The sequence below is a fragment of the Mesorhizobium sp. SEMIA396 genome (assembly GCF_024518615.1).
Lineage (GTDB): Bacteria > Pseudomonadota > Alphaproteobacteria > Rhizobiales > Rhizobiaceae > Mesorhizobium.
In genome coordinates, this window is record NZ_JANIFC010000002.1 from 344,483 (window position 1) to 567,036 (window position 222,554).

Genomic DNA, 222,554 nt, shown 5'->3' on the forward strand with positions numbered 1-222,554 from the left:
GCACGAAGGATTCGTTGATGTTCTCGATCGCCGTTCTGAGGCGAAGGTCGGCAGCCTCGGAACGCAGCGCCAGATGACGCTGTTCGGTGACGTCGACGGCAATGCCGATCAGCTGGATCTCCGGCGCTTCCGGATCGATGACCTGTGCCCGTGCGCGCATCCAGACCCATTGGCCGTCCGCATGGCGCATGCGGAACACCTGGTCGATATGATCGATCTCGCGTGCGACGATTCTGTTGGCGAGCTCGAACAGATCGCCGTCCTCGGGATGGATGATCTGGTCGACCTCGCCGAAGGACAGCATCGTGTCGCAGGGCTTGTAGCCGAGCATGTCATACATCGAGCGTGACCAGTACATCTTGCCGCGCACCATGTCCCAGTCCCACAGGCCGCAGCGGCCGCGCACCAGCGCCATGTCGATGCGCTGATGCGCTTCGAGGTAGATACGGTCAGCCGCCTGCGCACGCGCCGCCTGGCCGAAATAGGCATAGAGGATGACGATCAGCACACCGGCCGTCAGCACGAACAGGGTGACGTTCAGCGAAACAGTCTTGCGCCATGCATCGAAAACCGCGTCCTGTGGCACCAGGGCCGCCGATGCACCCTTTCCGCCATTCGCCAGGCTGACCGCCGCGTACCAATCCCGTCCGTCGATGTTGACGTCCATGACGCCGGCACGATCGCCGAACATGAACAAGGGCTGGCCGCCCTCGACGAGGCCGTCGAGCGAATGGCCCTGCCATGGCATCGAGCGCGGCGTCACCGCGACGATCTTGAAAGCGCTGTCGGTGATGACAAGCACATGGCTGCGGCCCATCGCGCCCTGACGGCTGGTGGTCTCCAGCAGATCCTGTATGGCGCCGGGCACCGTTTCCGAGGTTGTGGCGAGCGAACTGGCCAGCTGGCCCGCCGCCAGCGTCAGGATCGCCTTGGCATTGCGCTCGACATCGTCGCGCTCGTTCATCAGCGACAGCACACGCAGCGCCGCGATGACGATCAGGAAGGTGATGATGAGGACAGGTATTGATCGGCGCAGCAGCGGCTCGGCGGCCAGAAGCCGCCGGTAGGCCGGTTCGGCGATGAGCCGCGTATTCCCGGCAAGACCGTCGCCGCGCGTCTCGCGATGCGCAAAAACCGTCCCTCCGGGCGCGCCCCACGCGTCCGCCTTCGCCATAAATGGCACTCCCCGAATTTGCCTATGCTGCTTGGTGATCCGGCAAACGCCGCACATCCGAATCGTCAGTAAAGAATCAAAGGTGATTCGCCTTGTCCAGTAGTCCGGCGAAAAAAGATTAAAAATCGACTAAAATAATGCCGAAACGGTCCAATGCCGCTTGTGCGCCTGACCGTCTCTGAGGATTGACAAATTGTAGTTTATAAACTACATGATCCTCATGATCGACCTGAAGCAGACGGAAACGTTCCGAAAGTGGTGGACGCGGCTAAGGGATGAGCGCGCTCGGGGTGCGATCTTTGCTCGGCTCGACCGCCTTGCCTATGGGCATCCGGGAGATGTCGAGCCCGTGGGGGAAGGGATAAGCGAGTTGCGTATCCACTACGGCCCGGGCTACCGCGTCTATTTTCAGAAGCGGGGGACCACGATCATCGTCCTTCTGTGCGGCGGCGACAAAGGCACCCAAAAGAAGGACATCACGACGGCGAAACGTCTGGCAAAGGAATGGAGCGAATGAAATGGCTGAGAAACTGACAACCTTTGATCCGGCTGAAGGCCTGACCTCTGATGAGGCCATTGCGGCATTCATGGCGGAAGCATTTGCTTCCGAAGATTCCGGCTATATCGCGCACGCGCTGGGTGTCGTAGCCCGCGCCAAGGGCATGGCCCAAATAGCGAGCCAGACGGGACTTTCGCGTGAACAGCTTTATCGCTCCTTCAGTGAGAACGGCAATCCGACCCTGAAAACGACGATTGCCGTGATGAAGGCGCTTGGGATCGAGTTGACCGCAAAGCCCCAGTCCCATCAGCCGGGACTGATTTAACGGGCGCTTGAAGAAATTGCATATTTACGTCAGCGTGCGCTCGACGATATCCCGCAGATCCGCCGACAGGTTTTCGGCGCCGGCGATCGACAGCAGCGCTTCCCTGGCCTTGGCCTGCCGCAAAGGTTCGAGCGAACGCCACGATCTGAGCGCCGTCGCCAGCCTGGCCGCCACTTGCGGGTTGCGCTTTTCAACCTCGAGCACAGTCTGGGCAAAGAACCAGTAGCCTTCGCCGTCAGCACGATGGAAGCCGGTCTGGTTGGCGCTGGAGAAGGTGCCGATCAGCGAGCGCACCCGGTTCGGATTGCCCATCGAGAAGGCCGGGTGGCTGGTCAGGGCCTTCACGGTGTCGACGGTTTGCGGTCCCGGAACGCTGGCCTGGATCTGGAACCATTTATCCATGACCAGCGGGTCGGACCTATAGGTCGTCTCGAAAGCCGCCAGCGCCTCGACCGCCTCGGGCGAACCGTGGTGACGATGCGCGAGCACGGCAAGTGCTGCCGCGCGGTCGGTCATGTTGGTCGCCGACTGGAAATGCCTGGCGGCGAGTGCTGCTCCACTCGGCTGCAGCGACAGATAATCCAGCAAGGTGTTGCGCAAGGCGCGTCGTCCGGCGCTCGCCGCGTCGGGGCTGAACGCTGCTTTGTCTGCAAGGCCGCGGTAAAGGCCCGAAAAAACGTCCCGGTTCGCAGTGCCGATCGCCAACGCCAGTGCCTCGCGAGCCGCATAGATAGCATCGGGGTCGATGTTCCGGCCGATGTCGCGGGCGATGTCGGCTTCGCCGGGCAATGCCAGCGCCAGTGCTCGATAGGCCGGCTCCAGGGTCTCGTCGCCGGCGATGCTGCCGGCGAGTTCGATCAGCCGCGGTGCAAAGGCCGGCTGCTTGCCGCCGAGGATCTCGCGGAAGGCGGTGATCAGTGCATCGGTCAGCAATGTATTGAAGGCCTGCCAGCGCGAGAAGGCGTCGCTGTCATGGCGGGCGAGAAAGAACTGGTCGTCGGCTTTCTGCTCGACGGACAATGTCACCGGCGCCGAAAAGCCGCGGTTGAGCGACACGGCCGGGCGCTCGGTGACGCCTGAAAACCGCACCATGTGGCGACGCTTGCGGATATGGATGACGCCGTCCTCGACGCTGGCGCCTTCGACGCCGCTATATGGCACAGGCTTGCCGCCGGCGCCGATCAGGCCGAAAGCCAGCGGGATGTGCATCAGCCGCTTGCGGCTTTCGGAGGGTGTCGGCGGTACCGACTGCTCGATTTCGAGCGTGAATTCCTGCGCCGCCGGATTGTGCGTCGAACTGATCGTCAGGTTCGGCGTGCCTGCCTGATGATACCAGAGCGCGAACTGCGACAGGTCGCGGCCGGACGCATCCTCGAACACCTTGATGAAATCCTCGATCGTCGCCGCGTCACCGTCGTGCCGCTCGAAATAGAGGTCCATGCCGGCGCGAAAGACGTCGGCACCGAGAATTGTGCGGATCATGCGCACCACTTCAGAGCCCTTCTCGTAGACCGTGGCGGTGTAGAAATTGTTGATCTCGCGGTAGCGGCGCGGCCGCACTGGATGCGCCAGTGGGCCCTGGTCCTCGGGAAACTGGTGGGCGCGCAAGGTGCGCACTTCGGCGATGCGCTTGACCGCGCGCGAGCGCTGGTCGGCGGAGAATTCGTGGTCGCGGAAAACCGTCAGGCCTTCCTTCAGGCAGAGCTGGAACCAGTCGCGGCAAGTGATTCTGTTGCCTGTCCAATTGTGGAAATACTCATGCGCGATGATCGCCTCGATATTGGCGAAATCGGCGTCCGTCGCGGTCTCCCGGTCGGCCAGCACATATTTGTCGTTGAAGATGTTGAGGCCCTTGTTCTCCATCGCTCCCATGTTGAAGTCGGACACGGCGACGATGTTGAAGACGTCGAGATCGTATTCGCGGCCGAATGCCTCTTCGTCCCATTTCATCGACCGCTTCAGGGCATCCATCGCGTAGCCGGCCAGCTTCTCCTTGCCGGGCTCGACATAGATGCCGAGTTCGACCGTGCGGCCCGACAGCGTGACGAAACTGTCTGCAAGCTGGCCGAGATTGCCGGCCACCAGCGCGAACAAATAGGATGGCTTGGGAAAAGGGTCGTGCCACACTGCATAGTGCCAGCCGTCGCCGAGGTCGCCCCTGTCGACCAGGTTGCCGTTGGACAGGAGCAGCGGCGCTTCGTCACGCATTGCTTCTATGCGCACCGTGTAGACGGACAGGATGTCGGGACGATCGAGGAAATAGGTGATGCGGCGAAAGCCCTCCGCTTCGCATTGCGTGCAGTAGACATTGCTCGAGCGGTAGAGGCCCATCAGGGCTTCGTTGCCCGCCGGCGCCACCTCGGTCTCTATGAGCAACTGGAAGCGACGTGCCGCCGGAGGCTTGAGGATTGTCAACCGGTCAGGCGTCGCCAGCAGATCCGCCGGTTTTACCTTCTTGCCGTCGATCTCGATGCGCTTGAGCGTCAGCCCGTCGCCGTCGAGCACCAACGGTGCCGACAGGGAGACGTCGTCACGACGCTCTATCGTGAGGACGGCGGTGACACGCGTTGCGTCTGGCGAAAGGCGGAAGGTAAGGTCGGTTTTCGGAATGAGGTAGTCGTTGGGGCGATAGTCTTCGAGTTTGAAGACCTGGCCGGTGTCCGTGCGCATTCCGTGGGTTTTCCTGTCGATTGCGTTGGCGGCGGATTGTGTCCGCTGGTCCAAGAAATTTGAAGTCCGCGCTCTTTACACGAAACGGCCCCTCGACAAAACTGAGGCAATGCCTATTTCAGGCGTTCCTTCTCCTGTCATCATCACGAGGCACCCATGACCGTCGTCACACCGAAATTCGGCATGGGCGCATCCGTGCTGCGGCGCGAGGATGCCGCCTTCATCCAGGGCCAGGGCCGCTATACCGACGACATCCAGCCGGCTGGCGTCCTGCATGGCTATGTCCTGCGCTCGCCGGTCGCCAAGGCCAGCTTCACCATCGGTTCGACCGAGGCGGCGAAGACGGCACCTGGCGTCCATCTGGTGCTGACCGGCAAGGATCTTGCCCATCTCGGCGATCTGAAATCCGGCGTCATGCAGGAACAGCCGGACGGCACCAAGGCTCCGACGCGCGACATCCCGATCCTGTGCGGCGACCGCGTCAACTATGTCGGCGATGCCATTGCCTTCGTCGTCGCCGACAGCCGAGCCTTGGCGCAGGATGCCGCCGAACTGATCGATGTCGACTATGACGGCGAAGATGCGGCCTCCGGGACGGCAACGGCATTGGCCGAAGGCACGCCGCTGGTCTGGCCGGAGCTTGGTTCCAACCGCGCCTTCAGCTACCACATGGGCGACAAGAAAAAGAGCGAAGCGGCTTTCGCCAAGGCCGCCCATGTCACCCGCATCGAGTTCGTCAACAACCGGCTGGTGTGCAACTACATGGAGCCGCGCTCCGCGATCGGCGAATGGAACGTCGAGGAGAAGCGCTTCGTGCTGACCACCGGGTCGCAAGGCGTGCACTCCATGCAGTATATCCTGGCCAGCGTGTTCAAGATCAAGAAGGACCAGCTGCGCGTCATCACGCCTGATGTCGGCGGTGGTTTCGGGCCGAAGAGCTTCGTCTACCGCGAATATCCGCTGGTGCTGGAAGCGGCAAAGCGGCTTGGCCGCCCGGTGAAATGGGCCGGTGACCGCACGGAGCACTTCCTGACCGACGCGCAAGGCCGCGACAATTTCGTCACGGCCGAGATGGCGCTCGACAAGGACGGCCGCTTTCTCGGCATGAAGGTGGACCTGCTCGCCAACATCGGCGCCTATATCTCGCAATACGGCCCGTTCATCCCCTATATCGGCGTCACCATGTCGACCGGTGTCTACGATATCCAGGCGCTCGATGTCTCGGTCACCGGCCTTTACACCAACACCTGCCCGGTCGATGCCTATCGCGGTGCCGGCCGGCCGGAAGCGGCGTTCCTGTTGGAAAAGCTGGTCGATGCCTGCGCCCACGATCTCCGCCTGCCTGTCGAGGAGATCCGCCGCCGCAACTTCATCCGGCCGGAGCAATTTCCCTACCGGACGCAAACCGGCCGCCTCTACGACACCGGTGAATTCGAAGGCCATATGGAGCGCGCTATTGAGCAATCCGAATGGAAAGCGTTTCCCGAGCGGCTGGCGCAATCGAAGGCCGGCGGAAAAATCCGCGGCCTCGGCATGGCGACCTATATCGAGGCCTGTGCCTTTCCGGGCTCCGAACCGGCCTTCGTCGAACTCAACGGCGATGGCACGGTGACGCTGAAGATCGGCACCCAGACCAACGGGCAGGGGCATGCCACCGCCTATGCGCAGTTCCTGTCGGAAAAGCTCAATCTCGACATCGACAAGATCCATGTCCGCCAGGGCGATACCGATGAATTGAAAGCCGGCGGCGGCACCGGCGGCTCGCGCTCCATACCGCTGGGGGGTGTATCGGCTTCCCGCGCGGGCGAGGATCTGGCCAACAAGATCAAGCGCATCGCCGCCGACGAGCTTGAAGCCTCGGCCGGCGACATTGAGCTGTCTGATGGTGTTGCCCGCATCGTCGGCACCGATCGCTCGATCGATTTTTCCGCCATCGCCAAGGCCGCCAAGACGCCGGATGATCTCAAGGGCTTTGGCGAGTTCGTGCAGGACGAATGCACCTATCCCAACGGCACTCATATCTGCGAGGTCGAGATCGATCCCGACACCGGCGCGACCGAGATCGTCCGCTACACCATCGTCGACGATTTCGGCGTCACCGTGAACCCGATCCTGCTCGCCGGCCAGGTGCATGGCGGCGTCGTGCAAGGCATCGGCCAGGCACTGACCGAGGACACCATCTATGGCGAGGACGGACAGCTTTTGACGGCGAGCTTCATGGATTACGCCATGCCGCGCGCCGACAATTTCCCGTTCTTCCATTTCGAGACCCGCAACGTGCCTTCGACCACCAATGCACTCGGCATCAAGGGCGCGGGCGAGGCCGGCACCATCGGCTCGACCCCGGCGGCGCTCAATGCGGTGACCGACGCGCTCTGGCGCGCTTATGGCGTCAAGCACATCGACATGCCGGCAACGCCGGCGCGTATCTGGGCGACCATCCGAGAAGCGTCGGGAGCGTGACAGCAGGCCCCGGCAGCCCCCCGGCCACAGCCAGCGGTGATGCCGGCGGGCACGACACGCTAACCGGCATCATGTTCAAGATCGTGTCGGTGGCGGTCTTCGTCGGCATGCAGACCTGCATCAAAGCCGCAGGCACGGTTCCGGCCGGCCAGATTGTCTTCTTCCGCTCTTTCTTCGCTATTTTCCCGATCATCGCCTTCCTGGCCTTCAGGAAAGAACTCGGCACTGCCTTCACCACCAAGCGTCCGTTCAACCACATCGCCCGCGGCCTGGTCGGCGTCTGCGCCATGGGGCTCGGCTTTTTTGCGTTGACCCGGCTGCCGCTGCCAGAAGCGATCACGCTGAACTACGCGCAGCCGCTGCTGGTGGTGGTGTTCAGCTCCATCTTCCTCGGCGAGGCCATCCGTGTCTATCGCTGGAGTGCGGTCGCGGTCGGCCTGGTCGGCGTGCTGATCATCTCCTGGCCGGAACTGACGCTGCTGAGTTCCGACGAGGCGCTCGACGATCAGGAAGTGCTTGGCGTCATCGCCGCTCTTGTCGCCGCGGCGATCTCGGCCGTCGCCATGCTCTTGGTGCGCAATCTCGTTCAAAGCGAGCGCACAGCGACCATCGTGCTGTGGTTTTCGGTGACGGCGAGCGTCATGTCGCTGCTGTCGCTGCCATTCGGCTGGCAGGCGCTGACGCCGCTCCAGGCGGCTCTTCTTGTTGCCGCCGGCTTCTGCGGCGGTCTCGGCCAGATCCTGATGACGGCGGCCTATCGCCATGCCGAGGCCTCGGTGGTGGCGCCGTTCGAATATACGTCGATGATCCTCGGCGTCGTCGTCGGTTATCTCGTCTTCGGCGACGTCGCCACGCTCCATATGCTCGTCGGCGGCCTGATCGTCGTCGCCGCCGGCATCTTCATCATCTGGCGCGAACGCCAGCTTGGCCTGGAGCGGACCCGCACGCGCAAGGCATCTTTGCCTGAAGGGTGATTACGACAGCTCGGCTCGCTCCTTCGCCAACCGAACCAGCACCGTCCTCGTCTGCTCATCGGCTGGAAAAAACGATTCGATCGCCAGTTCCGACAGGGTCACGTCGAGCGGCGTGCCGAAGACGGTGATGGTGCTGATGAACGACAGCACCTGGTCGCCGTGCGCAAGCCTGAGCGGGTGCACGATGGGGTTCGGCTCTACCGACACCGGCCGACTGCCTTTCAAGCCGGACGGATAAGTCCTCAGCTCACGCTCGAGTTCGATCAGCACCGCGTCGCCGCTCGCGTCATTCTGGTGTTTCAGGCGCTCGAGCAGATGCGTCCGCCATTCCTGGAGATTGACGATGCGTGGCGCGATGCCGCCGGGATGAAGGCTGAGGCGAAGGACGTTGACCGGCGGCGTCAGCAGCGAAGCCTCGCTGACATCGGCAAGGAAGGGGGCAATGGCGGCATTGGCCGAAACCAGGTTCCAGTGGCGGTCGACAGCGAGTGCCGGGAAAGGCTCGTGGCCTTTGAGGACGATCTCGACCGCCGCCATCGCCGGCGCCATCGTGGTGTCGGTCAATGAGCGCTCGCCGAAGCTCGGCGCAAAGCCGGCGGCGAGGAGCAACTGGTTGCGCTGCCTCAGCGGTATCGACAATTGCTCGGCCAGATGCAGCACCATGTCGCGTGAGGGCGCGGCGCGGCCGCTTTCGACGAAGCTCAGATGCCGCTGCGAGATTTCGGCCTCCATGGCGAGGTCGAGTTGAGACATGCGGCGGCGGGTGCGCCACTCGCGAATGAGGCTGCCGGCGGAGGTTTGGGCTGTTGTCATGAGGGCATGGTTAGACTGGGAGAGGGGGGCATTTCAATTACGTCTGAGGTCATAGTTCTTGCCGGCGTTCGCCTATCCACATTGGAGATTGGCGAAAGCGGAGATGACAGCCAATCTCCCCCCTCGTGGAGGAGATTGGCCAATCACCCAAGTGCACGCAGCTTCGCCTTGACTTCGAGAAAATCCCGCCACGCCAGCTTCTTGTGCGACGGGGTTCGCAGGAGATAGGCCGGATGCAGCGTCGGCATGGCCGGGATGGCGATGCCGGACGCCGTCGTGTGGGCGCGCCAGTTGCCGCGCAGCCGCAATATGCCTTCCGAGGTGTTGAGCAAGGTCTTGGCTGACGGGCCGCCAAGGTTGATCAGCACCTTCGGATTGACCAGTTCGATCTGCCGCTCGATGAACGGCCGGCAGATCTCGGTTTCGTGCGGCGTCGGCGTGCGATTGCCCGGCGGCCGCCAGGGAATGACATTGGCGATATAGACTGAAGTACGGTCGAGCCCGATCGCCGCCAGCATGCGGTCGAGCAGCCGACCCGATCGGCCGACGAAGGGCAGGCCCTCGATGTCCTCGTCGCGGCCGGGTGCCTCGCCGACCAGCATCACGGCGGCGTCCGGGTTGCCGTCGGCGAACACCAGGCTCTTGGCGGTGGCCTTGAGATTGCAGCCCTCGAATGCCGCCATGTGCTGGCGAAGCTCGTCCAGCGTCGTTGCTGTCGTCGCCAATTGGCGAGCCAGTGCCGCCTGCGCTTCGTCGGGAACGGTGGCCGACGTTGGGCGCGCAACCGGCGGCGCACTTGATCTGTCACTTGGTTCGGGGCGAGACATATTCGTCGAACGCTGCGGTGCGGCGATATCGCCCGAAGACGCCGCCGCGCGCTCCATGGGCTTTGGCGCAACCTCGGCGAATCGGTTCACGGGCTGGTCTTCAAGCGCCTCGTCGACGCCCACGCTGGCGTAAAAGGCCAGCAAGTCGGCGATGTCAGGTATGTTGTTTGGGGAAGCGGCAGTCATGCCGGCACATTCATCCGCGCGAGCACGATTTGCAAGTTTGTGATTGGCGAAAGCGGTGATGACAGCCAATCTCCCTCCTTGAGGGGGAGATGGCCGGCAGGCCAGAGGGGGTCGTCGCGCGTAGAGCGTCAACCTCCTCTGTCGGCGAAGGGGAGTCGCGTCCGGTCGTGCCGCCCCTCGAGGGGGGAGAGCGCGCCCCGCATCCGCGCCTCATCCCGTCGGTATGCGTGGATCCTGCACGAGGTAAAACGTCCATCGCGGTGTGTAATCAGTCATCAGGAATTCGAACCTGGCGGTTTTCAGCGGGTCGACCTTGCCATTCCTGAACAGCAGCCGGTCATAGGGTTCGAAATCGCGATCGAAATCGGCGAAATTGCTCGACAAGATATTGTCCGGCGTCTTGTTGCGCTGGTCGAAGGAAAGCCCGTCGCCGAACACGCTCGGCCGATTCAGGATCTCCTGCAATTCGAACTGGAATTCGACCCAGGCCTGGCCGCTGTTGTTGAGCACCTCGATGCGCATATACATCATGCCGTTGGCGAATTCGTCGGCCTTGCCGAATGCCTGGATCGGTTTTGTCGTGCGGATCGTCAGCGTCACCGGCGTTGACGAATTCAGCTCTTCGGTGATGACGAACGGATCGTCCTTCGTTCCGATGCCCGAGGCGCCGGTGATGTGGAAGCCGCCAAGCTCGTCGGAGAAGGAGTAGGCGCCAGCCGCCCAGACCTTCACTTCGTCGGCGGCAGCGTGATGCGGCGCCAGCATCAGAAGGGCCAAAAGGAGCGCCCGGCGGATCCGGCCGGGCGGGAAAAGAAAGCGCGTCGATGAAAAGCCGGCTGGCCCAGGAATGCGCATGGCGTGAAGTATGGCCGATAAGCAAGCCGTCGAACAATTAAAAACGCGCGCCTCGCAGGCAATGCCGGGCGAAAAGCAGTCTTCCAGCCTCGCAATGCGCGACTTTTTGGCCAAAACGGCATTGTCACGTATGCGCCGGTTTCCTGTCGTCAATTGATGCGCTATGCAGCGCGGGAGCCAGCAAGATACCCGAATGGGATAAGCCAGTGCGGAGGGGTTGATGAGCGACATCGAACGCGAAAGCATGGAATTCGACGTGGTTATCGTCGGCGCCGGCCCTGCCGGCCTCGCCGCAGCCATCCGCCTCAAGCAGGTCAATCCCGAGCTTTCGGTCGTCGTCCTGGAGAAGGGCGGTGAGGTCGGCGCCCATATCCTCTCCGGCGCCGTTGTCGATCCGATCGGCATCGACCGGCTCTTGCCGGGCTGGCGCGATGAGGACGGCCATCCCTTCAAGACGCCGGTCACATCAGACCATTTCCTCGTCCTTGGTCCTGCCGGCTCGTTTCGCCTGCCCAACATGCTGATGCCGCCGCTGATGAACAATCACGGCAACTACATCGTCTCGCTCGGCAATGTCTGCCGCTGGCTGGCGACCAAGGCCGAAGCGCTCGGCGTCGAGATCTATCCGGGCTTTGCCGCCGCCGGCCTGCTCTACAATGAGCAAGGCGCCGTCACCGGTGTCGTCACCGGCGACATGGGCGTCGAGAAGGACGGAACGCACGGTCCGGGTTTCGCACCCGGCATGGCGCTGATGGGCAAATATGTGCTGATCGGGGAGGGCGCTCGCGGCTCGCTCGCCAAGCAGTTGATCGCCAGATACAAGCTTTCCGATGGCCGCGAACCGGGCAAATACGGCATCGGCCTGAAGGAACTCTGGCAGGTCAAGCCGGAGAACCACCGTCCGGGCCTGGTCCAGCATTCCTTCGGCTGGCCGCTTGACTTGAAGACCGGCGGCGGCTCGTTCCTCTACCATCTCGAGGACAATCAGGTGGCGGTCGGCTTCGTCCTCCACCTCAATTACAAGAACCCCTGGCTGTCGCCCTTCGAGGAATTCCAGCGCTTCAAGACCCATCCGGCGATCAGCGGGACTTTCGACGGCGCCAAGCGCCTCGGCTATGGCGCGCGCGCCATCACCGAGGGCGGCTGGCAGTCAGTGCCGAAACTCTCCTTCCCCGGTGGTGCGCTAATGGGATGTGCGGCGGGCTTCGTCAACGTGCCGCGCATCAAGGGCTCGCACAATGCCGTGCTGTCCGGCATGCTGGCGGCCGAGCATGTCGCAGAGGCGATCGGTGCCGGGCGCGCCAACGACGAACTCGCTTCCTACGAGGAAGCCTGGCGCGCGACCGACATCGGCAAGGATTTGAAGAAGGTGCGCAACGTCAAGCCGCTGTGGTCGCGCTTCGGCACGATCGTCGGTGTCGGCCTCGGCGGCCTCGACATGTGGCTGAACACGCTGTTCGGTGTCTCGCCCTTCGGCACGCTGAAGCATGGCAAGGCCGACTATGCGACGCTCGAGCCTGCCGCCCGGCACAAGAAGATCGCCTATCCGAAGCCCGATGGCGTGCTGACCTTCGACAGGCTGTCCTCGGTGTTCCTGTCCAACACCAATCACGAGGAAAACGAGCCGGTCCACCTGCTTGTCGGCGACATGGAACTGCAGAAGCGGTCCGAGCACGATGTCTTTGCGGGCCCCTCGACGCGTTACTGTCCGGCCGGGGTTTACGAGTGGGTCGACAAGGACGGCAATGCCGCCGCCGATCCCACGGCCAAGGATGTGCGCTTCGTCATCAACGCGCAGAACTGCGTCCACTGCAAGACATGCGACATCAAGGACCCGAACCAGAACATCAACTGGGTGCCGCCGCAAGGCGGAGAAGGCCCGGTCTACCAGGGCATGTAGGCTCGCGCCGGCCACAGCGTGCAAAGCCCCGACGACGGCTCGGGTCTCCCGTGGCAAGTGAAACATTAGGACTGTTGAAACTGCCGCGCGCTTATGGTTCCATTCCTTGACGATAAGGAGATGGCCAATGCGCCTGGCGGTTCTGGCATGCCTTGTGGCGATCGCTGCGCTGTTCGGTTTGGCTTCGGCGGCCTCGGCCGGCACCAGGGTGGTGGTCAAGACGCGGACCTACGACATCACCGGGAACACGGGGCTGGCGCTGATGCAGGCTATGGACCGCAAGGGGCCGAAGCACGGCTTCATGACGCACGCCATCGCGTTGACCGGCTACGCAGTGGATTGGGACCTTGACACCAGCCAGGACAATGGCGTTTGCCGCTTGCGGCGCGCCAACGGCACGCTCAATCTCTTTTATACGTTTCCGCGTGTCGCCTCGGCCACCACGCCGACGCTCCGGAAGCGATGGACGCGGTTCTTCGCCGGCGTCCGCGCCCATGAGGAAACCCATGGCCGCATCGCCAGGGAGATGATGCGGGCCACGGAAAGATCGATCTCCGGCCTCAGGATTGCCGACGACCGGTTCTGCTACAAAACACGTCGCGAGGCACAGCGACGTATCAAGGCCACCAATGCCGCATATGAGGCCAAGCAGCTCGCTTTCGATGCGCGCGAGCATCGCGATGGCGGCCATGTCCAGCATCTCGTCATCGCTTTGGTCAGGCCCTGATCCTTCAGCCTGGCGTCTTGCCGGTCTGGCTTATGGCCGCGGTCGCGGTTTCATGTTCGTCGAGCGGCTTTTGCTGGTTCAGCCTGAGTGAGAACTCCACCATGACCGGAAGGTGATCCGAGCCGGTGTCTTCCAGCCGTGTCGCGGAATGGATGGTCACGCCGCCCTTGCTGAAAACCTGGTCGATCGGCAGGCCGGCGAAGCGCCGCAGGAAGTCCGGCAGCTTGATGTGGATCCAGGTCGGGCCGGCGGACGGCATCACGGTCAGCCCGCCAAGCGCCGCGACCCGCCGCACGGCGGCACTCCATGGCGCGGCATTGCAGTCGCCCGCCATGATGGCCGTCTCGCCGAGCGCGGAAAGCGGCTCCGTCAACTCGCCGATCTGCCAGTACTGCTCGCGTGGCCACGGCCAACTGAGGTGGATCGCCGCGACATCGACGTCGATCCCGCCGAAGTCGACGGTCGCTGTCGCCATGGCGCCGCGCCTTTCGCAACGCGCCTCGGTGCCCGCGGCAAAGGGCCTCCGCGAGAGCAACGCGACGCCGAATATGCCGTTGGGATAGGGACAGAGGATCCGGTATGGATAGGCGCTGCTGATATAGCCAAGCTCGGTCGCCCACATCGCCGATACCTCGTCGAGGGTGATCACGTCGGGATTGGTCCGGCCGATCAGCGACAGCACCTTCTTCGGCGTCGGATTGTCGTAGCGCAGGTTCATCTGCAGCAGCTTGTAGATTGCGCGGTCTTCGTTCTTGGCTTCATAGGCGGCCTCAACCGGCCACAGGCGGGAGAAGGACAGCGACCCGGAAGTGGTGGCGAAGGCCGCCACGGCAAAAAGCAGTGCCACGGCCGCCTGCAGGCGAAATGTCGTGGCCAGCAGCGGCAGCGCGCAAAGCGCCATCAGCACGGCAAGGTGGACGCGGAAATGCGAGAAGGAATCGAAGGCGGGATGCAGCGTTCCGAAAAACCCGGCCACCAGAGCGATCGAACAGGCCAGCATTGCCAGGAATGCAACCGAAATCAGCAATGTCCCGAGGCTCGCTCTCTCCATGCCGCCTGCTTATCGGCAGAAATGCGGCCCAATCAAGATGAGAAATGCCGCCGCGGTGCGTGGCATCGGCCTACTGGAACGCCGTTTCCGAAAAACTTCTGAGCTTGCGCGAATGCAACCGCTCCATCGGCATTTCCGCGAGCTTCTCCATCGCCCTGATGCCGATGGTCAGGTGCTGCGCCACCTGGCGCTTGTAGAATTCGGTCGCCATGCCGGGCAGCTTCAACTCGCCATGCAGCGGTTTGTCCGAAACGCACAGCAGCGTGCCGTAGGGAACGCGAAAGCGGAAGCCATTGGCGGCGATGGTCGCCGATTCCATGTCGAGTGCGATGGCGCGAGATTGCGACAGACGCTGTACCGGGCCACGCTGGTCGCGCAGTTCCCAGTTGCGATTGTCGATGGTGGCGACGGTGCCGGTGCGCATGATGCGCTTTAGGTCGTAGCCGGAAAGGCCGGTGACTTCGGCGACGGCTTCCTGCAACGCCACCTGGATTTCGGCCAGCGGCGGGATCGGCACCCAGACCGGAAGATCGTCGTCCAGCACATGGTCCTCGCGCACATAGGCATGCGCCAGCACATAGTCGCCCAGCGCCTGGGTGTTGCGCAGGCCGGCGCAGTGGCCGAGCATCACCCAGGCATGCGGCCTCAGCACCGCGATATGGTCGGTGATGGTCTTGGCGTTGGAGGGCCCGACGCCGATATTGACCATGGTGATGCCGCCATGTCCCGATTTCTTCAGGTGATAGGCCGGCATCTGCGGCAGGCGCGGCGGTGCAACGCCTTCGCTGGGCGCGCTTTGCCCGCTCTTGGTGATGACATTGCCCGGCTCGACGAACTCCGTGTATCCGCCGCCGCCATTGGCCATCAGGTTGCGGGCGCGGGCGACGAACTCGTCGATGTAGAACTGATAATTGGTGAACAGCACGAAGTTCTGGAACTGCTGCGGCGTGGTTGCCGTATAGTGCGACAGCCGGTGCAGCGAATAATCGATGCGCTGCGCCGTGAAGGGCGCCAGAGGCCTCGGCTCGCCAAAGGCGACTTCGAAGGTGCCGTTGGCGATCTGGTCGTCGGTGCCGTCGAGATCCGGCACGTCGAACAGATCGCGGATCGGCCGCTTGATGCGCTCTGCCGTCGCGCCGTCGACATGGGTGCCTTCAAGGAAGGCGAAATGCAGCGGGATGGGTGTGGTCGATTCCGACACCGTGACCGCAACCCCATGATTGCGCATGATCAGGCGCAACTGCTCGACGAGGTAGCTTTCGAACAGGCCCGGCTGGGTGATGGTGGTGGAAAAATGCCCAGGCGTCGGCATATGGCCATAGGCCTGGCGCGAGTCGATCTGGGTGAACGAGTTGGTGGTGACACCGATCTCCGGATAAAAGGCCCGGTAGCGCTTGCCATTGTCGCCGCCTGCTGCCGCCAGCTCTGCAAAGGAGTCGCGCAGGAATTTGGTATTGCGGTCGTAAAGCGCCTGCAGTGCCTTGACTGCTTTTTCGGCGCTATCAAAGCTTTGCCGGCCAAAAGGCTCCGGCATGACGACAGATTCGATGGCTTGTGGGTAGATTCGCTTTTCCATGGCTCAATATAGAGACTTGGATCGGCACTTGGGAGGGGTGTCGCGACCGAAGGCGGCCAAAGCGCCGTTTTTCTTCAACCGCGCTGCAGGCTGACCAGGAGCACAAAGCCGACGCCGGACTTCTTCAGGGCTGGTGCGTCGATCGTCGAGCCGGCGTCAGTGCGCATCATCGGCACGGCCAGAACCGGAGCGGCCAGCACCGTCAGGATAAGCGCCGCCCGCGGCAGAAGCCGAAGGGTCTTGAGAGTGTTGGCGGCGATGCGGTTCATGGCGTTCAGCTTTTCTTTCGAGGTCTTGGTTTCTTTGGTCAGTTGCGAAGATGGGTGGGGCAGGCGAGGCGGCAGGTTCTGGAACTGGCTTCGTCCCAGGCGCGGGCCGGACGGCCCGCTTCGGCGACGAGGATGGCGAAGAACATTCCAAACAGGCTCACCAGCAGGCAGACGATGGTGAAGCGGCGAGCAAGCATTGGGTCGGTCTCCTTCAACACGCCGGAGAATGCCCTGATGCAACTGAACCGGCTCTGATGCCGGCGTTCATCTGCCGTTCAAGATGACTGACGGGTTTCGACGGCGCCGGCGTCGGTTTGGATAGCCGCCGGTGGGTATCGAGCATCATCGGCGCAGGATGTGTCGACAAACGAAAACGGGGCCCGTCGAGGCCCCGTCATCATGTCGCAAGGATGCGCTCGATCAGAGCTTGTGCCAGGTCTGGCTCTTGCAGATCAGTCCGCCGAGCACGCAGCCGCTCATCTTGAGAGAGCTGCCCGACAATGTCGCCTTGCCCGAATAGGTCTTGTCGTTTGCCGGATCGGTGATGTTGCCGGCATATTTGTTGTCGCCTGTCGCCTTGAGCGAGCCGATGGTCTTGCCGGCATATTTCCCGGACTTGAGCGTGATGGAAAACGAGCCGCCGCCGGCGATGGCCGCGGTTTCGCCGGCCTGCGTCTTCCAATTGCCTTCGATCGGATCGGCCCATGCTGCACTCGCCACGATCAATGTGGCCGCAAGGGCCAGGCTCAGTTTTCGAAACATGTCTTCCTCCCTGTGGATGTCCGGCCGGATGCTCCGCCTCGCCGGTCTGCCGCTTACGCAAACGTAAGCTAATCCAGCTCCCGGCAAAACAAAAGCGGTGCCGTAGCGGAAGACTTTGGGATTTTGCAGCCGCCTGAAAGCGCCTCCTCGACGATGAAATGAAACGATCGGCGCATCGCCTTTGTCTGCCGTGGTTAGCGAAGTCTTGCCCCCGCGCGAGAAAACTTTCGTCAAATTTGAGGCAAGCAGGCTGAATTGCTGGGTTTGTATCCTTAACGAATTTCGGCGTTTACCTCTTGTTTTAGCTTTGTTTTCCTCAAATTAAGCACGCCATTTAACGACGGATTCAAGCCTGCACGGCATTCTCGAAAGCATCGGAAGAGCAGCCGGCAAGACGAAAGAAGGCAGCTCTCGGGAGCCTGACAGGGGCCGGAAAACAGGGGATTGAAATGGCACGTTTTGAAATGCTTGAAGCAGGTTTCGGCGCTATGGGAGCAACTGCCCAGGCCGACATCCTTTTCGAATTGGGCATGATGTATGCGACCGGCCGCGATTGCGAGACCGATGTCGTTGCCGCCCACAAATGGTTCAACATCGCCGCAATCAAGGGCTCGGCCCGCGCCGCCGAGCTGCGCTCGGAACTGTCGGCCGCCATGTCGAAGGTCGAGATCGCCACGGCGCTGCGCGAAGCCCGCGAATGGATGACCATGCACTGAAATCTGCCAATCGCAGACAGATCCATCGAAGACAGGGAAGCTCCGGGATCAAGGCCGCACAGACGGCCAGACCCGGCGAAATTGAAGGCCGCGCAAGACGGTCACGAAGGCAAGGGAAAGAACGCGGCAGGCCGCAAGGCCCAGTCGTGCGCGACACAGGGAAGCTGAGCGGATTTTTAGGCGCGGGGGCGCCTGGAGATTGCTCGACGGGCAAAAAAGCCGCGACCAGCCGGAACAAGGCTGGCGTGGCTTTTTGCGTGGATGACGTCTTGCAGGCCCAATCGAGCGGCGCCAATGCGCCTAGACAGGCCGAATGAAGGATGAAATTGTCCGGCCTCTCTGGAAGAAGCGCGGCCGGGGCGGCCGCGCGTGAGTGGAGGAGTTCTACCATCATGAAAAAATTGAGTATTTTGAACGCGGCCATATTCGGCCTGATGTTGAGCACGCCGGTCGCATTCGCAGACGACATCACCTTTGCGGTGGTGGGCCCGATGACAGGACAGCTCGCCACCATCGGCGATCAGTTCAAGCAGGGCGCACAGGCTGCCGCCGATGCGATCAACGCCGCGGGCGGTGTCGACGGTCGTCAGATCAAGCTGAGCATCGAAGACGACCAATGCGATCCCAAGCAGGCCGTGTCGGTTGCCAACCGCGTCGTCGCCGATGGCGTCAAGTTCATCGACGGCCATGCCTGCTCGGGTTCCAGCATTCCGGCATCAGCTGTCTATGCCGAAGCCGGCGCCTTGATGATGAGCCCGGCCTCGTCAAACCCGGTGCTGACCGATGCGGCAGCCAAGGCCGGCTGGCCGACGATCATGCGCCTTTATACGCGAGACGACGCGCAGGGCGCCTTCATCGGCCCATGGATCGCCAAGAAGTTTGCCGGCAAGAATGTCGTCGTCCTGCATGACAAGAGCGCCTACGGACAGGGCGTGGCTGACGCCGTCAGGGCAACGATGAATGCCGGCGGCCTCAAGGAGGTCTATTATGACGGCATCAACGCTGGCGAGAAGGACTATTCGGCTCTCGTCACCAAGCTCAAGGATTTGAAAGCCGACGTTGTTTATTTCGGCGGCTACCATCCTGAAGCCGGCCTGATCCTGCGTCAGTCGGCGGAACAGAATCTGAAGTTCCAGCTGATCATGCCGGACTCCATCGCCTCGCCGGAATTCTGGCAGGTTGCCGGCCCGGCCGGCGAGGGCACCATGTTCGTCTTCCCGTCGGATCCGCAGGCAAAGCCGGAAGCCAAGGCAGCCGTCGAGAAGATCAAGGCCGGCGGTTTCGTGCCGGAGGGTTTCACGCTGTTCTCTTACGCCACCATCCAGGCTTTCGCCGAAGGCATCAAGCGTGCCGGCAGCGACGACCCGGCCAAGGTTGCCGAAGCGTTGAAGAACGGTACGCCGATCAGCACCGTTGTCGGTGATGTCACCTTCGACGAGAAGGGCGACCTCAAGAATGCCAGCTACGACATCAACCAGTGGCATGACGGCAAATACGCGCCGATCGCGCAGTAATCGCCACCCTGCGACTGGATGGCATAGAGAAATGGCCGGGTTCATCCCGGCCATTTTTTTGCTTCCCCTGTCGTGGCCTTCCGAACCGTCAGCTCACTGCTGTGGTCGCGGCGTTGTGCTCCTCGACGAACCGCACCAGCACCGTTCCGTCGGTGACCTGTGCGCCCTCTGTGGCGATCTCGGCGATCACGCCGTCATGCGGCGCGGCGATGGTGTGCTCCATCTTCATCGCCTCGAGGATCAGCAGCGGCTGGCCCTTGATCACCGTATCGCCTTTTCCCACGCGCACCAGCTTGACCAATCCCGGCATCGGCGCACGCAGGCTGCCGGTGCTTGCCGCCGCCTCATCGGCCCGTGCCAACGGGTCCGGCACGGCGAAGGTGTAGCCAACGGCGCCTTCGAACACGGTAATATGGCCTGGCCAGCGGGCGAGGCGTGGCGTGGCGCGAAAATCATGCGAATTGGTGTCGCCATAGGGCTTGTCCAGCGCGACCTGGAATCGTCCGTCCGCCCGCACCGAAACCTTCGCCGCGATATCGTCTTCGCCGAACTTCAGCCATGTGCGTCGCGCCACGCTGTGGAAATGGGCATAGCCGACAAGCGACGACCACGGATCGTCGGATGACGGGGTTGCGCCGGCACCGGAGGCCGCAAGAGCGGCGGCAGCAATGGTTTCGTCGCTCGGCGGCGGGACGGTCGCCAAGGTTTCTTGGTGTCTGCCAATCAGGCTGGTGTCGACATCGCCTGCAGCAAAATCCGGATCGGCGGCGAGAGCGGCAAGAAAGGCGGTGTTGACGGTCGAGCCGGCGATCTCGGTCCGGGATAGCGCCGCGCCAAGCGCTTCCAGAGCCCCCTGACGGTCCGTGGCGTGGACGATCAGCTTGGCAATCATCGGGTCGTAATAGGGCGAGATGGCGTCACCCGCCCGCACGCCGGTCTCTATGCGCATTGTGGCGCCTTCGGAGGCTGCGTCTGGAAATTTCAGATGATGCAGCGTGCCGGTCGCCGGCAGGAACCCTTTTGCCGCGTCCTCGGCATAAATGCGCGCCTCGAAGGCATGGCCGACGAGCGCGATCTCGCTTTGCGTCTTCGGCAGCTTTTCGCCGCTGGCGACCCGCAACTGCCACTCGACCAGATCGGTGCCGGTTACCATTTCGGTGACCGGATGTTCGACCTGCAGGCGGGTGTTCATCTCCATGAACCAGAAGCGGTCGGCTTTCAGGCCCTGCGAGGCATCGACGATGAACTCGATGGTGCCGGCGCCTGAATAATTGATCGCCTTGGCGGCCTTCACCGCCGCATCCGTCATCGCCTTGCGCAAAGCCTCGGTCATGCCGGGCGCGGGCGATTCCTCGATCACTTTCTGGTGGCGGCGCTGCGCCGAGCAGTCGCGTTCATAAAGGTGCACTGCATTGCCGAAATTGTCGCCGAACACCTGCACCTCGATATGGCGCGGCTTGTCGACATATTTTTCGACCAGCACGCGGTCGTCGCCGAAAGCGGCTTTCGCCTCGCGCCGCGCGCTGGACAGCGCCTCGGAAAATTCATCGGGATGCTCGACCCGGCGCATACCCTTGCCGCCGCCGCCGGCGCGCGCCTTGATCAGCACCGGGTAGCCGATCTCGCGTGCCTTGGACGCAAGCAGCACGATCTCCTGCGCCTCGCCATGATAGCCCGGCACGACCGGCACGCCGGCCTTTTCCATGAGCCGCTTGGCGGCGTCCTTCAGCCCCATGGCCCGGATCGAGGCCGCCGACGGGCCGATGAAAATCAGCCCCGCCGCCACCACCTGGTCGACGAAATCGGGATTTTCCGACAGGAAGCCGTAGCCGGGGTGAATGGCTTGTGCGCCCGTTGCCAGGGCCGCGGCGATGATCTTGTCACCGCGCAGATAGCTTTCGCCGACGGGCGAGAGGCCGATATGCACCGCCTCGTCGGCCATCTCGACATGCAGGGATCTCGCATCGGCATCCGAATAGACGGCGATAGTGCGCACACCCATCTTGCGCGCCGTCCGGATGACACGACAAGCGATCTCACCGCGATTGGCGATCAGGATCTTGGCGAACATGGAGCCTCCCGGTTTTGCCTCGGGCAGCGCCATTCTGGCAGGCGCCAGCCTATTTGGAGGCAGCGATCTCGCAGGCGCCGCCGGTCGTGACCTTGTAGTGGCCGCGGGTTGACTGACAGGATTTCATCGCCAACTCTTCGGCCCTCTTTTGAGATGGTGCGTTGAGGTGGCCGCCGCAAACTATGTACGACGACATTATCCGCGCGTAGGGAGTGGTTGCGTACGCTGAATGGCCACCGGCCGCGACATAGGCCTTGTAGGTCTTGGTGCAGGGATCCTTGGGATTTCGCGGCAGGTACGGCGGGAAACGCTTGTCTCCCTCGCTTCCAGTGAGTGAGCCGGCCATGCCCGCGCCGCACGCGGCGACCGTCAGCAATCCGGCCAATATCGCCATGGCTGTTCGCCTGGAATTCGTGGATTTCATCTTGTCTTACCCAACGAGAAAAACCGGGCGTTTTCCGGCCTATTTGGACGCGGCGATGCTGCAGGCGCCGGCAACGGTAACCTTGTATTTGCTTTTGCTGGCCTGACAGGATTTCAGTGCCAGTTCCGCAGCCGCCTTCTGCGACGATGCATTCAGCTTCACGCCGCAAACGAAGTACTCGGTCGCCGGAACGATTGGCGTCGCCGCGAAAGCCGAATGGCCTGCGGCTGCGAGATACGCTGCGTAAGCCTTCCCGCAGCCCCCGGTGGTTCCTATAGGAATGGTCACTGGGTAGCGCACGTCGCCCTTGCTGCCTGCCAGCGATCCGGCCATGGCGGCGGTGGGGGCCGCCACGATCAGCAAGCCTGCCACTATAGAGGTGGCTGCTCCTTTGCGGGTCCAGGATTTCATACTGCTTCCCCCATTCGCAAAAAAGTCTCGGCTGGTTGCTTATTTCGATGACGAGATTGCGCAGCCGCCACTCGCGGTCTTGAGCTTCCACCGTGTCAAGCCGGCTTGGCAATTGCGCAGCGCCGTCTCTTCCGCCGCCTTCTGGGACGGCGCGTTGAGCTTCGTCCCGCAGACAATGTAGAGGTCGACGACACGCGAATAAAAGGTTGTAGCGTAGGCCGAATGACCGCTCGCCGCGACATAACCCTTGTAGGCAACGTTGCATTCGCCCGAACCCAAGGTCGGCGGAAAACGCACGTCTCCCTTGCGTCCTGCGAGCGATTCCGCCGAGCCGGCGTCGGTCGCTGTTAATATTAGAAATACAGAAAGTATCGAAGCAGCCGTTCCCTGGCAATATTTCAGTTTCATTTTCAGCCCGTCCCCATTGCCCCATGCTGGATAAGCAGTAGCGAATATTTTGCCTCGCCGCCAGTTCACTGTTTGAGAATCGAAGCCGCTTATGCTGATGAATCGATTGGCCCATACAGTTCAGCCTTTTCGCACGGCAGCAACGGCCTGCCGCTATAGTTCCGCCGTTTGGCCGTCGAAGTTGACCGTCCATTCTCACATCCGAAACACGCCAAAGCGCGTGTCCTCGATTTCGGCGTTGAGCGCAGCGGACAGGCTGAGCGCCAGCACGTCGCGCGTCTTCGCAGGGTCGATAATGCCGTCGTCCCAGAGGCGTGCGGACGAATAGAGCGGATGGCCCTCATGCTCGTATTTCATCAGGATCGGCTTCTTGGATTTCGCCTCCTCCTCGGCGCTCCATTCCCCGCCCTTGCGCTCGATGCCTTCGCGCTTGACCATGGCAAGCACCGTTGCCGCCTGCTCGCCGCCCATCACCGAGATGCGGGCGTTCGGCCATATCCACAGGAAGCGCGGCGAATAGGCGCGGCCGCACATGCCGTAATTGCCGGCGCCGAACGAACCGCCGATGATGACAGTCATCTTCGGCACCCTGGCGGTGGCGACCGCCATCACCAGCTTGGCGCCGTCCTTGGCGATGCCGCCTGCTTCATATTTTCGACCGACCATGAAGCCGGTGATGTTCTGCAGGAAGACAAGCGGGATCTTACGCTGGCAGCACAGCTCGATGAAGTGCGCGCCCTTCACAGCGCTTTCGGAAAACAGCACGCCGTTGTTGGCGATCATGCCGACCGGCATGCCATGCAGATGGGCAAAGCCGGTGATCAGCGTGGTGCCGTAATTCTGCTTGAACTCGTCGAATTCGGAACCGTCGACGATGCGCGCGATCACCTCGCGGACGTCATAGGGCTGGCGCAGGTCGGTAGGCACGATGCCGTACAGTTCATCCGCGGGATGAAGCGGCGGAATCGATTTCTGTAAGTTCAGACTTACAGTCTTGTTCCGATTCAGGTTTTTGACGATGCGTCGGCAAATGGCGAGCGCATGGTCGTCGTCGAGTGCATAGTGGTCGGCAACACCGGAAAGCCGCGTGTGCACATCGGCGCCGCCGAGATCCTCGGCGCTGACGTCTTCACCAGTGGCCGCCTTCACCAGCGGCGGACCGCCGAGGAAGATGGTCGCCTGGTTGCGCACCATGATCGTCTCGTCGGACATCGCCGGCACATACGCTCCGCCCGCCGTGCAGGAACCCATGACGCAGGCGATCTGCGGAATGCCTGCGGCGGACATGTTGGCCTGGTTGTAGAAGATGCGGCCGAAATGCTCACGGTCGGGAAACACCTCGTCCTGGTTGGGCAGGTTGGCGCCGCCGCTGTCGACGAGGTAGATGCAAGGCAGATTGTTCTGCAGCGCGATCTCCTGCGCCCGCAAATGCTTCTTCACGGTCAGCGGATAGTAGGTGCCGCCCTTCACCGTGGCGTCGTTGACGACGACCATGACTTCGGTGCCTTCGACGCGGCCGATGCCGGCGATCATGCCGGCCGAAGAGATCTCCTCGCCATACATCGACCATGCCGCGAACTGGCCGATCTCGAGGAAGGGCGAGCCGGTGTCGAGCAATTGCGCCAAGCGCTCCCGCGGCAACAGCTTGCCGCGCGAAACATGCCGTTCGCGCGCTTCCTCCGAGCCGCCGCGCTCGACGGCCGCCGCCTTCTCCGCAATGTCGGCGACCAGCGCCCGCATGCGCTCGGCATTGGCACGGAAGGTTTCGGAGGAGGGGGAGATCTGGGTTTGCAATGGAGCCATGTCCAACCCCTACATCTGCGCCAGGAGTTTGCCGTTGCGGCGTTCGAAAATCTTGTCGGACAGCAGATTGAAACCGTCCTTGAACGTAACGTCTATCATCTGCCTGGCCGCGCTTTGGGCTTGCGGATTGCCTGCATCGAAGACGAACAACTGGTCTCGGCGTGGCAGAGCGAACAAAACATCGCCAGGAAACTGTGGTTTGATTGACAACCAGAAATCGTCAAAAAGTATAAGGCTTGTGGACAACATAGTATTGCCGTCGACATAATACAGGCACGCTAACGCGGCTTCTCCGTCGGAAACAATTCTAGGAAGCCATTTCTTTACGTTGTCCAGCGCAACGACCCGCAAATCCGAAAGCGCCCGACCTGGGAAGTCTTTTGGTGCCACGGGTGACACCGAATCCGGAAGGTCGACCATATAGACAACCGAGATCTCACCAACCAGCGGTTCATACAACAAATCCAAACCCATCGATTTGAGGTGCTCGACATATTGCTGGGTCCGGATCACCGCGATGAGATTTTCTTCGCTCGCCTTGGTCGGTCGCGTTTCGGTGAGGCTTCGGACAAGTCTGTCTATAGCCGCATCAGCGTCCTCGTCGGGGTATGAGTTTAAGTAGCCGAACACGTTTGTGACGTCGGGCGTCACTTCCACGCCGCCGATTTTTGCACTGATCTTTGCGGGATCCGATGGGTCTACGATAGCGCTATCGACACCCGGCTGCCGTTTGAGTGCGGCGATTACGAGCCCTCTGAATTCCGCAATGTCAGAGAAGCGCCGCTTCTGCGCCTTGGCTTGTCCGAGAAAGCCCGCAATTGAGGAAAACAAAGCCATCGCAAATATTCCCCGCCTTGTGATTGGATGCGCCAATGAGAGGATCATCTATGGCCCTGCTTATCTCTCAATACTCGCAAAACTACAGCCTCCCACGAGATGGGTGTTTGACGTGTCAAGCAATCCGCAGTCCGGCACACTTGCATTCCCTTGCTAGGCATCACATCCCCTCGGCCATGATCTCGCGGCCGATCAGCCAGCGGCGGATTTCGCTTGTGCCGGCGCCGATCTCGTAGAGCTTGGCGTCGCGCAGCAGGCGGCCGGTCGGATAGTCGTTGATATAGCCATTGCCGCCAAGCAGCTGGATGGCGTCGAGGGCCATCAGCGTCGCCTTCTCGGCGGCAAACAGCACGCAGCCGGCGGCGTCCTTGCGTGTCGTCTGGCCGCGGTCGCAGGCGGCGGCAACGGCATAGACATAGGCGCGCGCGGCATTCATCACCGTGTACATGTCGGCCAGCTTGCCTTGCACCAGCTGGAACTCGCCGATCGCCTGGCCGAACTGCTTGCGCTCATGCACGTAGGGGATCGCCACGTCGAGGCATGCCGCCATCAGGCCGATCGGGCCGCCGGCAAGCACGGTGCGCTCATAGTCGAGGCCCGACATCAGCACCTCGACGCCACGGCCCTCCTCGTGCAGCACGTTTTCGAACGGCACTTCGACATCCGAAAAAACCAGTTCGCCGGTATTGGAGCCGCGCATGCCGAGCTTGTCGAGCTTTTGCGCCACGGAAAACCCGGCCATCGCTTTCTCGACGATGAAGGCGGTGATGCCGCGCGATTTCAGGTCCGGGTCGGTCTTGGCGTAGACGACCAGGGTCTCGGCGTCAGGCCCGTTGGTGATCCACATCTTGGTGCCGTTGAGCACGTAGCGGTCGTTGCGCTTTTCGGCACGCAGCTTGAGCGAGACGACGTCCGAGCCGGCGCCGGGTTCCGACATCGCCAGCGCGCCGACCCGCTCGCCCGAGCACAGTGGCGGCAGGAATTTTCCCTTCTGCGCTGGCGTTCCCCAGCGGTTGATCTGGTTGACGCAGAGATTGGAATGAGCACCATAGGAGAGGCCGACCGAGGCCGAAGCGCGCGAGATTTCCTCGACGGCGATCACATGCGCGAGATAGCCCATGCCGCTGCCGCCGAAATCGGGATCGGCCGTGATGCCGAGCAGGCCGAGCGCACCGAGTTCACCCCACAGATGCGCCGGAAATTCGTTCGAGCGATCGATGTCGGCGGCGATCGGAGCGATCCGGTCCTGGGCGAAGCGCCGCACCAAGTCGCGCAGCGCCTCGATCTCCTCGTCATGCCCGAAGCTGAGCGTGTTCGTGTACATTTTTCTCCTCCCTGCGCATGACCCCGAAAATCGACTTTGATTTTCGGAAAGGGATCATGCGCGAAATCAAAATGCTGCAGCGTCCTTTGCGCGCCCGAAGGGGCGCGCGGCGCTGTAGGCGTCGATCTTCGCGCCGACGAGCCGCATTGTCATTGAAAGATATGTCGCGGTCACTTCGGCGATCGACAGGCGTTCGCCCGGCCGAAACCAGACGATGACGCCAGTCATCATCTGGATCAGTGCCATGGCGGTCAGCCCGGTGTCGTCGATGCTGAAGGTGCCCGTCTCGGCGCCATCGCGTAAAATAGTGCGCAGTTCCTTTTCGTAGGCAGTGCGCATGCGCAGGATCTGCGTCAGCCGTTCGGGCGACAGGCTGCGCAATTCCATGTTCGACACATGCGTGGCGTGCCGTCGCTCGATATGAAAGGCGATGTGATTGCGCACATAGGCCGAGAGCAGTTGCGCCGAATCTGCGTCCGCCGGGCGGGCTGCTTCCCATGCTGTGGCCAGACCCTCCATGTGCTCGCGCATCAGCGTGAACAGAAGCTCTTCCTTGGTTGGAAAATAGCGGTAGAGCGCGGCCGCCTGGACGCCGACCTCGGCGGCAAGCTGGCGCATCGACATTGCTTCGTAGCCAAACCGCGCGATGAGGTTGACCGCCGCCCCACGGATGGTCGCTTCGGTCTTTTCGCCATCGGATCCGGTCGTGCGCGCCATGTCAGCTCCTCTGTGGAGTGATAATAAAACGAACGTTCGATTAATTCAAGGCGGCGCGCTCAGGCAATGATCCTGAACCCGACAAGAAGGTGTTGTGTTGCCAAGTCCTCGACGTCGACCCTGGAGACCGAAGCCCCGGCCGGCCCTTTCCAGAGGCGCTCGATCATTTTCGAGACCGCCTCATCGAGCCCAGCGATCTGGGCCGTTACAGACCCATCCGCCTCATTGCGGACCCAGCCCGCAAGGCCAAGGCTCGTGGCCTGATCCCGAGCCCAGGCCCTGAAGCCGACGCCTTGCACATTGCCGTAGACCCGCGTCAGCACTTCCCTGCGACGATCAGCCATGAATCTCTCCAAGCCTGTCTCGTTTTGAATCTGGCGCGTGGCGTGAGGAATGCAACCTGGGAACTGCGCGCGAGCGCAATGGCTGGCCTCTCTGGCTCAAAATTTAATTGACTCCGTCCACTAATTTTGGAAAATACGGCTGCCTTAGGAATGGCTGCGGATGTTGGACGAACGCAACGCATTGGTGGCCGATGTCAGGCGCTTCAATCGCTTCTACACGCGCACCGTCGGCCTTCTCGACGAGACGCTGACACAAAGTGCATTCACTTTGACCGAGGCGCGCGTGCTGTTCGAACTGGGTCACCGCAGCAACCCGGCTTCCGCCGAAATCGCCGGGGAGCGAGGTTTCCTGGCTGGTGCTTTTCGGCTGGAGAATGGCCCGGCGGCCTCCGAAATATCAAGACAGTTGCGTGTCGATGCCGCCTATCTGACGCGGATCCTGCGCAAGTTTGCGGGCCAGGGGCTGACCGAGGCCAGAACGGACCCGGCTGACCGGCGCCGAAGGGTGCTCTCGCTGACCTCACGAGGCGAGGCAGCGCTTGCCAGACTGCAGGCGGCGGCCGATCGGGACACGGCGCGGCTGATCGAAAGCGTCCCCGACGACAGGTTGCATGAACTGCGCAGCGCCTTGCGCAAGGCGGGGGAATTGCTGGGCGATCGCACCCGTGACAGCAGCGAGGTGACGTTGCGGCCGCATCGCGTCGGCGATGTCGGCTGGGTCGTGCAGCGCCAGGCCCAACTTTATGCCGAGGAATATGGCTGGACGATCGAGTTCGAGGCCATGCTCGCCGAGATCGGCGCCGATTTCATTCGCAATTTCGTGCCCGGCCGCGATTTCTGCTGGATCGCAGAGCGCGGTGGTGAGCCGGTCGGCGCGGTGTTCCTGGTTCATCAGGACGACGAAGTGGCCAAGCTGAGAATGCTGCATGTCGAGTCGTCGGCGCGCGGCCTCGGCATCGGCAAACGACTGGTCGCGGAATGCGTGAACCAGGCCCGGGCTTGCGGCTACGCCAAGCTGGTGCTGTGGACCAACGACATCCTCGTCGCGGCGCGCGCAATTTACGAACGCGCCGGCTTCAGGTTGGTCTCGCAGGAGCACCACCACAGCTTCGGCAAGGATCTGACCGGCCAGACCTGGGAAATGGATTTGTAGGCTGCTTTGCAGCTGGTTTGCTTGCAGACGGAACCTAATTTCCCCGCGCTGTTGCCAGCGCGCCAGGCAACTCCTCGGCAAGAATGTCGAGCTCGTGATCGAGACCGACGCTGATGCGGATGCAGCGGTCGAGCCGTGGCACCATCGGCTTGCGGATGAAGACGTCGCGTGACAGCAGACCTTGCAGAACTTTCAGCGCGAAAGCGCTATCGCCGCCGCAATCGATGGTGACGAAGTTGGTCGCCGACGCCAGCGGCTTCAGGCCATTTGCCTCGGCAATGCCTGCGATGCGTCGGCGGCCGGCCGCGACCCGCGCCACCACGCTTTGCAGATAGTCCTGATCGGCGAGCGCCTCGACGCCGGCGATCTGCGCCATGCGGCTGACGCCATAATGGTTGCGGATCTTCTCGAAGTCGCGGATCACCTGGGCCTCGGCGATCGCATAGCCGCAGCGTATGCCCGCCAGCCCGTACGCCTTCGAGAAGGTGCGCATGCGGATGACGTTTGGCCTGGAGATATCGATCGGCGGCATCGCCGAGGCCGGCCCGAGTTCGCCATAGGCCTCGTCGAGCACCAGCATGGTGGTTTGCGGCAGCGCCTCGATGAAGCGGATGATCTCGCTCGCCTCCCACCAGCTACCCATTGGATTGTCGGGGTTGGAGAGATAGACCAGCGGGGCCTTGTCCCTACGCACCGCCGCCAGCAGGCCATCCAGGCTTTCCCGGTCGTTCTCGTAAGGGACTGTCACCAGCCGCCCGCCGACACCGGCAATGTGGAAGTTGAAGGTCGGGTAAGCGCCGAGCGAGGTAACCACCGCGTCACCAGGCGCGACATACATGCGTGCCACCAGGCTGAGCAGGCCATCTATGCCTTCGCCGACAACGACGTTCTCGGCCTCTACGCCGTGATGCGCGGCGACCGCCACCTTCAGATCGTGATTGTCGGGATCGCAATACATCCACATGTCGCCGGCGATCTCGGCCATCCGGGCGGTGACGCGCGGCGAGGGACCAAAGCTGCTCTCATTGGCGCCGATGCGGGCGCGGAAAGCGCGGCCACGCTCGCGCTCCTGCGCTTCGGGGCCGACAAACGGCACCGTCGAAGGAAGCGCTGCGATGAGCGGCATGAGGGGAGGGCGCTGGTGCATGGCGGAAGCTCGCTTGAAAAAGGGCCTTCTTGCTAGCGTGGCCGACTTGGCCGTGCAAGCACCCGGCGGTCCGCAATCGTAACGCTGGATTCCTGCGTATCTTTTTGCTAGCGAGACGCAATGAACAATCGTCTGCCGCCTGCCTGGTCCAAGCACCTGAAGGTCCAAACCGGACCGAAACCCAAATTCCCGCAACCGAATCTTCCGAAAGCGAATTCGCTTTCGCGTGCGCAGGCCGACGAGGCGTTGCTGCAGCAGGCATATCAGTTTCAGCAAGTCAAACGGCTCGGCGAAGCTCAGGACTTATGCCTGCAAGTTCTGGCGCGTACGCCCAACCATCCACTTGCCCTGTATATCTTGGGGACCGTGTGCCTGGGCTACGACGATGAGGCGGCCTTGCGATATTTCGCACGCGCGGTCGGCGAGGAGCCAAAAAACCCTTACTACCACCTTGGGCTGGCTTCGGCCTATGTGAAGGTCAGCGAATATTCGCCAGCAATCAGACATATGCAATACGCCTTGGAGTTGCAGCCAGATCTTATCGAAGCACTTTGTGCATTGGGGGACGCTTATATCGACTTTGACAAACCTGAGATGGCTTTGCCGCTTTATGAGAAGGCACTAAAAATAAACCGGGATCATCCAAAGGTGCGGATCGGACTGGCTCGCGCGCTCACCAGCGTGGGACGGATGGTTGAAGCTGCCGCCTATCTTCAGGAGGCAATCGAACGTCGTATCAAGGTGCCGGCGGCGTACAATGACCTCGTGCAGACACAAAAATTCACCGAAGAGCCTAAGGAGCTCAAAGCCATTCTTGGCGAACTTGGAAATCCGAAGCTTGAACCGGATGGTGCCGAGAACCTTCATCTGGCGGCCGGCAAGGTGCTGAATGATCTCAAACGCTATAAGGATGCATTCGACCATTTCAACAAGTCGAAACAGGCATCAGGCCGCAACTTCGATATCGACCAATACCGTCGCTGGATAGACTCACTGATTGCGACCTTCACGCCTGAGATGCTGGCTGCCAAGGCCGATTACGGAAATCCTTCGGAAATTCCCGTGTTCGTGGTCGGCATGCCTCGCTCAGGCACAACTCTTACGGAACAGATCTGCGCCAGTCATCCTGATGTACACGGCGCGGGCGAACTAATGAAGCTTAGGCGGGTGGCGAATGCGATTGAACTCAGAAGGTCGTCAGCCGGAGATTTGGACTCGGCGGTCGCGTCGATCACAAAAGGCTTGTCCCGAACATTGGCCGAGGAGCATTTGTCCTATCTGAAGGAGCGGGCGCCCGCGGCACTTAGGATCGTCGATAAGATGCCGCATAATTTTGAACTGATCGGTTTGATTGGCCTTCTCTTCCCCAACGCAAAGATCATCCATTGCCGCCGTGACGCGATCGACAATTGCGTCTCTTGCTATGTCTTGAAATTCGGCGAGGGGCACAGTTACAACACCGACCTGAAGACACTCGGTCTGTACTATCGCGAATATGACCGTCTGATGCAGCATTGGAACGAGGTTTTCCCGGGCCTGATCTTCGAAAACCGCTACGAAACGCTCGTCGAGGATCAGGAGGCGCAGTCACGCCGCCTCATAGATTACCTTGGGCTGCCCTGGGATGACGCCTGCCTGCGTTTTTTCGACAGGGATGGTTCGGTCAACACGCCCAGCCGCTGGCAGGTTCGCCAACCCATCTACAAATCGTCTGTCAAGCGCTGGAAGAATTATGAAGGCGAGATCCAGCCGCTAATCGATGCTTTGGGCGACTTGGCGGAGACGTAATTCAAACGGGGCTGACGTGCCTCTCATGCACGTCACCTCGATTTGGTTGGCACTGCTGAGCTGAAGAAGCGCAGGGATGCGCGTGATTCCGCACCCGACGATCCCAAATGCAATCGCCGGTTGGCCGATTATTTTCTGCTGGTCGGCGCTCGAAGCGCTTGGCGCGAAATCTCAGGCGTTGCCGGACTGGCAAATAGCCTGGTTGCCGAAGCTGTCAGGGCTCCGCCTCGGCGGCTGGCTACTGTTGGCCGCAAACCCTTCAAGAAGTGCAAGGCTCGGCCGCGGGGCAGCACAGTTGCATTTGCCGAGGCCCCTGAAAATCCGGCGCGAAAAACCCGGCGGTTACCCGCCGGGTTTCGATTTCGACAAGTCGAAATATATTAGAACGAGCGCTGGAAGCGGAGGAGGCCGCCGATGCTGTTCTTCTTATCGGCCGGGGTGAACGATGGGTTAACATAGTTGACATCGCCAAATCGGCCTGCATGGAGGTAGTCGACTTCGGCCGTGACGGTGAAGCCCGGAACAACGTCATAAGCGATGTTCGCGGCAACACCGACGTTCTTCCAGTCGTCAGCGGACACCTGGGCGTTGAACGAGGTTTTTTCGTTGAACTTGTAGGTGCCACCGCCCCACACTGCCCAATTGCCACCCCACATCTTGTAGAAGCCGCGACCGTTGGCGTCGACATGATTGCCGAGGTTGTCGTTGAGGTTATCGTCCGAGCCGTAGCCGCCCATGATGAACAGCGAGAGTTCGTTGGAGACGTTCACATCCAGGCGAACCTTGCCGGCCACTTCTTCGTAGTTGCTGTCATAAGCGACGACACCGGTGATGGCGCCCCAGCCCTGCGTGTACTTCACGCCGCCGACGACATGCGGAACATAGCTGTCAATCGTGTCATTGGCGTTACCTTCTTCCAGCGAGACCACTGCCGAGAAGCCGTTGCCGGCATCGAAGTAGTACTGGACGACGTTGGTGTCGAAATCGCCGTAGGGAACCAGCGTATCCTGGATGACGTTGCCGGCGTAGCCGACGAACGTGTCGAAGGCCGATTCGTCCTTACCGACGCGCAGGCCACCGAGCTGGATCCAGGCGAAGTTCAGCGAGACGTCCCGGTTATGGGCGGCGTTGACGTCCTCGAAAGCGTTGTCGTCGCCAAAGTTGAAGCGGGTCTCGGTGTAGGTCTTCAACGTGCCGAGTTCGGTTTCCTGGCCTGTCCAGGTCTTCAGCGTGAAGCGGGTATTCTTCAGCCAGGTGTTGTGGTCATCACCATCCTGGTGATCCGCGGCTTTTGCACCATCGAACGAACCGAGGTCGCCACCGCCGATGTCGTAACGGATATAGCCGCCGATGCGCAGGCAGGTTTCGGTGCCGGGGATGTAGAAGTAGCCAGCGCCGTAGACGTCGCAGATCTTGACGTATTCAGCGGGTTCCGGCTCGGCGACGACGACGGCGTCGGCGGCGCGCGCACCGGAAACTGCGATCAGGGCCGCAGCGGAGCCGAGGAGAAGGCTCTTGATGTTCATTTTCTGACCTCCAGTCAAAAGTTAAAAAACGGGTCTGGGTATTCTTTGCTGAAGGACAGCGTTCCCTGCCCCATCCCCACTACCGAAAAAGATGCGCACCGCGCCGCTCCTTCGAAATCGACATTACCCATGAGGCGGCGGCGTTCAACCACGATCGTACCGGCGAAAGGGCTGCCTGGCTGCTATCCCCCGGCGTTGTTGCACAAATGACACGATTTGGCCTCACTCAGAAAGCTCTCGTTAACCATCAGGCCCGCCGCAACCCCTTGTTTGCCGCCGAATCCGGCGAAGGGCCGTCGGAATCATGGCAAGCTCCCGAGTCGCTGGCCAGGAAACAACCGCAGAACCGCCTCATCCATGGAAGGCCACGGTTCAGTGCATCTTATTTTCCATATAATGATGCGGGCTTGTTGATTGTGCCGGCGCTTTTCTTTATCCACCGGCGCAACGGAGAGGTGGCCGAGTGGTCGAAGGCGCTCCCCTGCTAAGGGAGTAGAGGTCAAAAGCTTCTCGTGGGTTCGAATCCCATCCTCTCCGCCATCCTGCTTCGCGCTGCGAGCTTCGCAGGACAAGTCCCGACCTCCGCGCGAAGCAAGATGCCTCCGAAGCCGTAGCGAAGGAGGGCTCAAGCGCCTGAATTTCTTGCAAAAAAGGGTTGGCAGCTGCCCTTCGGCCAAGCAGGATACCCTCTCGCATCGGCAAGGAGGAGCTGGCTCATGTGGTGTGTGTATCTTCTCAAGAGCGAGGTTGCGGAAGGCGGGCGTTATGTTGGCATGATGTCGGACCTGAAACGACGGCTTGCCGAGCACAATTCGGGAAAATCCAGCCATGCGTCCAAATTCCTGCCATGGCGGATCGTCACCCATATGGCCTTCTCGAATCGGGCCAAGGCAGCTTCATTCGAGCGTTATCTCAAATCCGGTTCAGGGCACGCTTTCGCCAACAAACGCTTTTGGTGACGGCCGCAGGCCTACCGAAAAATCCCACGGTCGTCCAAAAAAAGGTAGCGATAACAGCTCGTTACTCCGATGAAGCGGGGGGCGGCTCCCGTAATTTTATTCGATTCTGACTGGAGGTCAGAAAATGAACATCAAGAGCCTTCTCCTCGGCTCCGCTGCGGCCCTGATCGCAGTTTCCGGTGCGCGCGCCGCCGACGCCGTCGTCGTCGCCGAGCCGGAACCCGCTGAATACGTCAAGATCTGCGACGTCTACGGCGCTGGCTACTTCTACATCCCCGGCACCGAAACCTGCCTGCGCATCGGCGGCTATGTCAGTTATGATATCGGCGCTGGCGACGTCGGCTCGTTCGATGGTGCCTGGGCCCGGGACAAAGAAGACGGTGAAGTCAACGATACCTGGCAGAAGAACGCCCGCTTCACGCTGAAGACCTGGACCGGCCAGGAAACCGAGCTCGGCACGTTGAAGACCTACTTCAACTTCGGCAACACGAGATTTAGCGACGACACCTACTCTGGCAACGCCTACAACAAGGGCGTCTCGCTGAACTTCGCCTGGATCCAGCTCGGTGGTCTCCGTGTCGGTAAAGACGAATCGGCCTTCGATACGTTCATCGGCTATGCCGGCAACGTCATCCAGGATACGCTGGTCCCCTACGGCGGCTTCGACACCAATGTCATCCAGTACTACTTCGATGCAGGCAACGGCTTCTCGGCCGTCGTCTCGCTCGAAGAAGGCTATGGCGACTTCACGATCGACAGCTACGTTCCGCATGTCGTCGGCGGTGTGAAGTGGACGCAGGGTTGGGGCGCGATCACCGGCGTTGTGTCGTATGACAGCAACTATGAAGAAGTCGCTGGCAAGGTTCGCTTGGACGTCAACGTTTCGAACGAACTCTCGCTGTTCATCATGGGTGGCTACGGCACCGACGACAACTACAATGACGGCACTTATGCTCTCCCGGCCGGTGGCCGCGGCATGTACAAGCTCTGGGGCGGCAACTGGGCAGTCTGGGGCGGTGGCACCTACAAGTTCAACGAGAAGACCTCGTTCAACGCCCAGGTGTCGTATGATGAAGACGAAAACCTCGGCATCGCGGCGAACATCGCTTACGACGTGGTTCCAGGCTTCACGATCACGGCCGAAGTCGACTACCTCAATGCCGGCAGCTACCCTGCGTCCAACTGGACCAGCGCCGACAAGGAAAGCAACATCGGCGGTATCCTCCGCTTCCAGCGCTCGTTCTAAGGGCTGGTTCCTTACAGGTGAAATCCAGCCCGGGCGCACAACGCCCGGGCTGTTTTTGTTTTCGCGACTGGATCAAGGCAAACAGAAGGATGGGGGTAACGGTAGCTGAATAAATCCGTGGAGTGGTTTCGTGGGATCCGCTGATGGGCGGATGAAATCACAACTGCGTGATTAAAATCTCTTGAAAGGACGCTTCCAAGCGGGTAGGGCTGACCTATCCCACTCGGGGGTGTGGCAAATGATGACGAACGAAGCGATTCAAGAGGGCGAGTCCTCTGATCATTTTTCGATGTTTTCTTCTCAAAGTCCGAAGATTCGATACACCTACAATAAGATTAGAGAAGTAAAGTCGCATCGGGTCGGAGATCTTTTTTCAGCATATCGGGACATATTATGGGATGATGGGCGGCATAAGTATAATGTCAGCTCGTTCATCGGCGAAATAGACGAGATCCTCCTTGGGGAGCGTTTCAGCGCCTTTGACCAAAGTACCCTGGACAACCTTATCGGCACCTTGCGCCAGCGCGGCAACAGCAACGCAACCATCAATCGAAAGATGGCTGCCCTCAGCAAACTGCTGCGCAAGGCTCACAAGATGGGAGATATCCACAGCCTGCCCGAGTTCCGCCGCCAGAAGGAGCGGGCGGGTCGGATTCGCTTCCTCGAAAGGGACGAAGAGGCGCGCCTGTTCGCCGCCATCAAGAGCCGCAGCGAGGATGTCTACAGGCTTTCCGTCTTCCTGGTCGACACCGGATGCCGTCTCGGCGAGGCGCTTGGGCTGATCTGGAACGATATCCAGGAGCATCGCGTCTCCTTTTGGATCACCAAATCCGGCCGCAGCCGCACCATTCCGATGACCGAGCGGGTCAAGGAGGTCATCAAACTGCCGCCCACCGAAGGCCGTCGGCCCAAGGGACCGTTCACAAAGCTTAGCCAGGCACAGTTTCGTGCCATCTGGAACGACGCGAAGGCCGAAGTCGGACTTGGCGCAGACGACCAGGTGGTGCCGCACATACTGCGCCATACCTGCGCCTCGCGCCTTGTCCAGGGCGGCATCGACATCAGGCGCGTGCAGATGTGGCTCGGCCACCAGACGTTGTCGATGACCATGCGCTACGCGCATCTGGCCACCAACGATCTCGATGGCTGTGTCATCGTGCTGGAAACACCTCGATCGACTCAGCCGGGCGGCAATCGCGCTGAAGGCTCCGTGTTTTCTTCGCCCGTGACGACGCCTTCGTCGCCGACGGCAGAGCGGAAAAAGAAGGATGAGGCAGCCGCCGCCGCAAAGGAGTCGCCGAAAGCGGCTCGGAAAAGTTCAAAGGCCAAGTAGGCTAAAGAATCTCCACCTATACTATCATAGCTATCCCGTGACCTTGTTTGGTCATGGGATTTACTTCGGGATATTCTTCCGCTCGGCTTGGTCGAGAAAAGCGGCTATGTCGCCCGGTAGGCTGCCGGTCTCGAGGAATGGCGCATGGCCCTGGCCCTCGACAGTGATCGTCTCCATCATGGAATGGCGCTCTCTCATCTGGTTGAGCGTGTCTATGGACAGCAATCTCGAATTGGCACCACGTATGGCGAGCAACGGGATGGCGGCCAACGCCTCGAATTGAGGCCATAGATCAGGCAGCTTCTGCGTCAGATCGAGGCTCGCCACGGTATCCACCAGCTTCGGATCGAAATCCGGCATCAGCCCATCATCCGTTTCGCGGTAGAGAGCCCATATCATCCGGTCCCAGTCGGCGCCGGCAAGGGCGGAGAAGTCTTCGCCATGCACGCTGCGCTGGGCGGCAATTGCCTTTGGGCGGGTTTTCGGTGCCGGGTCGCGCTCGAGATAGGACTGGATATGGGCAAGTCCGGCCGTCTCGATCAGCGGTCCGATGTCGTTGAAAACAATGGCTTTCAGGACCGATGGCCGCATCATCCCGAGCACATGGATGATCAGCCCGCCGCGCGAGGTGCCGATGAAGGCCGCTTCTCCGATGTTCAACGCCGTCAGCCCGGCTAGGATGTCGCCAGCCTCCACGCCGACATTGTAGTTTTTGGCGTCGGGATCATAGGCTGACTGCCCGCGCCCACGGTAGTCGAAGGCGATTACCTTGCGCGGAGTTGCCGCATGCGTCGACAGATAGAGCGCCAGCTCGTGAAAATCCCTGGCGTTGCGGGTCAGGCCAGGCAGGCAGACAACCGGCCAGGATCCGCTATTGGCCTCACCGTAGATGCGAGCATGGAGCTTCAGCCCATCCGGTGCGCTGTAGAAGAAGTCGGAGAAGCCTGGGTCGTTTGACATTTGAAAGGGGTTCCCCTGACCGGATCATCCCGACTGCTACAGGCGAGGGTAGGGATGGTCAAATAGAAGGATGCCATCTTGGAGACGTTGGAGTGACAGCGCCCCCCTCTGTCCTGCCGGACATCTCCCCCTCAAGGAGGGAGATCAGTGGCTTCATTGGCGGCGCGATTTCTTTGACGCTGACAATTGGCGAAAGCCGAGGTGACATCCAATCTCCCCCCTTGAGGGGGAGATGTCCGGCAGGACAGAGGGGGGCGCCGTAGAGCGCCAGCCTTTGGCTTGCCTGTCCTTATCCCCTCAACTCCGCCCGTTCACCAGATCCCCGACAATGTCGTATTTGCCCGAAATACGCATCTTGTAGACCTCGTAATTCTCCATCACGCGCTGAACGTAACTCCTTGTTTCCGTGTAGGGAATCCGCTCGATCCAGTCGACGACCGCGTCGATGTCCTTGCCGCGCGGGTCGCCATATCTGGCCACCCACTGGCTGGCTCGGTTGGGGCCGGCATTGTAGCCGGCGAAGGTCAGCACGTAGGAGCCGTTGAAGCGATCGAGCTGTTCGCCGAGGAAGGCTGAGCCAAGCGTCGCATTGTAGCCGGCATCGGTGGTCAGCCGTGTTTGCGAAAACTGCAGCCCGGCCTTCTTCGCCAGTTGCCTTGCGGTTCCCGGCATCAGCTGCAGCAGCCCGCGCGCGCCGGCGCTGGACACGGCGCCGATGTTGAATTCGCTTTCCTGACGGGCGATCGCATAGGCCAGGGCCTTGCCCGAGCCGGAAATGTCGGCCGAATCGGGAATGACGCCGAGCGGATGCGACAATGCGCCGACATCGATGCCACGCGCCCCGGCGATCTTGCCGATTTTCAGCGCCATGAAATGGTTCCCTTGCTTTTCCGCAAGGACAGCCAGCAGCGCCAGTTCGCCCGGACTGGTCAACTGCCCGGCAAGGTCGCGATAGAGCGTCTCGGCATAGCGGTCGTAGCCCGCCTCCTGCAGCCGCTTGATGGCGCTGACGGCCTCGCGGCCGGCAAAATTCTGCCGGTCGGCTGCACTTGGCGAGGGGTAGGCGATGTTCAGCGCCTGCCGGCCCACGCGTTCGGCGGCAAGCTGACCGTAGAATGTCGTGCCATAGGCAGCGGCGCGCGCAAAATAGTCCTTTGCATTGCCCGGACCACCGACTTCCGCGGCACGGCCGAGCCAGTAATAGGCGCGCGACAGCGTCATCGGCCCCTGGGCGAGGTCCGCGATGCGAGCGAAATGACTGGCCGCGGTTTTTGGGTCGTTCAGGCCGCGCAGCGCATACCAGCCAGCATGGAATTCGGCGTCTCCCGCATTGGCGGCACTTTCGGCGGCGTGTGTGGCGACGATCTTGTACGCGGTCTTCATGTCGCCCTGGTCTACCAGTTCGCGCGACAACACCCGGCGCTCGACCCACCAGGCATCCGGATCGACGAGAGCGTCGCGATCGGTCGGCGCCTGCATCACAATGGCGGCGGCCCCGGCAAAATCCTCCTGCTTGCGCAGATATTCGGCCTGCGCGAAGAAGTAGCCGGCCGAACGTTGCATTGCCGGCACGGCCTTCAGCAGCTTGGGCGCGTTCTTGTCGCCTTTGTCGGCCGCCGCCCAGGCCTCGGCGAGTTGCTGGGCGCCGGCCAGGCCGGCGACGCGCAAGGCGGAATTCGCGCGGTCGGCATAGAACATGCGCTCCATGCGAAAACGGTGGTCGGTGGCCGGGATCAAGCTGCCGAATTCCTTGATCAGCGCCGCCTCGTCCCTGGCCTCCAGGATCGCGGTGCGCCAGAAGGGCGACAGCACCGAACGTGCCGCCTTGATATTGCCTGACGCCACATAGGCGCGGGCAAGAACCATCACACCTTCGAATGTCTGCGGCTGGCTGCCGTCGAACGCCCTGATAACGATGTCGGGGGCAGGGTTCTCGCGATAGAGTGCGCGCTCGCTGTTCCTGCGCAGGGCGACGGTGCCCGGCCAATTGGGCAGCATCTTGGCCGCAGCAGTGATATCGCCGCTCGGAACCTTGTCGCCGCCATAAAGCGCGATCGCCCAGGCAAGGATATGCTGGTCGAGCGACTGAGCCGGAAGGGCATTGCGCACTCCACGAGCGCGGGGACTATCGCCCGCCGCCAACGCATCCAGCCCGCTTTTCAGGGGGGCGACGTCAGGCAAGGGCGCCTGTCGCGTCCTATCCTGCAGGTCTGGCAGCGCAATTGCCGCGCCTGGCATCGGAATGGCTGAGGTGACCCGTACGTCCACGCTACCGCTGATCGCCATGCCCGGCATCAGCGCGAGCGTGGCGCCAAGCAGCGCGAGAATATGAGACCGACCGCCCGGCATGATCCTTAAGTCTTTCCTTGTCCTGGCATTCCCCAAGCAGGCGAAGATGCCTCGAAGCCTAAACTTAGGTCGTGAAGAGCTCGTAAACAAAGGGTTAGCGAGGCCGTTCGAATTGCGCTTGCTGGCACCATGGCAATGCTTGCCGCGCAACCATGTCGAGACTATGGTGCGCCGCTTCGCTTTCGGCTAGAAGGCGCGCACGATAAAGCACCGATGCATGTCGCCCCAAAGTGAATACCGGTTTTGGGGCAACGGCATGCATGAACAAACAAGTCCCAAGGAGTTGGACGATATGCTGAGAGGCTCGCTTACTGCGCTCGTGACACCGTTCGAAAAGAGCGGGCGTTTCGACGAGAAAGCCTTTCGCGCGTTCGTCGAATGGCAACTCTCAGAGGGCACGACGGGCCTGGTGCCGGTCGGCACCACCGGCGAGTCGCCGACGCTGTCGCATGACGAGCACCGCCAGGTCGTCAAGGTGTGTATCGAGGTGGCCAAGGGCCGCGTTCCGGTCGTCGCCGGCGCCGGCTCCAACAACACCGAGGAAGCAGTCGGCCTCGTGCAGTATGCCGAGAAGGCCGGCGCCGATGCCGCCCTCGTCGTCACACCCTACTACAACAGGCCGACACAGCGCGGTCTTTACGAGCATTTCGCGGCGGTCGCCAAGGCGACCAAGCTGCCGATCATCATCTACAATATCCCGCCGCGCTCGGTCATCGACATGATGCCGGAGACGATGGGCCGGCTCGCGCACGACTTCAAGAATATTGTCGGCGTCAAGGATGCCACCGGCAAGGTCGAACGGGTCTCCGAGCAGCGCGCCACGTGCGGCAAGGATTTCATCCAGCTTTCGGGCGAGGACGCTTCGGCGCTCGGCTTCAACGCCCATGGCGGCGTCGGCTGTATTTCGGTGACGTCGAACGTCGCGCCGCGGCTCTGCGCCGAATTCCAGGAGGCAACGCTTGCCGGCGACAGCGTCAGGGCGCTGGATCTGCAGGATCGCCTGCTGCCGCTGCACAAGGCGATCTTCATCGAGCCTGGCGTTTCCGGCGCCAAATATGCGCTGTCGAAGCTAGGCAAGGTCGAAAACGTGCTGCGCTCGCCGCTGGTGACGATCGAACAGTCGACTGCCGACAAGATCGATGCGGCTATGAAGCACGCCGGCTTGATTAATTAGCGAGCCCGTTTGGAAACTCTACTCCTGCGGCCATCTGAAGGCGTCACCTGCGCTTCCGGTGCTCACGTACTATATGTACGCTCCGCTCCGGTTCTCGATGACACCATCATCTGACTCGCAGGAGCGAGTTTCGAAACGGACTCTAAGCATCATGAACCAGGTCAGAAAAGCCGATCCCAACAACAAGACCGTTTCGGAAAACCGTAAGGCGCGGTTTTCCTATGAGGTGCTTGACACGGTCGAGGCCGGTCTGGTGCTGACCGGCACCGAGGTCAAGTCGCTGCGCCAGGGCCAGGCCAACATCCAGGACAGCTATGCCTCGGTCGAAGGCGGCGAGATCTGGCTGATCAATTCCTATCTGCCGGAATATCTGCAGGCCAACCGCTTCAACCATGAGCCGCGCCGGCGCCGCAAGCTGCTGCTCAACAAGCGCGAGATGGCGAAACTGTCACAGAGTGTCGACCGCGAAGGCATGACACTGGTGCCGCTGAAAATCTATTTCAACGACCAGGGCCGCGCCAAGCTGCTGCTCGCTGTCGGCCGCGGCAAGAAACTGCACGACAAGCGCGAATCCGAGAAGCAGCGCGATTGGTCGCGCGAGAAGGGCCGGCTGTTAAAAGAGCGTGGGTAGGCGGGGCCATTCGCTTGAAGAACCGGATTGTCCTCTTTGGTTTGGCCAGCCTGGTCTTGTTGTGTTTCCTTGCAGCAGGCGGCTATCTCTATTTCAGGTCATTCTCGCCGGATCGCGATAAATATCCGGTCAGGGGCATCGACGTCTCCCATCATCAGGGCCAGATCGATTGGCGGCGCGTAGCCGCCGATGATGTCGCCTTTGCCGTCATCAAGGCGACCGAAGGCGGCGATCATGTCGATGATGCTTTCGCACGGAATCTGGAAGAGGCCCGGGCCGCCGGTCTCGCCGTCGGCGCCTATCACTTTTTCACCTTTTGCCGGCCGGGTGCGGACCAGGCGAAGAATTTCATCTCGGTGGTGCCGCACGATCAGTCCCTGCTGCCACCCGTGGTCGATATCGAATTCGGCGGCAACTGCCCGCAGCGGCCGACGCCCGAACAATTGAACGCCGAACTGGCCGCGTTCCTCGCTCCAGTCGAGGCGGCGTTCGGCAAGCCTGCGATTGTCTATCTGACCGACGATGCAGCAGAAGCCTATGCCGGGCGCATTGCTGCCCGTCCGCTCTGGCTCCGCTCATTGCTCCTGGAGCCGGATCGCAACGACTGGGTCTACTGGCAGTACCACAACAGGGGTCGCGTTGACGGCATCAATGGCGATGTCGACCTGAATGTGCTGCAGGGTGGGCCAGCCATGTTGGATGCGCTGAATGCACTGCCGCACTGAGTTGATGTCTGCGGACACCAACTCTAATTACTGCAAAAACATTTATGTCCGCAAGAATTCCGCTATCTGGCTGAAAACGCTAACGAACATCGCTTCGGTCAGCACGCCGGTGTTGGTGTTGTAGCGTGAGCAGTGATAGCTCGAAAACAGCGTGACGCCACCGGCCGGCAGCTGCCCGCCATGCTTGAACGGGTAGGCGGCGACGCGCCCACCCAGCGCCCGCACCGTCGACTGATGCGCGATCGATCCCAGTGCCAGCACGGCGCGCAAATTAGGGAACCGGGCGATCGTCGGCACCAGGAATGTCCGGCAGGTGGCAATCTCCGCGCCCACCGGCTTGTTCTCAGGCGGCACGCAGCGCACGGCATTGGTGATCGCCGTGCCGACAAGCTCCAATCCGTCGTCGGGTCTGGCCTTGAATTCGCCGCGTGCAAAACCGTGCGAAATCAGGGTCGAGTAGAGCAGGTCGCCGGCATAGTCGCCGGTGAACGGGCGGCCCGTTCGGTTGGCACCGCGAAGGCCGGGCGCCAGCCCGACGATCAGCAGTTGGACCGTCGCGTCACCTTCCGAGGGCAGGAAAGTCGGCACCGGCGCATTGAACCAGGATGGTTCGCGCTGCCGCCACTCGGCGATGAAGTCGTGCAGCCGCGGGCAGAGCGGGCAGTCGCGACTAGGCTCTGAGGCGCAAAGGGCGGTCAAGGCGACCGGCCTCAGTAATCATCCTCGTCGACTTCGGCCGGCTCGGGCCTGCGCACCGGCCGCTCGGACGGATCGCGGCCAACGTCGTTCTTCAAGGTCGTCAGGTCGATGAAATGGTCGGCCTGGCGGCGCAGATCGTCGGAGATCATCGGTGGCTGCGAGGCCATGGTCGAGACGATGGACACCTTGCGGCCGCGCCGCTGCAGCGCCTCGACCAGCGTGCGGAAATCGCCGTCGCCGGAAAAGATGACATAGTGGTCGACGACATCGGCGAGCTCCAGCGCATCGACCGTGAGCTCGATGTCCATATTGCCCTTGATCTTGCGGCGGCCGGTCGAGTCGGTGAATTCCTTGGCCGGCTTGGTGACCACCTTGAATCCGTTATAGTCGAGCCAGTCGATCAGCGGACGGATCGAGGAGTATTCCTGATCCTCGACCAGCGCCGTGTAATAATAGGCGCGCAGAAGATAGCCACGTTTCTGGAAGCTCGACAGGAGCTTGCGATAGTCGATGTCGAAGCCGAGCGCGCGCGACGTCGCATAGAGATTGGCGCCGTCGATGAATAGGGCGATTTTTTCACGAGGGTCGAACATGGAAAATATTCCTTCTCGAAATAAACGGCCGTCTAAACGAAATGCGATAGCGACGTTCGGTCAGGCTCATAATAAACCGGCTGACCTCTACGCATCCGAGATAGCGCCAGATTCACGGCAATCCAAGGGCGCGTGCGGCACTGCAAGCAATTGTGATCGGGACACCGAACACATAGGCACAGCCAGTTTTGCCGAATCGGGTGTTTGAACGAAGGATTGGGCGCCCTGCAGCCCGGCCATTGCCATGATGCTTGTATTTTGGCGGCGTTCGGGTTATGGACCGCGCCTGTTTTCCATCAAATCCATCGCATGAAAGGGGCAATCCATGGCCCGCGTAACCGTTGAAGATTGCATCGACAAGGTCGACAACCGCTTCGAACTGGTGCTGCTTGCCGGCCACCGTGCCCGGCAGATCAGCCAGGGCGCGCCGATCACCGTGCCGCGTGACAACGACAAGAACCCGGTCGTGGCGCTGCGCGAGATCGCCGATGAGACGCTGTCGCCCGACGACCTCAAGGAAGATCTGATCCATTCGCTGCAGAAGCATGTCGAGGTCGACGAGCCCGAGGCCGACGGCGAGGCGATTGCCGATCAGACCGGCACCGCCGTTGCTGCCACCGACGCCGATGACGCCGAGGAGAACATCACCTTCGACCGCATGACCGAGGAAGATCTCCTGGCCGGCATCGAGGGTCTGGTGCCACCGGAAAAAAGCGACGACTACTAAGAGCCTGGATCAAGCATCCGGCACTTCCGTCCTGGCAGTTTCGTGGCTATCTATGACATGCGCCGTACAGCAGTGCGGCGCATGATTCATTTCACCGCTGCGAGATCCCGCCCATGATGCGTCAGTATGAGCTTGTCGAGCGCGTCCAGCGCTACAAGCCTGACGTCAACGAGGCGTTGCTCAACAAGGCCTATGTCTATGCCATGCAGAAGCATGGCCACCAGAAGCGCGCTTCCGGCGACCCGTATTTCTCGCACCCGCTCGAAGTCGCCGCCATCCTCACCGAGATGCATATGGACGAGGCGACGATCGCGGTCGCCCTGCTGCACGACACGATCGAGGACACGACCGCCACACGGGCTGAGATCGACGATCTGTTCGGCCCCGAAATGGGCAAGCTGGTCGAGGGCCTGACCAAGCTGAAGAAGCTCGATCTCGTCTCGAAGAAGGCCGAGCAGGCGGAAAACCTGAGAAAGCTTCTGCTGGCGATTTCAGAAGATGTCCGCGTGCTGCTGGTCAAGCTCGCCGACCGCCTGCACAATATGCGCACCCTCGACCACATGCCGGAGGCCAAGCGCCTGCGCATCGCCGAGGAGACGATGGATATCTACGCGCCGCTGGCCGGCCGCATGGGCATGCAAGGCATGCGCGAGGAGCTGGAAGAGATCGCCTTCCGCTTCATCAATCCGGAAGCCTATCGCGCCGTCACCGCACGGCTTGCCGAAATCTTCGAGCGCAACAAGGGCGTGCTGACGGACATCGAAAAGGCGCTGTCCACGCTGTTCGAGAAGCATGCGATCAACGCCGGCGTGAAGAGCCGGCAGAAGAAGCCGTGGTCGGTGTTCCGCAAGATGGAGGCCAAGGCGCTGTCCTTCGAGCAGCTCTCGGATATTTTCGGCTTCCGCGTCGTCGTCGACACGGTCGAGGATTGTTACAGGGCGCTTGGCGCCATCCACACCGCGTGGTCGATGGTGCCCGGCCGCTTCAAGGACTACATCTCGACGCCGAAGCAGAACGATTATCGGTCGATCCACACCACCATCGTCGGCCCGTCGCGCCAGCGTGTCGAGCTGCAAATCCGCACCCGAGAGATGAACAAGATCGCCGAATACGGCGTCGCTGCCCATTCGATCTACAAGGACACCGGCGGCAAGACGAATGGCGCCGCCCACGCGATTTCGAAGGAAACCAACGCCTACGCCTGGCTGCGGCGCACCATCGAGCAGCTTGCCGAGGGCGACAATCCCGAGGATTTCCTCGAAAATACCAAGCTGGAGCTGTTCCAGGACCAGGTGTTCTGCTTCACCCCGAAAGGCATGTTGATTGCGCTGCCGCGCGGCGCGACGCCGATCGATTTCGCCTACGCGGTGCACACCGATGTCGGCGACACCTGCGTCGGTGCCAAGGTCAACGGCCGCATCATGCCGCTGATGACGGAGCTGAAGAACGGCGATGAGGTCGAGATCATCCGCTCCAAGGCGCAGGTGCCGCCGGCGGCATGGGAATCGGTCGTCGTCACCGGCAAGGCGCGCTCGGCCATCCGCCGTGCCACCAAGAACGCCATCCGCAAGCAATATTCGGGTCTCGGCATCCGCATCCTGGAACGCGCCTTCGAGCGTGCCGGCAAGACCTTCACCAAGGAGAGCCTGAAGCAGGTGCTGCACAGGCTGGCGCGCAAGGACATCGAGGATGTGCTGGCCTCCGTCGGGCGCGGCGAGCTCGCCTCCACCGACGTCATGAAGGCGGTATTCCCCGACTACAAGGATGAGCGCGTCACTACGGCCGTCCCCAAGCCGCGCGAGGAGGGCTGGTCGAAGATCCGCAATGCCGCCGGCATGTTGTTCCAGATTCCGGGTCGTGCCGCGCGCAAGGACAAGGACCAGCCACGCGATGGCGCCGTGCCGATTCGCGGCGTGCGCGGCGATCTGCCGGTGCGTTTCGCGCCGGAAGGGGCAGTGCCTGGCGATCGCATCGTCGGCATCGTCCAGCCGGGCACCGGCATCACCATCTATCCGATCCAGTCGCCGGCGCTGCAGGCGTTCGATGACCAGCCCGAGCGCTGGATCGACGTGCGCTGGGACATCGATGAGCGCACCAAGGAACGCTTTCCGGCGCGTGTCTCGGTCACCGCCATCAACGCGCCGGGGTCACTCGCCGATATAGCGCAGGTGGTTGCCTCGAACGACGCCAATATCCATACGCTGTCGATGGTGCGCACTGCGCCCGACTTCACCGAAATGCTGATCGATCTCGAAGTCTGGGATCTCAAGCACCTCAACCGGCTGCTGTCGCAGCTCAAGGACAATTCGAGCGTCAGCGACGCAAGACGCGTAAATGGCTAGATCATGCTCCGGTTTCGGACAAAGTCATGGTCAATCAAAAAGAGGCAGAAATGAACACCGATGAAGTGCTGGGCATTTTCCGCGAGGCGGGTGCTGTTCTGGAAGGGCATTTCATTTTGACCTCGGGCCTGCGCAGTCCGGTCTTCCTGCAGAAGGCGCGCGTGTTCATGCATGCCGACAAGACCGAGCTACTGTGCAAGGCGCTGGCGGAGAAAATCCGCGCAGGCGTGCCCGGCAAGATCGACTATGTCGTCGGCCCGGCGATCGGCGGGCTGATCCCAGCCTACGAGACCTCGCGCCATCTCCGCGTGCCGGCGATCTGGGTCGAGCGGGAAGGCGGCGAGTTCCGCTTGCGCCGCTTCGAGATCGCCAGGGGTTCGCGTGTCGTCATCGTCGAGGACATCGTCACCACTGGCCTGTCGATCCGAGAGACCATCGAGTGCCTGCGCGATCTTGGCGCCGAGGTAGTGGCCGCGGCCTGCATCATCGACCGTTCGGCTGGCAAGACCGATGTCGGTGTGCCGCTCATCGCGCTGGCCGAGTATGAGGTCCCGGCCTATCCGGCCGACCGGCTGCCGCCGGAGCTTGCCGCCATCCCGGCGATCAAGCCCGGCAGCCGCAACATCTGACGGGGCATTTTTTTCGCCCAACAGTGTGCGGCGGTTTTGGGGAAAGCGACATGCGTGAAGACAAATTGGAAATGATCACCGGCATCGATCATTTCGTGCTGACGGTCGCTTCGCTGGAAGTGACCTGTGAGTTTTACCAGCGCGTGCTGGGTTTTGAGCGCATCGACGCGGCGGATCGGCCGACGGCGCTGGCTTTCGGTATCCATAAGATCAATGTGCATGAGGTCGGCCGCACTTTCGAGCCGAAGGCGAAGTCGCCGGCTCCGGGCTCGAGCGATTTCTGCCTGGTCACGGACGGGCCACTGGATGAGGTCCGTGCCCGGCTCGCGGCCAATGGTGTGGCGGTGGAACTCGGTCCGGTTGAACGTGTCGGGGCCCGCGGTCCGATGATGTCGGTCTATTTCCGCGACCCGGACGGCAATCTGGTCGAGGTCAGCGAATACCTGCCGTAGCGCTGGTGCTCTTCGAAAAAGCGACTGCCAGTTTTCCTTAAATTCGCCGCGATTGTCCAATGTTCGAAGCATGAACCACCCCGAGGGGCGGCGACGAGTGCGCATCGGACAGACGGTGCTTGGTTGTTCTTCTGTCAGCGCGTCGTTATATCATGCTTGCGATTGCCATTGGGTGATCGTCAAGCGCAAGATGTGGCTACCACGCCCGGCTAAGGTGCCGTTGCGGGAGCCGTGGAACGGGAACAGAGTGCTTTTTCGACGCCGCAAGCCTGATGGCCTTTATGAGCGGGTGCGTACCTACCTTTGGCCGCGCCGCTCATTTTCGCGCTCGCTTCAGTATTTTTCCAAGCGCATCCTGCGGCTGAAGGCCACACCGCATGCGGTGGCGGCCGGCGTTGCAGCGGGGGTCTTCGCTTCATTCTTTCCCGTCGGTTTCCATTTCATCATCGCTGCCCTCCTGTGCTGGGTGATCGCCGGCAATCTGGTGGCGGCCGCTCTCGGCGCGGTTTTTTTCGGCAACCCCCTGACCTTCCCGTTGCTATGGGGGGCGTCGTGGGAAACGGGCAAGCTCATCCTGCATGACCGCTTGCCGACGCATGGGCCGCCGGCACATCTGGGCGAGATGTTGCACAACCTCTCCTTCGCGCAATTGTGGAAACCGGTCCTTGAACCGATGCTGATAGGCGCGGTTCCGCTCGGGCTCGCCTTCGGGCTGCTGTTTTACGCCATCACGCGCTGGGGCATGAACGCTTTCCGCGAACAGCGGTGCAAACGTCTGGCCCAGCGCGCAAGCCGGCATGCGCAATCGCCCCATCCCGGCGCAAGCATCGGTTCCACCGCGCGATGATCATCGGCATCGGCAGCGACCTGATCGACATCAGACGCATCGAGAAATCGCTGGAGCGTCACGGCCAGCGCTTCATCCAGAGAATCTACACCGAGGTCGAACAGGCGCGTTCGGACAATCGAGGCGCCCGCGCGGCCTCTTATGCCAAACGCTTCGCCGCCAAGGAGGCCTGCGCCAAGGCGCTGGGCACCGGTATGGCGCAGGGGGTGTTCTGGCGCGACATGGGTGTCGTCAACCTGCCCAGTGGCGCGCCGACCATGGCTCTGACGGGAGGAGCGCAGGCCAGGCTGGACAAGATCCTGCCAAACGGCCATCGGGCGGCAATCCACCTCACCATCACGGATGATTTCCCGCTCGCTCAAGCCTTTGTGATCATCGAGGCGCTGCCCGTCGAAGAAGCGCCACATTGATTGCCTCTGACGACCGGCATTGACGTTGCCCAGCGCGCGCCGAGACTCTATACCATCCAACGCACAATCGAGGACGACATGAGCGTGGCTGAAAAATCCGAGAAGAAATCCGGCGGGCTTGGCGAGACCGTCAGCGTCATCGTCCAGGCGCTTTTGCTCGCCCTGGTCATCCGCACGCTGCTGTTCCAGCCTTTTTCGATCCCGTCGGGATCAATGCGGCCGACGCTTCTTGAAGGCGACTATCTGTTCGTCACCAAATGGTCCTATGGCTATTCGCGGTACTCGCTGCCTTTCGGCCCCGACATCTTTTCGGGCCGTATCTGGGGCGCCGAGCCGAAGCGCGGCGACGTGGCGGTGTTCAAGTTCCCGCCTGATCCGTCCGTCGACTACATCAAGCGCGTTGTCGGCCTGCCGGGTGACAAGATCCAGGTCAAGGACGGCCAGCTGTTCATCAACGGCGTCGGCGTGCCGCGCGTGAAAACAGGCCAGATCGACAATCCCGACATCACCGAGGAATCGCGCCCGATCGATGTCTATCGTGAGACCTTGCCCAACGGCGTCAGCTACGACACGCTCGACCTGAATTCGAACTCGATCGGCGACAACACCCGCGAATTCGATGTGCCGCCCGGCCACTATTTCATGATGGGCGACAACCGGGACAATTCCGCCGACAGCCGTTTCACCGTCGGCTACGTTCCCGCGGAAAATCTGGTTGGCCGTGCCAATCTTGTTTTCTTCTCGATCGCCGGCAAGGCGAGCCCTCTCGAAATCTGGAAATGGCCGTCGCTGATGCGCGCTTCGCGCCTGTTCCACTTCGTCAATTGATGGCTTTGAAGCGTCCGACAGGCGAAACTCTGGCCGGTTTGGTAAAAGCCAAGACCGGCCACGTCTTCAAGGATATCCGCTTGCTCGAGACCGCCTTGACGCATTCCAGTGCGGTCAAGGCCGCCACCAACAACCAGCGTCTTGAATTTCTTGGCGACCGCGTGCTCGGGCTTGTCGTCGCCGATATGCTTTTCGAAAAATTTCCCGATGCGCCGGAAGGTGAAATCGCGCCGCGTTTCAATGCGCTGGTCGATGCGCGGACATGCTCCGAGATCGGCATCGAAATGCAGCTGGAAGATCTGGTCCGCGCCGATTCTGCCTTGAAGATGCGGTCGCGTGGCTCGGGCGGAAACTATCTGGCGGATGCGGTCGAAGCCCTGATCGCGGCGGTTTACGTTGACGGTGGCATCGAGGCCGCGCGGCGGTTTGTCCTGCGCTACTGGGAACCGCGCTCGCATACGGTGATCACAAAGCCGCTCAATCCGAAATCCGATCTGCAGGAATGGATTGCCAAGACCAGCGATATCAGACCCGAATACGTGATCGAAAAGCGCGAAGGCCCGGACCACCAGCCCGTCTTCACCGTGTCCTTGCAGGTCCGCGGTTTTGCGCCGATAAGCGGCACTGGCGGCTCCCGCAGGGTTGCCGAAGAAGCGGCGGCTTCGGCATTTCTTGTGCGCGAAGGCGTCTGGGCCACCACATCGGCCCAAAAATCGGAGGGCGCGCGACCCTCCAGTGAAGGGAGTGCGGCATGACCGCTACCGAAGAGCCGGCGACCGCAGCCGCCGCCACGCATTCCGGTTTTGTCGCGCTGATCGGCGCGCCCAATGCGGGCAAGTCGACGCTGGTCAACCAATTGGTGGGCGCCAAGGTGTCGATCGTCACCCACAAGGTGCAGACGACCCGCGCCATCGTGCGCGGCGTCGCCACGCATGACAATGCGCAGATCGTTTTTGTCGACACGCCCGGCATCTTCAAGCCGAAGCGGAGGCTCGACACGGCGATGGTGACCACCGCCTGGGGCGGGGCCAAGGACGCCGACATCGTGCTGCTTTTGATCGATGCCGAACGCGGCATCAGGGGCGACGCCGACGCCATCCTCGAACGGCTGAAGGATGTGCGCCAGCCGATGGTGCTGATCCTCAATAAGGTCGACCGCGTCAAGCACGAAGCGCTGCTCGCTCTGTCGGCGGCAGCGAACGAAAGGGTGCCGTTCAAGCGCACCTTCATGGTGTCGGCGCTGACCGGTTCCGGCTGCAAGGACGTGCTCGATTATCTGGCCGAGGCTCTGCCGGTCGGCCCCTGGTACTATCCGGAAGACCAGATCTCGGACCTGCCGATGCGCCAGCTCGCGGCCGAGATCACGCGCGAGAAGCTGTATCTAAGGCTGCATCAGGAACTGCCCTATTCCTCGCATATCGAGACCGAGAAATGGGAAGAGAAGCCGGATGGCTCGGTGCGCATCGACCAGACCATCTATGTTGAGCGCGACAGCCAGAAGAAGATCGTTCTTGGCCACAAGGGCGAGACAATCCGCGCCATCGGCCAGGCGGCACGCATGGAGATAGCGGGCATCCTCGAACAGAAGGTGCACCTGTTCCTGTTCGTCAAGGTGCGCGAGAACTGGGGCGACGACCCTGAGCGCTATCGCGAGATGGGGCTCGAGTTTCCGCGCTAGGCTCGATGGTCAGCAAGCCGAACATCGACATAGCGCTTGTCAGCCGATTGATCGCCACGCAGTTTCCCCGTTGGAAGGAGCTTGCGGTCAGGCCCGTCGAGTTTGGCGGCTGGGACAACAGGACCTTTCATCTCGGCGACGAGATGACCGTGCGGCTGCCAAGCGCCGCGGCCTATTCCCTGCAGGTGGAAAAGGAGCATCGCTGGCTGCCGAGGCTCGCACCTCTGTTGCCGCTGCCGATCCCGGTGCCGCTGGCGATGGGAGTTCCGGCCGAAAGCTATCCCTGGCACTGGTCCGTTTACCGCTGGATCGAAGGCGAGACGGCAGAGCGCGAGCGTATCGCCAGCTTGCCGCGATTCGCGACCGACCTGGCCGCGTTCCTGGTCGCCTTGCAAAGGATCGATGCCACTGGCGGACCGGCGCCGGGACAACACAACTTCTTTCGCGGCGGAGCACTCAGCGTCTACGATGGCGAAACCCGGCAAGCGATTGCAGCCCTCGACGGCAAGATCGATACGGTCGCAGCCCGCGCGGTGTGGGAGGCAGCACTTGCCGCGCCATGGCACGGTGCGCCGGTCTGGTTCCACGGCGACGTCAGTTGCGGAAACCTGCTGGTCAGGCAAGGCCGGTTGGGCGCGGTGATCGACTTCGGAACCTCCGGCGTTGGCGATCCCGCCTGCGATCTGGCGATTGCCTGGACATTGTTTGAAGGCAAAAGCCGGGAGGCGTTTCGCGCCGGCCTTCCAGCCGATGAGGCGATGTGGGCGCGTGGTCGTGGCTGGACGCTTTGGAAGGCGCTGATCACGGTAGCTGGACAGATCGACGTCTACCCTGTCGAGGTTGAAAAATCCCGTCATGTGATCGATGAGGTGCTTGCCGATCACGCGCGGCGGGGGTGAGGCGCCAAACGTTCAAGGCGCTCTCGCCCACCAGATCCTGATCCTGTCGCCGATCCATCCGCCCCGTATGGCGCGACCAGGGACATTCTGGCCGAGGCGATGCTTTCCCGGACCTATGCGTGCCCACCCGCCTGATCGAGGCGGGGGGAGCGCATCGCCTGCGTCGTTCAGGTCGACTGAGAGGGCGTCACGGAGGAATCGTTTTTCAACGGCTGGCTGCTGTCACAATCGGCGACACGACGGCACTCCAGGAAGTTTCGACCGCCTTGGAGGGGGCAGACACCCTTGGAAGCGTCATCCCGCTTTTCGCCTCGGTATCAGAGCGGGATTTGCAGATGGGCGTTATCTGGCAACAGAAGGGGAGGCGGCAAGAATCAAATAAATTTCGACAGAATTGAGGTATATTTTGCGTATTATGCTGCCATTTTGGAAATATAACACGTTATCAGTATAGTTAGACGCGAAAGTATCCGTATATGTATTTAATAAATGACATTGTGCCATTTGTGCCGCTCGTCGGATTATCAAGTGTTATTTGTGCAACACGGCATTAATCTGTTTGTGGAATTGTAATTATTCCGGAAATCGTCATTGAAGGCAGATGAACGATGGGTATGTTCGCCGCTGAAAAGGGCGAGCGGTGTGAGCCTTTTTCGTTGTGGGGGTGAGGCGGGAAAACATTGCCGCCAGCCACAAATCCGAAGCCATTTATAACTATGACTGGAGAGGTCAGAAAATGAACATCAAGAGCCTCCTTCTCGGCTCAGCCGCGGCCCTGATCGCGGTCAGCGGCGCGCGCGCCGCCGACGCTGTCGTCGTCGCCGAACCGGAACCGGCCGAATACGTCAAGATCTGCGACGTCTACGGCGCCGGTTACTTCTACATTCCGGGCACCGAGACCTGCCTGCGCATCGGCGGCTATCTGCGCTATGACATGGGCGCTGGCGATTCCGGCGCGCTGGATGGCGCCAATAACGTTCCGGATACCGAGGACGGCGACAGCAACGATACCTGGTATAAGAACATGCGTTTCACGCTGAGGACTTATACCGGCCAGGAAACCGAGCTCGGCACGTTGAAGACCTTTACCGAGACTCGCTTTCAATTCGGCAACAGCAGCGGCAACTATGAGACTAGTGGCTCTGGCTGGCAGGCCGGCAACAAGGCCACCAGCCTCAATTTCGCCTGGATCCAGCTCGGTGGCCTGCGCGTCGGTAAGGATGAAACGGTATACGATCAGTTCATCGGTTATGCCGGCAACGTCATCCAGGACACGCTCATCCCGTATGGTGTCAAGGATACCAATCTCATCAGCTACTACTTCGACGCAGGCAGCGGCTTCACGGGCGTGGTCTCGCTCGAAGAAGGCACCGGCGTCAACACGATCGACAGCTATGTTCCGCATGTCGTCGGCGGTTTGAAGTACAAGGGCGACTGGGGTGCGATCACCGGCGTCGTGGCCTATGACAGCAATTATGAGGAAGTGTCCGGCAAGGTCCGTTTGGACGTCAACGTCAGCAAGGAACTGACGCTGTTCGTCATGGGCGGCTACGGCACCAACGACAACATCAACGACTTCGGCACAGGCCGTACCCAATACAAGCCATGGGGCGGAAACTGGGCGATCTGGGGCGGCGGCACCTACAAGTTCAACGACAAGACCTCGTTCAACGCCCAGGTCTCCTATGACGACTGGAAGAACCTCGGCGTCGCGGCCAACGTGGCCTATACCATTGTGCCCGGCTTTACGATCACGACTGAAGTCGATTACCTCAATGCAGGAAAATTCGACGACTTGGACTTCAACAACTGGACGAAGGCCGACAAGAAGAGCAGCGTCGGCGGCATCGTTCGCTTCCAGCGCAATTTCTAACGGATCGACTGACCCCACCAGCCCGCCCGCAGCACATCGCTGCGGGCGGTTTTTTATGCATTGGCATGAGAGTTACCCGGGGGCCAAGCCCATACCTTGATTTCGCCACCCGATCGGTGAAAAGCTCCTGAAATGGAATGGCGCGACGAGGGAATCATTCTCGGCACCCGCAAGCATGGCGAAACCAGCGCCATTCTCGAGGTGTTGACGCGAGCGCATGGCCGTCATCTCGGCCTTGTTCGTGGCGGCCGTTCGCGCAAGCAGCAGCCTGTGCTCCAGCCCGGCAACCGTGTCGACCTGTTGTGGCGAGCGCGCCTTGACGAGCACCTCGGCACGTTCCAGGCCGAGGCGATCGAGATGAACGCGGCCCGGTTGATGGACAGCGCCTTTGCCGTCTACGGATTGCAGACCATGGCCGCGCATCTGCGCCTGCTGCCCGAGCGCGACGCGCATGAAGGTCTCTACGAAACGCTTGCCGTGATGATCGTCCATCTCGACGACGCCGACGTTGCCGGCGAACTGGTGGCGCGCTTCGAGCTTCTGGTGCTGGACGAACTCGGCTTCGGCCTCGATCTCAGCCAATGCGCCGCCACCGGCACGCGACAGGACCTGGCCTATGTCTCACCGAAGTCGGGACGTGCGGTATCGCGCGAAGCCGGTTTGCCGTGGCGCGACAAGATGCTGGCTCTGCCGGCCTTCCTGCAGCGCGGCTCCGGCCTGCGCGCCGATGCGGCTGATGTCGACGACGCCTTCCGGCTCACCGGCTTCTTCTTCAACCGCCACGTCTATGAGCCGCGCGGCATCGAGCCGCCGGACGCTCGTACCGGCTTCCTCGCCGCCTTGCGCAAACATCACGCGCGCGGCAAGGCCATAGCTGGCGAAGACGCAGCCAGAGAAATCATCACATGAGCGAGGTCGAACTTTATCCTGGCCGGGTCTCACCGCTCGGCCTCGGCACCATTCCGCACGCCGACATCCTGAAATACACCGGTTTGGAATTGCTGCAGCGCATCGTCGACGGCAAGTATCCGGCGCCGCCGATTTCCTTCCAGCTGAATTTCACTCTCACCGAAGTCTCGGAAGGGCGCGCTGTCTTTCGTGGCATGCCGAGCGAGCGCCATCTCAATCCGCTGGGCAGCGTGCATGGCGGCTGGGCGGCGACGCTGCTCGATTCGGCGCTGGCCTGTGCCGTGCAGACGCTGCTCGAAAAGGGCGAGGCCTATACCACGGCGGAGTTCAAGGTGAATTTGACGCGTCCCATCACGCCGAAGACCGGCGAGGTGGTGTGCGAGGGCAGGGTTGTTCACAAGGGCCGCACGTTGGCGGTGTCGGAAGCGACGCTGAAGGATGCCGGCGGCAAGCTGCTGGCTTTCGGCACCGAAACATGCTCGATCTTTCCGGCCGCCAATCTGGCGGCGCGTTGACTGGCGGCGCATTGAGTTTTCCGAGCTTGGATTTTCTGGCCGTTTGGCCGCCGCATTTGAATGTCAGTAAGACGAATGTCAGTGAAAACTGGCCTGGTTTGGGGGAACCGCCATGTTTGAAAGCCTGATCGGCCTTGTCGCCATCATCGCCTTGTTCGTCATCATTTCGCGCCAGCAGAGCCGCATCGGCCTTGTCGAGCGTGAACTAGGCGCGCTGCGCAGCCTGGTCCTTTCCGGTGCCGTGCCGCCTGCGGCCAAGTCCTCCGAACAGGTGGACGACAACGCGCCCGCCGACATGGCTCCGGACGCAGCGGCTGCGACCGATATCGTTCCGCCGGAGGTAAGCGCAGCGGTCACCGTCCCGGCGCCAGCCACGGACACGGAAGACTCGACCGGCGAGATCGTCTCCGGCCCGTGGACCGCTCCAGAACCGGCACCGAAGGCAGTGGAACCTGCGGAGCTTCCCGGAGCGGCGAAAGCCGCCCGCCAATCCGATGTCGAAACCGCGCTCGGCACCCGCTGGGCGGTCTGGGTCGGTGGCATCGCGCTGGCGCTGGGCGGCCTGTTCCTGATCCGCTACACCATCGAGGCAGGTATTTTCGGTCCCGGCGTGCGGCTGACCATGGCCGGCGTGCTCGGCCTGGTGCTGGTGGCCGGCGGCGAGTTCATCCGCCGCACCGGCTTCAAGGTGCCGGTGCAAGGGGCCGCTGGCGCTTATATTCCAGCGATCCTGACTGCTGCCGGTGCCTTCATCCTGTTCGGCACCGTCTATGCCGCGCATGGCATTTACGGCTTCATCGGCCCGGCACTCGCCTTCACGCTGCTCGGCGTCATCGGCGTGGCAACGATCGCGGCCGCCCTGGTCCATGGTCAGGCGCTGGCCGGCATCGGCCTGGTAGGCGCCATGGTGACGCCGGTGCTGGTCGCCTCGCAGGCACCCAATCCCTGGGCGCTTTTCGGCTATCTCGCGATCGTGCTTGCCGTCACCGGCGTCATCGCCCGCATGCGCGATTGGAAATTACTGATGGCGGCCGCCTTTTTCGGCGCCGGTGTCTGGACCATCCTCTATATGACCGATGCGCCAGGGGCGAACCTCTCTGCCATCCTGTTCATCGACGCCGTCACGCTGGCCGTGCTCGCCCTTGTCTGGCTCGCTCGCCGTGACGACGAACCTGGACCAGCCAGGGCTTTCGACTGGCCGTCCATCGTGCCTGGCCTGTTCGTCGCATTCTCGGCGCTGGGCCTGTCGGTCGACCCGGCCTTCGCTGCCGCCGGCTACGCCTTGCCGGGCGCGGTGGTGATCGCCGCGATGGTGGGGGTCGCGCTTTATCGTCCGCTGGCGCTGCCGCTCCTCTATGCCGCGGGACTGGTCACGGTGCTGATCTATCTCGGCATCATCCCGCCAACCTCGATCGCTTCCGATTTTTCCAGCGGCGCCTTGGGCGTCGACGGACTGCCGGTGGCCACGTCCAACGCGCTGACCTTGCGCATCGGCATCGTACTCGGCCTGGTCTTCATCGGCGCCGGCTTCTGGGCCGCGCGCCGGTTCGCCGCCGGCACGCAGATCCGCGCGGCCTCATGGGCAGCGTGGGGCGTCATTGTCCCGCTGGTCATCCTGCTGGCACTCTGGTTCACCTTCGGCAATCTCGACCGTGACCTTGTCTACGCTGCCGCAGCGGCACTGCTGGTCGTCATTTTCGCCGCCGGCGGCGAGTGGATCGCGCGGGCCGAGGAGCCGCCGCTCAAGGGCGGTGTCGCGGTGTCGTTTGCCCTGGGCGGCGCGGCCATCGCCGGGCTCCTGCTCATGCATATGGCTTTCGATTCCGGCTGGACCACCATCCTGCTCGGTGCGGCGGCCATCGTGCCGGCGCTGACTACGCGCTGGCGCGCCTATCCGGTGCTCGGCTGGATTTCGGTCGGCGCGGTGATCGCGGTGCTTGGCCGCGTCGCTTTCGACCCGACCATCGTCGGTGCCGGGTTCCTGTCGACGACGCCGGTGTTCAACTGGCTGCTGCCAGGCTACGGCGTGCCGGCACTGGCCTTCGGCTTTGCCGCCTGGCAGCTTGCGCGCACCACGAATGGCCGGCCGCGCCTTGCCATGGAGGCGGCTGCGGCGCTGTTTGCGCTGCTCACGCTCGCTATGCTGGTGCGCCACGCCATGCACGGCGGCGTCATCGACACGGGTGCCATGACGCTCGCCGAACAGTCGATCTACACCCTGATCGCCATCGGCGCCGGCGCCATCCTGGTCGCCATCGACATGCGCTCGCCAAGCTCGGTGCTGCGCTATGGTTCGATGGCCGCCGGTGTGGCCTCGGTCGCCTTCATCGTTGTCAGGCACTTCGTCGTGCTGAATCCGCTGTTGTCAGACGAATCGACAGGCCGGATCCCGGTGTTCAACCTGTTGTTCCTCGCCTATCTCCTGCCTGCGGTCGCCGCCGGGGGACTGGCGCTCTACGCCAGGGACAAGCGGCCGAAATGGTATGCGCAGATGCTGGCCGTGGTGGCTGCCGTGCTTGCCTTCGCCTATGCCACGCTGTCGGTGAGGCGCCTGTTCAAGGGCGAGTTCATCGGCTTGTGGAGCGGCCTCGGCCAGTTGGAAACCTATACCTACTCGGCGCTTTGGCTGGTGATTGGCGTTGCGCTCCTCACAGCCGGTGTCTGGTTGAAATCGCAGGTGCTGCGCGTCGCCTCGGCCGCGCTGATCGCGATCGCCGTGCTGAAGGTCTTCATCTTCGACATGTCGGAGCTGGAAGGTGTGCTGAGGGCGTTGTCGTTCATCGGCCTTGGCGCCGTGCTGATCGGCATCGGCCTGTTTTATCAGCGGCTTTTGACGCGGGCGGCGCGGGAAAACGGATAAAGGCAAGCAAGAACAATAAGATTTCACCCCGACCGGGAATAAATCGGCACTAGCCAGCGTTATTGCATTGCTTGGGTGACCGGGGCGGGAGACCGCTTCGCGCTGGCCGCTTGCGCCGTGCCCGGAAGGCGCGTTCAATTGGGATCAATAAGGGCGACCTCGAAACCAGCGGTCATGGACGAAAAGAAGGCAGCAATCCTTGGCGAAATACCGCGCCTGCGCCGCTACGCACGCTCGCTTTTGCGCGACCGCGACGCTGCCGACGACCTTGTCCAGGATTGCCTCGAGCGGGCGCTTGTGCGGCTCGACAACTGGCAGACGGGAGAAAGCCCCCGGAGGTGGCTGTTTACGATCATGCATCATTTGTTCATCGACCAGATGCGCAAGGTGAACCGCCGCGGCGAGGCGGCGATGCTGCCGCTGGAGGCGGGCGAGGCCGTTGCCCAGCCGGCCGAGCAGGTGGAGAGCATTGCCTCGCGCGAGATCGTCGACGCATTGCAGGCGATCAGCCCCGACCGTCGCGCAGCCCTTGTCATGGTTGCCATCGAAGGTTTTTCCTATGCCGAAGCCGCCAACATTCTGGGCGTGCCTGCGGGCACGCTGATGTCGCGCATTGCGCGCGGGCGTGAGGAATTGCGCGGGTTGCTGGACGACACGGCGCGCCGCCGCGCGATAAGGATCGTCGAGAAATGATCCGCCGCGACTTTTCCGAACGTGACATCCATATGGCGCTCGATGGCGAGCTGCCCGGCGATGAGCGCGCGGCCTACGATGCCTGGCTCGACGCCAATCCCGAGATGAAGGCCAGGAGCGCCCGTTTCACCGCCGACCGGGCGGCGCTGCGTGCCGCCTTCGCCGACGTGCTGGACGAAGCCGTGCCTGGGCACTTGCGCAAGGTCGTGCTTGGCGAGGTGCCGGTCAAGGCAGCTGTGTCACGCTCACGCTGGTGGCTTGCCGCTGCTGCCGCCGTGCTTCTGGCCGTAGGCGGACTTGGTGGCTATTTTGCCGGCATCGATGGCATCGGCCAGGAGGACCCGGCCGAAGATCGGCTGGCCGAGCAGGCAATCGCGGCTCATGTCATCTATGCCGCCGAAAAGCGGCATGCCGTCGAGGTGCCGGCCAGCGACAAGGACCATCTGCAGACATGGCTGTCCAACCGGATAGGGCTGAATCTGGTGGCGCCGGACCTGACCGCCGACGGATTCCAGCTGGTCGGCGGCCGGCTGTTGCCGGCAGGCGAGAGCAAGGCCGCCATGCTGCTTTACGAGGACGGCAATGGGCAGCGTATATCGCTGTTTGTCACCACGGAATCGACGGAGAATGCCAAGGGCACCTACGCCGCCGCGCAAGATGGACCCGAGGCCGTCTACTGGCTGGACAAGGGCTATGGCTGCGCCGTGGTCGGCTCCTTGCCGCGCGAGCGGCTGGCCGAGGTTGCCAGGAGCGCCTACACGCAACTTGTGAACGGGCTGGCAAGCTGAACGGCATTGCTTTTGCCGGTGCCGTCGATCCGCGAATGCCGATCCGGCCGAAGGGCCCTTTCACACCCGTCGAGTCGGCGTCGGATTTGTCACAATTCGGCCCTAATCGAGGTGCGATAGCGCTTGATGAATGCCGTCGCATCGCCCCGAAAATCGGAAGCGGTTTTTGGAAACACGAGGCGAAGATTCAAGGTGGTGGAGCGGACTTTGTGCGCCCAGGTGGACGCCGGTTTTCCCAACGCCCTGGTCGGCGTCAAGGACGTGTTCGAGTAGGGCCATTTCCACCACCAATCGAGGTTTTCTGAAGCCGCATGCCTGCCGAGATCCGCACGGCCCGCGCGTCTGACGTCGATGATCTCGCCGCCATTGAGAAAGCTGTTTTCTCAAGCGACCGTATTTCCCGCCGCTCCTTTCGCCTGTTCATCGAGCGTGAAACCGCCGAGACGCTGGTCGCTGAAGTCGATGGCCGCCTGGCCGGCTACGCGATCGTGCTGTTTCGCAAGGGCAGCGGCGTGGCGCGCCTCTACTCGATTGCGACCAGTCCGTTTTTCGGCGGGCTGGGTGTCGGCCGCATGCTGCTCGGATCCGCCGAAGATGCCGCCTTCGAGCACGACCGCATGATGCTGCGTCTCGAAGTTCGCGAGGACAACAGCCGCGCGATCCGTATCTACGAACAGGCCGGGTATCGCAAGATCGGCCGCGAGCCCGGCTACTATGAGGATGGCGAAACGGCACTTCGCTACGAAAAGACCTTGCGTGGCGACATTCCGATCGCCACCAAGGTGCCGTTCTACCCGCAGACCTGCGAATTCACCTGCGGCCCGTGCTGCCTGATGATGGCGATGGCCAATTTCGATCGCGGCTTCGTGCCGGATCCGGTCATGGAAATCCGCCTGTGGCGTGAAGCGACGACCGTCTTCATGATGTCGGGTCCCGGTGGTTGCGAGCCATTCGGCCTCGCTGTCTCGGGCTACGAAAGCGGGCTCGCGGTGGAGATCTACGTTTCCTTCTATGGCGCGTTGTTCCTGCAATCGGTACGCAGTGAGGACAAGCGCAGAGTGATGGAACTGGCCCAGGTCGACTTTCGCCGACGCGCGGAACTTTACGGCATCCCGGTGAATTACCGTGCATTCACAATCGACGATATCCGCGCTGCGATCGCTGAGGGAAAGCTGGTGCTGGTGCTGATCAGCGGCTTCCTGATGTTTGGCAAGAAGGTGCCGCACTGGGTGCTGGCGATCGGCGATGACGGCGACCATATCCTGATCCACGACCCTTGGGTCGAAGACGAAAGGCAGGAGACCATCCTTGATGCAGCCAACATTCCCGTGCCTTACGGCATCTTCATGAACATGGCGCAGTTCGGTCGCGATGGATTGCGTGCCGCCATCACTCTGGGAAAGCGTGACAGATAATGACCTGGGTCATCCTTACCGGCAGGCAGAGCGATCTCGACCAGGTGGCGACACCGCACAAGATCATCACCAATCGCGACTATCTCGCGCACCCGTCACTGTTTCGCGGCCAGTGGCCGAAGGTCATCAACCTGTCGAACAATTACGGCTACCAGAGCCGCGGCTACTATGCGTCGCTGCTGGCAAGCTCGCGCGGCCACAAGGTGATCCCGACGGTCGAAACGATGATCGACCTGTCGGAGCGCAAGCTCTATGAACACGCGCTGCCGGAACTGGAGCTGGCGCTCAACAAATGCCGCAAGGATCTCGCCGGCGTTTTTCCGCAAAAGGTCTGCATCTTCTTCGGCATCGGCCCGTCGAAAATCTGGGACCGCTTCGCCAAACTTCTGTTCGACTGGTTCCGCGCGCCGGCGCTCGAAGTCCACATCAAGGACAGCGCCGAATGGGCCTCGATCCGCAAGATCGGTTTCCATCCGCTGGCGCGGATGACCGAGGATGAGGAAAAAAGCTTCATCCAGTGCCTGGAGACCTACACCAACCGCGAATGGCGCGACACCAAGGGCCGCACGCCGGCGCGCTACACCTTCGCCACGCTGGTCGACCCGCATGAGGAATTGCCGCCATCGGAGATATCGTCGCTGCGCTATTGGGCCAAGATCGCCGAGAAGATGGGTGTCGAAATCGAGCCGATCACCAAGCGGGACCTCGCCAAGCTCGCCAATTACGACGCGCTGTTCATTCGCGAGACCACCTCGATCTCCAACCACACCTATCGTTTCGCCCGCCGCGCCCAGCAGGAAGGCATGCCGGTTATCGACGATCCACTGTCGATGATCCGCTGCACCAACAAGGTCTATCTCAACGAGCTGATGGCCTACAACAAGGTGCCGGTGCCGCCGACGGTGATGATCGCCGGCACCTCGGATCTCGAACTGGCAGCGCAGACGCTGGGCTTTCCGCTGGTGCTGAAAATCCCGGATTCGTCGTTCTCGCGCGGCGTCAAGAAATGCGCCAATTTCGAGGAACTGAAGACGCTTGCTACCGAATGGCTGGAGGATTCCGACCTTCTGATCGCGCAAAAATTCATTCCGACCGAGTATGACTGGCGCGTTGGTGTGCTCGGCGGCCAGCCGCTGTTTGCCGTGCATTATCTGATGGCCAAGAAGCACTGGCAGATCGTCAACCACAAGGCCAACGGCAAGCCCGACCAGGGCGGCATCAAGACCTTCACGCTGAAGGAGACGCCGGCGCATGTCGTCGAGACGGCTGTAAAGGCGGCGCGCTGCATCGGCGACGGGCTCTACGGCGTCGACCTCAAGGAGACCAAGGACGGCGTCTTCGTCATCGAGGTCAACGACAATCCCAACCTCGACCATGGCTGGGAGGATTCCGGCGAGAAGGACGAGGTCTGGGTGCGGCTGACGCAGTGGTTCCTGGAGCGGCTGGACCGGCCGGGGCGGTAATTTGATCGGGGGTAGAACATGCAGTTTATCGTGATCGAGGATTTCACCGGCTGCGATCGCAAGGAGATCTATCGCCGCTTTCGCGACCGCGGCCGCCTGAAACCGGACGAGCTTCTCGTGCACCACAGCTGGATCGCGGCGGACATGAGCCGCTGCTTCCTGCTGGTGGAGACCGATGACGTCACGCTGCTGCAGCGTTGGGTCATCGAATGGGCGGATCTGGTGGAGTTCGAGATCATCCCTGTGGCGACAAACAAGGACATGGCTGAGGCCTTGAGCGGGCACCTCTGATCATCGCCGCACGCTACGTCAACGCAGTGCCGGCGAGTCCACTGCGCGTCGGCATTCGTCGATCAGCCACTGGCGAAACGCCGCCACGACGTCGCGCCTGGCGCTGCGCTCGGGGATCGTCAGGCAATAGGGCTGGCGCAGCTCCAGTGCCTGGGCGAGGGGCCTGACAAGCCGGCCGTCTTCCAGCGCCTCGGCACAGTAGATTCCTTGCGCCAGCGCCACGCCCAATCCCGAAATCGCAAGGTCGAGCGCTGCACGCGATGAGTTGGCCGAGAGGCCGCGCTGCGCTGCCCGGCCGGGCTCGATGCCGGCCGCCTCGAACCAGTTGTGCCAGGACGGAAAGGACGCACCAGTCGGTCCCCAGCCCGTGTGGATAAGCGGCAGACTGGCCAGGCCTTCGGGTTTGATCGTGTCCGCCAGCCCGGGCGCACACACGGGATAGACTGCGTCCTGGACGATGTCCTCGGTCGGGTGCTCGCGATAATGCGGCCCATAGGAGAGCCTGATGTCGATCAGTTCACGGTCGAACGGCACCGGGTCGTCGTCGCCTCTGAGCGATATGTCGACGGCGCCATGGCTTGAGGCAAAACCAGCGAGACGCTGCGAAAGCCAACCCATGGCCATGGATGGCGGCACCGACACCACAAGGCGCGGGCGGAACGCATCGCCGCCCAGCTGGCGCGCGACGCTGCCGATCTCCTGGAAGGCCATGGTCAGCCTGGGCAGCATCTCGACGCCGGCCTCGGTGAGGACGACGCGCCGGTTGACGCGGTGGAACAGCTTGCGGCCCATCTGCTCCTCGACCGTGCGGATGAGCTGGCTGACGGCAGCGGCCGACACCGAAAGCTCTTCCGCTGCCGCGGCAAAGCTGCCTGTACGGGCCGCAGCCTCGAAAGTTTGAAGTCCTTTGAGAGAGGGAGGTACGGCCATACTCACCGAATAGATAAGTTCTGCTTATCTAGATTGCAGAAATCGTCGTTTTTGGAAAGGTTGTTCATTGGCTACAATGGGTTCATCAAACTCCAGTCTGGATCGAAGCACGTGGATCATCGTGACGTAATTTCATCGTTGACGCAGGAGGAGCGCAACCGGCTGACCGCCAAGTCTGATGTTGCGGGCCTCGTTCAGCTTGCTGCTCATTGGGGCGCGATCGTGGTCGTCGGATCGCTGATCGCCGCCAAGGTGCCGTTCTGGCCACTGCTGATGCTTCCGCAAGGTATCCTCATCGTCTTCCTGTTCACGCTGCTGCACGAGACGGTTCATCGCACGGCTTTTGAGGCACAGCGGCTGAACGATGTCGTGGCGCGGGTGTGCAGTCTGGCGATCGCACTGCCGGCGGACTGGTTCCGCTACTTCCACTTTGCCCACCATCGATACACGCAAGACCCGGAGAACGACCCTGAACTGGCCTTCCCGAAACCGGAGACATGGCGGCAATACCTCGTCCACATATCCGGCATCCCGTTATGGTGGGGCCACCTCAAGACGCTCTATGCTAACGCGGCGGGCGGTTGTCGCGAAAGCTACGTTCCGCCAAAGGGCTATGACAAGGTACGCAGCGAGGCACGCGCCATGATTGCCTTTTATGCCGTGGTCCTTCTGCTGGCCCTTTATTTCCGGCTCTCGGTGCTTGTCTATGTCTGGATCTTGCCCGCTCTGTTGGGGCAGCCGTTTCTGCGCCTCTATCTCTTAGCCGAGCACGGCCGTTGTCCGTTCGTCGCCAACATGCTGGAGAACACCAGGACCACGCTGACCAATTGGCTGGTCCGCAGGCTGGCGTGGAACATGCCGTTCCATGCCGAGCATCATGCCTATCCAGGCGTGCCGTTTCATCAACTGCCGCGGTTTCATGCGCTGATCGAGCGGCATCTCAAGGTGGTCGAGCCCGGCTATGTCAGCTTCCACGGCAAATACATCGACACGCTGCGTTGACGATGGCCGGCCTCAGCCGGTCTGGCTGTGCAGTGCTCGGGATTTCAGCAGACGCTGGATCTCGGCCGCCGTTGACGGCACGCCGATCAGATAGCCCTGCGCCTCTGTGCAGCCATTGCCGCGCAGGATGTCGAGTTGCACCTCGGTCTCGACCCCCTCGGCGGTGACAGTGATGCCAAGCTCGGCGCCCAGCCCGATGACGGTGCGAACGATCGCCGCGGCGTCACGATTGCCCAGGTCGTGGATGAACGAACGATCGATCTTGATCTTGTCGACGGGAAAACGCCTGAGATAGCCGAGCGAGGAATAGCCGATGCCGAAATCGTCCAGCGCGATGCGGATGCCGAGTTCGCGCAACTGCCGCAGCGTCCTCAGCACCGCCTCGCTTTCGTCCATTAGCACGGTTTCGGTGATTTCCAGCTCCAACCGATCGGCTGGCACGCCGGAGAAAGCCAGCGCCGAGATGACGCTGCGGGCGAAGCTGCCGCTTTTAAGTTGCACGGCCGAGACATTGACCGCGACGCGCAGGCCGGCGGGCCAGTCGGCCGCCGCCGTGCAGGCTTTCCTCAGCGCCCATTCGCCAAGCGGCACGATCAATCCAGTGTCTTCGGCGACCGGAATGAAGCTGTCCGGCGCCACCGTGCCGCGTGTCGGCGAATGCCAGCGCATCAAGGCTTCGGCGCCGACGATCTCCCCGGATGCGATGTTCATGATGGGCTGGAAGTCGAGGTCGAATTCCTGGCGCGGCAGCGCGGTCTCGAGGTCGATCTCCAGCGCACGCCGTGCCTGTACCATAGCGTCCATTCCGGGTTCGAAGAACCGATACTGATTGCGCCCTTCACTCTTCGCCCGGTAAAGCGCCGTATCGGCGTTTCTCAGCAGCGCGTCGGCATCTCCACCGTCGTCGGGGAAAACCGCGATGCCCAGGCTGATGCCGACATGCATCTCGCGGCTCTTGTCGCGGAACGGTTTTCCGATTGTCTCGACGATGCGCTTCGCGAGTTTTTCTGCATTGGCAATGCCCTTGAAGTTGAACTGGATGATGACGAATTCGTCGCCGCCGAAACGGGCGACGACGTCGGTTTCGTTGTGCAGGCAGCGCTGCAGCCTCTCGGCCACGCTCTTCAACAGCCAGTCCCCGGCCGGATGTCCCCAGGTGTCGTTGACCGCCTTGAAGCGATCGAGATCGAGCGAAAAGATTGCCAGCGGCGTGACCGCCGTGGCTTCCAGCGCAAGGTCGAGCCGTTCGCGAAACATCGAGCGGTTGGGCAATCCCGTCAGCGTATCGTGATGCGCAAGATGGGTCATGCGCTCTTCGGTGCGGCGACGTTCTGTGACGTCGTCGAAGGTCACTACCCAGCCGCCGCCGTTCATCGGCCGGCGTGTGACCAGAACCGTCCTGCCGTCGGCAAGATGCCGGTAGGCCGAATGCATTTTTGCCGCCGTCAGGCAGGCTTCGGTCTTGGCGACTTCGCTGTCGACGTCGATCTCCGTATAGATGCCGAGTTCCAGCAATCTTTCGAGCGCCTCGCGGTGCGTCGTTCCAAGCGGGAAGTCTGCCGCGGTGACATTGTAGAGTTCAAGAAAACGCCGGTTGCGCACGATCATCTTGCCGTCGGCGCCGTACATCAGCAGGCCTTGCGACATGTTGGCAAGCGCTGCGTCGAAGCGGCGGTGCTGCTCCTTGAGATCCTCTTGCGCGCGGCGCTGCTCGGTGATGTCCTCGTAGATCGAGACCCAGCCGCCCAGAGCCAGAGGGCGGTGCGAGATGCTGACGATGCGGCCGTCCGACAGTGTTTCTTCATAGGTCGAGGGCTTTGCCTGATCGATATAGGGCTTGCGGATGGCGTAGAGTTCGTCGGCGGTTTGCGAGGCGATGCCGATATCGACGCTGTGGCGCAGAATGTCGAGGAACCGGATGCCGGGCCTTATGACGCTGGCTTCGAGGCAAAAGATGTTCAGGTAGTTGCCGTTGCAGATGATCATCCGCTCGTCGGCGTCGAACATGCACAGGCCGTGCGACATGTTCTCGACCGCAGCCGAAAAGCGTTGGTTCTGCTCGCGCAGTTCGTCTTCCATGTGGCGGGAGCGGTCCATGCCTTCGGCCTCCCGTTTCGGGATGGTCGAACCATCCTTGGCATCAGCGACGGGCATGAGCGCGCCTGCGGACCGTGATCGAACGCGCTATTGTGGCCGCCGCCGGTTAATTTAGCGTTTTAATGCATGTCGCCCAAAAGTGACCTCGGTTTTGGGGAAAACGACATGCATAAAACAAGACCTAAAGCGCGGCGCATGAATCCGTTTCAGCGCGACGCGCTTTAGCCGATTGCGGTTGCCGAAACCTGGTGCCGCGACGTCTCGATCGCGGAAAACCGCTTCAGGAACGCATTTTGCGCCCAGGTCACCGAGCGTGGCGTGAAATCGAAGCGGTCGGCATTGAAGCCGCGCGGACGGCCGAAGAACTCGGTCGCCTCGGCGGTCGAAAAGCCGGCGAGCAGCGTTGCCTCGAAATAGGCGGCGATCTGGTCGGCGCGCTTGATCTCCTTGCGCAGCGCAGCACTTGGCTCCTGCGGCAGCGAGAAGCGCAGATGGATGGCGCGCTGCAGCCGCAACTCACAATCCTTGTAGCTGCCGCCCATCACCGATTTGAACGGTGAGATCATGTCGCCGATGACATATTCGGGGGCGTCGTGCAGAAGAGCCGCCAGCCGGGCGTCGGCCGAAGCCTCGGGTACCAGGTCGCGGAACAGCGCTTCGACCAGCAGCGAGTGCTGGGCAACCGAAAAAGCATGCTCGCCGCTGGTCTGGCCGTTCCAGCGGGCAACGCGGGCGAGCCCATGCGCAATGTCTGAAATCTCGATGTCGAGCGGAGAGGGATCGAGCAGGTCGAGCCGGCGGCCCGACAACATGCGCTGCCAGGCGCGTGCCGGCGCGCCGACGCGGTCGGCCGCCATCAGGCCTCCTCCGCGCTGACGGCTTCCTGCGGGAAGGCGAATTTTGCCCAGCCGGGAATGGCTAGTGTAACCGGAACGTCCGCCGCCATGATCGGCAGGTCGGCGTCGAGCGCCGCCTTGATCCGATCGATGCGCGCAATCGCCAGACCGATCGTGCCGGCGGTCGAGCCAAGCATGCCAACCGGCCTGCCTTCGACGGTCAGTTCGATGCCGGGCGCGGGCAGGGACCCGTCAGCCGACACAATCAGCACGCGCCGCCTGGCGGTGCCGCGATGCTGCATGCGCGAGACGACCTCCTGGCCGACATAGCAGCCCTTCTTGAAGCCGACGCCACCGGTTTCGTCCAGCAGCACGTCGTGGGGGAAGGCGTCTCCGAGTTGGTAGTCGCTGCCGCTTTCGGCAATGCCGCCGGCAATGCGGAAGGCTTGCCACGCGGCGACATCGCTGCGCTTATCTGTTTCGCCATAGGAACGCGTGACGGCACCCTTCGGAAAGCGTGTGTCGGCGGCCGCCGTTGAATCGGATTGCGAGGGTGTTGATTCATGTCCCCATGCGACGATGACAAATGCCTGATCGGATTTGGCAATCTCGACCTTGGCGCGCAGTTTGTAGAGCGTCAGCCGGCGTATGAAATCGTCCGATATGTCGGCGCGGCATTCGAGCCAAAATGCATTCTCGCCGGTGCGGGAGATCAGGAAATCGAACAGGATCTTGCCTTGCGGCGTCAGCAGCGCACCGGGCTTGGCTTCGCCGGGAGCCAGGATGTCGAGATCGGTGGTCAGGATGTTCTGCAAAAAATGCTCGGCATCCGGACCTGATACGGAAACGAGGGCGCGGTCTTTGAGCTGGGCAAAGGGCATGGGTGGAAAAGCAACCTGATCTTGCAAAACGGTCGGCCTTTACGTAAGCCGCTGGCACTCCCCCCGCAAGAGAGCATGGCCATGATCTACGACCTCATCCTGACAGGCGGCACCGTGGTCAACCACGACGGCGAAGGGGCTCGCGACATCGGCGTGAAGGGCGGGCGCATCGCCGCCATCGGCGATCTCCGCCAGGCCTCGGCGGGCGAGACGATCGACTGCCGCGGCCTGCATATCCTGCCGGGCGTCATCGACAGTCAGGTGCACTTTCGTGAGCCGGGATTGGAGCACAAGGAAGATTTGGAAACGGGTTCGCGCGCAGCCGTGCTTGGCGGCGTCACCGCCGTGTTCGAGATGCCCAACACCAATCCGCTGACCACCAGCGAGGCAGCGCTTGCCGACAAGGTTCGGCGCGGCACGGATCGCATGCATTGCGATTTTGCCTTCTGGGTCGGCGGCACCCGCGAAAACGCCGGGGATGTCGGCGAGCTTGAGCGGTTGCCGGGCGCGGCCGGGATCAAGGTATTCATGGGTTCGTCCACCGGCGACCTGCTGGTCGAGGACGACGAAGGTGTCGCCTCGATCCTGAGAAACACGCGCCGCCGTGCCGCCTTTCATTCGGAAGACGAATTCCGGCTGCGCGAGCGTCTTGGCGAGCGCATCGAGGGCGATCCGGCATCGCACCCTGTCTGGCGCGATGAAATCGCCGCCTTGCGCTGCACCGAACGGCTTGTGCGCATCGCTAGGCAAGCGCGTGCCCGCATCCATGTCCTGCACATCTCGACGGCCGAGGAGATCTTGTTCCTCGAACAGCACAAGGATGTCGCGACCTGCGAGGCAACGCCGCATCATTTGACGCTGAGCGCCGACGACTATGGACGGCTTGGCACGCTGATCCAGATGAACCCGCCGGTGCGCCCCGCCCGCCATCGCGACGGCGTCTGGCACGGCATTGCGCAAGGCATTGTCGACGTGCTCGGCTCCGACCATGCGCCGCACACGCTGGCCGAGAAGGCCAAGCCGTATCCGGCCTCTCCGTCGGGAATGACCGGCGTGCAGACGCTGGTGCCGATCATGCTCGACCACGTCAATGCCGGCCGGCTAACCTTGCAGCGCTTCGTCGACCTGTCCAGTCATGGCCCGCAGCGGATCTTCGGCATGGCCAGGAAAGGCCGCATCGCCGCCGGCTATGACGCCGACTTCACCATCGTCGACATGATGCGGCGCGAGATGATCACCAATGCGCAGGCCGGCTCGAAAGCCGGCTGGACGCCTTATGATGGCAGGGAAGTGACGGGTTGGCCGGTCGGCACCGTCATTCGAGGCCGACGTGTCATGTGGGAGGGGGAAATCGTCACGCCAGGCCAGGGCAAAGCGGTGGAGTTTTCCGAGGCATTGCCCGTCTAGGCTCCCGGATCTCTGCAAGGGCAGAGGCAGAAAGCTCAATCCCCGGCGACGAAGAACGACCACTGTCCGGCAGGCGTGATGCCGACACGGTAGAAAATATAAGCGCCGAACTGCTTCATGTCGTTGAAATCGCCAGCGGTGACGATCTTGAACAGCTCGACCCGCTGCTTGGCGTCCAGCTTGTCCAGCGGCAGGGCGAAGAAATACGGCCACACATAGAGTTCTTGTGGCGTGCCGGCATCGAGGTGGACGTAGCCGGCATTAAGCACCTCCTCCAGGATGGCCAGAATCTCCTGACCGTCTGGGTCGCCGGAGAGGCCCTTGAGGAAGGCGATGGCGTCACCGTCTATGTCGGTCAGCGATATCTGTGTCATGCTCTCGCCCGTGCCGATCAACGGCCGCAGCTTTTCGATATCGCCGCCCTTGCAGGCTTCGACGATCAGATCGTGCATGCGCCGCACCGGTTCCGGCAGCTTGCCGAGATCGTAGACGACCTCGGGCACCGGCGTTTCCGGATCGACGCGCGGTCTGGTCACGCCGCCATCCGCCGGACTGTTCGGCTCGGCTTCGGCAGGAGCAGTCGGCTGGCTGGCCGGCGGCGGTGTTCCAACCGGGTTGGGCATCGGCACGGCGCTTCCGGGGGGCGACATGTCGTCGTCGGCCGGCGGCGTGACTGTCGGGGGGAGCTCTTCGCGCTTGATTTCGCTCAGTGCATACACGGGGCTGCTCGCGAGACACACAAGCAGGGGAATCGCGGCACAGCAAGCGGCGAAGGAGATGCGAAGGACCAAGCCACACGGCTTGCCTGACATCGAAAAACTCACTGCCCGTTTCTCCCTGCTTCCGGGCATGACGCCCGAGCGGCATGTTGCCGTCAAAGAACCGGACGTCGGTTCAGTGCCGCAGCCGTTCAGGTTCGAAGGCGCCAGCAATCACCTTTTCACGCATACGGTCGAGCAGGGCAAGGGCCGAGGTCTCGCCATTGGCACGCAACATCTCGCCGAAGGCTGTTTCGAGCGCTGCTTCGGCAATGATCTCGGGCTCTATCCCGGCGGAGAGACCTTCCGCCCAGGCCTCGCTGTGGCTTTCCACGGCGGTCAGGCGTTTTTCTTCCCTGACCAGCGCGTCGATGTCGTTGACACCATGTTCCATAAGCGAATGTCCACCCTTTCAAGCTGCGATCCGTCGATGTAGATCAGGCCTGATCTGTTCATTTCACACGCAGGGACAATTAAGTATTTGTAAATACGACATTTTTTTGATCGTCTTTTACAAAGCCCAATTGCCTTGTGCGAAGCTGCGTTCAGTCCGAGTCAAACTTAGCCGATTGGGGCGGCCTGCGGGGCGAAAACCTTCAGTTTGAGTTAATTCCGCTTTCGCGCTGTAAGGTTTCGTTAATACTGTTGCAGAAGTGCAACATGAGGATTGCACCAAGAAATCGCCTGGCACAAGCCGATATATCGGCTTGTGCCCGGCAATGATCCGGATAGTTGTTGATGAGCGAGTGCCTAGTTGCCGTAACGAGAGGCGATATCGCGAGACAGCGTCTCGCCTTCCTTCATGTAGCGGCTGATGGCTTCGGTCGCCGAGGACGTACACCTCGTATAGGTGCCGCCGAAGGAGCGGTAGCCGCGATTGAAGCTGGCAATGAAGCGGGCGCGCCGCTCGGCGTCCGGATTTTCCGAATCGAGCAGTTTTGTCATTTCGACACGCCACTGGTCGCCTTTCTCGCCGCACAGATTGCGCAGGAAATGCAGCGAGCCCAGAACCTCCGCCAGCCGCATCAACCCAGGCTCGAACGGCGATTCGGCGCTGAGCGCGGGCCGTATCGAAACGGTCGCGACGACCGCAAGACACGCGGCGAGGAGCATGGACGGACGGTTCATAAGCCTTCTCTACCCAACGGCGTGGCTCTGCCAAACAGGATAAGTCTTTGTGGCGAAACAATTTGTCGCCTGCAAGGCTGTTTTCAGGGCTTCGGCCCGTCGTCTCCGCGGGGGTCCAACAACTCCTCGGCCACGGCGAACACCGAGCCGGCGAGCGGCAATGCCGCCATCTCGCTGAGTGTATAGAAGGCCGCCGTCTCTGCGTCGTCGCTGGCTACCGCCTCGCCGCCGGCATAGGCCGCGCCGAAGACCGTGAGGAGGTAATCGACCGGGTGGCTGTCATCCCTGCCGTCAATGTGGATTTCCCGTAGCGGGCGATAATTTGTGGCGCGCAAACCGGTTTCTTCCAGAAGTTCGCGCTCTGCCGCTGCCTCCAGCGTCTCGCCGGGTTCGACCTTGCCGCCCGGAAAGGCATAGAGCCCTTGCGAGGGTTGCCGGGCTCGCTTGACCAGAAGCAGGGTGTCTGCACGCACGACGGCGACCGAGACTGCCGGAAGTGTCTTGCGCGCTTCGTTCATGGGTTCCCGATCAGGCGTGTAGGCAGGTCTGTTGTGGACCGCCCAGCATGGGCAAGCTTTAGCGGTTGCGCAATGCCGGTTGCACCGGCACTTTCAGGAACCGAACCTTTCAAAGGGCGCCAATCGACCATGTGCGGACGTTTTGCCTTGACCGCGACGCCGGACCAGACTGCCGCCTTGCTGGGCTTGGCGGAACTGGAGGATTTCCCGGCGCGCTACAACATCGCACCAACCCAGCCGATCCTGATGGCGGTCGCCGGCCCCCCGCGGGCGCCGGGCTCCAATTTGCCCGACCGGCAGCCAATGCTGGTGCGCTGGGGGCTGATCCCGACCTGGGTCAAGGATACCAGGGAGTTTCCGCTGCTGTTCAACGCGCGCTCCGAAGGGGCTACCGAAAAGGCGTCGTTCAAGGCCGCCATGCGCCATCGCCGCGCCTTGGTGCCGGCTTCCGGCTTTTATGAATGGCGGCAAACCGGCGGCAAGAAAGGCCAGCCTTACTGGATCCGGCCCAGGCATGGCGGGTTGGTCGCCTTTGCCGGCCTGGTCGAGACCTATGCCGAGCCGGGCGGTTCGGAAATGGATACCGGCGCCATTCTGACCATCAACGCCAATGCCGATATCGCGCATATCCACGACCGCATGCCTGTGGTGATCGACCCCAGGGATTTCGCCCGTTGGCTGGATTGCCGCACGCTCGAACCGCGTGATGTCGCCGATCTGTTGCGGCCGGCTCAACTCGATTTCTTCGAGGCCATTCCCGTCTCCGACCTGGTCAACAAGGTCGCCAACACCGGACCGGAGATTCAGGAGCGGGGCGAGATCGGGCCGGAGCCCGAAAAGGTCAAGCGCCAGAAGCCCGGCGCGGACGACAATCAGATGACGTTGTTCTAGCTGAACCTGTTCTTCAGCGACGTATGTCTGCGCCATTTGCCAGGCGCCCTTGGCGCCGGGCCGCACACCACTTCAGGCGGCGCGGGGCGACACGATCTTCTGTACCGGCTTTTTCTTCTTCGCGGTGTGAAGGAGGGCGGCGACGATCGCGGCCGGGCCGATCGCGCGGTAGTGGTTGGCCAGTGCCGGCTGCTTGGCTCGGTTGGCTTCCTGCTTGGTTCGGGGCATGTCTCTCTTCCCAGGTAACATTTTCGTGTCTGCGTTTGATGGCCGATTCTGACCAAATCGTGACGCCTGCTGATCTAGCCGGCGAATGTTTCATGACTGTGCCGACATGTTTAATAAAATGTTTCAGTGCATCATTACCTGTGATCCAGCGACGTTTTTGCCGAAACTTGCGACTTGACGGCAACACATGCCAAGGCGATAAAGCCGCCCATGAAAACGTCTTTCGCCATTTGTGGCATTTGCATTATTGGCTAGCCTCGCGCTGGTCCGGACGTTTTCGCCTCATCTTTCCCCAGATTGGACAAACGCCCCGGCCAGCAGGCTGGAGCCTGATTTGCGTTTCGCGCAGGGCTGGCTTCGTCAAATTGAGTTCTGAACCGGGAAGGCACGAATGTCCGACGCATCGCAGGGCCTGCGCCTCTACAACACGCTGACGCGGACGAAAGAGGATTTCGTCCCGATCGATCCAGACAATGTGCGCATGTATGTCTGCGGCCCGACCGTCTACGACTTTGCCCATATCGGCAATGCCAGGCCGGTGATCGTCTTTGACGTGCTTTTCCGCTTGCTGCGTCACGTCTATGGGCAGGCGCACGTCACCTATGTGCGCAACATCACCGACGTCGACGACAAGATCAACGCGCGCGCTCTGCGCGACTTCGGCGGCGAGATCGCTTCCGGAACACTTTCGCTCAACGAGGCGATCAGGCGGGTCACCGAAAAGACCGCCGGCCAGTTCCATAGGGACGTGGCGGTTCTCGGCTGCCTGGAGCCGACGGTCGAGCCGCGCGCCACCGAATTCGTCGAGCCCCGCGCCGACGGCAAGGTCGACATGATCACCTTGATTCAAAGCCTGATCGAACGCGGCCATGCCTATGTTGCCGCGGGCGAAGTCCTGTTCGATACGGCGTCGATGCCGGACTACGGCCAGCTGTCGAAGCGCAATCTCGACGAGCAGCAGGCCGGTGCTCGCATCGCCGTCGACGCGCACAAGAAAAATCCCGGCGATTTTGTCCTGTGGAAGTTGTCGTCGCCGGAGGAGCCTGGCTGGAACTCGCCATGGGGCAGGGGTCGGCCGGGCTGGCACATCGAATGCTCGGCAATGTCGGCCGCCTATCTCGGCGAGGTGTTCGACATCCATGGCGGCGGCCTCGACCTGATCTTCCCGCACCATGAGAACGAGATCGCCCAGTCGCGCTGCGCCCATGGCACGGACGTGATGGCCAACATCTGGATGCACAACGGCTTCCTGCAGGTCGAAGGTCAGAAAATGTCGAAAAGCGTCGGCAATTTCTATTCGATCAACGAACTGCTCGAGACCGAGACGTTCGGCGGCCGCAAATGGCCGGGCGAGGTGCTGCGGCTGGCAATGCTGATGACGCACTATCGCGAACCGATCGACTTTTCCGTGCGCAAGCTGGAAGAGGCCGAGAACACGCTGCGCAAATGGAAGCGGGCGGCCGACCTTGCGCCGGCCGCCGCAGGACTGCTGCCCGTGCAGGTCATCGATGCCTTGTCGGACGATCTCGCAACCTATGCCGCCTTCCAGGTCTTGACGCAGTTGGCTGGCGAGGCAGCGGACGGCAACGATGCGGCGGCTGCGCTGAAGGCGTCGCTGCTGTTCCTCGGCTTCGATGTCGCGTCGGCGACGGTTGATGAAGACCACGTCGCCAAGGCAATCGCCAAGCGTCTCGCATTCATCGCCGCCAAGAACTGGGCCGAGGCCGACCGCATCCGCGACGAACTGCTGGCTCAAGGTGTACAGTTGAAGGACGGCAAGGATCCGGTCACTGGCGAGCGCATCACCACCTGGGAGGTAAAAAGATGATCGACCATCTCGGCATCACCGTTGCCGATTTCGACGCTTCGAAGGCTTTCTATGACAAGGCGATGGCCCCGCTTGGTGCGGCGCTGCTTTACATGGTGCCGCTGGAATATACCGGGGGTGCCAAGGTCGGCGGCTATGGCCGTGACCGGCCGGTGTTCTGGCTGAGTACCGGCAAGGACAAGCCCAGGGATCACCAGCACGTCGCCTTCACGGCGCGCAGCCGCGCCGAGGTCGATGCCTTCCATGCCGCAGCCCTTGCCGCCGGTGGCAAGGACAATGGCGGGCCAGGCCTGCGGCCGCATTATCACCCGAGCTACTATGGCGCCTTCGTCTTCGATCCCGACGGCAACAATGTCGAGGCCGTCTGCCATGTCCCGGAGTGAGCGGTGATGAGCCTCGACAACCGGCCGGTCTACACCGGCGGCTGCCAGTGCGGCGCGGTGCGCTTTCGCGTTGAAGGCGCGCTCGGCGACGCTTCGGTCTGCCATTGCCGCATGTGCCAGAAGGCGTTCGGCTCGTTCTATGCGCCGCTGGTTTCGGTGCGTGGCGCCCGGCTCGACTGGACGCGCGGCGAGCCGAAATACTTCCGCTCCTCCAACCATGTCGATCGCGGTTTTTGCGCCGATTGCGGCACGCCGCTGACCTTCACCGCGCCGGACGGCGTTGGCCTCGCCATCGGCGCGTTCGACAATCCGGCGGAGATCGTGCCGCTGATCCAATGGGGCACCGAGGCAAAGCTGCCTTATGTCGATACGATCCCGCAATTGCCGGGCGAGGAGACGATGGCCGACGTGTCGTCGGCCTCTTATCTGGCGGATCTCGTCTCCTATCAGCATCCGGACCACGACACCGAACAATGGCCGCCAAAGGAAAGATCATGACCGATCAGGTAAGAACCGGCGGCTGCCAGTGTGGCGCCGTGCGTTTCCGCATTCATGGAGCGCTCGGCCGTCCATCGATCTGCCATTGCCGCATGTGCCAGAAGCAGTTCGGCTCGTTCTTCGGTGCACTGGTCACGGTGCCCAGGGACGGCGTCGAATGGACCCATGAAGAGCCGAGCTATTTCCAGTCGTCGGTCAACATCGATCGTGGTTTCTGCGCCCGCTGCGGGACGCCGCTGACCTACCGGCAGCCCGGTGGACTTGAGATCGCTATCGGTGCCTTCGACGACCGCTCCGATCTTGCCCCGCAGATCCAGGTCAACTACGCCGCGCGGCTGCCCTGGGTGGAGACGATCTTCGATCAGCCCGTCCACCAGGATCCTGATTATTACAACAGGCAGGAATCCATCATCTCCTTCCAGCACCCAGACCATGAAACAGCGGACTGGCCGACCAAAGGTTTGCAGCTATGAGCAGTCAATTGCGTACGCTTTATCCCGAGATCGAGGCGTTCGATTCCGGCATGCTGGATGTCGGCGACGGCCATCAGGTCTACTGGGAGCGTTCGGGCACGAGGGGCGCCAAGCCGGCGGTGTTCCTGCATGGCGGGCCGGGCGGCACCATTTCCCCAAAACACCGGCGGCTGTTCGACCCGAAGCTCTACGATGTCATCCTGTTCGACCAGCGCGGCTGCGGAAAATCGACGCCCAACGCCTCGCTCGAAACCAATACGACCTGGCACCTGGTCGCCGACATCGAACGCCTGCGCGAAATGGCCGGCTTCGACAAATGGCTGGTGTTCGGAGGCTCCTGGGGGTCGACGCTGGCGCTCGCCTATGCCGAAACGCACCCCGAACGCGTCAGTGAGTTGGTGGTACGCGGCATCTACACGCTGACGCGAGCCGAACTCGAATGGTACTATCAATTCGGCGTCTCGGAAATGTTCCCGGACAAATGGGAGCGCTTCCTGGCGCCGATCCCGGAGGCCGAGCGCGGCGACATGATGGCTGCCTACCGCAAGCGGCTGGTCGGCACGGATCGCAAGGCGCAGATCGAGGCGGCCCGCGCCTGGAGCTTGTGGGAAGGCGAAACGATCACGCTTTTGCCCGAGCCGGAGACCAGCGGACCATTTGGGCAGGACGACTATGCCATCGCCTTTGCCCGCATCGAGAACCACTATTTCGTCCATGCCGGCTGGCTGGAGGAAGGGCAGTTGCTGCGCGACGCGCACAAGCTGGCTGACATTCCCGGCACCATCGTCCATGGCCGCTACGACATGCCGTGCCCGGCGCATTATGCCTGGGCGCTGCACAAGGCCTGGCCAAAGGCGGATTTCCACCTGATCGAGGGCGCCGGTCATGCTTATTCGGAGCCGGGGATTTTGGATCGGCTGATCCGCGCGACGGACAAGTTTGCAGGCAAATGACCATGACCCGCGAGCGCCTCTATCTCTTCGACACCACATTGCGCGATGGCCAGCAGACCCCTGGCATCGACTTTTCCGTCGAGGACAAGATCGCCATCGCGAAACTGCTCGATGCTTTTGGCCTCGACTATGTCGAAGGTGGCTATCCCGGCGCCAATCCGACCGACACCGCCTTCTTCCAGGAGAAACGTACGTCGCGCGCCAAATTCGTCGCCTTCGGCATGACCAAACGGGCTGGGGCGTCGGCTTCCAACGATCCCGGCCTTGCGTCACTCGTGCAATCCAAGTCGGATGCCATCTGCTTCGTCGCCAAGAGTTGGGACTACCATGTCCGTGTCGCGCTCGGCTGCACCAATGAGGAGAACCTCGACGCCATCAAGGCCTCCGTCGAGGCGGCGATCGCCGCCGGCAAGGAGGCGTTGGTCGACTGCGAGCATTTTTTCGACGGCTTCAAGGCCAATCCCGATTATGCGCTGGCCTGCGCCAGGACCGCCTATGATGCCGGCGCGCGCTGGGTGGTGCTGTGTGACACCAATGGCGGCACGCAGCCATCGGAAGTCCGCGCCATCGTCGAGAAGGTTATTTTATCAGGTATTTCGGGCGATCATCTCGGCATCCATGCCCATGACGACACCGGCCAGGCGGTCGCCAATTCGCTTGCCGCGGTCGAGGCCGGCGTGCGCCAGATCCAAGGCACACTCAATGGCATCGGCGAGCGCTGCGGCAACGCCAATTTGATCTCGATCGTGCCTACGCTGGCGTTGAAACCGGCCTTCGCCGATCGTTTCGACACCGGTATTTCGGCTGAGGCGCTGACAGGCATTTCCAGGTTGTCCCGCGCCTTCGACGAACTCTTGAACCGCGCCCCGGAAGCGCAAGCGCCCTATGTCGGGGCCTCTGCTTTCGCCACCAAGGCGGGCATCCATGCCTCCGCGCTGGCCAAGGAGCCGGCGACCTATGAGCATGTACCCCCGGAAACGGTCGGTAACCGCCGCCGCGTCATGGTTTCGGACCAGGGCGGGAAGGCCAATTTCCTCGCCGAGTTGAGGCGGCGCGGCATCGAGGTGCCGAAGGACGATCACCGGCTCGACGCGCTGATATCAGTGGTCAAGGAGCGCGAGGCCGAGGGCTACGCCTATGAGGGCGCCGATGCCAGCTTCGAGCTCCTGGCACGCAAGATGCTGCACGGCCTGCCGGAGTTCTTCAACGTCACCTCGTTCCGCTGCATGGTCGAGCGCCGCTTCGACGCCAACGGCCAGCTGAAGACGGTCTCCGAAGCGATCGTCAAGGTGGTGGTCGACGGCGAGGAGAAGATGTCGGTGGCCGAGGGGCATGGCCCGGTCAACGCACTCGACATCGCGCTGCGCAAGGACCTCGGCAAATTTCAGGGCGAGATCGCCGACATGGAGTTGGCCGACTTCAAGGTGCGTATCCTCAATGGCGGCACCGAGGCGATCACCCGCGTTCTGATCGAATCGCATGACGGCACCGGCGCGCGCTGGTGGACGGTCGGCGTTTCCGAAAACATTATCGACGCCTCGTTCCAGGCGCTGATGGATTCCATCGTCTACAAGCTGATGAAGAACCGCGAGATGGCCGGACTGGTGGCCGCCGAATAGGGTTGAACCATCAGCGAAAGTCCATTGATCCATCAGAACTTTGCGATGGTCTTGCCAAGGTGACTGGGCCATAGCGTTGGCCCATGGCCACTGAAGCAATTACCCTGGACGCGGATTCCAAGGCCCGGCGCGGCTTTCTGCTGGCGCTCGGCGCCTATCTGCTGTGGGGATTGCTGCCCTTCTACATGAAGGCGGTCGCTCATCTGCCGCTCGCCGAAGTCATTGCCCATCGCATCGTCTGGTCGGTGCCGATCGCCGCCGCCGTTCTGATCTGGGCCGGCCGCATGGCGGATTTCAAGGCGGCACTGCGCTCGCCGCGCACCATCGCCATGGCCGCGCTGACGGCGGCGCTGATCTCGGTCAACTGGGGCATCTATGTCTGGGCGATCGCTGTCGACCGCACCGTCGAAACCGCGCTCGGCTACTACATCAATCCACTGGTCAACGTCGTCGTCGGCGCGCTGCTGCTTGGCGAGCGGCTCGACCGGCTGCAGATCGCGGCGGTGGTGCTGGCGGCCGTCGCAGTCGCCGTGCTGACCGTCGAGGGCGGCAAGCTGCCCTGGGTGTCGCTGGCGCTGGCGTTTTCCTTCGCCGCCTACGCCTTCTTCCGCAAGACGCTGCCGATCGGACCGAGCCAGGGATTTTTGCTCGAAGTCCTTCTGCTGTCGGTGCCGGCGCTTGGCTACATCGTCTATCTCATCGCGACCGAACAGGACCACATCTTATCCAGCAGTGGCACCGATACGGCATTGCTGATCGGCTGCGGTCCGGTCACATCGATCCCGCTGCTGCTGTTTGCGTTCGGCGCGAGGCTGCTGCGGCTGTCCACCATCGGCATCATGCAGTACATCGCGCCGACCATTGTGTTTCTGATCGCCGTGCTGATCTTCGACGAGCCTTTCGGCACCACCCAGGCGATTGCCTTTGGCCTGATCTGGACAGCGCTCGCGATGTATTCCTGGTCGATGTTCCGTGGCCGCGAGATCCGGCCGGCGGTGCCGGCTGCAAGGTAAGGATCCCCTATGTACCTGCTGCATATCGCCAACAAAAATTATTCCTCATGGTCGCTGCGGCCTTGGGTGTTGATGCGAGAGCTGAACATCCCGTTCGAGGAACGGCTGACGCCATTCCCGACCGCATCGAGTTGGGATCTGTACCGGCCCTTCTCGCCGAGCGGCCGCGTGCCGTGCCTGATCGACGATGGCTGGGCGGTCTGGGATTCGCTGGCCATCGTCGAATATCTGGCCGAACGCCACCATGGCGTGTGGCCTGTCGAGGCCAAGGCGCGCGCCTGGGCACGCTCGGCCGCCGCCGAGATGCATTCGAGCTTCACCGCATTGCGCGGGGCATGCCCGATGAGTTGCGGCGTGCGCGTAAAGCCATTCCCGATGTCCGATGCGCTGAAGCAGGACATCTTTCGCCTCGGCGATCTCTGGAACGATGGCCTTGCCCGTTTCGGCGGGCCGTTTCTGGCCGGCGCTCATTTTACCGCCGTCGACGCTTTCTTTGCCCCGGTGGCGTTCCGCGCCCAGTCCTATGGGCTCTCCTTCGAGGGTGCGGCTGCAGCCTATCCAGCGCAATTGCTTGCCCTGCCGGCGATGCGCGAATGGTATGCGGCTGGCTTGGCCGAGACCTGGCGCGAGCCCGACCACGAAGCGGAAGCCGCCGCCGCCGGCACCGTCATCGAGGATCTTCGCGCCTCGGCGTGAAAGTCGCCGGGCGGGCGTTACATCTGTCCGAGCCGCCTGACAAAGAGATAGGTCGCGCCCGCGATCACCATCGCTACCGCCGTCACCACCCAGAAGCCCATTGGCGTGTCGACCAGCGGCAAGCCGCCGACATTCATGCCGAACAGGCCCGAGATGATGGTCATTGGCAACAGCACCGCCGTCATCACCGACAGTACGTACAGCAGCCGGTTCGACTGCGTCGTCAGCTTGGCCATAAGCTCGTCCTGCAACAGCCGGGCGCGTGCCTGCAATTGTTCGCCATCATAGTGCAGCGTCTGCGCCCTGTGCGAAAGACGCGCGGCCATGTCGTTGATGCTGTCGGGCAGGTCGTTACGGTGCGAGTGGTCGAGATGGCGAAACAGATTGGTCAACGTCGCCATCTGCCTGTGGATCACAACCAGATGCCGGCGCGCGTCGACGAGGGATTGCCGTTCATTGTGCCATGCGTCGCAGACGATGCGATCCTCGATCCCGTCGAGGCTGTCGCCGAGTGCCGCAAGTTCAGCCACCATGCCGTCAAAAGACTGGCCGACAACCGCCTCGATCAACTCGGCCGGCGAGCGGAACTTGCGCGATCCATTCTCGATCGCCTTGCGGATGTTGTCGACCGACTGCAGCGGTTGCTTGCGGGCGCCGACCAGCATCGTGTCGTTGAGCGCGAAGCGGAAATGGCCAAGCCCGCCCGCTTCCGCCGAATAGTCATGGCGCAGGTCCGGCAGATCGCCATAGAGCCAGTCGTCCTCGAGGTCGATGTGGCAGCCATGGCTGGCGGACAGGAAAGCTTCGCGCACCGGTGCCGGCAAAGCCTGATCGGCGCCGATCTCATGGCGGGCCCGCATGTCGGAAAGCTGGTAGCTGCGCCATGTCCAGTGCGCGGCGGTGGCGTCCCTGGTTCGCACGCCCTCAGCGGTGAAATGATAGATGAAGAACAATCCGTGCTCGTCGGGCAGGTAGGGCGACAGGTCGGTGCCTTCCGGGGCGAGAGTGATATCCATGGGCGGTGCCAGATGCATGTTCCGAAATGGCACCGCACGGCGGCTGCCTGGCCTTGATTTCTAGCACGAGCGAACCCGGTTCGGTGTGACGGTTTCTTGACAGCCGATCACGGTCTGTCGATCACCCACGTCAATCCGGTGGTGACGCCTTCGCCACCCCGGATTGTGCCCCGGTCAGTGCTTCGGGCCGAAGCCGGGGTAGGGCTTGAGGGGCACGATTGCGGCAATGTCCATCATGCCGGCCTTGACCAGCGGCAAGGTGGCGAGATGGCCGCGAACCTCTGCATCATCGGCGGCTTCGAGCATCATGCCGCTGCCCGGGATGTCGCCTCGGTTCCACACCTGGCGTACCGCGCCTTCGGCATAGAGCGTGCGCCGCTGTTCGGCTTCGCCGGGCAGAAGCGGAGCGAAATCGGCATCGGCAAATTTTTCGGTGTTGCGGGTGAGAAGGGCAAAGAACTGCATGGCGGTCTGCTTTGGTTGGATGGCCGAACTATCGCTCCCGCTGGTCAGACTGTCTAAGACTGGTTAGGCTAAAGTTGAGACCTCGGGGGACTGGAGCCTGGAGAAAAAATGTTCGACCTGCGCCAGATCAGGTATTTCGTCACCGTCGCCGAAACCGGCAATGTCGGGCGCGCCGCCGAGATGCTGCATATTTCCCAGTCGCCACTCAGCCGGCAGATCATCCAGCTCGAGGAGCAGTTGGGTGTTTCCCTCTTTGAAAGATCGAAGCAGCGGGTCCATCTCAACGCCGAGGGGCGCGCCTTCCTCACCGAGGCCCGCGCCCTGCTGTCCAGTGCGCGACGTTTGGAGGAGTTCGGCCGAAACCTGGCCAGCGGCGCCGTCGGTCGGCTCGCCATCGGCTATGTCGAAGGCGCCGTTCATGCCGGGCTTGTCGCCGGGATGCTGCGCCAGTTCCGTCGCGACCGGCCGGATTTCCACTTGCAACTGAGAAGCCTGCGTTCGGCGGCGCAGTTGGAAGGGCTACGGCAGCGGTCGCTGGATCTGGGCTTTGTCTACTCGCCGCCACCTGATGACGACCCGGATGTCGCCGCCATGGCGCTGCGGCATGAGCCGCTGGTGCTGGCGATCCCCGAAGATGATCCGCTTGTTCAAATACCAGAGGTTGGGCCGCATCACCTTGACGGTCGCACCTGGATCACCGTCGTGCGCCAGCCGGACGACACCAATCGCGGCCAGTTCCTTGCCGCCTGCGCCAAAGCCGGCTTTTTGCCCGACATCGCCTATGAAACGGCGGATCCGCTAACCTCGCTTGGCCTTGTCAGCGCAGGTCTCGGCCTGGCGACGGTGCAAGCCAGCCTGCGTTCCGCTGCGCCGCCGCGGATCGTGTTTCGCGACCTGCCGTGGTTCGACCGCACGGTTTCACTCCATCTCGCCTGGCGGCGTCAAGACCGGCGGGCGGTGATTGCCGATTTGCGGCAGGCTGCGGAGGAAGAGGGCAGTAGGGCAGTAGGGCAGTAGGGCAGTAGGGCAGGACACTCCAGGCAATTCACATACTGCCTTACTGCCGTATTTTCTTACTCCCCTACATTTTGTCGATCACCGACTGCACGCCCTCGGTCGGAGCATCGACGGACGATCCTGCCACCATGATGGCGGCGACGATCGCTTCAGGGTCGTCGACGACCAGCGGCTTGACCCGCTGTGCGGTGTGGATGAAGCCTTCGGCGGCCATGTGATCGAGCAACGCCAGCATCGGATCCCAAAATCCTTTGACATTGGCGAAGACGATCGGCTTGCGATGATGGCCAAGCTGCCCCCAGGTCATGATCTCGACGATCTCCTCGACCGTGCCGATCCCGCCCGGCAGCGCCACAAAGGCGTCGGATTTCTCGAACATCCTGTGCTTGCGCTCGTGCATGTTGTCGGTGATGAAGAGTTCATCGAGCCGGTCAAGCGCGGTTTCGCTCGCTTCCTTGTTGATCAGGAAGCGCGGAATGATGCCCGTTACCTTGCCGCCGGCCTTGAGCGCGCCTTCGGCGACAGCACCCATAATGCCCTTGGTGCCGCCGCCATAGACCAGCCGCAGTCCCGCTTTGGCAATCGAGCGTCCGAGCAGGTGTCCGGCCTTGATATAGGTTTCATCGCGGCCCGGAGACGAGCCGCAATAGACGCAGACGGATCGAATCGTGTTCATGCCGATGATTGGTGATTGGGTCTGAAAGCCGGGTCAAGCCCCAAGAGTTAACAAGTCCGGGCTTTTTCTTGTCGGTATTGGTAAAACAGGCTAGACCGGCGTTAGGTGGCTAAGGGGTAGGGAAGTATGGCGATTAATCCACTGAAGGCGTTTCTGTTCGCGGCGGGTGGGACCGTCGCGGCCGCGGGAACCGCCTATGTATCGGGCGCACTCGACCCGTATCTCAATCCCACGCCGCCGGCGCAAGTGGCGGCGCAGACGCCGCCCGCAGCGCCAAAATCGGCCGATCCCGGCACCGAAGCGCGGCTGCCCGCCGCGGAGGTCCCTGCGGCTCCCGCCGCGGTGCCCCAGGCAACGGCACCGTCCGCACCGGCCGCGGACGCGGCGGCGCCGGCTGCGGCCGGTCCGGTCGCACCGTCCTTCGATGTCGTGCGCGTCGAAAGCAATGGCTCGATTGTCGTCGCCGGCAATGCGGCGCCCAACGCCAAGGTCGAGATCCTCAACGGCTCGACGGTGCTTGGCTCGACGGTCGCTGGTCCCGATGGCGCCTTCGTTATCATTCTCGACGATCCGCTGAAGCCCGGTGATTATACGATCGCGCTGCGCGCGACCACGGGCGATGTCGTAACGCCCTCGGTGCAGACCGCCGTGGTTTCGGTTCCCAAGGATGCGGCCGGCCAGGTGCTGGCCATGGTCGAGGAGCCGGGCAAGCCGGCCGAATTGCTGACCGTTCCCGCGCCCGCGGCAAAGCCGGCTGCTCAGGCCACCGCGCCGGCTGCTCCCGCAGCCGAAGCGCCCGCAACTGCTCCGGCACCAGCCGCCCCAGCACCTGCCGTGGTGGAAGCAGCACCGGCTCCTGCGCCGGCGACGCCGCCCGTTGCAGGCGTGACCGAGCCCAAGATCGTCGTCGAGGCGGTCGAGATCGACGGCAGCAAGATCTTTGTCGCCGGTCTCGCCGATGCCGGCCGCAAGGTGCGCGCCTATGCCAACGACATCCTGCTCGGTGATGCGCAAACGTCGACGGATGGTCATTTCCTGGTCGAGGCGGCGCGCGACATTCCGGTCGGCAGCTACACAATACGTGTCGACGGCCTCGATACCGACGGTGTGACAGTTGTGGCCCGCGCAGCCGTGCCGTTCGAGCGCGAGCCGGGCGAAGCGGTCGCCGCCGTGGCACCCTCGGCGCCGAAGCCCGTTCAGCCCAAGCCGGCCGCACCTGCCGCCGCCGAGGCGCCGGCCGCGGCCGGGACGGCTCCGGCCACCACGCCTGCTCCCGCCACCGAGGCTCCGGCCGTTGTGGCGGAGGCGACGCCGCCGAGCGACGTGCCCGAGACCGTGGCGCCCAAGCTTGAACATGCCGACGGCGCCGTCATCATCCGCCGCAACGACACGCTGTGGCGGATCTCGCGGCGCGTCTATGGCCATGGCGTGCGCTTCTCGACCATCTACCTCGCCAACCAAGACCAGATCAGCGATCCCGACCGCATCTGGCCGGGGCAGGTGTTCAAGGTCCCGGAAAAGTCGAAGGAAGGCGAAGCCGCCGACCTCAAGGCGATGGGCGAGCAGGCAACGACAGCGCCGGCCAAGACGCAGTAGGGTTGGCGATTGGCCAATCTCCCTCCTTGAGGGGGAGGTGGCAGGCCAGAGGGGTCGTCGCGCGTGAAGCGCCGACCTTCTCTTTTCTCCAAACGACGTCGCGTCAGGACGCACCGACCCCCTCTGTCACCTTTGGTGACATCTCCCCCTCAAGGGGGGAGATTAGGTCGCTCTACCCATCGGGGTAGCTTGCCGCAGACCTGCTCATCGTCTATCGCCGATGGACGATGACTGATTCCCTTATGGAAACAAACGCACCTGGCTGCACCCCGGACAGCCGAGCCGTTGCCACCCGGCTGGCAGCACTTTCGCACCCGGCTCGGATCGAAATCCTGAAATACTTGTCCGCAAGCAACTCCTGCTACTGCCGCGAAGTCGTCGATCGGTTCGATCTGGCGCAGTCCACCGTGTCACAACATCTGAAAATACTGGTCGAAGCCGGGCTGGTTCGCTTCGAGCCCGATCGCCAGCGTTCGCGCTATGCGATCGACCGTGCCGCGCTCGCCGATGTTTCTGCATCGGTGGCCGCCCTCGTCAATTCCTGCTGCTCCGGCCGCTGAAAATAAGAAGAAGGCGCCAAAAATGGCCGAAAAAACCGTCTCCGACTCCTCGACCTTCAAGACGCTGCTCAATTTGTGGCCCTATATGTGGCCGGCGGATCGCGCCGATCTGAGAGCCCGGGTCACCTGGGCGACGCTGTTGCTCGTCGTCGCCAAGCTGACGCTGGTCGCCGGTCCCTATTTCTTCAAATGGGCAACGGACGCGCTGGCCGGCGACTCCAAATCGGTGCCACCGCTGCCGACATTTCTGCTGGCGCCGGTCATGCTGGTCGTCGCCTACAATGTCGTGCGCCTGGTGCAGCTTGGCTTCAATCAGCTGCGCGACGCGCTGTTTGCACGCGTCGGCCAATACGCGGTGCGCCAGCTCGCCTTCCGCACCTTCGTTCACATGCACCAACTATCGCTGCGCTTCCACTTGGAGCGTCGCACCGGCGGCCTGTCGCGCATCATCGAGCGCGGCACCAAGGGCATCGAGACGATCGTGCGCTTCATCATGCTCAACACGGCGCCGACCATCCTCGAATTCGCGCTGACCACCGGCATCTTCGCCTACACCTATGGCTGGAAATATGTGGTCGTCGTCGCGGTCACCGTCTGGGTCTATGTCTGGTTCACGGTGCGCGCCAGCGACTGGCGCATCTCGATCCGCCGCGACATGAACGACAGCGACACCGACGCCAACACCAAGGCGATCGACTCGCTGCTCAATTACGAAACGGTCAAATATTTCAACAACGAAAGCATGGAAGCCGAGCGCTTCGACCGCTCCATGGCACGCTACGAGGTCGCCGCGACGCGCATCTGGACCTCGCTCGGCTGGCTGAATTTCGGCCAGGGCATCATCTTCGGCCTCGGCACCGTCATCGTCATGTGCATGTCGGCGCTTGAAGTGCAGGCCGGCACGCAGACGGTCGGTGACTTCGTCTTCATCAACGCCATGCTGATGCAGCTGTCGGTGCCGCTCAATTTCATCGGCTTCATCTACCGCGAAATCCGCCAGGGGCTGACCGACATCGAGCAGATGTTCGACCTTCTGGATGTGCCGCAGGAGATCGTCGACAAGCCGGATGCCAGGCCGCTCGCCGTGAGCGCCGGCAAGGTCGAGTTCCGCGACGTGCATTTTTCCTATGACCCGAACCGCAAGATCCTGAAGGGCATCAGCTTCGAGGTGCCGGCCGGCAAGACCGTCGCCATTGTCGGGCCTTCGGGTGCCGGCAAATCGACCATCTCGCGGCTTCTGTTCCGCTTTTACGACGTTCAGTCCGGCCAGGTGTTGATCGACGGCCAGGATATCAGGGACGTGACGCAGGAGAGCCTGCGTGGCGCGATCGGCATGGTGCCGCAGGACACCGTGCTGTTCAACGACACCATCGCCTACAACATCCGCTACGGCCGCATCGGAGCCAGCGAGGAGGACATGCAGAAAGCCGCTGAACTAGCCCAGATCGGTCCGTTCATCGAGCGATTGCCTGACGGCTACAAGTCGATGGTCGGCGAACGCGGGCTGAAGCTTTCGGGCGGCGAAAAGCAGCGCGTGGCGATCGCCCGCACCATCCTGAAGGCGCCGCCGATCCTGATGCTCGACGAAGCGACCTCGGCGCTCGACAGTCACACCGAGCAGGAGATCCAGGCCGCGCTCGATCTGGTCAGCCGTGGCCGCACCACCATCGTCATCGCCCACCGCCTGTCGACGGTAATCACGGCCGATGAGATCATCGTGCTGCAGGACGGCCAGATCGCCGAGCGCGGCACCCATGCCGAGCTGATGCGCAAGCATGGCCTCTACGCCTCGATGTGGGACCGCCAGCGCGAGGCGACCGAGGCCGAGGAGCGCCTACGCATCGCCCGCGAGGGCGACGAGCTTGGCGTTGTCGTTCGTCGGCGAACGTCGGAGGTGAATTGAAAGTTCGGCGCATGACCTGATTTTTGCGCTTGACCTCAACATAAGTTGAGATTGTAGGCCGTTCCTGGAGCCCAAAAAACACCATGATCCAGGAACGGAGAAATCGAAATGAGCAAGACAAATCAGAGCGTTGACGGCCGCAGCGTGTTCAGGGTGGACAAGTTCGTCGTGCCTGCCGCCGCCCGCGAGGAGATACTCGCCAAGGTCAGGACAACGCATGAATTGCTGCGCCTGCAGCAGGGGTTCGTGCAGGATTTCCTGCTCGAGCAATTCTCAGGGCCGGGCGAGTTCAACCTTGTGACCATCGTCGAATGGGAAAGCCAGGCAGCCATCGACAACGTCGTGCCGATCGTCAAGGCCGCGCACGAGCGCATCGCTTTCAACCCGCACGAGACGATCGCCCGGCTCGGCGTGCGCGCCGACATCGCCAACTATCAGCGGGTTCCGGGGCTTTAGAAAAGCCGTTACGGCAAACCGATGCCAGGTGCCGGCGCTTCGACGCTGAATATGGCATTCCCCATTGTTGCGTTGCGGCGAGGGGGGCTTTCGGCTATTGAGGCCCCACCTGAAACGGAGCCCGTTTACACCCGATGAGCCTTGTCGATACGGTCAAGAACGCATTCGTACCGATCCATCGCGAAGGCTATCCCTTCATCGCGGCCTTTGGCGCGGCGACGCTTTTCCTCGGCTATTTCTCCTCGATCCTGTTCTGGATCGGTCTGATCCTGACGGCCTGGTGCGTTTATTTCTTCCGCGATCCCGAGCGCGTCACGCCGGTCGATGACCGCCTGGTGGTCAGCCCCGCCGACGGCATCATCTCGGCGGTCGGACCCGCCGTGCCGCCGCGCGAACTCGGCCTCGGCAATGCAGAGATGACCCGGATCTCGGTGTTCATGAACGTCTTCTCCTGCCACGTGAACCGCGCCCCGGTGCGCGGCCGTATTGCGAAAATCGAGCACCGGCCGGGCAAATTCCTCAATGCCGAACTCGACAAGGCAAGCACCGAGAACGAGCGCAACGGCCTGGTCATCGAGAGCCCCAACGGCACGGTCGCGGCCGTCCAGATCGCCGGCCTGGTGGCGCGCCGCATCGTCTGTTGGGCCGAGGCCGGCGGCTCAATCGGCACTGGCGAGCGTTTCGGCCTGATCCGCTTCGGCTCGCGTGTCGATGTGTTCCTGCCCCTGACCGCCACGCCGCGCGTTGCCGTCGGCCAGACGGCGGTTGGCGGCGAAACCGTGCTGGCCGAATTCGGCGGTGTTGCCGGCACGCCTCTTGTTCGGGTTTCCTGACCGGTGGGCACGCAATACAAAAAGTTCGAGGCCCATGCCAGCGGCGGTCCGCGCATCCGCGAAATCCCGATGCGCATGGTGCTGCCCAATCTGGTCACCGTGCTCGCCATCTGCGCCGGCCTGTCCGGCATCCGCTTCGGCTTCGAAGGCCGCTTCGAGCCGGCGGTGGTGATGGTGCTGCTTGCCGCCTTCCTCGACGGCATCGACGGCCGTCTGGCGCGGATGTTGAAGGCGACCTCCAAATTCGGCGCTCAGATGGATTCGCTGGCCGACATCGTCAATTTCGGCGTGGCGCCGGCTCTGGTGCTCTATGCCTTCCTGCTCGACCGCGCCGGCTCGCCGGGCTGGATCGCGGCACTGCTGTTCGCCATCGCCTGCGGGTTGCGCCTCGCCCGTTTCAACGTGCTCGACGACGAGAAGGGCGATCGCCCCATATGGCAGTCCGAATATTTCGTCGGCGTGCCGGCGCCGGCGGGCGCCGTGCTGGTGATGCTGCCGCTCTATCTCTATTTCCTGCGCACAGGGCTGGAGCCCAGTCGCCCCGCCGCCTTCGTCGCCACCGGCTTCACCATCCTGGTCGCCTTCCTGCTGGTCAGCCGGCTGCCGGTCTATTCCGGCAAGAGCCTAAGGATCCCGGGCGACAGGGTGTTGCCGATCATCCTCGGTGTCGTACTCTACGTGCTCCTGCTGATGACCTATCCCTGGTACACGCTGACCGCCTCGGTCGCCGGCTACCTGATCTTCCTGCCATTCAGCGTGCGCGCCTATTCGAAGCGCGCCAAGCGCGAGGGCGAGAAAGTGCCGCCCTCCGATATAGGTTAGAAAATTCGCAGAAGTGCTTGATCTGACTCAGGCCGCGACGCCGAGCCCCAGCCTGTCGATCGCCAATTTCCTCGTCGACACATAGTCGGTCTTGCCGGAACCCAGCACCGGGATTTCCTCCACCTTGACGATGTCGTTCGGCACCATCAGTTCGGCGGCGCCCGCCTGTTTGCCGAATTTGCGCAGCTCGTCGGGATTGGCATCGTCGGCGGTGGTGACCAGCACGATGCGCTCGCCGCGTCTCTTGTCCGGCACCGCCACAGCCGCGTGGCGCTCCTCCGGCCACAGCGACTGCACCAGCATCTCGACCGCCCCCAGCGACACCATCTCGCCGGCGATCTTGGCGAAGCGCTTGGCGCGGCCGCGAATGGTGATGAAGCCCTCGCGGTCGACGGCGACGATGTCGCCGGTATCGTGCCAGCCGGTCAGCGGCTGCAACTCACCGGGGCGGTCCGACGTCATGTAGCCCATCATCAGGTTCGGCCCGTCGAGCCACAATTGGCCGGCGTCGGAGATGCCCTCGACCGGCTCCAGCTTCATGCGCATGGCAGGCAGCAGCCGGCCGACCGTGCCGTCGCGGCCATGGATTGCCGTGTTGACGGCAACCACCGGTGCCGCCTCGGTCAGCCCGAAACCTTCGATGATCTCGGCCTGGAAGCGCTCGCGATAGACGCGGCGGGTTTCCGGCTTCACCGCCTCGGCGCCGGCGACGACGAAGCGCAGGCTGGAAAAATCGCCGTCCTTGGCGGTGCGCGCATAGTTGGCGAGGAACGTGTCGGTGCCGAACATAATGGTCGGCTTCACCTTGCGCGCCACCTCGGGGATGATCTTGTAGTGCAGCGGCGAGGGGTAGAGGAACAGCTTTACCCCGGTGACCAGCGGCAGGATGGTGCCGCCCGTCAGGCCGAAGGAGTGGAACACCGGCAGCACGTTGAGCAGGATGTCGGCCGGCGAGATGGTGATCCGCGCCTCGGCCTGCATGGCGTTGGCGTACAGGTTCTTGTGCGACAGCACGACCGCCTTCGGCGTGCCTTCCGAGCCCGAAGTAAACAGAATCACGGCCGGCTTGGCCGCATCCTGCCGCTGCAGCGGCCAGCGCCACAGCAGAGCGGCGGCAAGCTTGTCCAGCGCGGTAACGCTCTCCCGCACATCCTCCAGCCACAGCAGCTTGGCGCCGCCTTTTTCGACCGCCGCGACGATATCGGCCAGATCGGCCTTCTCGACGAATGCGCGGGAGGAAATCACGGTCCTTATCACCGCCGTGCGCACGGCCGCGGTGACGCTCGCCGGTCCGGCCGTATAGTTGATCATCGCCGCCACCCGGCCGGCCGACAGAAGGCCGGTGAGCGACAGCACGACGCCGTTGGCATTGGGCAGCATCACGCCGACCGCCTCGCCCGGAGCCGTCACCGCCTCAAAGCGCCTGCCCAGGACGCGGGCGCCGATGAACAGCTTGCGGTAGGTCAGCGCCCCGGAGATCACGTCCTCGATGATGGTATGCGAAGCGCCGACGCGGTCGGCGGCATCGCGCATGGCCAGGAACAGGCCACGATCGAGGTTGGTGCCGAAGAGCCGCGCCTCGGCGACACGGTCGAACAGCGCGTTGGTGTTCGAGGCCTGATCGGGGTTCCGCGCCACCAGTTCGGCGATGGTCATAGGTTCCAGCACGCTGATCGACAGCTGCGGAAACCAGTGTCGTGGCGCCTTGTCCGCGGGTGTCAGCGACACCGGCAGGCCGCGCGCGCCGCCGACGAAGATCGGCACGATCTTGGCATCGGCCTGCATGGCGATGCGGGTGACGGCACGAAACAACCGAAACATCTTGACGTCAGGCTCGACCGCATCCGGCAGATAGACGGCGAGCCGGCCCTTGCCCCTCAGCACGCGCACCAGCCGGCGGCTGACGAAGAGATGTTCGGCGTTGAAAGCGATGGTACGGCCAAGCTCGCGCCAAAGTTCAAGCCACGGCGAGCGCGCCGAGGCCTCGTCGAGTATGTGCAGTGTGTCTTCCGGCAGCAGCGACAGCATCAGCGCCGGTTCGAAGCGCGATTGATGCGAGATGACGTAGATGACTGGAGCCTGCGCCTGGCGGGCGATCCTGATACGGCTGTCGGCGATCCGGTAGGCGAGCTTGAACGGCACATAGAGCAGCGCCTGGGTAAAGCGCAGGCCGAGGCGGAATATTTCCACCACGCCGATCAGCAGCCAGGCCAGAACAAGACCCGCAAGCAGCGCCAGTGTCAGGACCATGCCGCGTCTCTCCCAACATTCTTAGCATCTCGGCTCTTTTGCGGCCGCTTCGGCCAGAACCTAGACGATGTGGGAGGAAGGTCAATGCGGAGCTTTTGCTTCCCTGGTGCGGGAAGCTGCTTGTCATGCCGCCTGCAGCCGTCCACTGATGAAACGAAATTCCTGCGTCTTGCCGCCATAGCCGTAAGCGGCTGCCGGCACTTCATGTACGAAGGCGTAGCTCTCCTCGTGCACGCCGCCCAGCAGACGGCCGAAGGCCGCGAAGATCGCCTTCAGATAGGCCTCCAGCTCAAGCTTGGTGTTGGTGCCGTCGACCACCTTGATATCAAGCCAGAACGTGTTGGTGCCGTGCTCGGCCAGCGACTTGCCGCCGGCGAACCAGTGCTGCGGATCGACATAGGACACGGCAACTGCCGTGATCGTCGGATCCTTGCGCAGCTGCGTGGCGGTGATTTCGGTAGCCTCCTCTGCGATGCGAGCGGAAAGCGCCGCGTCAGGCTTGCCGGTGACGCTGATGTTGATAATGGGCATTTTCTTCTCCTTGGCTTGAGCGGCGTCCGATCGCCGTTGAAACAACCATGCCACCACCTTTAGATCAAAAAAATCGAATTGTTTTTAACTGAAGCTTCGATAATATCGAAGTATGGAAACGCTGGATCCCGATCTGCTCCGAACCTTCCTTGCTTTCGTCGACAGCGGCTCGCTGGCCCAGGCGGCTGCAAGCGTCGGCCGTTCGCCCTCGGCGGTGACCACCCAGATGCAGCGGCTGGAAGAAATCGTCGGCGAGCCGCTGCTGGCGCCGCAAGGGCGAGGGCGCGGCTTGACCCCTGCAGGCGAAGACCTCGTCGGCCATGCCAGGCGGATCCTTGCCGCCCATCGCGAGGCCTGGCTGGCGCTCAAGGGCGCGCGCGCTGCCGGACGCGTCGCCATCGGCACTACGCAGGATTTCGCCGACAGCGGCCTGCCGGATCTGCTGCGTGCCTTCGCCGTCAGTCATCCGCGCGTCAGGATCGAACTGCGGGTCGGCCGCTCCGCCGAACTGGCGCAGGCGCTGCAGTCTGGCGGCCTCGATCTGGCGATCGTCATGCGCCAGGCGGCGGCGCCGGACGAAGTCGGCGTGCTGCGCGAGCCGATGATATGGCTATGCTCACAAAAGGGGCTGGCTTCGCGGCAGGAGGAACTGCCGCTGGCGCTGCTCGATCCGTATTGCGGTTTTCGCGAGGCAGCACTTGCCGCACTCGATGCGGCCGGCCGCCGCTACCGCATCGCTGCCGGCAGCGCCAGTCTGGCCGGCCTGCGCACGGCGGTGAACGCCGGTGTCGCGCTGACGCTGCGAACGGCTCGCTTTGCCCATTCCGGCATTGTCGAGGCGCCGCGCGAGCTTGGCCTGCCGCAGGTTCCAATGGCTGAGTTCGCCATCCGGCTGCGCACCGGTGCCGACGGGTCGGCAGCCGATCTGGCGGCCCTTCTCAGCGGCAACCTTGCCTTGTCGGGCTGAATGCCCAAAGAAAAAGCCGACCTTACGGTCGGCTTGGTGGCAAAGAAAAAGCCGACCTTACGGTCGGCTTGGAGTAGGACGGGCCGAGGGGTTTGGGGGGACTTGGGGATGGCCCGTCGCATCCATAATGCCTGACCCGGATGATGGTTCCGTGACTGTGTCACTTTTTTAAGAAATATTTGACGCCACGCGTTGCGGGCCGGCCATGCGTTGCGAGCGGGCCCTCAGCCAATCCCGCCCCGCATGGGCGAACACCGCGCACAACACGATGACGCCGCCGATCATGCTGGCGGCTGGTGCAATCTCGCCCAGGAACAGGAAGGCAAACAGGATCGCGAACGGCACTTCGGCCGAGCCGAGCAGTCCGGATTCGGCCGGCGGGATGAGCCGCGCGCCCTCCGTCCACAGGATCGAGGACAACGCAAAGGACGCGCCGAACGTGGCGAGCAGAACGGCATCCCTTTGCGAAACCGCCAGCGGATCGGTGACGAACCAGCCGAGCAGGAACAGCAGGAACGCCGAAACCGCGCCGGCCCACACCACCGGCGTGTCGCGGAACGCGCGCACCATGATCATGTAGAGGCCGCTGCCGATGGTCATCAGCAGTGCCAGTCCGTCGCCGAACAGATTGCCGGTGCCGAAGCCGGACCAGACCATGATCGCCACGCCGCACAGCGACACGGCGGCGGCGACCATCGTCTGCAACCGGAAGGGTTCGCGCGTCAGAACCCAAGCCAGCAGCGCGGTGACGAAAGGTGCTGTGGCATAGATGACCGCGACATTGGCGACGAAGGTGAACTTGAACGCCGAGATGAAGGCGATGCTGGCCAGAGCTCCCTCTACCGCCAGCAGCCAGCCGCGCCAGCCAAGCCGCAGCGTTTCGCGGTTACCGGAACGGTGACGCCGCCACAGCACATAGAAGCTGATCAGGATGGCGCCGACAAAGCCGCGCCAGCAGATGATGGTCAACGGGTCGGCATGGATCGACTTTGTCAGAACACCGGTCAGGCCGAAAACGGCAGCTGAGGACGACACCAGGATGATGCCGAGTGTGCGCTCTGCGGCGGTGTCGGTGGCGGCTGCAATGTCAGTCATGCAACCAGCCTACGCCGCTTGGTCCTGACATCGTAGTGTCAGCAATGATGGTGATCCACATCATAGGCGTTTGCGGAAATGCTCGGTGCCGACGATCAACAGGCCGGCGGCGACGATCAGCGCAGCGCCCAGGAACACCTCGCGGCGCGGCACGTCGCCCCAGATCGCAAAGCCGAGTGCGAATGCCCACAACAGCGAGGTGTATTCCAGCGGCGCGAGGACCGAAGCCGGTGTGCGCTTCATGCCTTCGAACAGAAGATATTGTGCCAGGCCGCCGAGTGCGCCGACGCTGGCAAGGAGCAGCAACTGAGCCCCGTCCGGTGTCCGCCACAACAACAATGCCGGCACCGCCGAAAACAGCAGGAAATAGAAATTGTTGAGCAGGAGCTGGATCATCGAGCACTCGGCAAGGGCGGTCTTGCGCAAGAGCACGATGGCGATGCCCCACAAGAAGGCCGCCGCCAGCACCAGCAGCACCGGCACGGACAGGCCGAGATGGGTCGGATCGCAAGCGACGAACACGCCGGCAAAGCCGATCAGCACCGCCAGCCAGCGCAGCATCGGCACCTTTTCGCCGAGCAGGAACACTGAAAGCACTGTGACGATGATCGGGGCCGCATAATAGACGGTGGTCAGCTCGGCGAGCTGCAGGCTGCGCGCGGCGTTGTAGTAACACAGCCACGCAGCAAGCGTGAAGGCACTGCGCACCAGCATCGGCCGCACGATCGGCGAGCGCATCGTGTCGGCAAACAACTGTCGTCCGCCGATCGCCGCGCACGCGCCCAGAATGGCAATGCTGCGGAAGAACATGATCTGCCAGACGCTCATGCCGACGACCAACAGCTTGATCGAGGCATCCTGTGTCGAAAACAGCAAATAGGCAGCACCGGTCAGCAGGATGCCTGCAAGCACCCGCTCGCGTGTTTCGAGAATGGCGATATCGGCCATAAGGCGCGTGGGACCAAATTGCCGGAGCGGCAGAATGCTGTGAGGAGCGACACGAGGAGCTGTGAATTCAGTTCCCTCGGCACCAAGCTATAAGGGCGAAAATCGCTGCGGCGCTACGCCAGCCCGCTGGTTATGTTGGGGCAGGGGGCCATGCCGAGCTGCACTGTCGCCAAGCCTACTGCGTCGCCTGGTAAAGCTCCGAAGCGGCTTCTTTCAGCGCGCGTCGGCCGTCGGACCTGAAATACATCATGTGCCCGCCCTCGACGACATCGAGACGGATAGGCTTGGCATCGGCGAGCGATGGGATCTGGTTCACCAGGTAGCGCGAGGCGAGGTAAGGCGTGACCAGGTCGGTGTAGCCGTTGACGATCACGACACCAAGCGAAGGGTTCAGTGAGCGTGCGCGCTGCAGATCGTCCATCACTCCGGCATAGCCTTGCCGCGAGGCGCTGGTCCCGTAATCCCATTTGTGGCTGATTTCGCCATTGAGCAGCCGATAGCTGACATCGGTGCGGAAACTCAATTCGTCACGGATGTAGCCGACGAAAGCCGACGTCAGCGCCGGCACGCTGCGGTCGAGCACCGGATCCGGGCCGGCGATGCGGGCGCTCTCAGGCGCGATATCGGCTGTGCCGATCGTGGCGTCATAGGGGCTGAGCACCTTGCCGCTGGCACGGGCGAACTCCCTTGCGAACAGGCTGGTGGGGATGCGAGCGGAGTTCCGTTGCACCAAATCGAGTGGCAGGCCGGTGATCTCAGCGACGCGCTGGCTCGCCAGCCGCCTGCCTTGCTCCAGTCCGCTGGTGATTGCCGTAAGGTAATCGCCCATCGCATAATGTTCGACTTCGGCCAGCTTCTCCCGCAATGCATCGCCGCTGACGCCTTCGGTGCGTAGCCGCACCGCCGCCAGTGACGGCAGTTCGAGCGCCCAATGCAGCGGCTCGAATTCGTCGGGCTGCACCAGCGTGAACTCCAGCGCTGGCGAGATCAGCACGATGCCGCTCGGACTGACGCCGATATCTTCCTGCAATGTCCTGGCGAGCAGCGCCGCGCGGAACCCGCCATAGCTTTCGCCGGCGAGGAACAGCGGCGACCCGGTGCGGCCGTTCTGCGCGAGATAGAGCCGGATGAAGGCGCCAATCGAGCTGGCATCCTGGTTGACGCCCCAGAAATCGCGCGTGTCCTGCCCCGGTGCCTCGCGGCTGTAGCCGGTCCCCACCGGATCGACGAAGACGAGATCCGTCATGTCGAGCCAGCTGTCCGGATTGTCGATCAGTCTTTGCGGTGAGGGCAGGAGTTCGCCATCGGCTCCCGTCGCGATTATCCGTGGACCGAGTGCGCCGAGATGCAGATAGGCGGACGCTGCTCCAGGGCCGCCATTGAACACGAAGGTGATCGGCCGATGCGGGTCTTTGGCCACGCTCGCCAGCGGCTCCAGCGTGTAGGCGACGTAGAAGATCTCCGCCGTGACGTCGCCGTTGCCCGACAGCAGCGACAGGGTCGCTGCCTTTGCCTGGTAATCCAGCTTGCGCCCGGCCAGTGTGATCGAATAGTTGGTGGTCTGCGGCGGCGGCAGCAGGGACAGCACACCGCCCGCAGGTGCCGGCCGCTCCGCCGTTTCAGCCAGGACGGGCTGCGCCAGGACGGCAAGCATCGGCAGGATGAGGAAGATCAGTTTCAGCTTGACCGGCATGATGGCTCCGCGAGAACGACTCCCGCATAGGTATGGCCGAGAGGATCGAAGTCAAAGGAAATGGCTGTCTTGAACCTGCAACGGCTTGCGCTAATGTGAGCCGGAATGCAGTCGAACATCTCTCTCGATCGGTTTGGACACTGGAGCGGTGGTGTCGCCGCCGCGGCCATGGCTGCAACGCCCGAAGAATTGTCCGCTCGCTTCACAGCGGCGGCGAGCGGACTGCTTGGCTCCGACCGCGCCTATGTCGGCTTCTACCGTCGAGACATCACATCCCTGACCATCGACGATGCCGGCCCCGATCGCTGGAACCGCGACTACGATGCACGACTGTATCGCCAGGATCCCTTCTTCCAGAGGTTCGCCAGCACAAGACAGGATTTCCTGTTGCCGCTGTCGGCACTCCGCAATGGCGACTTCCAGCGTACCCCCTACTATCGCGAATTCTTCGGCCCTTCCGACAGTTTCGACGAGATCACCGGCGTGTTCAATCTCGACGGGCTGACCGCTGGCTATGTCACCTTCCTGCGGCGAAACGGGGCACCGGCCTTTGGCGATCAGGATCTGGAGATGGCTTACGCGGCAAGCAGCGCGACAAGGCTCATTCTGCAAAGATTGCTTCATCTGTGCCGCTCCCGGGACAAGGGCGCCGCAATCGGTGACGGACGCTCGCGGCTGAGCAGGCGCGAGGCCGAGGTTGCGCGGCATCTGGTCGAGGGTGGCAACGCCAAGACGATTTCGCGAAGCCTCGCCGTCTCACCCGGCACCGTCCGCAACCACATCAAGCAGATCTACCGCAAGCTCGGCGTGCACTCCCAGGTCGAGCTGCTGGCGGCCTTCCGCGAAGCCGCTTGAGCCTGACGGCTTACGCCGGCGCTATTGCCCCGTCACGATGCGCGTCCACATGCGGTTTTGTGATCGCAGCAGCTTTGGGTCGTTGTTGTCGACCACGAACAGCTTGGCCTTCACGGCATCAGGCGGAAAGACGCCGGGATCGCTGGCTATCGCCTTGTCCATCAGCGGCAGGGATTCCGGTATCGCATTGGCATAGGAGACATAGCTGGAATTGGCCGCGGCGATATCGGGCCGCAGATTGAAGTTGATCCAGGCCTGGGCGTTGTCGGGATGCGGCGCATCTTTCGGCACCACCATCGTATCGAAGTTGATGAGCGTGCCTTCTCTGGGGATGGAATAGGCGATCTCCAGCTTCTTCACGGATTCCGCCGCACGGGTCCTTGCCTGAAGTATGTCGCCCGACCAGCCCAACACCACGCAGATGTCGCCGTTGGCGAGGTCGTTGATGTATTTCGACGAATGGAAATAGCGGATGTAGGGCCGCACCTTGCCCATCAGGTCCTCGACCTTGGCGAGGTCGTCGGGACTGGTCGATCTGGGGTCGATGTGAAGATAGTTCATCGCCATCGGGATGACTTCAGCCGGCGCATCGATCATGGCCACGCCGCAATCGGAGAGCTTCTTGACCACGTCCACGTCGAAGACCATGGCGAAGGAATCCGTCGGCGCGTCCGGCAGCCGCTGCTTCACCGCGGCGACGTTGTAGCCAATGCCGTCGGTGACGGCCATATAGGGCACGGCATGCAGGTTCTGCGGATCGGCGCCCGCGATCAGCGCCAAGGCCTGCGGATCGATCTTCGAATGGTTGGCAAGCTTCGATTTGTCGAGTTCCAGGAACGCCCCCGCCTTCACCTGGTTCTTCAGGAACGGATAGGCTGAGGGGTAGACTACGTCATATCCCGAGCCGCCGGTGAGCAGCTTGGTTTCAAGTACCTCGTTGCCGTCATAGACATCGTAGCGAACCTTGATGCCCGTTTCCTTCTCGAATTTCTCGGCGGTGTCCGGCGCGATGTAGTCGGACCAGTTGTAGACGTTGACGATCTTTTCCTCGTCAGCCGAAGCCGCATTTGCGCAGACGCCGCAGGCAAGCAGGGTTGAGAAGATCAGAGCGCGCATAAATGTCCTCCGTTTTCGCTATCTGTTTTCGGCATGCGTCGTCCCTCAGCGTCGCTGCGGGGCATAGACCGGCAAGGTGATGCAGGCGACATTGCCGCCGCCCAGCAAGATCTCGCGCGAGTTCTCGATGCCGACTATCTTGTGGTCGGGAAACAGCTCGGCCAGCGTCTGCTTGGCCTTCACATCGAGATCGCAGCCGAACTGCGGTACCACCACGACGCTGTTGCCCGGATAGTAGTTGATGTAGCTCGCCGCGATCCGGTTTCCGGCCGGTCGCGCCCAGGTCGAATCCAGCCGGTCCACGCTCTCGCTTTCTTCCGGCGTCATCTCGATCGGCAGGGGATGCGGCAGCCGGTGGATCTCCAGTGCGCGGCCACGCGCATCACGGGCCGAACGCAGCACCTCTTCGGCTTCTCGCACAATCTCATATTGCGGGTCCTCCCGATTGTCGGTCCAGCTCAGCACGACCACGCCGGGACGCACGAAGCAGCAGACGTCATCGACATGGCCGTCGGTTTCGTCGAAGGCAAGGCCACGCGGCAGCCAGATGACGGTGTCGACGCCGAGATAGTCACCAAGCTGGCGTTCCACCTCGGCCTTGCCGAGATGAGCGTTGCGATTTCGGTTGAGCAGGCATTGCTTCGTCGTGATGAGGGTGCCCTGGCCATCGCATTGCAACCCGCCGCCCTCGGCGATCAGCGGTGCGCGGTAGCGATCCATGTTCTCGATTTCGAGCACTTTTTGCGCTGCCAGATCATCGAGGTCCCATGGCGCGTAGAGGCCGCCGTCAAAACCGCCATAGGCGTTGAAGATCCAATCGACGCCACGCACGCCGCCTTGATCGTTGACGACGAAATTGGGACCGCTGTCGCGCAACCAGGAATCGTTGGTGGACATCTCCACGACACGCACATGGCCGGGCAATCGCGCTCGGGCATTCTGCCACTGGCGAGCGGAGGCCGCCACCGTCACTGGCTCGCTTTGCGCGATCGCCGCGGCGACATCCACGAACAGCTTTTGCGCGGGCTTGGCGCCGAGGCGCCAGGTGTCCGGCCGCTCCGGCCAGATCAGCCAGCAGCCTGACTTTGGTTCGAATTCGCCGGGCGCGCGAAACCCATCCTGTTTCGGCCTTGTCGAGAGGGTACGGGGCATCTTGGGACCGCCGGGAAATGGAGTGATGACTTGCCCGGATCAGACGTTTTTGGGACCTTGTCCGTCAATGTCCCATTTGGGATATCGGTGTTGACCGCTGTCTCCTGTTGCGGAACGGCATTGCCTTGCCACGGTGATCGGCGCAAATCTCGACCGGACGGCGTATGCCGGTGACGCAAGCAGTCGACGAAAGGGGAAAAGCGGATGGATGCGACCGAACTGAAGGCCATGCAGGCGCCGCTGAAGCAGGCCTACCGTGACGATGCTTCGCAGGCTCTGATCACGCTTCGCGCCAAGGGCTCGATCGATGACCAGTCGGTTGCCTGCAAGGTGGAGACGGGCAGGGCGCTCGCCATCGCCGGCTTGCATCCGGCAACAGGCGGCTCAGGGCTTGAACTCTGCTCGGGCGACATGCTGCTGGAGGCCTTGGTCGCCTGCGCCGGGGTGACGCTCAAGGCGGTGGCGACGGCGCTCGAGTTCAAGCTCGGCGCCGCCACGGTGGAGGCCGAAGGCGATCTCGATTTTCGCGGCACGCTCGGTGTCGCCAAGGATGCACCGGTCGGCTTTCGCGCCATCCGGCTCAATTTCAACCTCGACACCGCTGAGCCGCAGGAGCGGGTAGACTCGCTGCTGAAGCTGACCGAGCGTTATTGCGTGGTGTTCCAGACCATCAGCCAGAAGCCGGAGCTGACGGTGAGCGCACGCCGCTGATGCTTACTGCGCCGACGGTTCTTCGGCGTCGCCCTCGTCAGTGAAGGGCGAGGCGCTCGGCACGCATTGCACCGACCAGCCGGCCGGTGTCGGCTGCTTCTGATATTCGGTGATGGCGGCGGTGCACTGTTCGCGTTTGTCGAAGGTGCTGGGCAGCACGACCATGCCGCCTTGCGGGCCGGCGATTACCAGATACCAGACCAACGCTGCTGCGGTCGTAGCCATGGGGATTTCCTTGTTCTGCCAGTTGGGCGCTGTTGTGGGAGTCGCTGTGACCCTACCAACTCCATGGAAATGACGAAAGCCTGACCGCCGCACAGCTTCCCGCCGTCACATCACAGCCGCGTGATGTGACGGGGGTTTCCAGCCCGATTTCGAAGCGCAATCGGCTCAGTTGGTGGCAAAACAATAGAACAAGCCATCGCCCCCGGTGCCCTTGAGCGCCTCCTGGCTGCAGCCGCCGCGCGAGGCGTGCGAGGAATTCCAGGATTTGGCCGCTGCCGAATCGTCGAGACCGGCGCGGTCATGATGGCCCATCATCGCGGCGCCTTCCGCCCCGCTCATCGTCCAGTTGCCGCAGGTCTGGTCGGCGATCTTGGTGCCGTCGGGCTTGGAGCCGGTCAGCACGTCGTGGCGGTTGGGCGTGTCGCCGCGGCCGTTGACCGCTTCGCCTTTCTCGTTGAGCGCTGTCTGTTTGGTGATGCCGTTGGCATCGCTGTGCAACGAGGCGACATCGTCGGCGATCTTGACGCCCTTGGCGTTCACCCATGGCCCCTTGCCGATGCGGTCGCGGGCGTCGGTGTCGCTGGTCGACAGATAGGCGGCCCAACTCTTGCCGGTGACGCCGGCGGCTTCCGCCAACGACGCGCAATGCGCGTCGGCGCCCTTGAGGCCGCCGAGGTCGGCACCCTTGCCGGAACCGACACTGGTGACGAAGAAGCTCATCTTGGCATCTTGCGAGTAAGCGGCGCCCGCGGCTGCGATCAGGGTGGCGGCGGTGGCGAGAAGCAGTTTACGCATGTCGGTCCTCCGGTTGGTCTTCGACGGGTTACATCAGAAGAAACGTTGCCGGAGGCCTGTTTAATCCCTACGCATGTCGCCTAAAAGTATGCAGTGGTTTTTGGGAAACCGACATGCGGCAAAAAAGGCTCTAGTTTTATTCCGGCTGGCGATAGGCGACGAACCGATTGTGCTTGGCCTGAAAGATCAATCCGGTCTCTTTCAGGTCCGGGCTGGCCAGCGGCACGATGCGTTTGGCGATCTCGGAGGGATGCGGCAACGTCTCGGGATCTTCGCCCGGCACTGCTTGGGCACGCATGGCGGTGCGGGTGGCGCCGGGGTCGGCGGCATTGACCCGGAGCGGCAGGCTCTGCGTCTCATGCGCCCAGGAGCGCATCATCGTCTCCACCGCGGCCTTGGACGCCGCGTAGGGTGCCCAGAAGGCACGCGCCGAGTGCGCTGCGTTGGAAGACAGGATGATCGCTCGTCCAGCGTCGGAGAGCCGCAGCAGGGGGTCGACGGAGCGGATCAGCCGCCAGGTCGAGGTGACGTTGATGGTCATCACCTTCTCGAAGGTTTTTGCTTCGACATGACCGATCGGCGAGATGACGCCGAGCACGCCGGCATTGGCGACGAGAATGTCGAGCTTGCCCCAGCGTTCGTGGATGGCGCCGCCCAGGCGGTCGATACCGGCCATGTCGGCGAGGTCGAGCGGCACCAGTGTCGCCTGGCCGCCGGCCGCCTTGATCTGATCGTCGAGCTCTTCCAGTCCTCCGACAGTGCGCGCCACCGCAATGACATGCGCGCCGGCTGCAGCCAATTCCTTGGCAATGAAATAGCCGATCCCGCGCGAGGCGCCGGTGACGACCGCAACGCGGCCGGAAAGGTCAAGGGTCATGCGATGGATTCCGGGAATTTGACTAACGCTGATGACGGTCCCGCCTACGTCCCGCTCGTCGCCAGCAGCGACAGCGTGCGCACATTGTCGTGGCCTTCGAAGTCGAGCAGGCGGGTCGGATACTGGCCGGTGAAGCAGGCATCGCAGAATTGCGGCTGGTCGTTGTCGCGGCTGGCCTCGCCGACCGCGCGGTAGAGCCCGTCAATGGTGAGGAAGCCGAGCGAATCGACGCGAATGAACTCGGCCATCTCCTCGATCGACATGCGCGATGCCAGGAGCTTCGATTTCTCCGGCGTGTCGACACCGTAGAAACAGGAGGCGCGTGTCGGCGGTGAGGCGATGCGCATATGCACCTCCTTGGCGCCGGCGTCGCGCACCATCTGCACGATCTTCTGGCTGGTGGTGCCGCGCACGATACTGTCGTCGACCAGCACCACGCGCTTGCCCTCGATCATGCGGCGGTTGGCATTGTGCTTCAGTTTGACGCCCATGTGGCGGATCGAATCGCCCGGCTGAATGAAGGTGCGGCCGACATAATGATTGCGGATGATGCCGAGTTCGAAGGGAATGCCTGCGGCCTGGCTGAAGCCGATCGCCGCCGGCGTGCCCGAATCCGGCACCGGCACGACGATGTCCGCCTCGACCGGGCTTTCAACCGCCAGCTCGGCGCCGATGCGCTTGCGCACCTCATAGACGTTGCGGCCTTCCACCGAGGAATCCGGCCGCGCGAAATAGACATATTCGAAGATGCAGAAGCGGGTCTTCTGCGGCTCGAAGGGGAACAGGCTCTCGATGCCCTTGGACGTGACGACGACCATCTCGCCGGGCTTCAGGTCGCGAACGAAACGCGCGCCGATGATGTCGAGCGCGCACGTTTCGGAGGCCAGGATCCAGGCGCCGTCGAGATCGCCGAGCACCAGCGGCCGGATGCCGAGCGGATCGCGGCAGCCGATCATCTTCTTGGCCGTCATCGCCACCAGCGAAAACGCACCCTCGACCTGTCGCACCGCATCGATGAAGCGCGAGTTCAAATCGCGCTCCTTGCTGGTGGCGACGAGATGCAAAAGCGTCTCGGTGTCGGAGGTGGAGGAGAAGATCGCGCCTTGCTTCTGCAGCGCGCGCTGCACGGTCATGGCGTTGGTCAGATTGCCGTTGTGGGCGACGGCGAAGCCGCCATCGGCCAATTCGGCGAAAAAGGGCTGGATGTTGCGCATGCCGGCGCCGCCAGTCGTGGCGTAGCGCGTATGGCCGATGGCGCGGTTGCCTTGCAGGCTGTCGATGACGCGCTGCTTGGTGAAGGTGTCGCCGATCAGGCCGACATGGCGTTCGACATGGAACTGGCTGCCGTCATAGGAAACGATGCCTGCCGCTTCCTGGCCGCGATGCTGCAGCGCATGCAGGCCCAGTGTGACGATGGCCGCGGCGTCCTGCCGGCCGAAAATGCCGAACACACCGCATTCGTCGTGGAAATGGTCGTCGGCCTCGGCGGAAAGCACGTCGTCTGCGTCTGCCATCTTAAGCTCCGCTAAAATCGCCATATAATGCGGGTTCGCGCCGAAAGCAACGCGGGCCGTGCGGTCGTTCACACCATCGTCGGATCCTGACGCCGTTTTCGGCGTCAGTTTGCCGGCGCCGCCGGTGCCGGAGCGTTGTTGGCCGGAGGTGTTGCGTCATTGTCGTCAGGCGCTGGCGTGTTGGCATCGTCGCCGCCCGCCGGAGCATCCGCGGCCGGTGCGTCCGGAGCAGCTGGCGTCTCGGCGGCCGGCTGATTCGGATTGAGCTTCTTGAGAATCGCGTTTTCCGGATCCTCGGGCAGCAGGCTTTCGAGCTTGGCGCCGATCTGCTCCAGCAGCGGCCGCGACTTGGCCTCCGTGACCCAGGCCGGTGCCTTGGCGCCAGCCAGCCAGTTGAAGAACAGCAGTGCGACGGCGACGACCAGGATGCCGCGCGCGGCGCCGTAGAGGAAACCGAGCGTACGGTCGAGCGCGCCGATCCGCGAATCGATGATCCAGTCGGCGAGCTTCATGGTGATGACCGATACGACGATCAGCGCGACGATGAAGACGACGCCGGCGGCGGCCGCCATGGCGATCTTTTCATTCTCGATGTAGGGCGCGAGGTAAGGCACAACCGGCTTGTAGAAGAAGAACGCCGCCGCTGCCGCCGCTGCCCAGGAGACGACGGACAGGACTTCGCGCGAAAAGCCGCGAACCATGGCGAGCATCGCCGAGACCAGAGTGAAGCCGACGAGAATTCCGTCAAGCAGCGTAATCGGCATGTCTTTCGCCCCACTCCATGAGCCGCATTATAGCGCGGAACATCGGGCTCTGAGTCCGATGCTCTAATCTTCTTCGTCCACGCGGCTTCGGCGTGAGCCGGCTATGCGTGCCACGAGGTCGGCAAGCTCGGTCGGCTGGAAAGAACCGGACCCGATCCCCCCGGCCAGTTCCCCGCTGCCCGAAGGCAGAACCGCGCTTCCAAAACCCAGCTTTTCGGCTTCCTTGAGGCGCTGTTGCGCATGCGCAACCGGCCTCACGGCGCCCGAAAGGCTGATTTCGCCGAAATAGACGCAATCGGCGGGAAGGGCAAGACCGGTGAGCGAGGAAACCAGGGCGGCCGCCACTGCCAGATCGGCCGCGGGCTCCGAAATCCGGTAGCCTCCGGCGACGTTGAGATAGACATCGTGGCTGCCGAAGCGCACCCCGCAATGGGCTTCGAGAACTGCCAGGATCATAGACAGCCGGGCGCCGTCCCAGCCGACGACGGCGCGGCGCGGCGTGCCGAGCGAGGAGGGTGCGACCAGTGCCTGGATCTCGACCAGCACCGGCCTTGTCCCCTCCATGCCGGCGAAAACCGCGGCCCCGGGCGATTTTGCATGGCGCTCGCCAAGGAAAAGCTCGGACGGATTGGCAACCTCGCGCAGGCCCTTGTCCGACATTTCGAAGACGCCGATCTCGTCGGTCGGTCCAAAACGGTTCTTCACCGTACGCAGGATGCGATAGTGATGGCCGCCTTCGCCCTCGAAGTAGAGCACGGCGTCGACCATATGCTCGACGACACGCGGCCCCGCGATCTGGCCTTCCTTCGTGACATGGCCGACCAGCACGATCGCAGCACCCGTGGATTTCGCATAGCGGATCATCGCCTGGGCGGCGGCGCGCACCTGTGTGACGGTGCCCGGTGCCGAATCGGCAAGGTCGGTCCACAGCGTCTGGATCGAATCCAGGATGACGAGATCAGGCCGCTTGCCGTCGGCGATCGTCGCCAGGATGTCCTCGACATTGGTCTCGGCGGCAAGTTCCACCGGAGAAGAGGCGACGCCAAGCCGCTGCGCCCGCAGCCTGATCTGCGCGACCGCCTCTTCGCCCGAGACATAGACGATGCGGTGGCCTTTTGATGCTAGCGCCGCGGCCGCCTGGGTGAGCAGCGTCGACTTGCCGATACCAGGATCGCCGCCGACCAGCAGCGCCGAGCCGCGCACGAAACCACCGCCGGTGGCGCGATCGAGTTCGCCGATGCCCGAAATGATGCGTGGCGCATCCTCGATGTCGCCGGACAGCGTGGTCAGCACCACCGCGCGGCCCTTGCGGGCATTGCGCGTGTTGGCCGGTCCTGAGCCGATGCCGCCGGACGTGCCTTCCTCGACCAGCGTGTTCCACTCGCCGCAGGCATCGCATTTGCCGGCCCAGCGCTGATGCACCGATCCGCAGCTCTGGCAGATGAATTGGACCCGGGATTTGGCCATCAGCGGGATGCTGCTTGAAAATGGTCTGGGCGAGGTTGGCTGGGGTAGGTCAAAAAGCTACTCGAACCTTTCCGGCAGATGATGCTCCTCGGCGAGGTCGGAGAAGCGGGTGAACTCGCCCTGGAAGGCAAGGCTGACGGTGCCGGTCGGTCCGTGGCGCTGCTTGGCGATGATCACTTCGGCCTTGCCCTGGACTTCGATCATCTTCGCCTCCCAGGCGAGATGCTCGGGCGTGCCTTTCTCCGGCTCCTTGTTCTTGATGTAGTATTCCTCGCGGTACACGAACAGCACCACGTCGGCGTCCTGCTCGATCGAACCCGATTCGCGCAGATCGGACAGCTGGGGATGCTTGTCGTCGCGGCTTTCAACCTGACGCGAAAGCTGTGAGAGGGCGATGATCGGCACGCCCAACTCCTTGCCGAGTGCCTTCAGTCCGGTGGTGATCTCGGTGATTTCCTGGACGCGGTTCTGCGACGCCTTGGCGGACGAACCCTGCATCAGCTGGATATAGTCGATGACCATCAGGTCAAGCCCGCGCTGACGCTTGAGGCGGCGGGCGCGCGCCGCAAGCTGGGCAATGGAAATACCGCCCGTCTGGTCGATATAGAGCGGCCGTTTATGGTTCTCCTGCGTGTAGGCAACGAGCTTGCCGAAATCGGCCTCCGTCAGATCGCCGCGCCGGATTTTCGACGATGGGATCTCGGTCTGCTCGGAGATGATGCGGGTGGCCAGCTGCTCCGACGACATTTCGAGCGAGAAGAAACCGACGACGCCGCCATTGGCCGCCTTGACCGAACCGTCGGCCTGCTGGGCAGGCTCATAGGCGGCAGCGATGTTGTAGGCGATGTTGGTGGCCAGCGACGTCTTGCCCATGCCTGGGCGGCCGGCGATGATGATCAAATCCGAAGGCTGCAGGCCGCCCATGCGGTGGTCGAGATCGCGCAGGCCGGTGGCAATGCCGGACAGGTGGCCATCGCGCATATAGGCCGCGCTGGCCATGTCGACGGCATTCTTCAACGCATCGGAAAAGCTTTCGAAACCGCCATCGTAGCGGCCGTTTTCGGCCAGCTCGAACAGCCGCCGCTCAGCATCCTCGATCTGTTCGCCGGGCGCCATGTCGACCGGCGCGTCATAGGCGATGTTGACCATGTCCTCGCCGACCGTGATCAGCGCGCGGCGCGTCGCAAGATCGTAGATGGCGCGGCCATAGTCGGTGGCGTTGACGACGGTCACAGCCTCGACCGCCAGCCGCACGACATATTGCGCCATCGTCATGTCGCCGACCTTCTCGTCGGCGGGCAGGAAGGTTTTCAGCGTGATCGGCGTCGCGACCTTGCCCATACGGATAAACTCGGACGCCACCTCGAAGATCTTGCGGTGCAGCGGCTCGTAGAAATGGCTGGCCTTGAGGAAGTCCGAGACGCGATAGAAGGCGTCGTTGTTGACGAGGATGGCGCCGAGCAGCGCTTGCTCGGCCTCGATGTTGTTGGGCGCTTCACGATAAAGCGGTGTTTCCGCCACGCCGAATTTTCGCGCTGCTTCTGCCATGATATCCCCGATTTCGATCCCGGCCTTTCGATATCAGAACGTGACAAGTCCATGCTGACTTATCTGCACCAGTGCCTGTCCAATCAGCTTTGATACCCGCGATTCACAGCCGAGTTTTTTCGGTGGAAAGAATCACAATTGACTCGAATCGAAAGAACGATTGTAGCGCATCTATAGGGAGAACAAAACGAGAAAACAAGCGCTGGGTTCCTGTGCCGCCACTCCGTTCAAAGCTGACCGAGTCGCCCCTCGATGAACCGGCGTTCCGCCGGTTGCCGGGTCAACTCGATCGCCCGCCGGTAGGAGGTCCTTGCCGCTTCGGTTAAGCCAAGCCTGCGCTGCATGTCTGCTCGCGCCGCGTGCGCCAGATGGTAGCCGTCCAGCCCGCCTTGTGCCATGACCGCCTCGATTTCCGCCAGTCCGGCCTGCGGGCCGTCGCGCATGCCTATGGCCGCGGCGCGGTTGAGTGCCACGACCGGTGAGGGGTCGACGCGGCCGAGCACATCGTAAAGCGCGACGATCTGTACCCAGTCGGTCTCCGCCGTGCCTGCCGCCTCGGCGTGGACGGAAGCAATGGCCGCCTGCAGGATATACGGTCCGATGCGGCGCGAGGCGATCGCCCGACCGATCAGGCCGTCGGCCTCGGCGATCGGCGAACGGTCCCACAGCGTGCGGTCCTGATCCTCCAGCAGGACAAGGTCGCCGCTGGCATTGACCCGCGTCGCGCGCCGCGCCTCGTGCAGCAGCATCAGGGCAAGCAGCCCTTGCGCCTCCGGCTGGTCGAGCAGTTCGACCATCAGCCGGCCGAGCCGGATCGCCTCGGCGCACAGGTCGGCCCGCGTCAGGTTCGGCCCCTCGGTGGCCGCGTAACCCTCGTTGAAGATCAGGTAGATCACCTGCAGCGCGCTCTCGAGACGCACCGGCAGGTCGGCGCGGTCGGGCACCTCGTAGGGGATCGCCTCGTCCCGGATCTTCGCCTTGGCCCGCACGATGCGTTGCGCAATGGTCGGTGTCGGCGTCAGATAGGCGCGGGCGATCTCTTCGGTGGTCAAACCACCCACTTCGCGCAGGGTCAGGGCGATGCGTGCATCCGGCGCCAGCGCCGGATGGCAGCAGACGAAGATGAGCCGCAATTCATCGTCCTGGATGTCTTCCGGCATGGCCGGCTCCCGTGTCGGCTCGGCCAGCGCCGTGAGTTCGGGCAGAGCCCCGGCCAGCCGTGCTTCCCGGCGCCAGCGGTCGATGGTCCTGAAGCGGCCGGCCGAGACCAGCCAGGAATAGGGGTTGGCCGGCACACCCTGGCGCGGCCATTGCTCGGCGGCAGCAGTGAAGGCCTCATGCAAGGCCTCCTCCGCCGCGTCGAAACCGCCGAGCAGGCGGATCAAGGTCGCCAGCACGCGCCGCGCCTCGGTGCGGTAGGCCGCCTCCAGGGCATCGCGGGGGCTGGTGGTGCTCACAGGACCGGCGGCGGCTGGCTGAAGTCGACGACCGGGCGAACTTCGACAAAGCCGATCGTTGCCAGTGGATGGCCGCTCGCCACTCGCACCGCCTCGTTGAGATCGCGGGCCTCGATGACGATGATGCCGCCCAGGATCTCCTTGGTCTCCATGAACGGGCCGTCGACGGTCGACATCTTGCCGTCGCGGACCTGCACGGTCATTGCCTCCTCGGGCAGCACCAGGGCCTCGGCGGTTACGAAGTGGCCGCTGGCTTTGAGCACCTCGTCATATCCGGAGCACTCGGCCAGCACGGCATTGGCCTCCGGGCTGCCGCCGAACAATGTTTTGGGGTGGTAATAGATGAGACAGGCGTAACGCATGGTGGGTTTCCTTTTCCAGGATTGTCGAAAACTAGGGTTCTTGGGATCAGGCGTCGAGGATCGGCGCAAAGCCGCCATGGACCCGGCGCTGGTTGTCGTAGGGCATGGTGTCGGCATACATGCGCGGATCGGCAATCACCTTTTTCCAGGCGTCATCGCGCACCTGCTTCGACGGCCATTCGACCCAGGCATAGACGACGACCTCGTCGCCCGTTGCTTTCACGGCGCCACGGTAGTCGGTGACCTCGCCGTCGGGAACATCGTCGCCCCACGCTTCGACAACGCGGGTTGCGCCGTGTTCCTTGATCACCGCGGCCTGCTTCGTCGCTACGGCAAGGTAGGCCTGCTTGTTGGCGGCCGGCACCGGCACCAGCGAGCCATCGATATAGCCCGTCTTGCCGGTCGTGTTCAGGTCGATGAAGGGCGTGAAGCCACCGATGATCATGCGCTTGCCGTCAAAGGGCATGGAAGCGCCGATCTCCGCCATGCGCGGGTCGCTCATCATCGTCTGATAGGCCGCGTCCGCCGCCGCCTTGTCCGCGTATTCGTGCCATGAAAAGGTGATGACTTCATCCGGCTTTGCCTTCACGGCTCCCTTGAAGTCGGTGATCTTGCCGCCGGGCACGTCGTCGCCCCATCCTTCGACCATGCGGGTGGTGCCGAACTCCTTCAGCACCGATGCCACCTCGGCGACATGCCTGCGGTAAGCTTCCTTGTTGGCGGCGGGCACCGCGGCGACAAATCCTGCGATATAGCTCATTGCGTTTCTCCTATTGGCTGATGCCGTTTGACACTCTTGGCGTCTCGAAAGGTCCGAGAACGCCAATGGTCGAACGGCACGGCCTGGATTCGACATCGCTTCGAAATTTTTCTTCGAGGCGGTCGCAAACGCTGCTGCTGTCTATTCGGAAGCCAGCCTGTCGCCCCAGTCCAGCCGCCGGGCCAGCTTGAAGTCGGCGCCGTCGCGCTTGGTGAACAAGCGCTCGGCGGCGGTGCCGTCGTCCCGGCAAAGTTTGAGCAGAACCTTGCCGGAACCGGATTTCGGCGGCGCAAGAACCCGCGCCTGGTGCGATGTGAGTCCGTCGCGAGAAGCCGCGACATAGATGAATTTCTCATCTTCCCACGGCACGTCGGCGTCCTTGGCCAGCCGGTGCAGGCGCGAGCGGGCGACGCGGCGGGAAAAGTGGCACCAGTCGGGCGCGGTGAGCGGGCAGGGCGCCTGATGCGGGCAAGGCGCAAGCACATGCGCGCCCGCCTCGATCAACTGCCGGCGCACGGCAAGGATGCGCTGCCAGCCGGCGGGGGTGCCCGGCTCGACCACAAGCAGCGTGTCGGCGGTGAGTTGCCAGAGGCGGTCGATGAGCTTCGGCAGTGATGCGGGAGCGATTTCGTCGAGCACATAGGCGCACGTGACCAGATCGGCCGGCTCGATGTCGGCAAGGTCGATGGTGGCATCACCGGCCAGCCATCTGGTCTGGGCGGCAATTGTGTCGCCGGCAAGCGTCTCGCCGACCTTGCGCACCGCGGCACTGGCTTCGAACAACACTGCCTGTTCGAGATCGGGCCACTGGTCGGTCGTGGCCCAAAGCACCGTGCCAGGGCCGGCGCCGACATCGAGCAGGCTCCTGGGTTGAAAGCCGGGCTTTGCGTCGCTCAGCGCGTCGAGGCTGGCGCGGATCGCGGCATAGGTCGCCGGCAGCCGCGTCGCCAGATAGGCTTTCACTGCCAGGTCCTCGGCCATGTGCAAACGGCCGTCACGCAACTCGGCACGATAACGGTCGGACAGCGTTTTTGCCGCTTGCTTGAGTACCGCAAGAGGAACGTTTTCGAGCAGGCGCTCGACACCTTGGCGAAGGGAGGCCGGCAACTCCATCTCACGCGCCCCGCGGGACGAGAAGGATCACCGAAGCGCCGGCAATGCAGAGCGCGGCACCGGCAAGATCCCAGCGGTCGGGGCGAACGCCCTCCACCAGCCACAGCCAGCCAAGCGACGCCGCGATGTAGATGCCGCCATAGGCGGCGTAGGCGCGGCCGGCGGCTGACATGTCCACCAGCGCCAGCAGGAAGCCGAACAGGGCAAGCGAGGCGAGGCCGGGAAGAAGCCAAAGCGGCGACTTTTCGAGCCGCCACCAGGCCCAGAACGAAAAGCAGCCGGCGATCTCGGCCAGAGCGGCGGCGGCATAGAGGACGTAGGTCATGAAAAAAAGGTCCCGCGACAGTCACGGGACCTTTTTCAGTGCAGGCGCCGGCAATGGCAAGCGGCAATGCTATTCCTGGTCGGCAACCTTGCGGCGGCGAGCCGGCTTGGCGGCCGGGCTCTTTTTGACGGGAGCCGTTTCACGATGCCCCATGTCGCGCATCTCAAGCGCTTTTTCGCATTTGGCCATGTAGTCGCGTGTCATCGGCAGCGTGTCGTTCTTCTTGGCGATCTGGATCTGGAAGATCACCAGGTCCTGCCAGCGGAAGGCGGCTTCCGAGGCCGCCAGGTAGAATTCCCACATGCGGCAGAAACGCTCGTCATAGATCGCCTTGGCCTTGTCGCGATTGGCGGCGAAGCGCACGCCCCAGTGCTTCAGCGTATCGGCATAGTGGAGCCGCAGGATCTCGACGTCGGTGACGACCAGGCCCGACTTTTCGATCGCCGGCATGACTTCCGAGAGCGACGGGATGTAGCCGCCCGGGAAGATGTATTTGCGGATGAAGGCGCTGGTCGCCCACGGCACGCCGGAACGGCCGATCGTGTGCAACAGCATCACGCCATCGGGCTTGAGCAGCGTCGCGCTCTTGTCGAAGAAGGTGCGGTAGTGGTTGACGCCGACATGCTCGAACATGCCGACCGAGACGATGCGGTCGAAACGCTCGTTGAGTTCGCGGTAGTCCTTCAGCTCGAAATGCACACGGCTTTCCAGCCCTTGCGCGTGCGCCCGGTCGGTGGCTACGCCATGCTGCTCGGTCGACAGAGTCACGCCCTGCACGTCGACGTCGAACGCCTTGGCGAGGTAGAGGCCAAGCCCGCCCCAGCCGGAGCCGATGTCGAGCACGGTCTGGCCGGCCTTCAGCCGGAGCTTGGCGGCGATGTGGCGTTTCTTGGCGGCCTGCGCTTCGTCGAGCGTCATGTCCGGCTGCTCGAAATAGGCGCAGGAATATTGCATGTCCTCGTCGAGGAAGAGCCGGTAGAGGTCGCCCGACAAATCGTAGTGTCGCTGCACGTTGCGCCGCGAGCGCGAGGCGGTGTTGATCTGCTGCAGCCGGCGGAAGGCGTGGCGCAAGCCTTCGATGGCCTTCGACCAGGTGGCGTCGATGCCGCCGCTGCCCATGTTCTGGAAGGCGATGCGCATCACGCCCAGCACGCCGCCTTCGAGAATGTCGAGTTCGCCGTCCATGTAGGCTTCAGGCACCGCCAACATCGGATCGAAGGTGATGGCGCGCTCGGCATGCGCGGTCTTGATGTGCATGTGCACCGGTTCGCCGCTGCCGTCGCCGAAAACCACAGCCGAGCCCTTGGGACCAGTCACCTTGAGATTGCCGGTACGCACCAGGCGGTCGAGAACGCGCTTCAACAGAATATTCATGACCAAATGTCCCCTCTCGGCCAGACAGGCTGCCTTGGCGCGTGACCGCGAAAATCAGTGTCGATTTCCCCGAAGATCTTGCGCCGAACCAAAGTTGCACAGCGTGCTTTGCGCGGCCAAAGGACGCGCGACGCCATAGTCTGCAACAATATATAGGGGTTCGAAAAGTTCCATTTGGCACAAAAATGCCCGGGCGAGAGGCCCGGGCATTGGTCCAGCATGGCTGGATGACGGCAAAGTGATCGAAGCACGCTTCAATCGAGATCGGAGCGCAGCTTCAACCTCTTTGCTATGGATGATCAGGCGTTGTCTTCGCCGCCTTCAAACTCGGTGTTCGGATCGAAGAAGTTCTCCGGCCGGGCGTTGTCGTTGATGTCGTCGCCATAGATGGCTTCGGCGGTGGTCAGAGTCTCGCCCTTGGCCTGGCGCTCGGCTTCGTCGGCCGTGCGGGCGATGTTGAGCGTGACGGTGACCTCGACTTCCGGATGCAGCGCGATCGCCACATTGGTGACACCGATGGTCTTGATCGGCTGGTTGAGCAGGATCTGGTTGCGGTTGATCGAGAAACCTTCCGCCGTCAGCAGATCGGCGATGTCGCGGGTCGAAACGGAACCGTAAAGCTGTCCGGTTTCGCCGGCGGAGCGAACGGCGATGAAGCTCTTGCCGTCGAGCTTTTCGGCGACCTGGGCTGCTTCCGACTTGCGCTCGAGGTTACGGGCTTCGAGCTGGGCGCGCTGGCCTTCGAACTTCTTCTTGTTGGCTTCGTTGGCGCGCAGCGCCTTACCCTGCGGCAGCAGGAAGTTACGGGCGAAGCCGTCCTTGACCTTGACGGTATCGCCCATCTGGCCGAGACGGGAAACGCGTTCGAGAAGAATGACGTCCATGGTTTTGTTCCTTCGGTTGGGCGCCAATCGATCGATGAGATCGACGCCGAATGTCTTGGGAACAGGTCAGGAAGCTTGAGCGCCTTTGGCGCTGGTGTCGCTGTCCTGCCTGTTGCGGCAGTTAGAGGTTTTGACCTCAACCCGGGATTTGATGTTCGGCCCTGCGGCGCCCGTCGCCGTGGGAAAGAGCGGGCGGCGAACCGCCCGCATTTGAGATATTAGCGAACCACGTAGGGCAGCAGGCCGAGGAAGCGGGCGCGCTTGATCGCCTTGGCGAGTTCGCGCTGCTTCTTCTGGCTGACGGCGGTGATGCGCGACGGCACGATCTTGCCGCGCTCAGAAATGTAGCGCTGCAGCAGACGCACGTCCTTGTAGTCGATCTTGGGCGCGTTGGCGCCGGAGAACGGGCAGGTCTTGCGGCGGCGATGGAACGGGCGCCGGGTCGGGATCTGATTGATGTCGACCATTATTCTGCACCCCCTTCAAAGCCTTCGCGCGGACGGCGCGGACCACGATCGGCACCGGCGTCGCCGAACGAGCGCGGCGGACGATCGCCACGGTCGCCGCGATCACGATCGCCGAACGAACGCGGACCACGATCGCCACGGTCACGGTCGCCGAAGCCGCCGCGTTCCGAGCGCTCTTCGCGCTTCTGCATCATGGCCGACGGGCCTTCCTCATGCGCCTCGACCTTGATGGTCAGGAAACGCAGCACGTCCTCGGACAGGCCCATCTGGCGCTCCATCTCGTTGAGCGCGGCCGCCGGGCAATTCAGGTCCATCAGCGTGTAGTAAGCCTTCCGGTTCTTGTTGACCCGGTAGGTGAGGGACTTCAGTCCCCAGTTCTCGACCCGGCCGACGGACCCGCCATTAGCGGAGATGACACCCTTGTACTGTTCGACAAGCGCATCGACCTGCTGCTGCGAGAGGTCCTGCCGGGCAAGAAACACATGTTCGTAAAGAGCCATTATGTCCTATGCCTTTCTTCGTTTCTCTCCCGGTTCCCGGCGGCAAAAGCCTCTGCAACTTCTCTGACCCGCAAACCCTCGAAGGGGCAGGGGGAAGAAAGGAGCATGACGAGACGGTCGAGAGCGGAGACACGGGAGGCGGAAGCACTTCCGGCTTCACACGAAGGTTCTGAAAAACCTCCGGCCCTCCGTTCAGCCCCCAGCAAGGACCGGCAGATTGCGGGCGTCTATACAGCAATCCGGCCGCAAAGCAAGCGCAAGCGGCATTCCCGTGTGTCATAGCCGATGATCGGGGAGCAGCAACGGTCGGAGTTGTGGTTTCCGGCAACCACGTCTTAACCACACCAGCAGGTTGTGTGGAGTTGAAGCCTGGCCATCAACGGTCGATTCATCATCGAAGGCGCAAAAGCCCGGACAACCGCGCAAAAGCGGCAAGCATTTCCGGGGGTAAGGATGCTTTTCAACAAATTCTGGCGCTCGAAGAGCGGCAATTTCACGCTTGTGCTGGGACTGGGTTTGCCGGTCATCCTGACGGCAGTCGCTTTCGCAACCGATATCTCGACCCTTATGCGAGCCAAGAGCAATCTGCAGAACGCTCTTGATTCGGCAAATCTTGCTTCTTCGCACCTTGGCGATCTCGACATCACCCGCAATGACGCTTTCAACCGCTATTTCCAGGCCAACATCGTCGGTCATGGCGAACTCGGCAATGCGCAGGCGACGCTGACTGTCGATAAGGGCGTCAACTTCGTCAAGACAAAGGCGATTGCCTCGGCGGACGTCAATCTCAACTTCGCCTTCCTGTTCGGCGACAGCAAGCACATCGTGGTCGATGCCTCGGCGGTCGAATCGAACAACCAGCTCGAAGTCGTGCTGGTACTGGACAACACCGGCTCGATGGCCGGCGCGCGCATGACGGCACTGAGGACGGCGACAAAATCGTTGCTCGACACGCTCGAAGCGGCGAAATCGCCGACGCGCAAGATCCGCGCCTCGCTGGTTCCTTTCGTAACCGCCGTCAACGTCAATGGCGACGGCTTCGACCCGTCCTGGATCGACATGGACGGCAAGTCCTCAACCAACGGCGTCAATTTTCCCGTCATCGACGGCAAGCGGCCGAACCACATGGCGCTTTTCAAACAGCTCAAGAAGACCGGATGGACCGATGCCGGATGGAATGGCACCGGATGGAAGGGTTGTGTCGAGGCGCGGCCAGGCGCTTACAATATCTCCGACACGCCACCCGACACGGCCAAGCCCGACACGCTGTTCGTGCCGTACTTTGCGCCGGATGATCCCGAAGACGCCCAAAAGCCGTCTGGCTCCTATGGCAATTCGGATAAATACTACAACAACTCCTATCTCAACGATGTCAGCGACAAAACCAGGCTTGCCCAGTCGGGCATCAACATCCTGGGCATCGATCTCAGCAACCTGCTCGGCAATCTCATCGAACTTCTGTCGCCCGATGACAGGGCTGCCAGGGAAAAGATTGCCAAATATGTTGCGCCCGCCAAGGAACTCATAACCGAGATCGGCTCTCCCATCACTATCGGTCCGAACCGTGCGTGTCCGACCCCGGTGGTCCCCCTGACCGACGATTTCGACAAGCTGCGCAAGGCTGCCAGTCAGATGACCGAGTGGAACGGTTCGGGCACCAACGTCTCCGAGGGCCTGTCATGGGGTATGCGGGTGCTGTCGCCCGCCGCGCCCTACACCGATGGGGCGCCGTGGAAGACGCCCGGCATCAGCAAGATCGTGCTGTTGCTCACCGACGGCGAGAACGTCGTCTATGGCGCCAGCCAACAGCCGACGAAATCTGACTACACATCATATGGTTATCTGGCCGGCGGCCGTTTCGGATCAGATAACCAGACGACCGCTGCGCGCAATGTCGACGGCTGGACCAAAAACGTCTGCACGCAATTGAAGAACGAGGGCGTGCAAATCTACACCATGGTGCTGCAATCCGACACCGCAGCCAACCGCGCGCTTTACAGCGCCTGCGCTTCTGATCCGAGCGGCTATTATGCAGTCAACGATCCGACCAAATTGCCGGACGTTTTCCAGCAGATCGCCAACAAGTTCTCGAAGCTGCAATTGACGAACTGAACGCGCGATCCGACACAGACGAGCCTGAGGGATCGTTGGGCTCAACTCGTATGGGCGACAACCTTGTCCTTGTCGACCGTTTCGGGGAAGAAGTCAGGCGCTGCCTGACGCTTGCCGAACATCATATCGTACTGCAGCAGGCGGAAATCGCGGATCGCCGGATCGATCTCCTTCTGCCGCGCCCAATCGGGCGTGGCTTCGCCAGCCGGCGTCAGCAGAAGATTGCGGTCGACGACACGGTAGCGTTCGCTCATCTCGCCCAGGAAGCCGGTGTAGTAGGGATGGCTGATTCCGGCCGTTTTCAGGATATGATAGGGCAGGAAGGCTGGGCTGACGGCACCCATCTGCTCAGCCGGCCCGGTGCGGTTCGACCAGATGACCAGCGGCGTCTCGTGATGCTCGAGAGCAGCCTCGGGCGACGCTTCCTTGCGCGGCGCGACATTGTCCTTGAGGAAGCCGGTTTCGACATAGACCGGCCCCAGCGGCGGCAGATGGTCGCCGAAGAAGGCGATTACGGTGGGGCGGGAGCGTTTCTTGGCCCATTCGACGAGGCGTTCGAGGCCGCGATCGGCATCGGCTGAGCCCTCGGCGTAGCTGAGTAGCGATTCGCGCGCCCACTGGCTGATCGGCGCCTGCACCCTATGCGTGGGATTGTAATAGCGGTTCGGCTCGTAGGGACCGTGGTTTTGCAGGCTGACCGCAAAGAAGAACACCGGCTCGTCGCTGGCGTCGGCCTCGCTGATGATCTCGTCGGTCATCGCCGCATCCGATGCCAGTGGCCCGCGCTTTTGCATTGGCGGCAGCGTCTCTTCCGACATGAAATCGTTGAAGCCGAAATCGGCATAGACCGCGCCACGGTTCCAGAACCAGTTGGTGCCGGGATGGATGGCGCGCGCCCGGTAACCCTGGCTCTTCAGGAAGGTCGCGAGCGAAGGCGTCGGCGTGCGCACATATTGCTGATAGGGGATGCTGCCTGCCGGCAGGAACGCGTTGGAGAAGCCGGTCAGCGCCTCGAACTCGATATTGGCGGTCATGCCGCCGAACTCCGGCGAGAACATCGAGCCCGAGCGCAGCGCCCGCACATTGGGGATTGGATCTGGCGTGATGGTGACGCCAGGCAACTTGGTCGGATCCCAGAAGGATTCGCTCATGACGATGATGATGTCCGGCTTCTCGGCCGGCACCGAGGCGGTCACATCAGGCCTGGCTATCGCTGCGATCGCCTTGTCGGAATAGCCCGGCGGCGCCGAGACATGCGCCATCGGCACGTTGAGGGCAAAGGCCAGCGCAAAGCCGTTGGAGGCATAGTTTTCCTTCTGGTCCCACATGATCGGGATGATCTGCAGCCGATCCCTGGTCCAGGAGAAGGTGGCGTAGTCCATGATCGAAACGAAGAAGGCGAGCAGCGGCACTGCCAGCGTCAGCCGCGCAAGGCGCCCCTTGCGGCTGAGTGCGGGAACCTTGCGGCGCCATAGCCGCCAGCCGTAGACGAGCAGCGACAGGCCGGCGACGATGCCGACGACCATGGCAAGCGCGGTCATCGGCCGTTCGCGTACCAAAAGCGGCAGCAGCGCGAAGATCTGGCGGGCATAGAGGAAATCGGTCGGATAGAGCGGATCGCCGAGATAGTGCGACTTCTGGTGACCGACGAAAGCAAGCGACAAGGTCAGCGGCGCGACGATCATCAGGCTCTGGTGGCTGCGGCCGAGCACCGCATCGAAGCCGATCAGGAGCAGCGCAAACACGACGATGGTGGTCCAGCCCGGCTTGAACGGCTGCAGGAAGAAGGAGATGGTTCCGGCAAAGTCGCCGCGCACGATCAGTTCGATGGCAAACACCAGGATAGCGGCAATCGCCAGGCTGATCAGCCCATAGCGCACGACCGGCCATCTCCTGCCCGGCAGATAGCCGGTGGAGGGGTCGTCTTCCAGGAACTGTGGCGCGGCCTTGCCGGTGCGTTTGTAACTCTTTGCCACTTTAACTTCCCCACCCAGCGACAAGCGCGTCACTCGATTGTCATGGAATTGTCACGCAAAGCTAGCGCCTGTAACGGAAATAAGAAGAGCCAGCAAACGAATCGTGAGCGGTTTTCATCAGGAGTGATCGCCAAAAACCCTTTCGCAACAGGCACTCGGCGGACGAGGCTGCCCTCGGGCAGGGTCGAACCGGGCTTGACTTGGCGCCCCGCCATGCGTCACAGGCAAGAAAAACCGTCTTCAGGCAAGCAAAACCAGCCCTTGGGAGCCCTCGCATGGCCGTTGCATTCACCTTTCCCGGACAAGGCAGCCAGGCGGTCGGCATGGGCAAGGATCTCGCCGACGCCTTCCCCGAAGCGCGCAGGGTCTTCCAGGAAGTCGACGATGCGCTCGGCGAAAATCTGTCGGAGCTGATCTGGGAAGGGCCGGAAGAGACGTTGACGCTGACCGCCAACGCGCAGCCGGCGCTGATGGCGGTGTCGCTGGCCGCGATCCGGGCGCTGGAATCGCGCGGCTTCTCGCTGAAAGGCAAGATCGCCTATGTCGCCGGTCATTCGCTGGGCGAATATTCGGCGTTGGCCGCTGCCGGCTTCGTTTCGGTTGCCGATGCCGCCCGGTTGCTGCGCATACGCGGCAATGCCATGCAGGCGGCGGTGCCGGCCGGCGAGGGCGCCATGGCGGCGATCATCGGATTGGAACATGCCGATGTCGAAGCCGCTTGCGCGGAAGCCGCCAAAGGCTCTGTCTGCCAGATCGCCAACGACAATGGCGGTGGCCAACTGGTCATCTCCGGCGCCAAGGCCGCGGTCGAACTGGCCGCGAAACTGTGCACCGAGAAAGGCGCCAAACGCGCGCTGATGCTGCAGGTGTCCGCGCCCTTCCATTCCGCGCTGATGGCGCCGGCCGCGAACGTCATGCGCGAAGCCCTGGCCGGCGTGGCAAAGAACGCGCCGGTGGTTCCCGTCCTCTCCAATGTTACGGTCAGCCCGACCAGCGATCCAGACGAGATCGCCCGCCGCCTGGTCGAACAGATAACCGGCCGCGTGCGTTGGCGCGAGACGGTGGAATGGTTCGGCGCAAACGGCGTCACCACGCTTTACGAGATCGGCGCCGGCAAGGTGCTTTCAGGATTGGCGCGGCGCATCAACCGCGATGTCGCCACCGCGTCGGTCGGCACCGCGGCTGACGTCGAGGCGGCCATGGCGGCGCTTGCATAAAGCGTCATTTGATCCCATCCCTGTAAAGGGTGTTCTCTTCTCAATCAGGAGACAAAAATGTTCGAATTGACTGGCCGCAAGGCGCTCGTCACCGGCGCATCCGGCGGCATCGGCGAGGCGATCGCCAGGATGTTGCATGCGCAGGGCGCGATCGTCGGCCTGCATGGCACCCGCGTCGAGAAACTGGAAGCGCTGGCTAGCGAGCTTGGCGACCGGGTCAAGCTGTTCCCGGCCAATTTGTCCAACCGTGAGGAGGTCAAGGCGCTCGGCCAGAAAGCCGAAGCCGATCTCGAAGGCGTCGACATCCTGGTCAACAACGCCGGCATCACCAAGGACGGCCTGTTCGTGCGCATGTCGGATGCCGACTGGGACAGCGTGCTCGAGGTCAACCTGACCGCCGTGTTCAGGCTGACCCGCGAACTCACCCACCCGATGATGCGCCGCCGCCATGGCCGCATCATCAACATCACCTCGGTGGTCGGCATCACCGGCAATCCCGGCCAGACCAATTACTGCGCCTCAAAGGCCGGCATGATCGGCTTCTCCAAATCGCTGGCACAGGAGATCGCCACCCGCAACATCACCGTCAACTGCGTCGCCCCGGGCTTCATCGAATCGGCGATGACCGACAAGCTCAACGACAAGCAGAAAGAGGCGATCATGGCGGCGATCCCGACGCGGCGCATGGGCACCAGCGTTGAAGTCGCGTCCGCCGTCGCTTATCTCGCCTCCAACGAAGCCGCCTACGTCACTGGCCAGACCATCCACGTAAATGGCGGCATGGCTATGATTTGACGAGGTTCGGCAGCAACGCCGGCGGGTTGTGAAAAGAGACCATTTCGGCTTGGACCTCAGCTATTTTTCGTGTAATGCGGCCCGCAACCCGGCGGTTCGGGCAAAAACCGGTCCGTAGTCGTTGCGTTTCCGGCAGGACCATCTTTCAGCTTGATTAGCGGCATTCTGCCCGCTAACGAAGACAGACAAACAAAAGACGAGGATGCCCAAATGAGTGACACCGCAGAGCGCGTCAAGAAGATCGTCATCGAGCACCTTGGCGTCGATGCCGACAAAGTGACGGAGCAGGCGAGCTTCATCGATGATCTGGGCGCCGACAGCCTCGACACGGTCGAACTCGTCATGGCGTTCGAAGAAGAATTCGGCGTCGAGATTCCCGACGATGCGGCTGAGACCATCCTGACCGTTGGCGATGCCGTGAAGTACATCGACAAGGCTTCGGCCTGACGCTTTCCGCAGTCATCACCGGGGAGGACCTGCGATGAGGCGTGTCGTCGTCACGGGCCTTGGGTTGCTGTCGCCGTTCGGCATGGGCTTCGAGCACAGCTGGAAGGAACTTCTGACCGGCCGCAGCGCTGCCAAGCGCATCACTGAGTTCGAGGTGGAGGATCTTGCCTGCAAGATCGCCCACGTCATTCCGCGTGGTGACGGCAGCAATGCCACCTTCAATCCCGAGGCCGTGCTCGAGCCCAAGGAACTGCGCAAGATCGGCGACTTCATCCTTTACGGGATTGCCGCCGCCGACGAGGCGCTGAAGGATTCCGGCTGGGAACCCAAGACGCATGAAGAGCGGTGTGCCACCGGCGTCCTGATCGGCTCCGGCATCGGCGGCATCGAGGGCATCGCCGAGAACGCGATGATCCTCAAGGAGCGCGGCCCGCGCCGCATCAGCCCTTTCTTCATCCCGGGCCAGATCATCAATCTCGTCTCCGGGCAGGTTTCGATCCGGCACGGACTGAAAGGCCCGAACCATGCCGTCGTCACGGCCTGTTCGACCGGCGCGCACGCCATTGGCGATGCTGCCCGGTTGATCATGTGGGGCGATGCCGACGTGATGGTCGCCGGTGGCGCCGAAGCGCCGGTGACGCGGCTGTCGATCGCCGGCTTTGCCGCATGCCGGGCACTGTCGACGGAACGCAATGATTCGCCGCAAACGGCGTCGCGACCCTATGATCGCGACCGCGACGGCTTCGTCATGGGCGAGGGCGCCGGCGTTGTCGTGCTCGAGGAGCTCGAACATGCCAGGGCGCGCGGCGCCAAGATCTATGCCGAGGTGACGGGTTATGGTCTCACCGGCGACGCGCATCACATCACCGCGCCCGCCGAGGATGGCGATGGCGCCTTCCGTTGCATGACGGCGGCACTGAACCGGGCCAAGTTGACGCCGGCCGATGTCGACTACATCAACGCGCACGGCACCTCGACCATGGCCGACACGATCGAGCTCGGCGCGGTCGAGCGGCTTGTCGGCAATGCCGCATCGAAGATTTCGATGTCGTCGACCAAGTCGTCGATCGGCCATCTGCTTGGGGCGGCGGGTGCCGCCGAAGCGATCTTCTCGATCCTTGCCATCAGGGACAATGTCGCGCCGCCGACCATCAACCTCGACAACCCGGAACGCGAAACCGCGATCGACCTGGTGCCGAACAAGCCGCGTGCCCGCCAGATCGACGTGGCGCTGTCCAATTCCTTCGGCTTTGGCGGGACCAACGCGTCGCTGGTCTTCCAGCGCTACAATGGCTGATCGTCCGGCTGCCGGGCGGCGCTTCGGCGTGCCGTCAATTTTGCCATATTCGCCCCTACTCTGCCGCTGGGGATTCGTTGGGCGATCAAACGGTAGGGCGAAATGAACACAAATCCGGCAGGCAACGGAGAATTCGGGCAACGGCCGCCGACATCCGGCCCGATCGTGCCGAAAACGGCCAGCGAAGCGTTGCGGCCGGAGGCTGGCACGCCGCCGCCGAAGCGCTCGCGTGCGTCACGCAGCCAGGTCGTCGTTTTCATGAACTTCGTCATCTCCTCGGTGATGCTGGTGGTTCTGGCGGCCGGCGTCGCGGTCTATTTCGGCAAGCAGGAATTCACCGAACCCGGACCTTCGGCCAATGGCGACACCTTCCTGGTCAAGCCGAGCACCGGCGTCCAGGATATCGCCGACCAGCTCGAACGCCGCGGGTTGATCAGCGACGCCCGGGTATTCCGCCTTGGCGTGCGGGCCTTCGGCAATGATTCCGCGCTGAAAGCCGGCGAGTACGAGATCAAGCCCAGGGCATCCATGCGCGATATCATGGAGCTTCTGAAGAGCGGCAAGTCGGTGATGTATTCGCTGACCATTCCTGAAGGACTGACGGTCGACCAGGCATTGCAGCGCATCGCCGAGGAGAATGCCTTGAGCGGCGACATGCCGGCAACCACGCCGCCGGAGGGCAGCCTCGCCACCGACACGCTGCGCTTCACGCGCGGAGCGACACGCCAGCAGATGGTCGATAAGCTGCTGGCGGATCAGAAGAAGCTGGTCGACGATGTCTGGCAGCGGCGCGCGCCTGACCTGCCGCTGGCCAACGTCGAGGAGTTCGTCACGCTGGCCTCGATCGTCGAGAAGGAGACGGGCAAGGGTGACGAGCGTTCGCGAGTTGCCGCCGTCTTCCTGAACCGGCTTGCCAAGGGCATGCGCCTGCAATCCGATCCGACCATCATCTACGGGCTGTTCGGCGGCAAGGGAAAGCCGGCGGACCGGCCGATCTACCAGTCGGACATCCAGAAACAGACGCCCTACAACACCTATGTGATCAATGGCTTGCCGCCGACGCCGATCGCCAATCCGGGTCGTGCAGCGCTGGAGGCGGTGGCCAATCCGTCGAAGACCGCCGACCTCTATTTCGTTGCCGACGGCACCGGCGGGCACGTTTTTGCCGCGACGCTGGACGAGCACAACGAGAACGTCGCCCGCTATCGCGCGTTGCTGAAGAAGCAGGCCGATGATGCCGCCAAAGCCGCCAAGACGACTGGCACCGGCGACAGCAATGCCGTCAAACCCGCTGGCAGTGGGCCGGCTGACGGTGCCGACGACAGCGGCGGTGACGCGGGCGCTGCCCAGTAAATGAAGGAAGGCGTTGCCCGGCAGGCAACGCCCTGACATTTGGAAGAGCGCCGCGCGTCCGGTTTCGACGCGCCTGCGGCGCAATCTTTTTCAAGCCGCACTCGCTCTGTCCGGAAAGCCGGTTCAGGGCGATGTGCCAGGGACGTGTGGGCGATATGAATTTGCAGAGCATGACCGGTTTTGCACGTGCCGTCGCCGAGCACGAAGGCACCTCGATCGCCTGGGAGGTCAAGTCCGTCAACGGCAAGAGCGTCGAGGTACGGCTGCGGCTGCCGCAAGGCTTCGAGCGGTTGGAACCTGCTGTCCGGCAAATACTTCAGAAACGTTTTGCACGCGGCAATTTCCAGGCGACGCTGACCATCGGCCGTGCCGTTGGCGCGCAGGCGCAGCCGGTCGTCAACGAAGCCTTCCTGAAGGACCTTGCTGGGCTCGCCAAACGGCTGCAGGAGCAATTCGGCGTTGCTGCGGCGACGTCGGATGGATTGCTTTCGCTGCGCGGCGTGCTCGACATTCCTGAAACCGTCGAAACCGAGGAGGCGAGGGCCGCGCTCGATGCCGCGGTCATGGCCGCGCTCGAAGTGGCCTTGAACGGGCTCGAACAGGCACGGCAGGGCGAAGGAGCCGCGCTGGCTTTGCTGTTGTCGGGTCATATCGACACGATCGAGGCGCTGACGCTGCGGGCAGAAGTGGATCCATCCCGCGAGACCGCGGTGATCCGCGAACGCATCGCCGAGCAGGTCAGGCTGCTGATGGACGCTTCCGCCAATCTGGATGCCACCCGACTGCATATGGAGGCGGCGTTCCTGGCCACCAAGGCCGATATTCGCGAAGAGATCGACCGGCTGAAAACGCATGTCGCATCCGGCCGGGCACTGCTGGTGGGCGGCGGCGCGGTCGGTCGCAAGCTCGATTTTCTGGCACAGGAATTTAACCGCGAATCGAATACGCTGTGTTCCAAATCGAATGCCGCAGCCATCACCGCGATCGGCCTGGACCTGAAGGCGGTGGTCGACCAGTTTCGTGAACAGATCCAGAATCTGGAGTAGCCGATGGTTGCCAAGGATTTGGGGTCCCGCATACGCCGCCGGGGCCTGATGCTCGTCCTGTCGTCGCCGTCCGGCGCCGGCAAGTCGACGATCGCGCGCAATCTTCTGGAAAGCGATTCCAGCCTCGAACTGTCGGTCTCGGTCACCACCAGGCCGCGCCGTGGAAGCGAGATCGAAGGCGTCCACTATCATTTTCGGACGATGCGCGAATTCGAGCGGCTTCGTGATTCCGACGCGCTGCTGGAGTGGGCCGAGGTGCATGGCAATTGCTATGCGACGCCGCGCGAACCGGCCGAACTGGCGCTGTCCGAGGGGCGCGACATGCTGTTCGACATCGACTGGCAAGGCGCCCAGCAGCTCAAGGAGAAGATGCGCGCCGACATTGTCTCGATCTTCATCCTGCCGCCATCGATGAAGGAGTTGAAGGCGCGGCTGAAACGTCGCGCTGAAGACCAGGAGGCGGTGATCGAGACGCGGCTGAAAAACGCCCGCAACGAGATCGAGCACTGGAAGGAATATGATTTCGTCATCGTCAATGATGACCTTGACCGCGCCTTCGCCGAAGTGCGCGGCATCGTCGTCGCCGAGCGGCTAAGACGCGACCGCCGGCCAGGCCTGTTCGATTTCGTCTCTGGACTGTTGGACGAGAAGACGGGCTGAGACCTCTTCCTTCGCACCGTTCACGGGGAGAAGGTGGCCCGAAGGGCCGGATGAGGGGCGGTGCTGGCATTTCAAGGTTCGTGCTGCCCCCTCATCTGCCTGCCGGCATCTTCTCCCCGTAAACGGGGAGAAGAGAGCTACACGGCATTGGTCAGCCGCACGAATTCCTCGACGCTGAGCGTCTCGGCGCGGCGTGTCGGATCGATGCCGGCGCGTTCGAGCAGGGCCTCGCCGCCGAGGCTTTTCACGCTCTGCCGCAGCATCTTGCGACGTTGGCCGAAAGCGGCTTCTGTGACGCGGCCGAGTTTCTTCACCTCGGCGGGCAGGGGCGTCGGGCGCGGCACCAGATGCACCACCGAGGAGGTGACCTTTGGCGGCGGCGTGAATGCCTGTGGCGGTACGTCGAAGGCGATCCTCGCCTCCGTCCGCCAGCCGGCAAGAACCCCCAGCCGGCCATAGCTGTCGCTGCCGGCAGGCGCGACGATGCGCTCGGCCACCTCGCGCTGGAACATCAAAGTCATCGAGGTGTAGAAAGGCGGCCAGTCGCTGACCGTCAACCAGCGCACCAGCAGCTCCGTGCCGATATTGTAGGGCAGGTTGGCCACGATCTTGACCGGACCGCCATTGCCGGTCGCTCGGCTGGCAAGGCCTGCGAAATCCGTCTTCAGCGCATCGCCGGAAACAACCTCCAGCCGGCCGGGATAATGATCGGACACTTCGGCAAGGGCCGCTAGGCAGCGTTCGTCACGCTCGATGGCGATGACGTGACGCGCGCCGTTGGAAAGCAGGGCGCGGGTCAGCCCGCCGGGACCGGGACCGACCTCGATCACGGTTGCATCGGACAAGTCGCCGGCGGTGCGCGCGATCTTGCCGGTGAGGTTGAGGTCGAGCAGGAAATTCTGGCCGAGCGCCTTCTTTGCCCGCAGCCCATGACGCTCGATCACCTCGCGCAGCGGCGGCAGCCCGTCGATGCTCATGCCCGAGATCTCATACCGCAACCGCCTTCGTGTTCGTGTCGGCCAGCCGCCGGGCAAGCTTCAGCGCCGCTATCAGGCTGTCGGGCCGCGCCACACCCTTGCCGGCGATGTCGAAGGCCGTGCCGTGGTCGGGCGAGGTGCGGATGAAGGGCAGGCCGAGCGTGACATTGACCGCCTCGTCGAAAGCCAGCGCCTTGGCCGGGATCAGCGCCTGGTCGTGATACATGCAAAGGGCCGCGTCGTAGCCCGCCCGCGCCCGGACATGGAACAACGTGTCGGCCGGCAAAGGGCCGAAAGCGTCGATGCCATCGGCACGCAGGATGTCGACCGCCGGGCGCACGATCCGCTCGTCCTCGAGGCCCATGGCGCCGCCTTCGCCGGCATGCGGGTTGAGCCCGGCAATCGCCAGCCGTGGCTTGGCGATGCCGAAGCGGCCGGTAAGGTCGGCGGCGGTGATGCGCGCGGTGGCGACGATCAGCTCGGTGGTCAGTGCCTTCGGCACCTCGGCCAGCGCGATGTGGATGGTGACGGGAACGGTGCGCAGGTCGGGTCCTGCCAGCATCATCACCGGCATCGCCTCGACGCCGCTGTGCCGGGCCGCCAGATGCGCCAGATACTCGGTGTGGCCGGGGAAGCGAAAGCCGGCGTCGTAGAGCGGCTTCTTGGCGATGGGGCAGGTGACCACGGCCGAGGCTTCGCCGGCAAGGCAATCGGCGACGGCGCGGTCGATGGCCTCGATGGTGGCGGCCGCATTGGCCGGATCCGGCCGGCCGGGACTGTCGATGCAGCGGGCAGTCAGTGGAACGATCGGCAAGGCGCGGGCAAAGACCTGCGCCGCTTGCGCTGATGTCGTTTCGACGACCGGCAGCGAAATGCCGAGCAGGCGCGCCCGGGAGGCGATCAGCGCCGGATCGGCGAGCAGGTAGAAGGGGGGCAGGGCGGCAGCTTCGCGCGCCATAAAGGCGGCGATGGCGATCTCCGGCCCAATGCCGGACGGATCGCCGGCGCTCAACGCGAGCGCAGTCACTGCGTTGCTCACGTCAGCGCTTGACGATGCGGGCTTTTGCCTTCAGCTCGTCGACATATTTCTTGCTGAGCGCGTCGGCATCCTTGTCGCCGCCGGAGCCTTCGGCCTGAAACGCCATCTGGGCGACCTTGTCGTCGGACACTTCGCGCGACGAGCAGATGCCGATGAATTCGACGCCGCGTTCGGTTTCGCGCGTGGCAGTGGCACCGCCGACTTTGGTCGCCTTGATCTGCTCGGCCCAGTCCGGCGGCAGCTGCGGCGCCAGCACCCGGCCCAGATCCCGAACGGTGACGTCGATCAGGCCCTTGGCGAATTCGCGCGTCGTGTTGCAGCCGTTGAAGCGGGTGCGCATGGCGTCGGCCTCGCGCTTGCGTTTGCCCAGCGTCGCGCTGCGTTCAGCCGCCGGAACCACGAAGATGACCTGCTGCAGCATGTATTCGGTGGCGCTCGGTTTGGCGCCGCCTTTTTCGAGCATCTTCCTCACGAGATCCTGCTCGCTGACGGCACCGGTGCCGTCGCCGGAACGGTAGCGCGCGCTCAAAGCCTGGTTCCAGGCCATCTGGGCGCGGATGAATTCCTTGAAGTGGCTCTTGGTGACGCCTGACTTCTCCATGACGCCGTCAAGCTGGCTGAGCTGCATCTTGTTGCTCGAGGCAAAGCGCTGATACGCCGCCTCGACCTGTGCGTCGCTGATGCGGATGCCAAGCCGCTTGGCCTCGGCCATACGCAGCGTCTGGTCGATCATTTCCTGGCCGGCATCGCCCTTCTTGCGCTGCAGCTTCAGGAAGGCGGCGCGATGGGCTATGTCGCCGGTGGTGACCGGAATGTTGTTGACGACGTATTTGATCTCGCTGGCGAAAGCCGGCGGCGTCATTGCAGTGATCGACACGGACGTCGCCGCCACGAGCAACGCGAAACCTGCTGAAAAGAGGTATTTCCTCATCGTTGGTATCCCAATTCTATCCCGGTCCCGCCCAATTTCATCTTTCCAGGTGCGCGAAATCCGTGCCAGCCCTATGCGGCGAAACGATGTCGCCGATTGTTACTGGATCGTGTCGATGGCACTGGTCGACGAGCCGAATTCGCCGAGGGTGCGGAACGACAGATTGAAGCCGATGGTCTGCGACACCTCCCTGGTGTTCAGATCGCGCGACTGCGAGTAGGTCATCAGATAAGTGAAGCAGGAATCGTTGTAGGCGAAGCCGACACCGTCCTTGACCAGCAGGCTTTGCTGCAGGTCGTAGGTTCCTGTGCCGAAGACGCGCCAGTTTTCGGCCAGATGCGTGGATGCACCAAGTGTGACTTCGTGACGGTCTTCCGTGAAACCGTACAGCGGCTGGGCCTGGATGAAGGCGTATTTGGCGCTCAGCGACACAGGCAGGCCGGAATAGGCGGCCTTCACCTCGGCACGGCGGACCTCGAAACTCTGTTCGTCGAAACGGCCGCTGACCGAGGCCGCGAAGCCGTTGGGGCTGTTGATGCCGAACAGGCCGACATAGTCGGATTTGGTCGTGTCGAGGCCGGAATTGGCGCCGACATTGACCAGATCCGGCGCGGCAAAGGAGTTCTCGCCGCCGATCTGATAGGATTGGCCGAAAATGGCATTGGTACCCCAGCCATTGTTGTACGAGCCGGAATAGCGGAGGCCGACATTGGCGCGCGAACCGCCTTCGACGCGGTCGTAACCGGAGAACTTGTCGCGCTCGAACAAGGTGGTCGCGTCGAAGACCATGCTTTGGGCGTCTTCGTTGGGCACTGAGAGGCCGCCGACATATTGCTCGTTCGGACGCATGAAGACCTGCGCCATTGGCTCGATGACATGGCTGGACCCGCTGGCCATGGAAAACAGCACCGGCCAACGCATCTCGAGGCCCGCGGTTGCCATGTAACGGGCAAATGACGAGCGCATATCGTCCTGCTCGCCCAAATGCGTTGCCATTCGGTCGATGGCGTCTAGCGAAGCCGACGATGCGTTGAGGTAGTCCACGTCGCCCTGCAGCGCGAGCAACGGCGTTAGCACCAGTCCGCCATCTGTGACGAAACTCCGCTTCCACTCGGCCTCGGCGGTGAGGCGGCCCGATTCGCCTTCGATGCCGCGGACGCGCTGCGTCGGAGTGAGGGCATTGTAGGGCTGGACGAAGGTCTCGTCGACATCGTCGCGGCGGATGACACGCGCGTTGACATTGAGGGACAGCTGGCCGCCGGCCACCGAGGCATCAGGAATATAGGCGTAATCGAGCGACGGCAGCACCCAGGGCTGTTGTCCGCTTCGCGCAGAGATATTGTCGTCAGGCGTATCTTCCTGCACATCGAAATGCATGGCGCGCACGTCGAAATAGTTGCGGCCGTTGAGACCCGTCAAGTAGACCGACGACTGGTGGACGCTGCTATTGTACTTGTCGATGCCGTAGGTGTTCGAGAAGTTCTTGTCGGTCTGCAGCAGCACGTCCCAGCCGAAGTTCCAGCGTGAGTTGATGGCGAACTGCCCCTGGGTACCCATCATGCCGCGGAATTTGTTGGGATCGCCGGCGCTGCCCGAATTGACGTTGTGGCCAGAGCTGGATGGGAAGGCAGTAGTGTCGAGGAAGGCGTCGGGATTCTGCTGGTGTATCCCGGCGATCTTCAAGCTGTACTCGCCATTGTCGAAGCGCTGACGCCACTCGGCCTCACCGAGGAAGCCCTGCTTGGTATAGCCGGTGCCGGTGACGGTCAGGTCGTAGGTCGGCGCCAATGCGAGATAATAGGGGACTTTCACGCCGACGCCGAGATCGCTCTTGTAGATGATGCTCGGGATCAGGAAGCCGCTCTTGCGCTTCACCGTCGGGTCGGCAATTTCGAATGCAGGCAGATAGGCAAGCGGAAAACCGAAGAACTCGAAATTCGCATTCTCGAAGCGAACCGTCTTCTTCTCGCCGTTCCAGATGATCTTCTTGGCCTTGACGCGCCAGGTCGGCGCTTTGTCCGGCTTATCCTCGCACGGCTCGCAGGCGGTGTAGACGCCATTGTGGAAGGTGGTCAGCACGCCGCCCATGCGTTCTGCGCTTTCGGCGGCGAAATAGGCCTTGTCGATGGTTTCGACCCGCAACGCATTGACGAAGCCGTCGGCGAAGTCATCGGTGATGTCGATATGTTGCGAATTGATCTTGGTGCCGTCGCTGTTGATAACTTCGACGTTGCCGCTCGCGACCATCCGCTTGGTGTTGCGGTTGTATTCGACGCGCTGGGCGACAAGGCGATTGCCACCATAGTCGATCTGCACACCGCCGACGGCGGTCACGGTCTGGTTGTCGTTGTTGTAGACCAGCGTATCGGCCGCCAGCAGCATTTGCGAGCCGGCCGGAACCGATGTCGCCATGTCGCCGACGTCCTGCGCAAGCGCCGGTGCCGGAACGGCGTAGGCAAGCACGCACGCCAAGGCGGTCGCCGCATAGAGGCGCGCCAAACCGGCCTGCCTGTTGCTGGGCAAAAACGCCTCCCTCACTAGCCGTCTTCCTTGTATAGCAGGAAAGTCACCCCGAAGAACATAGCCACCATGACCGGTACCCAGGCGGCTACGACAGTCGGCACGAATCCCGCCACGCCGAATGCCTTCACCAGCACCGAAACGACATAAAGCAGAAAGCCAGCGATGATGCCACCCAGAATCATCGTCGCCGACTGTCCCATCCTAGCAAATCGCATTGAAACCGTTGCCGCGATCAGCGTCATGGCGACGAGAAGGAACGGCAACGCCACGAGCGAATCAAACTGCATGGCAAAAGCATTTGCCTTGAGGCCGAAGGAGCGGGCAACCTCGACCTTTCCGGGCAGGTCATAGAAGGGGATGGTTTCGGGGCGCGCCAGCCGCTCTTGCACGAATTCGGGCTTTAGATTGGTCGGTACGCGATCGGTTGCCGATGCCTGGATCGTGCCGTTCTGGAATGTCTTGACGTCCTGCAATTCCCAATAGCCGTCGCGCAGGAAGGCACGGGCGGCGTCCTTGCGCTCGACGATGTTGCCTTGCGGGTCGAGAATGAAAAATACGACATCGGCCATTTCCAGGCCCTGGTTCAGGATGGCCCGCGCACCGATGATGGTGTCGCCCGAACTGGTTTTCTGCCGGATCCAGGGCGCGGCATCGGCCGAGACCGTATTCGATTTGCCGGAACGCAGCTGGGTTTCGATCTGCTCCGACCAGGAGAATGCGTGCGCGGCGAGCGGATTGATGACACCAACCGACAGGACGCCGAACAGCAAGGCTCCGATGCAGCAGGGCAAGAGGAACTGCCAGGCGGAAACACCGGCGGAACGCGCGATGACCAACTCGTAGCGCCGGTTCAGCGACACCAGCGTCGCCATCGCCGAGAAGAGACCGACGAACGGCACCGTCTGCAGCATGATCATCGGCATACGGAGGCCTGAAATGGCTACCGCCGTGCCGTAGGTGAAGCCGGGCAGGCCGGTGGTGCGGCCGGACAGCTCGGTGAAGTCGATCAGGAACACCAATGCCAGGAGGCCGATGAAGAACCAGATGGTGATCGTCACATAGCGGAAGAAGAAGTAGCGGCCCAGTGTCCAGCCCATCAGCCGACCCCTTGCCCTGATGCGCCGCGCCTGGACAAACGCAATTTGAAAGCATTCCAGCTGTCAGCGATGCGCGTGGCGAAGTTTGTCATCCAGTCCGCCCAGGTCACCGGCAGTTCCAGTGTTCGGTTGGAGACGATGAACCAGATCGCCACCGCGGAAGCCACGATCGGCACGCCATAGACCATATACGCATATTGCGGGACCTCATCCGCCTTGCTGGCGGCAAAAAAGCCCAGCCAACGCACGAACAGCGATATCGTGATCGCCGTGATCAGCGGATTGACGCGCGCCTCGCGGTGCGAGCGCGCATCCCCGGCGACCGCAAGCGCGATCAGCGCGAAAACCATGGAATAGGTCCATTCCGAGAACCGTTGGTTGACCTCGGCCCGGTATTCGTAGGGGTTCTGCTGATAGTACTTGTCGTTGGCGCCCGGGTTGAGCAGGTACTGCGTCGTCTGGTCCTTGGGCAGGAGCGTCACCGCCGAAGCCGCCGCCATGAAGGCCGACATGTCGAAGGCATAGGAGGTAAAGCGGATGACGGAGAGATCGCCGGTCAGCGTTTTGCGATGGATGACGCCGTCATTCATCATCAGCACCTTTTCACCGCCGCGTTCGACGATGCTGCCGGTCTTGGCGTAGTAGACGAGGTTGACGCCTTCCTCGCGCGAATCGGCGACGAAAATGCCACCCAGCCGATTGTCGGGAAGGCGCTCACCGATCTGCAGGAACAGCCCGTCGTCAATCTTGCGGAAGGTGCCTTCCTGGATGATCAGCGACAACAGATCCGCGCGCGACGAGGCCACCAGTGCCCGGTTCTTCTGCCGTGCGTAAGGGTCGATGCCGTTGTCGACGGCAAAGGAAAAAACGGCGGCGGCGAGCGCCAGCAACATGATCGGCCGTACGATCGTCCAGCGCGAGGCCCCCGCGGCGTTGACGACGGCGAGTTCGGAATCCGAATTCATCACACTGAGTGTCTGTGCGACTGCCACCACCAGCGCAAAAGGCACCACGATCGGGATGATGGACGGAAGGATGAGGGCGGCGACTTCGAAGAAGGTCAACGCCGACTGGCCGCTGTCTGTCACCAGATCGATCTTTGCCAGCACCTGTGTCGTCCACACGATCGCCAGCGTCCACACAAGAGCGGCCATGAAGACCACGAAAGCGCGGCGCATGATGTAGCGTTCAACGACCTTCATGAAGGCTTTTCTCGATTTTTTCGAACGGCATCATGCCACCGAACAAGGTAGCTGTCCGGCAGCGCCTGCACAACTGGCTCCATCAGATGGTCGATCCGGGTTCTGTCCCACATTACGCCCCCCGGCTGGGCGGAGTGTCGGCGGGAATAGATAAGAAAGGGCGAACATCGATGGTTAACAACAGGTTGCGGCAAAAAGCGGGGCCGTGCCGCGACGAATCGTCATCGATTCCATAGGTCATATGGGATGCCAATTCGGCAAAGTCTTGCCAAATGCCGGAAAACGACCAAATGTCGCGCATCGTTTCGAACCGCTTCCCCAAAAGTCGCGCATTCCCTGAAAGCAGGACATGATGAATCAAAGACCGTCGATCGCCTTCGCCAAATTTTCCGGGTCCCAGAGCGCGGTAAACAAGAAGGGCACTGTCTTCGTGTTCGCGGCGGATGAGGGCGGCCTGAGCGACGTCGCCAAGGCCGGCGATCCCGGCAAGACATTGGAGCGGGCCTTTCCCGTGGCTGAGTTCATGGGCAAGTTCGCCAGTACGGTGGAAGTTCTGGCGCCGCAGGGAGCGTCGCTCGACAGACTGGTGGCGATAGGCACCGGCAAGGTGTCGGGACTGGACGAATATGCGTGGCTGAAGCTTGGCGGCACCGTTGCCGCGTCGCTGCGCAAGGCGACCGAAGTGGCGGTGGTCCTCAATGTGGCCGGCGCTTCGCCGAGTGCGAAGGACGCGGCAAACCTTGCCGCGGGCATTCTCCTGCGCAGCTATTCCTTCGATAAGTACAAGACCAGGAAGGACAAGGACGACAGCAAGGCAGAGCCGAAGAAGTCGGTCAAGGTGACCATCCACACCGCCGATCCGGCCGCTGCGAAGAAGGCCTTCGCCGATGCCGAGGCGGTGATAGACGGCGTCCTGCTGGCGCGCGACCTCGTCAACGAACCGGCAAACGTGCTTGGGCCGGTCGAGTTCGCTGCCCGCGCCAAGGAACTCGAGGCGCTAGGCGTCAAGGTCGAGATATTGGCTGAGAAGGAAATGAAGAAGCTCGGCATGGGCTCGCTGCTCGGTGTCGCGCAAGGCTCGCCGCGCGGCGCCCGCATGGCGATCATGCAGTGGAACGGCGGCAAGCCGAAGGACAGCCCGATCGCCTTCGTCGGCAAGGGCGTCACTTTCGACACCGGCGGCAATTCCATAAAGCCGGCCTCGGGCATGGAGGATATGAAGGGCGACATGGGCGGTGCCGCCGCCGTCACCGGCCTGATGCATGCGCTGGCGGCCCGCAAGGCGAAAGCCAATGTCGTCGGTATCATCGGACTGGTCGAAAATGCCGTCGACGGTCATGCCCAGCGTCCCGGTGATATCGTCACTTCGATGTCGGGCCAGACCATCGAGGTGCTCAATACCGATGCCGAGGGCCGCCTCGTGCTGGCCGATGCGTTGTGGTACTGCAACGACCGCTTCCAGCCGAAATTCATGGTCAATCTGGCGACGCTGACCGGCGCCATTATGGTGGCGCTCGGCCAACATTATGCCGGCCTGTTTTCCAACAATGACGAGCTGGCCGAAAAGTTGTCGGCGGCGGGGCAGGCGACGCAGGAACGGCTGTGGCGCATGCCGCTCGGTGCCGAATACGACAAGCTCATCGATTCCAAGAACGCCGACATGAAGAACATCGGCGGCCGTTTTGGCGGCGCCACCATTGCGGCGCAGTTTCTGCAGCGCTTCGTCAAGGATACGCCATGGGCTCATCTCGACATTGCCGGCACGGCGATGGGGGCGCCGTCGAACGAGATCAACCAGTCCTGGGGTTCCGGTTTCGGCGTCAGGCTGCTCGACCGGCTGGTGCGCGATAATTATGAGCAGTGAACGGGTTCAATCACTATAGGCTGAAGCGATGGCCGACGTCCTGTTCTACCACCTGACCGAATCGACGCTGGAGGATGCGCTGCCAGGCCTCCTGGAACGCAGCGTCGACCGTGGCTGGCGCGCCGTGGTGCAGACAGGCACGGAGGAACGCCGCGATGCGCTCGACCAGCATCTGTGGACCTTCCGCGACGATTCGTTCCTGGCGCACGCAACCGATCGTGAGGCTCATCCCGGTGAACAGCCGATTCTGTTGACCACCGGCGACGGCAATCCCAACGACGCCAAGATTAGGTTCCTGGTCGACGGTGCGGTGCCGCCTGACCTTGGCGGCTACGAGCGCGCGGTGTTCCTGTTCGATGGCCACGATGCCGCCCAACTCGAGGCGGCGCGAGGGCACTGGAAGGTGATGAAGAGCGCTGGCCACGCCGTCACCTACTGGCAACAGACGCCAGATCGCCGCTGGGAGCGCAAGGCTTAAGGCAGGTCGCCTGAACGTCAGGCGACATGCTTGACCTGTGGCGTGTCACGACAATATCTACTGCTTGGCCTTGATCCGGTTCATTTTCGTTGTGACGTAGTCGCCGTATTTCAATTTCATCGACTCGTCCGACCGGTTTCGACGCGAGCTCTTGAAAACGTACCATTCGCCATCAGGCGATTTACGCTTGTAGATAACCTTGCCCACTTGGCGATGCTCGAAGCAGGTCATCGAGCCCTTCACCCCCCAGGAGCCATGCCATTGCGCGCGGTAGCAGAGCTTGCCGCCGCCGGGAATGAACCACATGCCGTCGCCATAGCCCGACTTGCCCTTGTCGTGAGTCCAGGCATCGAACTGCCTCTGCTTGACGGCAAAGAACCCGGCGCCCTTCTTGCCCCACAGCCACGAATGGTTCTGATAAATCTGGTAGACGCCTTCGTCAGGAACGACTGTGGCTTTTTGCGCCTGCTCGGCGATCCTTGTCGCCGTCTTGGCCGTCGCAGGAACCTGAAAGGCAAGAACAAGAACGGAGCAGGCGAATGCCGCTCCGAGATAATTTCCCACTACCCGTTTCACGAAACTTCTCCACAGACTGATTTACGCCACGCCTCAACCCTCATCCCGAACCGCTGGTTCGAGATGGATCATGATCAAACAAGGAGATTGGAAATCGATCCCGATCGCGTCGAGATCGATCAGCACGATGCGTCTACGGCAGGACGTGCTGGGTCACCCTCCAGTCGGGCAGACCATAGCCACCCAGCCACGGCCACACTTCCTTCTGGTTGAAGTAGACGACCGAAGTCAGCGCCGGGAACTCCGCGTAGGATTTGCGGGAATCTTCCTGCCATTTCGAGACATAGTCCTGCTTTCCGACATAGCCGAGTTCCGCAACGACGATCGGCTTGTTGAACACTGCAACGCGGTCATAGCCGGGCTTCAGCAGCTCAGCGAAGGTACGGTCATGACCGGCCTCGTCATTGTCCTTTTTCTGCAGACCGAACACCGACAGGCCGATGACGTCGACATAGTCGTCGCCGGGGTAGTATTTTTCCAGACCCTCTTCGCCCTTGGGCGACCACATATACTTGGCGGCGGGGGCAGCCTTGCGGCAGATATCCACCTCGCGCTTGTAAGCGGAGATCCAGTCCTTGGGAGCCCAGTTGGCCCAAGTGAAGCGGCCGTTCTTGTCTTCCATTTCCTGAGCCCAGCGAATGGTCACCGGGCTCTTCATCTGTCCCACCAGGCCGCAGATTGCCTGCATGTTGGCGTCATATTTGCCGCTCAAAATGCCGTCGCGCAATTCGGGCGGGGTGATGCGCCAGTCCTTCGACCAGGTCCACGGCTCAACCGTAATCAGCAGCGAACGTCCGCGTTGCAGCGCATAGGCGTCGGCAAGCGGCAGCGTCGACAGGTCGACGTCTTCCCAAGGCAGGAACAGCTCTTCGATGCTGGCACTCTTGTCGGCGCTGAAGTCGCCGTAGGGATCATAGGATCCGAACGCCGAGGCGGCGCTGCTCGTTTGGAAGGGGTCCGTCGCGGCTACCGAGCCAGCGCCTCCTGCCGTGGGGAACGCGGCGCTTCCGCCCAATGCCAGCGCGATTGCGAGTGCTTTTACTGTGGAGTATTTCATGTCGATCTCCCATGGCCCCAACCACTTTCGGAAGTTAAGGCTTCGCCCGTGCGCATCGATGCCTGATCGACACGACTACCCAAAAACCGATCGGCTCTATTTGGCAGAATCTGCGGGATTTCGGAGCGACCCCATTGGCGGATGTGCGAACCTGGCACAGAGCCACCCAAAATTACCTCTCAAGCCCCTATACAGGGGGGCGTTCGAGAGAAAGTTCGCCGCGATACTCACAAATTCGCGTCAAAATCCCGATATATCATCCCTGGCTAATTTAAGAGCCGGTCAGGGCCAAGAGTCAAGCACAATTAACGGTTGCTTAACCTTGACGACCGCAACATGGTTAACGGCTTTGGCCGGATCCCCTCCGACTGCCTCGACCCGTCGGTGAATTTCCAGCACCGAAGAGTTTGCCGGCTCGCCGCCAGACTGACTGCTCGGTAGCGGCTATTCCTCCCCCGATACGCATTAGGTTAACCAAATCTCAAGAATCATATTCAACAAACAATTAATTTAGTTGACGCTAAGAAAGCATTAGCTAATTCTATCCTGGGATTTTGGGAGCTTCCAGCCACCTTGTCGGCGGAAGCCCAAAGTGGCGGGCGAGTAAGTGTATGAGTGCTTCCGTGCATGATGGCGTCGTCGGCCATAAGAGCCGACGGGCGCATCGATCTGAGGCGGCTCTGGCAGTCACTGCGCAGAAGGGACCCTTTCTGGTGCCCGTGCTGTCGGCCTTTCAGCAATGGATCCTGAGACTGGCGCTGGCTTTCTGGTTCTGCACACTTGGGTTTTTCTGGATCTGGTGGCTGAAGCCGGAGCATGTCGAACATCTCGGGCCATACACGTTCGCAACACTCATCCTGGTATGGCTCACGCTCATGCCGTTGTACTTTCTATTGAACGTGCATGCGTCGAAAAAACCGTCCAAGCTTCACACGATCCCGAAGCGTTCGCGGGTCGCGATGGTGGTCACCAAGGCCCCCTCCGAACCGTTTGCCGTCGTTGCGCGCACGCTCGAAGCGATGCTGGCACAGGATTACCCGCACGATACCTGGCTGGCCGACGAGGATCCCTCCGAAGAGACAGTTCGCTGGTGCGACGCTCACGGCGTGATGATTTCGACGCGGCGCGGCAGGCAAGACTATCACCGCACGACATGGCCACGCCGGACGCGCTGCAAGGAAGGCAATTTGGCGTTCTTCTACGACCACTATGGCTACGAGCGTTACGATTTCGTCGCCCAGATGGATGCGGACCATGTACCGACGCCAACCTATCTGAGGGAGATCCTGTTTCCCTTCGCCGATCCCTCGGTTGGCTATGTCTCGGCGCCGAGCATCTGCGACAACAACGCCGCCGAGAGTTGGGCGGCGCGCGGCAGGCTGTTTCCGGAAGGGATGTTTCACGGACCGCTGCAGTCCGGCCATACGGGCGGTGGAGCTCCGCTCTGCATCGGCTCGCATTATGCCGTGCGGACCAAGGCGCTGAAGCAGGCGGGCGGTCTCGGTCCTGAACTGGCGGAAGATCACTCCACCTCCATGTTGATCAACGCGGCCGGATGGCACGGCGTGCATGCGCTCGACGCCATCGCCCATGGCGATGGCCCGCAGACCTTCGCCGACCTCATCACCCAGGAATTCCAGTGGTCGCGCAGTCTGATGACGATCCTGCTCGAATATTCGCCGAGCTATCTCCCAAAGCTGTCGCCGCGGCTGAGATTCCAATTCCTCTTTTGCCAGCTCTGGTATCCGCTGTTCGCCGTCTTTGCGTTGCTGATGTACGTCATGCCGGTCTATGCGCTGTCTACCGGGCGCAACTTCGCCAATGTCATGTATCTCGACTTTTTGTTCTACTATCTGCCGAACGCGGTCGCGCTGGTTGGCCTGGTGATGCTGCTGAAGGCGTTCGGCCTCTCGCGCCCGATGACGGCCAAGACGATCAGCTGGGAAGGCACGCTGTTCCTCTTCTTCGCGCGTTGGCCTTGGGTGCTGGCCGGCACGTTGTCGTCGATCCGCGACTATCTGACCAAATCATTCGTCGATTTCCGCGTCACGCCCAAGGGCAGCGGCCCCAAGCACCTTCTGCCGGCTCGCGCCCTCACTCCCTATGTGGCGCTGGCCATCGGCGCGGCACTGCCTGTCCTGCTCGTTGAGCACCCCTTCGATGCCACCGGCTTCTACTGGTTCGCCGCCTTCAACGCCTTCCTCTACGGGCTGCTGGTTGTTGTGATTGTCGTAAGGCACGTCATCGAAAACAGGATTCCGTTGCGCGCCAATGCGGCGAAAGTCGCCTTTCAGGGGTCGCTTGCCGTGCTGGCGCTGATCGTGCCCGCCGCGGGCTTCTACGATCGCGGCATGGAAGGCGTCTACGGACTGCAGCAGGGCGCCGGTGGCCTGCGCATCGTGCGCATCGCCTATGTGGTTTCCGGCGCCGGCCAGGGCAACATCGGTGGCCGCAATTTCTACTTCGATCCAGGTTGGGAAACGCGGCGCTGAATGCTGGAGGCGTCCGCGTAGCGGGCCGGCACTCTGGACGGCTGCAGGCACGAGCCCAAAGATCAAACTTTAATTATATCCGATCGATTGCCGAAAGGCCGCGTTCATCGTGTCGTTTGCATGATCTTTAATAAGTTTCCCCTAATATACAATCCATGATGTGAGCGGCGATAGGCTGCTCGCGTGGCGCGGAAGCCAAAAAAGCAAATAGATCTCCGCGCTGCAACGAATTATATTCGTGGTAGGGGACAATGATGAACAAAGGTATGGAAAGAAGGGCAAGGATCGGCGCGAAATATGCTTGTGCATTTGCCGCCGTTGCATTGATCTCGATACTCTCAGGTTGCCAGAGCAAGGACGCGACCAAGACCAGCTCGATCGGCACAAAGTCCGTGGTGCATACGCTCGGCAAGAAGGTGCACGACGTCAAGAAGAAGCGGCTGCATCTGTTCAACCGCAAGCCGCTCACACAGACGACCATGGTGACGCGTACGAGGGAGGAGGCCTATGCGGCCTTCGTGCGGCCGCAGCGGGTCGGAAGGCCGGCGCCGGTGAAGGTCTCCTACCGTCTGGGCAATGGCGGCCCGTTCCTTGGCCGTTCGCCTTGGATTTGTGGCCCGAGCGGTTTCGGCCAGCGCGCCAGCTGCCGTTCGCGCTACTAGACCATCAGACCTAAAAGTGGCGGCGCGATTTGAATGAAGGATCCGCCGCTCTTGTATTCGCCAGGGGGCGCGAGTCGAGGGCGAGAGGTTGGCGCAGACGTTGCGCCTTGCCTCTTGCCCTCAGGCCGCCATTCCTGGGATCAATGAACCCTGCCAGTCCGCCGTCGGCCTGAAACCAAAATCCCTCCCAGCAAGCTATCGATGAAGCCACTGCCCCGGTCAACGCTGGGGACGGAGAGCCTCGATGGCGTCCCGATCACCTCATGATGGCCGGCTCGGGCGGAGCCAGCCGTCATTGTCACTGCGCGCCGGCTGTGGCCGCGCGACATAGGCCGATGCTCCATTCGCTTCGTGATAGACCCGTGCCAGCATTTCAGCCAGTACGCCCGACGTCACCATCTGCACCCCGGCGATGAGCAGGAAGAAGCCGGTGAACAGCATCGGTCGCGTTCCAATGTCTTCGGCGAAAAGCAGCTTCAGGCAAAGCAGGTAGGCAAGGATCAGCGAACCCAGAGCGCCAAGCACGATGCCGATGCCGCCGAAGAAGTGCCCGGGCCGCGTGCGATAACGCATGAAGAAGTACATGAAGACCAGATCGAGCACGACCCTGAAGGTGCGCGAAATGCCGTATTTGGATTGGCCATGGATGCGGGCGTGATGCGTCACCACTTCCTGCGCGATGCGTCTGGGGGTCGTCACCGTGGCCAGCCATGCCGGGATGAAGCGGTGCATCTCGCCATAGAGCTTGACGCTGCGGATGACGTTGCCGCGATAGACCTTGAGGCTGCAGCCATAGTCCTTGAGGCGCACCCCGGTGACGCGCGCGATCAGCGCGTTGGCGATGCGCGAGGGCAGCCTGCGCATGAAAAAACCTTCCTGGCGATCCTTGCGCCAGCCCACCACCAGGTCGAGATCCTCGCTCAACAGGCGGTAGACCATACGCGGAATGTCGTAGGGATCATTTTGCAGGTCGCCGTCGATCGTGGCGATGACGTCGCCGCGCGCTGCGTCGATACCGGCCTGCATCGCGGCGGTTTGCTTGTAGTTGCGCACCAGCTCGACCGCATGCACATGCGGGCCGTAATGCGCCGCCAGGCGCCTGATCTCGCTCACCGTCGCGTCGGTGCTGCCGTCATCGACCAGCACGACCTCCCACGGCTGGCCGTAGCGTTCCATCGCCTGGTGAATCCGCACCAGCAGCGGTTCGACGTTCTCGGCCTCGTTGTACATGGGCACGACGATGGACAGTGTATGGTCCGGCATCACCGCGCCGTCAGGCAGTCCCGAAGCAGGGATGGGCAATACGCTCATAGGGATGGCTTCCTTGCAGGGCCGACGGCCGGGTTCCCCGGCAGTGTCGATTTCGAGGGAAACAGCCAGGCGATCGCACCCGTGGCGATTGCCGAGCAGAAGATGAACAGATGCAATGCCAGCGCTGCCTGAAGGCCGCTCTTCATGGCAATGCCGGAGGTGAGCAGCGCCGCCGCTGCACCCGCTTCGTAGGTGCCGAAGCCGGCGACGCCTTGCACCGGTAGTATGGCGGCGCCTTCGGCCCCGACGACGCCTGGAAAGGCGGTCGAAAAGGATGTCCCCAGTAGCATTGCCAGCAACCATCCCTGCACAGTGAGCTTCAGCGACCAATTGGCGATCGTCCACCACCAGCCATAACGCGATCGGCCGGTCGCCTCGGTGAAGACATCGCGCAGCCTGCCGAGTTTCGCCACGATCTTGCCGCGGCCTGCCCAGTCATGCGGCGCACGCGCCCAGCGCGGCAGGTACCAGGCGGCAGCGATTACCGCGGCCACGCCCGCGATTCTTATCGCCGGATGCAGGCCCGGCCACACAGCCAGGGCCAGCACGCCGACGACGAAGGCGTCCTGCAGCCTGAACCACAGCAGCGAGGCGCTGGCACGCATGATCGGTATGCCGAAGACCTGGCGCAGGAGCAGGGGAAATGCCGTCTCGCCGCCGCGGAAGGGCACGACGTTGATCATCGCATTGTGGATCAGAATGACGCGCAGGCAGGCGCCGAAACGGCCATGCACCTCCTCGCGGAACTCGTCGCAGACGCGCAGCGCGCGCAGCACGTAGGTGACGAACAGCGCAAGCGCCACGGCCGCGAAAGCGCCGGGCGTGATGCTCGCGAAAGCATCGCCCACCATCTTCCAGCGCGAGTCGCTGGCGACCCACGCTAGTAGGGCCAGGGTCACGATTATTGAGATTGCTCTTTTCAACCAATTCTCCGCCGGTTTCCACCGCCGAGTTCAAATGGCAGCACCGCGTGGTGCCCGAGTATCCCTACCGCCATCGGGGATCGGTTCGCCTGGCCCACCGGCTTGCCGAGTTTCGGCAGGAGAACGCGACCGCCGAACCGTCGGGACAATATCCTGTCCAAGGCCCACAGCCCCAGACTGTCGCGGTTCTATGGACGGCTGATCCTATAGACCAGCAAATCGTCCGAATCCACAAGCTTGGTTGCGGTCTTGCCGAGATAGTCGATGACCCCGTCATGATGCTCGAGGAACAGCCGGTCCTGCTTGTCCGCGGCGTTCTTGGCCGTGCCGAACAGGTCCGCGCCTTGCGCGCGCAATTCCTCGAGCTGCGCGATCGCGGTGGCATCGTCCGCTACGAATTTCGACCATTCGACATCGCCGCCGCCAGGCGGGAACACCCAGCCGCGCGCTCTGCTGTAGTAGACGGCGACGGGATCGCCGACCTCGGGCGCAATGGCGACGACGAGGTCGCCCGGCTGCGCTAACCGCGCCAGTTCGTCGCCAAGCAGCTTGCCATTCATGGCGATCGGCGTCTTCATTGTTCTGACAAGGGGAAAAGTCGACCAGACCAGCGTGACGGCCGCGATGCAGATCGCGCGCAGCACGACCGCCGGGGACAAAACGGGTCCCGATGCAAGCGTTGCCAGGAGAAACGCGCCGCGGCCGCAGAACATCGCGAATGGCACATGGAAGATGTGGTAATTCCAGGGATTGCTGGTGATCTCGCGCGCTGCCGCCAGATAGATGACGATGGCCGCAGCCAGCCAAACATAAGGGATGGCCGAAAGAGTGCGTTGCTTGGGGTCTTCGACGGGTCTGGGCGGCAGCCAGAAGCCGATCGCGATCAGCACCATGAACGGATAGCCGTAGAACCACCAGACTGAGGTGTTCCATACGGATTTGAAGTAGAAGCTGTTCCTGAAGAATGTCCAGAAACCGGAATCCCAGATATAGCCGCTGCCCGCGACATGAAACGGCGGATAGCTGCGGCCGAGATAAATGGCCCAGCTGAAATAGGCGCCGATGATGGCCAAGCTCAAAAGCCCCAACAGGAAGACCTTGGCCGCCTGCTTTCGCTTGTTCTCAAGAACCCAGGAAACCATGAGGTAGAAGATGACGGCGCCGGCGGCGAGGCCCGGCGGCTTTGCCAGCACGCCGAGCGAGAAGCTCGCCGTGGCAAGCGGCAGGAGCCAGCCGCTGCCGCCGGCCCAGTATTTCGCGAACAGCCAGACGCCGAGCGTCACCAGGGCCAGCATCGCGGGATCGGGAAGAAACGAGCTGTCGATCATGATCGCCGCCGGCATCAGCGCGTAGGCAAGCGCCGCGGCGTGAGCGTGGGTCTCGTCCCAGCATAACGCCGTTAGCCTGTGCAGCGAAAACACCGTCACCAGACCGAAGAAGGCCGCTACCATGCGGCCGAACCAGTCGTGCCAGCCGAAGAGTTGATAGAGCAGGGCGGTCAGATAGCTGACGATCTGGAACTCGCGGCCCTGATAACTTGGCCCGGGTCCGGTCCAGCTGACCTCCGGAAAGAAGATGTTCCAGCTGCGCTGCTGGAAATTGTCGGCCATCATTGCCGTGCTTACCTCGCGCCAGCTGAAGGCATCGACGAGTGGCAAGGTGATGTTGTGGAACCTGAACACGACCGCAATGAACAGGATGCCCAGCAATATCGCCATGTTGGGGCTCAGGGTGCTGCTAGCAGCCATCTCCCGGTCGCTTGACTGCAGGTATTGCTGACCTTCGGCCTGATTCAACTCCGGGTCGTCCGTCATTTGAAACCGCGTCCTCCCTAACGTCTGCGGATGTTGCTTTTGAGCGCGATTGTCGGAGGTGGAGGAATATACGACGCAATTCTTAATTTTGACGATTGCGGCTGCGTGTGTCTCGAATAGTTGTTGTTTATCCGCTTGGCGAAGGTTGACATCACCGTTCTCGCGACTGTTAAATAGTTTCCTAGGCTGTCAGAGCGCTGATAGTGCTACCTTGGGCCAAACAGGCATGCGCACGCCAATTGTACCGACAGATCTGACCAGATTGCCGCCGCTTTGCGTCGACCGTCGGCAACACAGACCCCGTCGGTTCGCAAGTTGCACGCAGCTTATGTTTCTCCTGGCTCTCTGCGGCCAGACGGCGCTTTCGGGAACAGCGCACGCGGCTGCCGCCAAAGACAGCGGACCGGCGCAAGCGGTTGTCGCCACCGTTCCGACTGCCTACGAGCTGTCGCTTCTTTACGCCGATCGCACATGGGTGTGGAAAAACGGAGCAGCCTATTTCGCACAGGGCAATCGACGCCTCGAGGCCTGGACGTCCGGGCCGGACACGGCATCTTTCGCGGCGGGCAGATGGCTGGTCACCAGCAACGGTAAGATGTGCATGGAACTCGCCTGGCGGTCGAAGGGCTACACCGGCAAGCAAAAACGCACCTGCTACAGCCACCGGATTCAGGGCGGGAACATCGAGAAACGCGAGGATCCGGATGGGGAATGGTACAGTTTCAAGCGATCTCCCGAGGATGCTTCCGACGAATACCGGAAATTCGAAGTCGGTAACCCGAAGGGCGCGCAGTTCGAAGAGACCCGCAAGCTGGTCGATTCCAAAAATTAGGTACGCAGCCGACCCATCCTGACGAGTTGAACAAAATCACTCAATCCCGCTTTCGAGAGCGGACTGCAATTGCAAGGCACCTGTCAGGGATCTGGCGAATCGCTTATGGTAAGACATCAAGCAGTTCGGCTGGAGCCGTAGGCGCGCGGATCGCTGGTTGATGGCATCCAACTTTATCTGACAGAACGACGAGACGATGGGCCCTACCATACGGTTTTGATGAAATTTAATAATTAGTGATGTCTAATATTTACGAGTGATGTGCGAGTGGTCACTCATGCGGCGTGAGAGCGGCGAAGCATAGTATGTCGCGATGCGCCCTTGGCTTATACTTGATAGCAAGGGACACATGATGAACAATTCAGCGATGGGTGCAGTCAACCCAAGCAAAAATATCGTATCTATTAGAAATATCGTGGTTATCGTTGCGGCCGCGGCGATGATCTCTGTGGTTGCAGGGTGTCAGAGTATGGATGCGACCGAAACCAATTCGGTCCTCGTCAAGCCTGTGGTCCACGCCATCCGCAGCCAGCCCGTGCAGGCCGGATTTCTCGTGCGCTCGCTCCGGGCCGACCTTCCGATCCAGATGACAAGCACAACAGGAACCGAAAGTGCCTACGCCTTTGCACCACCGCAACGGATCAGAGCCAGCACGCCGGCGCCGGTGAAAATCTCGTTCAATCCTGGCGATGGCGGCACGTTCTCGGGCGGCTCGCCTTATATCTGCAGCCCTAGCGGGTTTGGCCAGCGCGCGAGCTGTCGCCCCCGCTATCTCTGACCCGTCGAGCGGCGACCGACGTTGCCGCCCTGGCTGGCGGCAGTTTCATTGGCCTGGTCTTCAGTCCGAAAAAAGGAGCGGCCGTCCTGACAATCGTGTCGATGTCTGAAAGTTCCGGCACAAAGCCAAGATGTTCGCGTGCGCTTCCCGGATCGGCGTAGAGCTCCGCCGGATCTCCGGCGCGCCGGCTTCTGAACACTGCCGGTACCGGTCTTGACGTCATTCGGCCGACCGCCTTAACGATTTCCTTGATGGAGACGCCTCGCCCGGTGCCGAGATTGACCGCCAGGCTTTGCCCGCCACCCTCGAGATGCATGAGCGCTTTCAGGTGGGCGCGGGCCAGATCGGTGACGTGGATATAATCCCTTACGCAGGTGCCGTCCGACGTGTCGTAGTCGGTGCCGAAAACCTCGATCGCGTCGATGATGCCCGATGCGGCCATGAGCACTCTGGGAACCAGGTGGGTTTCCGGCGAATGCCACTCACCAAGCTCGCCGTCGGGATCGGCGCCACAAGCGTTGAAATAGCGCAGGATAGCAAATTTCATTCCATACGCGGAAGCATAGTCGCCGATGATCTGTTCGCCCATCAGCTTGGAGCGCCCGTAAGGGCTGATCGGATTTTGCGAGGAGGTCTCGCGAACGGGCAATACTTCCGGCACGCCGTACGTCGCACAGCTGCTGGAGAAGATGATGTTTTCGACCGAACAAGCGCGTGCGGCATCGAGCACCGCGATGGTGCCTGTCACATTGGTTGAATAATATTCGGCCGGCTCGCGAACGGACTCTCCGACATAGGCCAGCGCCGCAAAATGGATCACAGCCGTCGGCCGGTGCGTTTCCATCGCCCGCTTCAATGCATCCCGATCCCGGATATCGCCGACGACAAGCGGGCCCCAGGCGACGGATCTCTCGTTGCCGCGGCTCAGATTGTCGAAAACCACCGGCATGTAGCCGGCGGAGGCCAGCTGCTTGCAGGTGTGGCTGCCGATGAAGCCGGCTCCACCCGTCACCAGGACTGCCGGCCGGCTCATGAGGCGGCAGCTCCTCTGGCAATGCGGTTTCCGTAGAGCAGGGTGTCAAAATACTCGACGGTGCGCGCGAGCCCTTGGCTCAAGCTGATTTTCGGCTCCCAGCCGAGATTGGCCTTGGCAAAAGAGATGTCCGGCTTGCGCTGCCTGGGATCGTCGACGGGCAGCGGCCGATGCACGATCTTCGATCGGGCGTTGGTGTAATCGACGACCAGCGTCGCCAGTTCCATGATGGTGAATTCGGCAGGGTTGCCGAGATTGACCGGGTGGGTGGGCGCGCTCGGCGCGTTCATCAGCCGGACAAAGCCCTCGATCAGATCGTCGGCATAGCAGAAGGAGCGCGTCTGCTGGCCGCTGCCATAGACGGTCAGGTCCTCGCCGCGCAGCGCCTGGACGATGAAGTTCGAAACCACACGCCCATCGTCGGGCTGCATGCGGCGCCCGTAGGTGTTGAAAATGCGGGCGACACGGATATCGAGGCCATAGGTTCTCGAATAATCGAAGAACAGGGTTTCGGCCGAGCGCTTGCCTTCATCGTAGCAGGAACGCGGTCCGTGCGTGTTGACGTTGCCGAAGTAGCTCTCGGGCTGTGGATGCACGAAGGGATCGCCATAGACTTCGGACGTAGAGGCCTGGAATATCTTGGCCTTGTTCTGTCGCGCGAGTTCCAGAAGGTTCAGCGATCCAAGCACGCTTGTCTTGAAGGTGTGGATCGGGTCTGCCTGGTAGTGCGGCGGAGAGGCGGGGCAGGCGAGATTGTAGATCTCGTCGCACTGAAGATCCGAAGGCAGTGCATCGACGATGTCGTGCTCGATACAGGTGAAGCTCGGATTACGCAGAAGGGTATTGAGATTGTATCTTTTGCCGGTGTGGAAATTGTCCAGCGCGACAACGTCGTATCCGTCCCGCAAAAGACGTTCGCACAGATGCGATCCTAAAAACCCCGCGCCTCCGGCGACAAGGGCGCGTCGTCGGCTTTGGTTGGCGCCCCTTTGGCTGCCGGATTCCAGTTTCAGAACCTTGACAAGCTTACCCATGCTTTCCTCGCACGCACCGCACACGCTACCGCCGGGGCCGGGACAAAGCATCGCCCGGCCACGTTCCTGAGAACGTGGCAAACCTCCGCGTCTGCGGAATCGCCATCACTGATGTGCGTTAATTGTTCTTTGGCTTTCGCGAAGCTGGTACGACTACACGACCTCCGTGCTGCCGCTCAGCATTCTCTGCGCCCCGAAAACGCGGTCACCCGCTCGGTGTCACCATCGCCGATTGCTCGCCCAAATTGCACATCCCAACATATCGAAAATATACCTGTGGAAATTATAGTCAACTAAATTAGTGATTTCTTAACCAAGTGCGCTCGCGGATGGTTAACATGAGGGGGCGACGGTCTCTCGGGCTGAAACACGGCGCATACGGAAAATCCTCTTTACTAATCAGCATATTGGCTCGATCGACGACAATGTATGACCGGACGCGGAAGCTGTCCCTTGAGGTAGAATCGAAACTTGACAGCAAGGACGACCGAGAATGAGCCGACAGCGATGTCAGCGCAGCGCGCGAAATACTCGGCTTAATTTTTGAGCGCATAGGTAGAACCTTGAATTGTTGCGCGGCCACGCCGCCAATCTGGTTGCGCTCGCACCCGCACGGCCCACCTCCAGGTGGCTGCCCGCAACTGGCCATCGCCTTTTGGCCGTCGGGGCGCTATTGGCAAGGTCACGATACGCCATGGTGATCTGAATGCGCTTTCTGTTTGTCCTGATCCTGCTCGTCGGCGCCGGCATCGGTGTCGTCTATCCCTGGGCGATGAGCAACTTCTCCGGCCATGAGATCGGCACCTGGCGGGTCTATGAGCAGGGCCGCTTCAAGCCGCTGACGGTGCCGCTCTCCGGCCGCGACGCGCCGGTGCGGGTGCTGGTCGACCTGACCGCAAGAGCAGAGCGCATCGTTTCGCAGCAGCGCACCGTCCTGACGCTGACCGCTGCAAGCAATGGCCGCACGGTGCTCGCCTCGACGCTGCAGTTCAACCATTCCGACAATCCTCGCCAGGCTAGCCCGCAACTGACCGACAAGATCTTTCGCGACGAGGCCGGCGTGATCGCGACCGTCAGCCCTGGCCCCTATATCTTCACCGTCGGACCGGGTGATGCCGACGACATACCAATGCGGGCGGTCGATCTCATCCTGCGCTCCGGCGCCGGCGAGATCGACAGCCGTGCACGGCCGGTCGGCTTCGCGCTGATGGCGATCGGCCTGATCGGATTCTTGCTGACTTTGCGCACTCGTGGCGGCCGGCCGGAAAATCCGAACTCGCAGCCGCCACCGCCGCGTTGGGGCAGGGGCTGATGCATGTCGCCCAAAAGTGTGCAGCGGTTTTGGGACAACGACATGCATAACGGCACAAAACCATGAACTACCGCCACGCCTATCATGCCGGGAATTTCGCTGACGTCGTCAAGCATGTCGTGCTGACGCGCTTGCTCGAGTATCTGAAGCAGAAGGATAAGGCGTTTCGGGTCGTCGACACCCATGCCGGCATCGGCCGCTACGACCTGTCGTCCGCCGAGGCGCAGAAGACGGGTGAGTGGCAAGGCGGCATCGGCAGGCTGATCGATGCCCCGTTCGCCGCTCCGGTGGCGGCGCTGCTCGCGCCTTATCTGGAGACAATACGGTCGCTCAACCCCGAGGGTGGCATCCAGAAGTACCCGGGCTCGCCGTTGATTGCGCGCCATCTCATGCGCAAGCAGGATCGGCTGACGGCGATCGAGCTGCACCCCAAGGATGCCGCAAGGCTGAGGACGTTCTTTGCCGGCGATTTCCAGGCCCGGATCATCGAGCTCGATGGCTGGCTGGCGCTCGGCGCGCATCTGCCGCCGAAGGAAAAGCGCGGCCTTGTCCTCATCGATCCGCCATTCGAGGAAGCGGGTGAGTTCGAACGCCTCGTCGACGGGCTCGCCAGGGCGCACAAGCGGTGGCCAGGCGGCATCTATGCGCTCTGGTATCCGATCAAGGACCGCAAGGCGATCATCGCTTTCCGCAAGGCGCTGAAGCAATCCGGCATCCCGAAGCTGCTCGACATCGAATTCGAGATCAGGCCGGCCTCTTCGGAACCCAGCCTCGACGGCAGTGGTCTGCTGGTCGTGAACCCGCCGTTCACGCTGGAGGGCGAGCTGCGGACGCTGCTGCCGGCCCTGCACAGGCTGCTTGCGGTGGGGCGGCCGGCGCACTGGTCGCTGGAATGGCTGGCCGGCGAGCAGGCTTGAGGCGGTCTCATCGACGACCCAGGGACCGCGTGCTCTTGGGTCTGGATATGAACGTGCCAGAGCCATTCCGGTGCGTGCAAATTCGGCTTTGGTCAAAAAGCGGTTTCAAACTGGGAAACCATTGTCAACGCAACCGCTTGACCGCCGCCGAGCGAATCCGCACAGTGCGCGCAATCGACCTTGAGAGGCTGCCATGACTCGCTTCGCCAAATCCGCCCTTGCCGCCCTGATTTCGCTCTTCACCCCGCTTGCTGCGCCTCTCGGTATCACCCAGACCGTGCAGGCCGCCGATCTTACGGTCTATTCCGATGAAGACAGCGGGGTCTGCGGTCAGCCCTGGGTACTGAACAAGATCACCAGCCGCTTTTCCTATCAGGTGCATCACGTGCCGCATCTGCCTGACGTGCAGATCACCGATTTCCGGCGCATCCACCAGCATCGCTATCTGGCGGCCAACGATACCTGGCCGATCGGTCGCCGTTATTGCGGCGCCACCGTCAGTCTGTCCGACGGCCGCGATCGCACCATCTGGTACCTGATCGAGGAAGGCCAGGGCTTTGCCTCGATCGGCGACAATGTCGAATTCTGTGTCTCGGGCTTCGACCGCTGGATGGTCTACAACGGCCGCTGCCGCATTCTGCGCTAGACCCGGTTTCCCCTTCCAATCTCTTTCGCGCCTGTGGCTTGATCGGCTGCAGGCGTTTTTTCGCGCCGCGTTGACAGCAGGTTCGATCCGTCGCATACAGGCGAGACAGACCTGTCTCAATACTAGGTAATCTCCATGACGCCATCGTCCGCTTCCGGCAAGCGCCAACACGTCGTTGACACGGCCTACGTGCTGTTCAAGCGCGCCGGCTTCCATGCCACCGGTATCGACCGGATCATCGCCGAAGCCGATGTGGCCAAGATGACGATGTATCGCCACTTTCCCAGCAAGGACGAACTGATCGTCGAGGTGCTCGACTATCGCGCTATGCGTTTCGACCGCCAACTCGACCGGCTCGCCCAGGAGGACGTTCCGCCGGAGCAGAAAATCGGAAAAATCTTCGACTGGCATGCACGCTGGTTCCGCAGCCCGGATTTCCATGGCTGTCTGTTCGCACATGCGCTGGCCGAGTTCGGCGATCCCGGGCACCCGATTTTCGAGGCCGTTGTCAGGCAGAAGAACGGCCTCAAGCGGCGCATGCAGTCTATCCTCGAAGAGATGATGCCGCACGGCCGCGCCGAGAGCGTGGCGGCGACGCTGCTTATGCTGATCGAAGGTGCGACCTTGCTGGCGCAGATGGGGCAGGCAGAAGCCGCCATTCGCGACTCCCGCAAGGCGGCCATGGGCATCGTCGCCGCCTCGCGCCGGCCGCAATGAGCCCGCTGGTCATCGGGCTCGCATTGTTTGCGGCGATCCTGCACGCAAGCTGGAACGCGTTCCTGCGCACGGGGGCCGACCGGTTGTGGACCGTTACCGTCATGAGCTTTTCAAGCACGGCGCTCGCCATCCCCTTCGCCTTCTTCCACGCCCTTCCGGCCGCGCCGGCCTGGTCCTATATCGTGCTCTCGGCCTGCCTGCAGGTTGGCTACACCTTGTTTCTCGTGGCCGCCTACAGATACGGCGAACTGGGGCAGGTCTATCCGATCGTTCGCGGCAGCGTGCCGCTGCTTGTCACGCTCGGCGGGTTCTTCCTGGCCAACCAGCAGCTCACTCTGCCGCAGACCGTCGGCGTCGCGCTGGTCGCTGGCGGCATCATGGGCCTTTCACTCGGACGGGGCAGGGCCGCCACGACATCGATATTCTATGCATTGGCAACGGGAGCGATCATCGCCGCCTATGCGACGGTCGATGCGCTCGGCGTTCGGGCGGCGGGAAATGCCGGCGCCTACACCGCATGGGTCCTGCTGATCTACGGCGCGTTGCTGCCGGCGGCCTTCGTCGCCTGCCGTGGCCGGCTCATTGTCGACCCGCGCGCGCCTGAAACCTGGAAGGCGCTCGGCGGAGGCCTGTTTGCACTTCTGGCCTACGGTGTCGTGGTCGCGGCCTTCGCGCTCGGACCAGCAGGTCCGATCACCGCGATCCGCGAAACCAGCGTCGTCTTCGCGGCCTTCATCGGACGCCTGTTCCTCGGCGAGATGCTGACGCCGCGGCGGGTCGGCGCCTGCGCTATCGTCGCGCTCGGCGCCATCTGCCTCGGCTATCAGTCGTGACGGAAATGCGGATCGCGAAGATTCTGGACGGCAGCCCGTCTCAGGACGGCGAGGGCTGCTGACGATTTTTGCCACCGGCATCGCGCTCAATCTTGGCAATCCGAAAATGCCGTTGTTCTACGTCGCGCTGTTGCCTAGCGGCGTAGGCGCATCGCTCAATGCTGCTCATCTTGGTGTGCTGATGATGGTGATCCTGGCTGTTGAAGCGGTGGTGATCGGCGTTCATATCATCCTCGCCGGCCGCGCCCGCAACCTGTTGCGCACGCCAAGGATCGTACGCCGGGTGACCGCGCGGCGGGCGGTGTGATGATAGGCGCCGGCGTTGCCGTTGTTGCCGCGCGCTGAGCGGATTGCCCAGTCGCCACGCTATTTCCTGCGCGGCATCGCCTGATCGATGATCTTGCGCAGGAATGCGGCGTGGCCGCGGAACGCGCGCCGTCCACTCGTGGTCGCCTTGACGCGCGTCTGCGGCCGGCGGCCGACGAACAGCTTTTCGATGTCGACATAACCGGCCCTGGCCAGCGTATCGAGATGCGCGCCGAGATTGCCGTCCGTGACGTCCACGATGGCCTTCAGCCCGGTGAAGTCCAGCGTTTGGCGCCTTTCCAGCATGTTCAGCGCGGCCATGATCCTGAGCCGAGTGCTCTGGTGGATGATTTCGTCGGCACTCATCGATTGGCTCCGGTGCAGCCAAGCCGGAGGCCACCGACAACCATGCCGCCGCCGTGGCGGACCGTCTTGGCAATCTCGAACGGCGACAGCGCCGTTTGTCCCTGTGCGATGGACATCGAAGTACTCCGGCCTTCTGTGCAGAATACTCTGCCATATAGAGTTGTCTGTCAATTCACGAGCAGTCGGGTCTGCGATCGCGCTTGACAAGGTGATGCATTGGCCGGCTGCCGCATTGCAGTATAGATCGTCCGCCTGCATGAGATGATCGCACCGCTGAGGCTGTGGTCATGATATTGGCGAACGAAGATCGACACGCAAAGCTGTTCGCTGATCTTCGGAGCTTCACGAGAAGAGCGCTCCCGCGGAGTGTGGAGAATGTCGGCGACACATTCTAGCCGATGGTCGAAGATCAGCAGTGAATTTCTGCGACGATCAGCACGATCATGTGCCGATCGTAACCGAAAGTTAAGTTGCGAAAATCAGTCTATTGCTTCGCTGGCTAGCAAGCCGCGAGTCAGATATGCATGAGCGCGCCGGGTCATTACGGCCGTCGGCACAACGGAAGGGGCATCGCATGGCTAAGCAGTCATCCAAAGCGCCGGCGTCGAAGGCACCGGCAAAGAAAGCACCCGCAAAAGCAGCGACGGCGAAGGTCGCAGCTGCAGTGAAGAAAGCAGCACCCGCTGCCAAGCCGAAGGCCGCGGCGGCCAAGGCAAAAGCAGCACCGGCCAAGAAGCCGGCAGCGAAAGCTGCTGCGAAACCGGCAGTGAAGAAAGCAGCACCCGCCAAGGCAGCGGCAAAGCCGGCGGCGAAGGCGGCACCAGCCAAGAAGCCTGCAGCGAAGGCTGCGGCGAAACCCGCAGCGAAGAAGGCAGCACCTGCAAAAAAACCGGCTGCCAAGGCTGCACCTGCCAAGGCTGCACCGGCCAAGAAGCCGGCTGCGAAAGCTGCTCCGGCAAAGAAGGCTGCGGCAGCGAAATCTTCAGCACCGGTGAAGAAAGCGGCACCTGCGGCCAAGCCGAAGGCAGCACCCGCGAAGGCCGGCAAGAAGTAGTCGCGTCTTCCCTCGCCGGGGGCGGTGCCGAAACAGTCAAGGGCGGGTGCCCGACAGGCGCCCCGTTCGTTGTTTGGCAGTCGGAAGGCGAGAACAGAGGCGGACGGAGGATATCTTTTCGCAGCTCCCAGGACTTCGCCATAGGGCGGAGTCCGGTGGGGCTTTTTGTGCCATTCATGCGCTTGATGAAATATCGGCGCGAGGCCCTTCGGTCTTGGCTGTCGGCTGAGTGATCCCTGCGATTCTGGCAACTCGGCGACTATGTGATCAAGCACCGTCTTCATGGAGCGCTCGCCAAACGGCCCCGGCCGATGAGTCCGCTCGCTGGCGGCCGGGTTTTCCGCTTCTGGCCATTGCTCGATCGCGCTTGATCGGTCAACACTGCCGGCCTGCAAAACAGGAAACCGATCATGCCCAGACTGCTCTATGCGTCCTCCTCTCCCTACAGTTCCAAAGTGCGCATGGCAGCCGCCTATGCCGGCATCGACATCGAAACGGTGGCGGTCAAAACGGACGACAAACCGACCGAACTGATCGGCGCCAACCCGCTCGGCAAGATCCCGGTTCTGGTGCTCGACGACGGCCGCTCCATCCACGACAGTCGCGCCATCACCCAGCATCTCAACCGTTTGTCGAAGAGCGCGCTTTTTCCACGCAATCCCGACAAGCGGCTCGAGGCTGAAGTGCTGGAGGCATTGGCCGACGGCATTTGCGACTGCGCGCTGTCGATGGTCTATGAACGGCGCACGCGGCCCGAGGAGATGGTCTATCAGCCTTGGCTCGATCGCCAGTGGGCGAAGATCACGGCGGCACTCGACCTGCTGAATGCCAACCCGCCGAAGCTGCCGAAGAAGATCACCGCCGGCCAGATGGCGCTGCGCGCCTGCCTTGGCTATCTCTCGCTGCGTTTTGCCGGAAAATGGGAGAAGGGTCGCGCCCGGTTGACGCGATGGGCGGCACGCTTCGACGAGAAGTTTCCAGAACTGAAGCCCTGCATTCCTGGTTGATAGCCGATTGCCCGGAATTGATTTCCCGGGTTATCGATTCGATCACCGGGAAAATCACTCAGACACAAAAAAAGCCGGGCGCGAGGCCCGGCTTTTTCGTGTCGTGGCTTGAACGACTTAGAACTTCATACCGACGCCGAAGGTGACGCGGTTGTCGGTGGCCTTGACCTTGCCGATGCCGTCGAAGCTCTTGCTGCCGAAGTCGGTGTAACGATACTCGACGCGGCCGAAGACATTGTCGGTCAGCTTGATGTCGGTGCCAACACCGGCGGTCCAGCCGAGCATCGTTGCGCGATCGCTGGCCCCAAGGACGGTGTCTTCCACCTTCAGGCTTCTGCCGGCGAGACCGCCGGTGCCATAGAGCAGGATTTCTGGGCTGACCGCGTAGCCGAGACGGGCACGCAGCGAACCTTCAAAGCCGGCCTTGGAGTCGATGCCGTTGTCGTCGCCCTTGACGCCGTTGTAGCCGAGTTCGGCTTCAGCGCCGTAGACGAAGTTCTCCTGCTGCCACTGGTAGCCGCCGAAGACACTGCCGACGAAACCCTTGGTATCGGTTTCAACGTCGAAATCCTTTTCTTTGGTCCGGCCGCTGAAGCCATAGCCGACGTTGAGACCGGCGTAGGGGCCGGCCCACGAAGCGACCGGAAGTTCAGCGATCGGCGCAGGTGCCGGCGGCTCTTCCGAAACCACGTCAGCAGCATAGGCAGTTCCGCTGAGGGCGAAGAGCCCAAGCGCAACGGCCAGCGGCCGTGCGAATTTGAGATTGGCTTGCATTGTTCTTTACTCCTTAAGCCACAGGACACAGGCTTGTTTCTCACGATCGCCATCTACCCGTCCGGGGGGTGAAACGGATCTGGCGTTCGTCGGTTCCAAATGTCGTGTCAAAATGCGGCTGAAGCGAACCTGAACTTGGGTCATTCCCCGGCACGAATGAGGCAGAACCTTGACGTTGCATCTTCGCAACAGCGAAATGGCAGGAACCATCCCATGCTGCGCTGCACACCGCTTGGTGCAAGGACTCCAGCACCCTATATTGCGGTCGTGCGCGCCCGAGTCCAGGGCGGGCCGGGATGTCCAAACGGCCGTTTCGCCACAATGCTGCCCAAGGTGCGAACACCATTTAACGCATGCCGGGCCATATTTCGCCGGCACCGCTTTTTCGGGCCGAAATTGAGGATTGACACCATATGAGCAAAGCCACTGTCACGGCGCTGGTGACGGGCGGGGCCAGGCGGATCGGCAGGGCGATCGTCGAGGATCTCGCCGCGCACGGTTTTGCCGTCGCCATCCATTGCAACCGCTCGCGCATCGAGGCCGATACGTTGGCTGCCAAAATCATCGCCGGAGGTGGCCGCGCCGCCGTGGTCGCCGCCGACCTGACCGATATGGACGCCGTCGACGATCTTGTCGGCCAGGCGCAAGCAGCGCTCGGACCCATCCCGCTGCTGGTCAACAATGCGTCGCTGTTCGAGGACGATTCGGTTCGGGATTTCGACTGGCGGGCCTGGGACCGGCACTTTGCCGTCCATGTGAAAGCGCCCGCGCTGCTGGCGCAGAATTTCGCCCGGGCGTTGCCGGCAGGGCAGGAGGGCCTGATCGTCAACATGATCGACCAGCGCGTCTGGCGTCCGACGCCGCGCTACTTCTCCTATGCGCTGTCCAAGTCGACGCTGTGGACGGCCACCCAGATGATGGCGCAAGCGCTCGGCCCCAGCATCCGCGTCAATGCCATCGGCCCGGGGCCGACACTGAAGAACGCGCGTCAGGACGACAGCGATTTTGCCGCACAGGTGGATGGCTTGGTCCTCAAGCGCGGCCCGGAATTGCCGGAATTCGGCGCCACGATCCGCTATCTCTGGGAAGCGCGCTCGGTCACCGGCCAGATGATCGCGCTTGATGGCGGCCAGCATCTTGCATGGCAGACGCCCGATGTGACAGGCATGACGGAATGAGTCCTGTAGACCACAAAAGCAAGCCGCGCGGCGGCGCCGACGATCTGCCCCCCGATATCGACCTCGAGGACGAGGCGGTCGAGGAGATCGTTGAAACCGTCGGTCCCGATGTCGCCTTCACCGCCATCGACTGGACCCCGCATGCCGGCGACGCGGAAGGCATGATCGGCGCCGAGGTGATCCAGACGCTGGTCAAGCGGCTTCCCAACGCGCCCGGCGTCTACCGCATGATGAACGCTGCCGGCGATGTGCTCTATGTCGGCAAGGCGCGCAGCCTGAAGAAGCGCGTCACCAACTACGCGCAAGGCCGCTTCCACACCACCCGCATCGGCCGCATGGTGCGTGAGACGTCGACGATGGAGTTCGTCGTCACCCGCACCGAGATCGAAGCGCTGCTGCTCGAAGCCAACCTTATCAAGCGCTTGCGGCCGCGATTCAACGTCCTGATGCGCGACGACAAGTCGTTTCCCTACATTCTCTTGACCGGCGATCATGTCTCGCCGGGCATCTACAAGCATCGCGGCGCGCGCTCGCGCAAAGGCGATTATTTCGGCCCGTTTGCCTCGGCCGGTGCCGTTGGCCGTACCATCAACTCCCTGCAGCGCGCCTTCCTGCTCAGGAGTTGCACCAACTCGTTCTACGAGAACCGCACGCGGCCATGCCTGCTTTATCAGATCAAGCGCTGCGCTGGTCCCTGCACCGGCGAGGTCTCGCATCAGGACTATGCGGAACTGGTCGGCGAGGCGAAGGACTTCTTGTCCGGCCGCAGCCAGAAGGTGAAGACGGAAATCTCGGCCGCCATGCAGCAGGCGTCGGAAGCTCTCGATTTCGAGCGCGCCGCGATCTATCGCGATCGACTTGCGGCCCTGTCGCATGTGCAGAGCCACCAAGGCATCAATCCGGCGACCGTCGACGAAGCCGATGTCTTCGCCATCCATCAGGAAGGCGGCCAGGTCTGCATCCAGGTGTTCTTCTTCCGCACCGGCCAGAACTGGGGCAACCGCGCCTATTTCCCCAAGGCCGATCCGGCGTTGGAAGCAGCCGAGGTGTTGGGTTCGTTCCTGGCGCAGTTCTATGACGACAAGCCGACGCCGCGGAACATTCTTCTGTCGCATGGCGTCGAGGATCAGGAACTGCTGGCCGAGGCGCTCTCCACCCGAGCTGGCCGCAAGGTCGCGATCTCCGTGCCGCAGCGCGGCGAGAAGAAGGACCTGACCGACAACGCTTTGCAGAATGCCCGCGAAGCGCTCGGACGCCGGCTGGCTGAAACCTCCACCCAGGGACGCCTGCTTGCGGGTTTCGCCGAGACATTCGGCCTGGCCAAGCCGCCGGTGCGCATCGAGGTTTACGACAACTCACACATCATGGGCACCAACGCGGTCGGCGCCATGGTCGTCGCCGGACCGGAAGGGTTCGTGAAGAACCAGTACCGGAAATTCAACATCCGCTCGACCGAGATCACACCTGGCGACGATTTCGGCATGATGCGCGAGGTGATGGAGCGACGTTTTTCGCGGCTGCTGAAGGAGCATGGCGATGTCCCGGCTGGGGATGCGGCTGATGGTTCGGCGGACGATATGGAGGACGATATCTCCGGCAGCTTCCCGGCCTGGCCCGATGTCATCCTGATCGACGGTGGCCAGGGCCAGATGACTGCGGTGCGCAAGATCCTCGCCGATCTCGGCATCGAGGACCGGGTGGTGGCCATCGGCATCGCCAAGGGCCAGGACCGCGATGCCGGCCGTGAGCGTTTCTTCGTCAAAGGCAGGGACTCGTTTTCGCTGCCGGTTCGCGATCCCGTGCTCTATTTCGTCCAGCGCCTGCGCGACGAGGTCCACCGTTTCGCCATCGGTTCGCATCGGGCGCGCCGCAAGAAGGAGATGGTCAAGAGCCCGCTCGACGAGATCAGCGGCATCGGTCCCGGCCGCAAGCGGGCATTGCTGCTGGCATTCGGCACCGCCAAGGCGGTCAGCCGCGCCGCCATCGAGGATCTGCGGAAAGTCGACGGAATTTCCGAACAGGTGGCGAAACTGGTCTACAATCACTTCCACGAGAGTTGAAAAATCCGGCACTTTCATCTGGCCTGTCGAATCTGGCCTGTTGACCCCCTACATTCGCATCTGATTTGAGTAGGCAGGCAGAAAGAGTTTCCCAGACATGGCCAAGCGCGCGTTCAACCTGCCCAATATGCTCACCTACGCCCGCATCGTCGCGGTGCCGCTGGTGGTGCTGTGCTTTTTTCTCGAAGGACATCTGAAGTCGAGCGACTTTGCCCGCTGGTCGGCGCTGATCATCTTCCTGCTCGCCTCGATCACCGATTATCTGGACGGCTATCTGGCACGCGCCTGGCAGCAGACCTCCAACATCGGCAAGATGCTCGACCCGATCGCCGACAAGCTGCTGGTCGCCACATGCCTGCTGCTGCTGGCCGCCGATACCGATCGCCATGCGGGCATTGCCGGCTGGTCGTTGTGGGCGGCGATCATCATCCTGTGCCGTGAAATCCTGGTTTCGGGCCTGCGCGAGTATCTGGCGGCGCTGAAAGTCTCGGTGCCGGTGACGCAGTTGGCAAAATGGAAAACCGCGATCCAGATGGTCGCCATAGCGTTCCTCTTGGCCGGACCGGCCGGCGACAAGATCTTTCCGCTGACCACGCAGACCGGGCTGGTTCTGCTGTGGATCGCGGCGTTGGTCACGCTCTACACCGGCTACGATTATTTCCGCGCCGGCCTCAAGCACATCATGGACGAGTGAGATGACGACACGGCTCATCTATTTTGCCTGGGTGCGCGAACGCATCGGCATGGCTGAGGAGGATGTCGACCTGCCTGCGGGCATCGAGACGGTGACCGATCTCCTGCGCTGGCTGAAATCGCGCGGCGATGGCTACGAGCACGCTCTGCAATATCCCGACGTGATCCGCGTCGCCATCAACCAGGAACATGTCGAGCACCGCGAGAAGATCGCGGGCGCCCGCGAAATCGCGCTGTTCCCGCCGATGACCGGGGGCTGACATGAGCGGCGCGGTCTTGCCTGTCGTGCGCATTCAGCGCCAGGATTTTGACGTCGCCGCCGAGATCGCCAGACTGACGCAAGGCCGCGCCGATATCGGCGCCGTGGTGACCTTCTCCGGCCTTTGCCGCGACGAGCAGGGCGCGCTCTCAGCGCTCGAGCTCGAACACTACCCCGGCATGGCCGAAGCGGAAATCGCCCGCATCGCTGTTGAAGCGGTCGAGCGTTGGCCATTGCAGGGGCTCACCGCCATCCACCGCCACGGGAAGATCGCGCCCGGCGAGAACATCGTGCTGGTGGTGGCAGCCTCGGCGCATCGCCATGCGGCGTTCGAGGCGGCGAATTTTCTGATGGACTATCTCAAATCGCGCGCGCCTTTCTGGAAGAAGGAGCATCGGGCTGACGGCTCGGAGGGTGGCTGGGTCGAGGCCAAGGAAGCCGATGCAAACGCCGCGCAACGCTGGTATCAGTCCGAATAAGATCCGCCGCAGCCATGCATTGACCGCAATCCTTTGGCCAATTGGCGGGATTGGTCAGCCTCGGCATTGGCAGCCCGGGGCATTGGCAGCCCGGGGTGAGGGAGATGGTCATGCTGGACAGGATCGCGGAGTTCTTGATCTTCGGTTTCGTGCCTCTGGTCGTCGGCATATTGGCCGTTCCGGAGCAGTCTGTTGCCGCTGAAAGGGCCGTGAGAGGCGAGGTGATCTATCGCGAGCGCATTGCCTTGCCGCCCAGTGCCGTGCTCTCCGTCCAGCTGGCGGACGTGTCGCTGGCCGACGCGCCGGCCACCATCATCGGTGAGCAGCAAGTAAAGCCGGCAGGCCAGGTGCCGATCAGCTTCGAGATCAAATTCGACCCTTCGGTCATCCGGTCGCAGATGACTTACGCGTTGCAAGCCCGCATCACCGTCGACGACAAGCTGCTGTTCATCTCCGATATGCGCCATCAGGTCGATCCGTTGGCCGACGTGCCGCAGACCATCATGCTGAAGATGGTCACCCCGAGTGCCGAGCCGACGGCTTCCGTCTTCGACCAGCTCTGGCTGGTCGACTATATCGACGGCATCGGCGCTATTAGTGCCCCGCAAGCGACGTTCAGGGTCAGCGGGGCCGGCAAGGCGGGCGGCAGCGGCCCCTGCAACACCTATTTCGCCACCGCCAAACTCGATGGCCAAACGATCGCGATCAGGGACATCGGCTCGACCTACAAGGCCTGTGCGCCCGAGGTGATGGCCGAGGAAAAGGCGCTGTTCGATGCGTTGGCCAAGGCGGCGTCATACCGTGTCGATGCCGGAAAGCTCATCATTGTCGACAAGGATGGCCGCGAGATCCTGCGCTTCAGCGCGGCAAGCTGACCCCGACGAAGAAGGCCGGCGAAACGCCGGCCTTTTCACGTAATCCAAGGTCTGGATTATCGGCTCAGCCGACGATCTCGGTGTCCGAGAACCAGTACTTGATCTCTTCTGCCGCGGTCTCCGGCGCGTCGGAGCCGTGCACCGAGTTTTCGCCGATCGACAGCGCGTGAACCTTGCGGATGGTACCTTCGGCGGCGTTGGCCGGGTTGGTGGCGCCCATCACTTCGCGGTTCCTGGCAATGGCGTTCTCGCCTTCCAGCACCTGGACGACGGTCGGTGCCGACGACATGAATTCAACCAGTTCGCCGAAGAAGGGGCGGTCCTTGTGGACGGCATAGAAGCCTTCCGCTTCGCGGCGGCTCATCCAGACCCGGCGCGAGGCGATGACGCGCAGGCCTGCCTCTTCCAGCATCCTGGTGATGGCACCAGTGAGATTGCGCCGGGTTGCGTCCGGCTTGATCATGGAAAATGTGCGTTCGAGCGCCATGGGTCGTCCTTGTCTGAGAATGGAATTGAGAGTGGCGGGCTCTATACAAGCCGCCCGGCCCATTGCCAAGGGGTGAGGCCAAAGGGGTGAGGCCAAAGGGGTGAGGGATGGTCCGCGAAGCGGACGGAAAGCCAATTGCTTGGCTTTCCGAGCGACGAACGGTGAAAGCCCGGTCCGCCTTCGGGCGGATTGAAAGGTCCAGTGGACCTTTCAAAGGGTTTGAACGCCCGAAGGGCAGGGAGCGATAGCGAAGGGCAGGCCGCTGCGCTTTTCTGTGCTCCCGAAGCCGAGATCAGACGGCTACACAGCAACGCGTTGCTTGCTATACTCGCGTGTCGGCGCCGCGCTGAGGTCGGGCCGTATGGAGACACCATGACCATGACAGACGATCGTCAGGAACGCATTCGCAACCGTGCGCACCAGATCTGGCTGCAAGAGGGCCAGCCGGCTGGACATCATGAGCGCCATTGGCATCAGGCGGCCGCCGATGTCGACCAGGAGGACGCCACGGGCAAGTCGGCAGCCAAAAAGCCAACCAGGAAGGCAGCTGGCGCAGGCAAGGCAAAGGCCGCCCCCAAGGAGGCAAAGGCTGCCACGAAGGCCGGCAAGCCAAAGAAGGCGGCCAAGTAAGTACTGCTTTACGGCGTCAAGCCGCGGCGGCGACCTTTCGTCCCAGACCGCCATGCAGGTCGAGGCAGCGGGCGAACCACTGCGCCACCACGTCGCCGTCGTCGAGCAGTTGGTAGGGCGAGGCTATGCGCGCCCATTGCAGGGCGCCGAAGACAATATAGTCGCTGAACAGCGGCGACGCGCCGCCGATGAATGGCTGATGGAAGAGCGTCGAGCGCAATGGCTCCAGCGAGGCTCTGAAATTGCCGAGCCCGGCCTCCCTGGCGGCCATCACCTCCTCCAGCTGTTTGCCAAGACGCTGCTCCCGGCTCTGGCGGAAATAGACGGCGTTTTCCGCGTCCTGCATGGCATGGAGGTCCATGATGGCCGCGGTGGTCACGTAGGGATGAATGGTCACTTGCGACCAGCGTTCGACGAAGCGCGCCATCGCCTTGCCGCCTTCACCGCCAAACAGCGTCGGCCGGTCCGGATAGGCCTCATCGAGATAGAGCGCGATATCGAAGGAATCCGCGAGGACTGTCTCGCCGTCGCGGATCACCGGAACGGTTTTCGAAACGCCGCCCTCGACAGCAGGCACCTCGAGAAAGCGCGTCGGTACGGTTGATATGTCGAGCCCCTTGTGGGCAAGCGCCATCACCACCTTCCAACAATGCGGGCTGAACGGACGTGTGGTGTCGCGTCCGACGAGATCATAGAGCAGAATGGTCATTGGCGGCGGCGTTCCTGCGGGTTAGGTAGGCCCCGCATCGACGTGAGCCGAGGGAAGCCATGAGACAGCATTTCATGATGTTTGCGGCCTATAATCAATGGGCCAACGGTCGCATCTATGATGCCGCCGCCGAACTCGATGATGAGGAATTCAACCGCGATGTCGGCGCCTTCTTCGGCTCGATGATGGGCACGCTCAACCACCTTTTGACGGCCGACCGGATCTGGATGAAGCGCTTCACCGGCGAGGGCGACGCGCCGACGACACTGGATGCCATCCTGCATCGGGGGTTGACCGGCCTGCGGGCGGCGCGTGAAGCCGAGGACAGGAGGATCATCGATTGGGTCGGCGGCCTCAATGACAAGGCGTTGACGGGCCGCTTCACCTACATGACCGTTTCGGACATGCGCACCGTCTCGCAAAGGCTGGCGCCGGCGCTGGATCATGTCTTCAACCACCAGACCCACCATCGCGGCCAGGCGCATACGATCCTGACCATCCTGGGACGGCCAAGCCTGGGGTTGGACCTGATGCTTTTTCAGCGGACCGAGGAGGGCAGAGCTTTCGCCTGATTCGGTGCCGTCCGAAGGTCGAAGAGCTTGCGCCTACTATCGCTGCATTTTGTGCTGCAGCATTGTCTTTGCATCAGAATTAGCCGGCACACCGGATACTTGCCCGAGATTCAGGCGGCCGTCGAAGCCTCGCCCCTGATTTCGCTGTCCAGTTGGCACTGCGTCAGAGCCGCTTCCGCCATCACCCACTGCTTGAACAACTGGACCTTGCGTGCGGCAAGGCCTCTCAGCGGGGAAACAAAATACCAACCAGCCGTGTTCGGGTGGTGGACGGCGAAGGGAGCCACCAGCCTTTCGGCGCGGATGTCGCTGGCCATATAGGCACGGTTGGCCACCGCAAAGCCCATCCCGGAATTGGCTGCCTCGTAGGACATCATGCACGAGTCGAAATAGATGCTCTTGGTCTCGCTGAGCACGAAGCTGGCGCCGGCGAAACCAAGCCAGGATTGCCAATTCTGGGTGCAGGTGTCGGAATGCAGCAGGGTGAAGTGCTTGAGGTCGTCCGGTGTCACTTTCGACAGCCGCTTATCGCCGAGAACTTCGTGGAACAGCTTGCGGCTGCACACCGGTGTCAGGTCTTCGCGAAACAGCAGATCGGATTGCAGCCCGTGAAAGTGACCGTCGCCATAACGGATTTCGAGATCGAATTCCGAGGCCGTGAACTCATGCGTAGCGTAGGAGGTCGAGACCCGCATCACGATATCGGGATATTGCTGCTGGAACAGCGGCAGGCGCGGAAACAGCCAGCGTGCCGCAAAGGTCGGCAGCACCGATATTTTTAGCACATGCTCCTGCGATTGCCCGGTCGCTTCCATGCTGGCGGCGACGATTCGCTCCAGCGCCTCGCGAACGCGCGAGACATAGGTCTCGCCCTCCGGCGTCAACGACACCGCATTGCCGCCGCGCTGGAAAATCTTGAAACGAAGCTGATCCTCAAGGCTTTTCACGCGCTGGCTGACCGCTGAAGCGGTAATAAACTGTTCTTCGCCGGCACGCGTGAAATTACCGTGCCTCGCAGCACTCTCCACGATTTTAAGCGAATTGAGGTTGACCTGACTGAGCAGACGCACGGTTTCGACCTTAAGCTTGGCTTACACTAGCACCAGCATTCCTAATTTTACAGGGGTGGGTGAATTAATCGACTGTTTACCAAGTGTTGCCCCCATCCTGGAGAAGTACAATGAACGCCCATACCATTCCCGAACTGCGTTATGCGATGAGCCGCGAAGCCATTATCGGCCATGAAACCGCCTGGAAAGTGTCGAGTTTCGGTGTCGCGCAATATCTGCACGGCTATGACCCGGCACTGCTTGCAGCTATCGAGGAGGCTGCCCTGAAGCTCAAGGCCAGCCATGCCGTGCACAAGCACCTCGATCTGACCTTCATCACCGGGGCCGACCGTTTCATCCCCGAGATCAAGGAATTGCTGCATGACAAGCTGCGCCTGGAGCGGCTGTCCGACATGACGGGCACCAAGCTGGAGCCCTATCCGCTGTCGATCGTCGGCTCGACGGTCACCTTCATGAATCCCAACGACGGCGCCGTGGAGTGGCATTGCGATGGCGTTCCGGTGACCGAGCTCATTCCGCTGTCGATCAGCAATCCGCTGGTCGGCGGCCATCTCGAAATCTTCTGCGACGACTCCGAAACCGGCCGCGCCATTCTCGAAGCCGGCCGCGAGATCCCGCGCAACAGTGTCATGCGCATCGATCACAAGATGAACTACGCGACGCTCGGCCAATTCCTGGGCGTCCTGCATCGCACCGCTCCGATCCGGTTCGGCGAGCGCGTCACGCTGGTGCTCAACCAGCGCTCGGTGGCCAAACCCTATGTCGACGATAACAGAATGTTCTATCTCGCCGCCGACAACGACCACGACCGTGAGTGGGTCAGCGAACTGGCCGAAGATGTCTGGACCAATCAGCTGCCGGCCTATCGTCGGTTCGAGGCGGAGCATCCCGTGCCCACCGCCGTCGAGGCACCGGTTCCGGGCGGCGCCAGGGAATCATGGTAATGAACCATGACCCCGAAAAGTCGGAACCGGTTTTCGGACAGGATCATGGTCGAACAGCAACATAGAGTCCCATGCCGATTGTTTCGGCAGGGATCCGGCTCGATATCCGCGTTGGTCTTCGCTGCCGGTGCGGTGGCGTTGTGGTCCACCAATGCCCTGGTCGGCAAATCCCTGCTGGCCAGCCAACCGGTTTCGCAGGTCCAGTTCCTGCAATTTGCAGGCGCAGCACTCGTCTTCGCCGCCATCCGATTGATGAGCCGCGAAAGAGTAGCACCGGTCACCGCCGGGGCGGCGCTCATCTCTCTCGCGATCGGCTTCATCGGCCTGGTCGGCACCATGGTGCTGCAATACATCGCCTTCGCTTCGATGCCGGTGATCGAGGCCAATCTGGTGGCCTACACCTGGCCGCTGATGGTCGCGGCGGCAGTCATTGCCTTGGAAAATCCGCGGCGTCCGGCACTGTTGGGTCTCGCCGCGGTGGTGGGCTTCATCGGCGTTGCACTGGTGATTTCGGGAGGGCGCAACCAATCCTGGTTCGAGGGCGATCTGGTCGGCTATCTCGCCGCATTCGGGTCAGCGCTGTGCATGGCCTTCTATTCGCTCATGGTGGGACGGGTGGCCACTCCAGCGGATCGCCTGTTGCTGCCATCGTCTTTGATTGGCGTCGCTTTGATGTTTCTGTGGTGCGCTCGCGACGGTTTCACCTGGCCCGTCGGCGCGGACCTGGCCCTCGGCCTTTATCTCGGCGCCGGTCCGATGGGCCTGGGCTACTATTTCTGGTCGCGCGCCTTGAAGCTTGAAGGCAGCGACAGGGTCGCGGTGGTCGCCTATCTCACGCCGATCGCCTCGACCCTGCTTTTGACCTTGTCCGGCGAACGGCTGACGGTGACGGCCATTGTCGGAGCCATCCTCGTCATCGGCAGTTGTGTCGCGGTCGGTGTGGAACGTTCGGAGGTCGAAAACCATGTTTGACGAGAATGAGCGTCTGGCCAATCAGGAAGCGCATTGGCTGATCGACGAATTCGGCGCCGAGGCACCGCTCTACGCCGCGATGAGGGCCGAAAAGGCGATAGAACAAAAGGATTTCGCGCGTTGCGCCCGCTGGAAGCGTATTCTGGAGATATTGGACGAAAGTCCTGCCGCTAAGTCTGCTGGTTCCAAGTATTAGATTTTCTAATTTGCACGGCGTCGATTTCGCATGAATGCTATTTTTGCCGATTCTTCATTCTTTTATGAGACTTGGCGGTCCGTTGGGGGACGCGGTTAAAGAGATACATCGACACAAGTCTTCGCTGGGGTGGAGGATTTTGTCGCAAATAAGGTGAAAGAATTGTCAAATATCGATGATAAGACCGTTATCGAGCTGACGGCCGATATTGTCTCGGCCTATGTAGGCAACAATCCGCTTCCTGCTGCCGGCCTGCCTGAGTTGATTGCCAGCGTCAGTGCTTCGGTTCGCAAGCTCGCTGGTGCAGTTGTCGCGGAAACTCCAAACCTGGTTCCGGCAGTCAATCCGAAGAAGTCGGTGTTTCCCGACTACATCATTTGCCTTGAGGACGGAAAGAAGTTCAAGTCGCTCAAGCGGCATCTGCGGACCGACTACGGCCTGAGCCCGGACGATTATCGGGCCAAATGGGGCTTGCCGCCGGACTATCCGATGGTTGCGCCAAACTACTCGGCGACGCGATCGGCGCTGGCAAAGTCGACGGGACTTGGCCGCAAGCCGGCAGCAGCGCCGGCCGCTGTCGCCAAGGCAACGAAGCGCAAGGCGACTGCCTGAGAGCAGGCAAGCCACTGTTCGGCTGCTTTGACGACGCCCTCGCTGGCGTCGTTTCGAGGCCTTGTGCGGCCAACTGGCCGGCAAGGCCTTGCGAAGCGTTGATGTCCGGTGCAAAAGCGCGGCCATGCTGATCATCAACGACCTATCGCTCCGCATGGCCGGACGCCTGCTTCTCGACCATGCTTCGCTGACCTTGCCGGCCGGCACCAAGGCCGGCCTTGTCGGCCGCAACGGTACCGGCAAGACGACGCTGTTCAAGGCCATCACCGGCGATTTCCCGTCCGAGACAGGCTCGATCAGCCTGCCGAAGAGCACCCGCATCGGCCAGGTGGCGCAGGAAGCGCCGGGCACCGAGGACGCGCTGATCGAGATCGTGCTCAAGGCCGATCTCGAACGCACGGCGCTGCTCGAAGAAGAAAAGACGGCGACCGATCCGCACCGCATCGCCGACATCCATATGCGGCTGGCCGATATCGACGCGCACTCAGCCGAATCCCGCGCCGCCACCATTCTCGCCGGCCTCGGCTTCGACGACGCTGCGCAACGGCGTCCGGCCTCGTCCTTCTCCGGCGGCTGGCGCATGCGCGTGGCGCTTGCTGCGGTGCTGTTTGCCGAGCCCGACCTGCTGCTGCTCGACGAGCCGACCAACTATCTCGATCTCGAAGGCACGCTGTGGCTGGAAAACTACGTTTCGAAATATCCGCACACCGTGCTTTTGATCTCGCACGACCGCGACCTGCTCAACCGCGCCGTCAATTCGATCGTCCACCTCGACCAGAAGAAGCTGACCTTCTGGCGCGGCGGCTACGACCAGTTCGAGCGTCAATATACAGAGCAGAAGGAATTGCAGGAGAAGGGCCGGGTCAAGCAGGAGGCCGCGCGCAAGCACATGGAATCCTTCGTCGAGCGGTTCCGCGCCAAGGCCTCCAAGGCGAGACAGGCGCAGTCGCGCATCAAGGCGCTGGAGAAGATGAAACCGATCGCGGCCCTCGTGAACGATTCGGTGCGGCCGTTCTCCTTCCCCGAGCCGGTGAAGACGGTGGCCTCGCCGATCGTGGCGCTGAACAACGTCAATGTCGGCTACACCGAGGGTCAGCCGATCCTCAAGAAGATGACGCTGCGCATCGACGCCGACGACCGCATCGCGCTGCTCGGCGCCAACGGCAACGGCAAGTCGACCTTCGCCAAATTGCTGTCCGGCCGGCTCAAGCAGGAGAGTGGCACCATGACGGTGGCGCCCGGGTTGAAGGTGGCGATCTTCGCCCAGCACCAGCTCGACGACCTCCGGCCGGACGAAAACGCCTACGAGCATGTCCGCCGGCTGATGCCGGAGGCCCCGGAATCGAAGGTGCGCGGCCGCGTCGCCCAGTTCGGCCTCACGACCGAGAAGATGAACACCGCCGCCAAGGATCTGTCGGGCGGCGAGAAGGCGCGGCTGCTGATGGGGCTGTCGGCCTTCGAGGGGCCAAACCTGTTCATCCTCGACGAACCGACAAACCATCTCGACATCGATAGCCGCGAATCGCTGATCCATGCGCTGAACGAGTTTCCCGGCGCCGTGATCCTGATCTCGCATGATCGCCATCTGCTGGAGGCAACCGCCGACCGCCTGTGGCTGGTCAAGGACGGCGCGGTCAACCCCTATGACGGCGATCTCGAGGACTACAAGACGCTGGTCACCGGCGTCTCCGGCGACCGCCGCGGCAAGCGCGAGGCCGACAAGGCGTCAAAAGCCGACCGCCGCCGCGATGCGGCGGCTCGCCGCGCTGCCTTCGAGCCGCTGGCCAAGGAGATCCGCGCCACCGAAGCGCTGATGGACCGCATTCGCAAGCGCATCGACGGCATTGAGGACGAACTGTCCAATCCGGCGGTCTACGAGAAGGATCCCTCGACGGCGACACGGCTGGCGAAGGAGCGCTCGCAACTGGCCCAGACGCTGGCCGGCCACGAGGAAAAGTGGCTGACCATGTCGGCAGAGTATGAGGAAGGCACGGCGGAGTGATTACCCTCCCCCTTGTGGGGAGGGTCGATCCGCGAAGCGGAGCGGGGTGGGGGTCTGCGCCACACCCCACCCCGGCGTTACACGCCGACCCTCCCCATCAAGGGGAGGGTAAGATCTGGCCCTACACGCCGCGTCCGGAACCGGTTAACCTCGCCCCATGAACCAACACGCCAAGCTTCGCATCGGCCATTCGGCCTGTCCGCATGATTGCCCCTCGACCTGCGCGCTCGAGGTCGAGCTGCTCGACGACAATCGCATCGGCCGCGTCCATGGCGCCAAGTCCAACAGCTACACGGCCGGTGTCGTCTGCGCCAAGGTTGCCCGCTATGCCGACCGCGTCCATCATCCCGACCGTTTGCTGAAGCCGCTGATCCGCGCCGGTTCCAAGGGCGACGGCGCCTGGAAAGAAGCAAGCTGGGAGGCGGCGCTCGACCTCGTCGCCGAAAAATTCATCGCGGCCGAGGAGAAATACGGCTCGGAGACGGTCTGGCCCTATTATTATGCCGGCACGATGGGGCTGGTGCAGCGCGACGGCATCGACCGGCTGCGCCACGCCAAGAAATACTCCGGCTTTTTCGGTTCGATCTGCACCAATCTCGCCTGGACCGGCTGGATGATGGGCGCCGGCGCCTTGCGCGGGCCGGACCCGCGCGAGATGGCGAAATCCGATTGCGTGGTGATCTGGGGCACCAATGTGGTGGTGACGCAGGTCAACGTCATGACGCACGCCATCAAGGCGCGCAAGGAGCGCGGCGCGAAGATCGTCGTCATCGACGTCTATGAGAATGCGACGATGAAGCAGGCCGATCTTGGCCTGGTGTTGAAGCCGGGCACCGATGGCGCGCTGGCCTGCGCGGTCATGCATATGCTGTTCAAGGAAGGCATGGCCGACCGCGCCTATCTCTCGAAATACACTGACGATCCGAGAGGACTGGAAGCGCATCTCAAGACGCGCACGCCGGACTGGGCGGCCGGGATCACCGGCCTGACGGTCGCCGAGATCGAGGCCTTCGCCCGCCTCGTCGGCACGACGAAAAAGACCTATTTCCGCCTCGGCTACGGCTTCGCGCGCCAGCGCAATGGCGCCGTCAACATGCATGCAGCGTCCTGCATCGCGGCTGTCACCGGCAGCTGGCAATATGAGGGCGGCGGCGCCTTCCATTCCAACTCCGGCATCTTCAAGCTCAACCAGGAAGTTCTGGAAGGCACCAGGATGCGCGATCCCTCGATCCGCCATCTCGACCATTCGCGCATCGGCCCGGTGCTGACCGGAGCCAGCGACGCGCTTTATGGCGGCCCGCCCGTGACGGCGATGCTGATCCAGAACACCAACCCGGTAAATGTCGCGCCGGAGCAGCGGCTGGTGAAACAGGGTTTTGTGCGCGACGACCTGTTCTCTTGCGTGCATGAGCAATTCATGACCGACACGGCCAAGCTTGCCGATGTCGTTCTGCCGGCGACGATGTTCCTCGAGCACGACGACGTCTACAAGGGCGGCGGCAACCAGCACATCACGCTCGGCCCCAAGCTGATCGAGCCGCCGGAGGGGCCGCGCACCAACCATTTCGTCATCGAGCAATTGGCTGATCGCCTCGGCGTCGCCGATCGCCCGGGCTTCGGCATGACCGAGCAGCAGCATATCGACATCATCCTGGGCAAGCGCGGGCTGGGTAGTTTCGAAAGCTTGAAGGAAGACAAGTGGGTCGACCTGCAGCCGGACTTCGACACCGCGCATTTCATCAAGGGGTTCGGCCACGCCGACGGAAAATTCCGTTTCCGCGCCGACTGGACCGGGCAGGCGGCCCCCAACCGGCCGCCGAAAAGCATGGGCCTGTTCGGCCCGGTGGCGCTTCTGCCGGAATTTCCCGACCATGTCGACTTGATCGAGGTCGCCGACGAAGCGCATCCGTTCCGGCTGACGACGTCGCCGGCGCGCAATTTTCTCAACTCGACCTTTTCGGAAACGCCGGTGTCGAAGGCCAAGGAGGGCCGCCCGGAACTGCTTCTGCATCCCGACGATGCCGCAGCCCTTGGGTTGGCCGACGGCGATCGCGTCGAGGTCGGCAACACGCGCGGCGAAGTCGTGCTGCATGCAAAGCTGTTTGACGGGATCAAGCGCGGCGTGGTGATCGCCGAAGGCATCTGGCCAAACAGCGCCCATGAGCGCGGCGAAGGCATCAACGTTCTGACCGGCGCCGATGCGCCGGCGCCCTATGGCGGTGCTGCCTTCCACGACAACAAGGTCTGGCTGCGCGCGGCAGGCTGAGGTCGGCGAGAACTCCGCTCGTCTCGCGCCAGATCAGACCGTGCAGGATTTTTCGGCCGCCTGACGCTAGCCGGGTAAGGGCACCGTCAGCCCGACCTTGACCCGGTCCATCGCAACAAAAGTTCGGAACTTGCGGACATTGTTGCTGTCGAAGAACAGTTTTCGCGTCAGCGCCTCATAGGCGGCCATGTCGGCCACGGTGATGACCAGGATGAAATCGGCCTCGCCGGTGACATAGTAGCATTGCTGAACCTCGGGGGTTGCCGAGAATTGCCGCTTGGCCGCGTCGATCAGTTCGGCACGTTCGCTCTCGAGTTCCACCTCGACGAAGATGGTGATCGGCTGGCCGACCGCTGCCGGCTCGACGACCGCGACATTGCCGGCGATGACGCCGGTCTGCTCCATGCGCTTGATGCGGCGCTGCACCGCCGGCGCCGACAGGTTCACCGCCTCGCCGATCAGCCGCTGCGGCGTCGTGTTGTCGCGCTGCAGGATGGCAAGGATGGCGAGATCGAAACTGTCGAGCATGGGTGGCGATACAGGCAATGGAGAGGTCCTCGGCGAAACAAACTTGCATTTGGGAGGCCATATTGCAGCGCCCTTTGCACCGATCCTGCAATATATTCTCGCCGAACGCCAAGGAGGCCCGCCAGTGTTCCTGCTCAACCGCAATACTCTGCATCGCCTGCCACTCGATCCGGCCGATGCCGAAATCCTCGGCATGGCCGGCGCTGACACGGTCGAGCGTTTTCTTTCCCATCGCGACAATCACCTGATGACGCCACTGCATGCGCTTCCGGCGTTTGCCAGCGAGCTCGGAATTAGCGCTATCCATATCAAGGATGAAGGCTTTCGCCTCGGCCTCGGCAGCTTCAAGGCTCTGGGCGGCGCTTATGCCGTCTTCCGCCTGGTGCTGGAGGAGGCAGGCAACCGGCTGGGCCGGCCCGTCGATATGGCCGATCTCAATCGGCCTGATGTACGGGCCGTCACTGCTGCGATGACATTTGCCTGTGCGACCGACGGCAATCATGGCCGCTCCGTTGCGCAAGGCGCGCAACTCGTCGGCGCGCGGGCGGCGATCTTCGTCCACGCCGGCGTCAGCGAGGAGCGCATAGCGGCGATCGCCCGCTATGGTGCCGAGATGATCCGCGTCGACGGCAACTATGATGATTCGGTCAGGCAGGCCGCCCAGGTTTCGGCCGAGAAGGGCTGGACCGTCGTGTCCGACACCTCATGGCCGGGCTATGAACGGATTCCTAGCCTGGTCATGCAGGGCTATACGGCGATCGTGCGCGAAGCGCTGCGTCAGTTCCCTCGGACACCAACCCACGTCTTTGTGCAGGCTGGTGTCGGTGGCATTGCCGCCGCGCTGGCCGGTCATCTCGCCATCGTGCTCGGTGACGCCAGGCCGACCTTCATCGTGGTCGAGCCGGCGCGTGCAGCCTGTGTTTTTGCAGCCGCCCAGGCCGGGCACCCGGTCAAGGTCGCGCATTGCCGGCCGACGGTGATGGCCATGCTTGAATGCTACGAGGTCTCCCCGGTCGCCTGGCGGGTGCTGGCGCGCGCCGCCGATGCCTTCATGACGGTGGATGAGGCTGACGCCATCGCGGTGATGCGGCGGCTGGCCCGGCCGGCCGCCGGCGATCCGGTGATCGTCGCCGGCGAAAGCGGCGGTGTTGGTCTTGCCGGGCTGATCCGGGCGATGGCTGACAACCCGACCGAGCTTGGACTGGACGGCAAATCGCGGGTGCTGGTGATCAACACCGAAGGTGCCACCGACCCGCATCGCTATGCCGAGCTGATCGGCATGAGCCCGGCCGATGTGCTGGAAGGCAAGAGAAAAGCCGAGGCAACGGCATGATCGCCATCGATGCACAGCGCCTGCTTGGCCGTATCCGCGAACTCGGTGCCGTCGGTCGCGACGGCGAGGACAGGCTGATCCGGCTGGCCGCCTCCGACACCGACAAGCAGGGCCGCGATCTCTTCGTCGGCTGGCTGCGGCAGGCCGGACTCGATGTCGCCATCGACCGGGTCGGCAATATTTTCGGCACCTGGCAAAGCCCGGACAACAGGGAGCAGGCGCCGCTGCTCATCGGCTCGCATATCGACACCGTCATCGATGCCGGCATCTATGACGGCTGCTACGGGGTGCTTGCCGGGCTGGAAGTGATCGAGACGCTCAAGGCGACAGGCTTTTCGCCGTCGCGCCCGATCGCGGTCGCCGCTTTCACCAATGAGGAGGGCGTACGCTACACGCCCGACATGATGGGCTCGCTGGTCCACGCCGGCGGCATCGATGCCGAAACGGTGCTGGCGGCCGTCGGCACGGACGGCAGCGTGCTGGGGCAGGAACTCGCCCGCATCGGCTATGCCGGCGACCGGGAGCCCGGCTTCCTCAAGCCGCACGCCTATCTCGAACTGCACATCGAACAGGGGCCGGTGCTGGAACGCGAAGGTTTGCCGATCGGCGCGGTGGAGAATCTGCAGGGCATCTCCTGGCAGCGTATCACCATAGAGGGCGTCGCCAATCATGCCGGCACCACGCCGATGTCGATGCGCAACGATGCCGGCCACGCCGCCGCCCGGACCATCACCTTCCTGCTCGACCGGATCAAAGCCTCGAACGCGCCGACGGTGGCGACCGTGGGTACGATCCGCTTCGAGCCGAATGCCATCAACGTCATTCCCTCGCGCGCCGTCTTCACCATCGATCTGCGCGACCCCGACGAACAGCGCCTGCAGGCGGAGGAGGCGGCGCTTGCCGCCTATCTCGAGCAGCTTGCCACCGATGAGAACGTGACGATCTCGGTCGAGCAACTGGCTCGCTTCGAGCCGGTGATCTTCGACCTTCGCATCGTCGAACGAATCGAGGCGGCCGCGAAACGCCGTGGCCTTGGCGTCAGGCGCATGACGTCCGGCGCCGGCCACGATGCACAGATGCTGGCGCGCATCGCACCGGCGGCCATGATCTTCGTGCCGAGCGCCGATGGCATCAGCCACAGTCCGCGCGAACACACCGAAGATTCCGAGCTTGTTGCCGGGGCCAACATCCTGCTTGATGTGGCCGCGCAACTGGCAAACTAGGTCAGAAGGGGCGGAAAATGTCTGAACTCGATCGCGATGCGCTGAAGCAGGAAATGATTTTCTGGCGGCGCGATCTGCACGCGCATCCCGAATTCGGTTTCGAGGAGAAGCGTACCGCAGCCTTCGTCGCTGCCAAACTGCGTGAGTTCGGCCTCGATGACGTCAGCGAAGGCGTCGGCGGCACCGGTATCGTCGGCACGTTGACGCGCGGCAGCGGCAATCGGGCGATTGCGCTCAGGGCCGACATGGATGCACTGCGCATATCAGAACAATCGGACGCACCCTACCGGTCCGGCAATCCTGGCATCATGCATGCCTGCGGCCATGACGGCCACACCACCATGCTGCTCGGCGCGGCAAAGCTGCTGGCAGGTGAGGGCGGTTTCGACGGCACCGTGCGCTTCGTCTTTCAGCCGGCCGAGGAATGGGGCAGGGGCGCACTCGCCATGCTCGACGATGGGCTGATGCAGCGCTTTCCCTTCGACGAGATCTTCGGCCTGCACAATATGCCCGGCTTGCCGATCGGGCATTTCGAGACCCGTGCCGGCCCCATAATGTCGGCCGAGGATATCTTCGAGATCGTGCTCAAAGGGCTCGGCGGCCATGCCGCGCGGCCGCATGCGGGCAATGAGACGCTGGTCGCCGCCTGCGCGCTGGTCACCAATCTGCAGACCATCGTCTCGCGCCGGCTGAGCCCGGCCGACATATCGGTGGTTTCGGTGACCGAGCTGATCACCGACGGCACCCGCAACGCTCTGCCCGGCCTTGCCCGCATCCTCGGCGATGCGCGCAGCTTCCGCCCCGAGGTCAGCGCCGAGATCGAGCGGCAGATGCGCATCATTACGCAGGGCACCGCTGCCGCCTACAATGTCGCGGCCGAGGTCAATTACAGCAGGGAGTTCGTGCCGCTGCGCAACGATGCTGAAATGGTCGATGCAGCATTTGCCGCCGCAAGGCACGTCTTCAAACCCGGCAACATCGCCGTCGCTCGCGAGCCGATGACCGCCTCCGAGGATTTCGCCCGCTTCCTCGACCATGTGCCGGGCTGCTTCGTCTTCCTCGGCAATGGCGAGGGCTCGGCGCCGCTGCACAATTCCAGCTACGATTTCGACGATGACGGGCTGTTGTTCGGCACGAATTTCCATGTCGCGCTGGTCAGGCAACAATTGGGCGGCGAGGCGGGAAGATGAAGGAGATTGCCGGGATGCTGGCCAGGACAAGCTTGTGACGGACCGGCGACCGATAGGGCAGTGCGCCTCGGTACGCTTTTAACAAAGATAATCCCCCGATGACGCAGGGGAAAGACTCAGCTAGCCTTACCTGTGCGGCGGACCTAATTATCCGCTTGGCCGGCGCTTCACTCCTCCCAAGCGGCGCCGGCCTTCTTCTCCAAAAAGTCCGTCCGGGACGCCACAGCGGGTTGCGGCAGCACGCGAACCCCGCAAAACGCCAAGTTCCGCCTCCGGTTGCCTCAAGAATGCATCGGGGAGCGCTGGCGAAACCGCCCTCCATCTTCGACTGCGCGCGTGGACGATTGGCAAGGGAACCAAAGGCGGTTTCCCCGGTTGGTTCTACTCCAAAGGAGTGTTGCACTATGTTCCGTCTGCTCGTCGCCGGCGCCTTCGCCTATGTCACTTATCGTATCGCCAGGAAGATGGTCGAAAACGTGCCCGATACGGTCGACCCGCTGCTGTTGCCGCCGTCGCAATATGATCGCGAGACCTTGCGGCGGCAGTCGGCCGACATGGGTGTCGATCCGCAACGCTAAAGACACGGATGTCGCACTTCGGCCTGTCACGAGGCCAGCCCCGCATCGATATTGCGAACAAAGCAGAAACGATGCTTGATGGGGGATGAACCTCGCCACTGCTGATTCGACCTTTCGGGACCCGACCGTCCAGCCTGCCTATCTCGCCCGGCTCAACGATGCCCAGCGCCAGGCAGTCGAGCACGGCGACGGCCAGATAGCCGGTCCGCTGCTGGTCATTGCCGGCGCCGGTTCGGGCAAGACCAACACGCTAGCTCACCGCGTCGCCCATCTGGTCGTCAAGGGGGCCGACCCGCGCCGCATCCTGCTGATGACGTTCTCGCGCCGCGCCGCGTCCGAAATGGCCAGGCGCGTCGAGCGTATCGCCGGCGAAGTGCTCGGCCGCGATGCAGCTGTCATCACCGATGCGCTGACCTGGGCGGGAACCTTTCACGGCATCGGCGCGCGGCTGCTTCGCGACTATGCGCTGGAGATCGGCCTCGACCCTGCCTTCACCATCCATGATCGCGAGGATTCCGCGGACCTGATGAATCTGGTCCGCCACGAACTCGGCTTCTCGAAGACGGAAGCGCGTTTCCCCACCAAGGGAACCTGCCTTGCCATCTATTCGCGCGCCGTCAACGCACAGGCGCCGCTCAACGAGGTGTTGGGTTCCGCCTTTCCCTGGTGCGCCGGTTGGGCCGAGCAGCTGAAACAATTGTTCGCCGGTTATGTCGAGGCCAAGCAGGCGCAAAACGTGCTCGATTACGACGATTTGCTGCTCTACTGGGCGCAGATGGCGGCGGAGCCCGAGATAGCAGCGCATCTGGGCGGGCGTTTCGACCATGTGCTGGTCGACGAATACCAGGACACAAATCGCCTGCAGGCTTCGATCCTCATGGCACTGAAACCCGACGGCGCCGGGCTGACGGTGGTGGGCGACGATGCGCAGTCGATCTATTCGTTCCGCGCCGCCGAGGTGCGCAACATCCTCGACTTCCCCAACCAGTTCGCGCAAGCCGCCGACGTCGTGATGCTGGAGCGCAATTACCGCTCGACCGAAACCATCCTGGCGGCCGCCAATGCGGTGATCGGCGAAGCCTCGGAGCGCTTCACCAAGAACCTGTGGTCGGAGCGCAAGTCGACCGACAGGCCAAAACTGGTGACCGTGCGCGACGAGGTCGAGCAGGCCAATTTCGTCTGCGATACCATCCTGGCCGAGCGCGAGGCCGGCACGGCACTGAAATCGCAGGCGGTGCTGTTTCGCGCCTCGCACCACAGCGGCCCGCTGGAGATCGAGCTGACGCGGCGCAACATTCCCTTCGTCAAGTTCGGCGGCTTGAAATTTCTCGATGCCGCTCACGTCAAGGATGTGCTGGCGGTGCTGCGCTTTGCCGAAAACCCGCGCGACCGGGTCGCCGGCTTCCGCGTGCTGCAGCTGATGCCGGGCATCGGCCCTTCGGCTGCCGCGCAGATCGTCGAGACCATGACGACGGCGCTGGACGAGGCGATGGGGCTGGCCGGCTGGCGTCCGCCGCAACGCGCCGCCGATGACTGGCCGGGCTTCGTCTCGCTCTATTCCGGCCTGCGCGCCGGCGCCAAATGGCCTGCTGATCTCGAACAGATCAGGCTGTGGTACGAGCCGCATCTGGAGCGCATCCACGAGGATGCAACGACGCGCCGCGCCGATCTCTTGCAACTCGAGCAGATCGGCTCGGGCTACGCCTCGCGCGAACGCTTCCTGACAGAACTGACGCTCGATCCGCCGGACGCCACCAGCGACCAGGCCGGGCCGCCGCATCGCGACGAGGACTATCTGATCCTGTCGACCATCCATTCGGCCAAGGGCCAGGAATGGAAGAACGTCTTCGTGCTCAACACGGTCGACGGCTGTATCCCGGCCGATCTCGGCGTCGGCACCAAGGAGGACATCGAGGAGGAGCGCCGGCTGCTTTACGTGGCGATGACGCGAGCCAAGGACAATCTCAACCTGGTCATGCCGCAACGCTTCTTTCCGCACGGCCAGGCGGCGCGCGGCGACCGCCATCTCTATGCCTCGCGCACCCGCTTCATCCCGGCTTCGATCCTGGCTGCGTTCCAGCAGGTGTCCTGGCCGAGCGCACAGGCGGCACAGGGCAGGGCGGCTCGGCCGGAGGTGCGCGTCGACATCGGCGCGCGCATGCGCGGCATGTGGAAATAGCTGCGGGATAGCGCCCCATGTTGAAACCACCGGTCAGGGTCGCCATAGCGGGTGCGCTGGGCCGCATGGGCCGCGGGATGGCGTCCGCCATGCAGGGCGACGCGCGGCTGGCGCTCGCCGCCCGCTTCCACCGGCCGGGCAGTATCGGCGAAGGGCTGGTGAGCCGCGACGAGGCGCTTGCCGTGGCCGACCTGGTCATCGACTTCACCACGCCGGCTGCCTCGGCTGATCTGGCCAGCATTTGCGCCGAGCGCGGCGGGCCGTCCCTGGTCATCGGGTCGACGGGCTTCGATGCTGCTGAATTGGCTGCTATCGCCGACGCCGCGAAAACGATTGCCATCGTGCGCTCCGGCAGCTTTTCGCTCGGGCTCAACATGCTGGTCGGGCTGGTCGAGCAGGCGGCGCGGGCACTCGATCCCGATGACTGGGACGTGGAGATTGTCGAGGCACACCATCGCCACAAGGTCGATGCGCCATCGGGGACGGCGTTGATGCTGGGGCATGCCGTAGCCGGCGGACGCGGCATCGACCTGGACACGGTCGCAAGGCTTGCACGCGACGGCGTCATCGGCGCGCGGCCGACCGGCGAGATTGGCTTTGCGGTGCTGCGTGGCGGCAGCATCATCGGCGAACACAGCGTCAGCTTCTGCGCCGAGGGCGAGACCTTGACCTTGTCGCATGCAGCCGGCGACCGCGTCATGTTCGCACGCGGCGCCATCGCCGCCGCGCTCTGGCTCGAGGGACGCCCGCCAGGCGAATATGACATGCGCGACGTGCTGGGCATGACCGGCCTATAGCGGCCGGTTTGTCGTCCCGGTTGGACGTACGCACCCATATCTCGTCCACCTCCGCACCGAAAAAAGAACGCTGGAGGGGTCAGGTCTCTTCAAACCGAACCGTTCGGTTCGATTTCTGTTGACGGACTGTATAGCAGATGGTGAACGCTGGCCTGGTTGTCGGCCTCGGATAGTGGGAGAAGAATCTCACTAAAGATTTGATTTCGAACAATAAAATTATGACCGCCGGGGGCCTGTGCCAAATTTCAAGGCCCGGATTCAAGCTGCGGAGGAACATCTTCGTGATTGGAATCCGCGGCAGGGCAAACCCATCTCGGGGTGGTCCGAGCGACGCGAAATTCCTCCCAAGGGCACGCCACCAGACGGACAGAACAAAGAAATACTGGAGTAACTAAAATGACCAAGATCGCTCTTACCGCCGCCGCCATCCTCGTTGCCACGGGGACTGCTTTTGCCGGCAGCGACAACTATGGCTCGGCCAACGCCAATCAGCCTGCCGTCACTGTCGACCATTCGGTCACCGCTTCGACCTCGAAGTCGACACAGACCGTTCAGGCCCGAGCGTCGCAGGGCGCTGACCGCAATCTCTTCGGCCGCTAATCGCGACTGCCGATATCAACCCAATCTTGAATTCAGGAGTAAATAAAGTGACCAAGATCGCTCTTACCGCCGCCGCCATCCTCGTCGCCACGGGCACCGCTTTTGCCGGCAGCGACAACTATGGCTCTTACAATGCCAACCAGCCGGTTGCGAACCAGTCCGTGTCCAACATCGACACCACACACACCGGCTCGATCCCGAAGTCCGTAAAGACGCAGGGTGATGCCAATGCCAAGGTGCCGGCTCAGTCGGGCCAGGGCATCTGGGGTCGTTGATTTTCTGAAGTCTGCGACCACAAAGAGCGGTGGGCTTTGCCCGCCGCTCTTGTTTTATGCGTTGGGAAAATATTTCGAAATGACGAGCAGTCGGCTAAAGCTCGCCGGGCGGCGCCGGAAAAGTGCTCCACATCCATAATTCAGGTTTCGAGTGATGCACCCGCCCTGATCCAGGGCGCCGTCTGAGACGTTTCCGAGTTGATCATCTCGATCGGATTGCCCTTGAAGATAACGCTGCCGCCATTCTGCCCGGCGCCCGGACCCATCTCGATAATCCAGTCGGCTTGTGTGATGACGTCGAGATTGTGCTCGATCACCAGCAACGTGTTGCCGCTGTCGGCCAGCCGCCCCATCAACCTGACCAGCCTTGCCACATCCGACATGTGCAACCCTGTTGTCGGCTCGTCGAGGATGAAGATGCGTCCGATATTCTGCAACTCCGTTGCCAGCTTGATGCGCTGGCGTTCGCCGCCAGAGAGACTGCTCAGGGGTTGGCCAAGCGTCATGTAGTCAAGGCCGACCTCGGCCACACGGTCGAGTGCCGGGCGGATGTCCGGCTCGTGGAAGAAGCGCTGGGCGTCTGAAACGCTCATGCTCAGCACGTCGTCGATGTTCTTGCCGCGAAGCTTGTAAGCGAGCACCGCGTCGGTGAACCGTCGGCCGTGGCAGACCTCGCAAGCGCTGACGATGGTGTCCATGAAGGCCATATCCATGCGGGTGACACCGAGCCCTTTGCACCCCGGACAGGCCCCGGCCGAGTTGGAACTGAACAAAGAGGCACCGACGCTATTGGCTTCGGCGAATAGTTTTCGGATTGGGTCGAGGACCCCTGTATAGGTCGCCGTGTTCGAGCGTATGGAGCCGCCCAGCGCACCCTGGTCGATGCATACGGCGTCGGGGTAGCGACGCGAGAACACGCCGTTGATCAGTGAACTCTTGCCCGAACCGGCAACGCCGACGACCGCAGTGAGCACCCCTTGTGGAATGTCGACGCTGACGTTCTTGAGGTTGTGGAGGTTGGCGTTGCGCAGCTTCAACCAGCCTGTCGGGGGGCGCAGCACCGCTTTCGGGTGCGGTCGGGCCTTCATGAAGCGGCCGGTTAAAGTGTCGGATCGTTCGAGATCGGCCACCTTGCCCTCGAAGACGACGCGCCCACCACTCTCGCCCGCGCCCGGACCCATATCGATGACATGGTCGGCGATGGCGATGATCTGAGGATCGTGCTCGACCACCAGCACAGTGTTGCCCTTGTCGCGGATCTCTCGTAGCTGATATAGCCGAGCCCGATGCCAGTCATGTGGTCAAGTCGGGCGCAGAGCGCCGCGACGATCGGCACAGCCGCGGTCGTTGAAATTTCCGCGACAATGGGCACAAGATCGCTGGCCGGCATGGCGGCAAGGTCGGCTATGCTGTTGCCGTTGATCTTGCATGCCAGGACTTCCGGCCGCAACCGCGCCCCATGGCAATCCGGGCATAGCCCGCTGGTCACCACGCTCTCCAGCGCCTCGTTCCGGTCTGAACTCGACCGGTTGTGCAGAAAGCTGCGGTGAAAGCGCGGGATCAGCCCCTCATACATCGAACTCGCCCACCAGCCTTTGGCCGGATGCGGCGGCTTGTGTGGCTCGGCATTCAGCAAAAGCTCCCATTCCTCGGGACTGTAGTCTTCGAGTTTCTTGTCGTTGTCGAAATAACCCGACAGCACATAGCGCTTCCAGCGCGCGCTGCCGACAGCGAGAAGCGGGAAGCGGATAGCGCCATCGTTGAGTGATTTCGAGCGGTCGAGCAGTGCGTCGACATCAACCGTGGTGATGGCGCCGATCCCCTCACAGCGCGGGCACATGCCGTCCGGATGGTTGAAGGAAAAGACGCTGGACAGGCCGACAAATGGTTCGCCGACCCTGGAAAACAACAGCCGCAACAGGGCTTGGATGTCGGTGGCTGTGCCGACGGTCGAGCGGGCATTGCCGCCTAGGCGCTTCTGATCAACAACGATCGCCACCGCCAGATTCTCGATCAAATCCACGTCTGGCTGTCCATAGTGCGGCAGGCGATGGCGGGCGAAGGAACTGAAGGTCTCATTGAGTTGGCGCTGCGATTCCGCCGCGATTGTATCGAATACCAGCGAGGACTTTCCCGAACCCGAGACGCCGGTGAAAACGGTGATGAGCTTTTTTGGAATGTCGATGCTGACGTTCTTGAGATTGTGCTCGCGGCTGCCGACGACACGAATGGCCTCATGACTTTGCAGTTCGTGAGACCGCCAGGCGGTTTTGCGCAGGGGAGATCCGGTCATTTCCGGCTCGCGAGTTCAGTCAGCGGGATGGCGCACGTGCGGACCGGTTTGCTCGATTATCGGCGGCCCATATGGAAAAACTCGCTATATGCGGTCTGGTTCCCAACCAGGGCGGCTTCGCTGGAACATGCGATCGGCAACGTGCCCGACGCGTCGTTTTGCATGGGACGAAGCCGTGCGGGACAGGTCTTAGCGGAGATCCTTCGGCCTGAGGCAATGCGTCAGCCGCGCTCCGCCGAAGGCGAGATCCGTCCAGTCGGTGTCAACGGTGAAACGGGCCAGCGCCGCGGTCGGGAATTTTTCCTCAAGCCGGTTCCGAGCGGAGCCATCCGATTGGGAACCGGCAAGGCGCCGTGCGAATTCTTCCAGGCCGGGATTGTGGCCCAGCAACAGAATGGTGTTGGTTGCGGCCTTTACCTTGCTCAGCTCGGCGAGAATGTCCGCCGCCGTCGCTTCGTAGAGCGCTTCGACAAATTCGACAGGCGCCTCCATGGGCCACTCGGCCGCCACCAGCCGCCAGGTGTCGCGGGTGCGCAGCGCCGGCGACACCAGCGCCAGGTCCGGCAGCCAGCCGCGCGCCGCAAGCTCGCGCCCGATCGAGCGCGCCGCCTTCACTCCGCGTTCGGCCAAAGGCCGATCGAAATCATCAAGGCCAGGGTCGTCCCAGCTGGATTTGGCGTGACGAAGCAGGAGAAGCTGTTTCATCGTCACGCTCTCGCCTCACGGCGTGATGCGCGCCAGATGCTCGAGGTCGGTTTCCTCGCGCAGCGGGTCGGGGGCCATCACCACCGAAGTGCCGTTGTCGGCATCGTCGGCAAAGTGGGCAAGCACGGTGCGGCCGGCCTCCATGCGCGCCTTGCCTTCGGCAACCAGTCCCAATGCCAGCGGATAGAGCCGGTGCTCGGCCTTCAGCACGCGGGCTGCCAAAGTATCGGCGGTGTCGCCGACCATCACCGGCACGGCCGCCTGTGCGATGATCGGACCGTCATCCATCTCGGAGGTGACGAAGTGCACGGTGCAGCCATGGATGCGGATGCCGGCGGCCAGTGCGCGCACATGGGTGTCGAGCCCCTTGAACGCCGGCAGCAGGGCAGGGTGGATGTTGATCATGCGGCCCTGCCATCTCTGGACGAAGCCGGGGGTGAGGATGCGCATATAGCCGGCCAGCGCCACGATCTCGGCGTTGAAGGCCGCGAGCGCCGCGTCTATTGCCGCGTCATGCGCCTGCTTGCTGCCATGGTCGGCACGCGAGACGATCTGCGTGGCGATGCCGCGCGCTCTGGCGATGCCGAGCCCGGCGGCGTCCGCCTTGTCGGAAATGACACCGACGATCTCGGCCGGGAACGCCGGGTCGCTGGCCGCGGCAATCAGCGCGGTCATGTTGGAGCCGCGCCCCGAGATCAGGACGACGGTGCGTTTCCTCTGCGCGTTCATAGGCCGATCGAGCCCCGATAGATAACGCCGGCGTCGCGGCGCGGCACGATGCGGCCGATCGGCGTCACCGTCTCGCCGGCCTCCTGCAGCACGGCGGCGACCTGTGCTGCCTGGCCGGACGCGACCGCCAAGATCATGCCGATGCCGCAATTGAAGGTGCGCATCATCTCTTCCGGCGCCACGCCGCCAGTCTTGGCCAGCCACGAAAACACCGCAGGAACGTCGATCGCCTCGAGATCGAGTTCGGCCGAAAAATCCTTGGGCAGCACGCGCGGGATGTTTTCCGGGAAGCCGCCGCCGGTGATGTGGGCGAGCGCCTTGATACCATGCGTGTTGCGGATCGCCTTGAGAATCGACTTGACGTAGATGCGGGTCGGCTCGAGCAGCGCCTCGGCCAGAGTGGCCTCGTCGTTGAACGGCGCCGGATCGCTCCACGACAGACCGCTGACGGCGACGATGCGGCGCACCAGCGAATATCCGTTCGAGTGCAAGCCAGAGGAAGCCAGGCCCAGCAGCACGTCGCCTTCGACAATATCGTCGGTGGGCAGCAGTTGGCCGCGTTCGGCGGCGCCCACCGCAAAGCCGGCCAGGTCGTAATCATTGCCGTGATACATGCCGGGCATCTCGGCCGTCTCGCCGCCGATCAGCGCGCAGCCGGCCTGGCGGCAGCCCTCGGCAATGCCGCCGACGATTGCGGCACCCTGGTCGGGATCGAGCTTGCCGGTGGCGAAATAGTCGAGGAAGAACAGCGGTTCGGCACCTTGCACGACGATGTCGTTGACGCACATGGCGACGAGGTCGATGCCAATCGTGTCGTGCTTGCCGGCATCGATGGCGATCTTGAGCTTGGTGCCGACGCCGTCATTGGCCGCCACCAGCACCGGGTCGGTAAAGCCCGCGGCCTTGAGGTCGAACAGGCCGCCGAAACCGCCGATCTCGCCGTCGGCGCCCGGCCGGCGCGTCGCGCGCACCAGCGGCTTGATCTTCTCGACCATGAGATTGCCCGCGTCGATATCGACACCGGCCTCGGCATAGGTGAGCCCGTTCTTGCGCTTGTTCACGTCGCGCTTGCTCATTTCTGGTGCCCGTTCAACAATTTTCCTTGTCGCGGGCTCTTCGCATGAACGGTTTCTGTCCGCAAGGATAACGGCCATTTCGGCCCATAAAACCGTGGACAGGGCACGCGTATAGGCGCTCGTGATTGGCGAAAGCCAAGCTGAAAGCCGCTCTCCCGTGCGGGAGATCGGCAGCTTCTCCCTTGTTGCCACCCGCTATCTTCATCATCTATCTCCGACCAAGAGGAGGTGCCAAGCATTTGACCATCCCAAACCTGATCACCATCCTGCGCCTTATCCTGGTGCCGGCGGTGGTGCTGGCGATGCTGCAGGCGCGCTGGGACTGGGCTTTTGCCGGGTTCCTCGTCGCCGGCATTTCCGACGGCGTCGACGGGTTCATCGCCCGCCGTTTCAACCAGCAGTCCACGCTCGGCGCGTATCTCGACCCGGTGGCCGACAAGCTGCTGCTGGTTTCGGTGTTCGTGGTCATGAGCTTCATCGGGCAATTGCCGCTGTGGCTTGTCGTCATCATGGTGTCGCGCGACGCGTTGATCGTCTGCGCGGTGGTGTTGTCCGCCGTCATGACCCATCCGGTCGAGATGAAACCGTTGTTCGTGTCGAAGGCCAACACCGCGATCCAGATCGTGCTGGCCGCGCTTGTGCTGGGAGAACTTGCCCTTGCCGTTCACTTCGACCCGCTGAGGTCAGCCCTCATATTGCTGTCCGGGGTCTTGACCGTGGCTTCGGCCGCAGCCTATCTCGTCACTTGGCTGAGGCACATGAGCGGCTATGGCGAAGGCTCCACTCCGGACATCTGAGACAGAAGCGGCAGCGATCGAGGCCGCGGCCGCCGACATCGCCGCGTCCGCGACCTTTCGCCGGCAGATCTTCTTCTGGCTGGCCGGTGCCGCGCTGCTGGCGCTTTTCCTCTATGTTTTCAGCGCCATCCTGCTGCCCTTCGTCGCCGGCATGGTGCTGGCCTATTTCCTCGATCCCGTTGCCGACCGGCTGCAGCGGCTCGGCCTGTCCCGTTTCATGGCGACGGTGGTCATCCTCATCACCTTCCTCATCGTGCTGGTGCTGGCCTTCGTCATCCTCATTCCGGTTCTGGCCACGCAGATGGCCGATTTCGCCGGCAAATTGCCGGAATATCTGACCCGGCTGCAAAGCCTGATCACCTCGTTCGATCCGAAATGGCTGGAACAGAAGTTCGGCGTCAACGCCAACAGCTTGCGCGACGGGTTGAATTCGCTGCTGACCTCGGGCTTCGGCCTGGTCACCACCGTCTTCACCTCACTGTGGAGTTCCGGCATGGCGCTGGTCTCGGTGGTCAGCCTGTTCGTGGTGACGCCGGTGGTCGCCTTCTACATGCTGCTCGACTGGGACCGCATGGTGGCGGTCATCGACGGTTGGGTGCCGCGCGACAACGTCCAGACCGTGCGCGCCATCGCTCGTGACATCAACACCGCAACAGCCGGCTTCGTGCGCGGCCAGGGCACGCTGTGCCTGGTGCTGGGCGCCATGTATGCCACCGGGCTGACGCTGACCGGACTGAATTTCGGCATCCTCATCGGCCTGTTCGCCGGGCTGATTTCCTTCATCCCCTATGTCGGCTCGCTGACCGGGCTGGTGCTGGCCGTCGGCGTCGCCTTCGTCCAGTTCTGGCCGGACTGGACGATGATCGTCGCGGTCGCGGTCGTGTTCTTCATCGGCCAGTTCATCGAGGGCAACATCCTGCAGCCGCGGCTGGTCGGCAAGAGCGTCGGCCTGCACCCGGTATGGCTGATGTTTTCGCTGTTTGCCTTCGGTGCGCTGTTCGGCTTCGTCGGCTTGTTGATCGCGGTGCCGGCTTCTGCGGCCGTCGCCGTGCTGGTGCGGTTCGCCATTGCCCGCTATCTCGAATCGCCGCTCTACAAGGGCCGCGGCGCGGCACCTGTGCCGCAGCTCCCGGCCGATCGCGGCGGCGGCCACCGCACGCAACCGCGTCGCTGAAGTGACCGCCCAGCCAACCGACCCGCCACGCCAGTTGCCGCTCGATCTCGGCCATGGCACCGGCTATTCGCGCGACGAACTCGTCGTCTCCGGCACCAACAACCAGGCCGTGGCGCTGGTCGACCGCTGGCCGGACTGGCCATCGCCGGTGGTGGTGCTGGCCGGTCCCGCGGGTTCGGGCAAGACGCATCTGGCCTCGATCTGGCGCGCGCGTGTCAATGCGGTGGCGGTCGACGCCAGGCGCATCGGCGACAGCATTGCCAATCTCGGCGCGCGGCCGGCGCTGATCGACGATGTCGATACCGGCGCGGTCGATGAACAGGGCCTGTTCCATCTGATCAATACGGTGCGTGGTGCCGGGTCGACGCTGCTCCTGACGGCGCGCCGCTTCCCGTCCGCCTGGCGCGTCACGCTGCCTGATCTCGCCTCACGGCTGAAAGCGGCGGCGACAGTCGAAATTCATGAGCCCGACGATCTCCTGCTCGCCGGCGTCATCACAAAACTCTTCGCCGACCGTCAGATCGAAGTCGAACCGCATGTCGTGCAGTATCTGGTCCGCCGTATCGAGCGCTCGCTGGCGACAGCGATGCGCGTGGTGGAGCGGCTCGACCGGACCGCGCTCGAACGCAAGACGCCGATCACCAGGGCGCTGGCAGCCGAAACCGTCAACGCCATGGATGAAGGGCAGGGCGAATTCGAGATTTAGCTGAGAGGTCAGTCTCAGAGCCACATTACGGCGAAATGACGGACCGCGAGGTAGACGGCAGAGTGAGCGGCGATATAGCCGGCGGCGACCAGCACAAACATTCCGATACTGACACGCCAGGAGCGGGAGACGACGGCGCCTGGGGCCTGCCTCGCCTGTCTGCGGCTTTCACGGTTGTTCCACATCGCCAGCGCGGCGCAGGCAATTGCCCACGTCACCATGAACGGAACGGTGATGCCGGCATAGGCAAAGTAGGCCGGTCCGAAAAGCGACACCCAGGCATCCATTCCAAGCATCTGAACCCCCTGTTGCCGAACCGGCCACGAATCCACGACCGGAGCCGGAGCAAGTGACCATATGGCTGCGCCGGGCATTGGGCTGTGAGGGGATGGTCGGAGTGGAGAGATTCGAACTCCCGACCCTCTGGTCCCAAACCAGATGCGCTACCAGGCTGCGCTACACTCCGAACGGTCTGTTGCCTATTCATTTCGGTGGTGCATGGCAAGTGCAAAAACCTGCGAGAGCAAAAACCTTGCCGCCGTGCGCATTGCGCAGTAATGACGGGCGAAGGGTGGCGATGCTGCCTTGCACAAGAACGAGGTGGCCATGTCCGCGCGCATTTTCAGCCCAGCCAAAACCGCGATGCAGTCCGGCAAGGCCAAGACCGGCCACTGGGTGCTGGAATTCGATCCCGAGACGCGCAAGAAGATCGATCCGCTGATGGGCTATACGACGTCGGCAGACATGAGAAGCCAGATCAGGCTTAGCTTCGACACGCGGGAAGAGGCGGTAGCCTACGCCGAAAAGCAAGGGCTCGCTTTCCGCGTCGAAGAGCCGAAAGAGACCAAGCGCCGCCAGATTTCCTATGCGGAGAATTTCCGCTATGACCGCAGGACGCCCTGGACGCATTGAACGGCGGCCAATGCCAGAATATCCAGCCGGCCCAAAGGCCGGCCAGCGGTCCCGTAGCTCAGCTGGATAGAGCACCGGCCTTCTAAGCCGATGGTCACAGGTTCGAATCCTGTCGGGATCGCCAAAGCCTTTCGGTCCGTTCCGGACACATAGGTTACGGTTTATACCGGAGACGTGGGCTTTCAGAGAGCGGCATCGGGCCTCGTGCGCTCAAACCGCCGCGGCCAGAAGCAGCGTTACCCCCAGGACCGTCGACGCATAGATCGTCGCTAGAAGCACGATCGGCCGAGGATACTCGGCGGGTGTCGCGAGGCCGGCAAAGTCGGGATTTCGGGTTTCGGTGCCGGGCCACGGGACGTCGTCGTCGGCGGCGGCGTTGTCATTGCAAGCGCGCACAGAAAAACGCCGGGCTATATCGGCGGCGATCAGAGGATCGTCCGCCACCAATTTCGACCAGTCCGAAACAATGCCGATTTCACGTTTGAACATCGCTCGCCTCCCGTTTGCGCTCTAACAGCGATATCTAAATTATGTTCCACCGATAGTTTGACGAGGCGGACCGCTCTTGGTCACTGCGGCCTTCTGATTGACGAAAATCACGCCTGCTGCCTCCAACCCTCGACGGATGGCAGCCAGCTTGGCCGAACTCGGAATCCTTCGTCCGCTCTCGAAACTGCCAATCGTTCCTTCGCTGAGGCCGCACTTCGCGGCGAGTCGCACCTGCGACCATTTCAGCATCGCTCGTGCGGCTCTGCACTGCTGGGATGTAAGGGGCTGGATCCCTGAAACGGTGGAGCTTCGCTTGTTCACATCCTCAGATCCCTTCGCTTCGGCGGGACATGGCTTTGCACCAGGCGTACCTTGTCCCTATCCACTGTGACCATTGTCCCGAGCGATACCGTGACCTTGTCGCCGTCGATTCGCGTAACGCCGCCGGATAATTCCATCAGCTGGCCCTTGGTCAGCCTGGTCGCCGGATCAATGACCGAATGCGGAAAATTGTAACCGGGGATCGACACGCTGACGCGGTCTTCCGTGACGCGCTTCAGCACCGTCGCCATGACCGCCACTTCGTCGCCGACCTTTATTGCCATGCCACTGATTCTGGGGCGTCATCTGCCGGCGTCAAGGATTAGCTAGATCTGATATAACAAAATCGCGGAATCAGCTTTCTCCATGCAGGGTCGCCCCGACAGCGGCAAATACCGCAAGCCGTCCAACTCTGTTCGGTGATGAGGCGTTGGCGTGGCTCGGGCAGCCGCCCGGCGCCAGCGTATTATTTCGTGACTCCGCCTTTTCGGAACCTTCCTGCGCACAGCGCGTTCGGCCCGCTGTATTCGAGAACCCTCATATAAAAGTGGACAGGCGGGAGGCAAACAAGGGTGGGGAGGAGTGTTGCCATGTCGAAGCGAGAAATAGGCATATCTTCGGCTCTGGATCGGCGTATCGCCGATCTCAAGGCCAAGATGCAGGACGCCCGGATCACGGAATACGAAATGAAAACCTTTCAAAAAGTGGCTTCAGCCATGGGAGGCGACGGAGGTTCCCTGCGCCTCGATGCCGACGACCTGATCGCGGCATCCTTTGTCGTCGATGCGCTGAGTGAGTCAACGCTCAACTGACGACGCGGTCTGGTTCGCGCGCCGTTTTGCCCTTGTCCGGCCGGCAATTGGCTCACGCCTTCAAGCTCTGAAACAGGATGGCTGCTTTCAGCGGCCGTCTTGTGGCACGTTTGCGCAAGCCTCCGTCGCAAGTCACCGATCGGGGCTGGCGGGTGGATTTGATTCCGCCGCCCGACAGAAATTGGAGGGAAAGTCTTATCAATTTGTTTGGGTTGGTGCGTCATAGTAGCGACGGCTAACGGAGTTGAACGGGATGAAGCTCGATCTGTCGCCGACGAGCTGGGGCAGGGTGATCGCTGTCACGGTAGTCGGTACTGCATTCTTCATTGCCGTGGCGTTCTTCGTCGATTCCTTCAATTTCCCCTATCTTTCGCCCGAGGCCGTGTGGCGGGCGAAGATGACCGACTTGTTGCTGCCTTTGGTGCTGGGCGGCTCGTTTCTGTTTTTCCTGATGTGGAAGATTCGCCAGCTGGCCATCGCGCAGCGCGATCTCAGCATCATCGCCGCGACAGACAGCCTGACGGCGGTGCTGAACCGTGGCGCCTTCTCTATGCTGGTCGAAGCCTATCTCGAGCAGACCCGAAAGCAGGAGCAGACCCGTTCGGGGGCGCTGCTGATCATCGACGCCGACCACTTCAAGTCGATCAATGACCGCCTGGGTCACGATTGCGGAGACCAGGCGCTCAAACTGATAGCACAGGCGATCAAAGGGCAACTGCGTGGCGGCGATATCGTCGGCCGCATCGGAGGCGAAGAATTCGGCGTGTTTCTGCCCGGCGTGGACCCCTCGCAATCCTGGGTGGTCGCCGAAAGCATCCGCCGGCGTATCAGGGAGATGGAATTCTCACCCGGCGGCAGGCCTTGTCCGCTTTCCGTCAGCATCGGCGGCACAAGCTTTACCGGCCCGATCACCTATGAGGAAATCTTCTCCGCTGCCGACAAAAGGCTTTACACGGCCAAGTCGAACGGACGCGATCAAGTCAGCTTCGATCCGGCCGGAACGTCTCCGGCGCCTCTGCCCGGGGTTGCCACCGTGCATTGATGGGTGACTCGGGACCGTCGCGCAGCAGTGCTTTGGCTGCCGACATCACGCTAAAGAGATAGTTTTCTCACGCCTGAAGCGCCAGATATCGAAAATCTGTCGACTTATACGCCTTGCTTCGACCAGGAGCTTTTCCGCGGGACTCCGCTTTGGAGCGGAATTTGCGCTGGCTCTCACGAGCCGCTCCTCACTAAGAAGGCTGGTCAACCCGAAGGCCTTCTCACGAATAAGGTCATTTTGCACACACAGTGCGGGCAACAGTTGGTAGATCGCTTTGCTTGACGATGTCGGAAGCGACGGATCGAAGATAACGTGATCGGCGGGCGCATCGAGACTTCGGGCGATCAGATCGCGCGCTGCTTGCTTCGAAATGATGTACCCGGCCGCTCCGATGTGGAACCCATATAGCCTAACAACCGAAAACACCCGACTGACGCAGGTGCGCTTCATCGCGATAACGGTTTTCTTTAGGTAGGTTTCCAGCTTGACGATATCGGCGTTGGCCGGAATCCATCCATCATCGGAAAGCATTGGGCCAGCTGCTTCGGACAACAGGACATCATCCTCGAAGATCGCACCAAAGGCATCCTCACCATCTGCGATGATGGTCCAGCAAACCTTGTGGCTCATAAGGCAAGCCGCTTCCGTGGGAGTTAAACTTGGTGAAGTCGCAGCAAATTCCGGTCGATGCAACGCGTCTACGGCAGGAACCCGGTCGAACGAAACACCAACCTTCGCGAATTCAGCCGTGACATGGGCAAGTCGATCGGGAGACCGATCGAGGTTAATAACCATACATTTCATTGATGCCCCCCACAGGCTATCGGTCGATAATTACTGCCTTGACCTTGAAATAACTTGCTTAACTAACTTGAAATAACTTGCTTAACTAAATAGCGAGACTCTGCAAGGGGTAGGCGACGCAGCTTAGGCTGCCAGTGATGTTTTTGAGCAATAGATGGACGACTTAGCACTCACCGAATGCCCCCGTATTGACGCAACCTGCGTAATGGGCGACCGATATCTCGGGCAGCTAAATACCAGCTGAAGGTAGATATCTCTGTTCACAGCGATTTTTCAGCAGCTGCGTTAGCTCTGCTCGGCCACAAGTAAGGCCACCGATCGCCATGTGGGCAGCACGGCAACGGCCAGATTTTCACTATCGGCAAACAGCCGGCCAAGCTAACAAAGCGCAGCGACCATGATCCATTTGTTCAACGGCTTTCAGGATCCCTTCGGCGGCAGTGACCTTGAAGCTCTGGAACTGTACCGGCTGTTGAGTGCCGATTCCGAGGTGCATCTGTGGGCAACCTCCTCCAGCGTGTCCGGCGAGTTGATGCGGAACTTCCCGATTCGCCGCGTCTCGCTGTCGAAGTGGGATGTCCCGAATGGCGGCACCTACGTCTTTCTCGGCTCGCATTGGCGCAACAAGGTGTGGCCTTACCTGATCCCGCGGCCGCGCCGGCTGATCTATGTCTTCAATACCTTTCACCCGAAAATCATCGCGCTGACGACGCGCATGCCCCGCATGCTGAACTGGCCAGACGCCGAACTGGTGCTGATTTCCGATTTTCAGAGACGGATGCTGCGGGTCGATGGCGTCGTGCATCCATCGCTGATCGATGTCGAACGTTTTTCACCCCGGCGTCTGGCTTCGGATCGTCCGTTCACCGTCGGACGCTTGAGTCGCGACGGGCCGGGCAAACATCATGCCGATGACATACCCCTCTACGAGACATTGCTGGCCGAGGGCACAGCCTTGCGGATTCAGGGCGGGGCAGGGCTCAAGGACAGCCTCATGCCGCATCCGCAACTCGAACTGTTCCCACCCGGCCGATTTTCCGCCGAAGAGTTTCTGCGGACGCTCGACGTGTTTTATTATCGCACCGGTTGGCATGTGGAGACCTTCGGTCGCGTCGTGTTGGAGGCGATGGCCTGCGGTTTGCCTGTGGTCTGCCATTCCCATGGCGGCTATTCCGACCACATAAGGCATGGCGAAAACGGTTTCTTGTTCGAGACGACTGAACAGGCGTTGCGCATCCTTGCCGATCTCAAAGCCGATCCGGCATTGCGGGCGACAGTGGGAAAAAGGGCGAGGGAGTCCTTCGAACAGATCTATTCTTCCCAAGCTGTGCGACAGAGGCTGGATTTCTATTTGCGTTAGCCCGGCGTCTGAAACCGTCTGCCCGGCCGGTTTGGCATCCAGATCGACATCGCGTTAAAGGGTGAGCACCCGAATGGCCTCCGGGTGGGTGGTGGGCTTCGGCGCGGAAACAGACTGTGCAGGACTTCTATCGATGACATTGATGGGCGCGGCGGCACTGCTGATCCTGATCCTGACTTACGCCGGTGTTGCAATTGGCCGCATCCCCGGCCTGCGCCTCGACCGGGCGGGGATCGCGCTTCTCGGCGGGGCCGCGATGATCGCCATCGGCGCGCTCAGCATGGAGGATGCCTACCGGGCGATCAATTTCGACACCATCACGCTTCTGCTCGGCATGATGATCGTGGTGGCGCATCTGAAGGTGTCAGGCGCCTTTCGCGGCCTTGGCGCCATCGCCATCGAGCACGCGCACGCGCCCTTCATGCTTTTGGTGATGGTGACGCTGCTGACCGGCGTGCTGTCCGCCTTCCTGGTCAACGACGCCATCTGCCTCGTCATGGCGCCGATCGTCGTCCATGTCACCCGTGTGATCAAGCGCAACCCGATCCCCTATCTGATCGCCACCGCCACCGCGTCGAATTGCGGCAGCGTCGCCACCATCACCGGCAATCCGCAAAACATGGTCATCGGCGCGCTGTCGGGCATTTCCTATCCGGCCTTTTCGGCAGCGCTGGCTCCGGTCGCCCTTTTCGGCCTCGTCGCGGTCGTTGTCATCATCCGCATCGTCTACCGGGCCGAATTCGCCCGAACGGTCCAACTGACGCCCGAGGTCTCGCGTGGCCGCATGCACAAGGGGCAGGTGCTGAAGGCGGTGGTGGTCTGCATCGGGCTGGCAATCGCCTTCTTCGCCGGTGTGCCTGTCGCCAAGGCCGCGCTCATCGGCGGCGCCATCCTCTTGCTTACCCGGGCGATCAAGCCGGAACGCATCTACCGCGAGATCGACGGTCCGCTGCTGTTCATGTTCGCCGGTCTGTTCGTGGTCGTCGCCGGCGCCGAAAAGACGCTTCTTTCGCCAGACATGATCGCCTCGGCAAAGGACCTCGGGCTGGACGATGTCTGGCGTCTGTCCGGATTCACCGCGGTGCTTTCCAACATCATGAGCAATGTCCCGGCCGTGCTGGCGCTGCGGCCTTTCATACCCGGCCTGGAAAACCCCGAGCGCGCCTGGCTGGTCGTCGCCATGAGCTCGACACTGGCCGGCAATTTCACGCTGCTGGGTTCGGTCGCCAATCTGATCGTCGCCGAACAGGCACGCGCCGCCGGCACGACGCTGTCGTTCGGCGCTTTTTTCAAGGTCGGCTTGCCGCTGACGCTGATAACGCTGGCCGCCGGCACCGCATGGCTGGCGTTTGGGTTCTAATGCATGTCGCCCAAAAGTGGCCCCGGTTTTGGCGCAACGACATGCATAAAACCAAAGGCTTAAAGCGCGTCGCGCTTTAGACCTGGCTGCCTGAAATCCGCGCCCGCACCAGCGTCGCCGCGGCGCGGCCGGCGGCCTCGATGTAATCGGGGTTGCGGTGGATCAGCATGATCGAAAAGCAGCCGTCGATCAAAAGCACGATCTCGCGTGCCAAGGCAGGCGGCTCGCCGACGCCATGGTCCGACAAGGCGCCGGCCAGCCATGTTTCGAAATTCAGCTTGTGCCGCGCGCCGACCTTGACCGCCGGATGTCCGGGCATCGAGGCGAGTTCGGCGGCCGTGCGCAGGAAGCCGCATCCTTTCCATTTCGGGTGACGAGCGGACCTCGCCAGATTGGTGAAGATCGCCTCGACCTTGCGATCCGCGCCGCCTTCGGCGGCATCGAACCAGCCGGCCATCCGCTTCAGATTGGGTTGGTCGCGGCCATCGAGATAGGCGGCGATGAGGTCGTCCTTACTCTTGAAATGGTAGTAGAGCGTGCGTTTGGTGAGACCCGCTTCCTCGGCGACGGCATCGACGCTGACGCGACCGATTCCTTCGGCATAGAAGAGCCTGGTCGCGGCATCGACAATACGTTTGCGTGTAGGACTTTGCGTGTCAGGCATGAGCTTAGGTATACCGACTAGTGAATATACACAAGCGGAAAGGGGCATAGTCTTCCGGTCATCAGCATGATGAAGAAGGAAGAGCCAATGACCGATCTTGTCCTCAAGGAACCCCGGGATGGGATTGCCATCCTCACCCTCAATCGGCCGGAGAAGCTCAACGCCTTGAACTATGCCCTGATCGATCGCCTGCTTGCGATCCTTGACGACATTGAAGTCGATGACAGCGTTCGTGCGGTCATTCTGACCGGTGCAGGGGAGCGGGCGTTTTCGGCCGGCGGCGACATTCATGAGTTCTCGGCCAGCGTGGCGCTCGGCGTCGATGTCGCGATGCGTGATTTCGTCATGCGCGGGCAACGGCTGACGGCGAGGCTGGAAGCGTTTCGCAAACCCGTCATCGCTGCCGTCAACGGCATTGCCTTTGGTGGCGGTTGCGAAATCACCGAGGCGGTGCCGCTGGCCATCGCCAGTGACCGCGCTTTGTTCGCCAAGCCGGAAATCAACCTCGCAATGCCGCCGACCTTCGGTGGAACCCAACGCCTGCCAAGGCTCGCCGGGCGCAAGCGGGCGCTGGAGTTGCTGTTGACCGGTGACTGGTTTGCGCCGCCGCGGGCGCTTGAGTTGGGTCTCGTCAACGAGGTTGTGCCGCATGCCGAATTGATGCCGGCCGCGATCGGCCTGGCCAGGCGTATCCTGCGACACTCCGATCTGGCGATTGCCGGCATCCTCACGGCAGTGGCCCGCGGCCTCAACCAGAGCATCGCCGAAGGTTTGCTGGTCGAGGCCGAGCAGTTCGCCCGCATGGCCCCGACCGCTGATCTGCGCGAAGGGCTGAATGCCTGGATGGCACGCCGCGAGCCGGGCTATGACGGCTCGTGGACGCATATCGCGCGTCCCGACGAGGCCAGGCGAGCCTCGTTGGCGCTGGATCAGGGCGCCACCACCAAACGGCCTTTCATGTTGGGGTGAAAGCGGCAGAAATAGTCGACCGGTCCCGCGGCCTTCAATGTCAGGCTTGCGGATTTCTTCGGCGGGATCATCACTTCCCAGCCGCCTTTCACGGTGGCCGTGTGGGCGAACACATCCTTGTTCACCCACTCGATCGTGTCGCCGACCTTGGCCTCGACGGTGGCTGGCGAGAACACCAGCCTGTCGATGATGACCTGGATGGTTTCCGCTCGCGCCGGAACGGTACCGACGGCCAGCGTCAACGCAATCCACAGATAGCGTTTCGGCATGCTCCCGGTCCTTACTTGAGCCTGCCGGCGACGTGCTCGGCGTGCTGCTCATGGCCCTGGAAAATCTTCAGGCCGGTTTCCAGCAGGCCCTTCAGGTCGGCATTCTGCGCCGACGGGATCAAAAGGGTTTCGAGCGCGCCGTTGACCTGCTTGTGGTAGGCGACCTCGTTATCGACATAGGCCTTGTCGAAGGCAGCGCCGTCGAGTTTGGCGAGCTTGGCCCGCTCCTCCGCCGCAGCTTTGGTCAGCGCCTGGCTGGTGGCGTTGTCTTCCGGCGTGACCTTGAGCTTCTTCACCAGATCGAGCGCCTGCACGTTCACGGCTTCGTGGTCGCGCACCATGTCGTTGGCGAAATCCACGACCTCCTTGGTCTTCGATTTTTCGATGGCCAGCTTGGCCGCTTCAACGTCGATGACCCCGGCCGTATAGGCGATGTGGGCGATCTGCGGATCGGTTGGCTTGTCGGCGGCTTGTGCGAACGGGGCGGTGCCGAGCAGCAGCAGGGCGGCGAGCGCGGCAGTGTGTCGGATGGACATGGCATCTCCTTCGCCGGACGCTGAAAATCGCGCCGGACTGTGTTTTCGGTTGACGGTCATTGGATGCTGGCCAGCGGCAAACGTTCCCGCCAAAATCAATTGAATCCGGTGAGGCTCAGCTTTCCAGCCCGAGCCGCCGCATGACCGCGCTGGTCAGTCGTTCGCAACGCCGGCCGGCGAAGGGGAAGGCATCGAGCAGCACCGGCCCGATCTGATCGTCCAGCGCCTTGCGCACCAGGGCGCGGGCGCGGTGCAGCCTTGTCTTGACGGTTTGCGGCCGCACGCCGAGGAGATCGGCGGTCTCCTCGATGCTCAGCCCCTCGATCACCCGCGCCACGAACACCGTCCGGTAGACGTCGGGAAGGCTGTCTGTGGCCTGTTCGACCAGTTGGAGGATCTGCCTTTGCGCCATCGTCCGTTCCGGATCGTCGCTGGGGTGGAGGGGGAACCGGATGATCTCGGCTTGCGGATTTTCCGGCATTGCCACCGTTCTGCGCCTTTTGCGCAGGCGGCCGAGCGCCTCGTTGATGACGATGCGCGACAGCCATGTGGCGAGCGAGGAGTCGCCGCGAAACGCATCGAGATGGGCGAAAGCCTTGAGGTAGGCCTCCTGGACGATGTCCTCGGCCTCGCTGTCATTGCGCACGACGCCGCGCGCGATCCGGTAGAGCCGCTGATTGTGTGTCTTGATGATGGTGCGGAAGGCGTCGCCGTCGCGCGCCAGCGCGCGGTGCACAAGCTGCATCTCGCCTGGCGCAGCGGAAGGCACGGCCGTCAACACAGCAGGCATCGCCACTTTCCTCAACCCAATCTCCGAACCAAGATCTCGATCGGGAGATTGGACGCTGTCGCCGGCAAAAGGTTCCCGAAGATTTTCTGCCGGGCCCGGCGGCCGCTACCCTACAGTGCGAGTGAAGGCTTGTCAGGCAGCCTGCAGGCGCGCTGTGGCCGCCAACAGATCGGTCTGGGTGATCAGCCCGAGAATCCGCTTGTCGTCGTCGACGATGATGACCGCGTGGCTGCGGCCGTCGGTGAGCACGGGCAGCAGACCCATGGCGGCGAAGCCGGCGGCGGCTGTTGCCGCGGGCGATATAACGGATCCGACCGTCCCGGAGGCCTGGGTGAGTTCGCGCAACCCCACGGTGCCTGCCAGCCTGGCCTCCGCATTGACGACCGGCAAGGTCCGGATGTTGTGGTCAAGCAGCAATTGGCGCGCCGCCTCGGTCGAGGTGTGAGCATCGACCGAGATGACATCGCGCGACATGATGTCCTCGCACAGAAGGGTCTTGTGCGCGCGCACCATCGCCTGCAATTCGACCTGCCGCAGCAGCCGGTCGAGATCGTTGCGATCGATATCGAACGTCTCGTCGAGTGCGCCAAGCGCGGCATCGATGTCTTCGGAGCGGAAGCCGACGCGCAGTTGCGCCGGCGGATCGCCGGTGCCGTGGCTGTTCGCCGGCACTGCAACCGGCACATGCGGATAATTGCGCCGGGCCAGCCTGTGGAAGCCGTAGCCGAGCGCCACCAGCAGGATCGAGTTCAGCGCCACCGGAACGAATGGAAACAGGAAGCCGGCGCTGATGACGGCAGGCCCTCCCAGCACCGCGGTCAGCGCGGCCGCTCCTCCCGGCGGATGCAGGCAGCGCGTGAACGACATGGCGGCGATGGCCAGTGCCACCGCGATGCCGCTGGCAAGGGCGGTTTCGTGGATGAAATGCGCCACGATCACGCCGACCAGCGCCGATATCGTGTTGCCGCCGATGATCGACCATGGCTGTGCCAGCGGACTGGCGGGCACGGCGAACAGCAGCACCGCCGACGCCCCCATCGGCGCCACCAGCAGCGGCACATGCGGGCCGTTGCCGAGTACAAGGCTGGCGATCACGCCGGTGAGCGCAATGCCGATCGTCGCGCCGATACAGGCGACGAGACGCTCGCGCAGCGTCGCGCCGGCAAGAATGGGAACAAAAAGGCGGAAAGCCATGGGGTCGAAAACTCTGCCGGTATTCCAGGGGAAGTCGAAAATGTGCTGATCGCACCGCAATGACGCGGCATCGTTGAATTTGAAAGCCAAACTGATCCGGCAAACCGCAATTTTAGGGAATAGAATTCCGCTACGCAGCCGCCGCGGCGGTCAGGCCGCGCGAGATGTCGGCCTTCAGGTCGTCGACGTCCTCGAGGCCGATCTGCAGGCGGATCAACGGACCCTCATAGGGCGCTTTTGCAACGACGCGGTCGCCGAGCCAGACCGGTACGGCAAGGCTCTCATAGCCGCCCCAGGAATAGCCGAGGCCGAAGATCCGCAGCGCGTCGAGAAAGGCGTGCTGCTGCTTCTGGCCGCCACCGGCAAGAACGATGGAAAAGATGCCGCTGGAGCCGGAGAAATCTCGCTTCCACAGAGCGTGGTCCGGATGGCTGGGCAGGGCCGGGTGGAGCACGCGCGCCACGCCCTTCTGGCCCTCGAGCCAGGAGGCGATGGCAAGCGTACTGCGCTGATGGTGTTCGAGGCGCACGCCCATGCTGCGCAGGCCACGCAGCACCTGGTAGACGTCGTCGGGCCCGGCGCAACAGCCAAGCGTGCAGAAGCTCTCGTAAAGATGCGTCCAGCAGCTCTCATTGGCCGACACCGTGCCGAGCAGCACGTCGGAATGGCCGGCTGGGTATTTGGTCGCCGCATGGATCGAGATGTCGACGCCGTGGTCGAGCGGACGGAAATAGAGTGGCGTCGCCCACGTATTGTCCATCATGACGATGGCGCCCGCGGCGTGCGCCGCCTTGGCGATAGCCGGGATGTCCTGCACCTCGAACGTGTTGGAGGCCGGCGATTCCGTGAACACCACCTTGGTGTTGGGCTTGATCAACGCCGCGATGCCGGCGCCGACATCGGGGGCGTAATACTCGACCTCGACGCCCAGCCGCTTCAGCATCGTGTCGGCGAAATTGCGGGTCGGATGATAGACGGTATCGACGATCAGCAGATGGTCGCCGGCCGAGACGAAGGCGAGCAGCGGCACCGTCACCGCCGCAAGGCCCGACGGCACTACGATCGTGCCTGCCGAGCCTTCCAGCGCGTCTATGGCATGGGCAAGCGCATCGGTCGTCGGTGTGCCGCGCGTGCCGTAAGTGTATTTCTGGGTGCGTGCCGCCATCGAAGCCGCGTCGCGAAACAGCACGGTCGAAGCATGCACCACCGGCGGATTGACGAAGCCGAAATAGTCGTGCGGATTGTTGCCCGAATGGGCAAGCCGCGTGTTGATGCCCATCCCGCCGTGCTCGCTGCCGTCCTTCGCCATTCTGCGTCGCCTTGTTTGACAAGCCGCTAGCCATAGTGCGGCGCTATGGACCGTGCAACAGCCACCGCCCGCCAGGAGGCGGACTTCGAATATGCCAATTCGTCGCGGCAAAAACAGCGATGCTGGGACAGGGTATTAAACGAAAAACCCGCCTGTGCGGCGGGTTATCGGCGCAAATCAGCACCATGGACGAATATGTACCATAGCTGAGGGCAGGGTGTCAAGAAAAAATTCCTATCGGGAAAGGCGGTCTTTGATTGATCTGCGTTAGGAGTCCTCATCTCAGCCGATCGGCCTATTGTGGGCGGCTGTGGAAGGTATATGATTGCAGGCTAATATTAATCGCCGGATTGCTTCGATCAGATGCTGCCGGATGGTTGCTGCCGGTTGACCTCTGGTCCTCCACGATCCGGATCGCGCTCACGAAGCGTGAGCGCGGCAAGGGAGGAATGCCATGCCGGACGTCAAATGGGCCATGAAGGCGCGCGAATTCATCAATTGCAACTGCGCCTATGGCTGCCCGTGCCAGTTCAACGCCATGCCGACATACGGATTCTGCCAGGCGGTCGCCGGCATGGAAATCGAGAGCGGCCATCACGGCGACACCAAGCTCGACGGGTTGCGGTTCGTCGGGATTTTCAGCTGGCCCGGCGCCATACACCAGGGCGGGGGTGAAGCCGCGGTGGTCATCGACGAGAGGGCGACGGAAGCCCAACGTGGCGCGCTGCTTCGCATATTGGGCGGTCTGGACACCGAGCCAGGTGCAACGATATTTCAGGTCTTTTCGACCACGCTGGAGAAATTCCACGATCCGATCTTCGCGCCGATCGAATTCAAAATCGACGTCGACGCGCGAACCAGTCAGCTGCATGTCGAGGGTATAACCGACGGTCGCGGCGAGCCGATCCGGAATCCGGTCACCGGCGCCGCGCACCAGGCGCGCATCGACTTGCCGCACGGCTTCGAATACGCGATCGCCGAGGTCGGGCGCGGCTGGACCAAGGCGACGGGCCCGATCAAGTTCGAACTGGCCGATACGCACAGCCATTTCGCCAATCTGCATCTTACGCAGAGCGGCATCGTGCATTGACCTGATCCAATGGGCGATACGGCCCTCGAGGCGGTGCTGAGGCGCGATCGCGCGGTCGTGATGGCCGCGCTCGTGGTGATTGCCGTGCTCGCCTGGGCCTATGTGCTGTGGCTCGCCGCCACCATGGTCATGCCCGGCTCCCCCTTGCCGGATAGCGGAGGCGGCGACATGGCCGGCATGGATATGGCCGGCATGGATATGGGCGCCGCCATGGCGCCCGGCTTCCGGCCCTGGGCATTGGGCGATTTCGCCTTCACCTTCACGATGTGGGCGGTGATGATGGTCGGCATGATGACGCCGTCGGTCGCGCCGATGTTGCTGCTCTATGCCGGTGTCGGCCGCAAGGCGCGGGCGGATGGCCGGCCCATCGCTTCGACGGGATGGTTTTTTGCCGGCTACCTCGCCGTCTGGGTCGTCTTCAGCCTCCTGGCGACCGGTGCGCAATGGCTTCTCGCCCGTCTAGCCTTGCTCGATCCCTCGATGGCGACCGGCAGCGCGATCCTCGGCGGCCTCGTTCTGATCGCCGCCGGTCTCTATCAATGGACGCCGATGAAGGGCATCTGCCTGCGCCAATGTCAGGCGCCGATCGCGTTCCTGGCCAGCCGTGGCGGATTCCGTTCCGCTCCGCTCGGCGCGCTTCGGCTGGGCATCGATCACGGCGCCTATTGCCTGGGGTGCTGCTGGGCGCTGATGGCTCTGTTGTTCGTCGGTGGCGTCATGAACGTGCTGTGGATCGCCGGCATCGCCATCCTTGTTCTGCTGGAGAAGACGGTGCCGACCGGGCAGCTGATTCCGCGCGTTTCAGGCGCGTTGATGGCCGCCATCGGGATCTGGATCGTCTTTCAAGCCCTTTGAGAACAGTCTTCGTCGGCGGTCTGTATTGGTATGCAGCCGTCAGTAAATTGTCAGATGACAATCTTGGGACCTGGTAGTTCGTCGCACGGGGAGGTCAACAACGACGAGCTATTGCCCGGGATGGATTTCGCTGCCGCGGCCCGTATTGGCCCCGCGTTGGCGTTGCATGAGATTTGCCGCCTTTATTAGCCCTGCTGGCTAAATCGCGGGCGTGTTTGTCTGTAAATCGGGCATTTGCGGCAATCGGTTTTCAAACTCTTTGGGTTTCGGTCATTTCCCTTGACCTCACAGGAATTATCGCCTTCGATGACATTTGTGAATGGGAGGCGGCGCGTCGGTTACGATGCGGGGTTTCGGGAATGGGCCGGGATGAAGCCGCGTTCACACGGGAGAAAAAAATCAGGATTTACTCCTGAAAACAGAGAAAAGGGTCTGTGGGTCATGAAACACATTGCTATCGGCATTCTAGGCGCCGCCACGCTTGGATTGATGGCGTCCGCCGCGTCGGCGGCCACGCTCGACACCGTCAAGGCGAAGGGCTTCATCCAGTGCGGCGTCTCCACCGGCCTTGCCGGCTTTTCGGCGCCGGACGACAAGGGTGACTGGCAAGGCATCGATGCGGATTTCTGCCGCGCTGTCGCGGCCGCCGTCTTTGGTGACGGCTCCAAGGTCAAGTTCACGCCGCTCAGCGCCAAGGAGCGGTTCACCGCGCTGCAGTCGGGCGAGATCGACATCCTGTCGCGCAACACCACCTGGACCATCAACCGCGATACGGCGCTTGGCCTGAACTTCATCGGCGTCACCTACTATGACGGCCAGGGTTTCATGATCAACGCCAAGAAGCTGCCGGGCGTCAATTCGGCCCTGCAGCTTTCGGGCGCGGCCGTCTGCGTGCAGAGCGGCACCACCACCGAGCTGAACCTCGCCGACTACTTCAAGGCCAACAAGATGGAGTACAATCCCGTCGTCTTCGAGAAGCTGGAAGAGGTCAACGCCGCCTATGATGCCGGCCGCTGCGACGTCTACACCACCGATCAGTCGGGCCTCTACGGCATCCGCCTGACGCTGGGAGCGCCGGCCGACCACGTCGTGCTGCCCGAGATCATCTCCAAGGAGCCGCTCGGACCGGCCGTTCGCCAGGGCGACGACCAGTGGTATCACATCGTCAAGTGGACCTATTTCGCGCTGCTGCAGGCTGAAGAGCTCGGCATCACCAAGGCCAATGTCGAGGAGATGAAGAACTCGGCAAGCCCCGAGATCAAGCGCGTGCTCGGCCAGGAAGCCGATACCAAGATCGGCACCGATCTCGGCGTCTCCAATGACTGGGTGGTCAACATCGTCAAGGCCGTCGGCAATTATGGCGAAATGTTCGAGCGCAATGTCGGCTCGGGCAGCCCGCTGAAGATCGCGCGCGGCATCAACGCGCTGTGGACCAAGGGCGGCCTGCAATACGCGCCGCCGATCCGCTGATCGAAATGTGATCCGGGAGGCAGATCATCTGCCTCCCGGTTTCTCTTTCCAGGGACGGTCGAATGGCATCGCAGGAAGTACTTCGCGAGGAGCCCAGCCGCGGTTCCTTCATCAACGATCCGAAAATCCGGGGCATATTCTTCCAGGTGCTGGTCGTCGTGCTGCTGGTGGCGGGCGTCTGGTGGATTGCCCACAACGTCATCGACAACCTGACGCGGCTGCGCATCGCTTCAGGCTTCGGCTTCCTCAAGGGCCGCGCCGGCTTCGACATCAGCGAGAGCGCGATCGCGTATTCGTCGGATTCGACCTATGGCCGCGCGATTCTGGTCGGCCTCATCAATACCTTGATCGTCGCCATCGTCGGCATCATCACCGCGACAATCATTGGCTTCGTCATCGGCATCGGCCGGCTCTCGCAGAACTGGCTGATCAGGAAGATCTGCACGGTCTATGTCGAGGTTTTCCGCAACATCCCGCCGCTGCTGGTCATCTTCTTCTGGTATTCCGGCGTGCTGGCCGTGCTGCCGGCGCCGCGCGACAGCATCGGTTTGCCGTTCGGCTCCTTCCTCAACCAGCGCGGTTTTTATTTCCCACGCGCCGTATGGGGCGACGGCTCATGGCTGATCTTCGTCGCCCTGCTCGTCGGCATCGCCATGGCGTGGTTCGTCGCGCGCAAGGCGCGGCAACGGCAGATGGCGACCGGCCAGCAATTTCCAGTGTTTTGGACGTCCACCGCGCTGATCGTCGGGCTTCCGCTGCTCGCCTATGCGCTGAGCGGCTTTCCCCTGAGCTTCGACTACCCGAAGCAGTCGACTTTCAACCTGACCGGCGGCTTCCAGGTCCGGCCGGAGTTCCTGTCGCTTTATCTGGCGCTGTCCTGCTATACCGCCGCCTTCATCGCCGAGATCGTGCGCGCCGGCATCAGGGGTGTCAGCGCGGGCCAGACGGAAGCTGCCGGTGCGTTGGGCTTGCGGTCCGGATCGATCCTGCGGCTGGTCGTCGTGCCGCAGGCCATGCGCATCGTCATTCCGCCGCTGACCAGCCAGTATCTCAACCTGACCAAGAACTCGTCGCTGGCTATCGCCATCGGCTATCCGGACCTGACGGCGACCGCCGGGACGGTGCTGAACCAGACCGGGCAGGCCGTCGAGGGCGTGGTGATCATGATGGTGATCTACCTCGCCATCAGCCTCCTGACCTCGCTTGTGATGAACTGGTTCAACGCCAAGATGGCGCTGGTGGAGAGGTGAGGTAAGGACATGCAAGAACATGATATGTCCTGGGTGCGCACCGAAATGGTGCTGGCGCAGCCGGCGCCCGCCAGCGTCACCGGCCTCGGCGCATGGGTGCGCAAGAACTTGATCGCTTCTGCCGGCGACACCATTTTGACGATCGTCGGCATCGCCCTGGTGGCGATGATCCTGCCGCAAATCACCAATTGGGCGTTCATCAACGCCGTGTGGACGGGACCGGACCGGACCGTATGCGCCACGGTGGCGCAGGGCGGCATCCAGCCGGACGGCTGGACTGGCGCCTGCTGGGCTTTCGTCAACGCCAAATTCGGCCAGTTCATGCTCGGCCGCTATCCCATCGAGGAGCGCTGGCGGCCGATCCTGGTCGCTATCCTGTTCGTGGCGCTGCTGGTGCCGATGCTTATCCCGAAGGTGCCGCGCAAAGGGCTGAATGCGGTGCTGCTGTTCTTCGTGCTGCCGATCGTCGCCTTCGTCCTGCTGGTCGGCGGCATGTTCGGCCTGCCGCATGTCGAGACCTCGCTTTGGGGTGGGCTCTTGGTGACGCTCAGTCTGTCTTTCGTCGGCATTGCCGTGTCGCTGCCGCTCGGCATCGTGCTGGCGCTCGGCCGCCGTTCCAAGATGCCGATCATCAAGACGCTGTGCGTCGTCTTTATCGAGACGGTGCGCGGCATCCCGCTGATCACCGTGCTGTTCTTCGCCAGCGTCATGCTGCCGCTGTTCCTGCCGGAGGGTGTCTCGTTCGACAAGTTCCTGCGCGCGCTGATCGGCGTGTCGCTGTTTGCCGCGGCCTATATGGCCGAAGTGGTGCGCGGCGGCCTGCAGGCGATCCCCAAGGGCCAGTATGAAGGTGCCGATTCGCTCGGCCTCGGCTATTGGCAGAAGATGTATTTCATCGTCATGCCGCAGGCGCTGAAACTGGTCATCCCGGGCATCGTCAACACCTTCATCGGCATGTTCAAGGACACCAGCCTGGTCATCATCATCTCGATGTTCGACCTGCTCGGCATCGTCAAACAGAATTTTTCCGATGCAAACTGGGCAACCGCGCAGACGGCGAGGTCCGGCTTGATCTTCGCCGCCTTCGTCTTCTGGCTGTTCTGCTTCGGCATGTCGCGCTATTCAATGTACACCGAACGCCGGCTCGACACCGGCCACAAACGCTGATGCATGTCGCCCAAAAGTGTATAGCGGTTTTGGGATAACGACATGCATCACTACCAACGATAAAGAACAAGGGGATTCTGTCATGGCCACCGAAAATGCCGTCAGCGCCGAAGAGATCAAGGTCAACGCCGCCAAGATGCAGATTTCCACGACCGATGTCGCCATCGACATCATCGCCATGCACAAATGGTACGGCGAGTTCCATGTGCTGAAGGACATCAACCTGAAAGTGATGCGCGGCGAGCGTATCGTCATCTGCGGCCCCTCCGGCTCCGGCAAATCGACCATGATCCGCTGCATCAACCGTCTGGAGGAGCACCAGAAGGGCAAGATCATCGTCGACGGCAAGGAACTGACCAACGATCTCAAGAAGATCGACGAGGTGCGCCGCGAGGTCGGCATGGTGTTCCAGCACTTCAACCTGTTCCCGCACCTGACCATCCTGGAGAACTGCACGCTGGCGCCGATCTGGGTGCGCAAGACGCCGAAGAAGCAGGCCGAGGAAATCGCCATGCATTTCCTCAAGCGCGTCAAGATCCCGGAACAGGCCAACAAATATCCCGGCCAGCTTTCCGGTGGCCAGCAGCAGCGTGTGGCGATCGCCCGCTCGCTGTGCATGAACCCGCGCATCATGCTGTTCGATGAGCCGACCTCGGCGCTCGATCCGGAGATGATCAAGGAAGTGCTGGAGACCATGGTCGGCCTTGCCGAGGAAGGCATGACCATGCTGTGTGTCACCCACGAGATGGGCTTCGCCCGCAAGGTCGCCAACCGGGTGATCTTCATGGACCAGGGCCAGATCGTCGAGCAGAACACGCCGGCCGAGTTCTTCGACCACCCGCGCCACGAGCGCACGAAGCTGTTCCTGTCGCAGATCCTGCACTAGGCCTCGACGGCCACGAAGAGCCCGGCTGAAACACTGCCGGGCTCTTTTGCGTATGGGAGAACAGGCGGGCGTTCGTGTCGCCGGAGTGCGTTTGCAGGGCCGCCTTTCAATGAAAAGACTGGGACGTTTTCTGGGTCTTCTGTTGGTTCTCGTCGCACTCGCTGTGACGACGGGCACCCTCGTGCCACGGCCGCTGTGGCCGGCCGCCGCCGCCGTGCCAGCCGCGACACGCCACATCCTGGTGCTGAACAATCCGATCCACACCGATATCGCCATCCCGGTCGATGACGCCGTGCGCCGGCGTTTCCATTTCCTGGTCGACGCGGGCATACCGGCCGACAGGCCGGAGGTCCGCTACATCGTCTTCGGCTGGGGCGGCCGCGCCTTCTACCTGGAGACGCCGACATGGTCCGAGCTGAAGGCGGTGCCGGTGATGAAGGCACTGACACTCGACGCGTCGGTCATGCATGTCGATGTCGCCGGTGACATCGTCGAACCGCGCCCCGATATCGCGGGGTTCGACATCACCGAGGATCGGTTCACGGCGTTGCTCGATTTCATCGATGCGAGTTTCCAGCGGGGACCGGAAGGCCCGATCCTCGTTCCGGACGCAGCCTATTCCAGGTTCGACGGCTTCTACGAAGCCAATGGCCATTTCAACGCACTGGTCGGCTGCAACACCTGGACGGCGGCGGCCTTGCGCATCGCCGGCCTGCGCACCGGCTGGTGGAACCCGCTGCCTGCATCGCTCGGGCTATCGATGCGGCTGTATAATTAGCTGTCTCGTCTTGTCGCGTTTCGCCAATGCGAGACGCCTCATTCCTTCGCGCCCCCCTCTGTCCTGCCGGACATCTCCCCCACGAGGGGGGAGATTGGCGGTTCGGCGCCCCGCTCTTTCCTGCGGCCCTGCAACGTTCGAGATTGGTGAAATCGGCGGTGCCGGCCGATCTCCCCCCAAGTGGGGGAGATGTCCGGCAGGACAGAGGGGGGCGCTGTCCCGCCAGCCTGTCAGGCTTTCAACGCCTGACAGCAGCCTCAACTGCCCGCCACCCATAGAGCCAATCCAGATCCGCCGCGAGCTTTTCCGAGCGCACCTTCAGGAACACATTGCGCGCAATCGCCACTGGACCCGAGGCATGCCAGGCCAGCCGGTTGACAGCGCCGCGTCGGGCGACCTGCGCTACACGCGGTCGCCGTGACTGTTCCCAGGTCGCAGGTGCGGCCAGGGGGTCGGCAGGGAAGTCGGCGATGATGTCGGCAAGCGTCGCAGCATCCTCGATCGCCATCGCCGCGCCTTGCGCCGCGAACGGCGTCATCGCATGCGCGGCATCGCCGATCAGCGCCATGTTGCCGGTCGTCCAAGGTTGTTTGCTGTCGACCGTATGGATCGGCCATGCGGTCCATGGGCCGGCCTGCTCGACCAGGCGGGCAAGTTCTGCCGCGGTGCCGCGCAGGGCTCGGGTCAGGATCCCGGCGTCGGCATTGCCGGACCAGCCTTCGGCAATACGGTCGCCCCTGGTGAAGGCAGCGAGATTGAAGGCAGCACCCTTGCTGACGGGATAGGCCACCATATGGAAGCCGGGATGCAGGAAGGTGGTGACGCAATTGGTTACACCGATCGCGGCAAAGGCTTGTCCGGCAGCGCTTTCGGCGGCAATGGTCGCGCGCCAGGCCAGTTCGCCGGAGAAATGGTTTCTTGGCAAAGCCGCCCTTTTGGCCGAATCGACAAGTGCGCGCACCGACGACCAGACACCATCGGCTCCGATCAGCAGGAAGCCCTCAGCCTTGATGGTTTTGCCGTCGATCTCGGCCGTCGCGGTGATGCCATGGGGGCCGGTGGCAGCGCTGCTGACGCGGGCGCCGGTGGTAAGATGGATATCCGGTATCTGGGAAACCCGTGCCATCAGCGCGCTCTGCAGATCAGCCCTGTGAGCGACGAGATAGGGCGCCTGCCAGCGCGTTTCGGCGGCTTGCCCCAGCGGCACCCGCGCCAGTTCGCGCAAGGTCGCGGCCTCCTTCAACACCACGGCTTCCGGCCGCACCGTTGCCGGCAGCAGCTTGTCGAGTACGCCAAGCTGGCGAAGGATACGTGTCGCGTTGGGAGAGAGCTGGATGCCGGCGCCGGCAGCTTCCAGGCGCTGCGCCTGTTCGAACACCCGAACAGGGTAGCCGCGGTCGGCGAATGCAAGCGCTGCGGTCAATCCGGCGACACCCGCCCCGGCGATGACAATTTGCCGGGATCGCGTGTCGGTCATCGGGCTGGTCGCGAAAGACTCAGGCGGCCTGATCGATGTAGATGCAGCCGGCCGGCAGCGTCTCGGTCGCCTTCAGCTTCGGAGAATAGCGGTAGAGCGTCGAGCAATAGGGGCAGACTTTTTCGTTGTCGTCGCCCATGTCCAGAAACACATGCGGGTGGTCGAAAGGCGGATTGGCGCCCGTGCACATGAATTCCTTCACGCCGATGTCGATTGCCTGATAGCCCGCATCGTTCTGAAAATGGGGAATGGAACCGCCTGCCATCGTCGTCTCCTTAACGCAGTCTCGTCTGCATCTGGATCATATCAGGCCTCTTTGCAAGTTCGATGAAATGAAACTGTCGCAAAAGCCTGTCAGAGGATAAGTTAAGCCGGTTAACGCATGGCCCCGAAGACCGACATCGGTTTTCGGCAAGGACCATGCGTCGCCTTGGAGTGGCAGAGCGTCCTTTGCGCGTCCTGAATGACGCACGACGCTTTAGCTGGCTGACGGTGTGGAAGAGCGGGAATCATGAACGAACTGAAGCCGGTGCAGAACGAATTCGTGGATGTCGAGGTGGCCCGCCCGGAGGGCGGCAATCCGGACCGGTTTGTCAACCGCGAGTTTTCCTGGCTGCAGTTCAACCGGCGCGTCCTCGAGGAGTCGCTGAACCTCAATCATCCGCTGCTGGAGCGCGTCCGCTTCCTGTCGATCTCGGCCGCCAATCTCGACGAGTTCTTCATGGTCCGCGTTGCCGGTCTTGCCGGCCAGGTACGAGAAGGCATTACGCTGAAGAGCCCTGACGGCCGCACCCCCGAACAGCAGCTCGAACAGTTGCTGCGTGAGGTCGAGCGGCTGCAGGAAGACCAGCAGAAGAGCCTTTCGGCGCTTACCGTGCTGCTCAACAAGGAAGGCATCGAGAGCATCACCCGCGATGCGCTGACCAAGGACGAGAAAATCTGGCTGGAAGACCATTTCCAGGAACAGGTTTTCCCGGTGCTCACCCCGCTGTCGATCGATCCGGCGCACCCGTTCCCGTTCATTCCCAATCTCGGCTTCTCGATGGCGCTGCAATTGCGCCATCGCAAGAATGGTGAGGAGATGAGCGCGCTGCTGCGCCTGCCGGTGGCGCTGAAGCGCTTCATCCGCCTGCCGGACCGCAAGCATCATGTCCGCTTCATCCCGCTGGAAGAGGCGGTCGGCCTCTATATCGGCAAGCTCTTCCCCGGCTATGAGGTCAAGGGCTCCGGCACGTTTCGCATCATTCGCGATAGCGATATCGAGGTCGAGGAGGAGTCCGAGGACCTCGTGCGCCTGTTCGAAACGGCGCTGAAGCGGCGGCGGCGCGGTTCGGTGATCCGCATCGAATTCGACAGGCTGATGCCTGGCGAATTGCGCGACTTCGTGGCAGGCGAGCTTGGCGTGTCGTCGAGCCGCATCAGCGTGCTCACCGGGCCGCTGGCGCTCAGCCAGATTTCCGAGATCGTCGCCGTCCCTCGCGACGACCTGAAATTCATGCCCTACAATCCGCGTTTTCCCGAGCGTATCCGCGAGCATGGCGGCGATTGTTTCGCCGCCATCCGCGAGAAGGACATCGTCGTCCATCACCCCTACGAATCGTTTGACGTCGTGGTGCAGTTCCTGCGCCAGGCGATGGCCGATCCGGAAGTGGTGGCGATCAAGCAGACGCTTTACCGCACCTCCAATGACAGCCCGATCGTGCGTGCGCTGGTCGACGCGGCCGAGGCCGGCAAGTCGGTCACCGCGCTGGTCGAGCTCAAGGCGCGTTTCGACGAAGAAGCCAACATTCGCTGGGCGCGCGATCTGGAGCGTGCCGGCGTGCAGGTCGTGTTCGGCTTTCTCGAGCTGAAAACCCATTCGAAAATGTCGCTGGTGGTGCGGCGCGAGGACGGCAAGCTGCGCAACTACGTGCACCTCGGCACCGGCAACTACCATCCGGTAACGGCGCGCATCTACACCGACCTGTCCTTCTTCACCACCGATCCGACGATTGCCCGCGATGTCGCCCAGCTGTTCAATTTCATCACCGGCTATGCCGAGCCGACCGACGAAATGCGGCTTGCGATCTCGCCGTTCACGCTGAGAAGCCGCATCCTGAAGCACATTGCCGACGAGATTGCCTACGCGGTGCAGGGGAAACCGGCGCGCATCTGGATGAAGATGAACGCACTCGTCGATCCGATTATCATCGACGCGCTCTACGATGCCAGCCGGGCCGGCGTCGAGGTCGACCTGGTCGTGCGCGGCATCTGCTGCCTGAGGCCGCAGGTTCCGGGCCTGTCGGAAAACATCCGCGTAAAATCGATCGTCGGCCGTTTTCTCGAGCACAGCCGCATCTATTGTTTCGGCAACGGTCACGGCCTGCCGTCGGACGAGGCGATCGTCTACATCTCCTCGGCCGATCTGATGCCGCGCAATCTCGACCGCCGCGTCGAAACCATGGTGCCGATCACGAATCCAACTGTGCACGAACAGATCCTTGGCCAGATCATGCTGGGCAACATCATGGACAATCAGCAAAGTTTCGACGTATTGGCTGATGGAACCTCCCGGCGCGTCGTGCTGGAGGAGGGCGAGGAACCGTTCAACGCGCAGGAATATTTCATGACCAATCCGAGCCTGTCGGGACGGGGTGACGCGCTGAAGTCGCATGCGCCCAAGCGCATTGCGCAGTTCAAGCGCCGCAAGAAGAACGCTGCAGCGTCCGGCTGATGCTGTCTGATTCCCAGGGCCGGCTGCAGGACCGCCGACCGCTGTCCATCATCGACATCGGATCGAACTCGATCCGCCTCGTCGTCTATGAGGGGCTGGCGCGCTCGCCGACCATGCTGTTCAACGAAAAGATGCTGGCCGGTCTCGGCCGGGGCATCGTTTCGACCGGCAAGCTCGACCCCGAGGCGGTGACGCGCTCGATGGAAGAGTTCCGTCGCTTTCGCGCGCTTTCCGACCAGGCCGGCGCCGAGCAGATGTATGTGCTGGCCACCGCCGCGGCCCGCGAGGCGGTCAATGGCCCTGATTTCATCCACCGCGCCGAGGAGGTGCTGAAGACCGAGATCCGTGTCATCAGCGGCCGTCAGGAAGCGTATTATTCGGCGCTCGGCGTCATTTCCGGCTTCCATCCGGCCGACGGCATCGCCGGCGATCTGGGCGGCGGCAGCCTCGAACTGGTCGACGTCGCCGGCGAAGCGATCGGCGACGGCATCACACTGCCGCTGGGCGGCTTGCGCCTGCAGGACATGGCGAAGAACTCGCTGACCCAGGCGGCGAAGATCGCGCGTGACGAACTGGCGAAGGCCAAGCTGCTGAAAGGCGGGCAGGGCAGGCCTTTCTACGCCGTCGGCGGCACCTGGCGAAATCTCGCCCGGCTGCACATGGAAATGACCAACTATCCGCTTGGCGTCATGCACCATTACGAGATCTCGGCCGAAAGCGCGGCGAATTTCCTCAAGCAGGTGGCCAAAGCCGAGATCGAGAAGGTCAAGGGCATCGAAGGCGTTTCCAAGAACCGCCGTTCGCTGCTGCCCTATGGCGCCGTCGTGCTGCAGGAGATCATGGCGGCGATGCAGCCGTCGAAGATCATCGTCTCGGCGCTCGGCGTGCGTGAAGGCTTTCTCTATTCGCTGCTCGACGAGGCGGAGCAGAAGGCCGATCCGCTGATTTCGGCCTCGGAGGAGCTTGCACGCCTGCGCTCGCGCTCCGTCACCCATGCGCATGAACTTGTCGACTGGACCGCCAAAACCTTTGCCGCCTTCGGCATCGACGAGACCGAGGACGAGGCGCGCTATCGCCACGCGGCCGCATTGCTGGCCGATATCGGCTGGCGCGCGCATCCCGAATATCGCGGCAAGCAATCGCTCAACATCATCGCGCACGCCTCCTTCTTCGGCGTCGACCATCCCGGCCGTGCCTTCCTGGCCATGGCCAACGCCTATCGTCACGACGGCATCTTCAACGAAGCCATCGCCCCCGAGATCAAGGCGTTGGCGCCGCCGCGTTATCTGGAGCGGGCGCGCGTGCTCGCCGCGATGATGCGCGTCGTCTACCTGCTGACGGCGTCGATGCCGGGCATCATGCCCAGGCTGAAATGGGAACAGCGCGCCAACGGCGTGCTGGCGCTGGTCTTGCCGGCATCGCTGGCCGATCTCTATGGCGAGCGGCCGGCCGGGCGCCTGGCGCAACTGGCAAGGATCACCAACCGCCGTCTGGTGCTGGCTGTCGAGGGTGGGCCCAGCATGTCGGTGAAGTAGGGCGTGTCGGTCAAGTAGGCGTTACGCCGAACCACGCCCGTCGACGCAGGGCCATGGACTCTTGCGAAGAGGACCCCCACCCTAGCCCTCCCCACAAGGGGGAGGGAACGCTGCCGCGTGCCTCTAATTCTTCTTTGGCGCCGAAAAGACAGGCGATTCGCCTAGGTCGGCCAACGGAAGTCTCCCTCCCCCTTGTGGGGAGGGGTTAGGGGCGGGGGTCCGTGCCGGGCAGACATCTCAGGAATTCCACATGCGATGGCCGCGCCCGTCGACCGACCAGGCTCCCGCACCGGCCATGGCCAGCGCAACAGATCCGCCTGATATCGCAATGTCCTTCATCAGCATCTGCTGGTGCAGGAAGGAGAGCATCGCGTCGCCGCCGCCCTGGCCGTAATGGCCGATGAACCCGGCGGCAATGCAGAAGGCAGCGAGCAGCAGCGCCGCGATCCGGGTCTGGAAACCGACCAGGACGAGCAGCCCGGCGATCACTTCGAACAGTCCCGTGCCCCAGGCGGCAAGTGCCGGCAGCGGCAGGCCGAGGTTTACGAAATAGCCTGTGGTGCCGGCTATGTCGCTCAATGCCTGGAAACCGGAGGGCACGAACAGGGCGGCGAGCAGCAGCCGGGAGAGCAGGAGCAGCGCGTTGCGGGGCATGTTCACCTCCCTCGGCCGCCGGCCGGCTTCGTCCCGATAGCCCCTATCCTAGCAGAAAACTCCGGCCAGCAGATCGGCGGGCATACACCGATAACGAAAAAGCGGCACGGAAAATTCCGCGCCGCTTTTTGTTCGGCTATTGCCAGTTTTTGGCTCAGCCGCGCTTGGCGTCGATCGAATAGGCGCCGGCGCCCGAGGAAGCCAGCACGAGGAAGCCGCCCGCAATGGCGAGGTTCTTGAGAAACTGGATCATCTGCATCTGGTCGGCCCAACCGGTATGGGCGACCAAACCGGTGGCGACGGTGAAGATCGCCAGCACCCAGGCAACAATCCGGGTCTTGAAGCCGACGAGGATGGCGAGGCCGCCGAGAAGCTCGATCAGGCCGACGACAATGGCCGTTACGGTCGGCAAGGGCAGGCCGAGGGCACCGAAATAGCCCGCCTGCCGGCGATGGCGGTCAGCTTGCCGAAGCCTGAAAGCAGGAAGATGACGGCAAGCAGGACGCGGCCGAGGAGGATGGTGGTCGAGGCATTGGATGCGCCGGAACCGGCGACTGAAGTGTTGATGGACATTGTGGCTCTCCGGGATGGGTTGATACCGGGGAGATAGAGCAAGCCGACTGTTCACCAAAGCCACCAGACTGGCGACACATTGTTCACAGTACTTACGTTCCGTGATCGGGCGGCCTGCGCAAAATTCGCTTCGGGTCACGTCGTGACGGAAGTAAATTCTCCCGTCACGAAATACCGGGCTTTTGGTTGACGCAATTCCGGACCGAAAACCGCAAGACACTTTTCCTGGAATTGACTACCCCGGATGCGTCATGTCCTCCGGCCGCACCAGCCGGTCGTAATCGGCTTCGCTGACCAGCCCGGTGGCGAGCGCTTCCTCGCGCAGCGTGGTGCCCTTCTTGTGCGCGGTCTTGGCGATCTTGGCGGCATTGTCGTAGCCGATGGTCGGCGCCAGCGCCGTCACCAGCATCAGCGAGCGGTCGAGTGCCGCCTTGATGTTGTCTTCGCGGGCCTCGATGCCGACAACGCAATTGTCGGTGAAGGAGACCGAGGCGTCGGAGAGCAACTGCACCGACTGCAGGAAATTGTAGGCCATCAGAGGGTTGTAGACGTTGAGCTCGAAATGACCCTGGCTGCCGGCGAAGGTGAGCGCCGCATTGTTGCCGAACACCTGCACGCAGACCTGCGTCAGCGCCTCGCATTGGGTCGGGTTGACCTTGCCCGGCATGATCGACGAGCCCGGTTCGTTTTCCGGCAGCGACAGCTCGCCGAGGCCCGAACGCGGGCCGGAACCGAGGAAACGGATGTCGTTGGCGATCTTGAACAGTGCGGCGGCCGCCGCATTGATGGCGCCGTGCGAAAACACCATGGAATCATGGGCCGCCAGCGCCTCGAATTTGTTCGGCGCGGTGACGAAGGCGATGCCCGTAATGCTGGCGATGCGATCCGCCACCCTTTCGGCGAAGCCGACCGGCGCGTTGAGGCCGGTGCCGACGGCGGTGCCGCCCTGCGCCAGCTCCTGCAGGCCGGGCAATGTCAGCTCGATGCGCTTGATCGACGAGGCGACCTGCGCTGCATAGCCCGAAAACTCCTGGCCAAGCGTTAGCGGGGTGGCGTCCTGTGTGTGCGTGCGGCCGATCTTGATGATGTGATTGAACTCTCTGCTCTTGGCGGCGAGCGCCTTGTGCAGATGCTTCAGCGCCGGCAACAGATCGTGCACGATGCGTTCGGCGCAGGCGATGTGCATGGCCGTCGGATAGGTGTCGTTCGACGACTGGCTCATATTGACGTGATCGTTGGGATGCACCGGCTTCTTGGAACCCATGACGCCGCCCAGCATCTCGATCGCACGGTTGGAGATCACCTCATTGGCGTTCATGTTGGACTGCGTGCCCGAGCCGGTCTGCCAGACCACCAGCGGGAAATGGTCGTCGAGCTTGCCGTCGATGACCTCTTGCGCCGCCTCGACAATCGTCTTGCCGATGGAAAGATCAAGCCGCTTGAGCTCCATGTTGGCTTCGGCCGCCGCCCGCTTGACGATGCCCAGCGCGCGCACGATCGACGCCGGCTGCTTCTCCCAGCCGATCTTGAAATTGCCGAGCGAACGCTGCGCCTGCGCGCCCCAGTACCGGTCGGCGGCAACTTCGATGGGACCGAACGTGTCGGTTTCGGTTCTGGTATTTGCAGCGGTCACGGGTCTCTCCTTGTCGAAGTCGGCAACGGCGTATCGCGTTGCACAAACGGCTTCAAGCGGAGATTGCGGAGGGGATTGATGCAAATCGGTTGAAGGTGATCTCCCCCCTCGAGGGGAGATGTCGCCGAAGGCGACAGAGGGGGTCGGTTCGACCGGGCGTGACCTCTTATCGCCGCCGGAAGAGGCTGGCGCCCCACGCCTGCTGCCATCTCCCCTCAAAGGCGGGGGATTCTTGCGAAGGAGGACCCCCACCCTAGCCCCCCCACAAGAGGGAGGGAACGCTGCCGCGCGCCTTTAAAATTCTTCTTTGGCGCCGAAAAGACAGGCGATTTGCCTAGGTAAGCGCCGACGGAGATCTCCCTCCCCCTTGTGGGGGTCCGAAGGACGGGCGAGACCCGTGGCTCGCCCCGGCAAGTTAGGGGTGGGGTTCGTGCCGGGCAGACATCTCAGGAATACCATTCGATAGGCCAGCCGAGGCCGGTTACGCGCCGGTGGTCGCAAGCTCCCGCAGGGCCAGCCGGCCCGCGACATAATTCTTGACCTGGCGGACGGCCTGTTCGCGCGAGACGCTGCCCGGTTGCAGGCCGAGCCGCAGCCAAAGCCCGTCGATCAGCGCCGTGACGCCAAGCGCGATGTCGTCGGCATCCGCCGGCGAGGCGAGGCCGTGCAGGCCCGACAACAGGTTCGAGCGCATGCGCGCATGGATCACCCGCTGGATACGGGCCATCTTCTCGTCGCGCGGCACCTCGGCGCAGAGCGACAGCCAGGCATGGCACAGAGGCGGCTGGAACAGATGCTCCTCGAAATTGCCCTCGATCACCGCATCCATGCGCTCCATCGGCGTACGCGCCCGGCGAAGCCGCGCGATCACCGCCTGGCACAGGACGGCATTGGCTTCGCGCATCGCGTGCTCGAACAGTTCCTGCTTGTTGCGGAAATAGTGCAGCACGATGCCTTTGGAGGCACCTGCCTGAGCGGCCACTTTTTCCAGGGTCGCGCCGGCAATGCCCTCGCGCTCCAGAACCACGAAGGCCGCCTGCCGCAGCTCCTTGCGGCGTATCTCACTGAGACGCTTGAGTTTCACGGGATTGGTCCATGCATTTCGAATCCACGTTGACATTTTCGTCCGCTCAGATCAAGAATTGACCCATGGGACAATAAAAAAACCGATTGGTCAATTTCACGAATGAGGAGAACCGAAATGTTGCGCATCCTTGCAAACGGCGTCTGTTTGGCCGCCCTCATGTTGGCCTCTCATGCGGCCCAGGCGGCCGAGGCCGAAGAGTGCAGGACGGTCCGCATGGCCGAACCCGGCTGGAACGACCTTGCCTTCACCACGGGGGTCGCCAACGTCCTGTTGGAGGCGCTCGGCTATCAGCCGCAAAGCCAGGTGCTCGGCATCAACGTCATCTACGAGGGCATGAAGAACAGGGACCTCGACCTGTTCCTGGGCTACTGGGATCCGGCCATGGTCACCTATTACGAGCCCTACAAGAAGGACGGCTCGGTCGAAAATGTGCGCGTCAATCTCGTGGGCGCCAAATACACCTTCGCCGTTCCGACCTACGCCTGGGATGCCGGCGTCAAGGACATTTCCGACCTGCACAAATTCGCCGACAAGTTCGGCAAGAAAATGTACGGCATCGAGCCCGGTTCAAACCAGTTGATGATGGACGCCATCGCCGATCCCGCCTTTGGCCTGGACGGCTGGCAAGTGGTCGAGTCCAGCGAAGCCGGCATGCTTTCCGAGGTCGGCTACGAGATCAAGGAAAAGCAGTTCATCGTCTTCCAGGGCTGGGCGCCGCATCCGATGAACACGATGTACGACTTCAAGTACCTGACCGGCGGCGACAAGTTCTTCGGCCCGAACTTCGGCGCCGCGACGGTGACGACGCAGGTGCGCAAGGGCTATCTCGAGCAATGCCCGAACGTCGCGCAATTCCTCAGGAATCTCGCCTTCGACATCGATTTCGAGAATGTCGGCATGGGCTATCTGATCAATGACGGCATGAAGCCGGAGGACGGCGCGCTGAAGGCAATCACGGCCAACAAAAGCCGCCTCGACGCCTGGCTCGCCGGCGTCACCACCTTCGACGGCCAACCCGGCCTCGCCGCGGTCAAGGAAAAGCTCGGTCTGTGAGAGCGGCGGTGCTTGATGCTTTGCCGGAGCAGGGCGCCTGGTCCGGCCGCAAGCAATTCGTCACTGTCGGCGATCTCGACATCGCCTATGTCGAGGTATCAGGCGCCGAGCCGGCACTGCTGTTGGTGCACGGCTTCACCGACACCAGCCGCAGTTTTTCGCTTCTGGCGCCATATCTGGCCGGCCGTCGTCTGATCATGCCGGATCTGCGCGGCCACGGCGCCTCGCAGGCTGGCAAGAACTGCGGCATCGCCGATCTTGCCGATGATATGGCCGGGCTGATCCAGAGTTTACAACTCGACCGACCGGTCGTCGTCGGCCATTCGCTGGGCGCCATGGTGGCTGTCGCTTTGGCTGCGGGGCACAAGGAGTTGATCGGCGGGCTGGTGGTCCTGGCCGGCACGTTGAAGCCCGATTTCGCGCCGGGTCATCCGCTGGTGGTGAGCGTCGAGGCCCTGCGCGACCCGATATCGCCGACCGATCCGTTCTATGCCTGGTGGCATGCCTGTCGTACCGACGTGCCAGCAGCCTTTCTCGCCGGCTTGGCGCAAGAGGCCTCGGCGATGCCGACCCCGCGCTGGCGCGCGATTCTCGAGGAAATCCGCCGCGCCGACCTGACCGACTCGGCACGAGTCGTGCAGGCCCGGACGCTGATCATCGCCGGCGCCTGCGACCCGCTGTTCGGCGCGGCGCACCAGCAGGCGTTGCAATCCGCTCTTGCCGAAGCCGTCTTCGTTCGGGCTGAGAGTTGTGGCCACAACCCGCATTGGGAAGATCCGGTCCTTGTCGCAAAGGCGATCATCGAGGCATTTGAAGTCTAACGCCCGACCAATGATTGCGATGTGGGCAACAGCCGCAAAGTCTCCGTTTGTTTGGTCAGGCCGAGCTGCGCGGCCTGCCAAAAATCCTGCCATGCCGGAGAAGCGGCGAGGGCGGCCTGGTGGCGGGCATGCGCCTCGGTGCTGGCAAAACCCATGACGCTGATGAAGACGTTTTCATCAGCCCGTACCGGCAGGCGCGGAAAACTGTTTTCGGCATGCTCGGTAACGAAAGCGGCGAGCAGGCGTGCGTCGGCCGTCATC

Annotated in this window: 223 protein-coding genes, 3 tRNA genes and 2 pseudogenes (2 of these 228 running past the window's edge); 122 read left to right on the top strand and 106 right to left on the bottom strand. The window is 62.5% G+C overall.

The features are described 5' to 3' along the window. On the bottom strand, positions 1-1,174 hold the 5' portion of the coding sequence (locus NP503_RS06530; RefSeq protein WP_127270967.1) for a PAS domain-containing sensor histidine kinase. It extends 1,148 nt beyond the left edge of the window; 1,174 of the gene's 2,322 nt are visible here — the first part of the coding sequence; it begins with the start codon at positions 1,172-1,174; the stop codon falls past the left edge of the window. 220 nt (positions 1,175-1,394) lie between these two features. On the opposite strand from NP503_RS06530, the gene NP503_RS06535 reads away from it, so the two are divergent. Further along, positions 1,395-1,691 (top strand): type II toxin-antitoxin system RelE/ParE family toxin, encoded by a 297-nt coding sequence (locus NP503_RS06535; protein ID WP_127270969.1) that lies wholly within the window; start codon positions 1,395-1,397, stop codon positions 1,689-1,691. A gap of 1 nt (position 1,692) precedes the next feature. Continuing rightward, positions 1,693-1,998, top strand: a complete 306-nt coding sequence (locus NP503_RS06540; RefSeq protein WP_127270971.1) for an addiction module antidote protein — start codon at positions 1,693-1,695, stop codon at positions 1,996-1,998. A gap of 24 nt (positions 1,999-2,022) precedes the next feature. On the opposite strand, the gene pepN is transcribed toward NP503_RS06540, so the two are convergent. Continuing rightward, positions 2,023-4,668, bottom strand: coding sequence for an aminopeptidase N (gene pepN / locus NP503_RS06545; RefSeq protein WP_127269853.1), 2,646 nt, complete (start codon positions 4,666-4,668; stop codon positions 2,023-2,025). Between the two features lie 156 nt (positions 4,669-4,824). Between pepN and NP503_RS06550 the strand changes: the two genes are divergently transcribed. Together NP503_RS06550 and NP503_RS06555 are read left to right on the top strand one after the other, a co-directional pair. Further along, positions 4,825-7,131 carry a xanthine dehydrogenase family protein molybdopterin-binding subunit gene (locus tag NP503_RS06550; RefSeq protein ID WP_127270973.1) on the top strand — a complete coding sequence of 769 codons (2,307 nt, stop codon included), beginning with the start codon at positions 4,825-4,827 and terminating at the stop codon, positions 7,129-7,131. Beyond that, a complete protein-coding gene (locus NP503_RS06555) occupies positions 7,128-8,105 on the top strand; it encodes a DMT family transporter (protein ID WP_127270975.1) in 978 nt (325 codons plus the stop codon). The genes NP503_RS06550 and NP503_RS06555 overlap by 4 nt, the downstream gene beginning before the upstream one ends. On the opposite strand, the gene NP503_RS06560 is transcribed toward NP503_RS06555, so the two are convergent. The 3 genes from NP503_RS06560 to NP503_RS06570 form a co-directional block, all read right to left on the bottom strand. Next, complete coding sequence (locus NP503_RS06560) at positions 8,106-8,918, bottom strand: helix-turn-helix domain-containing protein (RefSeq protein WP_127270977.1); 813 nt, start codon at positions 8,916-8,918, stop codon at positions 8,106-8,108. It lies immediately after the preceding gene. A 143-nt stretch (positions 8,919-9,061) separates the two neighbouring features. After that, complete coding sequence (locus tag NP503_RS06565; protein WP_127270979.1) at positions 9,062-9,931, bottom strand: uracil-DNA glycosylase family protein; 870 nt, start codon at positions 9,929-9,931, stop codon at positions 9,062-9,064. 210 nt (positions 9,932-10,141) lie between these two features. Then, positions 10,142-10,786, bottom strand: coding sequence for a hypothetical protein (locus NP503_RS06570; RefSeq protein ID WP_127269925.1), 645 nt, complete (start codon positions 10,784-10,786; stop codon positions 10,142-10,144). Between the two features lie 10 nt (positions 10,787-10,796). Here NP503_RS06570 and NP503_RS06575 point away from each other — a divergent pair, with 10 nt between their 5' ends. The 3 genes from NP503_RS06575 (at position 10,797) to NP503_RS06585 (ending at position 13,413) form a co-directional block, all read left to right on the top strand. Further along, on the top strand, positions 10,797-10,943 hold the full coding sequence (locus tag NP503_RS06575) for a hypothetical protein (RefSeq protein ID WP_155930595.1): 147 nt from the start codon (positions 10,797-10,799) through the stop codon (positions 10,941-10,943). A gap of 63 nt (positions 10,944-11,006) precedes the next feature. Then, complete coding sequence (locus tag NP503_RS06580; RefSeq protein WP_127269927.1) at positions 11,007-12,686, top strand: electron transfer flavoprotein-ubiquinone oxidoreductase; 1,680 nt, start codon at positions 11,007-11,009, stop codon at positions 12,684-12,686. Positions 12,687-12,813: 127 nt separating this feature from the next. Further along, positions 12,814-13,413, top strand: a complete 600-nt coding sequence (locus NP503_RS06585; protein WP_127269929.1) for a DUF922 domain-containing protein — start codon at positions 12,814-12,816, stop codon at positions 13,411-13,413. 4 nt (positions 13,414-13,417) lie between these two features. On the opposite strand, the gene NP503_RS06590 is transcribed toward NP503_RS06585, so the two are convergent. The 5 genes from NP503_RS06590 to NP503_RS06610 all read right to left on the bottom strand — a co-directional run bounded on the left by NP503_RS06590 (position 13,418) and on the right by NP503_RS06610 (position 17,071). Further along, complete coding sequence (locus tag NP503_RS06590; protein WP_127270982.1) at positions 13,418-14,464, bottom strand: endonuclease/exonuclease/phosphatase family protein; 1,047 nt, start codon at positions 14,462-14,464, stop codon at positions 13,418-13,420. Positions 14,465-14,534: 70 nt separating this feature from the next. Next, entirely contained in the window at positions 14,535-15,998 is a 1,464-nt protein-coding gene (locus NP503_RS06595) for an AMP nucleosidase (RefSeq protein ID WP_236382868.1), read from the bottom strand. Positions 15,999-16,114: 116 nt separating this feature from the next. Beyond that, a complete protein-coding gene (locus NP503_RS06600; protein ID WP_127270986.1) occupies positions 16,115-16,309 on the bottom strand; it encodes a hypothetical protein in 195 nt (64 codons plus the stop codon). Positions 16,310-16,347: 38 nt separating this feature from the next. After that, a complete protein-coding gene (locus NP503_RS06605) occupies positions 16,348-16,506 on the bottom strand; it encodes a hypothetical protein (RefSeq protein WP_023812838.1) in 159 nt (52 codons plus the stop codon). A gap of 223 nt (positions 16,507-16,729) precedes the next feature. Then, positions 16,730-17,071 (bottom strand): DUF2147 domain-containing protein, encoded by a 342-nt coding sequence (locus NP503_RS06610; RefSeq protein ID WP_127270988.1) that lies wholly within the window; start codon positions 17,069-17,071, stop codon positions 16,730-16,732. Positions 17,072-17,520: 449 nt separating this feature from the next. On the opposite strand from NP503_RS06610, the gene NP503_RS06615 reads away from it, so the two are divergent. Together NP503_RS06615 and NP503_RS06620 are read left to right on the top strand one after the other, a co-directional pair. After that, entirely contained in the window at positions 17,521-17,787 is a 267-nt protein-coding gene (locus NP503_RS06615) for a sel1 repeat family protein (RefSeq protein ID WP_013532614.1), read from the top strand. A 392-nt stretch (positions 17,788-18,179) separates the two neighbouring features. Further along, the gene (locus NP503_RS06620; protein WP_127270990.1) at positions 18,180-19,301 is read left to right on the top strand and encodes an ABC transporter substrate-binding protein; all 1,122 of its coding nucleotides are present in this window, start codon (positions 18,180-18,182) and stop codon (positions 19,299-19,301) included. Positions 19,302-19,389: 88 nt separating this feature from the next. On the opposite strand, the gene NP503_RS06625 is transcribed toward NP503_RS06620, so the two are convergent. The 9 genes from NP503_RS06625 to NP503_RS06665 all read right to left on the bottom strand — a co-directional run bounded on the left by NP503_RS06625 (position 19,390) and on the right by NP503_RS06665 (position 27,640). Further along, positions 19,390-21,372: an acetyl/propionyl/methylcrotonyl-CoA carboxylase subunit alpha gene (locus NP503_RS06625; protein ID WP_127270992.1), complete on the bottom strand. Its 1,983-nt coding sequence runs from the start codon at positions 21,370-21,372 to the stop codon at positions 19,390-19,392. A gap of 49 nt (positions 21,373-21,421) precedes the next feature. Beyond that, positions 21,422-21,766: a hypothetical protein gene (locus NP503_RS06630; RefSeq protein ID WP_236382870.1), complete on the bottom strand. Its 345-nt coding sequence runs from the start codon at positions 21,764-21,766 to the stop codon at positions 21,422-21,424. Positions 21,767-21,835: 69 nt separating this feature from the next. After that, the gene (locus tag NP503_RS06635) at positions 21,836-22,207 is read right to left on the bottom strand and encodes a hypothetical protein (RefSeq protein WP_127269364.1); all 372 of its coding nucleotides are present in this window, start codon (positions 22,205-22,207) and stop codon (positions 21,836-21,838) included. A 39-nt stretch (positions 22,208-22,246) separates the two neighbouring features. After that, entirely contained in the window at positions 22,247-22,615 is a 369-nt protein-coding gene (locus NP503_RS06640) for a hypothetical protein (protein WP_127269365.1), read from the bottom strand. Positions 22,616-22,810: 195 nt separating this feature from the next. Next, complete coding sequence (locus tag NP503_RS06645; protein ID WP_127272452.1) at positions 22,811-24,418, bottom strand: carboxyl transferase domain-containing protein; 1,608 nt, start codon at positions 24,416-24,418, stop codon at positions 22,811-22,813. Between the two features lie 9 nt (positions 24,419-24,427). Then, on the bottom strand, positions 24,428-25,255 hold the full coding sequence (locus tag NP503_RS06650) for a DUF1444 family protein (protein ID WP_164748953.1): 828 nt from the start codon (positions 25,253-25,255) through the stop codon (positions 24,428-24,430). A gap of 160 nt (positions 25,256-25,415) precedes the next feature. Further along, complete coding sequence (locus NP503_RS06655; RefSeq protein WP_127272451.1) at positions 25,416-26,579, bottom strand: isovaleryl-CoA dehydrogenase; 1,164 nt, start codon at positions 26,577-26,579, stop codon at positions 25,416-25,418. A gap of 66 nt (positions 26,580-26,645) precedes the next feature. Then, positions 26,646-27,296, bottom strand: coding sequence for a TetR/AcrR family transcriptional regulator (locus NP503_RS06660; RefSeq protein ID WP_127268653.1), 651 nt, complete (start codon positions 27,294-27,296; stop codon positions 26,646-26,648). A 59-nt stretch (positions 27,297-27,355) separates the two neighbouring features. Further along, a complete protein-coding gene (locus tag NP503_RS06665) occupies positions 27,356-27,640 on the bottom strand; it encodes an acylphosphatase (RefSeq protein ID WP_127268654.1) in 285 nt (94 codons plus the stop codon). 160 nt (positions 27,641-27,800) lie between these two features. On the opposite strand from NP503_RS06665, the gene NP503_RS06670 reads away from it, so the two are divergent. Continuing rightward, positions 27,801-28,793, top strand: a complete 993-nt coding sequence (locus NP503_RS06670) for a bifunctional helix-turn-helix transcriptional regulator/GNAT family N-acetyltransferase (RefSeq protein ID WP_127268655.1) — start codon at positions 27,801-27,803, stop codon at positions 28,791-28,793. Positions 28,794-28,827: 34 nt separating this feature from the next. On the opposite strand, the gene NP503_RS06675 is transcribed toward NP503_RS06670, so the two are convergent. Then, positions 28,828-29,940, bottom strand: coding sequence for a pyridoxal phosphate-dependent aminotransferase (locus NP503_RS06675; RefSeq protein ID WP_127268656.1), 1,113 nt, complete (start codon positions 29,938-29,940; stop codon positions 28,828-28,830). 120 nt (positions 29,941-30,060) lie between these two features. Between NP503_RS06675 and NP503_RS06680 the strand changes: the two genes are divergently transcribed. Continuing rightward, complete coding sequence (locus tag NP503_RS06680) at positions 30,061-31,728, top strand: sulfotransferase (RefSeq protein WP_127268657.1); 1,668 nt, start codon at positions 30,061-30,063, stop codon at positions 31,726-31,728. 380 nt (positions 31,729-32,108) lie between these two features. Here the strand turns inward: NP503_RS06680 and NP503_RS06685 are convergent, their stop codons facing one another. Further along, positions 32,109-33,254: a porin gene (locus NP503_RS06685; RefSeq protein WP_127272450.1), complete on the bottom strand. Its 1,146-nt coding sequence runs from the start codon at positions 33,252-33,254 to the stop codon at positions 32,109-32,111. A gap of 449 nt (positions 33,255-33,703) precedes the next feature. Here NP503_RS06685 and NP503_RS06690 point away from each other — a divergent pair. The 4 genes from NP503_RS06690 to NP503_RS06705 all read left to right on the top strand — a co-directional run bounded on the left by NP503_RS06690 (position 33,704) and on the right by NP503_RS06705 (position 36,792). Beyond that, positions 33,704-33,794: transfer RNA gene (locus NP503_RS06690), tRNA-Ser, on the top strand. A gap of 176 nt (positions 33,795-33,970) precedes the next feature. Then, a complete protein-coding gene (locus tag NP503_RS06695; protein WP_127272808.1) occupies positions 33,971-34,213 on the top strand; it encodes a GIY-YIG nuclease family protein in 243 nt (80 codons plus the stop codon). A gap of 124 nt (positions 34,214-34,337) precedes the next feature. Further along, positions 34,338-35,459 carry a porin gene (locus NP503_RS06700; protein ID WP_256754958.1) on the top strand — a complete coding sequence of 374 codons (1,122 nt, stop codon included), beginning with the start codon at positions 34,338-34,340 and terminating at the stop codon, positions 35,457-35,459. Positions 35,460-35,697: 238 nt separating this feature from the next. Then, complete coding sequence (locus tag NP503_RS06705) at positions 35,698-36,792, top strand: site-specific integrase (RefSeq protein ID WP_256754959.1); 1,095 nt, start codon at positions 35,698-35,700, stop codon at positions 36,790-36,792. Positions 36,793-36,852: 60 nt separating this feature from the next. On the opposite strand, the gene NP503_RS06710 is transcribed toward NP503_RS06705, so the two are convergent. Then, positions 36,853-37,752, bottom strand: a complete 900-nt coding sequence (locus tag NP503_RS06710; protein WP_127269279.1) for an alpha/beta fold hydrolase — start codon at positions 37,750-37,752, stop codon at positions 36,853-36,855. 297 nt (positions 37,753-38,049) lie between these two features. Further along, positions 38,050-40,101, bottom strand: coding sequence for a lytic transglycosylase domain-containing protein (locus NP503_RS06715; RefSeq protein WP_127271626.1), 2,052 nt, complete (start codon positions 40,099-40,101; stop codon positions 38,050-38,052). 292 nt (positions 40,102-40,393) lie between these two features. Between NP503_RS06715 and dapA the strand changes: the two genes are divergently transcribed. The 3 genes from dapA to NP503_RS06730 all read left to right on the top strand — a co-directional run bounded on the left by dapA (position 40,394) and on the right by NP503_RS06730 (position 42,631). Continuing rightward, positions 40,394-41,275: a 4-hydroxy-tetrahydrodipicolinate synthase gene (dapA, locus tag NP503_RS06720; RefSeq protein WP_127267153.1), complete on the top strand. Its 882-nt coding sequence runs from the start codon at positions 40,394-40,396 to the stop codon at positions 41,273-41,275. A gap of 151 nt (positions 41,276-41,426) precedes the next feature. Continuing rightward, complete coding sequence (smpB, locus tag NP503_RS06725; protein ID WP_013532594.1) at positions 41,427-41,906, top strand: SsrA-binding protein SmpB; 480 nt, start codon at positions 41,427-41,429, stop codon at positions 41,904-41,906. 14 nt (positions 41,907-41,920) lie between these two features. Beyond that, a complete protein-coding gene (locus tag NP503_RS06730) occupies positions 41,921-42,631 on the top strand; it encodes a GH25 family lysozyme (RefSeq protein WP_127267154.1) in 711 nt (236 codons plus the stop codon). 42 nt (positions 42,632-42,673) lie between these two features. Here NP503_RS06730 and NP503_RS06735 read toward each other — a convergent pair whose 3' ends face one another. Together NP503_RS06735 and NP503_RS06740 are read right to left on the bottom strand one after the other, a co-directional pair. Next, on the bottom strand, positions 42,674-43,330 hold the full coding sequence (locus NP503_RS06735) for a uracil-DNA glycosylase (protein ID WP_127267155.1): 657 nt from the start codon (positions 43,328-43,330) through the stop codon (positions 42,674-42,676). Positions 43,331-43,341: 11 nt separating this feature from the next. Then, complete coding sequence (locus NP503_RS06740) at positions 43,342-43,923, bottom strand: NYN domain-containing protein (RefSeq protein WP_127267156.1); 582 nt, start codon at positions 43,921-43,923, stop codon at positions 43,342-43,344. 325 nt (positions 43,924-44,248) lie between these two features. On the opposite strand from NP503_RS06740, the gene rpoZ reads away from it, so the two are divergent. From rpoZ to NP503_RS06835, 19 genes are all read left to right on the top strand, one after another. Next, on the top strand, positions 44,249-44,650 hold the full coding sequence (gene rpoZ, locus NP503_RS06745; RefSeq protein ID WP_013532591.1) for a DNA-directed RNA polymerase subunit omega: 402 nt from the start codon (positions 44,249-44,251) through the stop codon (positions 44,648-44,650). A gap of 113 nt (positions 44,651-44,763) precedes the next feature. Next, positions 44,764-46,992: a bifunctional (p)ppGpp synthetase/guanosine-3',5'-bis(diphosphate) 3'-pyrophosphohydrolase gene (locus tag NP503_RS06750; RefSeq protein WP_023812864.1), complete on the top strand. Its 2,229-nt coding sequence runs from the start codon at positions 44,764-44,766 to the stop codon at positions 46,990-46,992. A 50-nt stretch (positions 46,993-47,042) separates the two neighbouring features. Further along, positions 47,043-47,621 carry an orotate phosphoribosyltransferase gene (gene pyrE, locus NP503_RS06755; RefSeq protein ID WP_127267157.1) on the top strand — a complete coding sequence of 193 codons (579 nt, stop codon included), beginning with the start codon at positions 47,043-47,045 and terminating at the stop codon, positions 47,619-47,621. A 50-nt stretch (positions 47,622-47,671) separates the two neighbouring features. After that, positions 47,672-48,073 (top strand): VOC family protein, encoded by a 402-nt coding sequence (locus tag NP503_RS06760; protein ID WP_127267158.1) that lies wholly within the window; start codon positions 47,672-47,674, stop codon positions 48,071-48,073. A 247-nt stretch (positions 48,074-48,320) separates the two neighbouring features. Continuing rightward, a complete protein-coding gene (locus tag NP503_RS06765; protein WP_127267163.1) occupies positions 48,321-48,920 on the top strand; it encodes a DUF2062 domain-containing protein in 600 nt (199 codons plus the stop codon). After that, positions 48,917-49,330, top strand: coding sequence for a holo-ACP synthase (gene acpS, locus NP503_RS06770; RefSeq protein ID WP_127267159.1), 414 nt, complete (start codon positions 48,917-48,919; stop codon positions 49,328-49,330). The genes NP503_RS06765 and acpS overlap by 4 nt, the downstream gene beginning before the upstream one ends. 78 nt (positions 49,331-49,408) lie before the next feature. Then, the gene (gene lepB, locus NP503_RS06775; RefSeq protein ID WP_127267160.1) at positions 49,409-50,158 is read left to right on the top strand and encodes a signal peptidase I; all 750 of its coding nucleotides are present in this window, start codon (positions 49,409-49,411) and stop codon (positions 50,156-50,158) included. Next, complete coding sequence (gene rnc, locus NP503_RS06780) at positions 50,158-50,913, top strand: ribonuclease III (RefSeq protein ID WP_127267164.1); 756 nt, start codon at positions 50,158-50,160, stop codon at positions 50,911-50,913. The genes lepB and rnc overlap by 1 nt, the downstream gene beginning before the upstream one ends. After that, entirely contained in the window at positions 50,910-51,836 is a 927-nt protein-coding gene (era, locus tag NP503_RS06785) for a GTPase Era (protein WP_127267161.1), read from the top strand. The genes rnc and era overlap by 4 nt, the downstream gene beginning before the upstream one ends. A 5-nt stretch (positions 51,837-51,841) precedes the next feature. Continuing rightward, on the top strand, positions 51,842-52,735 hold the full coding sequence (locus NP503_RS06790; RefSeq protein ID WP_127267162.1) for an aminoglycoside phosphotransferase family protein: 894 nt from the start codon (positions 51,842-51,844) through the stop codon (positions 52,733-52,735). Positions 52,736-53,471: 736 nt separating this feature from the next. Beyond that, a complete protein-coding gene (locus NP503_RS06795) occupies positions 53,472-54,608 on the top strand; it encodes a porin (RefSeq protein WP_127271628.1) in 1,137 nt (378 codons plus the stop codon). A 132-nt stretch (positions 54,609-54,740) separates the two neighbouring features. Further along, the gene (gene recO / locus NP503_RS06800; protein WP_127269263.1) at positions 54,741-55,517 is read left to right on the top strand and encodes a DNA repair protein RecO; all 777 of its coding nucleotides are present in this window, start codon (positions 54,741-54,743) and stop codon (positions 55,515-55,517) included. Further along, positions 55,514-56,032, top strand: coding sequence for a PaaI family thioesterase (locus NP503_RS06805; RefSeq protein ID WP_027162667.1), 519 nt, complete (start codon positions 55,514-55,516; stop codon positions 56,030-56,032). The genes recO and NP503_RS06805 overlap by 4 nt, the downstream gene beginning before the upstream one ends. A 112-nt stretch (positions 56,033-56,144) precedes the next feature. Beyond that, the gene (locus tag NP503_RS06810) at positions 56,145-58,892 is read left to right on the top strand and encodes a DUF2339 domain-containing protein (RefSeq protein ID WP_127269262.1); all 2,748 of its coding nucleotides are present in this window, start codon (positions 56,145-56,147) and stop codon (positions 58,890-58,892) included. Positions 58,893-59,066: 174 nt separating this feature from the next. After that, positions 59,067-59,585 carry an RNA polymerase sigma factor gene (locus tag NP503_RS06815; RefSeq protein ID WP_127372020.1) on the top strand — a complete coding sequence of 173 codons (519 nt, stop codon included), beginning with the start codon at positions 59,067-59,069 and terminating at the stop codon, positions 59,583-59,585. Beyond that, complete coding sequence (locus NP503_RS06820) at positions 59,582-60,373, top strand: anti-sigma factor (RefSeq protein WP_127271681.1); 792 nt, start codon at positions 59,582-59,584, stop codon at positions 60,371-60,373. The genes NP503_RS06815 and NP503_RS06820 overlap by 4 nt, the downstream gene beginning before the upstream one ends. Positions 60,374-60,684: 311 nt before the next feature. After that, a complete protein-coding gene (locus NP503_RS06825) occupies positions 60,685-61,788 on the top strand; it encodes a peptidase C39 family protein (protein ID WP_127271679.1) in 1,104 nt (367 codons plus the stop codon). Then, positions 61,788-63,251, top strand: coding sequence for a RimK family protein (locus NP503_RS06830; protein ID WP_127268534.1), 1,464 nt, complete (start codon positions 61,788-61,790; stop codon positions 63,249-63,251). Before NP503_RS06825 ends, NP503_RS06830 begins: the two co-directional genes overlap by 1 nt. A gap of 30 nt (positions 63,252-63,281) precedes the next feature. Further along, positions 63,282-63,542, top strand: a complete 261-nt coding sequence (locus NP503_RS06835) for a DUF3303 domain-containing protein (protein WP_236383112.1) — start codon at positions 63,282-63,284, stop codon at positions 63,540-63,542. 18 nt (positions 63,543-63,560) lie between these two features. Here the strand turns inward: NP503_RS06835 and NP503_RS06840 are convergent, their stop codons facing one another. Next, positions 63,561-64,472 carry a LysR substrate-binding domain-containing protein gene (locus NP503_RS06840; RefSeq protein ID WP_127268532.1) on the bottom strand — a complete coding sequence of 304 codons (912 nt, stop codon included), beginning with the start codon at positions 64,470-64,472 and terminating at the stop codon, positions 63,561-63,563. 111 nt (positions 64,473-64,583) lie between these two features. Here NP503_RS06840 and NP503_RS06845 point away from each other — a divergent pair, with 111 nt between their 5' ends. Next, entirely contained in the window at positions 64,584-65,474 is an 891-nt protein-coding gene (locus NP503_RS06845; protein WP_127268531.1) for a fatty acid desaturase family protein, read from the top strand. A 12-nt stretch (positions 65,475-65,486) separates the two neighbouring features. On the opposite strand, the gene NP503_RS06850 is transcribed toward NP503_RS06845, so the two are convergent. The 3 genes from NP503_RS06850 to NP503_RS06860 all read right to left on the bottom strand — a co-directional run bounded on the left by NP503_RS06850 (position 65,487) and on the right by NP503_RS06860 (position 69,288). After that, positions 65,487-67,628, bottom strand: a complete 2,142-nt coding sequence (locus tag NP503_RS06850; RefSeq protein WP_127268530.1) for a bifunctional diguanylate cyclase/phosphodiesterase — start codon at positions 67,626-67,628, stop codon at positions 65,487-65,489. Positions 67,629-67,792: 164 nt separating this feature from the next. Then, positions 67,793-68,428 (bottom strand): HD family hydrolase, encoded by a 636-nt coding sequence (locus NP503_RS06855; RefSeq protein ID WP_127271677.1) that lies wholly within the window; start codon positions 68,426-68,428, stop codon positions 67,793-67,795. After that, entirely contained in the window at positions 68,428-69,288 is an 861-nt protein-coding gene (locus NP503_RS06860; protein WP_127271671.1) for a folate-binding protein YgfZ, read from the bottom strand. The genes NP503_RS06855 and NP503_RS06860 overlap by 1 nt, the downstream gene beginning before the upstream one ends. A 75-nt stretch (positions 69,289-69,363) precedes the next feature. On the opposite strand from NP503_RS06860, the gene NP503_RS06865 reads away from it, so the two are divergent. Further along, positions 69,364-70,695 (top strand): dihydroorotase, encoded by a 1,332-nt coding sequence (locus NP503_RS06865; protein WP_164748947.1) that lies wholly within the window; start codon positions 69,364-69,366, stop codon positions 70,693-70,695. A 35-nt stretch (positions 70,696-70,730) separates the two neighbouring features. Here NP503_RS06865 and NP503_RS06870 read toward each other — a convergent pair whose 3' ends face one another. The 4 genes from NP503_RS06870 to NP503_RS06885 form a co-directional block, all read right to left on the bottom strand. Further along, the gene (locus NP503_RS06870) at positions 70,731-71,519 is read right to left on the bottom strand and encodes a hypothetical protein (RefSeq protein ID WP_164748946.1); all 789 of its coding nucleotides are present in this window, start codon (positions 71,517-71,519) and stop codon (positions 70,731-70,733) included. Positions 71,520-71,589: 70 nt separating this feature from the next. Next, positions 71,590-71,847 (bottom strand): hypothetical protein, encoded by a 258-nt coding sequence (locus NP503_RS06875; protein ID WP_008874920.1) that lies wholly within the window; start codon positions 71,845-71,847, stop codon positions 71,590-71,592. Between the two features lie 356 nt (positions 71,848-72,203). Next, positions 72,204-72,581 (bottom strand): TIGR02301 family protein, encoded by a 378-nt coding sequence (locus NP503_RS06880; protein WP_127270900.1) that lies wholly within the window; start codon positions 72,579-72,581, stop codon positions 72,204-72,206. A gap of 83 nt (positions 72,582-72,664) precedes the next feature. Further along, a complete protein-coding gene (locus NP503_RS06885; protein ID WP_127271672.1) occupies positions 72,665-73,099 on the bottom strand; it encodes an NUDIX hydrolase in 435 nt (144 codons plus the stop codon). A 129-nt stretch (positions 73,100-73,228) separates the two neighbouring features. On the opposite strand from NP503_RS06885, the gene NP503_RS06890 reads away from it, so the two are divergent. Then, positions 73,229-73,990 (top strand): SOS response-associated peptidase, encoded by a 762-nt coding sequence (locus NP503_RS06890; RefSeq protein WP_127268540.1) that lies wholly within the window; start codon positions 73,229-73,231, stop codon positions 73,988-73,990. A 72-nt stretch (positions 73,991-74,062) separates the two neighbouring features. Here the strand turns inward: NP503_RS06890 and NP503_RS06895 are convergent, their stop codons facing one another. Further along, positions 74,063-74,218, bottom strand: a complete 156-nt coding sequence (locus NP503_RS06895; protein ID WP_081738801.1) for a hypothetical protein — start codon at positions 74,216-74,218, stop codon at positions 74,063-74,065. A gap of 391 nt (positions 74,219-74,609) precedes the next feature. Here NP503_RS06895 and cysS point away from each other — a divergent pair, with 391 nt between their 5' ends. From cysS to NP503_RS06935, 8 genes are all read left to right on the top strand, one after another. Next, on the top strand, positions 74,610-76,046 hold the full coding sequence (cysS, locus tag NP503_RS06900) for a cysteine--tRNA ligase (RefSeq protein WP_127268541.1): 1,437 nt from the start codon (positions 74,610-74,612) through the stop codon (positions 76,044-76,046). Then, positions 76,043-76,429: a VOC family protein gene (locus NP503_RS06905; RefSeq protein WP_127268542.1), complete on the top strand. Its 387-nt coding sequence runs from the start codon at positions 76,043-76,045 to the stop codon at positions 76,427-76,429. The genes cysS and NP503_RS06905 overlap by 4 nt, the downstream gene beginning before the upstream one ends. Before the next feature lie 6 nt (positions 76,430-76,435). Further along, positions 76,436-76,927: a GFA family protein gene (locus NP503_RS06910; protein ID WP_127268543.1), complete on the top strand. Its 492-nt coding sequence runs from the start codon at positions 76,436-76,438 to the stop codon at positions 76,925-76,927. Beyond that, the gene (locus NP503_RS06915; protein ID WP_027038010.1) at positions 76,924-77,400 is read left to right on the top strand and encodes a GFA family protein; all 477 of its coding nucleotides are present in this window, start codon (positions 76,924-76,926) and stop codon (positions 77,398-77,400) included. The genes NP503_RS06910 and NP503_RS06915 overlap by 4 nt, the downstream gene beginning before the upstream one ends. Then, positions 77,397-78,353, top strand: a complete 957-nt coding sequence (gene pip / locus NP503_RS06920; protein ID WP_127268544.1) for a prolyl aminopeptidase — start codon at positions 77,397-77,399, stop codon at positions 78,351-78,353. Before NP503_RS06915 ends, pip begins: the two co-directional genes overlap by 4 nt. Further along, positions 78,350-79,972: a citramalate synthase gene (gene cimA, locus NP503_RS06925; protein WP_206517190.1), complete on the top strand. Its 1,623-nt coding sequence runs from the start codon at positions 78,350-78,352 to the stop codon at positions 79,970-79,972. The genes pip and cimA overlap by 4 nt, the downstream gene beginning before the upstream one ends. 83 nt (positions 79,973-80,055) lie before the next feature. Beyond that, complete coding sequence (gene rarD, locus NP503_RS06930) at positions 80,056-80,985, top strand: EamA family transporter RarD (protein WP_127271670.1); 930 nt, start codon at positions 80,056-80,058, stop codon at positions 80,983-80,985. Positions 80,986-80,994: 9 nt separating this feature from the next. After that, on the top strand, positions 80,995-81,681 hold the full coding sequence (locus NP503_RS06935) for a glutathione S-transferase family protein (RefSeq protein ID WP_127271665.1): 687 nt from the start codon (positions 80,995-80,997) through the stop codon (positions 81,679-81,681). A 17-nt stretch (positions 81,682-81,698) separates the two neighbouring features. On the opposite strand, the gene NP503_RS06940 is transcribed toward NP503_RS06935, so the two are convergent. Both NP503_RS06940 and NP503_RS06945 read right to left on the bottom strand, forming a co-directional pair. Next, positions 81,699-82,697 (bottom strand): transporter, encoded by a 999-nt coding sequence (locus tag NP503_RS06940; RefSeq protein ID WP_128310068.1) that lies wholly within the window; start codon positions 82,695-82,697, stop codon positions 81,699-81,701. 174 nt (positions 82,698-82,871) lie between these two features. After that, positions 82,872-83,162 (bottom strand): muconolactone Delta-isomerase family protein, encoded by a 291-nt coding sequence (locus NP503_RS06945; RefSeq protein WP_127271666.1) that lies wholly within the window; start codon positions 83,160-83,162, stop codon positions 82,872-82,874. A 108-nt stretch (positions 83,163-83,270) separates the two neighbouring features. Between NP503_RS06945 and NP503_RS06950 the strand changes: the two genes are divergently transcribed. Beyond that, positions 83,271-84,179, top strand: a complete 909-nt coding sequence (locus NP503_RS06950; RefSeq protein WP_206517463.1) for a LysR substrate-binding domain-containing protein — start codon at positions 83,271-83,273, stop codon at positions 84,177-84,179. A gap of 64 nt (positions 84,180-84,243) precedes the next feature. Here the strand turns inward: NP503_RS06950 and NP503_RS06955 are convergent, their stop codons facing one another. Beyond that, positions 84,244-84,855: a TIGR00730 family Rossman fold protein gene (locus NP503_RS06955; RefSeq protein WP_127268242.1), complete on the bottom strand. Its 612-nt coding sequence runs from the start codon at positions 84,853-84,855 to the stop codon at positions 84,244-84,246. 126 nt (positions 84,856-84,981) lie between these two features. On the opposite strand from NP503_RS06955, the gene NP503_RS06960 reads away from it, so the two are divergent. The 6 genes from NP503_RS06960 to NP503_RS06985 all read left to right on the top strand — a co-directional run bounded on the left by NP503_RS06960 (position 84,982) and on the right by NP503_RS06985 (position 91,025). Next, positions 84,982-86,451, top strand: a complete 1,470-nt coding sequence (locus tag NP503_RS06960) for a LysM peptidoglycan-binding domain-containing protein (protein WP_127268241.1) — start codon at positions 84,982-84,984, stop codon at positions 86,449-86,451. 227 nt (positions 86,452-86,678) lie between these two features. Next, positions 86,679-87,011 (top strand): helix-turn-helix transcriptional regulator, encoded by a 333-nt coding sequence (locus tag NP503_RS06965; RefSeq protein ID WP_127268240.1) that lies wholly within the window; start codon positions 86,679-86,681, stop codon positions 87,009-87,011. Between the two features lie 22 nt (positions 87,012-87,033). Further along, positions 87,034-88,914, top strand: coding sequence for an ABC transporter ATP-binding protein/permease (locus tag NP503_RS06970; protein ID WP_127268239.1), 1,881 nt, complete (start codon positions 87,034-87,036; stop codon positions 88,912-88,914). A 108-nt stretch (positions 88,915-89,022) separates the two neighbouring features. Further along, the gene (locus NP503_RS06975; RefSeq protein ID WP_127268238.1) at positions 89,023-89,370 is read left to right on the top strand and encodes an antibiotic biosynthesis monooxygenase; all 348 of its coding nucleotides are present in this window, start codon (positions 89,023-89,025) and stop codon (positions 89,368-89,370) included. 134 nt (positions 89,371-89,504) lie between these two features. Beyond that, positions 89,505-90,203 carry a phosphatidylserine decarboxylase gene (locus NP503_RS06980; protein ID WP_127268237.1) on the top strand — a complete coding sequence of 233 codons (699 nt, stop codon included), beginning with the start codon at positions 89,505-89,507 and terminating at the stop codon, positions 90,201-90,203. 3 nt (positions 90,204-90,206) lie between these two features. Then, complete coding sequence (locus NP503_RS06985) at positions 90,207-91,025, top strand: phosphatidylcholine/phosphatidylserine synthase (RefSeq protein WP_127268236.1); 819 nt, start codon at positions 90,207-90,209, stop codon at positions 91,023-91,025. Between the two features lie 27 nt (positions 91,026-91,052). Here the strand turns inward: NP503_RS06985 and NP503_RS06990 are convergent, their stop codons facing one another. Both NP503_RS06990 and NP503_RS06995 read right to left on the bottom strand, forming a co-directional pair. Beyond that, positions 91,053-93,275 carry an AMP-binding protein gene (locus NP503_RS06990; RefSeq protein WP_127272460.1) on the bottom strand — a complete coding sequence of 741 codons (2,223 nt, stop codon included), beginning with the start codon at positions 93,273-93,275 and terminating at the stop codon, positions 91,053-91,055. Between the two features lie 123 nt (positions 93,276-93,398). Further along, the gene (locus NP503_RS06995; RefSeq protein WP_127271318.1) at positions 93,399-93,806 is read right to left on the bottom strand and encodes a 4-oxalocrotonate tautomerase family protein; all 408 of its coding nucleotides are present in this window, start codon (positions 93,804-93,806) and stop codon (positions 93,399-93,401) included. Between the two features lie 112 nt (positions 93,807-93,918). Here NP503_RS06995 and NP503_RS07000 point away from each other — a divergent pair, with 112 nt between their 5' ends. Continuing rightward, on the top strand, positions 93,919-94,773 hold the full coding sequence (locus NP503_RS07000; protein ID WP_127272459.1) for a LysR substrate-binding domain-containing protein: 855 nt from the start codon (positions 93,919-93,921) through the stop codon (positions 94,771-94,773). A 168-nt stretch (positions 94,774-94,941) separates the two neighbouring features. On the opposite strand, the gene NP503_RS07005 is transcribed toward NP503_RS07000, so the two are convergent. From NP503_RS07005 to NP503_RS07015, 3 genes are all read right to left on the bottom strand, one after another. Beyond that, complete coding sequence (locus tag NP503_RS07005) at positions 94,942-95,868, bottom strand: DMT family transporter (RefSeq protein ID WP_127272333.1); 927 nt, start codon at positions 95,866-95,868, stop codon at positions 94,942-94,944. Positions 95,869-95,928: 60 nt separating this feature from the next. After that, positions 95,929-96,816, bottom strand: a complete 888-nt coding sequence (locus NP503_RS07010) for a DMT family transporter (protein ID WP_127272334.1) — start codon at positions 96,814-96,816, stop codon at positions 95,929-95,931. Positions 96,817-96,991: 175 nt separating this feature from the next. After that, positions 96,992-98,509 carry a S10 family peptidase gene (locus NP503_RS07015; protein WP_127272335.1) on the bottom strand — a complete coding sequence of 506 codons (1,518 nt, stop codon included), beginning with the start codon at positions 98,507-98,509 and terminating at the stop codon, positions 96,992-96,994. A 105-nt stretch (positions 98,510-98,614) separates the two neighbouring features. Between NP503_RS07015 and NP503_RS07020 the strand changes: the two genes are divergently transcribed. Then, the gene (locus tag NP503_RS07020; RefSeq protein ID WP_127269959.1) at positions 98,615-99,364 is read left to right on the top strand and encodes a helix-turn-helix transcriptional regulator; all 750 of its coding nucleotides are present in this window, start codon (positions 98,615-98,617) and stop codon (positions 99,362-99,364) included. A gap of 21 nt (positions 99,365-99,385) precedes the next feature. Here NP503_RS07020 and NP503_RS07025 read toward each other — a convergent pair whose 3' ends face one another. Both NP503_RS07025 and aguA read right to left on the bottom strand, forming a co-directional pair. Then, the gene (locus NP503_RS07025) at positions 99,386-100,480 is read right to left on the bottom strand and encodes a polyamine ABC transporter substrate-binding protein (protein ID WP_127269957.1); all 1,095 of its coding nucleotides are present in this window, start codon (positions 100,478-100,480) and stop codon (positions 99,386-99,388) included. 45 nt (positions 100,481-100,525) lie between these two features. Beyond that, on the bottom strand, positions 100,526-101,632 hold the full coding sequence (gene aguA / locus NP503_RS07030) for an agmatine deiminase (RefSeq protein ID WP_127269955.1): 1,107 nt from the start codon (positions 101,630-101,632) through the stop codon (positions 100,526-100,528). Positions 101,633-101,836: 204 nt separating this feature from the next. Between aguA and NP503_RS07035 the strand changes: the two genes are divergently transcribed. Further along, a complete protein-coding gene (locus NP503_RS07035; protein WP_127269953.1) occupies positions 101,837-102,343 on the top strand; it encodes an OsmC family protein in 507 nt (168 codons plus the stop codon). A gap of 3 nt (positions 102,344-102,346) precedes the next feature. Here NP503_RS07035 and NP503_RS07040 read toward each other — a convergent pair whose 3' ends face one another. The 16 genes from NP503_RS07040 to rpsF form a co-directional block, all read right to left on the bottom strand. After that, entirely contained in the window at positions 102,347-102,568 is a 222-nt protein-coding gene (locus NP503_RS07040; protein WP_013532531.1) for a hypothetical protein, read from the bottom strand. Positions 102,569-102,733: 165 nt separating this feature from the next. Beyond that, entirely contained in the window at positions 102,734-103,363 is a 630-nt protein-coding gene (locus tag NP503_RS07045) for a hypothetical protein (RefSeq protein ID WP_127267854.1), read from the bottom strand. Positions 103,364-103,499: 136 nt separating this feature from the next. Further along, complete coding sequence (locus NP503_RS07050; RefSeq protein WP_013532529.1) at positions 103,500-104,240, bottom strand: SDR family NAD(P)-dependent oxidoreductase; 741 nt, start codon at positions 104,238-104,240, stop codon at positions 103,500-103,502. A gap of 44 nt (positions 104,241-104,284) precedes the next feature. Next, a complete protein-coding gene (purF, locus tag NP503_RS07055) occupies positions 104,285-105,754 on the bottom strand; it encodes an amidophosphoribosyltransferase (protein ID WP_013532528.1) in 1,470 nt (489 codons plus the stop codon). 104 nt (positions 105,755-105,858) lie between these two features. Then, a complete protein-coding gene (locus tag NP503_RS07060; protein ID WP_127267853.1) occupies positions 105,859-106,518 on the bottom strand; it encodes a CvpA family protein in 660 nt (219 codons plus the stop codon). Between the two features lie 63 nt (positions 106,519-106,581). Then, positions 106,582-107,985 carry a DNA repair protein RadA gene (gene radA, locus NP503_RS07065; RefSeq protein ID WP_127267852.1) on the bottom strand — a complete coding sequence of 468 codons (1,404 nt, stop codon included), beginning with the start codon at positions 107,983-107,985 and terminating at the stop codon, positions 106,582-106,584. Between the two features lie 57 nt (positions 107,986-108,042). Beyond that, positions 108,043-109,533 (bottom strand): replicative DNA helicase, encoded by a 1,491-nt coding sequence (locus NP503_RS07070; protein WP_127267851.1) that lies wholly within the window; start codon positions 109,531-109,533, stop codon positions 108,043-108,045. 227 nt (positions 109,534-109,760) lie between these two features. Then, positions 109,761-110,990, bottom strand: a complete 1,230-nt coding sequence (locus NP503_RS07075; RefSeq protein ID WP_127267850.1) for an RNA polymerase sigma factor — start codon at positions 110,988-110,990, stop codon at positions 109,761-109,763. Next, positions 110,987-111,352, bottom strand: coding sequence for a YciI family protein (locus tag NP503_RS07080; RefSeq protein WP_027037981.1), 366 nt, complete (start codon positions 111,350-111,352; stop codon positions 110,987-110,989). The genes NP503_RS07075 and NP503_RS07080 overlap by 4 nt, the downstream gene beginning before the upstream one ends. Positions 111,353-111,398: 46 nt before the next feature. After that, entirely contained in the window at positions 111,399-112,112 is a 714-nt protein-coding gene (locus NP503_RS07085) for a DUF1428 domain-containing protein (RefSeq protein ID WP_127267849.1), read from the bottom strand. Between the two features lie 141 nt (positions 112,113-112,253). Continuing rightward, entirely contained in the window at positions 112,254-113,225 is a 972-nt protein-coding gene (locus NP503_RS07090) for a small ribosomal subunit Rsm22 family protein (protein ID WP_127272491.1), read from the bottom strand. Between the two features lies 1 nt (position 113,226). After that, complete coding sequence (locus NP503_RS07095; protein ID WP_127272490.1) at positions 113,227-113,550, bottom strand: YnfA family protein; 324 nt, start codon at positions 113,548-113,550, stop codon at positions 113,227-113,229. 69 nt (positions 113,551-113,619) lie between these two features. Then, positions 113,620-114,924, bottom strand: coding sequence for a cyclopropane-fatty-acyl-phospholipid synthase family protein (locus tag NP503_RS07100; protein WP_127272489.1), 1,305 nt, complete (start codon positions 114,922-114,924; stop codon positions 113,620-113,622). Between the two features lie 299 nt (positions 114,925-115,223). Further along, positions 115,224-115,808 (bottom strand): 50S ribosomal protein L9, encoded by a 585-nt coding sequence (gene rplI / locus NP503_RS07105; protein WP_023813757.1) that lies wholly within the window; start codon positions 115,806-115,808, stop codon positions 115,224-115,226. Positions 115,809-116,026: 218 nt separating this feature from the next. Then, positions 116,027-116,275 carry a 30S ribosomal protein S18 gene (rpsR, locus tag NP503_RS07110; protein ID WP_006203718.1) on the bottom strand — a complete coding sequence of 83 codons (249 nt, stop codon included), beginning with the start codon at positions 116,273-116,275 and terminating at the stop codon, positions 116,027-116,029. After that, positions 116,275-116,775 carry a 30S ribosomal protein S6 gene (gene rpsF / locus NP503_RS07115; protein ID WP_013532520.1) on the bottom strand — a complete coding sequence of 167 codons (501 nt, stop codon included), beginning with the start codon at positions 116,773-116,775 and terminating at the stop codon, positions 116,275-116,277. Before rpsF ends, rpsR begins: the two co-directional genes overlap by 1 nt. Positions 116,776-117,228: 453 nt before the next feature. Between rpsF and NP503_RS07120 the strand changes: the two genes are divergently transcribed. Then, a complete protein-coding gene (locus NP503_RS07120) occupies positions 117,229-118,887 on the top strand; it encodes a pilus assembly protein (RefSeq protein ID WP_127269336.1) in 1,659 nt (552 codons plus the stop codon). 41 nt (positions 118,888-118,928) lie between these two features. Here the strand turns inward: NP503_RS07120 and NP503_RS07125 are convergent, their stop codons facing one another. Then, on the bottom strand, positions 118,929-120,887 hold the full coding sequence (locus NP503_RS07125; RefSeq protein WP_127276493.1) for an LTA synthase family protein: 1,959 nt from the start codon (positions 120,885-120,887) through the stop codon (positions 118,929-118,931). A gap of 251 nt (positions 120,888-121,138) precedes the next feature. Between NP503_RS07125 and fabD the strand changes: the two genes are divergently transcribed. The 4 genes from fabD (at position 121,139) to fabF (ending at position 124,619) form a co-directional block, all read left to right on the top strand. Continuing rightward, entirely contained in the window at positions 121,139-122,080 is a 942-nt protein-coding gene (gene fabD / locus NP503_RS07130; RefSeq protein WP_127272742.1) for an ACP S-malonyltransferase, read from the top strand. A 57-nt stretch (positions 122,081-122,137) separates the two neighbouring features. After that, complete coding sequence (gene fabG / locus NP503_RS07135) at positions 122,138-122,875, top strand: 3-oxoacyl-[acyl-carrier-protein] reductase (RefSeq protein ID WP_127271122.1); 738 nt, start codon at positions 122,138-122,140, stop codon at positions 122,873-122,875. A 210-nt stretch (positions 122,876-123,085) separates the two neighbouring features. Then, the gene (locus tag NP503_RS07140) at positions 123,086-123,322 is read left to right on the top strand and encodes an acyl carrier protein (RefSeq protein WP_006203723.1); all 237 of its coding nucleotides are present in this window, start codon (positions 123,086-123,088) and stop codon (positions 123,320-123,322) included. Between the two features lie 34 nt (positions 123,323-123,356). Then, on the top strand, positions 123,357-124,619 hold the full coding sequence (fabF, locus tag NP503_RS07145) for a beta-ketoacyl-ACP synthase II (RefSeq protein WP_127273339.1): 1,263 nt from the start codon (positions 123,357-123,359) through the stop codon (positions 124,617-124,619). Here fabF and NP503_RS07150 read toward each other — a convergent pair. Beyond that, positions 124,607-124,879, bottom strand: coding sequence for a hypothetical protein (locus tag NP503_RS07150; RefSeq protein ID WP_236383108.1), 273 nt, complete (start codon positions 124,877-124,879; stop codon positions 124,607-124,609). The genes fabF and NP503_RS07150 overlap by 13 nt on opposite strands. On the opposite strand from NP503_RS07150, the gene mltG reads away from it, so the two are divergent. From mltG to gmk, 3 genes are all read left to right on the top strand, one after another. Then, a complete protein-coding gene (gene mltG, locus NP503_RS07155; RefSeq protein ID WP_236383106.1) occupies positions 124,878-125,972 on the top strand; it encodes an endolytic transglycosylase MltG in 1,095 nt (364 codons plus the stop codon). The genes NP503_RS07150 and mltG overlap by 2 nt on opposite strands. Before the next feature lie 155 nt (positions 125,973-126,127). Continuing rightward, positions 126,128-127,018 carry a YicC/YloC family endoribonuclease gene (locus NP503_RS07160; protein WP_127272657.1) on the top strand — a complete coding sequence of 297 codons (891 nt, stop codon included), beginning with the start codon at positions 126,128-126,130 and terminating at the stop codon, positions 127,016-127,018. Positions 127,019-127,021: 3 nt separating this feature from the next. Then, positions 127,022-127,678, top strand: a complete 657-nt coding sequence (gene gmk / locus NP503_RS07165; RefSeq protein ID WP_013532512.1) for a guanylate kinase — start codon at positions 127,022-127,024, stop codon at positions 127,676-127,678. Positions 127,679-127,815: 137 nt separating this feature from the next. Here the strand turns inward: gmk and rsmA are convergent, their stop codons facing one another. The 6 genes from rsmA to lptF all read right to left on the bottom strand — a co-directional run bounded on the left by rsmA (position 127,816) and on the right by lptF (position 135,447). Beyond that, positions 127,816-128,655: a 16S rRNA (adenine(1518)-N(6)/adenine(1519)-N(6))-dimethyltransferase RsmA gene (gene rsmA, locus NP503_RS07170; protein ID WP_127268606.1), complete on the bottom strand. Its 840-nt coding sequence runs from the start codon at positions 128,653-128,655 to the stop codon at positions 127,816-127,818. A gap of 10 nt (positions 128,656-128,665) precedes the next feature. Further along, positions 128,666-129,694 (bottom strand): 4-hydroxythreonine-4-phosphate dehydrogenase PdxA, encoded by a 1,029-nt coding sequence (pdxA, locus tag NP503_RS07175; RefSeq protein WP_127268605.1) that lies wholly within the window; start codon positions 129,692-129,694, stop codon positions 128,666-128,668. A gap of 1 nt (position 129,695) precedes the next feature. Further along, entirely contained in the window at positions 129,696-130,625 is a 930-nt protein-coding gene (locus NP503_RS07180; protein WP_127268604.1) for a peptidylprolyl isomerase, read from the bottom strand. A 99-nt stretch (positions 130,626-130,724) separates the two neighbouring features. Next, complete coding sequence (locus NP503_RS07185) at positions 130,725-133,163, bottom strand: LPS-assembly protein LptD (protein WP_164748861.1); 2,439 nt, start codon at positions 133,161-133,163, stop codon at positions 130,725-130,727. Next, complete coding sequence (gene lptG / locus NP503_RS07190; protein WP_031213741.1) at positions 133,163-134,248, bottom strand: LPS export ABC transporter permease LptG; 1,086 nt, start codon at positions 134,246-134,248, stop codon at positions 133,163-133,165. Before lptG ends, NP503_RS07185 begins: the two co-directional genes overlap by 1 nt. Beyond that, a complete protein-coding gene (gene lptF / locus NP503_RS07195) occupies positions 134,245-135,447 on the bottom strand; it encodes an LPS export ABC transporter permease LptF (protein ID WP_127267686.1) in 1,203 nt (400 codons plus the stop codon). Before lptF ends, lptG begins: the two co-directional genes overlap by 4 nt. 352 nt (positions 135,448-135,799) lie before the next feature. Here lptF and NP503_RS07200 point away from each other — a divergent pair, with 352 nt between their 5' ends. Then, entirely contained in the window at positions 135,800-137,311 is a 1,512-nt protein-coding gene (locus NP503_RS07200) for a leucyl aminopeptidase (protein WP_127267688.1), read from the top strand. A gap of 28 nt (positions 137,312-137,339) precedes the next feature. Continuing rightward, positions 137,340-137,789 (top strand): DNA polymerase III subunit chi, encoded by a 450-nt coding sequence (locus NP503_RS07205; RefSeq protein ID WP_023813773.1) that lies wholly within the window; start codon positions 137,340-137,342, stop codon positions 137,787-137,789. 57 nt (positions 137,790-137,846) lie between these two features. Here NP503_RS07205 and NP503_RS07210 read toward each other — a convergent pair whose 3' ends face one another. Together NP503_RS07210 and NP503_RS07215 are read right to left on the bottom strand one after the other, a co-directional pair. Continuing rightward, on the bottom strand, positions 137,847-138,365 hold the full coding sequence (locus NP503_RS07210; protein ID WP_127267685.1) for a DUF995 domain-containing protein: 519 nt from the start codon (positions 138,363-138,365) through the stop codon (positions 137,847-137,849). A gap of 133 nt (positions 138,366-138,498) precedes the next feature. Beyond that, positions 138,499-139,422 carry a glycoside hydrolase family 26 protein gene (locus NP503_RS07215; protein ID WP_127267684.1) on the bottom strand — a complete coding sequence of 308 codons (924 nt, stop codon included), beginning with the start codon at positions 139,420-139,422 and terminating at the stop codon, positions 138,499-138,501. Between the two features lie 611 nt (positions 139,423-140,033). Here NP503_RS07215 and NP503_RS07220 point away from each other — a divergent pair. Continuing rightward, positions 140,034-141,914, top strand: coding sequence for a glycosyltransferase family 2 protein (locus tag NP503_RS07220; RefSeq protein WP_127267683.1), 1,881 nt, complete (start codon positions 140,034-140,036; stop codon positions 141,912-141,914). 254 nt (positions 141,915-142,168) lie between these two features. Then, complete coding sequence (locus NP503_RS07225; protein ID WP_127267682.1) at positions 142,169-142,576, top strand: hypothetical protein; 408 nt, start codon at positions 142,169-142,171, stop codon at positions 142,574-142,576. A gap of 261 nt (positions 142,577-142,837) precedes the next feature. On the opposite strand, the gene NP503_RS07230 is transcribed toward NP503_RS07225, so the two are convergent. The 3 genes from NP503_RS07230 to NP503_RS07240 all read right to left on the bottom strand — a co-directional run bounded on the left by NP503_RS07230 (position 142,838) and on the right by NP503_RS07240 (position 146,624). After that, a complete protein-coding gene (locus NP503_RS07230) occupies positions 142,838-143,839 on the bottom strand; it encodes a glycosyltransferase family 2 protein (protein ID WP_236383117.1) in 1,002 nt (333 codons plus the stop codon). A 44-nt stretch (positions 143,840-143,883) separates the two neighbouring features. Beyond that, entirely contained in the window at positions 143,884-144,810 is a 927-nt protein-coding gene (locus tag NP503_RS07235) for a lysylphosphatidylglycerol synthase domain-containing protein (protein WP_127270649.1), read from the bottom strand. Between the two features lie 188 nt (positions 144,811-144,998). Next, on the bottom strand, positions 144,999-146,624 hold the full coding sequence (locus tag NP503_RS07240; RefSeq protein WP_127270647.1) for a glycosyltransferase family 39 protein: 1,626 nt from the start codon (positions 146,622-146,624) through the stop codon (positions 144,999-145,001). A 328-nt stretch (positions 146,625-146,952) separates the two neighbouring features. Between NP503_RS07240 and NP503_RS07245 the strand changes: the two genes are divergently transcribed. Beyond that, the gene (locus NP503_RS07245) at positions 146,953-147,456 is read left to right on the top strand and encodes a DUF995 domain-containing protein (protein ID WP_127270645.1); all 504 of its coding nucleotides are present in this window, start codon (positions 146,953-146,955) and stop codon (positions 147,454-147,456) included. Between the two features lie 352 nt (positions 147,457-147,808). Then, positions 147,809-148,234: a hypothetical protein gene (locus tag NP503_RS07250; RefSeq protein ID WP_306250209.1), complete on the top strand. Its 426-nt coding sequence runs from the start codon at positions 147,809-147,811 to the stop codon at positions 148,232-148,234. Here NP503_RS07250 and galE read toward each other — a convergent pair. Further along, positions 148,188-149,267, bottom strand: a complete 1,080-nt coding sequence (galE, locus tag NP503_RS07255) for a UDP-glucose 4-epimerase GalE (protein ID WP_127270642.1) — start codon at positions 149,265-149,267, stop codon at positions 148,188-148,190. The two genes, NP503_RS07250 and galE, sit on opposite strands and share 47 nt — an antisense overlap. Beyond that, on the bottom strand, positions 149,264-150,301 hold the full coding sequence (locus tag NP503_RS07260) for a UDP-glucuronic acid decarboxylase family protein (RefSeq protein WP_127270640.1): 1,038 nt from the start codon (positions 150,299-150,301) through the stop codon (positions 149,264-149,266). Before NP503_RS07260 ends, galE begins: the two co-directional genes overlap by 4 nt. A gap of 706 nt (positions 150,302-151,007) precedes the next feature. On the opposite strand from NP503_RS07260, the gene NP503_RS07265 reads away from it, so the two are divergent. The 6 genes and pseudogenes from NP503_RS07265 to NP503_RS07290 form a co-directional block, all read left to right on the top strand. Continuing rightward, the gene (locus NP503_RS07265; protein ID WP_127268682.1) at positions 151,008-151,613 is read left to right on the top strand and encodes a hypothetical protein; all 606 of its coding nucleotides are present in this window, start codon (positions 151,008-151,010) and stop codon (positions 151,611-151,613) included. A 62-nt stretch (positions 151,614-151,675) separates the two neighbouring features. After that, entirely contained in the window at positions 151,676-152,530 is an 855-nt protein-coding gene (locus NP503_RS07270) for a 23S rRNA (adenine(2030)-N(6))-methyltransferase RlmJ (protein WP_127268683.1), read from the top strand. Between the two features lie 193 nt (positions 152,531-152,723). Next, on the top strand, positions 152,724-153,176 hold the full coding sequence (locus tag NP503_RS07275; protein WP_127268684.1) for a hypothetical protein: 453 nt from the start codon (positions 152,724-152,726) through the stop codon (positions 153,174-153,176). 135 nt (positions 153,177-153,311) lie between these two features. Next, a complete protein-coding gene (locus tag NP503_RS07280) occupies positions 153,312-153,893 on the top strand; it encodes a TetR/AcrR family transcriptional regulator (RefSeq protein ID WP_127268685.1) in 582 nt (193 codons plus the stop codon). Further along, a complete protein-coding gene (locus tag NP503_RS07285) occupies positions 153,890-154,726 on the top strand; it encodes a DMT family transporter (protein WP_127268686.1) in 837 nt (278 codons plus the stop codon). Before NP503_RS07280 ends, NP503_RS07285 begins: the two co-directional genes overlap by 4 nt. A 31-nt stretch (positions 154,727-154,757) precedes the next feature. Beyond that, positions 154,758-155,071: pseudogene (locus NP503_RS07290) on the top strand (LysE family translocator); the annotation flags it as partial. Positions 155,072-155,092: 21 nt separating this feature from the next. On the opposite strand, the gene NP503_RS07295 reads toward NP503_RS07290, so the two are convergent. Together NP503_RS07295 and NP503_RS07300 are read right to left on the bottom strand one after the other, a co-directional pair. Beyond that, complete coding sequence (locus tag NP503_RS07295) at positions 155,093-155,398, bottom strand: transcriptional regulator (RefSeq protein ID WP_127268687.1); 306 nt, start codon at positions 155,396-155,398, stop codon at positions 155,093-155,095. Positions 155,399-155,863: 465 nt separating this feature from the next. Next, entirely contained in the window at positions 155,864-156,736 is an 873-nt protein-coding gene (locus NP503_RS07300; protein ID WP_206517174.1) for a hypothetical protein, read from the bottom strand. 126 nt (positions 156,737-156,862) lie between these two features. Between NP503_RS07300 and NP503_RS07305 the strand changes: the two genes are divergently transcribed. Continuing rightward, positions 156,863-157,459 carry a glutathione S-transferase family protein gene (locus NP503_RS07305; protein ID WP_127270637.1) on the top strand — a complete coding sequence of 199 codons (597 nt, stop codon included), beginning with the start codon at positions 156,863-156,865 and terminating at the stop codon, positions 157,457-157,459. Positions 157,460-157,576: 117 nt separating this feature from the next. On the opposite strand, the gene NP503_RS07310 is transcribed toward NP503_RS07305, so the two are convergent. Further along, on the bottom strand, positions 157,577-158,233 hold the full coding sequence (locus NP503_RS07310; RefSeq protein WP_023812630.1) for an outer membrane protein: 657 nt from the start codon (positions 158,231-158,233) through the stop codon (positions 157,577-157,579). Positions 158,234-158,646: 413 nt separating this feature from the next. Between NP503_RS07310 and NP503_RS07315 the strand changes: the two genes are divergently transcribed. The 6 genes from NP503_RS07315 to NP503_RS07340 all read left to right on the top strand — a co-directional run bounded on the left by NP503_RS07315 (position 158,647) and on the right by NP503_RS07340 (position 163,777). After that, positions 158,647-159,411 carry an SDR family oxidoreductase gene (locus NP503_RS07315; RefSeq protein WP_127267620.1) on the top strand — a complete coding sequence of 255 codons (765 nt, stop codon included), beginning with the start codon at positions 158,647-158,649 and terminating at the stop codon, positions 159,409-159,411. Continuing rightward, a complete protein-coding gene (uvrC, locus tag NP503_RS07320; protein WP_127267619.1) occupies positions 159,408-161,471 on the top strand; it encodes an excinuclease ABC subunit UvrC in 2,064 nt (687 codons plus the stop codon). Before NP503_RS07315 ends, uvrC begins: the two co-directional genes overlap by 4 nt. A 97-nt stretch (positions 161,472-161,568) precedes the next feature. Next, positions 161,569-162,165: a CDP-diacylglycerol--glycerol-3-phosphate 3-phosphatidyltransferase gene (gene pgsA, locus NP503_RS07325; protein ID WP_023673449.1), complete on the top strand. Its 597-nt coding sequence runs from the start codon at positions 161,569-161,571 to the stop codon at positions 162,163-162,165. Position 162,166: 1 nt separating this feature from the next. After that, on the top strand, positions 162,167-162,424 hold the full coding sequence (gene moaD / locus NP503_RS07330) for a molybdopterin converting factor subunit 1 (RefSeq protein ID WP_127267618.1): 258 nt from the start codon (positions 162,167-162,169) through the stop codon (positions 162,422-162,424). 1 nt (position 162,425) lies between these two features. Then, entirely contained in the window at positions 162,426-162,902 is a 477-nt protein-coding gene (locus NP503_RS07335) for a molybdenum cofactor biosynthesis protein MoaE (protein WP_127267617.1), read from the top strand. 110 nt (positions 162,903-163,012) lie between these two features. Then, a complete protein-coding gene (locus tag NP503_RS07340; protein ID WP_127267616.1) occupies positions 163,013-163,777 on the top strand; it encodes a YbaY family lipoprotein in 765 nt (254 codons plus the stop codon). A gap of 64 nt (positions 163,778-163,841) precedes the next feature. On the opposite strand, the gene ndk is transcribed toward NP503_RS07340, so the two are convergent. Further along, entirely contained in the window at positions 163,842-164,264 is a 423-nt protein-coding gene (gene ndk / locus NP503_RS07345; protein ID WP_013532476.1) for a nucleoside-diphosphate kinase, read from the bottom strand. 372 nt (positions 164,265-164,636) lie between these two features. On the opposite strand from ndk, the gene NP503_RS07350 reads away from it, so the two are divergent. Continuing rightward, on the top strand, positions 164,637-164,894 hold the full coding sequence (locus NP503_RS07350) for a DUF2934 domain-containing protein (protein ID WP_127267615.1): 258 nt from the start codon (positions 164,637-164,639) through the stop codon (positions 164,892-164,894). Between the two features lie 16 nt (positions 164,895-164,910). On the opposite strand, the gene NP503_RS07355 is transcribed toward NP503_RS07350, so the two are convergent. Continuing rightward, complete coding sequence (locus NP503_RS07355; protein WP_127267614.1) at positions 164,911-165,603, bottom strand: glutathione S-transferase family protein; 693 nt, start codon at positions 165,601-165,603, stop codon at positions 164,911-164,913. Between the two features lie 59 nt (positions 165,604-165,662). On the opposite strand from NP503_RS07355, the gene NP503_RS07360 reads away from it, so the two are divergent. Next, on the top strand, positions 165,663-166,175 hold the full coding sequence (locus tag NP503_RS07360) for a DinB family protein (RefSeq protein ID WP_013532473.1): 513 nt from the start codon (positions 165,663-165,665) through the stop codon (positions 166,173-166,175). Positions 166,176-166,285: 110 nt separating this feature from the next. Here the strand turns inward: NP503_RS07360 and NP503_RS07365 are convergent, their stop codons facing one another. After that, complete coding sequence (locus tag NP503_RS07365) at positions 166,286-167,245, bottom strand: LysR substrate-binding domain-containing protein (RefSeq protein WP_027037936.1); 960 nt, start codon at positions 167,243-167,245, stop codon at positions 166,286-166,288. Between the two features lie 110 nt (positions 167,246-167,355). Between NP503_RS07365 and NP503_RS07370 the strand changes: the two genes are divergently transcribed. The 6 genes from NP503_RS07370 (at position 167,356) to NP503_RS07395 (ending at position 174,237) form a co-directional block, all read left to right on the top strand. Further along, positions 167,356-168,189, top strand: a complete 834-nt coding sequence (locus tag NP503_RS07370) for a hypothetical protein (protein ID WP_164749112.1) — start codon at positions 167,356-167,358, stop codon at positions 168,187-168,189. A gap of 45 nt (positions 168,190-168,234) precedes the next feature. Further along, the gene (locus tag NP503_RS07375) at positions 168,235-169,161 is read left to right on the top strand and encodes a DMT family transporter (RefSeq protein ID WP_127270635.1); all 927 of its coding nucleotides are present in this window, start codon (positions 168,235-168,237) and stop codon (positions 169,159-169,161) included. Continuing rightward, complete coding sequence (locus NP503_RS07380; protein ID WP_127268154.1) at positions 169,154-169,357, top strand: hypothetical protein; 204 nt, start codon at positions 169,154-169,156, stop codon at positions 169,355-169,357. Before NP503_RS07375 ends, NP503_RS07380 begins: the two co-directional genes overlap by 8 nt. Positions 169,358-169,519: 162 nt before the next feature. Then, a complete protein-coding gene (locus NP503_RS07385; protein WP_127268153.1) occupies positions 169,520-169,969 on the top strand; it encodes a MucR family transcriptional regulator in 450 nt (149 codons plus the stop codon). A gap of 124 nt (positions 169,970-170,093) precedes the next feature. Further along, complete coding sequence (locus NP503_RS07390) at positions 170,094-171,971, top strand: ABC-F family ATP-binding cassette domain-containing protein (RefSeq protein ID WP_127268152.1); 1,878 nt, start codon at positions 170,094-170,096, stop codon at positions 171,969-171,971. A 157-nt stretch (positions 171,972-172,128) separates the two neighbouring features. Next, positions 172,129-174,237, top strand: coding sequence for a molybdopterin-dependent oxidoreductase (locus tag NP503_RS07395; RefSeq protein WP_127268151.1), 2,109 nt, complete (start codon positions 172,129-172,131; stop codon positions 174,235-174,237). A 66-nt stretch (positions 174,238-174,303) separates the two neighbouring features. Here NP503_RS07395 and NP503_RS07400 read toward each other — a convergent pair whose 3' ends face one another. Continuing rightward, complete coding sequence (locus NP503_RS07400; protein WP_164749052.1) at positions 174,304-174,783, bottom strand: Lrp/AsnC family transcriptional regulator; 480 nt, start codon at positions 174,781-174,783, stop codon at positions 174,304-174,306. Positions 174,784-174,889: 106 nt separating this feature from the next. Here NP503_RS07400 and NP503_RS07405 point away from each other — a divergent pair, with 106 nt between their 5' ends. From NP503_RS07405 to NP503_RS07440, 8 genes are all read left to right on the top strand, one after another. Next, a complete protein-coding gene (locus tag NP503_RS07405) occupies positions 174,890-176,098 on the top strand; it encodes a diaminopropionate ammonia-lyase (RefSeq protein ID WP_127268150.1) in 1,209 nt (402 codons plus the stop codon). Beyond that, positions 176,095-177,321, top strand: coding sequence for a Zn-dependent hydrolase (locus NP503_RS07410; RefSeq protein WP_127268149.1), 1,227 nt, complete (start codon positions 176,095-176,097; stop codon positions 177,319-177,321). The genes NP503_RS07405 and NP503_RS07410 overlap by 4 nt, the downstream gene beginning before the upstream one ends. Before the next feature lie 17 nt (positions 177,322-177,338). Continuing rightward, positions 177,339-178,511, top strand: coding sequence for a M20 aminoacylase family protein (locus tag NP503_RS07415; protein WP_127273269.1), 1,173 nt, complete (start codon positions 177,339-177,341; stop codon positions 178,509-178,511). Between the two features lie 404 nt (positions 178,512-178,915). Next, on the top strand, positions 178,916-179,089 hold the full coding sequence (locus NP503_RS07420; protein ID WP_127269821.1) for a hypothetical protein: 174 nt from the start codon (positions 178,916-178,918) through the stop codon (positions 179,087-179,089). A gap of 85 nt (positions 179,090-179,174) precedes the next feature. Beyond that, positions 179,175-181,268 carry an ATP-dependent helicase gene (locus NP503_RS07425; RefSeq protein WP_127269823.1) on the top strand — a complete coding sequence of 698 codons (2,094 nt, stop codon included), beginning with the start codon at positions 179,175-179,177 and terminating at the stop codon, positions 181,266-181,268. Positions 181,269-181,285: 17 nt separating this feature from the next. Further along, a complete protein-coding gene (gene dapB / locus NP503_RS07430) occupies positions 181,286-182,065 on the top strand; it encodes a 4-hydroxy-tetrahydrodipicolinate reductase (protein WP_127269825.1) in 780 nt (259 codons plus the stop codon). A 396-nt stretch (positions 182,066-182,461) separates the two neighbouring features. Continuing rightward, a complete protein-coding gene (locus NP503_RS07435) occupies positions 182,462-182,665 on the top strand; it encodes a DUF680 domain-containing protein (RefSeq protein WP_127269827.1) in 204 nt (67 codons plus the stop codon). 47 nt (positions 182,666-182,712) lie between these two features. Further along, on the top strand, positions 182,713-182,940 hold the full coding sequence (locus NP503_RS07440; RefSeq protein ID WP_127270735.1) for a DUF680 domain-containing protein: 228 nt from the start codon (positions 182,713-182,715) through the stop codon (positions 182,938-182,940). 140 nt (positions 182,941-183,080) lie between these two features. Here NP503_RS07440 and NP503_RS07445 read toward each other — a convergent pair whose 3' ends face one another. The 5 genes from NP503_RS07445 to purM all read right to left on the bottom strand — a co-directional run bounded on the left by NP503_RS07445 (position 183,081) and on the right by purM (position 187,743). After that, positions 183,081-184,121 carry an ATP-binding cassette domain-containing protein gene (locus tag NP503_RS07445; RefSeq protein WP_306251738.1) on the bottom strand — a complete coding sequence of 347 codons (1,041 nt, stop codon included), beginning with the start codon at positions 184,119-184,121 and terminating at the stop codon, positions 183,081-183,083. Next, on the bottom strand, positions 184,040-185,233 hold the full coding sequence (locus NP503_RS07450; protein ID WP_236383102.1) for a hypothetical protein: 1,194 nt from the start codon (positions 185,231-185,233) through the stop codon (positions 184,040-184,042). Before NP503_RS07450 ends, NP503_RS07445 begins: the two co-directional genes overlap by 82 nt. Before the next feature lie 189 nt (positions 185,234-185,422). Continuing rightward, entirely contained in the window at positions 185,423-185,938 is a 516-nt protein-coding gene (locus NP503_RS07455) for a histidine phosphatase family protein (protein WP_127270733.1), read from the bottom strand. 15 nt (positions 185,939-185,953) lie between these two features. Further along, entirely contained in the window at positions 185,954-186,667 is a 714-nt protein-coding gene (gene purN, locus NP503_RS07460) for a phosphoribosylglycinamide formyltransferase (protein WP_127270790.1), read from the bottom strand. Next, complete coding sequence (purM, locus tag NP503_RS07465; RefSeq protein ID WP_027037916.1) at positions 186,664-187,743, bottom strand: phosphoribosylformylglycinamidine cyclo-ligase; 1,080 nt, start codon at positions 187,741-187,743, stop codon at positions 186,664-186,666. Before purM ends, purN begins: the two co-directional genes overlap by 4 nt. 239 nt (positions 187,744-187,982) lie before the next feature. Here purM and NP503_RS07470 point away from each other — a divergent pair, with 239 nt between their 5' ends. Genes NP503_RS07470 through hdaA form a run of 3 tightly spaced genes read left to right on the top strand, consistent with a single transcriptional unit; the run spans position 187,983 to position 190,420 of the window. After that, entirely contained in the window at positions 187,983-188,540 is a 558-nt protein-coding gene (locus NP503_RS07470) for a CDP-alcohol phosphatidyltransferase family protein (protein WP_127270787.1), read from the top strand. Beyond that, a complete protein-coding gene (locus tag NP503_RS07475; protein ID WP_127270784.1) occupies positions 188,512-189,714 on the top strand; it encodes an AI-2E family transporter in 1,203 nt (400 codons plus the stop codon). Before NP503_RS07470 ends, NP503_RS07475 begins: the two co-directional genes overlap by 29 nt. A 1-nt stretch (position 189,715) precedes the next feature. After that, complete coding sequence (gene hdaA / locus NP503_RS07480) at positions 189,716-190,420, top strand: DnaA regulatory inactivator HdaA (protein WP_127270782.1); 705 nt, start codon at positions 189,716-189,718, stop codon at positions 190,418-190,420. Between the two features lie 14 nt (positions 190,421-190,434). On the opposite strand, the gene NP503_RS07485 is transcribed toward hdaA, so the two are convergent. Both NP503_RS07485 and NP503_RS07490 read right to left on the bottom strand, forming a co-directional pair. After that, positions 190,435-190,716 (bottom strand): hypothetical protein, encoded by a 282-nt coding sequence (locus NP503_RS07485; RefSeq protein ID WP_127270077.1) that lies wholly within the window; start codon positions 190,714-190,716, stop codon positions 190,435-190,437. Positions 190,717-190,809: 93 nt separating this feature from the next. Next, positions 190,810-190,886 (bottom strand) — tRNA-Pro (locus NP503_RS07490). 140 nt (positions 190,887-191,026) lie between these two features. Between NP503_RS07490 and NP503_RS07495 the strand changes: the two genes are divergently transcribed. After that, a complete protein-coding gene (locus NP503_RS07495; RefSeq protein WP_023812590.1) occupies positions 191,027-191,332 on the top strand; it encodes an ETC complex I subunit in 306 nt (101 codons plus the stop codon). 47 nt (positions 191,333-191,379) lie between these two features. Beyond that, positions 191,380-191,456, top strand: a tRNA-Arg gene (locus tag NP503_RS07500). Positions 191,457-191,542: 86 nt separating this feature from the next. Here the strand turns inward: NP503_RS07500 and NP503_RS07505 are convergent. Genes NP503_RS07505 through NP503_RS07515 form a run of 3 tightly spaced genes read right to left on the bottom strand, consistent with a single transcriptional unit; the run spans position 191,543 to position 192,426 of the window. After that, complete coding sequence (locus NP503_RS07505; RefSeq protein ID WP_127270075.1) at positions 191,543-191,821, bottom strand: hypothetical protein; 279 nt, start codon at positions 191,819-191,821, stop codon at positions 191,543-191,545. A 39-nt stretch (positions 191,822-191,860) separates the two neighbouring features. Continuing rightward, positions 191,861-192,142: a helix-turn-helix transcriptional regulator gene (locus tag NP503_RS07510; protein WP_127270073.1), complete on the bottom strand. Its 282-nt coding sequence runs from the start codon at positions 192,140-192,142 to the stop codon at positions 191,861-191,863. Continuing rightward, positions 192,139-192,426 carry a hypothetical protein gene (locus tag NP503_RS07515; RefSeq protein WP_164749088.1) on the bottom strand — a complete coding sequence of 96 codons (288 nt, stop codon included), beginning with the start codon at positions 192,424-192,426 and terminating at the stop codon, positions 192,139-192,141. The genes NP503_RS07510 and NP503_RS07515 overlap by 4 nt, the downstream gene beginning before the upstream one ends. 306 nt (positions 192,427-192,732) lie before the next feature. On the opposite strand from NP503_RS07515, the gene NP503_RS07520 reads away from it, so the two are divergent. Together NP503_RS07520 and NP503_RS07525 are read left to right on the top strand one after the other, a co-directional pair. Beyond that, complete coding sequence (locus NP503_RS07520) at positions 192,733-192,954, top strand: hypothetical protein (RefSeq protein ID WP_127270071.1); 222 nt, start codon at positions 192,733-192,735, stop codon at positions 192,952-192,954. Positions 192,955-193,207: 253 nt separating this feature from the next. Then, positions 193,208-193,996: a GGDEF domain-containing protein gene (locus NP503_RS07525; RefSeq protein WP_127270779.1), complete on the top strand. Its 789-nt coding sequence runs from the start codon at positions 193,208-193,210 to the stop codon at positions 193,994-193,996. A 45-nt stretch (positions 193,997-194,041) separates the two neighbouring features. Here the strand turns inward: NP503_RS07525 and NP503_RS07530 are convergent, their stop codons facing one another. Continuing rightward, positions 194,042-194,800: a glycosyltransferase family 25 protein gene (locus tag NP503_RS07530; RefSeq protein WP_127270453.1), complete on the bottom strand. Its 759-nt coding sequence runs from the start codon at positions 194,798-194,800 to the stop codon at positions 194,042-194,044. Between the two features lie 397 nt (positions 194,801-195,197). Between NP503_RS07530 and NP503_RS07535 the strand changes: the two genes are divergently transcribed. Together NP503_RS07535 and NP503_RS07540 are read left to right on the top strand one after the other, a co-directional pair. Further along, positions 195,198-196,160, top strand: a complete 963-nt coding sequence (locus tag NP503_RS07535; RefSeq protein ID WP_127270455.1) for a glycosyltransferase family 4 protein — start codon at positions 195,198-195,200, stop codon at positions 196,158-196,160. 133 nt (positions 196,161-196,293) lie between these two features. Beyond that, complete coding sequence (locus NP503_RS07540) at positions 196,294-197,520, top strand: anion transporter (RefSeq protein ID WP_127270777.1); 1,227 nt, start codon at positions 196,294-196,296, stop codon at positions 197,518-197,520. Positions 197,521-197,596: 76 nt separating this feature from the next. On the opposite strand, the gene NP503_RS07545 is transcribed toward NP503_RS07540, so the two are convergent. Beyond that, positions 197,597-198,184, bottom strand: coding sequence for a TetR/AcrR family transcriptional regulator (locus NP503_RS07545; protein WP_164748925.1), 588 nt, complete (start codon positions 198,182-198,184; stop codon positions 197,597-197,599). An 87-nt stretch (positions 198,185-198,271) separates the two neighbouring features. Between NP503_RS07545 and NP503_RS07550 the strand changes: the two genes are divergently transcribed. Further along, the gene (locus tag NP503_RS07550; RefSeq protein WP_127270772.1) at positions 198,272-199,153 is read left to right on the top strand and encodes a crotonase/enoyl-CoA hydratase family protein; all 882 of its coding nucleotides are present in this window, start codon (positions 198,272-198,274) and stop codon (positions 199,151-199,153) included. On the opposite strand, the gene NP503_RS07555 is transcribed toward NP503_RS07550, so the two are convergent. The 5 genes from NP503_RS07555 to NP503_RS07575 form a co-directional block, all read right to left on the bottom strand. Continuing rightward, complete coding sequence (locus tag NP503_RS07555) at positions 199,114-199,422, bottom strand: cupredoxin family copper-binding protein (protein ID WP_127269122.1); 309 nt, start codon at positions 199,420-199,422, stop codon at positions 199,114-199,116. The two genes, NP503_RS07550 and NP503_RS07555, sit on opposite strands and share 40 nt — an antisense overlap. A gap of 11 nt (positions 199,423-199,433) precedes the next feature. Beyond that, a complete protein-coding gene (locus tag NP503_RS07560) occupies positions 199,434-199,958 on the bottom strand; it encodes a DUF4142 domain-containing protein (RefSeq protein ID WP_127269121.1) in 525 nt (174 codons plus the stop codon). Between the two features lie 115 nt (positions 199,959-200,073). Continuing rightward, a complete protein-coding gene (locus NP503_RS07565) occupies positions 200,074-200,748 on the bottom strand; it encodes an RNA polymerase sigma factor (RefSeq protein ID WP_127269120.1) in 675 nt (224 codons plus the stop codon). A 132-nt stretch (positions 200,749-200,880) separates the two neighbouring features. Beyond that, positions 200,881-201,942: an HPP family protein gene (locus tag NP503_RS07570; RefSeq protein WP_127269119.1), complete on the bottom strand. Its 1,062-nt coding sequence runs from the start codon at positions 201,940-201,942 to the stop codon at positions 200,881-200,883. Positions 201,943-202,072: 130 nt separating this feature from the next. Next, a complete protein-coding gene (locus NP503_RS07575; protein ID WP_127269118.1) occupies positions 202,073-203,251 on the bottom strand; it encodes a cystathionine beta-lyase in 1,179 nt (392 codons plus the stop codon). A gap of 454 nt (positions 203,252-203,705) precedes the next feature. On the opposite strand from NP503_RS07575, the gene NP503_RS07580 reads away from it, so the two are divergent. From NP503_RS07580 to NP503_RS07610, 7 genes are all read left to right on the top strand, one after another. Further along, complete coding sequence (locus tag NP503_RS07580; RefSeq protein WP_127269117.1) at positions 203,706-204,341, top strand: DUF1326 domain-containing protein; 636 nt, start codon at positions 203,706-203,708, stop codon at positions 204,339-204,341. Positions 204,342-204,350: 9 nt separating this feature from the next. Continuing rightward, positions 204,351-205,196, top strand: a complete 846-nt coding sequence (locus tag NP503_RS07585) for a DUF2182 domain-containing protein (protein WP_127270766.1) — start codon at positions 204,351-204,353, stop codon at positions 205,194-205,196. 441 nt (positions 205,197-205,637) lie between these two features. Further along, on the top strand, positions 205,638-206,666 hold the full coding sequence (locus NP503_RS07590; RefSeq protein WP_127268988.1) for an amino acid ABC transporter substrate-binding protein: 1,029 nt from the start codon (positions 205,638-205,640) through the stop codon (positions 206,664-206,666). A gap of 62 nt (positions 206,667-206,728) precedes the next feature. Beyond that, positions 206,729-207,916 carry an amino acid ABC transporter permease gene (locus NP503_RS07595; RefSeq protein WP_127268987.1) on the top strand — a complete coding sequence of 396 codons (1,188 nt, stop codon included), beginning with the start codon at positions 206,729-206,731 and terminating at the stop codon, positions 207,914-207,916. 9 nt (positions 207,917-207,925) lie between these two features. Then, positions 207,926-209,083: an amino acid ABC transporter permease gene (locus NP503_RS07600; protein WP_127268986.1), complete on the top strand. Its 1,158-nt coding sequence runs from the start codon at positions 207,926-207,928 to the stop codon at positions 209,081-209,083. A 136-nt stretch (positions 209,084-209,219) separates the two neighbouring features. Then, on the top strand, positions 209,220-209,969 hold the full coding sequence (locus tag NP503_RS07605; RefSeq protein ID WP_031213892.1) for an amino acid ABC transporter ATP-binding protein: 750 nt from the start codon (positions 209,220-209,222) through the stop codon (positions 209,967-209,969). Between the two features lie 109 nt (positions 209,970-210,078). Beyond that, positions 210,079-210,747, top strand: a complete 669-nt coding sequence (locus NP503_RS07610; RefSeq protein ID WP_127268985.1) for a TIGR02117 family protein — start codon at positions 210,079-210,081, stop codon at positions 210,745-210,747. A 238-nt stretch (positions 210,748-210,985) separates the two neighbouring features. On the opposite strand, the gene NP503_RS07620 is transcribed toward NP503_RS07610, so the two are convergent. Together NP503_RS07620 and NP503_RS07625 are read right to left on the bottom strand one after the other, a co-directional pair. Beyond that, a complete protein-coding gene (locus tag NP503_RS07620) occupies positions 210,986-212,224 on the bottom strand; it encodes an FAD-dependent monooxygenase (protein WP_127270761.1) in 1,239 nt (412 codons plus the stop codon). A 19-nt stretch (positions 212,225-212,243) separates the two neighbouring features. Beyond that, complete coding sequence (locus NP503_RS07625) at positions 212,244-212,489, bottom strand: zinc-finger domain-containing protein (RefSeq protein WP_023814125.1); 246 nt, start codon at positions 212,487-212,489, stop codon at positions 212,244-212,246. A 246-nt stretch (positions 212,490-212,735) separates the two neighbouring features. Here NP503_RS07625 and NP503_RS07630 point away from each other — a divergent pair, with 246 nt between their 5' ends. Next, on the top strand, positions 212,736-214,937 hold the full coding sequence (locus NP503_RS07630) for an RNA degradosome polyphosphate kinase (RefSeq protein WP_127270759.1): 2,202 nt from the start codon (positions 212,736-212,738) through the stop codon (positions 214,935-214,937). Continuing rightward, positions 214,937-216,472 (top strand): exopolyphosphatase, encoded by a 1,536-nt coding sequence (gene ppx, locus NP503_RS07635; protein ID WP_127270757.1) that lies wholly within the window; start codon positions 214,937-214,939, stop codon positions 216,470-216,472. Before NP503_RS07630 ends, ppx begins: the two co-directional genes overlap by 1 nt. A 237-nt stretch (positions 216,473-216,709) precedes the next feature. Here the strand turns inward: ppx and NP503_RS07640 are convergent, their stop codons facing one another. From NP503_RS07640 to betI, 4 genes and pseudogenes are all read right to left on the bottom strand, one after another. Then, positions 216,710-217,126, bottom strand: a complete 417-nt coding sequence (locus NP503_RS07640) for a DoxX family protein (RefSeq protein ID WP_127272143.1) — start codon at positions 217,124-217,126, stop codon at positions 216,710-216,712. A gap of 154 nt (positions 217,127-217,280) precedes the next feature. Then, a pseudogene (locus NP503_RS07645) lies at positions 217,281-217,699 on the bottom strand (DoxX family protein). Positions 217,700-217,934: 235 nt separating this feature from the next. Beyond that, positions 217,935-219,332 (bottom strand): class II fumarate hydratase, encoded by a 1,398-nt coding sequence (fumC, locus tag NP503_RS07650; protein WP_127272767.1) that lies wholly within the window; start codon positions 219,330-219,332, stop codon positions 217,935-217,937. Between the two features lie 481 nt (positions 219,333-219,813). Further along, positions 219,814-220,452 (bottom strand): transcriptional regulator BetI, encoded by a 639-nt coding sequence (betI, locus tag NP503_RS07655; RefSeq protein ID WP_127269334.1) that lies wholly within the window; start codon positions 220,450-220,452, stop codon positions 219,814-219,816. Between the two features lie 81 nt (positions 220,453-220,533). On the opposite strand from betI, the gene choX reads away from it, so the two are divergent. Both choX and NP503_RS07665 read left to right on the top strand, forming a co-directional pair. Then, a complete protein-coding gene (choX, locus tag NP503_RS07660) occupies positions 220,534-221,472 on the top strand; it encodes a choline ABC transporter substrate-binding protein (RefSeq protein WP_127272782.1) in 939 nt (312 codons plus the stop codon). An 8-nt stretch (positions 221,473-221,480) separates the two neighbouring features. Then, positions 221,481-222,293: an alpha/beta fold hydrolase gene (locus tag NP503_RS07665; protein WP_127269332.1), complete on the top strand. Its 813-nt coding sequence runs from the start codon at positions 221,481-221,483 to the stop codon at positions 222,291-222,293. Here NP503_RS07665 and NP503_RS07670 read toward each other — a convergent pair. Further along, on the bottom strand, positions 222,290-222,554 hold the 3' portion of the coding sequence (locus NP503_RS07670; RefSeq protein WP_127269331.1) for an NIPSNAP family protein. The gene runs 515 nt beyond the window's last position; 265 of the gene's 780 nt are visible here — the last part of the coding sequence; the start codon falls outside the window, past its right edge; the stop codon is at positions 222,290-222,292. The two genes, NP503_RS07665 and NP503_RS07670, sit on opposite strands and share 4 nt — an antisense overlap.

What these genes read in the sequence shown, in the direction of transcription:
- NP503_RS06915 (WP_027038010.1), top strand. Translation starts at nt 76,924, where the DNA reads ATGACCGATCAGGTAAGAACCGGCGGCTGCCAGTGTGGCGCCGTGCGT.
- NP503_RS06590 (WP_127270982.1), bottom strand. Translation starts at nt 14,464, where the DNA reads ATGGAGAGAGCGAGCCTCGGGACATTGCTGATTTCGGTTGCATTCCTG.
- NP503_RS06640 (WP_127269365.1), bottom strand. Translation starts at nt 22,615, where the DNA reads ATGAAACTGAAATATTGCCAGGGAACGGCTGCTTCGATACTTTCTGTA.
- NP503_RS07080 (WP_027037981.1), bottom strand. Translation starts at nt 111,352, where the DNA reads ATGCGTTACGCCTGTCTCATCTATTACCACCCCAAAACATTGTTCGGC.
- NP503_RS06895 (WP_081738801.1), bottom strand. Translation starts at nt 74,218, where the DNA reads ATGCCCCGAACCAAGCAGGAAGCCAACCGAGCCAAGCAGCCGGCACTG.
- NP503_RS07060 (WP_127267853.1), bottom strand. Translation starts at nt 106,518, where the DNA reads ATGCCGATTACGCTGCTTGACGGAATTCTCGTCGGCTTCACTCTGGTC.
- NP503_RS07505 (WP_127270075.1), bottom strand. Translation starts at nt 191,821, where the DNA reads ATGTTCAAACGTGAAATCGGCATTGTTTCGGACTGGTCGAAATTGGTG.
- NP503_RS07040 (WP_013532531.1), bottom strand. Translation starts at nt 102,568, where the DNA reads ATGGCTACGACCGCAGCAGCGTTGGTCTGGTATCTGGTAATCGCCGGC.
- NP503_RS06680 (WP_127268657.1), top strand. Translation starts at nt 30,061, where the DNA reads ATGAACAATCGTCTGCCGCCTGCCTGGTCCAAGCACCTGAAGGTCCAA.
- rpsR (WP_006203718.1), bottom strand. Translation starts at nt 116,275, where the DNA reads ATGGTCGACATCAATCAGATCCCGACCCGGCGCCCGTTCCATCGCCGC.
- NP503_RS07160 (WP_127272657.1), top strand. Translation starts at nt 126,128, where the DNA reads ATGAATTTGCAGAGCATGACCGGTTTTGCACGTGCCGTCGCCGAGCAC.
- NP503_RS07265 (WP_127268682.1), top strand. Translation starts at nt 151,008, where the DNA reads ATGCGCTTTCTGTTTGTCCTGATCCTGCTCGTCGGCGCCGGCATCGGT.
- NP503_RS07525 (WP_127270779.1), top strand. Translation starts at nt 193,208, where the DNA reads ATGAAGCTCGATCTGTCGCCGACGAGCTGGGGCAGGGTGATCGCTGTC.
- NP503_RS06975 (WP_127268238.1), top strand. Translation starts at nt 89,023, where the DNA reads ATGAGCAAGACAAATCAGAGCGTTGACGGCCGCAGCGTGTTCAGGGTG.
- rsmA (WP_127268606.1), bottom strand. Translation starts at nt 128,655, where the DNA reads ATGAGCATCGACGGGCTGCCGCCGCTGCGCGAGGTGATCGAGCGTCAT.
- NP503_RS06700 (WP_256754958.1), top strand. Translation starts at nt 34,338, where the DNA reads ATGAACATCAAGAGCCTTCTCCTCGGCTCCGCTGCGGCCCTGATCGCA.
- NP503_RS07435 (WP_127269827.1), top strand. Translation starts at nt 182,462, where the DNA reads ATGACCAAGATCGCTCTTACCGCCGCCGCCATCCTCGTTGCCACGGGG.
- NP503_RS07120 (WP_127269336.1), top strand. Translation starts at nt 117,229, where the DNA reads ATGCTTTTCAACAAATTCTGGCGCTCGAAGAGCGGCAATTTCACGCTT.
- ndk (WP_013532476.1), bottom strand. Translation starts at nt 164,264, where the DNA reads ATGGCGCTCGAACGCACATTTTCCATGATCAAGCCGGACGCAACCCGG.
- NP503_RS07475 (WP_127270784.1), top strand. Translation starts at nt 188,512, where the DNA reads ATGGCGAAGGCTCCACTCCGGACATCTGAGACAGAAGCGGCAGCGATC.
- NP503_RS06615 (WP_013532614.1), top strand. Translation starts at nt 17,521, where the DNA reads ATGGCACGTTTTGAAATGCTTGAAGCAGGTTTCGGCGCTATGGGAGCA.
- NP503_RS06850 (WP_127268530.1), bottom strand. Translation starts at nt 67,628, where the DNA reads ATGCCCGTCGCTGATGCCAAGGATGGTTCGACCATCCCGAAACGGGAG.
- NP503_RS06660 (WP_127268653.1), bottom strand. Translation starts at nt 27,296, where the DNA reads ATGGCGCGCACGACCGGATCCGATGGCGAAAAGACCGAAGCGACCATC.
- NP503_RS06580 (WP_127269927.1), top strand. Translation starts at nt 11,007, where the DNA reads ATGAGCGACATCGAACGCGAAAGCATGGAATTCGACGTGGTTATCGTC.
- NP503_RS07565 (WP_127269120.1), bottom strand. Translation starts at nt 200,748, where the DNA reads ATGCCTGCTGTGTTGACGGCCGTGCCTTCCGCTGCGCCAGGCGAGATG.
- NP503_RS06840 (WP_127268532.1), bottom strand. Translation starts at nt 64,472, where the DNA reads ATGGCCGTACCTCCCTCTCTCAAAGGACTTCAAACTTTCGAGGCTGCG.
- NP503_RS07015 (WP_127272335.1), bottom strand. Translation starts at nt 98,509, where the DNA reads ATGCCGGTCAAGCTGAAACTGATCTTCCTCATCCTGCCGATGCTTGCC.
- lptF (WP_127267686.1), bottom strand. Translation starts at nt 135,447, where the DNA reads ATGAAGGTCGTTGAACGCTACATCATGCGCCGCGCTTTCGTGGTCTTC.
- pgsA (WP_023673449.1), top strand. Translation starts at nt 161,569, where the DNA reads ATGGCCAAGCGCGCGTTCAACCTGCCCAATATGCTCACCTACGCCCGC.
- smpB (WP_013532594.1), top strand. Translation starts at nt 41,427, where the DNA reads ATGAACCAGGTCAGAAAAGCCGATCCCAACAACAAGACCGTTTCGGAA.
- NP503_RS07575 (WP_127269118.1), bottom strand. Translation starts at nt 203,251, where the DNA reads ATGGCGAAGGACGGCAGCGAGCACGGCGGGATGGGCATCAACACGCGG.
- NP503_RS06655 (WP_127272451.1), bottom strand. Translation starts at nt 26,579, where the DNA reads ATGTACACGAACACGCTCAGCTTCGGGCATGACGAGGAGATCGAGGCG.
- NP503_RS06805 (WP_027162667.1), top strand. Translation starts at nt 55,514, where the DNA reads ATGAGCGAGGTCGAACTTTATCCTGGCCGGGTCTCACCGCTCGGCCTC.
- NP503_RS07610 (WP_127268985.1), top strand. Translation starts at nt 210,079, where the DNA reads ATGAAAAGACTGGGACGTTTTCTGGGTCTTCTGTTGGTTCTCGTCGCA.
- NP503_RS07220 (WP_127267683.1), top strand. Translation starts at nt 140,034, where the DNA reads ATGAGTGCTTCCGTGCATGATGGCGTCGTCGGCCATAAGAGCCGACGG.
- NP503_RS06995 (WP_127271318.1), bottom strand. Translation starts at nt 93,806, where the DNA reads ATGCCCATTATCAACATCAGCGTCACCGGCAAGCCTGACGCGGCGCTT.
- NP503_RS06610 (WP_127270988.1), bottom strand. Translation starts at nt 17,071, where the DNA reads ATGTTTCGAAAACTGAGCCTGGCCCTTGCGGCCACATTGATCGTGGCG.
- NP503_RS06865 (WP_164748947.1), top strand. Translation starts at nt 69,364, where the DNA reads ATGGCCATGATCTACGACCTCATCCTGACAGGCGGCACCGTGGTCAAC.
- NP503_RS07545 (WP_164748925.1), bottom strand. Translation starts at nt 198,184, where the DNA reads ATGCCTGACACGCAAAGTCCTACACGCAAACGTATTGTCGATGCCGCG.
- NP503_RS06575 (WP_155930595.1), top strand. Translation starts at nt 10,797, where the DNA reads ATGGCCGATAAGCAAGCCGTCGAACAATTAAAAACGCGCGCCTCGCAG.
- NP503_RS06695 (WP_127272808.1), top strand. Translation starts at nt 33,971, where the DNA reads ATGTGGTGTGTGTATCTTCTCAAGAGCGAGGTTGCGGAAGGCGGGCGT.
- NP503_RS07180 (WP_127268604.1), bottom strand. Translation starts at nt 130,625, where the DNA reads ATGAGGAAATACCTCTTTTCAGCAGGTTTCGCGTTGCTCGTGGCGGCG.
- NP503_RS07205 (WP_023813773.1), top strand. Translation starts at nt 137,340, where the DNA reads ATGGCCGACGTCCTGTTCTACCACCTGACCGAATCGACGCTGGAGGAT.
- NP503_RS06825 (WP_127271679.1), top strand. Translation starts at nt 60,685, where the DNA reads ATGCCTGCCGAGATCCGCACGGCCCGCGCGTCTGACGTCGATGATCTC.
- NP503_RS06990 (WP_127272460.1), bottom strand. Translation starts at nt 93,275, where the DNA reads ATGGTCCTGACACTGGCGCTGCTTGCGGGTCTTGTTCTGGCCTGGCTG.
- NP503_RS06705 (WP_256754959.1), top strand. Translation starts at nt 35,698, where the DNA reads ATGATGACGAACGAAGCGATTCAAGAGGGCGAGTCCTCTGATCATTTT.
- NP503_RS07045 (WP_127267854.1), bottom strand. Translation starts at nt 103,363, where the DNA reads ATGCGTAAACTGCTTCTCGCCACCGCCGCCACCCTGATCGCAGCCGCG.
- NP503_RS06940 (WP_128310068.1), bottom strand. Translation starts at nt 82,697, where the DNA reads ATGGATATCACTCTCGCCCCGGAAGGCACCGACCTGTCGCCCTACCTG.
- rpsF (WP_013532520.1), bottom strand. Translation starts at nt 116,775, where the DNA reads ATGGCTCTTTACGAACATGTGTTTCTTGCCCGGCAGGACCTCTCGCAG.
- NP503_RS06830 (WP_127268534.1), top strand. Translation starts at nt 61,788, where the DNA reads ATGACCTGGGTCATCCTTACCGGCAGGCAGAGCGATCTCGACCAGGTG.
- lepB (WP_127267160.1), top strand. Translation starts at nt 49,409, where the DNA reads ATGAGCGTGGCTGAAAAATCCGAGAAGAAATCCGGCGGGCTTGGCGAG.
- NP503_RS07300 (WP_206517174.1), bottom strand. Translation starts at nt 156,736, where the DNA reads ATGAAGACGGTGCTTGATCACATAGTCGCCGAGTTGCCAGAATCGCAG.
- rplI (WP_023813757.1), bottom strand. Translation starts at nt 115,808, where the DNA reads ATGGACGTCATTCTTCTCGAACGCGTTTCCCGTCTCGGCCAGATGGGC.
- NP503_RS07370 (WP_164749112.1), top strand. Translation starts at nt 167,356, where the DNA reads ATGAACGCCCATACCATTCCCGAACTGCGTTATGCGATGAGCCGCGAA.
- NP503_RS06820 (WP_127271681.1), top strand. Translation starts at nt 59,582, where the DNA reads ATGATCCGCCGCGACTTTTCCGAACGTGACATCCATATGGCGCTCGAT.
- NP503_RS07095 (WP_127272490.1), bottom strand. Translation starts at nt 113,550, where the DNA reads ATGACCTACGTCCTCTATGCCGCCGCCGCTCTGGCCGAGATCGCCGGC.
- NP503_RS07340 (WP_127267616.1), top strand. Translation starts at nt 163,013, where the DNA reads ATGCTGGACAGGATCGCGGAGTTCTTGATCTTCGGTTTCGTGCCTCTG.
- NP503_RS07425 (WP_127269823.1), top strand. Translation starts at nt 179,175, where the DNA reads ATGAACCTCGCCACTGCTGATTCGACCTTTCGGGACCCGACCGTCCAG.
- NP503_RS07410 (WP_127268149.1), top strand. Translation starts at nt 176,095, where the DNA reads ATGATCGCCATCGATGCACAGCGCCTGCTTGGCCGTATCCGCGAACTC.
- NP503_RS06970 (WP_127268239.1), top strand. Translation starts at nt 87,034, where the DNA reads ATGGCCGAAAAAACCGTCTCCGACTCCTCGACCTTCAAGACGCTGCTC.
- NP503_RS07560 (WP_127269121.1), bottom strand. Translation starts at nt 199,958, where the DNA reads ATGTCCATCCGACACACTGCCGCGCTCGCCGCCCTGCTGCTGCTCGGC.
- NP503_RS06685 (WP_127272450.1), bottom strand. Translation starts at nt 33,254, where the DNA reads ATGAACATCAAGAGCCTTCTCCTCGGCTCCGCTGCGGCCCTGATCGCA.
- NP503_RS06860 (WP_127271671.1), bottom strand. Translation starts at nt 69,288, where the DNA reads ATGCCCTTTGCCCAGCTCAAAGACCGCGCCCTCGTTTCCGTATCAGGT.
- NP503_RS07590 (WP_127268988.1), top strand. Translation starts at nt 205,638, where the DNA reads ATGAAACACATTGCTATCGGCATTCTAGGCGCCGCCACGCTTGGATTG.
- aguA (WP_127269955.1), bottom strand. Translation starts at nt 101,632, where the DNA reads ATGCCCCGTACCCTCTCGACAAGGCCGAAACAGGATGGGTTTCGCGCG.
- NP503_RS06550 (WP_127270973.1), top strand. Translation starts at nt 4,825, where the DNA reads ATGACCGTCGTCACACCGAAATTCGGCATGGGCGCATCCGTGCTGCGG.
- NP503_RS06945 (WP_127271666.1), bottom strand. Translation starts at nt 83,162, where the DNA reads ATGCAGTTCTTTGCCCTTCTCACCCGCAACACCGAAAAATTTGCCGAT.
- betI (WP_127269334.1), bottom strand. Translation starts at nt 220,452, where the DNA reads ATGTCAACGTGGATTCGAAATGCATGGACCAATCCCGTGAAACTCAAG.
- NP503_RS07020 (WP_127269959.1), top strand. Translation starts at nt 98,615, where the DNA reads ATGCAGTCGAACATCTCTCTCGATCGGTTTGGACACTGGAGCGGTGGT.
- era (WP_127267161.1), top strand. Translation starts at nt 50,910, where the DNA reads ATGACCGCTACCGAAGAGCCGGCGACCGCAGCCGCCGCCACGCATTCC.
- uvrC (WP_127267619.1), top strand. Translation starts at nt 159,408, where the DNA reads ATGAGTCCTGTAGACCACAAAAGCAAGCCGCGCGGCGGCGCCGACGAT.
- moaD (WP_127267618.1), top strand. Translation starts at nt 162,167, where the DNA reads ATGACGACACGGCTCATCTATTTTGCCTGGGTGCGCGAACGCATCGGC.
- NP503_RS07295 (WP_127268687.1), bottom strand. Translation starts at nt 155,398, where the DNA reads ATGAGTGCCGACGAAATCATCCACCAGAGCACTCGGCTCAGGATCATG.
- NP503_RS06565 (WP_127270979.1), bottom strand. Translation starts at nt 9,931, where the DNA reads ATGACTGCCGCTTCCCCAAACAACATACCTGACATCGCCGACTTGCTG.
- NP503_RS07285 (WP_127268686.1), top strand. Translation starts at nt 153,890, where the DNA reads ATGAGCCCGCTGGTCATCGGGCTCGCATTGTTTGCGGCGATCCTGCAC.
- NP503_RS07455 (WP_127270733.1), bottom strand. Translation starts at nt 185,938, where the DNA reads ATGAAACAGCTTCTCCTGCTTCGTCACGCCAAATCCAGCTGGGACGAC.
- choX (WP_127272782.1), top strand. Translation starts at nt 220,534, where the DNA reads ATGTTGCGCATCCTTGCAAACGGCGTCTGTTTGGCCGCCCTCATGTTG.
- rpoZ (WP_013532591.1), top strand. Translation starts at nt 44,249, where the DNA reads ATGGCCCGCGTAACCGTTGAAGATTGCATCGACAAGGTCGACAACCGC.
- NP503_RS07600 (WP_127268986.1), top strand. Translation starts at nt 207,926, where the DNA reads ATGCAAGAACATGATATGTCCTGGGTGCGCACCGAAATGGTGCTGGCG.
- NP503_RS07200 (WP_127267688.1), top strand. Translation starts at nt 135,800, where the DNA reads ATGAATCAAAGACCGTCGATCGCCTTCGCCAAATTTTCCGGGTCCCAG.
- NP503_RS07310 (WP_023812630.1), bottom strand. Translation starts at nt 158,233, where the DNA reads ATGCAAGCCAATCTCAAATTCGCACGGCCGCTGGCCGTTGCGCTTGGG.
- NP503_RS07240 (WP_127270647.1), bottom strand. Translation starts at nt 146,624, where the DNA reads ATGACGGACGACCCGGAGTTGAATCAGGCCGAAGGTCAGCAATACCTG.
- pepN (WP_127269853.1), bottom strand. Translation starts at nt 4,668, where the DNA reads ATGCGCACGGACACCGGCCAGGTCTTCAAACTCGAAGACTATCGCCCC.
- NP503_RS06715 (WP_127271626.1), bottom strand. Translation starts at nt 40,101, where the DNA reads ATGCCGGGCGGTCGGTCTCATATTCTCGCGCTGCTTGGCGCCACGCTC.
- NP503_RS07070 (WP_127267851.1), bottom strand. Translation starts at nt 109,533, where the DNA reads ATGGCAGAAGCAGCGCGAAAATTCGGCGTGGCGGAAACACCGCTTTAT.
- NP503_RS07280 (WP_127268685.1), top strand. Translation starts at nt 153,312, where the DNA reads ATGACGCCATCGTCCGCTTCCGGCAAGCGCCAACACGTCGTTGACACG.
- dapB (WP_127269825.1), top strand. Translation starts at nt 181,286, where the DNA reads ATGTTGAAACCACCGGTCAGGGTCGCCATAGCGGGTGCGCTGGGCCGC.
- NP503_RS07035 (WP_127269953.1), top strand. Translation starts at nt 101,837, where the DNA reads ATGGATGCGACCGAACTGAAGGCCATGCAGGCGCCGCTGAAGCAGGCC.
- recO (WP_127269263.1), top strand. Translation starts at nt 54,741, where the DNA reads ATGGAATGGCGCGACGAGGGAATCATTCTCGGCACCCGCAAGCATGGC.
- NP503_RS07350 (WP_127267615.1), top strand. Translation starts at nt 164,637, where the DNA reads ATGACCATGACAGACGATCGTCAGGAACGCATTCGCAACCGTGCGCAC.
- radA (WP_127267852.1), bottom strand. Translation starts at nt 107,985, where the DNA reads ATGGCCAAATCCCGGGTCCAATTCATCTGCCAGAGCTGCGGATCGGTG.
- NP503_RS07355 (WP_127267614.1), bottom strand. Translation starts at nt 165,603, where the DNA reads ATGACCATTCTGCTCTATGATCTCGTCGGACGCGACACCACACGTCCG.
- NP503_RS06935 (WP_127271665.1), top strand. Translation starts at nt 80,995, where the DNA reads ATGTACCTGCTGCATATCGCCAACAAAAATTATTCCTCATGGTCGCTG.
- mltG (WP_236383106.1), top strand. Translation starts at nt 124,878, where the DNA reads ATGAACTTCGTCATCTCCTCGGTGATGCTGGTGGTTCTGGCGGCCGGC.
- rarD (WP_127271670.1), top strand. Translation starts at nt 80,056, where the DNA reads ATGGCCACTGAAGCAATTACCCTGGACGCGGATTCCAAGGCCCGGCGC.
- NP503_RS06540 (WP_127270971.1), top strand. Translation starts at nt 1,693, where the DNA reads ATGGCTGAGAAACTGACAACCTTTGATCCGGCTGAAGGCCTGACCTCT.
- NP503_RS07445 (WP_306251738.1), bottom strand. Translation starts at nt 184,121, where the DNA reads ATGGGTCCGGGCGCGGGCGAGAGTGGTGGGCGCGTCGTCTTCGAGGGC.
- NP503_RS07000 (WP_127272459.1), top strand. Translation starts at nt 93,919, where the DNA reads ATGGAAACGCTGGATCCCGATCTGCTCCGAACCTTCCTTGCTTTCGTC.
- NP503_RS07585 (WP_127270766.1), top strand. Translation starts at nt 204,351, where the DNA reads ATGGGCGATACGGCCCTCGAGGCGGTGCTGAGGCGCGATCGCGCGGTC.
- NP503_RS06670 (WP_127268655.1), top strand. Translation starts at nt 27,801, where the DNA reads ATGTTGGACGAACGCAACGCATTGGTGGCCGATGTCAGGCGCTTCAAT.
- NP503_RS07620 (WP_127270761.1), bottom strand. Translation starts at nt 212,224, where the DNA reads ATGACCGACACGCGATCCCGGCAAATTGTCATCGCCGGGGCGGGTGTC.
- cysS (WP_127268541.1), top strand. Translation starts at nt 74,610, where the DNA reads ATGTCCGACGCATCGCAGGGCCTGCGCCTCTACAACACGCTGACGCGG.
- NP503_RS07640 (WP_127272143.1), bottom strand. Translation starts at nt 217,126, where the DNA reads ATGCCCCGCAACGCGCTGCTCCTGCTCTCCCGGCTGCTGCTCGCCGCC.
- NP503_RS06795 (WP_127271628.1), top strand. Translation starts at nt 53,472, where the DNA reads ATGAACATCAAGAGCCTCCTTCTCGGCTCAGCCGCGGCCCTGATCGCG.
- NP503_RS07540 (WP_127270777.1), top strand. Translation starts at nt 196,294, where the DNA reads ATGACATTGATGGGCGCGGCGGCACTGCTGATCCTGATCCTGACTTAC.
- NP503_RS06885 (WP_127271672.1), bottom strand. Translation starts at nt 73,099, where the DNA reads ATGAACGAAGCGCGCAAGACACTTCCGGCAGTCTCGGTCGCCGTCGTG.
- NP503_RS07415 (WP_127273269.1), top strand. Translation starts at nt 177,339, where the DNA reads ATGTCTGAACTCGATCGCGATGCGCTGAAGCAGGAAATGATTTTCTGG.
- NP503_RS07305 (WP_127270637.1), top strand. Translation starts at nt 156,863, where the DNA reads ATGCCCAGACTGCTCTATGCGTCCTCCTCTCCCTACAGTTCCAAAGTG.
- galE (WP_127270642.1), bottom strand. Translation starts at nt 149,267, where the DNA reads ATGAGCCGGCCGGCAGTCCTGGTGACGGGTGGAGCCGGCTTCATCGGC.
- NP503_RS06625 (WP_127270992.1), bottom strand. Translation starts at nt 21,372, where the DNA reads ATGTTCGCCAAGATCCTGATCGCCAATCGCGGTGAGATCGCTTGTCGT.
- NP503_RS07225 (WP_127267682.1), top strand. Translation starts at nt 142,169, where the DNA reads ATGAACAAAGGTATGGAAAGAAGGGCAAGGATCGGCGCGAAATATGCT.
- NP503_RS06750 (WP_023812864.1), top strand. Translation starts at nt 44,764, where the DNA reads ATGATGCGTCAGTATGAGCTTGTCGAGCGCGTCCAGCGCTACAAGCCT.
- NP503_RS06630 (WP_236382870.1), bottom strand. Translation starts at nt 21,766, where the DNA reads ATGGCGATATTGGCCGGATTGCTGACGGTCGCCGCGTGCGGCGCGGGC.
- NP503_RS06815 (WP_127372020.1), top strand. Translation starts at nt 59,067, where the DNA reads ATGGACGAAAAGAAGGCAGCAATCCTTGGCGAAATACCGCGCCTGCGC.
- NP503_RS06950 (WP_206517463.1), top strand. Translation starts at nt 83,271, where the DNA reads ATGTTCGACCTGCGCCAGATCAGGTATTTCGTCACCGTCGCCGAAACC.
- NP503_RS07555 (WP_127269122.1), bottom strand. Translation starts at nt 199,422, where the DNA reads ATGCCGAAACGCTATCTGTGGATTGCGTTGACGCTGGCCGTCGGTACC.
- NP503_RS07420 (WP_127269821.1), top strand. Translation starts at nt 178,916, where the DNA reads ATGTTCCGTCTGCTCGTCGCCGGCGCCTTCGCCTATGTCACTTATCGT.
- gmk (WP_013532512.1), top strand. Translation starts at nt 127,022, where the DNA reads ATGGTTGCCAAGGATTTGGGGTCCCGCATACGCCGCCGGGGCCTGATG.
- NP503_RS06595 (WP_236382868.1), bottom strand. Translation starts at nt 15,998, where the DNA reads ATGCCGGAGCCTTTTGGCCGGCAAAGCTTTGATAGCGCCGAAAAAGCA.
- NP503_RS07530 (WP_127270453.1), bottom strand. Translation starts at nt 194,800, where the DNA reads ATGAAATGTATGGTTATTAACCTCGATCGGTCTCCCGATCGACTTGCC.
- NP503_RS07495 (WP_023812590.1), top strand. Translation starts at nt 191,027, where the DNA reads ATGTCCGCGCGCATTTTCAGCCCAGCCAAAACCGCGATGCAGTCCGGC.
- purN (WP_127270790.1), bottom strand. Translation starts at nt 186,667, where the DNA reads ATGAACGCGCAGAGGAAACGCACCGTCGTCCTGATCTCGGGGCGCGGC.
- NP503_RS06740 (WP_127267156.1), bottom strand. Translation starts at nt 43,923, where the DNA reads ATGTTCGACCCTCGTGAAAAAATCGCCCTATTCATCGACGGCGCCAAT.
- NP503_RS07005 (WP_127272333.1), bottom strand. Translation starts at nt 95,868, where the DNA reads ATGACTGACATTGCAGCCGCCACCGACACCGCCGCAGAGCGCACACTC.
- fabD (WP_127272742.1), top strand. Translation starts at nt 121,139, where the DNA reads ATGGCCGTTGCATTCACCTTTCCCGGACAAGGCAGCCAGGCGGTCGGC.
- NP503_RS07450 (WP_236383102.1), bottom strand. Translation starts at nt 185,233, where the DNA reads ATGACCGGATCTCCCCTGCGCAAAACCGCCTGGCGGTCTCACGAACTG.
- NP503_RS06605 (WP_023812838.1), bottom strand. Translation starts at nt 16,506, where the DNA reads ATGCTTGCTCGCCGCTTCACCATCGTCTGCCTGCTGGTGAGCCTGTTT.
- NP503_RS07315 (WP_127267620.1), top strand. Translation starts at nt 158,647, where the DNA reads ATGAGCAAAGCCACTGTCACGGCGCTGGTGACGGGCGGGGCCAGGCGG.
- NP503_RS07595 (WP_127268987.1), top strand. Translation starts at nt 206,729, where the DNA reads ATGGCATCGCAGGAAGTACTTCGCGAGGAGCCCAGCCGCGGTTCCTTC.
- dapA (WP_127267153.1), top strand. Translation starts at nt 40,394, where the DNA reads ATGCTGAGAGGCTCGCTTACTGCGCTCGTGACACCGTTCGAAAAGAGC.
- NP503_RS06980 (WP_127268237.1), top strand. Translation starts at nt 89,505, where the DNA reads ATGAGCCTTGTCGATACGGTCAAGAACGCATTCGTACCGATCCATCGC.
- NP503_RS07150 (WP_236383108.1), bottom strand. Translation starts at nt 124,879, where the DNA reads ATGAAAACGACGACCTGGCTGCGTGACGCACGCGAGCGCTTCGGCGGC.
- NP503_RS06560 (WP_127270977.1), bottom strand. Translation starts at nt 8,918, where the DNA reads ATGACAACAGCCCAAACCTCCGCCGGCAGCCTCATTCGCGAGTGGCGC.
- purM (WP_027037916.1), bottom strand. Translation starts at nt 187,743, where the DNA reads ATGAGCAAGCGCGACGTGAACAAGCGCAAGAACGGGCTCACCTATGCC.
- NP503_RS06810 (WP_127269262.1), top strand. Translation starts at nt 56,145, where the DNA reads ATGTTTGAAAGCCTGATCGGCCTTGTCGCCATCATCGCCTTGTTCGTC.
- NP503_RS06650 (WP_164748953.1), bottom strand. Translation starts at nt 25,255, where the DNA reads ATGGCTTTGTTTTCCTCAATTGCGGGCTTTCTCGGACAAGCCAAGGCG.
- NP503_RS06710 (WP_127269279.1), bottom strand. Translation starts at nt 37,752, where the DNA reads ATGTCAAACGACCCAGGCTTCTCCGACTTCTTCTACAGCGCACCGGAT.
- NP503_RS07270 (WP_127268683.1), top strand. Translation starts at nt 151,676, where the DNA reads ATGAACTACCGCCACGCCTATCATGCCGGGAATTTCGCTGACGTCGTC.
- NP503_RS07390 (WP_127268152.1), top strand. Translation starts at nt 170,094, where the DNA reads ATGCTGATCATCAACGACCTATCGCTCCGCATGGCCGGACGCCTGCTT.
- NP503_RS06790 (WP_127267162.1), top strand. Translation starts at nt 51,842, where the DNA reads ATGGTCAGCAAGCCGAACATCGACATAGCGCTTGTCAGCCGATTGATC.
- NP503_RS07360 (WP_013532473.1), top strand. Translation starts at nt 165,663, where the DNA reads ATGAGACAGCATTTCATGATGTTTGCGGCCTATAATCAATGGGCCAAC.
- NP503_RS06600 (WP_127270986.1), bottom strand. Translation starts at nt 16,309, where the DNA reads ATGAACCGCATCGCCGCCAACACTCTCAAGACCCTTCGGCTTCTGCCG.
- NP503_RS06960 (WP_127268241.1), top strand. Translation starts at nt 84,982, where the DNA reads ATGGCGATTAATCCACTGAAGGCGTTTCTGTTCGCGGCGGGTGGGACC.
- NP503_RS07245 (WP_127270645.1), top strand. Translation starts at nt 146,953, where the DNA reads ATGTTTCTCCTGGCTCTCTGCGGCCAGACGGCGCTTTCGGGAACAGCG.
- NP503_RS06585 (WP_127269929.1), top strand. Translation starts at nt 12,814, where the DNA reads ATGCGCCTGGCGGTTCTGGCATGCCTTGTGGCGATCGCTGCGCTGTTC.
- NP503_RS06965 (WP_127268240.1), top strand. Translation starts at nt 86,679, where the DNA reads ATGACTGATTCCCTTATGGAAACAAACGCACCTGGCTGCACCCCGGAC.
- NP503_RS07515 (WP_164749088.1), bottom strand. Translation starts at nt 192,426, where the DNA reads ATGGCAATAAAGGTCGGCGACGAAGTGGCGGTCATGGCGACGGTGCTG.
- ppx (WP_127270757.1), top strand. Translation starts at nt 214,937, where the DNA reads ATGCTGTCTGATTCCCAGGGCCGGCTGCAGGACCGCCGACCGCTGTCC.
- NP503_RS07250 (WP_306250209.1), top strand. Translation starts at nt 147,809, where the DNA reads ATGAACAATTCAGCGATGGGTGCAGTCAACCCAAGCAAAAATATCGTA.
- NP503_RS06645 (WP_127272452.1), bottom strand. Translation starts at nt 24,418, where the DNA reads ATGGCTCCATTGCAAACCCAGATCTCCCCCTCCTCCGAAACCTTCCGT.
- NP503_RS06955 (WP_127268242.1), bottom strand. Translation starts at nt 84,855, where the DNA reads ATGAACACGATTCGATCCGTCTGCGTCTATTGCGGCTCGTCTCCGGGC.
- NP503_RS06875 (WP_008874920.1), bottom strand. Translation starts at nt 71,847, where the DNA reads ATGGAACATGGTGTCAACGACATCGACGCGCTGGTCAGGGAAGAAAAA.
- NP503_RS06535 (WP_127270969.1), top strand. Translation starts at nt 1,395, where the DNA reads ATGATCGACCTGAAGCAGACGGAAACGTTCCGAAAGTGGTGGACGCGG.
- NP503_RS06760 (WP_127267158.1), top strand. Translation starts at nt 47,672, where the DNA reads ATGCGTGAAGACAAATTGGAAATGATCACCGGCATCGATCATTTCGTG.
- NP503_RS07260 (WP_127270640.1), bottom strand. Translation starts at nt 150,301, where the DNA reads ATGGGTAAGCTTGTCAAGGTTCTGAAACTGGAATCCGGCAGCCAAAGG.
- NP503_RS07010 (WP_127272334.1), bottom strand. Translation starts at nt 96,816, where the DNA reads ATGGCCGATATCGCCATTCTCGAAACACGCGAGCGGGTGCTTGCAGGC.
- NP503_RS07605 (WP_031213892.1), top strand. Translation starts at nt 209,220, where the DNA reads ATGCAGATTTCCACGACCGATGTCGCCATCGACATCATCGCCATGCAC.
- NP503_RS07630 (WP_127270759.1), top strand. Translation starts at nt 212,736, where the DNA reads ATGAACGAACTGAAGCCGGTGCAGAACGAATTCGTGGATGTCGAGGTG.
- NP503_RS06620 (WP_127270990.1), top strand. Translation starts at nt 18,180, where the DNA reads ATGAAAAAATTGAGTATTTTGAACGCGGCCATATTCGGCCTGATGTTG.
- NP503_RS07050 (WP_013532529.1), bottom strand. Translation starts at nt 104,240, where the DNA reads ATGACCCTTGACCTTTCCGGCCGCGTTGCGGTCGTCACCGGCGCCTCG.
- NP503_RS07375 (WP_127270635.1), top strand. Translation starts at nt 168,235, where the DNA reads ATGGTCGAACAGCAACATAGAGTCCCATGCCGATTGTTTCGGCAGGGA.
- NP503_RS06635 (WP_127269364.1), bottom strand. Translation starts at nt 22,207, where the DNA reads ATGAAATCCTGGACCCGCAAAGGAGCAGCCACCTCTATAGTGGCAGGC.
- cimA (WP_206517190.1), top strand. Translation starts at nt 78,350, where the DNA reads ATGACCATGACCCGCGAGCGCCTCTATCTCTTCGACACCACATTGCGC.
- NP503_RS07570 (WP_127269119.1), bottom strand. Translation starts at nt 201,942, where the DNA reads ATGGCTTTCCGCCTTTTTGTTCCCATTCTTGCCGGCGCGACGCTGCGC.
- NP503_RS07215 (WP_127267684.1), bottom strand. Translation starts at nt 139,422, where the DNA reads ATGAAATACTCCACAGTAAAAGCACTCGCAATCGCGCTGGCATTGGGC.
- fabG (WP_127271122.1), top strand. Translation starts at nt 122,138, where the DNA reads ATGTTCGAATTGACTGGCCGCAAGGCGCTCGTCACCGGCGCATCCGGC.
- NP503_RS07090 (WP_127272491.1), bottom strand. Translation starts at nt 113,225, where the DNA reads ATGGAGTTGCCGGCCTCCCTTCGCCAAGGTGTCGAGCGCCTGCTCGAA.
- NP503_RS07395 (WP_127268151.1), top strand. Translation starts at nt 172,129, where the DNA reads ATGAACCAACACGCCAAGCTTCGCATCGGCCATTCGGCCTGTCCGCAT.
- rnc (WP_127267164.1), top strand. Translation starts at nt 50,158, where the DNA reads ATGGCTTTGAAGCGTCCGACAGGCGAAACTCTGGCCGGTTTGGTAAAA.
- pyrE (WP_127267157.1), top strand. Translation starts at nt 47,043, where the DNA reads ATGAACACCGATGAAGTGCTGGGCATTTTCCGCGAGGCGGGTGCTGTT.
- NP503_RS07485 (WP_127270077.1), bottom strand. Translation starts at nt 190,716, where the DNA reads ATGCTTGGAATGGATGCCTGGGTGTCGCTTTTCGGACCGGCCTACTTT.
- NP503_RS06910 (WP_127268543.1), top strand. Translation starts at nt 76,436, where the DNA reads ATGAGCCTCGACAACCGGCCGGTCTACACCGGCGGCTGCCAGTGCGGC.
- NP503_RS07520 (WP_127270071.1), top strand. Translation starts at nt 192,733, where the DNA reads ATGTCGAAGCGAGAAATAGGCATATCTTCGGCTCTGGATCGGCGTATC.
- NP503_RS07140 (WP_006203723.1), top strand. Translation starts at nt 123,086, where the DNA reads ATGAGTGACACCGCAGAGCGCGTCAAGAAGATCGTCATCGAGCACCTT.
- NP503_RS06890 (WP_127268540.1), top strand. Translation starts at nt 73,229, where the DNA reads ATGTGCGGACGTTTTGCCTTGACCGCGACGCCGGACCAGACTGCCGCC.
- fabF (WP_127273339.1), top strand. Translation starts at nt 123,357, where the DNA reads ATGAGGCGTGTCGTCGTCACGGGCCTTGGGTTGCTGTCGCCGTTCGGC.
- NP503_RS07625 (WP_023814125.1), bottom strand. Translation starts at nt 212,489, where the DNA reads ATGGCAGGCGGTTCCATTCCCCATTTTCAGAACGATGCGGGCTATCAG.
- NP503_RS06880 (WP_127270900.1), bottom strand. Translation starts at nt 72,581, where the DNA reads ATGAACCGTCCGTCCATGCTCCTCGCCGCGTGTCTTGCGGTCGTCGCG.
- acpS (WP_127267159.1), top strand. Translation starts at nt 48,917, where the DNA reads ATGATCATCGGCATCGGCAGCGACCTGATCGACATCAGACGCATCGAG.
- pip (WP_127268544.1), top strand. Translation starts at nt 77,397, where the DNA reads ATGAGCAGTCAATTGCGTACGCTTTATCCCGAGATCGAGGCGTTCGAT.
- NP503_RS07550 (WP_127270772.1), top strand. Translation starts at nt 198,272, where the DNA reads ATGACCGATCTTGTCCTCAAGGAACCCCGGGATGGGATTGCCATCCTC.
- NP503_RS07580 (WP_127269117.1), top strand. Translation starts at nt 203,706, where the DNA reads ATGCCGGACGTCAAATGGGCCATGAAGGCGCGCGAATTCATCAATTGC.
- NP503_RS06905 (WP_127268542.1), top strand. Translation starts at nt 76,043, where the DNA reads ATGATCGACCATCTCGGCATCACCGTTGCCGATTTCGACGCTTCGAAG.
- NP503_RS07275 (WP_127268684.1), top strand. Translation starts at nt 152,724, where the DNA reads ATGACTCGCTTCGCCAAATCCGCCCTTGCCGCCCTGATTTCGCTCTTC.
- NP503_RS06675 (WP_127268656.1), bottom strand. Translation starts at nt 29,940, where the DNA reads ATGCACCAGCGCCCTCCCCTCATGCCGCTCATCGCAGCGCTTCCTTCG.
- NP503_RS07100 (WP_127272489.1), bottom strand. Translation starts at nt 114,924, where the DNA reads ATGAATATTCTGTTGAAGCGCGTTCTCGACCGCCTGGTGCGTACCGGC.
- purF (WP_013532528.1), bottom strand. Translation starts at nt 105,754, where the DNA reads ATGGCAGACGCAGACGACGTGCTTTCCGCCGAGGCCGACGACCATTTC.
- NP503_RS06570 (WP_127269925.1), bottom strand. Translation starts at nt 10,786, where the DNA reads ATGCGCATTCCTGGGCCAGCCGGCTTTTCATCGACGCGCTTTCTTTTC.
- NP503_RS07025 (WP_127269957.1), bottom strand. Translation starts at nt 100,480, where the DNA reads ATGCGCGCTCTGATCTTCTCAACCCTGCTTGCCTGCGGCGTCTGCGCA.
- NP503_RS06665 (WP_127268654.1), bottom strand. Translation starts at nt 27,640, where the DNA reads ATGGCTGATCGTCGCAGGGAAGTGCTGACGCGGGTCTACGGCAATGTG.
- NP503_RS06855 (WP_127271677.1), bottom strand. Translation starts at nt 68,428, where the DNA reads ATGGCGGCCGACCGCGTCGGCGCGCCGGCACGCGCCTGGCAGCGCATG.
- NP503_RS07335 (WP_127267617.1), top strand. Translation starts at nt 162,426, where the DNA reads ATGAGCGGCGCGGTCTTGCCTGTCGTGCGCATTCAGCGCCAGGATTTT.
- NP503_RS07085 (WP_127267849.1), bottom strand. Translation starts at nt 112,112, where the DNA reads ATGAGCTATATCGCAGGATTTGTCGCCGCGGTGCCCGCCGCCAACAAG.
- NP503_RS07535 (WP_127270455.1), top strand. Translation starts at nt 195,198, where the DNA reads ATGATCCATTTGTTCAACGGCTTTCAGGATCCCTTCGGCGGCAGTGAC.
- NP503_RS07230 (WP_236383117.1), bottom strand. Translation starts at nt 143,839, where the DNA reads ATGCCGGACCATACACTGTCCATCGTCGTGCCCATGTACAACGAGGCC.
- NP503_RS07380 (WP_127268154.1), top strand. Translation starts at nt 169,154, where the DNA reads ATGTTTGACGAGAATGAGCGTCTGGCCAATCAGGAAGCGCATTGGCTG.